A 184,867-nucleotide genomic window follows, 5' to 3' on the forward strand; every position below is an offset into this window, starting at 1 on the left:
CCCCTGAGGGGCCGCGCGAACAGCGCTCGAGACTCGCGCTTCGCGCATGCGCTTCGAGCGCTGTTCGCGCGGCCGGGCCGCTGCGCCGCTTCGCGGCGGACCCTTCTCGAGGTCGGGTCGTGCGGGGCTGGGAATGCGGTCATGGCGGACTGCCTGGGATGCAGTTGCGGGCGTGCATCACTCAGGTCTGCCGCACTCGCAGCCCACGCGGCACGACTCCTAGCTCACGCCTTCACGACGTACGGCGCGACGCTTCCCAACTTCTCGCAGGTTTCCTCGAACTCTCGTTCCGGGCGGGACTGGCCGACGATCCCGGCCCCGGCACGTAACCACGCCCCTTCGCCGTTTTGGTAGATCGCTCGCAGAACCAGTGTCGCCTCGAGTGCGCCGGTTGGTGAAACACACACCACCGCACCGGAATACAGCCCGCGCTCGTCGTGGTCGTTGCGGAAGACGGAGTCGACGCCTGCCTGCTTCGGGATGCCGGAGGCGGTGACGGACGGGAACAGCACTTCCAGCGCGTCCCAGGCGGTGCGTTCGGGAGCGAGTTCGCCGCGGACGGTCGACGCGAGGTGCTGCACGCTGCCGCGTTCGCGCACGGCCATGAAGTCCGAGACCGCCGTGGTGCCGGGTACCGCCACCTCAGCGATCTCGGCGAACGACGTCTGAACCGAGATAGCGTGTTCGACAATTTCTTTCGGGTCGGCCAGCAGGTCTACCCGAGCGGCGCTGTCCGCTTCGGCGCCGAGCCCGAAGGCTCGGGTACCGGCGAGGGGTTCGGTCGTGACCACCCGGTCGGCGTCGACCGAGGCCACCAGCTCGGGACTGAACCCGGCCGCTTCGAGACCGCCTAGGCGCAGCAGGAAGGAGCGGGCGGGGGTGTTGTTGGCTCGGCCGAGGCGGTAGGTGGCGGGCACGTCGACAGCGAAGGGCAGTGCGACCTTGCGCGACAGGATGACCTTTTGGTAGCTGCCGGAACGGATTTCCTCGACGGCAGTAGCCACCCGATCCTGGTATCCGGTGATGTCGGGCCGCACGTCGACCGGGTGTGCCGAAGGTAGCTCGGCCCCCTGGGAGGCCGCGATCAGGTCGTGGATGTCGCACATTTCGGCGGGGGTGGCGCCGCTGATCCGCACACCGTCGGCGTCGATGCGTACCTCGATGCGGGGGATCATCAGGTTCGCCAGCGAGGTCAGCGGGTTGAGATAGCCGGTGGCGCCGAGCGAATAGGCGCAGAATTCGAAACCGATCCAGCCGTAGGCGTTGCGGCCGTCCAGGGGCAGGCTCGCCAGGGCTGCGTCGACGGCGGCGGCCGGTCTGCCGGTCCACGCGCGGGCGGTGGTCTGCCCACCCCAGGTGGTGCGCAGTTCGTTGGCGTCGAGTTCGACGCTGCCGAGTGGGTCGGCGGCAAACACCCAGGCACCGGGCTGTTCGTACATCACGTACTCGCCGAATCGATCGGCCGAGGCCAACCACGACATCGCTGCCGCCGGATCGGTCACATATTCCACCCGTGTGGGCTGTTCCGTCGACGACACCGATCCTCCAAGGTAAAGCTGACCTAATTTAGCGTGGTTAGGTTAGCATTACCTCCAGGTTTTGCTACCCGTGTGCGGGGTAACCTTGCCCACTCCTTGTCACCCGCGAAGGCGCTGTCGGCGAAGTTCGGTGCGCTACGGCGAATCTGCGGCTTCAATGGAGAGATGATCGACAACGATGGGCGGCCCACGCGCACGACTCCGCAGGCGGACTCGGTAGTCGCCCTGGTCGACGCGGCCTCCGGCGTGGAGCGCGAAGTGATCGGCGCCTGGATCGCCGCGGGCGGGCTGGCGGGTGAGATCGACTCCGACGCACCCGTCACGCAGGTGGATCTCGATGCCAAAGCCCTGATCAAACGCCTGGTGAACCGCCGCGACGACCCGCTGGTCGTGCCGGTCCGGGTGCTGTGGCTGCCCCCCGAGCGCGACGGCGTGCGCCGGGTGACCTTCGCCGACCTGGCCATGCTCACCAATCCGCGCAAGCCGAACCGCCTGGTGCAGCGCCGCCTGCTGCGCACCCACCCCGACCGCCACCAGGTGCTGGTCGGCGCGCCGGCGCGGCTGAGCGAGCTGCGCACCAACTATCCGGAGGCCGCCGCGCTGCTGCGGTCGGGCTCGCCCGACGCCTTCGCCCGCTCGGTGCTGCGTGCGGCGGTCGTCGCGCTCGAACGCGCGGAACGCACCGTCATCGGCGACCGCTACAAGGTGCCGCAGCTGGTGGCCGAGGAAATCCTCGACTCACCGGAATTCCAGCGCAAGCTCGACTACATCGCCGACGAGTTCGGCTCCGATCCCGCCCACGTCCACCGCAGCGCGGAGAAGGCGCTGCGCGAGCTGGTCGCCGCGCAGAGCAGGCTGGTGTCGGATCTGTTCACCCAGGCCATGCGCCCGGTGCACGCCTCGACCTGGAAGGTCGACACCGACCTCGGCGGCCTGGACGCCCTGCGCTCGCTCAACCGCAAGTACCCGCTGGTCTTCCTGCCCTCGCACCGCTCGTATGTGGACGCCTTCGTCCTCGGCGACGTGCTGGCCCGCAACGACTTCCCACCCAACCACGTGATCGGCGGGGCGAACCTGAACTTCTGGCCGATGGGCCCGATCGCCCGGCGCACCGGCACCGTGTTCATCCGGCGCAGCTTCGGCGACGACGAGGTGTACAAGGCGGTGGTCGAGGAGTACTTCGCCTATCTGCTGTCCAAGCGGTTCAATATGGAGTGGTACTTCGAGGGCGGCCGGACCAGGACCGGCAAACTGCGCCCACCCAGGTACGGCTTGCTCAATTACCTTGCGGCGGCGGTGCGTTCGGGCCGTGTCGAGGACGTGATGCTGGTTCCGGTGTCGATCACCTACGAGCGGCTCAACGAGCTCGGCGCCATCGCCAGCGAGCAGGCAGGCGGCAAGAAGAAGCCGGAGGGAATCGCGTGGCTCGCCAGATACGTTCGTAGTCAGCAGCATTCGGCCGGCCGGGTGTATGTCCGCTTCGGCGAGGCGATTTCGGCGCGCGAACGGCTGGGCACCCATGGCGACCCACTCGGCGAGCGCCCCGAGACCATTCCGCTGCACGACACCGCTACCGGTGCCACCAAGGTGCCCGACGAATCGGCGCTGAGCGAGACCGAACGCAAAGCCGTGCAGCGCTTGGCCTTCGACGTGGCGGTGCGGATCAACACAGTCACCCCGATCACCGTCAACGCCCTGGTCACTTTGGCACTGCTCGGCGTGCACGAACGCGCGCTGACGCTTGGCCAGGTGCGCACCGTGCTCGACCCGGTCCTCGGCTATATCGATCGGCGCGGCCTGCCCGCGGGTGAGTTGTCCAAGCTGCGCGACGAGCAGGGCCTGCAGGTCGTCCTCGAACAGCTCGCGCTGGCCGGGGTGGTCACCGTGTATCGCGGCGGGCTGGAACCGGTGTACTCCATCGAACCCGGCGCCCATCTCGAGGCGGCGTTCTACCGCAACAGCGCGGTGCACTGGTTCGTGAACCGCGCCATTCTCGAGCTGGCCGCGCTCACCGCCGTCGAACAGCCGGGCGACGACCCGCTCCGCGCGGCGTGGCGGGCCGCGTTCGCGCTGCGTGATCTGCTCAAATTCGAATTCTTCTTCCCCGAACGCGAGGAGTTCGCCGACCAGATCATCGAAGAGGTGCGCGTGATCGTCCCCGAGTGGGACGAGAACACCCCCGACGACCGCCTCGATCAGCAGTTCCTCAGCGCGCTCACCGAGTCGGGCTTCGTCATGGCGCACCGCGTGCTTCGCTCGTTCTTCGACGCGCAACTGGTGGTGGCCGAACGGCTCGTCGACCGCCCGGCCGACGCCGCCATCGACCGCAAGGAATTCATCGACGAATGCGTCGCCGTCGGCAAGCAGATGCTGTTGCAGCAGCGGCTGCACAGTCCCGAATCGGTGTCGACGGAATTGTTCACCAGCGCATGGAAATTGGCGGACAACCACAACCTGATCGCCCCCGCCGAGCCCGGCGGCGAAGACGACCTGATCGCGCGCCGCAACGAATTCGCTCAGCAGTTACGTGATCTCGGCGAGCGGATCGCCCGGGCCGCCTCGCTCGACCCGTCGAATCGGAACTCGCTGTGAGCGGCATCGACGACGCGGTCGCCGCGATTCGAACCGGTCCACAGGGCGAGCGGGTGCTCGCCGTCTTCGACACACGAGCCGTGATCGACGCATTGCCCCGAAAGCGACTGCCGGGCAATCCTCTCCGGCGTGGTGATGCTCGGCGGAATGCGATGCTGACCGGCTTCCGGCGGGACCATCGGCGATTTCTCCATGAAGCCGAACGGGCGTGGGCCGGTGCGCCGGAAGCGGAACTGGAGAAACTGGGTCGCGGGGTTTTCCGCAAGGAGATGTACGGCCGGATCTTCCCCGAAGCCTGGCAGCTGCTTCGCGAACACCGATCTGCCGGGCACACAGTTGTTCTGGTCAGCGAGCTGCCCGTGTACCAGTTGGGCCCCTTCGCCGAACTGCTCGGCATCGACAACGTGCTGTGCACAAAGTTCGCCACCGACAACGGAATTCTCACCGGTCAGCTCGAAGGACCGCCACTGTGGGGCACCGAGAAAGCCGAAGCGGTAGGAGAATTCGCGGCAGCGCGGAACTGCGAGATCGGCTATGTCTACGCCGATACTCCAGCCCTGCTCGAATCGGCGGGCATCGGGTCGGTCGACCCGAATACGTTCCAGCCGCGCACAGCGCCGAGCCCGATCGACTACGCCCGCACCGTCCTGGCCTTCGTCGCTCTCGTCGCCGGTGCCCTGACCGGCGTGGTCCGCAAGTCCTACACCCGCGATCGCCAGGCCATGGCCGATGCCCTCATGCACGACGGGACCACTGCCACCCTGCGCACCCTCGGCGTCGAGCTGCGCGTGGTCGGTGCCGAGAACGCCCGTGCCCCACGGCCCGCCGTGTTCCTGTTCAACCATCAGAGCCAGTTCGACGTCATCATCGTCCCCAAGGTGCTCGACGGTGGAGTCACCGGCATCGGCAAGAAGGAACTGCGGTCACACCCCCTCTTCGGGCCGCTCATGCGGTTCGTCGGGGTCACCTTCATCGACCGTTCCGACACCGAACGCGCCAAAGCGGCGCTGGCACCGGTCGTTTCGACGCTGCGCGAAGGCCTGTCGATCGCCGTCGCCCCGGAAGGCACCCGCTCGTACACCCGCGGGCTCGGCCCGTTCAAGAAGGGCGCCTTCCACATCGCCAAGCAGGCGGGCGTTCCGGTGATCCCGATCGTCATCCGCAACGCGGGCGACATCGCCTGGCGCGACTCACCCATCGCCCGAAGCGGTGTCGTCGATGTGGCGATTCTGCCGCCGATCGATGTGTCGACGTGGAACCCGGCCGCGATGGACGAGGAGATCGAAGAAGTCCGCAGGCTCTACGAGCGCACCCTGCTGAACTGGCCGAGCGCCTGACAGCTCACCCCCCTCGGAATGTGACCAGGGTCTCAGGCAGATGGCGCCGCCCGCCCTTGACCTAAACCATTCTTCAGGTTTGAAGATTGTGTCACCACCGAATGAGGGAGAACATCATGACCACCGCAGTCGCCAACGCAACCACCACCCGCACCCTGCCCGCCCTGAACCGCCCCGTCGCCGTGCTGGGCGCCGTGGCCGCCGCCCTGGTGGTGAACCTGATCATCTGGGGAATCGGCGAGGCAGCGGGCGGTTCGTTCACCACGACCACCGACGGCAAGGTCTCCGACGTCGCTCCTGGCGGGGTGATCCTGATGTCGGTGGTTCCGCTGCTGATCGGACTGACCGCCGCGGTGCTGATCTCCTACAAGTGGACCGGGGTGCTGCGAGTCGCCGCCGTCGTCGGCTCGGTGCTGTCGATCGCGACCATCGGCATGACATTGACCGCCGGCTTCGACACCGCCTCCACCATCGCCCTGTCGCTGATGCACGTGGTGCTGGTGCCGGTCATGGTGATCGCGCTGGAAGGCGTGCGCCGCCACATCGCCGAGCAGTGACACACAGCGAAAAGGCCCGGCCGGGAACGTTCCCGGCCGGGCCTTTTCGCGTGTGGTCTAGACAGAACGGCCGAACAGGAGCTTCCACGGCATGAGTGCCGATTCGAGTTGCACCTTCAGGCTCATCTTCGACGCGCCGACCGTGCGCTCCTCGAAACGGATCGGCACCTCGGCGATGGTGTAGCCACGCTTGATCGCGCGGTAGTTCATCTCCACCTGGAACGAGTAACCGTTGCTGCGGATGGAGGCCACGTCGATGGCGCGCAGGGTATCGGCCTTCCACGCCTTGAAACCGGCGGTCGCGTCCTTGACGCCCAGGCGCAGAATCAGGTTCACGTAGAAGTTGGCCCAGGCCGAGAGGGCCTTGCGGTACCACTTCCACTCCTCGGCGGTGGAGCCGCCGGGAACGTAGCGGGAGCCGAGCACCACGCCGACGTCCTCGGAGTTCAGCTTCTCGAGCATGGCCGGGATCACCTCGGCCGGGTGCGAGAGGTCGGCGTCCATCTGGATCACCACGTCGGCGCCGTCGGCCAGGGCCTGGGTGATGCCCGCGATGTAGGCGCGGCCGAGGCCGTCCTTCTCGGTGCGGTGCAGCACGCTCACCACGTTCGGCAGCTCGGCGGCCAGTTTGTCGGCCACCTCGCCCGTGCCGTCGGGTGAGTTGTCGTCCACCACCAGCACATGCAGATCGGGCACCGGCAGCGCCGTCAGCCGCTCCACCGCCACCGGCAGATTTTCCCGCTCGTTGTAGGTCGGCACAACAACGGTAACCCTCAAGGGTCGCCCTCCCTGCTCACCTGGTAACGCCCGGCGGCCCAGGGTGCGGGCGCCGAGGCACGTCATCGATTCGTTATGACCGTACTCGATAGACCTGACGTGTTCCTGAGCGGCCGCCCGGGGCCCTCACCACAGCTGCCCGGCGTGGACCAGCGCGTCGACGACGAGCACGACACCGAACACGACGAAAAGGACACGGACCACCGGCGGTCCGTACCGGGTCACGGCACGCACGAGCATCCGGTACATCCGCCGTGCCCCAGGGGTTCTGCGCAGCGCCAGCGCGAGCACGACCAGCGGCAGCACCAGCGCCACGAGGCAGTAGGCGGCCACCAGCACCGGCCAGCTCGCGGGCAGTGGACGCTGCGCGGAAATCAGGGCGAGCGCCGCCAGATACGGCACCGAAGTCGGCACCTTCGCCAGACCGAGGGTGAAACCGATCACCCCCATCAGCCACGGGTACTTGCGCACCGGCTCGACCCACCGGCCGCCCGGTGCCGCACCCGCGTCGACCGGAATCGCCGCCACCGCGATCAGGACGAGCCCGATCACCAGCTCACCCCAGTAGCGCAGGGTGGGGGTGAGGTCGAAGTCGAGCAGGCGGACGAGGAAGTCGATACCGAGCACCGTCGCGACGCCGAACAGCACCGATACCGCGAAGACACCGCCGAGGAAACTCAGCACACCGACCAGCGGCGAACGCCTGGCCAGCCTGCTGTCGGCGACCACGGCGGTGGTGATCGCCACCAGCAACACGTCGAGCGCGTCCAGCAGGGCGAACCCGAGCAGCGTGAGCAGGAGGACAGCCATCGCGGCCGACCCTACCGGTCGGTCAGCTCGGCGCCGACCAGGGGATTCTCGAGAACCGGGTGGCCAAGAGTTTCGGACGCCCCCACGAACGGCCCCAGGTGGTTACGCTTTTCAGTGCCGGCAGCGCCGGGATCCGCGATCGTGAAGGGGCAGACATCGTGGCAGAAATGTCATTCGACCCGTCAGCGCTCGACGCTTATCAGCGTGCGGCAGCTCGGGTTTCCGAACTACTTGGCACCGCGGCCACCCAGACGACCACCGCGGCGGGCGTCGATCTTTCCGGATTGGGCGTGCTCGGACGCGAATTCGCCGCCGCATGGACCCAGGCGGCGGGCGCGCACGCCTCGACCCTGAGCACGGCCGGAAATCTCGTCACCGCCTACCAGGACATCCTGGCCCGGTTCGGCGACGACGTCACCGGCGTCGACACGGATGTGGCCGCCGGTCTGCGCGCGGTCGAGAACGAGGTGGCCTGATGCGCACGAAATCGCTCGTCACCGAGAACACCCTCAGCACCATCACCCCCGAAGAGGCCGAGGCCAAGATCGAACCGGTGATCGCGCTGCTCGAGGTGCCGCTGCTGGAATTACGGAAGGCGCTGGGCACCAATACCTCCGCCGATCCCGATCCCGCCGTGGTCACCGCGCTGACCTCCGCCTCGGCCGCGACCACGGCCACCGAGGACCCGCACCGGCTCGGCCTCTACGCGCTCGAGTCCACCGACACCGCCGCGCCCGCGACTCCGGCGCTGCGCCGGACCGCCACCGAGGTGTCGGCCGCGGCCGATCGGGGTGAGCGGCTCAGTACCCTGCTCGGCCAGGCGCATACGACGCAGGCGAACGCGGCCGCCAAGGTGGACGCGATCATCGCGGAGTTCCGGCGCAAGGCCAAATCCGCCGCACCCGCCGTGAACAGCAACAATCTCGACGCCATCGTCGAGCTCGCCGAGGAGGCGATTCAGGAGGCCGTGGGCGTGGTCGGTGCGGCCAGCACCGAGATGGACCAGCACACCCGCGACACCCAGGGGCTCACCAGCGATCTCGGCGGGACCAACGGGGTGACGGTGCCGCCAGGGGCGACCGAGGTCGCGCCGGGGGTGTACGTGCTCGGCACCGGCGGCACCGACACCTCCACCTGGAACGACGAGAAGACGACCGACCCGGCGGTCGCGGCGCAGATCGCGTTGCAGGAGGCCCTGATCGACGGCGGTGTGAGCCTCGGTACGGCGGCCATCGATGCCGGTGTCAGTTTCGGCACGCACCTCATCGACAAGATCGCCGAAGTCGCCATGCACGGCATCGACAAGGGCGCAGAGCTGGCGACGACCGGCATCGACACCCTGGCGGCGGGGGTGGACGGTACGGCGGATACACCAGCCAACACCGCACCCGCGACGACCGCGCCCGGCACCAATGGCGCTGGTAACAGCGGCAATTCGAATACGTTGTTCGGCGGTCTCGGCGGCAACTCCGGTGGCACGAACCCGGGCGGTTCCGGCGGCGCGAACTCCGGTGGCGCGAACTCCGGTGGTGTGGCGCCGAAGCCGGAGGCCCCCGCACCCGCGCCGACCAATCCGACGCCCAAACCCGAAGCACCACAGCAGGCCCCGTTCCAACAGGCACCCGCACAGCCGCCGATGCAGGGCGGGGTGATTCCACCCGCCGCGCGCCCGCAACAGGATCAGGAGAGCGAACGACCGTCGAACGCCCCCAAACACGGGCAACCCGGAGTTGTCCCGGCGAACGCCTAGGCCGCGGGCATGGACAACCCGTTCGGTGCCTACTTCTCGTCGCCGGACGCCACCGGGCGCCGTCGTCCGCAGGGTAAACGACGGCGCAGGCGGCGGCGCGAGGCCGAGCCGCAGACCATCGGGACCAACCCGGAGATGTGGCCGCCGCCGGAACCGGAACCGTTCACCGACGCCCCGGCGCCGCCGCTGCCGCCCGAACCCGTCTACCGCCACCCCGACGAGGACGACGACGGGTTCACCGGCGACTGGAACGACTGGACCGACGCCGACATCCCCGTCGAACCGGTCCGCCACGACGATGTGGATTGGAACGACTGGGCGACGACGACCGCCACCGAGCAGAGCGGTGACCACGTGGAGATGCCGGTGTTGCCCAAGCTCAAGGACTTCGGCGGCGGCGGCACCATCGCGCGCAGGCCACGCAAGAACTACAACGACGAACGCTACGACGACGGCGAGGGCCGCACGAAGGCCGCCGCCGCGATCAAGGGCGTGGTCGGCGCACTGCTGTTCGTCGTGCTGCTCGGCGTGGCCGCCACCATCTTCCTCGGCCCGGGCGACCAATCCGCCTCGGGCACAAAGCAAGCCGGGCTGTCGAACATCACAGCTCCCACCTCGAGCACCACACCACCGTTGCCCGCGCACGCGCTCCCCGGCTGCGAGGAGTTCCGCACCACCTCCATCACGGTGAGCGCCGAACGCGGCGACGCGAGCTCACCGCAGGGCGCCATCCTCGGTTTCGAGTACAGCTATTACGTCGACCGCGACGCCGCCAAGGCCAGGTCCTTCGTCACCGACAACGCCCACGTCGGCGACGAGGCCGCCCTGGCCGCGGGCATCGCCACCCTGCCACCGGACATCAAGTACTGCATCCACATCACCCGGGGCGATTCCACCGATACGTCCATCTGGCACGTCACGATCCATCAGCAGTGGCCCGGCGACACCGCCATCGAGAAGGTGCACCAGACCATCAAGACCACCGAGATCTCGACCGGCCGCTACCGCATCACCAGCATCGATCACCGCCGTTGACGCGAAAATCCCCCGCACCGACCGGTACGGGGGATTTCTCGTGCGACCCTGACGGGACTCGAACCCGCGACCTCCGCCGTGACAGGGCGGCGCGCTAACCAACTGCGCCACAGGGCCTTGCTCTTACAAAAATCCCCTCCACCAGGTACTGGCGAGGGGATTGTGGTGGCCAGGGCCGGGATCGAACCGGCGACCTTCCGCTTTTCAGGCGGACGCTCGTACCAACTGAGCTACCTGGCCGCAGGCACCCGTACGGAATGCCATACGCGAAGCGCCGGATTGCTCCGGCGCTTACTTGCGACCCTGACGGGACTCGAACCCGCGACCTCCGCCGTGACAGGGCGGCGCGCTAACCAACTGCGCCACAGGGCCTTACTTTTCCTACTCTACAGTCCGAAGACTGTACCCCCTACGGGATTCGAACCCGCGCTACCGCCTTGAAAGGGCGGCGTCCTAGGCCGCTAGACGAAGGGGGCTCGTTCCGAATCTCTCCGGGGCGGCTTCAACGTTTCCGTTGGGAGCTCGCATAGCTTATGACACCTCGGTGCGCTCTTCCAAATCGCCTGGTCAGGCGCCCAAACCGAGGTCGTCCAGGCGGGCTTGGGCACGCCAGCCGTCGGCGCGGAAGTGCTGTATCCACAGCGGCGTCGCCATGGCCTCGACGATCACCTCGAGCACCTCGGCGAAGCGGGCACGCAGATCGGCGGCCGAACCGGTGCTGATCGGGTCGACGAGATACCGCTGACCCGCGAGCGCCGCGGCGAGGGTTCTGGTGAACCGGTCGGGGTCGGCGTCGGCGCGCAGCTGACCGTCGTCGATGGCGCGCACCGCGAGCACCCGGGTGGCCCGGCCGAGAATGCGGCCACCGCCGTTGCCCGCGTCGCGATGGAAGTCGGGTTCGATCACCAGGCGGTACTCGGCCTGCACGATGGTGTCGTGCTCGAGCCGCAACGCGATCTCGTCGACCATGCCGTGCAGCACGTCGAGCGGGCCGAGGTCGGTGCGGGCCAGCCAGCGCTCCGCGCACAGCCGGTACCGCTCGACCGCGGTGTCGAGCACCGCGCGTGCGAGGTCTTCCTTGGAGTCGAAATGGAAGTACATCGCACCCTTTGTCGCGCGCGAACCTTCCAGAATGCGGTTGAGCGATGCCGCGGCATACCCGCTCTTCCCGAACTCGACGGCCGCGGACTTGATTATCGCGGCGCGTGTGCGGCGCGCCCGCTCTTGCTGCCGTGCCATGCTCGAAACGCCTCCGAACCTTCTCGTCGCCGCCGATCAATGACAGACCTGCGGCGCGAATTGTGGTTATTTTTCATACTTTTGGTATGTAAACTCGCCGAATGCCGGTACCCCTCCGGCTGGTATAGTTCGCCGGCCCGGGTGCGCCACAGGGGGTGCACACTCGGGCTCAATACCTGTGAGAACCGCCTCCTCCTGCGGTAGCGACTGCCCCTTTGCGAGGAGTTCGCGCGCCTTCGCGTTCACCCCGGCACATCGAACTCCCGATGAATTCCGCGACACCGCACCCACCACCGGGCGCCGGAAAGTGCGGCCCCGGTGATTGTTTCGAAATTCACCAGGTAATCACCGTACCCGCATTCCCCGAACGGCAACATACGAATGGGACACCCGGTCCGTTTTTCCGGACAGGCAAACCGGGCGCAACCGTGAGCCGCGGCGCCGAATGCGAAAACCGCACTCGCACAGCATTGTTGGCCTGTCCAGCGCCCCCCTGCGGCGCACTCGCGGACACCGGTATCACCCCACACTCTCCTGCTGCTCGAAACCTGTTGACCCACAACACTATTCGATGACACGTCTCGACGGGAAGTGGGAACGGCGATGCACTCCAGCCCGTCAGCACGGCATCGCGCCGAGGCACGCCGCCGTTACCGGTGCCGACCGGTCCCGATGCGCCGGGAACCGGGCTGATCGGGGACACTATTCGGCGTCGCGGCGCGGTGTCGGTTAGACTCCGCTGCGCGCCCCTTTAGCTCAGTTGGTAGAGCTGGTGACTTTTAATCACTAGGTCGTAGGTTCGAGTCCTACAGGGGGCACCATCACTTCACCGTGACCACTGTCACGTGGCACTTGCCGGCCGCGCCGGAAGAGCCGGCCGTCATGGCCCCTGAACAGGCGAACGACCTCGCCGACAGCACTTCCCGCCGCCGCGACACCGAGAGTTCACCCGGTAGGCGCTAACGCCGCCGCCACTACAGCGATAGTCCCTACGCTGCGGACCGAAGACCTAGACTCGTCATTACGTCCTACCGGCAGCTGCCGATGTTGTGGCGTTGTTCAACTTCATCGGCTTTACGCTCAGTTGCGTTTCGCATCACACCTACGGTGCCGTAAGGTATGGCCGCATCGCGACGTTCGACCGCAAGCACGACAGCGAAGGGTTTTTACATGGCAAGGGATCTGACTCAACTCGAACTGCTCACGGAGTTGGAGCCGGTTGCCGAGGAAAACGTCAACCGGCACCTGTCGCTGGCCAAGGAATGGCATCCGCACGACTACGTCCCGTGGGACGAGGGCCGCAACTTCGCCGCCATGGGCGGCATCGACTGGGATCCTGAGCAGTCCAAGCTCAGCGAGGTGGCCAAGGCCGCCATGATCACCAACCTGCTCACCGAGGACAACCTGCCGTCCTACCACCGTGAGATCGCCGAGAACTTCTCCCAGGACGGCGCCTGGGGCACCTGGGTCGGTCGCTGGACCGCCGAGGAGAACCGCCACGGCATCGTGATGCGTGACTACCTGGTGGTCACCCGTGGCGTCGATCCGGTGGCCCTCGAGAACGCCCGCATGATCCACATGACCAACGGGTTCGCCTCCCCCACCGAGGTGGACGCCGGCTTCCTGCACTCGGTCGCCTACGTGACCTTCCAGGAACTGGCCACCCGCGTGAGTCACCGCAACACCGGCAAGGTGTGCGACGACCCGATCGCGGACCGCATGCTGCAGCGCGTCGCCGCCGACGAGAACCTGCACATGATCTTCTACCGCAACCTCTGCGGCGCGGCGCTCGACCTGTCGCCCGACCAGGCGATCGAGGCGATCTCGCTGATCGTGGAGAACTTCCAGATGCCCGGCGCCGGGATGCCCAACTTCCGGCGCAACGGCGTGCTGATGGCCAAGCACGGCATCTACGACCTGCGCCAGCACCTCGAAGAGGTCGTGCAGCCGGTGCTCAAGAAGTGGAACATCTTCGAGCGCACCGACTTCACCGCCCGTGGCGAGGCCACCCGCGAGCGCCTGGGCGACTTCCTGGAGAAGCTGAGCCAGGACGTCGTCAAGTTCGAGGAGCAGCGCGACCGCATGCTCGCTCGCGAAGCCAAGAAGCGCGAGATGGCCAGCGTCTAGAGCTCACGAGAAAGCGCCGCCCACCGGGATCCCGGTGGGCGGCGCTTTTTCGTACAGCCGGTTACTTCATCGGCAGGGCACCGTCGGCGCTGCCGACATCGGTGATCTTCCAGTCCTGGCCGGCATCGACGGTGATGTTGTAGGTGACGGTGTTGCGCAGGCCGTCGGGGTTCTGCGCGTTGGTGGTGCTCACGTCGACGAACGCGGCGACCTTGTACACCTGGCCCTCGCGCTCGAGCACCTTCGCGGTGATCGGGGTGGCGGTGGAGGCCCAGCGCAGCGGGACGACGATGTCCTCGAGCTTGTCGCCGGTGACGTCGAACTTGCCCGCGAGCTCGGTGGACGTGCCCGCCTTGAGCTTGGCCACCCAGGCGTCGACGTCCTGATAGTTCAGCGTCGCCGAGCCGACGGAGTAGTCCAGGGCGATCTGTTCGGCTTTCGCGTCGTCGGCGGCCTCGGCACGCAGGTCCGAGACATCCGAGCGCGCCGAGCCGTACAGCATGCCGAGCACGACGGCGGCGACGGCGAGCACGGCGATGGCGGCACCGCCGACCAGCGACGAGACACTGATCGCCACGGTCGCCTTACCGGGCGCGGCGGGGGTGGTGGTCGTGGCGTCTTCGGCCATGGGGGTCTTCTCCGATGATGTGGGGACAGCACGCCGCCGGACGCGGCAAAGCACAGGCTACTGAGACAACGGACATATCCCGAACGTCGAGTACCACATAAATGTCGTCGAAGCTTTGTGGAGTGGCCCGTGACCCGGCCGAAGGCGCCGGTACGCGAGATCGATCACATCGGCGTGGATGCGAGAATGGCAGACGTGACTATCACGATGCCCCAGGCACCGACCACGCTGCGGATCGGGCCATACCCGGTCGATCCGCCCGTCGTGCTCGCACCCATGGCGGGCATCACCAACCTGGCCTTCCGCAAGCTGTGCCGCGAATTCGGCAGCAAGACCGCCATCTACGTGTGCGAGATGATCACCGCCCGCGCGGTGGTCGAACGCAACGAGAAGACGCTGCACATGATGTCGTTCGACGCCGACGAGCATCCGCGCTCGATGCAGCTCTACGGTGTCGACCCGAAGACGCTCGGCGAGGCCGTTCGCATCGTCGTCGGTGAGGGCTGGGCCGATCACATCGACCTGAATCTCGGCTGCCCGGTTCGCAAGGTCACCCGGCTCGGTGGCGGTTCGGCGCTGCCCTACAAGCGCAGGCTGTTCGCCAATATCGTCAAGGAGATGGTGAAGGCCGCCGAACCGGCAGGCGTGCCGGTGACGTTCAAATTCCGCATCGGCATCGACGACGAGCACCACACCTACCTCGACACCGGCCGCATCGCCGAGGCCGAGGGTGCCGCCGCCGTCGCCCTGCACGCGCGCACCGCATCGCAGCTGTACTCCGGCACGGCCGACTGGTCGGCCATCGCCCGGCTCAAGGAAGCCGTCACCACCATCCCCGTGCTCGGCAACGGCGACATCTTCACCGCCGACGACGCGCTGCGCATGATGAACGAGACCGGGTGTGACGGTGTGGTCGTCGGGCGTGGTTGCCTCGGCAGGCCGTGGCTGTTCGCCGAGCTCAGTGCCGCGCTGCGCGGCGAACCGATCCCCGAGGGCCCGACCCTCGGCCGCGTCGGCGAGATCCTGATCCGCCACGCCACCCTGCTCGCCGAACACGACGGCGAGGACAAGGCGATGCGCGATATCCGCAAGCACATGGCCTGGTACCTGATGGGCTTCCCGGTCGGCTCGCAGCTGCGCCGCAGCTTCGCCACCGTGTCGGCGCTGAGCCAGATCGAGGACCTCGTCGCACAGCTCGATCCGGACGTGCCCTTCCCCACCGACGCCCTCGGCCCGCGCGGTCGCCAGGGCTCGCCGCAGACCAAGGTCGTGCTGCCCGACGGGTGGCTCGACGACCCCGAGGACGACACCGTGCCCACCGCCGCCGATGTGATGCACAGCGGAGGGTAAAGCTTCGGCGCTGGTCAGCGCGTCGCAACCGGATTCCGTGCGAATCTGTTGTGCACTGGAGTGGCTACTCGTGGCGGAATCGTTATCATTGCGGACATCGTTCGGCTCCGGTTCGACCGAGCAGCCGAACGATGACGCGTATGCGGCAGATAGAGAAGTGAGGTTCGCTGGTGGGTGACGATCGGCGCGGGCGTACGCCCCGGCCCGGAGGTCGCGCCCCGTGGGAGCGCTATCCGGCTGCCGAACCGCCCGCACAGAAGGACACCGGTTCCCGCCGATCCCGGCACGCCGACGCCGATCCCGACGCGGCCCCGCTCACCGTCCAGGACCTCGTCGACCGGGTCGACAGCGAACGAACCAAACGCAGCCGCCGCGCCCCCGCCGATCCATCGGGTACATCCCGCGCGGGCCGCCGCGCCCGCGACCAGGCACCCCGTCCCACCCCCCGCCCCGATATCGCGGCACGCACCGACAGTTCACCCGCCGACGCCCCCGCTGCGCCGCACCGCGTCGACTCCCCCGCCGACCGCACCGCGACGACCGCGATTCCCGCGCAGGGCAAGACTTTTCCCACGCAGCGCAAGACCGTCCCCGCCCAGGGCAAAACCGCCCCCGCGAAGGGTAAGACCGTCCGCACGGCACCGCCCGCTCGTCGCGTCGACGAGCAGGTCACCGATATCCTGCCTGCCGTCACCGAGACCCCGGCGGCCCCGCCGAAGCGCGTCGAGCCCAAGCGGGTCGAAACCAAGACCGCCGCCACCCGGCCACCCGAACGGCGCCGCGCGAAGCAGGCACGCCTCGCGGGACGGGTGGCGGTCACCTTCTTCGCCGTGCTGGCGCTGGTGGTCACCGGTGGTGGCTGGAGTTATCTGCGGGCGACGAACAACGGCTTCACCCAGGTGTCGGCCCTCGACGGCGCCACCGAGGACGTGCTCGACGGCGACATGCAGCTCGGTGACGAGAACTACCTCATCGTCGGCACCGACACCCGCGCAGGCCTGAACGCCGACATGGGCGCGGGCTCCACCGTCGACGCCGAAGGCGCGCGCGCCGACACCGCGATGCTGGTGCACATCCCGAAGGACCGCTCCCGCGTGGTGGTCGTCTCCTTCCCGCGCGACCTCGATGTCACCCGGCCGCAGTGCGCGGGCTGGGACAACGACAAGGGCAAGTACACCGACCAGAAGTTCCCGTCGGCCATGGGCGACAAGCTCAACGCCGTCTACGCGCTCGGTGGGCCGCGCTGCCTGACCGACGTGGTGCGCAAGATGTCGGGTCTGAGCATCGGTCACTTCATCGGCATCGACTTCGCCGGGTTCGAGGCGATGGTCGACCAGATCGGTGGCGTGGAGGTGTGCTCGACCAAGCCGATCATCGACGGCGTGCTCGGCACCGTGCTCGAGAGCTCGGGCAAGCAGCGCGTGAACGGCGAGACCGCCCTCAACTATGTGCGTGCCCGGCACGTGGTCGGCGAAGAGCGCAGCGACTACGACCGCATCCACCGGCAGCAGACCTTCCTCGCGGCGCTGCTGCGCGGCGCGCTGTCGGGTCAGGTACTGCTCGACCCGGCCAAGCTGCAGGGTTTCGTCGAGGCGTTCCGTCAGCACACCTTCGTCGACGGCGTCGAGACCAAGGACCTGATCCTGCTCGGCCGGTCGCTGCAGAAGGTCAACGCGGGCGCGGTCACCTTCATCACCGCCCCGACCGCGGGAACCACGTCCTACGGCAACGAGATTCCGCGCGAAGCCGATATCAAGGCGATCTTCCGCGCGATCATCGACGACCAGCCGCTGCCCGGCGAGCAGACCGCGCCGCCGATCACCAACCCCAGCACGCCCGCGGCCCCCACCCAGGCACCCAAGATGTACGCGGTGAGCCCGGCGTCGGTGTCGCTGCTGGTGACCAACGGCACCCAGACCGCCGGCATGGCCCGGCAGGCGGCCAACAAGCTGTCGAACTTCGGTTTCGGCATCTACAACGTCGCCAATGCCACCGAGTACACCGACACCACCGAGGTGCGCTACGCCGAGGGCAACGAGGCGGCCGCCGCGACCGTGGCCAGTTCCATCCCCGGCGCGGTCCTGCAACGCGACGACGACCTCAGCGGCATCATCGAGGTGGTCGTCGGCTCGGACTACACGGGCCAGGTGCGTACCCCGACGACGGTCGGCGCCGAGCTGCCCGCGGTGTCGCTCGGCGAGCCGGTCTCGGCCGCGCCGGTGCGTCTGCCGTCGGATCTCGAGCACATGAACGCCGCCGACACCAGCTGCGACTGAGCCTGCCCGATTCACGACGCGCGCTGAGCTGGCACGACTGTGCCATACGGCATTAACCCGGTGTTGGGTGACAGGGGTACCGGTACCCACTAGGGTCAGCAATTATGCGTGTCATCTACAACGAGCAAATGGCCGAGCTCGCCAATCTGCTCGGCGAAATGGCCGGTCTCGCCGGCCAGGCCATGGAGCAAGCCACCCAGTCGCTGCTGCAGGCCGACCTCGCGCTGGCCGAGCAGGTCATCGGTGAGCAGGATCGGATCTCGGTGATGATCGCCGAGGCCGAGGAGAAGGCGTTCGCGCTCCTCGCGCTGCAGGCCCCCGTCGCGGGCGACCTGCGTCAGGTGGTCAGTGCCATCCAGATCGTGAACGACGTGAACCGGATGGGCGCCCTGGCCCTGCACGTCGCCAAGGTGACCCGCCGCCGCCACCCCAACCACGCCCTGCCCGAGTCGGTGAACGGCTACTTCGCCGAGATGGGCCGCATCGCGGTGAACATGGGCGCCGGCGCCAAGGAGGTGCTCGAGACCCGCGATCCCGAGCGCGCCGCCCAGCTCAACCAGGACGACGAGGCGATGGACGACCTCCACCGCCACCTGTTCACCCTGCTGATGGACCGGGAGTGGAAGTACGGCGTCGCCGCCGCCGTCGACGTCACCCTCCTCGGCCGCTACTACGAGCGCTTCGCCGACCACGCCGTCGAGATCGGCCGCCGCGTGATCTTCCTGGTCACCGGCGTGCTCCCGGACGGCGAAATCGAAAGCTGAAGTAGTACAACGAGAAAGCCCCCGCCCTCCCGAAGGAGTGCGGGGGCTTTCTCGTTGGATCCTTTACCCGAAGCGGCCGGAGATGTAGTCCTCGGTGGCGCGCTGGGTGGGGTTGGAGAAGATCTTCTCGGTGTCGTCGATCTCGATCAGGCGGCCGGGCTTGCCCTGTGCCTCGAGGTTGAAGAAACCGGTCTGGTCGCTCACGCGGGCGGCCTGCTGCATGTTGTGCGTGACGATGACGATCGTGAACTCCTTCTTGAGTTCGGTGATCAGGTCCTCGATCGCCAGGGTGGAGATGGGGTCGAGGGCCGAGCAGGGCTCGTCCATCAGCAGCACGTCGGGCGAGACCGCGATCGCGCGGGCGATGCACAGACGCTGCTGCTGACCACCCGAGAGGCCGCCACCGGGCTTGTCGAGACGATCTTTGACCTCGTTCCACAGGTTCGCACCGCGCAGCGAGCGCTCGGCGACCTCGTCGAGTTCCTTCTTGTTGCGCACACCCTGCAGCTTCAGCCCGGCCACCACGTTGTCGCGAATCGACATGGTGGGGAACGGGTTCGGGCGCTGGAACACCATGCCGATGGTGCGGCGCACACCCACCGGGTCGATCGCCGAGCCGTAGATGTCCTCGCCGTCGAGCAGCACGGCACCTTCGACGCGGGCGTTCGGTGTCACCTCGTGCATGCGGTTGAGCGAGCGCAGCACGGTGGACTTGCCACAACCGGAGGGACCGATGAAGGCGGTGACGCTGCGCGGCAGCACGGTCAGGTCCACGTTCGACACGGCGTGGAAGCTGCCGTAGTAGATGTTGAGATCTTTGACGTCGATCCGCTTGGCCATGGGAGTTTCCGTTCGCTTCTATCGGTTCCGGGTGAGCAGCTTGTTGACCGCGGCGGCAGCCAGGTACAGCAGCGCGATGAGCAGGATCAGCGTGAGCGCCGCACCCCAGACACGCGCGCGACCGGCCGGCTCCGGGTTGGCCAGCTCCTGGTAGATCAGCAGCGGCAGCGAGGCCATGTTGCCGTCGAAGATGTTCTGGTTGATCGACTTCGAGTAACCGACCAGCACCAGCACCGGCGCGGTCTCACCCATCACGCGGGCGAGGGCGAGCAGGATGCCCGAGATCATGCCCGGCGCGGCGGTGGGGATGACGATGCGCAGGATGGTCTTCCACTTCGGCACGCCGAGCGCGTAGGAAGCCTCGCGCAGCTCGTCGGGCACCAGCTTCAGCATCTCCTCGGTGTTGCGCACCACCACCGGAAGCATCAGCAGCACCAGGGCCAGCGACACCGCGAAGGAACTCTGCGGCATGCCGAGCGTGGCGATCCACAGCGCGAAGATGAACAGCGCCGCGACGATCGAGGGCACACCGGCAAGGATGTCGACCATGAAGGTGGTGACCTTGGCCAGCTTGCCGCGACCGTATTCCACCAGGTACACAGCGGCCATCACGCCGAGCGGCACCGCGATGACGGTCGCGATCAGCGCCTGCACGATCGTGCCGTAGATCGCGTGGTACACACCGCCGCCGGACTGGTCCGGCAAGATGCCCTTCTGCGAGTTGAACCACCAGTCGGCGGTGACGATCGAGCCGATGCCCTTCACCAGGACCAGGCCGAGCACCCACACCAGCGGGATCAGCGCGATCACGAAGCAGAGGGTGACCAGACCGGTGGCGATGTTGTTCTTGATCCGCCTGCCGTTGCTGACATGGCGGAACGTCGGCGCCTTGACCGGCTTGTCGAGGGTCGATGTGGTGGTCATCAGCCGTTCACCTTTCCACCGGAGGCCAGGCGGGCCAGTGCGTTGACGACGAAGGTCAGCGCGAAGAGGACGAAGCCGGCGGCGATGTAGGCGCCGGTCGGCAGCGGGGAACTGAATTCCGAGGCGGCCGAGGCGATCTTGGAGGCGAAGGTGTAACCACCGTCGAACAGCGACCAGGTGCCCGCGTTGCTCGCGGTGCGGAGCACGACGAGCACGGCGATGGTCTCACCGAGCGCGCGGCCGAGGCCGAGCATGGAACCGGCGATCACACCGCTGCGGCCGTAGGGCAGCACGGTCATCCGCACGACTTCCCACTTCGTGGCGCCCAGCGCCTGGGCGGCCTCGATGTGGGCGCGCGGGGTGAGGGCGAACACCTCGCGGGCCACCGAGGTGATGATCGGCAGGATCATCACGGCGAGCACGACACCGGCGGTGAAGATGGTGCCGCCGCCGGCGATCGAGACGTTGCCGTCGGAGAACAGGAAGAACCAGCCGAGGTTGGAGTTGAGGAACTCCTGCACCGGCGCGATCTGCGGGGCGAGCACGAGAAAGCCCCACAGACCGAACACGATGGACGGCACCGCGGCGAGCAGGTCGATCAGCATGGTGAACGGCTTGCCCAACCGCGACGGCGCGTACTGGGTGAGGAACAGCGCGATGCCGACGCCGATCGGCACCGCGACGATGAGCGCGAACACCGAGCTCAGCACCGTGACCATGAACAGGTCACGGATGCCGAAGCGCAGGTTGTTCGCGTCACCGGTGGAGAATTCCGTGCTGGTGAAGAAGTTGGCGTTGTCGGCCATGAGCGAGGGGACCGCGCGGATCAGCAGGAACAACGCGATCAACGCGATGGCCGCGACAATGGTCGCGCCCGCCGCGGTGGCCAGCCACCGAAAGATCGTCTCGGCGTTCAGGCGCCCGGAACGACCCTTCTCCGGGGCCTTGTCGAATTTCGGTTCGGTCGGCATATGCGAAGTATCTCCGGCCGCCCGCGGGCCCGTCGAATCCGACGAGCCCGGTGCGGTCACCTCAGGGTGCATGGTCATGGCCTAGGTAGCGATCAGGAGATGGCGTTGATCGCGGTGGTCAGCTTGGTCTTGAAGGCGTCCGGCAGCGGCACGTAGCCGGCATCGGACAGACCGTTCTGGCCGTTGGTGACGACCGAGGTCAGGAACGCCTTGACGGCCTTGCTGGTCTCGGCGTCGGCGTACTTCGAGCACACGATCTCGTAGGTGGCCATCATGATCGGGTACGCGCCCGCGGCGGTGGGCTTGTAGAACGAGCTGGTGTCGAGCACCAGGTCGTTGCCCTCGCCCTTGATCTTCACGCCGTCGATGGACTTGCCCGCCGACTCGGCCGACAGGGCCACCGGGTCCTTGCTCGCCGAGGTGATGATCTGGGCGATCGACAGGCTCTGCGCCTTGGCGAAGGACCACTCGTTGTAGGTGATCGAGTTCTTGGTGTTCTTGATGGCGGCCGAGGTGCCCTCGTTGCCCTTGGCACCCTCACCGACACCACCGTTGAACGACTTGCCGCCGCCCTTGCCCCAGGCACCGTCGGACGCGGCGTCGAGGTAGAGCTGGAAGTTGTCGGTGGTGCCCGACTCGTCGGAGCGGAAGATCACGGCGATCTTCTCCGAGGGCAGCTTGGCGTTCGGGTTGAGCGCCTTGATCTCGGGGGCATCCCAGGTGGCGATGGCGCCGTTGAACACCTTGGCGGCGGTCGGGCCGTCGAGCACGAGGTCGGTGACGCCGTCGACGTTGTAGGTGATGGCGATCGGGCCGAAGACGGTCGGCAGGTTCCACGCCGGGCTGGCGCAGCGTTCCTGGGCCTTGGCCGGCTCGTCCTTCTTGGAGCTCAGCGGGGAGTCGGAGCCACCGAAGTCGGTCTGGCCGCCGATGAACTCGTTGACGCCCGCGCCGGAGCCACTGGAGGTGTAGTTCAGGGTGTAGCCGTCGCAGTTGGTCTCGTAGGCGGCGACGAAGCGCTCCATCGCGTTCTTCTGCGAGGAGGCGCCGGACGCCTTGAGCGCCTTCTTGCCACCGCACTCGACACTGGTGTTGGCGGCGTTGCTGGTGTCGCCACCGGTGTTGTCGTCGCTGCCACAGGCGGCCAGAGACATGGCACCCGCGGCGAAGACGCCGACCAGGGCGCTGGTGCGCTTGAAGTTCACTTTTCCTCCGACATTGCTGACGAACTCGCTCGGTCCCTCACCGGCCCGGGCGAGTTGGGTGGTGCGGATCGCGGGTGAACGCGAGCACCAGGCGACGACTGTGCCGCCCAGAAGTAACGTAGGTTCGCCCGGTTGACAGTTGGCCCGAGGTGGGTTAACGGAGAATGAACAGCCCGGCGCGATTAGACCGAGCGTGTGATGTTTGCCCCAGTTTTACTCGTCGGTACCCGGTCATCCTCACAATATTCAGGGTTGCCGAGGAACTGTGAGGTGTCTCGCAGCCGGTCAGCTCAGCGCGTAGGCGACGTCGATATGGGCGGGCGCGAAGCCCAATTTGGTGTAGGTCCGCACGGCGGCGTGGTTGTCGGCCTCGGTGTAGAGCAGCACCTCGGTCAGGCCGGTGTCGCGCAGGTGGTGCAGCCCGGCCAGGGTGAGCAGTCGGCCCAGGCCACGGCCCTGCGCGGCGGGGTCGATGCCGACGACGTAGACCTCGCCCGCGGGGGCGGCGTCGGGGTGTGCCTTGGTCCAGTGGAAGCCGAGCAGACGGTCGGGACCGGCGGCGTCGAACGCCAGGAAGAGCCCGGCCGGATCGAACCAGGATTCCGCGCGGCGGGCGGCGATGTCGCGCTCGGTCCAGCCGCCCTGTTCGGGGTGCCAGGCGAAGGCGGCGTTGTTGACCCGCAACAGTTCGGCATCGTCGGCGGGGCCGGCGTAGGTGCGCAGGACGAGGTCTTCGGGGACCTCGAGTGGGGGTAGCTCGGGGGTTGCCAGGCTGCGGCACATCTGCCAGAGTTCGCGTGCTTTCGTCAGTTTCAGGGTGGCGGCGAGGGCTTTGGCGGCGGGCAGATCGCCGTGTGCCCAGACGCGGGCGCCCGCGCCGCCTTCGGTGAGGGATGTGCGGACGAGGTCGGTGCCGATGCCGTGTTCGCGAGCTTCGGGGTCGACGGCCACTTCTGCCATTGCGGGGTGATCACCGTGTGCGGCAACGAGATTCGCGTAGCCGACGATCTCGCCGTTGCGTTCGGCGAGCAGATGTCTTGTACCGGGGGCGGTTTCGGCGAGCGAGAGGACCGCCTGCTCGGAGACGGGGGCGACGCCGTCGGCGGACTTCGCGCGGTCGAGCAGGGCGCGGATGTTCTCAGCGGTGGTGGAGTCGACGGTCTCGGTCCACTTCAAGGTTGCCCCCTGTGTTTGAGCGTACGTCGGGTGAGGTGCCCGGCTCTTTGGGTTTTGTGATTGCGGGAGGTACTGGCTGTGTTTTTGGAGCGCTGGCGCGCTCGAGCGCGGCCCCTGGGGGGCCGCGCGAACAGCGCTCGAGACTCGCGCTTCGCGCATGCGCTTCGAGCGCTGTTCGCGCGGCCGGGCCGCTACGCCGCTTCGCGGCGATCCCTCCTCGAGGTCGGGATGTGCGGGGCTGGGAAGGCTGTCATGGCGGACTGAATGTGCTCGTCAGGGGGTGCTGCCGTTGACCGGTGTCAAGTCCTCGCCGTCTACGTCTTCGTCGGTGAAGGCGGGCGGTTCGCCCTTGGCGGCGGTCGAGCGGGCGGGGCGGACGGCCTTGTAGCCGACGTTGCGGACGGTGCCGATGAGGGATTCGTATTCGCTGCCGAGTTTGGCGCGCAGGCGGCGGACGTGGACGTCGACGGTTCGGGTGCCGCCGAAGAAGTCGTAGCCCCACACCTCTTGCAGCAGTTGGGCGCGGGTGAAGACCCGGCCTGCGTGCTGGGCGAGGTACTTGAGCAGCTCGAATTCCTTGTAGGTGAGGTCGAGCGGGCGGCCGCGCAGGCGGGCGGTGTAGGTGCCTTCGTCGATCACCAGTTCGCCGAGGGTGATCTTGCCTGTGTTCTCGGGGCTGGCCACGCCGCCGTTGCGGCCCACGAGCAGGCGCAGGCGCGCGTCGAGTTCAGCGGGACCGGTGCCTGGTAGCAGGATGTCGTCGAGGCCCCAGTCGGCGTTCACCGCGACCAGTCCGCCCTCGGTGAGCACGGCGACTACGGGCACCGACGAACCGGTGCTGCCGAGCAGTCTGCACAGCCCGCGCGCGGCGGCCAGATCGGTCCTGGCGTCGACCAGCGCTACATCGGCGCTACCCGCCTCGAGCAGGGAAGACACCTCGGTCGGCGCGGGGCGGACGTTGTGCGCAAGCAGCGTCAACGAGGGCAGCACCGCATCCGGGTTGGGGTCGGAAGTCAGTAGGAGCAGCTCCACCGGGCTCTCCTCCTATCTCGTGTCTGCGCGACGAGAGCAGCCGCACAGCTACGTCGCCGAAACACAGGGTTAGTCGGTGCAACATTAGCGCGTCACAGGCCATGACCTCGCAACACGGGCACACTTACGAGTGTTCGGCCGATACCCGGGCCCCCGGCACCCGCGTGCGTGGGCGCTACTCTCACCTCATGCGCAAGCTGATCATCGGGCTGCTGTGCCTGGCCGGGTTGGCGGTGGTGATCGATTTCGGCGCCGCCGCCTACACCGAGTACCACGTGTCGCGGCAACTGCGGGCGGGCGCCGACCTGTCGGCCGATCCCGAAGTGACCTTCCACGGTTTCCCGTTCACCGCCCAGGCCCTGGCCGGGCGCTACGACAACGTGGCGATCCGGGCCCGAAGCATGCGCCCGGACATCCCCGGCGAGATCGGCATCGAAGCCACGCTGAACGGTCTGCACGCGCCTGCCGGCGAGTTGCTCGACGGTGCGGCGCGCTCGGTGCAGGTCGACCGCGTCGACGCCCGCATGCGCATCGAACCCACCGAGCTCGGCAGGCTCTTCGGCATCCCCGACCTGCAGGTCCACACCCGTCCGGCCGACAAATCCGACGGCACGGGCGGTTCGGGTGGTTCCGGCATGACCACCGGGGGCGCGCTCGTGCTCACCGGCACGCTGCCCACCGCGCCCAACGGGCGCATTCTCGGCGCGGGTGTCACCCCGTCGAGTTCGGCCAAACGCGTACCGGTGCAGATCCAGGCCGACCTGCTGCTCGACGGCGACCTGGTCCGCATCCAGGCCACCGGCTTCTATCACGACAAGAACAGCGGCCCGGCCGACACGGCCAAGACCAGCGAATCGGAGATCCTCGAGGCCGATCGCGGCGCGGTGCTCGAGCGCTTCAGCCGTACGATCGATACCAAGGAGTTGCCGTTCGGCGTCCGGCCCACCGAGGTGGAGGCGCTGGGTGGGCACATCGTTGTCGAGGGCGTCGGCCGCAACGTCACCATCGACCTGGACCGATTGCAGCAACCATGATCGAACTCGCCGTACTCGCCGCCGTCGTGCTGGCCGCCGTCGCGGTCGGCCTGCTGCTGCGCCGCAACCAGGGCCGGGTCCGGCCCGCCACCCTCGACCCCGACACCGAACAGCGCGCCCGCCTGCTCGACGCGGCCGGTGTCTCCGGTTCGGTGCCCGCGGTGCTGCACTTCTCGGCCGACTGGTGCGGTCCGTGCGACGCCGTGCGGCGGGTGGTCGCCGGTGTCACCGCGGAACTGGCCGATTCGCCGAACGCACCGCGCGACATCGAGATCGACATCGACGCGCAACCCGCGCTGGCCCGCGAACTCAACGTGCTCTCCCTGCCGACGACCTTCGTCTTCGACGCCGAGGGCAAGGAGCGTTTCCGCATCTCCGGCGTACCGAAGGCGGGCGACCTGCGCACCGCCCTCGAGCCGCTCACAGTGTGACGTTGTCCCCGGTTTCGAGGGGGCCTGCCCATTTCCCGGGAAGACCGGGTAAACTCTTCATCGTGCAAACCGACCACGAGCTGATGCTCACCCGACGCCGCACAGTTGACCTGTGTCGCCTCGGTGGTTGTTGCTGCCTGTGCCGCTGACCGGTCGGCTTCTCTCCCGAGATTCCTGACGCCGACCTCTGTTCACCGCGCGAGTGATCGTTTCGATCCCCCGGCGAACTGGCAGATCCCACTGAATCGTCTCAGCGCAGGAGTTCGCACCATGACCTCGTTTTCTGATTCCCCACCTCGCGTCGATGTCCGCGGGCCGCGTTTCGTGGCCTGGGTGACGACCGGGGTGCTCGTCGCGGTGCTGCTGGTCGCGACCGTTTCCCCCGTCGCCGCCGCGATCCTGATCGGCCTGCAGGCCGTGGTGTTCGCGATCGGCGCGGCGGCCGGTCCCGCCAAGCACCCTTACGGCCGGATCTACGCGGCGCTCGTCGCGCCGCGAGTCGGCCCGCCCACCGAGACCGAACCCGTGCCGCCGCTGCGTTTCGCGCAGGCACTCGGCTTCGCGTTCGCCGGTGTCTCCCTGCTGGGCTTCGCGCTCGGCTCCCCGATCGTCGGCGCGGTGTTCGCCGGCTTCGCCCTGTTCGCGGCGTTCTTGAACGCGGCGTTCGGGGTCTGCCTGGGTTGCCAGATCTATCCGCTGGTCGCCCGCTTCCGCCGGTCGGCTGCTCCGGCACCGAACTGACCCACCCTGCACGTCTGTTGAAAGGAACAACATGGCTCGCTCCGATGTCCTGGTCTCCGTTGACTGGGCCGAAGAGAACCTCAACGCCCCCGGCGTCGTCTTCGTCGAGGTCGACGAGGACACCTCCGCCTACGAGGGTGGCCACATCGAAGGCGCCGTTCGCCTGGACTGGAAGAACGACCTGCAGGATCAGGTTCGTCGCGACTTCGTGAACCAGGAGCAGTTCTCCGACCTGCTCTCGGCGCGCGGCATCGCCAACGACGACACCGTGGTGCTGTACGGCGGCAACAACAACTGGTTCGCCGCCTACGCCTACTGGTACTTCAAGCTGTACGGCCACAACGACGTGAAGCTGCTCGACGGCGGCCGCAAGAAGTGGGAGCTCGACGGTCGTCCGCTCTCGCGTGACGCGGTCAACCGCCCGGCCACCCAGTACAAGGCCTCGGCTCCCGACCTGAGCATCCGCGCCTTCCGCGACGAGGTCATCGCCGCGATCGGCACCAAGAACCTGGTCGACGTGCGCAGCCCCGACGAGTTCTCCGGCAAGATCCTGGCTCCCGCGCACCTGCCGCAGGAGCAGAGCCAGCGTCCCGGCCACATCCCGGGCGCGATCAACGTGCCGTGGAGCAAGGCGGCCAACGAGGACGGCACCTTCCGTTCCGACGAAGAGCTCGCCGAGCTCTACAAGGATGCGGGCCTGGACGGCGAGAAGGAGACCATCGCCTACTGCCGCATCGGCGAGCGTTCCTCGCACACCTGGTTCGTGCTGCAGGAGCTGCTCGGCCACCAGAACGTCAAGAACTACGACGGCAGCTGGACCGAATACGGTTCGCTCGTCGGTGCACCTATCGAGTTGGGAGCGTAATCAATATGTGTGCAGCACCTACCCAGGGTCAGGCCATCCCGGCCGGCGTCGATGTGGAGAAGGAAACGGTCATCACCGGCCGTGTCCTGAGCACCGACGGTCAGCCGGTCGGCGGCGCGTTCGTGCGTCTGCTCGACGGCAACGGTGACTTCACCGCCGAGGTCGTCGCCTCCGGCACCGGTGATTTCCGCTTCTTCGCCGCGCCGGGTTCGTGGACCCTGCGCGCGCTGTCGGCGTCGGGCAACGGCTCGGCCGAGATCAGCCCCGAGGGCGCGGGCATCCACGCGGTGGACGTCGCGGTCGCCAAGTAAGAAACCTCACAACGGCCCTGGTAGTTCCTGTGCGGGAACTGCCGGGGCCGTTTTCGTATCTTCGTTTCGGACTCGCTAGACTCCGAAACGTGGTCCTCTTCTTCGAGATTCTCCTCATCGCCGTGTCGATCCTCATCGGCTGGTTCGGCCTGTACGTCTTCTACCGGCTGTTCACCGAGTCATGAGCGGGCTCGCGAGCGAAGGTTCCGATCCGGCCGAGCGAGCGAGTGACGTGCAAGACGCTTCGGCACAGCGTCGCAGTGGCGACGAGGCGGTGAATGTCGCCGCCGAGCGTGCGAAAGAAACCGGGGTCCGAAACATTTCGGTCCTCGGCGGTCTCCCCATTCCCGAGGACACCGCGAATCTGCGCGAGGGTCCCGATCTGAACCACGCGATGCTCGCGTTGCTGCCGCTGGTCGGTGTGTGGCGCGGCGAGGGCGAAGGCCACCACCCCGCCGACGGCGACTACCGCTTCGGTCAGCAGATCATCGTGTCGCATGACGGTGGCGACTACCTGGTCTGGGAATCGCAGACCTGGAAGCTCGACACCGAGGGCGCCTACGACAGCCCCGACCTGCGCGAGAGCGGGTACTGGCGGGTCGGCACCGACGCCGACACCGAGATGCTCGAACTGCTGCTCACCCACAGCTCCGGCGTCGTCGAACTGTTCTACGGCACCGCCCTGACCCAGTCGTCCTGGGAACTGGCCACCGATGTGGTGATCCGCAGCCAGTCCGGCGCTGTCGTCGGCGGCGCGAAACGCCTCTACGGCATCGTCGAAGGCGGCGACCTGGCCTACGTCGAGGAACGAGTCGACCCCGACGGCGCGCTCATCCCCCGCCTGTCGGCCCGGTTGCAGCGCTACATCGGCTGAGATCCCGATCGGATGCCCCGCGGTTTCGCGGGGCGTTCGTCGTTTCCGCGGCGGAAATGGAGCGACCCCCGAGCCATACCGTCTCGTTCCGGGGAACGTGGCGGTCCCGGGTGGATAGTCCGGGGGCTCGGGGGCCGGGTGTCTGCCTGGGATTCGCTCAGCGCACCGCTGGGGAATCTCCCGCAGGGGTGCTGCTAGCGGGCAGCCACCTCACGCATCCGTTGAACATACATTCTTCAGACCACCTCCTCTCTTGTGTACCGATGAATCTATCGGCACACGCCGAGCTCGGCAATTGATTTTCCGGGTGCTCCGACCTGCGGAAATCGCCTCACTTTTCGGACAGTGACCGGCCGTCGACCCGACAGCCGCCGGTCCGGTCGACGGTGACGATCGTGTCGGCACGATGGTCGGGCGGAAGCTGGTGGGTGACGACCACGACGCGACGCTCCGGCGCCACCAGGCCGCTGTCCGCGTCGAGGAGTTCGCGCAGGAGCTGGTCGCCCTCCTCGGCGGAGAGGTGTTCGGTCGGCTCGTCGAGCAGCAGGGTCTCGGCCGGTGCGATCAGTGCCCGCGCCAGCAGCAATCGCCTGCGCTGACCACCCGACACGGCCGCCGCCCCCGCTGTGAGCGAGGTCCGCACGCCGTTCGGCAGACTGTCGAGCCAGGGGCCGAGACCGACTCGCCGCAGGGCGCTTTCGGCTTCGTCCTCGGCGAGATCACCGCGCGCGACCCGCAGGTTCTCGAGGATGGATGTACCGAACAGATGCGCATCCTCGGCGAAGAACGTGACGCCCGCACGTGGAGTGTCGAACAGGCCCGCCCACTCCATCAGCAAGGTCGTCTTTCCGGCCCCACTCGGCCCGACAACGGCGATTCGCCGCCCCTCCGGCATCGCCATGGTCGCACCCGGCCCGGCAGACGCTTCGCACCCCGCCGTGGCAACGCGTCGAACAGGGTCGCCGGAACCAGCGGTCACGCCGGGACCGAAGGTCGATCCAGCCGGTGGGGTCGATGAGGCGGCCGTCCGCCCGATGGGCTGGGGGCCTGCGATGGACTGGAGGCGGTGGAGGGCGGCGCGGGAGGTGGTGAGGGTGGTCGCGGCGGTGGGGAGGGTGGCGACGGCCTCGAAGGCCGAGAGGGGAACCAATACGAGGATGGTGAGGGCCATGGGAGTCATGCCGCCGGGGAGGCCACCCGTCGGCCCGTAGGCGGCGATGCCGACCAGCAGGGCGCCGAGGGCGCTGATCCCGATCGACAGCGGGGTCGCGGCGGCGGCCCACGCGCTGCGGGAGGCGGCCGAGTCTTCGGCGGCGACTGCGCGCCCGGATGCCTTGTCTGCCACCGTGAGTGCCGTGTCCAACCGTCCGGCGACACGCAGTTCGGCCGCGTGGTCGAGCACGGTGAACGCCTCGGCCGTGAACTCACCCCGATCCCGCCGCACCGCACGTTCGGCGTCGCGCCCGGCCACCGCCGACAACCATGGCGCCAGCACGCCCGAAACAGCAAGGGCCGCGGCCAGAATCACGGCTGCCGCCACAGAAATGGTGGCGATCAGCCCGACCGCCGCCACCGACAACACCACCGCGACGGCCACCGGCACGAACACCCGCACGACCACAGCACCGAGATCATCGATATCGGCCCCGACCCGAACCAGAAGATCCCCTCGCCGCAACTCCCCCAACCGCCGTCTCCCCGGCGACCCGGGCTGCTCACTGTCGAGCACGATGCCCGTCGACCTGTCCTCGACCGTCCCGCCACTCTCGACCGCCCGGTCGCGCCACCACCAGATGTCCGACTGCGCGAGGGTGCGGTACACCGTGGTGCGCGCCGTTGTCATGGCTCGCAGGGCGACGTCGTGGGTGGCCAGTCGCTCCAGGTACCGGGCCAGCCCCCGGGAGATTCCCAGCGCCCGCACCGCCGTCACCGCCACACTCAGATGCAGCACCGGCGGCATTTCCCAAGCGCGCGCGATCAACCACGCCGCCAGCGCCGCCAGCGCGAGTCCACTCCCGAGCGCCAGCACCCCCCACGCCACAGCCACCGCGACCCGCCACCGCGACAACCCGAGCAGCCGCCACATGTCCCGCAGATCGGCGATCACAAAGCCCTCCCGTCCGAATCGTCCCGCCCGCCCCGCTGATCCTCGGTTTCGCCGACGACCTCGACGACCACGTCGGCCGCCGACAGGACGGTCGGGCGGTGGGCGACGACCACGACGGTCGCGCCTTCGGCGGCGAGAGTGCGCAGGGTGGTGAGGACTCGGTGTTCGCTGACCGCGTCGAGGTGGGCGGTCGGTTCGTCGAGCAGCAGGATCGGGCGGTTGACGGCGAGGGTGCGGGTGAGGGCCAGGCGCTGGCGTTGGCCGAGGGACAGGCCGGTGCCGCCCTGACCGAGGACGGTGTCCCAGCGCTGTGGGAGCTCGTCGAGCACGGTGTCGAATCCTGTTGCGGCGCTGATCTGTTCCAGCCGGTCCAGGTCGGCGGCGGTGCCAGGCACACCGAGGAGTTCGACATTCTCGCGCAGCGTTCCCGGAACCAGCACCGGCCGCTGCGGCAACCAGGCGATGCGCGCCCACCAGCTGTCGGCATCGAGGTCGCCGACACCCCTTCCATCGACGAGAACAGTCCCACTGTCAGGCTCGATCAGTCCCAGAATCGCCTGCAGCGTAGTGGATTTCCCGCACCCGTTCGCCCCGGTGAGCACCGTTACCGAGCCCGGCATCAACTCGGCGGTCAACCGATGCGGCGCCGTCCCACCGCGCGCGGTGACGGTCAACTCGCACAGCTGGATCCGCGAACCCGACCGTTCGCCCGGCCCCACCACAGACCCTGGATCACGCCGATCCGCCCGCACAGCGCAACCCACCGACGATGCCGATTCCGGCGGCGCAGCGTTCGTATCTGCGTGCACGGCAACCACATCCGCAGCATCCACGTCGGATGGCTGAAGTGATCGTGCAGCAGCGTGTTTGGCGCCGTGAGCAGATCCGGTGGTCGAATCGAGCACGGCGAAGGCTCGTTCCCCAGCCGCCATCCCGTCCTGCGCGGCGTGGAACTTCTCCCCCACCTGCCGCAGCGGCCAGTACACCTCCGGTGCGAGGATCAACGCGACAAGCCCGGCGTACAGGGTCATCTCCGCGAACACCAGCCGCAAACCGATGGCCACCGCGATCAGCGCCACGCTCAGCGTCGCCAATCCCTCGAGCACCATCGAGGACAGAAACGCCATCCGCAACGACTGCATCGTCCGCTGCCGTAGCGAATCGCCGAGCGCCTGTACTTGTTTCGCCATACCGGTCACGCCCGGACCTTCGCGCCCGAGTGCCCGCAGCGTCGGCATGCCGGCGAACAGGTCGAGAATCTGATCCGACAACCTGGTGCTCGCGGCGAGCGTCGCCTTGGCCCGACCCTGGGTGAGCAGCCCGATGAGCACCATGAACATCGGGATGAGCGGCACCGTGATCACGGCGATCACGGCCGAAGTCGGATCGTGAAAAGCGATGACCACCAGCACGATCGGTGGAACGAGACAGGCCAGCAGCAGCGCGGGCAGGTAGCCGGTGAACCACCCGCGCAACCCGCTGAGCCCGTTGCCGACCACCACCGCGATCTCGGTACGCCGCGAATCCAGTTCGCGCGGAGACAGTTCCGCCCCGGCCCGCAGCACCGCGTTCTCCAGCTCGGCCACCACCGCACTGCCCGCCCGGTGCGCCAGCCGCGCCTGCCACCAGCTCGCCACCCCACGCACCACCACGACGACGCCGAGCACGACCAGTTCGGTTGTCCACGAGTCGAAGCCGCGCCGCGACGGGTCGGTGACAACACCGGCGAGCACCCGCGCCAACAGCACCGCCGTCACCACGATGGTCGCCGTGATGACCAGCGCGATCAGCACCGCGATCACCAGGTGCGGCCGAGCCGACCGCGCGTACCGCAGCAACCGCGGATCGATCGGCCCGCGCCGCCGTACTTCGGGCGCCCCCGCCGACCCACCGAGCGCGCCCATCACCTCACTCCTTACCGACGAACGGCAGCCCTGTCGGCGCCGGGATCTGGTCGACGGTGAGCCGCTTGCGGAACACCCAGTACGTCCACCCCTGGTAGATCAGCACCACCGGCGTGGCGAGCAGGGCCGCCCAGCTCATCACCTTCAGCGTGTACGGCGAGGACGACGCGTTGTCGATGGTGAGGTCGAACGCCGGGCTGATGGTGGAGGGCAGCACGTTCGGGTACATCGAGCCGACGATGAGCACCGTCGCCGAGATCACCGTCAGCGTGGTGCCGACGAAGGCCCAGCCGTCGCGACCGACCATGTTCGCCGCTCCGGCGACGAGGAGTCCGAGCAACGCCGCGCCGACCGCCGCCCAGGTCCAGCCTGCGCCGTAGGCGAGCTGGGTCCACAGCCCGAACGCACCGACGACCAGCACGGTCGGCACGAGCAGCAATCGGACGACACGCTGGGCGTCGTCGCGCACCTCGCCGCCGGTCTTGAGCACCAGGAACACCGCACCGTGCAGCAGGAACAGGATGCCCGTCGCCAGTCCGCCGAGCAGGGCGTAGGGGCTGAACAGATCCCAGACCGAACCGACGATCTGGCGGTCTTCGTTCAAGGGCACGCCACGCACCAGATTCGCGAACACCCACCCCCAGGCCAGGGCCGGAATCCAGGAGCCGATCCCGATACCGCGGTCACACCACGCCCGCCACTTCGGGTCGTTGATCTTGGCGCGGTATTCGATCGCGCAGATCCGCAGGATCAAGGCGACGAGCAACAGCAGCAAGGCCATGTAGAACCCGGAGAACAGGCTCGCGTACCACTCGGGGAACGCGGCGAACATCGCCCCGGCCGCGGTGATCAACCAGACCTCGTTGCCGTCCCACACCGGGCCGATGGTGTTGAGCACCACGCGGCGTCGCGTGTCGGAGCCCTTGCCGAGAACGGGCATGAGCATCCCGACACCGAAGTCGAAACCCTCGAGCACGAAGTAGCCGGTGAACAGGACGCCGATCAGGATGAACCAGAACAATTGCAAACTCATCGCCGTCTCCTAGTACGCGAAGGACAGTTGTTCATCGGCAGGCGGACCGTCGTGGTGCACTGGCTCGTCGGGTCCGGCGATCGTGTAGCGGCGGATCAGGTAGAACCACACCGCCGCGAGCACACCGTAAAGCAGTGTGAACACGATCAGCGAGAACAACACCGTCATCGGCGCGTGCTCGGACACCGCCTGCTGCACGGTCATCCGGATATTCGGGTCGCCGGTGGGGTTGGGCACCACCGCCCACGGCTGCCGCCCCATTTCGGTGAACACCCAGCCCGCACTGTTGGCCAGGAACGGCGTGGGGATGGCGAGCAGGCTCAACCACGCGAACCAGGGACGATCGGGAACGCGCCCACCACGGGTCATCCAGAATGCCGCGAACAGCAGCAGCACAGACCCGGCGGCCAGTCCGATCATGGCACGGAACGACCAGTACGTGACGAACAGATTCGGCCGGTAATCACCCGGTCCGTATTTCACGTTGTAGGTCTTCTGCAGGTCGACGACACCGTCGAGCGTCACATCGTCGAATTTGCCTTCGGCGAGATAGGGCAGCACATAGGGCACCTTCAGCACATGCACGACGCTGTCGCAATTGTTGTGGGTACCGACGGTGAGAATGGAGAAATCGGGGTCGGTTTCGGTATGGCACAACGATTCCGCCGACGCCATCTTCATCGGTTGCTGTTCGAACATCAGCTTGCCCTGGATGTCGCCGGTGAACAGCACGCCGACCCCGGCCACCGCGATGACGACCAGCGACGCGCGGGCGGCGGGCCGCCACATCGTGCGTGCCTGCTCGAGTTTGTCCGCGTCACCGCTGCGCGCGTTGCGCACCATCCACCAGCCGGCGATGCCGGCGACGAAAGTGCCTGCGGTGAGGAATGATCCGGCGACGACATGGGGGAACGCGGCCAGGGTTGTGTTGTTGGTGAGCAGCGCCCAGATGCTTTCCAGTTCGGCGCGCCCGGTCTCGGGGTTGTAGCGGGCGCCGACCGGGTGCTGCATGAACGAGTTGGCGGCGACGATGAAATAGGCCGAGGCGTTCACACCGATTGCGACCATCCAGATGGTCGCCAGGTGAACGAGTTTCGGCAGGCGCGTCCAGCCGAACACCCACAGGCCGATGAAGGTCGATTCCATGAAGAACGCGACAAGCGCTTCCAGCGCGAGCGGTGCGCCGAAGACGTCGCCGATGAAGCGGGAATATTCGCTCCAGTTCATCCCGAACTGGAATTCCTGCACGATGCCGGTGGCGACGCCGAGGGCGAAGTTGATCAGGAACAGTTTCCCGAAGAATTTGGTGAGCCGGTACCACTTCTCGTCACCGGTGACGACCCACGCCGTCTGCATCATGGCGATCAGTGGCGCCAGACCGATGGTGAGCGGTACGAAGACGAAGTGATAAACCGTGGTGATGCCGAACTGCCACCGGGAGATGTCCAAGGTGTCCATCCGGCCTCCATCCACTACTACGACGTCCTGTAGTAGAGAGTACGCGCACGGGTACCCCGATCAAGGGTGACAACCGCCACGACCCGGCGCAGGGGCGCGCCCACCCGCGCCCCACAGGCGCTCACCAGTCGCCGATGGTCCCCGGCCGGTCGATCCCCGCGTCGACCATGTCGATGATCTCCTGAGCATTGTCGGGCGCGGACAGCCGCACCCCGTCGAGCTGATTCACCCTGGCCGCGAGCGTGATGCTCGACAGCAGCCAGATGCTGTCGCAATCGAACAGGTCAGCGGTGAAGATCGACTGGTACTTGCATTCCCAGCCCTTCTTCTCCGCCACCGTGAACAGGGCCCGCTGGGTGACACCCGGCAGCACACCGATCTTGGCGGGCGGGGTGATGAGCTGCTTGTCGCGCGCGATCACCACGGTCGAGCGCGGGCCTTCCAGCACCCGGTGTTCGGTGCTGTGGAAGATCACGTCGTCGGCGCCCATCCGCCGGGCGAACCGCAGCGCGGCCATGTTCGTCGCGTACGACAGCGTCTTCGCGCCGAGCAGCTGCCACGGCGCCGCCTGCGCCAGGTCGACGGAGATGCCACGGGCCAGCGACATCACCTTCACACCTTCGGCACGCGCCTGCGCGACCCGCGCGGGCACCGGGGAGACGAGCACATACGCCGTCGGTGCCGGCTCGTCGGGCACGAGACCCGAGCCGGGCGCGTCGAATTCGGAATCACGGCCGCGGGTGTAGATCAGGCGCAGCATGCCCTCTTCCTCGGCACCCCACTCCTTGACCGCCAGCTCGACCGCGCTGCGCCATTTCGCCAGCCCCGGCTCGGGCAGTTCCAGCGCCTGGGCCGAGCGGCGCAGCCGGGCCAGGTGGAATTCCAGCGCGGTGGCCGTGCCGCCGCGCACCAATATCGTTTCGAACACACCGTCGCCACGCAGTGCTCCGATGTCGTCGGCATAGAGCGACGGCGTGTTCGCGTCAGCGACCACACCGTCGAGTGTCACAAGAACCCGTTCTCCCATGTGACGAGCGTAGGCGTTATAGCTCTGTTATGCCTACGGCTGCCGTGGATCCGACGCGGCGCGACCGCCCACCCTCGGCGCGTGCGGGCGGACACGCCTACAGTGGTGGTGTGTCCGTGGACGTCGCCCCCAGTCCTGTTCTCCAAACCCCTGGCGCCGTCGCGGGTGCGCCGGGCTCCCCTGATGCCGCGGTCGCCTGGCACTACGGCGACCCGTTCGGCGAGCAGAAGGCCGCCGCGCAGCGCGTCGCCGTGGTCGACCGGTCGCATCGCGGTGTGTCCCGCATCACCGGCGCCGAGCGGCTGAGCTGGCTGCACACCATCACCAGCCAGCACATCGCGAACCTGCCCGACGGTCACAGCGCCGAATCACTCGACCTCGACCTCAACGGCCGCGTGCTGCACCACTTCGTGCTCACCGACCTCGACGGCACCCTCTGGCTCGACACCGAGGGTGGGCACGGCACCGAGCTGCTCGGCTTCCTGCAGAAGATGGTGTTCTGGGCCGACGCCAAACCCGAGGCGGCCGATTTCGCCGTCCTGAGCCTGCTCGGCCCGGAGACCGACACGCTGCTCCCCGCCCTCGGCCTCGGCGAACTGCCCGGGCTGTACGCGGCCGTCGCGCTGCCCGGCGGCGGGTTCCTGCGCCGGATGCCCGGCGATTCCTTCGACCTGCTCGTCCCCCGCACCGACCTCGCCACGTGGTGGACGAAGCTCACCTCGGCCGGTGCCCGTCCCGCGGGCATGTGGGCCTACGAGGCACTGCGGGTGGCCGCCCTCCGCCCGCGCGTGGGCATCGATACCGACGAGCGCACCATCCCGCACGAGGCCCGCTGGATCGGCGGTGTCGAGGAGCAGGGCGCGGTGCACCTGAACAAGGGCTGCTATCGCGGCCAGGAAACCGTTGCGCGCGTGCACAACCTGGGCAAACCGCCGCGCAACCTGGTGCTGCTGCACCTCGACGGTTCCGCCGACGAACGGCCGGCCACCGGCGACGACGTCACCGCGGGTGGGCGCACCGTCGGTCGCCTCGGTACCGTCGTCGACCATTACGAACTCGGTCCGATCGCGCTGGCCCTGGTGAAACGCTCCGTCCCGGCGGGCACCGAACTGGTGGTCGGTTCCATGGCCGCCGCCATCGATCCCGACTCGGTCCCCTCGGAGGAGGGCGTGCAAGCCGGGCGCGCCGCCGTCGACCGCCTGCGTGGTCGATGAGCCGCCCGCAGTTGCGCGCCGGTGACACCGGCCGTGTCGAGGCCGTGTGCGTGGTGCACGCCGAACTCGAGATGCGCACCCGCGTGGGCCGCAGCGCCATCGACAAGCGGCCCGTCGCCGGGCGGGTCGGGGTACGTGCGCTCGGACTCGACGGCGACCACGTGTGCGACACCGTCAACCACGGCGGCGTGCACCAAGCCGTCTACGCCTACGCCGAGGAAGACGCCCTCCGCTGGTCCGAGGAACTCGAGCGCGATCTGCCCGCGGGCTGGTTCGGCGAAAACCTGCGGGTGACCGGCCTCCCACTCAGCGACGCGGTGTTCGGTGCCCGCTTCGCGATCGGCGAGACTCAGCTCGAGGTGAGCGGTCCCCGCGTTCCGTGCGCGACCTTCCAGCAGTGGTCCGGCGAGAAACAGTGGGTGAAACGCTTCGCCCTGCGCGCCGACACCGGCACCTACTTCCGGGTGCTCACCGAGGGGACGATCGGCGCGGGCGACGAGGTGCGGGTGGTGCACGTCCCGGCCCACGGCATCACCGTGCGCGACCTGTTCACCGGCGCCGATCCCGCACTGCTCACCCGGCTGCTCACGGAGGAGCCGACCATCTCCGACGACATCCGCATGCAGATCGACCGGCACAACAGGAAACGAAGTGTGGAGGTCCGGGCGTGAGCGTGGAACTTGTCGAGGTAGTGCGGTCCGGCTTCCGCGAGTGCGTGCACCGGGGTTCGGTCGTCGTGCTCGACGCCGACGGCACCCCGACCGTCGAGCTCGGTGAGGTGCACAGCCCGATCTTCCCCCGCTCGACGAACAAGCCCATGCAGGCACTCACCCTGCTGCGCAACGGCTTCGACCCCGTCGACGACGACGAACTCGCCATCACCACCGCCTCACATTTCGGCGAGCCCGACCACATCGCCCTGGTCACGCGTCTGCTCGACCGCTTCGGCCACACCCCGGCAGACCTCGCCTGCCCACCCGACCTGCCGTTCGAGGAGAACGCCCGCGCCGCCGCCATCACCGGCACGGGCCGCAGCCCGCTGTACATGAACTGCTCCGGCAAACACGCCGCGATGCTGGCGACCTGCGCGATCAACGACTGGCCGCGCACCGGATACCTCGACCTCGAACACCCACTGCAGCAGGCGGTTCTCGCCACCATCGCCGACGTCACCGGCGAACCCGAGACCGACCTGGGGATCGACGGCTGCGGCCTGCCGATCGTCCCCGTCTCGCTGATCAACCTGGCGCGCGCCTTCGCGACGTTCACCATCGCCGAGCCCGGCACCGCCGAACGCCGGATCGCCGATGCCGTGCGGAGCAATCCGCGAGTGATTTCCGGCACGAACGGGCCCGATCTCCAGGCGATGTCGGCCACGCCCGGACTCTTCTGCAAAATCGGCGCCGACGGCGTGCACGCGGGTGCGCTCCCGGACGGACGTGGGTTCGCCTACAAGATCGACGACGGTCACGACCGTGCCCGAATGCCCCTGACGCTGGCAATTCTGCGCAAACTCGGCATCGATTGGACCGACGAACACACCGACCTCGCGGCCACCGCGGTCCTCGGCGGCGACGCCCGCGTCGGGGTGATCCGGGCGATCCCCGGAGTGCTCTGACACCCGTTCGACAGCTCTTCACCCACTCCTGGGAGCGCGACCGCCGGACACACGCTAAAGTGTCTGTCAGGAAGAGTATTAATTCGAACGGGGCCGCCAACAAACCCCAGGCCGCCCCGCAGTGACGCGAGGGGGTCAGCCATGGGCCGTGGCCGGGCTAAGGCAAAGCAGACCAAAGTCGCACGTGAGCTCAAGTACAGCTCCACGCCGACCGACTTCGCGAGCCTTCAGCGCGAGCTGGCGGATAGCACTCCACTCCACTCCCGAGGGAGTGGCGGCTTGCTATCCGACGAGCACGACGCGGATGATTCGCCGTCCCGTTGGAACAACGAGGACGACGACTACGACAGCTGGCGTCGCTGACCGAACGCCGGTGAAGGGGGAGGCTCGTGGTGGCCTCCCCCTTCAGCCGTTGTTCCGCGCAACGTCGCAGGCTCGCAGCAGCAGTACGGCGAACATCCGAATACACGACGAGCGTCCTGTGCACACACAGGACGCTCGTCGTGTTCGCCGGACTCGAGACCCCGACCTCCACGAGGCGGCGGACCCTACCTTTGTCGGATAGCCGTGCGGGGCCGTCGGCAAACCCCTGAACACGACAAAAGCCGGGCCGCGCGTTCGCGACCCGGCTGAGTTGTCGGACGATCAGAACCTGGGGTGGTCGCCCAGCAGCACCGCGCGCGGCGCGTCGGCGTCGGCGGCCTTCTTGACCTGACCCAGTGTCCAGCAGTCGATGTGGCGGGCGGTGAGCACCGCCAGCGCACGGTCGGCGTCCTCGGGGGCGACGATCGCGACCATGCCGACGCCCATGTTGAACGTCTTCTCCATCTCGAGCCGCTCGACCCGGCCGCGCTGGGCGATCATCTTGAACACCGGCGCCGGATTCCAGGTGCCGCGATCCAGTTCGGCGACCAGACCGGCGGGCAGCACGCGCGCCAGATTGGCGGCCAGACCGCCACCGGTGACGTGCGAGAAGGTACGCACATCGGTTTCGGCGATCAGCGCCAGGCAGTCCTTGGCGTAGATACGGGTCGGCTCGAGCAGTTCCTCACCGAGGGTGCGGCCGAATTCCTCGACGTGCCCGGTGAGCGACATGCGGTCGATGTCGAGCAGCACCTTGCGGGCCAGGCTGTAGCCGTTGGAGTGCAGCCCCGAGGAACCCATCGCGATGACGACATCGCCGGGACGCACCCGGTCGGGGCCGAGCACGGAGTCGGCTTCGACCACGCCGACGCCGGTGGCCGACAGGTCGTAGTCGTCGGGGTCCATCAGCCCTGGGTGTTCGGCGGTTTCGCCGCCGAGCAGCGCGCAGCCCGCCTTGATGCAGCCTTCGGCGATGCCGGAGACCAGTTCGGCGACCTTCTCCGGGACGACCTTGCCGATGGCGATGTAGTCCTGCAGGAACAGCGGTTCGGCACCGCACACCACCAGGTCGTCGACGACCATGGCGACCAGGTCGAGGCCGACGGTGTCGTGCTTGTCGAGCGCCTGGGCGACGGCGATCTTGGTGCCCACGCCGTCGGTCGAGGCGGCGAGCAACGGCTCCCGGTACCCGCCCTTGAGCGCGAACAGTCCGGCAAATCCGCCGATCCCACCCTGCACCTCGGGTCGGCTGGCCTTCTTCGCCAATGGTCCGAACAATTCGACGGCGCGGTCACCGGCTTCGATGCTCACGCCCGCGGCGGCGTAGGAAGCGCCTGCACCGCTGGGTGTCTGTTCAGTCATTGTGGGGAAAGCTCCAAACCGAATCGGCGGATAGATGCCTGTTAACTCTAAGTGATCCGCCAGTCCCCCCGCCGTCCGGCTCCTCGCACTTACAACGCGGGCCCGCGGGTGGTGGACTCGCCCCACCCGCGGGCCCGCTCGGTGCGGTTACCGACGGCCGGCCTCAGCCGGTGGCGAGTTCGGTACGGCGCCGCCGCTGTTCCACCGGGTCGGGGACGGGAACGGCCGCGACCAGCCGGCGGGTGTAGTCGTGCTGGGGATTGCGCAGGATCTGTTCGTTGTCGCCTTCTTCGACGCAGGTTCCGTCGCGCAGCACCATGATCCGGTCGGCCAGCTGGTCGACGACGGCGAGGTCGTGGCTGATGAACAGGCATGCCCAGCCGCAGCCGCGCTGCAGTTCGGCGAACAGCTCGAGGACCGCGGCCTGCACCGAGACGTCAAGGGCGCTGGTCGGTTCGTCGGCGACGAGCAGGTCGGGGTCGAGGACGAGGGCCCGGGCCAGACTGGCGCGTTGTCGTTGCCCGCCGGACAGTTCGTGCGGGTACCGGTTCTCGGTGCCCGCGGGCAGGTGGACGTCGTCGAGCATGTGCCGCACCCGCTCCCGGATGCTCGCCTTGTCACCGACCCCGTGCACCAGCAGCGGTTCGGCGACGCATTCGCCGACGGTCATCCGGGGATTGAGCGAGCCCGCCGGGTCCTGGAACACGAACCCGAAGCGTCGCCGGATCGGCCGCAGCTTGCGCGGGGACAGGCCCGCGATGTCCTGGCCGCGGATCAGCACGTGACCTTCGGTCGGCCGTTGCAGGGCGGCGACGCACCGTCCGATGGTCGACTTGCCCGAGCCCGATTCACCGACCAGGCCGAGGGTCTCCCCCGGCCGGATCTGCAGGCTCACGTTGTCGACGGCCCGGAACGGCGGCCTGCCGAACGGCCCCGGGAACGTGACGACCAGGTCGCGCACGTCGAGCACCGGCTCGACGGTCCGGTCCGGCTCCGGCCGCGCCGTCGCCGACCCCAGGTGCGGAACCGCGTCGAGCAGCGCCCGCGTGTACTCGGCCTTGGGGCTGGCGAACAGTTCGTGCACCGGCGCCTGTTCGACCACCTCGCCCGCGCGCATCACCACCACCCGGTCGGCCAGATCGGCGACGACACCCATGTTGTGGGTGATGAGCACGATCGCACTGCCGAGCCGGTCGCGCAGATCACGCAGCAGTTCGAGGATCTCGGCCTGCACCGTCACGTCGAGCGCGGTGGTCGGTTCGTCGGCGATGATCACCTTGGGTTCGCACGAGATGGCGATGGCGATCATCACGCGCTGCTTCTGCCCGCCCGACAGCTGGTGCGGGTAGTAGTCGACCCGGTGCTCCGGATCGGGCAGCCCGACCAGGCGCAGCAACTCGACGGCCTTGGCCTTGGCGTCCTTCCGGCTCATCCCGCTGTGCGCGCGCAGCGCTTCACAGATCTGGAACCCGACGGTGAACAGTGGGTCCAGCGCCCGGGCAGGTTCTTGGAACACCATCGACACCGCACCGCCGCGCAGGGCGGTGAGCTGCTTCTCGGTCATCGACGTGACCGGTCGATCGCCGATGGTCACCAGACCGCGCACCGACGCGGACTGCGGCAGCAGCCCGATCGCGGTGCGTGAGCTCACCGACTTGCCCGACCCGGACTCGCCGACGATGGCGAGCACCTCACCGGGAAACACCTCGTAGGACACATCGCGTACCGCGTTCACCGGGCCCGCATCGGTCGTGAAGGTGACCGACAGGCCCGAAACGGCCAGTGCGGCAGTCTTCTCACTCATCGACGGACTCCTTCGAAGTGACCGCACGCCTGGTACGCAGCAACGGATTCAGCGATTCGTCGAGGCTCTCCCCGACCAGGGTCATGCCGAGTACCACGAGCACGATGGCGGTGCCGGGGAAGATGGAGGTCCACCAGATCCCGTTGGACACATCGTTGAGCGCCTTGTTCAGGTCGTAACCCCATTCGGCGGCCTGGGTGGGTTCGATGCCGAACCCGAGGAAGCCGAGCGCGGCGAGGGTGAGGATGGCATCGGCCGCGTTGATGGTGACGATCACCGGCAGCGAACCGGTGACATTGGACATGATGTGGCGGAACATGATTCGCGCCGTCGACGCACCGGTCACCCGCGCGGCGTCCACGTACGGTTCCGTCTTCACCGCCACCGTCGCGTTGCGCACCACCCGGAAGTACTGCGGCACATACACAACGGTGATGGCGATCGCCGCCGACAACATGCCGCCCAAGCTGCTCGACGTGCCGCCCGCGATGACGATCGAGACGACGATGGCGAGCAGCAGCGACGGAAACGCGTAGATCGCGTCCATCACCATCACCAGCACCCGGTCGACCCACCGGCCCACGTAGCCCGACAGCAACCCGAGCGGCACCCCGATCAGCAGCGACAGCGTCACCGCGATCGCGATGACGAGCAGCGCGGTGCGGGCGCCGAACAGCACCCGCGACAGCACGTCCTCGCTGCGCACCGAGGTACCGAACCAGTGCTCGGCCGACGGTCCCTGCTGCGACGCGAAAGCCACACCATCGGAGGTGTTCTGGGCCAGATCGTAGGGCGCAAGCAGCGGCGCGAATGCCGCGACCAGCACGAATCCGGCCACCAGAATCAACCCGGTGATGAGCGTGACCCGCTGCATCCCAACGGTTTTCGACAACAATTCGGTGCCGGGCAGCCTGCGTTTCGTGACTGCCATCAGAACCTCACCCTCGGATCGATCAGTGCGACGACGGCATCCACCAGGAAGCTCATCACCGCGACGAGCAGTGCGATGAACGCCACGATGCCCTGCACCGCGATGAAGTCACGGGCCCGCAGGTATTCGGCGAGCTGATAGCCGAGGCCCTTCCATTCGAACGTGGTCTCGGTGAGCACCGCGCCGCCGAGCATCATCGCGATGCACATGCCCATCACCGTGATGATCGGGATGAGCGCGTTGCGCACCGCGTGCCGCCCGGTGACCACCCGCGAGGACAACCCGCGCGCCCGCGCCGCCTCGACATAGTCGCTGCGCAGGGTCTGGATCAGGTTCACCCGGACCAGCCGCAGGAAGATACCGCCGGTGAGCAGGCCGAGCGCCACCGCGGGCAGCACCGCGTGTTCGAGCACGTCGAGCACATAGGACGGTTCGCCGTAGAGAATCGAATCGATGAACAGGATGTTCGTCTTCGGCGACACGTGCTGCAGCGCCAGCTCCACATCCGTACTGGCCCGCCCACCGACCGGGAACCAGCCGAGCCACACCGAGAAGACCAGCTTCAGCAGCATGCCGACGAAGAACACCGGCGCCGCGTAGGCGAGCACCGCCGAGAACCGCAGCACCGCGTCGGCAGGCGTATCCCGGTGTGTCGCAGCGTATCTGCCCAGCGGGATACCCACCGCGAACGCGACGAGCAGTCCCCAGAACACCAGCTCGAAGGTGGCCGCACCGTAGGTGACGACCACATCGGCGATGGCCTCGTTGTCCTGGGTCCGCCCGAAGTCACCGCGCAGGAACCCGGTGATGTACTCCCAGTACTGGGTCAGGATCGGCCGGTTCAGCCCGGCCGCGTCCTTGCGCTCCTCGATCTGATCCTGGGTCAACCGGCCACCCATGGCCGCGCTGATGGGGTCACCGATCACCCGCATCAGGAAAAACACCACTGTCACCAGCAACCACGCGGTCGGCACGATCAGCAGGAGCCGGATCAGCAGGTACCGCAGCAAAGCCACCTGGCGGGAACCCCCGCCGCGCATCCACCCGAAACGTTGCGCCCGGACCGGTGATCCGGGCGCAACGGGAACGTCACTCACTTGCTCAGTACCGTGAACCGGAACTTGAAGGAGCCGTCGAGGGTTTCATCGACACCGGTCACACCGGGCTTGGACACCGCGACCTGCTTGCCCGAGAGCAGCGGCAGCGTCGGCAGGTGGTTCTGCGCCAGGTCGGCCTGGATCTTCTTGATCAGCTCCACCCGCTTGACCGGATCGGCTTCGGTGAGCTCGGCGGTCAGCTGGGCGTTGATGCCCGGGTTCTCGAAATGCGACTGCAGGAAGTTGTTCGGGCCGAAGAACGGGGCCAGGTAGTTGTCGCCGTCCGGGAAGTCCGGGTACCAGCCGAACTGGTACATCGGGTAGCCGTCGGAGGCGCGTTCCTTCTGGTAGGTGACCCATTCGGTGGACTGCAGGTTCACCTTGAACAGGCCCGACGCCTCGAGCTGAGACTTGACCGCCGCGTACTCCTCCGAGGAACTGGAGCCGTAGTGATCGGGGTTGTACTGCAGGTTCAGCGTCACCGGGGTGGCCACGCCCGCGTCGGCGAGGAACTTCGCCGCCTTGTCCTTGTCGGGCTTGGCGCCGTAGAGGTCCTTCAACGGCTCGGCCGCACCGATCATGCCCTGCGGCACATAGCCGTACGCGGGCTGGTAGGTGCCCTTGTACACACCGGCGGCCAGCGCCTCGCGGTCCACCGACGACGCCATGGCCTTGCGCACGGCCAGCTTCTGCTCGGGGGTGTTGCCCGGCATGGTGTTCATGTTGAACACGATGTAGCGCAGCTCGCCGCCGGGCCCGTCGGTGACCTTCACCTTGGAATCGGCACGCAGGCTGTCGATGTCGGTCGGCGTGAACGAGCGGTAGCCGACGTCGATGGCGCCGTTCTGCAGGTCCAGCTTCAGGTTGTCGGAGGTGGCGTAGTACTTGGTGGAGACCGAGTCGTTCTTCGGCTTGCCGAGGATGCCGTTGTAGTCGGCGTTGGCCTTGTACTCGACCAGCTTGTTCTTGTCGTAGGTGCTGATCGTGTACGGGCCCGAATAGCCCTTGGCGGCAACGACTTCCTCGTCGGTGGCGACCTTGTCGGCCGGAAACACCTTCTCGTCGACGATCGGTCCGGCCTGGGTGGGCAGGATCGTCGGGAAGGTCTGATCGTTGGCGACCTTCAGGGTGAACGCGACGGTGAGATCGTCGACCACATCGGTCTTGTCGAGGTTGCCGAGCAGTGCGGCGGGACCGTGCGGGTCGTTGATCGCGACCATGCGGTCGAAGGAGAACTTGACGCTCTTGGCGGTCAACGGATTACCGTTGGCGAATTTCAGACCCGACTTGATCTTGCAGGTATACACCGTCGGTGCGGTGAATTCGCATTTCTCCGCCGCATCCGGCTTGGGCGTGGTATCGCCGGGTGCGAAGTTCAGCAGATACGAATAGATCTGGTTCTCCACGAGCAGCGACCCGTTGTCGTAGGCCGCGGCCGGGTCGAGGGCGAAGATCTTGTCCGTGGTGCCGACGACCAGCCCCGCGCCGGAGCCCGCGTCATCGGTGCGTCCCGACCCACAGGCCGCAAGCGAGGCGGCGACAACAGCCGCAACACCCACTGCCGCAGCTTGTTTCGCGCGATTCTTGCGAGCGCTCTTTGCACTGTTCAACATCAGGTCCCATTCTCGAACGCCGCGATGTCGCCGCACCCGGATCACGGGAGCGGCGACGACGCGGTGAGCTAGCGATATAACGAGGGACCGTACAGGCGAACCATTACCGCCCAGTTTCAAATCGAGCGAAAAATTACGCGGATGTTATGAACAAATCTTACGTAATTCGGATAGGCCGGAAAATTGTAGGTACACAACACAAAAGGGACCGATCAGGTTTATCCTGACCGGTCCCTTGTGTGAACGGGTTATGGGCGGCTGAGCGCGTCGACGTTCACATTGCCGCCGAGCAGCGCGGCCTCGGACTGGCCCGACAGCATCCCCTCGAGCACGTTCTTGCCGATGGCGGCCTCCTGCGGCAGCTCGATCGGGTACTCGCCGGTGAAGCAGGCGGTACACAGCCGCGAGGCCGGCTGCTCGGTCGCCGCGATCATGCCCTCGGTGGAGATGTAGCCCAGCGAATCGGCACCGATGGAGCGGCGCACGTTCTCGACCATCGCCTCGTAGCTGTCGTCGGAACCGCCCGCGCCGTTGGCGATGAGCTCCGCGCGCGAGGCGAAGTCGATGCCGTAGAAGCACGGCCACTTCACCGGCGGCGACGCGATGCGCACATGGATCTCGAGCGCACCGGCCTCGCGCAGCATCCGGATCAGGGCGCGCTGGGTGTTGCCGCGCACGATGGAGTCGTCGACGACGATGAGCCGCTTGCCGCGGATCACCTCGCGCAGCGGGTTGAGCTTGAGCCGGATACCGAGCTGACGGATGGTCTGGCTCGGCTGGATGAAGGTGCGGCCCACATAGGCGTTCTTCATCAGGCCCTGGCCGTACGGAATGCCGGAGCCCTGGGCGTAGCCGACCGCGGCGGGCGTGCCCGACTCGGGCACCGGGATCACCAGGTCGGCCTCGACCGGGCTCTCCTTGGCCAGCTTGCGGCCGATCTCCACGCGGGTGGAATGCACCGAACGACCCGCGATGGTCGTGTCGGGCCGCGCCAGGTACACGTATTCGAAGACGCAACCCTTGGGTTCGGGGTTGGCGAAGCGCAGCGAGCGCACACCGTCGGAGTCGATGGCGAGCAGCTCGCCCGGTTCGATCTCCCGGACGAAGGCGGCGCCGACGATGTCGAGCGCGGCCGTCTCCGAGGCGACGACCCATCCGCGATCGAGGCGGCCGAGCACCAGCGGACGCACACCGTGCGGGTCGCGCGCGGCGTAGAGGGTGTGCTCGTCCATGAACGTCAGGCAGAAGGCGCCGCGCAGTTGCGGCAGCAGTTCCATCGCGGCCTGCTCGATGCTCGAGTCCGCCGAGGCGTGCGCGAGCAGCGCGGTGACGATGTCGGAGTCGGACGTGGCACCGGTCATCTGCGGGCGACCGTTCACCACACCCGCACCGATCAGGCCGAGTTCGCGTGCGCGCCCGGCCAATTCGGCGGTGTTCACCAGGTTGCCGTTGTGGCCCAGCGCCAGGCCGGAGCCGACGGCGGTGGTGCGGAAGATGGGCTGGGCGTTCTCCCAGGTGACCCCACCGGTGGTGGAGTAGCGGCAATGGCCGACCGCGATATGGCCGGGCATGGCGCCGAGCGTCTGCTCGTCGAAGACCTGGGACACCAGGCCGAGATCCTTGAAGACCAGGATCTGGGAGCCGTCGGAGACCGCGATACCGGCCGCCTCCTGTCCGCGATGCTGCAGCGCGTACAGGCCGTAGTAGGTGAGTTTGGCCACGTCCTCGTCGGGAGCCCAGACGCCGAAGACGCCACACTCCTCGCGAGGCTCGTTTTCGGGCTCGTCGGAAATGGCGGATGTTGTGTCGATCGTCGGATCGGCGTCGGTCACCGTTTGCTCCCTGTTCGGGCGGGCTGGGGGCACTCGTCAGTCTACGGGTGAATTGCCGGTGCGTACCACGGGTGCTCGCATCCCGGCAGCAATCTCCGCGCGGAACACGCTGATCGACCGCTTCGAGCTGTTACCGTGCCGATTGTGACGACGGACGACAGTGCAGACGTTGCAGCCGGTGAATCGCGTTCGAACAGTGAGAACGCCAGGTCGACGCCGAGCGATTCCCGCAAGACGTCCGCCCGCCAAGCGATGTTCGACACATCGACGCGCCCTCGGCGTCACTGGGCCAAGATTGTGTTCGCCCCGACACTGGTGCTCGCCGTGCTCACCGGCCTGCTGGGGGTGATGTACCTGGGTTATGTGGCCGATCCGGAGAAGAATCTGCACGATTTCCCGGTCGCGCTGGTGAACCTCGATGTGGGCGATGTCCTCGACACCGGTGGTGAGCAGCGCCGGGTCGACTTCGGCAAGCAGGTCACCGACGCGCTCGTCGCGAACGTGCCCGCCGACAAGATCGACCTGCGGGTGGTCGGCAAGCCGGAGTCCGAGCAGTTGCTGCGTACCGGCCAGGTGTACGGCGCGATCATCATCCCCGGCGACTTCAGCAAACGCCTGGGAATTCTCGGCGCGGGCTCGATCGTGCCGGGCGAGATGGAACAGCCCATCATCACCCTGCAGACCAATCCGCGCATGGGCGCCTACGGTGACGCCATCCTGCAGCGGATCGGCGAGCAGGCGCTGGCCGAGGTCGACAAGCAGGTCGGTGTCCAGCTGGTCGATCAGGTGCAGGCCACCCTCGCGCAGACGCCGGAGGGCGCGCCCGCGCCGCAGATCTCCGGTGCGGCGATGCTGAGTCTCGAAAGTCCCATCGACACCGTCACCCAGGAGTACCGACCGCTGCCTCCCGGCACCGGTCAGGGCCTGACGGCCTTCTTCTACGCCCTGCTCCTGCTGCTGGCGGGAATGGTCGGGGCGATGGTCATCCACACCATGGTCGACGCCCAGTTCGGTTTCGTGCCAACAGAGTACGGGCCGTGGTTCGTGCACTATCCGACGTCGTCGATCTCCCGGTTCCACACCCTGCTCGTCAAGTGGGGCGTGTCGACAGTTGTCGCGGTGGTGGTTTCGGCGGTGTTCCTGCTTGCGGCGAAGCTCGTCGGCATGCCGATCGACAATCCGCTCGCCCTGTACCTGTACTCGGTGCTCGCCATGGTCGCGGTCGGCTGGACGGCGCTGATGACGCTGGCCGCGCTCGGCACGGCGGGCCTGCTGGTGAACCTGGTGCTGTTCGTCATCCTCGGCCTGCCGTCCTCGGGTGGCACCGTGCCCATCGAGGCGACCCCGACCTACCTGTCCTGGCTGGCCGAATTCGAACCGATGCACCAGGTGTTCCTCGGCGTGCGCTCGATCCTGTACTTCGACGCGAACTACTCGGCCGGCCTCGATCGGGGCATCTGGATGGCACTGCTCGGCATCGCGATCGCCGTCGTGGCGGGCACGATCATCACCCGTTACTACGACTACAAGGGCCTGCACCGCAAGAACAACTCCGACTGAGCCGTCAGCCGCGCGGGCGGCTCGTCAGCGCGGCGTCGGGAGGGGAACGATCGGCAGCCAACCGCCGATTTCCGCCGCCCTGGTCCCGGACGCCGAGACCGCACCCGAGGACACGGCATCGTCGAACTCCAGCAGCCCGGTGGCCAGCAACAGCCACGTCCGCGCATCGGTCTCCACCACATTCGGCGGATTCCCCCTGGTATGGCGCGGCCCCTCGATGCACTGCACCGCGACGAACGGTGGCACCCGCACCTCCACCGAATGCCCCGGCGCACTCGCCGCCAACGCCCGCGCCGTCCCCTTCACCGCCGCCCCCAACTCCGTACGCCCCGGCGCGGGCACACTCTCGTCCCCGAGCCACTGCGCCACCGCCAACACCGCCGCCCGCACCTGAGCGGGATCGACCACATTCCGACCAGCCATGACGTGAGACGCTACCGACCGCCCCCGACAGCAATCGAGAGACCGTATGCCCCGAGTTGCCGGACGCGCCGAGAAGGGCGAAACCGTCGCCCGAGCAGCGCGGTCCGCGACATCGCGGCCGCCTCTAGGGCTGGATGGTCAGCGGGCCTCGCAGCCGGCCGATGCCTGATCCGGCGGCAAGTCGGGTCTCGACGTAGGTGGCCAGGGTCGGCAACAGGGCGCCGCCCGCGTTGATCGTGAGGTGAAGGAGGGCCGGGGCGGTGGCGCTGTCGGCGCGGCGGCGCAGGGCGCTGAAGATCAGGCCGGCGACGGTGGTCGCGGCCAGGGTGACGGGGAGGGAGTCGCCCGCGGTGCGGGCGGGGTGGATGTGCCAGAGGGCGAAGTCGGCGGCGCCGACGATGGGCGGGCAGCCGCGGGAATCGAGGAGTGGGTCGAGGGTGGCGCGGAAGACGGCTTCCTCGGCCAGGACCGTGCCGACGGGAATGTGGACGGCGATCCATTCGAGGGTGGAGGTTTCGGGGACGCGCACCGCGACTTCGGCGGGCAACTTGCGCAGTGCCGGAACGGCCAAGACCACGCCGTAACCCGCGAGAACCACCGCAGAACTACCGAGACCCCACCGTAAACCACTGGCGGACAACCAGTTCGGGCGACCACTGAACACCCCGGTGTACGCGCCGGCGAACAGCACGTTGGCCACCGATCGTCCGCGCAGAGGCAGACCGAGGGCAGGCAGAACCCAGTTGTTCCACACCGGCGGTATACACAGCGCCACACCGACTTCGACCACTCGACGCACTCGAGTGCTCCGCACGCGTGCCCGGCGCCGCATGAACGCGCGCACGGCTCTCATCTCACGCGCACCGCCCGTTACCGGTACCGTCCAGACCCCGGCACCCGATTCATTCGCACAGATCCCGGTGCCCGCTTCCCGCCCGGCCCCAATCACGTTCTCCCCGGCTCTCACTTCACCTCCCGCTCCAGCTTCTCGGCGGATTCCACTGCCCCCCTGGCCTTCTCGACTACATCGGCACTCACCGACAGCCCCGTCACCGCCAACCACCCGTCCAGCACGAGGCTGCCGTACCGATGCCCGTGTCCGTCCGACACCCCTTGCGCATTGGTCAGATCGGCCGTGACCTGCCAGAACGTCACGAACGGCGCCCAGCGCATCTGTGTCGACACATCGTCACCACGCGGTTCACGCAACCAGTCCGGCCGGGTGAGGATCAGGTCCGCCGACCACCACACGATCGGGTCGGAGGGATGCTGCAGGTAGGCGATGCGGGGCTCGCGCCATACCTCTGGGGAGTCGAAATCCGTTGCGTCATCGGCGAACCGGACGACCAGCCCGTCGGCGTACACCGGCGCCACCTCTCGCGAACCCGGATCGCGCCGGGCCACGAACTGCCGCCACAGCCGATTGGAATTGGGCGGCCCCACCCACAGCGCCCCGTCGACCTTCTCCCGCAGATCCGCCAGCCCGTCGAAGGCCTCCTCCGACCCCTGCGACCCGAGACTCTCCCCGTAGACGAAAAGCTTGGGCCGCAACTGTTCCGGCTGCGCCGACCACCGCCGGTACACCGCGTCGAACAGCTCACGGCTCGCCGCCGCGGCCTTCTCCCGGTCGGACAGAAACGACAACACGCTGGGCAGATACGAGTACTGGGTGGCCACGATCGACGTGTCACCTCCGTAGAGATATTCGAGCGAACCGGCTGCCATCCCATTCACCCACCCGGTCCCGGTGGTCGTCACCAGCACCATCGCCGCCCGCTCGAAGGCTTTGGTCCGCTCGAGTTCGGCCACCGCCAGCTCGGCCGCCGTCTGCTCCCCGCGCACCGATTCCAACCCCACATAGGCCCGGATCGGTTCGCGCGCAGGCCTTCCCGTCACCGCGGCGATGTCGGCGGCATCGGGACCGTTGGCGACGAACCATCGCCCTTCGAAACCGAGTGTCTCCCAGGGCGCGAGCGAAGCCGGGCTCCCGGACTTCTCCGGTGCCACGGGCTGCACCGCGTACTCGGTGGTCCGGTCGTTGCGCACACTGAACGCGGAGTTGGCGACGGCGAAGAACGCCCGCGAGGCCACCCCGTTGAACACCGTCACCGCGAACACCACCAGCACCAATGCCCCGGCCGACGGCGCCAATTCGCGTGGCACCCGCACCCACTGGTTGAGCTGACGGGCCAGCACGAGGATCAGCGCGCGCACCGTTCGGTACACCGCGACCACCGCCACCCCCACGGCCACACTGAGCAGCCCGGTCCGCAGATACGCGGGGGTGGTCGTGCCCTCCATCCCCATCAGCGAAGTGATCTCCCGCTGCCAGCGCGCCGACTGCACGAGCATCCCGGCTGCCACGACCGCGCACACCACCAGCACCACGGCCTTGATGGCGTATCGCACCCGGTCAGGCGGCCCCGCCAGCGGGATCCGTGGCCGCGCCCACCGCCGCAACCCCCACTCGAGCACACATCCGAGCCCGTACCCGATGGCCGCGTTGATCCCACTGATGAGCCCCTGGAACAGCCAGTCGCGCGGCACCAGCGACGGCGTCACCGACAGCGCGAAGAACAGGGTGGCGACGACGAGTCCGGGGTAGTTCAGATCGACGATGTCCTCGACGCGGCGCACCACCCGCTTGCCGCGCGTACGCAGCGTGACGAGGGTCGACCCGGTCGCAGACACCGATCAAGTATGGCTGGCGGGCGCGCCAGGGGCAGTCGTTGTGAGTGGTGGGTCGGTCACTTTCGGCAAGTACCCATCGCCGGTGAGTAGTTTCACGCGCCCGCGCGAATCCTGCGCCGCCCATGCTTGTTCCATGAGCACACCCAATGCCAAGCCGAAGAACACCACGGCCTACATGGCCCAGGCCGCAATCGCCTTCGCCGTCAGCCTGTTCGGTACCGGCGCGGGCATCGCCTACCTGCCGCTGGACGGCTGGCAGCGCGCCTTCCTCGCCATGTCTGGCCTGTTCCTGGTGACGAGCTGCTTCACCCTCGCCAAGGTGGTGCGCGATCAGCAGGAAACCCAGACCGTGATGAGCCGCCTCGACGAGGCACGCATCGAACAGCTGATCGCCGAACACAATCCGTTCAAGTCGGTGTCGTAGCCGCAAGTAGCCGATCGAGGGGTTCGGCTACTTCAGTTGATGCTCGGTGGCCGCGGATTCGTCGAGGAACAGCCGGATCCGCTGCGCCAATTCCGGTGTGTAGTCCGGTGGTCGAGCGATCGCTGCCCAGGCATCGGGCACCAGGTTCCCGTAGTTGTGGCCGTGTCCGTTCGAGACCGATTGCGCGCGTGGCAGATCCGCCGCCACCTGCCAGAAGGTGACGATCGGATACCACGACATCGCCGGTGACACATCGGGACCACGTTTCTCGGTGAGCCAGTCGGGCCTGCTGAACAGCAGATCGGGCGACCACCACACCACCGGGTCCGAGGCATGCTGCAGGTACACGATGCGCGGATCGGTCCAGTTGTCCGACGGCCGGGCGAGCTGATCGGCGCTGGCGGCGAAGCGCACCGAGAGCCCGTCGGCGAAGATCGGGGTGATCTCGTCGGTCCCCGGATCACGGCGGGCGACGAATTCCGACCACAGCCGGTTGGAGTTGGGCGGGCCGACCCAGAGCACACCGTCGGTGCGGTTGCGGATGTCGGCCAGCCCGGAGAACGCGCCCTCCGACCCCTGGGAACCGAGGCTCTCCCCGTAGACGAGCAGCTTGGGCCGAGCGTTCTCGGGCAGCGTCGACCAGCGTTCGTACACCTTGTCGAACAGCATGCGGCCCATGCTCATCGACTTGTCCCGGTCGGACAGGAACGACAGCGCACTCGGCAGGTACGAGTACTGGGTGGCGACCAGAGCGCTGTCCCCGCCGAACATCAACTCGACCGATTCGGCACTGGTCGAGTCGACCCAGCCGGTGCCGGTGGTGCTGATCACCACCAGCACCTTGCGGTCGAAAGCCTTGGTTCGTTCGAGTTCGGCCACGGCCAGGTCGGTTTGCGCCTCGAATCCGTCGGCCGATTCCAGCCCCGCGTATACCCGGATGGGTTCGCGGGCCGGTTTGCCGGTGACCTGGCTGATGGCGAGGGCGGTCGGTGCGTTCGAGACGAACCAGCGGCCTTCGGAACCGAGCGTTTCCCACGCCGCCAGCGAGCCGGGGCTGCCGGATCGTTCGGGCAGCGTCGGCTGGATCGCGTGCGCGGAAGTGTGGCTGTTGCGCGCGCTGAACGCCGAATTCGCCACGGTGAAAAAGGCTTTCGCCAGCACGCCGTTGAACAGCAGCACCGCGCCGATCACCACGATCAGCACCCCGAGCGGTCGCGCGAACGACGCGGGCACCCGGATCCACTGATTGAGACCGCGCGCCACCGCACGCACCAACTTGCGCACTCCACGCGCGATCCAGATCAGCAGCCCGACCACGGCGGCGCCGAGCAGCACCGTGCGCGCGTACGAGTCCGAAACCGGCGCCATCCCCATCAGATCGGTGATCTCGCGTTGCCAGCGGCCCGATTGGATCGACATCAGCACCGCGAACACCACGCACGCCACCACGATCAGCGCCTTCACCGCCATCGGCGTCCACCGCGGACGCTCCGCCCACCACGCGGCGAGCTGCTCCGGCACCGTCACCCGCGGCACCACCCACCGCCGCCAAGCCCAGGCCAACGCACACCCGAGGCCGTACCCGATCGTGGCATTGATGCCGCTGACCAGACCCTGGAAGAACCAGTCGCGCGGCAGCAGCGACGGTGTGAGCGACCAGCCGAACAGCATGGTCGCCACGAGCAACCCGGTGTAGTTCGGGTGGAAGAACCGTTCCGCCAGGTGCACTCCGCGCAACAACGGATTGTCGGCGGGTGCAGCGGTGGCGCCGGTGGGTGCCGAGCTCGTCTCCGATGTGGTCAAGCTCGGCTCCTCCTGCTCTAGGTGTGCGCTCCGAACAGCTTAGGCAGCGTGCCCTCGAAAACCTCACGCAATTCCGCGAGCGTCACCGAGAACTGGCCCTGCACCTCGATCGAATCCGAACCCTGGTCGACCACGCCGATGCGCACCCACGGCAGCTGCCGCGCGTCGCACATCTTGGTGAACCGGGTCTCCTCCGAGCGCGGCACCGCGACGAGCACGCGCCCGGCCGACTCGGAGAACAGCTGCACGAACGGGTCGCTGCCCTCGGGAAGCACGATGCGGCAACCGGTTTCACCGGCCAGCGCGGCCTCGACGACGGTCTGCGCGAGACCGCCCTCGGACAGGTCGTGGGCGGCCGAGATCATGCCGTCGCGCGAACCGGAGACGAGCACCTCCGACAGCAGCTTCTCCCGGGCCAGGTCGACCTTGGGCGGCACACCACCGAGGTGACCGTGCACCACCTGCGACCAGATGGAGCCGTCGAGTTCGTCGTGCGTGTCGCCGAGCAGGATCAGCGACTCACCCGGCTCGAGGCCGAGGCCGGTCGGGATGCGTCGGTGCACGTCGTCGATCACGCCGAGCACGCCGACCACCGGGGTGGGCAGGATGGCGTCCTTGCCGGTCTGGTTGTAGAAGCTCACGTTGCCGCCGGTGACCGGGATGCCGAGCGCCGCGCAACCGTCCGCGAGGCCGCGCACGGCCTGCTGGAACTGCCACATCACGCCCGGGTCCTCCGGCGAACCGAAGTTCAGGCAGTTGGTGACGGCCTTCGGGGTGGCGCCGGTGGTCGCGACGTTGCGGTAGGCCTCGGCCAGCGCCAGCTGGGCGCCGGTGTAGGGGTCGAGCTTGGTGTAGCGACCCGAGGCGTCGGTGGCCAGGGCGATGCCGCGGCCCGAGGTCTCGTCGATGCGAACCACGCCCGCGTCGGCGTGCTCGGCGAGCACGGTGTTGCCGCGCACGTAGCGGTCGTACTGCTCGGTGATCCACTTGCGGCTGCACAGCTGCGGGCTGGCCAGCATGGTCAGCAGGGTTTCGCGCAGCTCGTCGGCGGTCTTGGGCCGGGGCAGGTTCGTGGTGGTGTCGGCGATCAGCGCGTCCTGGTAGTCCGGGCGCTGCACAGGGCGCTCGTACACCGGGCCCTCGTGGGCGACGGTGCGCGGCGGCACGTCGACCACGGTCTCGCCGTGCCAGCTGATGACGAGGTGGTCGCCGTCGGTGACCTCACCGATGACGGTGGCCAGCACGTCCCACTTCTTGCACACCGCCATGAACGCGTCGACGTTCTCGGGGGTGACCACCGCGCACATGCGCTCCTGCGACTCGCTCGACAGGATCTCGGCGGGGGTCATGTGCTTGGCGCGCAGCGGCACCTTGGTGAGGTCGATGTGCATGCCGCCGTCGCCCGCCGCGGCGAGTTCGGAAGTGGCACAGGACAGTCCGGCGCCGCCGAGGTCCTGGATGCCGACCACGAGGCCGGCCTTGTACAGGTCGAGACAGCACTCGATGAGCACCTTCTCGGTGAACGGGTCGCCCACCTGCACGGCGGGCAGCTTCTTGCGGCCGGTGCCGGACTCGTCGCCGGAGAAGCTGTCGGAGGCGAGCACCGACACGCCACCGATGCCGTCAAGGCCGGTGCGCGCGCCGAACAGGATGATCTTGTTGCCCGCGCCGGAGGCGAAGGCCAGGTGCAGGTCTTCCACGCGCATCGCGCCGGCGCACAGCGCGTTCACGAGGGGGTTGCCCTGGTAGGAGGCGTCGAACACCGTCTCGCCGCCGACATTGGGCAGGCCGAGGGAGTTGCCGTAGCCGCCGATGCCGCGCACCACCCCGTCGACCACGCGACGGGTGTCGGGGGCATCGGCCGCGCCGAAGCGCAGCTGGTCCATCACCGCGATCGGGCGCGCGCCCATGGCCATGATGTCGCGCACGATGCCGCCGACGCCGGTGGCCGCGCCCTGGTACGGCTCCACGTACGACGGGTGGTTGTGGCTTTCGACCTTGAAGGTGACGGCCCAGCCGTCGCCGATGTCGACCACACCGGCGTTCTCGCCGATACCGGCCAGCATCGAGGCCTTCATCTCGTCGGTGGTGGTCTCACCGAAGTAGCGCAGGTGCACCTTCGAGGACTTGTAGGAGCAGTGCTCGCTCCACATCACCGAGTACATGGCCAGCTCGGCGTCGGTGGGCCGACGGCCGAGAATCTCCTTGATGCGGGCGTACTCGTCGTCTTTGAGACCGAGTTCCTTGTACGGCTGCGGAGCATCCGGGGTGGCTGCGGCGGTGGCGACGGTGTCGACCTGCAGTGTCACGGGAGACCAGGGTCCTTTCGGCCGGGGGGAACTTGGCTCCGAGTCTATCGGTAGGGCCGTCGCGGCCCGCCGCCTGTACTCCCCGGCCGCCGGTGGTGCGCGGATCCGGTCTGATCACACTTGCGGTTCGCCGCGGTGAGCACCCGTTACGCTGGCGCCGTGAACGAAAGTCCGGGGGTTGCCGAGCAGGTAGAGCCGCCGTTTTCCGCGCGCATCGCGTCGGGCGCCCGGGATCGGGAACAGAACTCGCGGCCGGGTCGGCAACGGCGCCTACTGGCCGCCGCGATCGCGTTGTTCGTGGTCTCCGGCGTGATCGCCTTCGCCGCGAACTGGTGGACCGCCTTCATCGACCTGCAGGTGTACCGCACCGGTGCCCGTGTCTGGCTCGACGGCGGCGACCTCTACGGACCGATGCCGCCGGTGCGCGGGCTCGGGCTGCCGTTCACCTATCCCCCGCTCGCCGCGTTGTTCTTCGTCCCGCTCGCTCTGTTGCCACTGGTCGCGGCCGAGGTGCTCGTGCTCACCACCTCGTTGCTCAGCCTGGCGATCGCGCTGTGGCTCGTTCTCATCCGGGTGCGGCCCGAGTTCGACCGGATCACGGTGCTCGCCGTGGTGATCGCCGGTCTCGGCTTGGCGCAGTTCCTGGAACCGGTGCGGCAGACGGTCAACTTCGGGCAGATCAATCTGATCCTCATGGCGGCGGTCACCGTCGACATCCTGGTGCGCAAACCGTTCTGGCCGCGCGGAATGCTGATCGGCATCGCCGTGTCGATCAAGCTGATCCCGGCCGGTTACCTGCTGTATTTCCTGCTGCGCCGCGATTGGAAAGCCGCGGCGACGCTTGTGGTTTCGGCCGCCGGCGCCGTCGGCGTCGGCTTCCTGCTCTTCCCGAGTGATTCGGTCGAGTACTGGTTCCACACCGTCACCGACACCGGCCGCATCGGCACTCCGTATTTCGCCGGGAACCAATCGATCAAGGGCACTCTGTACCGACTGGGCATCGACTCCTCGGTGGCCACCGCGCTCTGGATCCTGTTGTCGGCGTTGACGATCACGCTGGCAGCGATATGGATGTACCGGCTCATCGAGGCGGGACGCGACGTGGCGGCCATGCTGGTGAACGCCGCCGCGATCCTGCTCGTCTCGCCGGTGTCGTGGTCGCATCACTGGGTGTGGGTGGCCCTGGCGCTGGTCGTCGCCGTCGACCTGGCGGTGCGCAGGCGTTCGCGCGCGTTCACGACGCTGGTCGCCGTGTTCACGGTGGTCTTCATCATCGGCCCGCAATGGTTGCTGCCGCACAACCGCGATCACGAGCTCGACTGGGCGTGGTGGCAGCAGATCATCGGAAGTACTTACGTGTGGGCCACTTTCGCGGTCCTGGTGTACGCCGTGATCACCTATCGGCCTCAGTCCAGTGGCGTCGGCGTGAGGAAGGCGGCCAGCGCCGAGGCGTAGGCGGGGATGTCGGCGGCGCCCATCAGTTCGCGGCACGAATGCATGGCCAGCTGCGGTGCGCCCACGTCGACGGTGGAAATGCCGGTGCGGGCCGCGGTCATCGGGCCGATGGTCGATCCACACGGCAGGTCGGCGCGGTGCACATATCGCTGCAACGGCACCTCGGCCTGGGCGCACGCCAGCGCGAACGCCCCGGCCCCGGCGGCGTCGGTGGCGTAGCGCAGGTTCTGGTTGACCTTGAGCACCGGCCCGCCGCCGACCTCGATCCGGTGCGCGGGTTCGTGCCGGTCGGGATAGTTCGGGTGCGTGGCATGGGCCATGTCACCGGAGGCGACCACCGAACCGGCAAGCGCGGCAAGGTAGTCCGCGCGTCCACCGCCACGGGCGAGCACGATCCGCTCGAGCACGGCAGGCAGCAGATCCGATTGGGCGCCGCGATCGGACTGGCTGCCCACTTCCTCGTGGTCGAACATCACCAGTACCGCCGTGGCCGCGCCGGGGTCGTCGGCGGCGGCGAGGAACGCCTGAAGTCCGGCGTAACAGGTGCCCTGATTGTCCAGGCGCGGCGCGCTCACCAGGTCGTGCCGGCGGCCGACGATGGTGCTCGGCGCCAGATCGTGGGTCATCAGTTCCCAGCCGAGCACCGAGTCGCCGTCCACCCCGGCACGCTCGGCCACGAAATCCAGGAACGAGGCGGGCGAATCACCGATGCCCCAGATGGCGTTCACGTGACGTTGCGGGTCGAGCGTCACCCCGCGCCGGTCCTCGGACAGGTGGATCGCCAGCTGCGGCACCCGCAGAATCGGTTCGTCGACGCGCACCAGCACGTCGCGCATCCGTGCACCGTCGCGCACACTCAGCCGCCCCGAGATCCCCAGCTCCCGGTCGAGCCACGAATTCAGCCAGGCACCGCCGTAGGGCTCGAGCCCGACCAGCTGCCACCCGAACCCGGCCAGATCCGGATGCTGCTTCACCCGCAGATTGGGGCTGTCGGTATGCGCCCCGACCACGCGAAACGGGTCGGCGGGCGCCGCGTCGTAATCGGCCCAGGCGATCAGCGAACCGCCACGGACCACATAGTGTTTCCCACCCGCGTCGTCCCAGGACTGCGCCTCGGTCAACGGCGTGAAGCCATTGGCATCCAATTCCGCCGCGACGGTCGCGCACACATGAAAAGGCGACGGCGAAGCATCGATGAACGCACACAATCCACTGGCCGTGGCCGCAGTCAGAGATACCGGCATAGGGCCGATCCTAGGGGCAATACCGTCGGCTCCGGCGGCCGAACGCCGGGACCGGCACCCGCTACTGGTCGGCGATGACTGCGAGGGCGGCGACGAGGTCGTTGTAGCGTCGGGCTCCCAGCCGCGCCTTCAACTCCTCTTCGGCCAGCTGTTCTTCGCGCCGGATCTTGGCCACGAGCTTGGCGCCGAGGCTGCTCAGTCCGATGAGAATCCGACGCCGGTCATCGGTTGCCGCGACGCGGAAGATCAGGCCGCGCTCGGCGAGATTGTCGGCGTGCCGGGTGGCCGAGGACGGGGCCAGGCGGGCCTGCGAGGCCAGCTCCGACATGGTCACGCCGTGCTCGGTGGACAGCTGGGTGAGAATCGCCCAGTGGTCATCGGTGAGATTGTCGGCCGACAGCGCCGCGTCTAATCGGCGAACCCAATTTCGCTCTGCCGAGCGCAGCGCGCCGTGCAGTGTGGAACAGCCACTTATGATGGACACCGATCGCATTCCCACCTGCCGAGAAATTCATTCGAACAATGCTGCTCGAGCTAGGCGATAGAGTACAGAATGCCCACCTTCGACGAGAGCCGGGATGAGACGATCGAGATTCTCTCGATCGTGCCCACCCAGGGCCCGGGTGGCATCATCGCACCGTCGTGTACTGCGGCGATATCACTGGCTGTAGACGAAATCAACAGCGGCACAGGAATTCTCGGCCGCGAGATCCGGCTCACGACCATCGACGGCGGCCGCCCACCGAGCGTGGTCGCCAACGAAGTCGAGGCACTGCTGGCCACCGGAATGGTCGGCGCGATCACCGGCTGGCACACCTCGGCCGTGCGCCGTGCGGTGGCCACGGCCGTCGACAGCCGGGTGCCGTATCTGTACGCCACCGATCACGAAGGCCTGCCCGACGAACGCGCGGGCGTGCTGATGGTCGGCGAACATCCCGATCACCAGACCGTGCCCGCCGCCGCCTGGATGGGCCGGGAGCTGGGGGTGCGCCGCTGGGCGGTGATCGGCAACGACTACGTCTGGCCGCGCCAGACCGCGCACGCGCTGCGTCGCGCGCTGCCCTCACCCGCCGATATCGTGCTGGAACGCTATGTGCCGATGGGCACCACGGATTTCGCGAGCTTCCTCGACGAACCCGCCCTGCTGTTCGCCGACGCCGTCCTGATCCTGATGGTCGGCGCCGACACCGCCCGCTTCAACAAGCAGTTCACCGCCGTGGGACTACCGACTTTCCTACCGCGCCTCAGCCCCGCGGTGGACGAGAACGTGCTGCTCAGCGCGGGGCCCGGCGCCAATACGAATCTGTATGTCGCCTCGAGTTTCTTCCTCGACGACAGCGACGACCGCCGCGCTCGCTACCGCCGCCACCAGGGGAAATTCGCCCCGGGGCTCACAACGTTCGGCAACTCCACCTATGAGGCGGTGCATCTGCTGCGCAGCGTGGCCGACACCGTCGGCACGCTCGACGTGCCGACCCTGCAGGCCCGGCTGGCCGAGGGTCTCGCCGTCGACAGCCCGGCCACCCGGCGCGGTTTCCTCGGCAATCAGGCCGTCGGCCCCACGCACCTGGCGCGGGCCGACGGGGTCGACTTCGACATCATCGACCGGTTGGACTGATTCAGGCGTTGACGAAGCTGTCGATCACGGAGAAGAACATCCCGAGACCGTCGTCGCTCGGCCCGGTGAGCGCCTCGGTGGCGTGCTCGGGGTGCGGCATCAGGCCGACGACCCGGCCGTCGGCCGAGGAGATACCGGCGATTCCGCGCTGCGAACCGTTCGGGTTCTCGCCGGAGTAGCGGAACACCACGCGGCCCTCCCCCTCCAGCTCGTCGAGCGCCTTCGTCGACGCCTGGAAACGGCCCTCGCCCGACTTGAGCGGGATGAGGATCTGCGCGCCCGGCTCGTACCGCGAGGTCCAGGCGGTGTTCGTCGCCTCGACCGTGAGCCACTCGTCCCGGCAGATGAAGTGCAGGCCCTCGTTGCGGGTGAGCGCACCGGGCAGCAGCCCGGCCTCGCACAGCACCTGGAAGCCGTTGCAGATGCCGAGCACCGGCAGGCCCTGACCGGCGGCCCGGACCACTTCGCCCATCACCGGCGCGAACCGGGCGATGGCGCCGCAGCGCAGGTAGTCGCCGTAGGAGAAGCCACCGGGCACGATCACCGCGTCGACATCCTTGATGTCGGCGTCGGCGTGCCACAGGCTCACCGCGTCGGCGCCCGCCAGGCGCACCGCGCGGGCCGCGTCGACATCGTCGAGCGTGCCCGGGAACGTGATGACCCCGATGCGAGCACTCATGAGACCCGGACGACCTTCCAGTCCTCGATCACCGTATTGGCCAGCAGCGCCTCGGCGATCTGTTCGAGCTGGGCGTCGGAGACGCTGTCGTCCACCTCGAGCTCGAATCGCTTGCCCTGCCGTACATCCGAGATGCCGGCGAATCCCAGACGTGGGAGCGCGCCGACCACGGCCTGCCCCTGGGGGTCCAGAATCTCGGCCTTCGGCATGACCTCGACCACGACTCGTGCCACGCAATGCTCCTCATGTGGTGTGGGGGTTACCTCAGAAATCCTAGTTGACCCGGCCGTCGTGCCAGCCCTCCGGGGTCTGTGGCGCTTAGCATCGGGTTCATGCGTATCGCCCACTTCGGCCATTCCTGCATCCTCGTGGAACTGCACGGCGCGAAAGTGCTGTTCGATCCCGGCACGTTCGCGCACGGGTTCGAGGGCATCACCGGTCTGGACGCGATCGCGGTGACCCACCAGCACCCCGACCACATCGACCCGAACCGGATCGCCGACCTGATCGACGCCAATCCGGGCGCCCGGCTGCTGTCCGATCCGCAGACCGCCCAGCAGCGCAGCGAGGGTTGGGAGCCGGTATCGGCCGGTCAGGTGCTCGACATCGGCGACTTACAGATCACCGGTGGCGGCGGCCGGCACGCGGTGATCCACCCCGAGATCCCGGTGATCGACAACACGGTCTTCCAGTTGGGCACCGCCGCCGATCCCGCCCAGCTGGTGCATCCGGGTGACTCGCTGTGGGTGCCGCCGGTGCCGGTCGGTGTGCTCGCCATCCCGGCCGTCGCCCCGTGGATGCGGATCTGGGACACCGTCGACTACCTGCGCGCGGTCAACCCACGCACCGCCCTGCCGATCCATTTCGGCATCATCGATCGCTCCGCGCACGGCATCTACTTCGGCCGCCTCGCCGAGATGGCACCGGCCGGTACCGAGTTCCGGGTGATCGACCCCGAGGACCAGGACCAGTTCTAGCGCCCGAAGGTGCTCAGGAACAACGCCTCGGCCAGCGCCATGTGCTCGATCTCGCTCGGATCGACGCTCTCGTTGGGCGCGTGGATGAGGCACTTGGGTTCCTCGACCCCGATCAGCATGATCTCGGCCTTCGGGTAGGTGTCGGCGAAGACGTTGCACAGGGGGATGGAACCGCCCTGGCCTTCCGTCGTGGCCGGTCGGCCGTACGCGGTCGCCATCGCCTCGGACATCGCGTCGCGGGCGGGGCCGTGTTCGGCGGCGACGAACGGTTCGCCGAGCCCCTCCAGTTCGATGTCGAGCCGCGCGCTCCACGGTGTGTGCGCCCGCAGGTGCTTTTCCAATAGTTCGTAGGCGTGTTGCGGGTCGGTGCCGGGCGGGATGCGCAGGTTGAGCCGCGCCCTTGTGCTCGGCTGGATCGCCGCCGACGAGCCGACCACGGCGGGCACGTCCATGCCGAGCACGGTCAGCGCCGGACGTGCCCACAGCATGTCGGCGACGGTGCCGCCGCCGATCAGGTCCACGCCGTCGAGGACGCCCGCGTCGGCCCGGAAGTCCTTGGGCGGGTATTGCACCCCGGTCCACTGCTGGTCGGCGGTGAGGCCGTCGACGGTGGTGTTGCCGTGCTCGTCACGCAGAGAGGACAGCAGCTGGATCATCGCCGCCAGCGCGTCGGGTGCGGGCCCACCGAACATGCCCGAATGCATCGGCCCGGCGAGGGTCGTCACAGTGACGACGACATTCACCTGCCCGCGCAGGGTCTGGGTGAAGGTCGGCAGGCCGACGGCGAAATTGCCGCAGTCGGCGACCAGGATGGCGTCGGCGGTGAGCAGCTCGGGATTCGCGACGACGAATTTCTCCAGCCCACCGGTGCCCTGTTCCTCCGAGCCCTCCGCCACCAGCTTGATGCCGACCGGGAAGTCGGGGCCCATCGCCCGCAGGGCCGTGAGGTGGGTGACGATATTGCCCTTGCAGTCGGCGGCGCCGCGCCCGTACCAGCGGCCGTCCTTCTCCGTGAGCGTCCAGACCGGGGTTTCCCATGCCTGGTCATCGAGTGGTGGTTGCACGTCGTAGTGGCAGTACAGCAGCACCGTCGGGCTGCCGGGCGGACCCGGCCGATGCCCGATGACAGCATTGCTGCCGTCAGGCGTCTCGTGCAGGCCGACCGTCAGCCCGAGCTCGGTGAAAGCATCGGCCACCCATTGCGCTGCCTGCGTGCAGCCTTCCGCCGGGAATTGGCGCGGGTCGGCCACGGATCGGAACGAAACCAGCTGTGCGAGGTCGTTTTTCGCCTCGCCCATGAGTCCGGAAACCTTGGCGCGCAGCGCGTCGACATCGGGAGCCTTGGTCATCGGTGGCCTCACTTCGTCGTGTCGTCGAGATGCAGGGTGTCGAGATGTGCACGGTAGTCGGCCAGGTGTTGCGGGCAGTAGACGGCGATCGCCTGGCCGACCGCCTCGGCGGCCTCCTTCGAGCCGATCACCGGGCGCTGTCCGGGCCCGGAGGCACCATTGCTCAGTGCGGCTTGGTATTTCGCCTTGATGTGGGCCGCGTCCGGGTCCTGGCACACCGAGCCGCCGTCGTCACCGAGCGCCGAGGCGATGACATCCGGCTCGGGCGCGGGCAGGCCTGCGGCGAGCAAATTGCTGTGCAGCTGTTCGGCTTTCGCGGTCGCCTCGTTGTTCCGGTGGATTTCGTCGAAGGTGAGCAACCCGATCAATGCGAAGACGACGAGCAGCACGGCGGCCGTGAGGTATATCCAGATCCTGGTGCGGTCGGGGGCATCTGCGGTACTCATCACTGAGCCTCCTGCGGAACGGCGATCTTCCAGCTTTCCCGGCGATTCCGGTAGAACAGATAGGGAATGAGCAGCCCGACGATGCCCATTCCACCGCCGACGATCGCGAAATACACCAGCGGACTACCGCTGCCGAATTGCGACGGCGGCACGAAACCGATGGCGAACGCCGCCACCGAGGACACCGATCCGAGCAGACACAGCGCGTACAACGCGGGCGCCCGGTAACCACGGGGATGATCCGGGTCGTCGCGGCGCAATTTCGCGGCCGCGGCGAACATCAGCACATACATGATGAGATACACCTGCGTGGTGATCACCGACAGAATCCAGTACGCGCTCGACACATTGGGAATCAGTGCGTAGAGCAAGGCGATGGCCGTGGTGAAAACGCCCTGGGCGACCAGCATGTTCTGCTGCACACCGTGCTTGTTGAGCCGGGTGAGAACCGGCGGCAGATAGCCCTCGCTCCGCCCGATCAGCAGCAGCCCCTTGGACGGTCCGGCCAGCCAGGTGAGCATCCCGCCCAGCGCGGCTGCCACCAGGGCGATGCCGACGATCGGGGTGAGGAATCCGATGTGGAAGTGGCTGAAGAATCCGTCGAACGCCTGCATCACACCGGCCGTCAGACTCAGGCTGGCCGAGGGCACCACCCAGCTGATCGCCAGGGCGGGCAGGATGAAGATGACCAGCACCAATCCTGCTGCCAATGCCATGGCCTTGGGGAATTCCTTGCCGGGATTGCGCAGCGACGACACGTGGACCGCGTTCATCTCCATCCCCGCGTAGGACAGGAAGTTGTTCACGATCAGGACCAGGCTCGCCAGGCCGGTCCAGGCCGGCAGCAGATGCGCCGAGTCCATCGGTGCCGCCGAAGGATTGCCCTGGCCGAGGAATACCAGCCCGAGGACGACGAGCAGCGTGCCGGGAACCAGCGTGCCGATGATCAGTCCCATGCTGGACAACCCGGCCACCGTCGTCGTGCCGCGCGAGGACACATACACCCCCGCCCAGTAGACGGTGATGATCACGATCGCCACGTACGGGCCGTTCGACGCGAGCGAGGGGTGAATGATGTAGGCGAAAGTGCTTGCCACATAAGCCAGCAGGCTCGGATAGTAGAAAATCGTCATGGCGAACTGGCACCACACCGCGAGGAAACCCAGCGGTTTACTCAGGCCGTCGCCCACCCATTTGTAGACACCGCCGTCCCAGCCCGATGCCAATTCCGCCGCGACCAGCGAAGTCGGCATGAGAAAGAGAACGGCGGGAACGATGTAGAGGAAAACACAGGCAAGTCCGTAGACGGCCATTGTCGGTGCGGACCGCAGACTCGCCACCGAACTCGTGGTCATCAGCGCCAATGTCACCCAGGACAGGTATTTCGTGGTGGTCGCGGCTTTCGTCGCGGTGCCCGTCATCAGCGCTGCCTCCTGCCGTGTTCGCACAACTAGCGGAAACCCTCGAATAACGCTCGAGGATCGTAACCGTGTGGCAGCCGACCGGCGGCTTCGAAACGGGCACGATTACAGCGCGAATATTCGGACAGCGAAGGCAGGGCAGCCGATAGGCCGCCGCCGCGCGCGGGTGATCGCCGATACGCGCGCGGCGGGGCCGGTCAGGCGGCTTTGCTCGCCGGGACCGGCTCCCAGCGGTAAACAGTGCTCCGGGCGCCGTGGTAGAGCGCGAGGTCGACCGCGTCGAGCACGGCCTGGCGCGGGCCCGAGCGCTGCAACTGCGCCCCCGAGATCGCCAGGCGCAGGACGCCGCCGCGCCGGGCCGTGCGGGCCGCGCCCATCACCAGCGCCCGGCACCACCAGGGTTCGGCCCGGAAGCCCTCGCCGATGCCGTACACCCGCGAACGCTGCGCCACATTGTTTTCCAGGTCGAGCATGGTGGTCAGGCCGAGGGCGAGGCGGAAACCCACGTCGGGGAGCGCGGCGAGCGCACCGGCGGAGGCGTCCCAGCGCGGGGCCGCGAACAGCCGGGTGCGCAACTGCACCTGTTCCATCACCCGATCGGCCGCTTTGAGCCGCAGCGTCGCCTCGTGCCGGGGCAGCGTGGCGAATTCGGCCCGCCGCGACTTGGTGGCCGCCTGGTCGTAGCCGTGCAGCACGATGGCGTCACCGGCCAGCCGCCGCCCGCGCAACCACGATTGCGTCGCCGGATCGTCGACCAGCCGGTATTTGCCCTTCAGCCGGGGCGCGACCAGCAACGACAGCCGCACCCCGCGCTGATCCATCAGCTCCGCGAACTCGATCGCGGCATCGCGCGTGGTATCCCGGATTCCCGACACCGAAACGATCAGCTCGCCGTTCATGTGTCAACGATGGCAGCCGGAGGTGACGTCCACGTGGTTGCGCGATGAACAGTAGCGAGCGTCTATTTGTCGGCGAGGCCGACGGTGTCCAGCACCCAGGCGTACTCGAACGCGACTTCCTTCCACTTCTCGTAGCGGCCGCTCACCCCGCCGTGGCCCGCGCTCATCTCCGTTTTCAGCAGCACTTCACTGTCACCGGTCTTGGTGGCGCGCAGCTTGGCGACCCACTTGGCCGGCTCCACGTACAGCACACGGGTGTCGTTGAGGCTGGTGATCGCCAGGATCGGCGGATAGTCCTTGGCCTCGACGTTCTCGTACGGCGAGTACGACTTCATGTACTCGTAGACGTCCTTGTCGGCCAACGGATTTCCCCACTCGTCCCACTCGATCACCGTCAGCGGCAGCGACGGATCGAGGATGGAGGTGAGCGGGTCGACGAACGGGACATTGGCCAGGATGCCCGCGAACAGCTCCGGCGCCAGGTTGGCCACCGCGCCCATCAGCAGACCGCCCGCACTGCCGCCGTCGGCGACGAGCCGGTCGGGTGCGGTGGTCCCCGCGTCGACGAGATGGCTTGCGACGGAGACGAAGTCGGTGAAGGTGTTCATCTTCGACAGGGTCTTGCCGTGCTCGTACCAGAGCCGACCCATCTCGCCGCCGCCGCGCACATGGGCCACCGCGAACACCATGCCACGATCCAGCAGCGACAGCCGCGACACCGAGAACGACGGATCGATGCTGGCCTCGTAGGAGCCGTACCCGTACAGCAACATCGGCTTTGGCCCGGCGGGCAGATCGCGCCGCTGGATCAGCGAGATCGGGATGCGGGTGCCGTCGGAGGCCACTGCCCAATCACGATGCTGCTCATAGTCTTCGGCGTTGTAGCCACCGAGCACCGGCTGCTCCTTGCGCAGCAGCAGTTCCCCGGTGGCGGGCACATAGTCGAACACCTGCATCGGGGTGATGAACGAGGTGACACCCACCCGCAGCGTCGGCTGCTCCCATTCCGGGCTGGATCCCATACCGGCGGAGAACAATTCGAGCCCGAACTCGAGTTCGGTCAGCTCGCCGTAGCCCGCCGGGGTGAGCGGCCACACCGCGAGGCGGGGCAGGGCGCCGCGGCGGTAGCCGAGTACCAGGTGGTCGGCGAAGGCGTCGATGTCCTCGAGCCGCACGTCCTCGCGGTGCCCGATCAGGATCGTCATGTCCGACGGGTCGGTGGCAGGCGCTTCGGCGAGCACGAAGTTCTCCGCCTTCACGCCGTCGACCACGTCGTTGTGCAGGATCAGGAAACGGTCCGCACCCGCGATCACCGCGTGCTCGGCCGAGTACTCCACACCCTCGCGCCGTGGCAGCAGCACGCGGAACTCGCCCTCGGGGTTGTCCGACTCCAGCACCCAGCCCTCGGTGGTGATCTTGGAACCCAGCCAGATCATCAGGTACTTCTCGGAGCGGGTGGCGCCGACGCTCACCCAGTAGCGCTCGTCCGGCTCGTGGAAGACCTTCACGTCGTCGGTGGACGCGGTACCGACGCGGTGCCGCCACACGGTGTCGGGGCGCCAGGATTCGTCGACGGTCTGATAGAAGATGTGCGTCCCGTCCAGCGACCAGGTGGCCCCCGGTGCGGCGCCGACGACCTCGTCGGGCAGCAGTTCGCCGGTGCGCAGGTCCTTGATGCGCAGGGTGTAGCGCTCGTCGCCGGTGCTGTCGACCGAGTAGGCGAGCAGGTTGCCGTCGTGGCTCAGCGAGAACGCACCGAGTGCGAAGAAGTCGAGGCCCTCGGCGAGCACATTGCTGTCGAGCAGCACCTGCTCACCCTCGATGGAGGTGTCGACCTCGAGTTGCGGCGGCGTCCAGGCGTCGATGCCCTCGGCCTCGGCGTCGATCGGACAGCGGCAGTGCACGCCGTACTGCTTGCCCTCGAAGCTGCGCGAGTAGTACCAGTACTCCCCCAGCCGGGTCGGCACCGACAGGTCCGTTTCCTGGGTGCGCGCCTTGATCTCGTCGAAGATCTTGTCCCGCAGGGGCTGCAGCTGATCGGTGCGCGCCGCGGTGTAGGCGTTCTCGTCCTCCAGGTACGCGATGACCTCGGGATCTTCCTTGTCCCGCAGCCACTCGTACTCGTCGACGAACGTGTCGCCGTGGTGCACCCGTTCGACGGGCACCTTCTTCGCGATCGGCGCCGACACCACCGTCTGATTCTCGCCAGCCATGTGTCCACCGTAGTCGCCGCCCCCGACCCCGGCCCGCCAACTCGGCCGTCACCGGGATCCGCCCCGCTCCTGGCGGTGAGTATTTCTGCGGATGGCGGCTCGGGGCGGGGTCCGTAACCTGCTCGCATGGGGATTCGCGGGACGGTTCGTTCGCTTGTTGTCGCCGGTGCGCTGCTGCTGGCTTCCGGTTCGGTTGTCGTGGCGCCCGCGGTGGCGTGTGCGTGTGGCGGGGTGGTGAGCGGCGACGGCTCGGCGCGGGTGGACAGTGAGACCGCCGTGCTCGGTTGGGACGGGCGGCGCGAAACCATTCTGATGCGGTTGGGGATGCGGTTCACCGGTGCCGATGCGGCGTTGATCGTGCCGACGCCCACGCCTGCCACGGTGTCGGCGGGTAGTGCGGCTTCGTTCGCCGAGCTGTCGCGGCTGACCGCGCCGGAGGTGGTGGTCGACCGGTACTGGTTCGACAGCGACAGATACGAGTCCTCCGGCGGTGCGCCGGGTTCCGGGCCGCAAATGCTCGGCCAGGTGCAACTGGGTCCGCTCGAGGCGACAACGCTGCGCGGTGGTGACCTCACCGGCGTGCGGGAATGGCTGTCCGCCAACGGCTATCAACTGCGCCCCGAGGTCAGTGCCACCCTCGACCCGTATCTGCGCGAAGGCTGGTCGTTCGTCGCCATGCGGCTCACCAGTCCCGAACCCCTCGACGGCGCCCTCGACCCGGTGCGCCTCACCTTCGATTCCGATCGCCTCGTCTATCCGATGCGCATGTCGGCGGCGGCTACCACTCCCCAATCGGTGCACCTCTACGTCTTCGGCGACCACCGCCTCACCCGCACCGATGCCGACACCGAATCTCAGTTCACCACGACCGAATTCGCTTCCCCCGTGGGCGCTCTCACCGACCCCGATCTGATCGCGCTCGCCGCGGGCAAGACCTACCTGACCGAACTGTCGGTCGCCATCCCCCGCCCCGCCACCATCACCTCCGACTTCACTTTCGCCCCGGCCGACACCGACACCACCGTGCGCGAACGCATAGTCAAGAAGGAGTACGTCGAAATTCTCGGCTTCCCAGCCGGTTACGTCCTTGTCGCCGTGGCGCTTTCGATCCTTGCCGTGGCAGGCGGCGCATTGCTGCGCCGCCGCTCGACACGTTAGGCCCCGAGAGCGGGTCCGATGGTGGGCCAGGAGTGGTGCAGGGCGTCCTGCCAGTAACCCCAGGAGTGGGTGCCGACGGGGTGGTAGTCGATGTCGGCCCCGATGCCCGCGGCCGCGAGCCGCTGGCCGAAGGAAGCCATGCAGCCGTTGACGCCGACCTCGATGGGGCCGCCGAGAACGATGTTCTCCGGCAGCTGAGGCTTGAGCTGGGCCTCGTGGTGGCCGGGGATGCCGGTGCCGGTCGACATGTACAGCGCCTTGCCGCGCAGGTTGTCGAGCAGCTGGGCCGGGTCGTGCGCCGCCCATTCGGGACTGCCCGGCGCGCCCCACATATTGAGTGGGTTCCCACCGCGGTTGGTGATGGAGAACATCATGGCGCCCGCCGCCATGCCCATGTCGGGGCACGCGCTGTAGCCGGCGACGGCCCGGTAGAGGCCGGGGTTGCGAGCGGCCAGGATGTAGGCCGCGTTGCCGCCCATCGACAGGCCACCGATGGCGTTCACGCCGTTGCCGTCGAAGCGGGCGTCGATCAGGCCCGGCAGTTCACGGGTGAGGAACGTTTCCCACTTGTACCGGCCGAAACGCGGGTCGTCGGCGATCCAGTCGGTGTAGTAGCTGGCCTGCCCGCCCATCGGCAGCACCACGTTCACGTGCTTGCCACGGAAGAACGCCTCGGCGTCGGTGGCGTTGGTCCAGGTGCTCTGGCCGATGCCCGGATCGAGGCCGTCGAGCAGGTAGTACGTACCGCGCGCTCCGCCACCCGCCGGGTGCAGAACCTGCAGCTCGATATTGCGCCCCATCGCGGGCGAGGTGACGGTGATCGCGGTGCGGTTCGGGGTGAGCGCACGCTCCCCGACGATGTCCGCGGCCGCGGCGGGTGCGGGCTGCAGAACGCCCGGACCGATGAACGCGATGGCGAATGCCAGCACTGAAGCAGCAACACCTGAACGACGCACGATCTACCCTCCATAACCGCATGCCAATGACAGTCCAAAGTAACCCACCGATGAACACCAAGGAAGCATTCGGCGATTTGGGCGTTTCTTCGGCAAACTTTTGGGTATGTATTGACCGCTTCGTCCGAAATCGCAGGTCAGCGGGTAAGAGCTCCCCGGATCGAGCCCGCGAGGTAGTCCAGATCGGCGCGGGCGGGCGAGGTGGGTCGCGCGCGCAGCCCGAAGCCGTCGCCGGGCGTGCGCGGAATGACGTGCAGGTGCACGTGGAATACCTCTTGGCCGGCCGTAACCCCGTCGGCGAGAAAGAAGTTCACGCCGTCGGCAGCCACCTCGCTGTCACGCAGAGCCGCCGCGATCCGCTGCCCCACCTGAAACAGCTTGCCGCCCAACTCCGGATCGAGTTCGGCAAGGCTCGGCGCGGCCACCTTGGGCACAACGAGCACATGGCCGGGCGTCACAGGACGAATATCCATGAACGCCAAGACATCATCGTCCTCGTACACCTTGGAAGCAGGCGCCCGACCGGCGACGATGTCGGCGAAGATCGTGTACGGATTCATCCGCGCACGGTATCGAAAACGCACGAGAGCCCGCCACCGCCGTCGCAGGGCGGGCAGTGGCGGGCTCACGCGCACGGCTCTACAGAATCGGCGAGGGCGTGTACCGCGCGGCCTCCGGGTTGGCCTCGACCAGCTTCTGCACCTGGGCGATCACCTCGGACACCTGATCAGTGGCCGCGCCGATGAACGCGGACTTGTCGGCCAGCGCCGCGTCGAGGGCGGCGCGGTCGAGCGGCATCCGGTCGTCGGCGGCGAGCCGGTCGAGCAGATCGGGTTCGCGCCCCTGCTCACGCATGGCGAGGGCGACGGCCACCGCGTGCTCCTTGATGACCTCGTGCGCGGTCTCGCGGCCGACACCGGCGCGCACCGCCGCCATCAGGATGCGGGTGGTGGCCAGGAACGGCAGGTACCGGTCGAGCTCGCGCGACACCACCGCCGGGTAGGCGCCGAACTCGGCGAGCACGGTCAGGAACGTCTCCATCTGTCCGTCGATGGCGAAGAAGGCATCGGGCAGCGCGACGCGACGCACCACCGAGCAGAACACGTCGCCCTCGTTCCACTGCGCGCCCGCCAGCTCCGCGGCCATCGAGCCGTAGCCGCGCAGCACCACCTGCAGACCGTTCACCCGCTCACAGGAGCGGGTGTTCATCTTGTGTGGCATGGCCGAGGAGCCGACCTGGCCCGGCTGGAATCCCTCGGTGACCAGCTCGTGGCCCGCCATCAGGCGGATCGTGTGCGCGAACGACGACGGCCCGGCACCCAGCTGCACCAGCGCCGAGAGCACGTCGTGGTCGAGCGAGCGCGGGTACACCTGACCCACGCTGGTGAAGACGTTCTTGAAACCGAGGTGGGTGGCCACCTGCTGCTCGAGGGCGGCGAGCTTGCCCGCGTCACCGTCGAGCAGGTCGAGCATGTCCTGGGCGGTGCCCATCGGGCCCTTGATGCCGCGCAGCGGGTAGCGGTCGATCAGCTCACGCAGCCGGGTGAGCGCGACGAGCACCTCGTCGGCGGCCGAAGCGAAACGCTTGCCGAGCGTGGTGGCCTGCGCGGCGACATTGTGCGAGCGGCCCGCCATCACCAGCGCCTGATACTCGGCGGCCCGCTCACCGAGCCGCGCGGCGATGGCGACACCGTGGTCGTAGACGTGCTCCAGCGAGAGCCGGATCTGCAGCTGCTCCACGTTCTCGGTGAGGTCACGGCTGGTCATGCCCTTGTGCACGTGCTCGTGCCCGGCCAGCGCGTTGAACTCCTCGATGCGGGCCTTCACATCGTGGCGGGTGACCCGCTCGCGCTCGGCGATCGAGGCCAGGTCCACGTGATCGATGACCCGCTCGTAGTCCTCGACCACCCCTGCGGGAACGTCGATCCCGAGCTGCGACTGGGCGCGCAGCACCTCGAGCCACAGCTTGCGCTCGAGCACGATCTTGTTCTCGGGCGACCAGAGCGCGACGAGCTCCGGGCTGGCGTATCGGGTGGCGAGGACATTCGGGACGAGGCTCACGAGCACTCAGTCTAGTTGCCTGACCCGTTCGCCCTGCTGGGGCATCATGTTGGGCACCACGGGCGGGGCCACGATGTCGATCATCTCGAGCAATCCGGCTCGGGCGGGGCGGCGCGGTTCGGGGTGTCCCTCGATCAGCGCGGCGACGACGGCACCGTCGACGACGGCGACGAGCCTGCGTAACTGCTCAGGACGCACCACCCGGTCGGAGCGGCGCAACACATCGGCGAGCAGGTCTTCGAGCTGGGTGCGTAGTCGTAGCTGCACCTCGCGCAGCTCGGGATGCCGCGCGGAGGCGACCGACCGCTCGTAGCGGGCGATCAGTTGCCCACGGGCGTCGAGATCGCTGTCGTCGGGGCCGACCAGCAGGTCGAGCACCAGGTCGACGGTCGCCTCGGTACCGCGTCGGCGGTGGCTCACGTCGCCGACGCGGCGGCGCATCGCGTCGAGTTCACGGGCGCCGCTGAACTCGACGGCGCTGGCGATCAGATCTTCCAGTGAGGCGAAGTAGTAGGTGGTGGACGCGAGGGGAAGATCGGCTCTCGAGGCCACCGAACGATGTCGCACGGCGTCGAAGCCGCCTTCGAGCAACAGTTCAGCCGCCGCCGCCACCAGAGCCTGGCGACGTCGTTCGCCTTTCGGAGTCGTCGCGGTGGTCACCGTGCCATCGTGCCAGTCATCATCAGTTCAACCGTGCGCAATCGTCATCGGGGAAACGCTGGGAATTCGGGATATCTGAGTTTTACCGTATCCCGGCACCGATGTGTTCGTACTAGGGAAAGTTGTTGGGGGACATCACCGTTGACAACCGGTCCAGCGCTGCGGAAATGTCGTTTGTGGCGCCTGCGAAGGAAAAGCGAATCGTGCGAAGACCGCGCTCGGTATCGAAGTCGAGTCCCGGTGCCACCGCCACTCCGGTTTCGGCGAGAACCCGTGCGCACCACTCCAGTGAATTACTGGTCAAATGACCGATATCCGCGTAGGCGTAGAAGGCACCGTCGGCGGGCGCCAGATCGGTGATGCCGAGCGCGGGCAAACCCTCGAGCAGCAACGCCCGATTGGTCGCGTACCGGCGCACGTGCCCGTCGAGTTCGTCCTTGGCCTCGGGCCCGAAGGCGTGCACCGCCGCGTACTGCGAGATCGCGGGCGGGCACACCGTCATGTTCGACGCCAGCCGCTGCAACGCGGGGCGCAGGTGCGCGGGCGCGAGCATCCAGCCCAGCCGCCACCCGGTCATCGAGAAGTACTTCGACACCGACCCGATCACCACCGCGTCGCGGGAGAACTCCCACGCCGAGGAGGTCGGCGTGCTCGCGCCCGCGTAGGTGATGCCGTGATAGATCTCGTCGGAGATCAGCAGCGTGCCGTGCGTTTCGCACCAGCGGGCGATGGCGGCCAGTTCCGCCGGGTCGATCATGGTTCCGGTCGGATTCGCCGGGCTCGCCAGCACCAGCCCCGCAGGCGGTTCGGGTAGTGCCTCGAGCATCGCCACCGTCGGCTGGAAGCGGGTCTGCGGGCCGCAGTCCAACTCGACGACCCGGCAACCGAGGGCGGTGAGCGTGTTGCGGTAGGCCGGGTAGCCCGGGCGGGCGACCACGACGGTGTCGCCCACGTCGAAGGCGGCGAGAAAGATCAGCGTGAACGCGCCCGACGATCCGGTGGTCACCACCACCTCGTCGGGGTGCACGTCGTAGCCGTAGGTCTCGCTGTGATGGCCCGCGATGGCCTCGCGTAGCGGCAGGATCCCGAACGTCTCGGTGTACCCGAGCAGCTCGTGGTCGATCGCCGCACGTGTCGCCCGCAGCACCGGCGCGGGCGCCTGCGTCGACGGCTGCCCCGCCGCGAGTACCAGCACGTCACCGTGCGACCTGGCCCGTTCGGCGGCCGCCTTCCACACGTCCATCACGTAGAAGGGAGGAATGGTCGACCGTAGCGATTCTGTGGACACCCGAGAGACGGTAGATCACCCGATCGCGCGCCTGCACAGATATGGTCGGCACAATGGCTCCGACAGCGAATACGCAGGCACCGACGCCACCGGAAGCGTGGCGCCGGGACAGGGTCGTGGGGGCGGTATGAGGCGGACCGAGGTGGACGGAGTCGCGTCGGGTGGGGTGCGCGAGCCTGCCGATGCGGGGCGAGGAGTCGTCGCCGATGCCGTGCCCGGAGCGATGGTCGATCGCGACACCGCGTCCGCCGATGCGAACACCACCGAGGAGGCGCACGGGATCGAGGCCTGCGACGTGCAGGCGAACGGTGATTCCACGCCACGCGGGACAAGGGCGAACGGCGATGTCGTCCCGACGGCGGGCCACGCCGCACGGCCGAGGGCGGGCTCAGACGGCGGTGCCGAGTCGGACAGCGATGAAATGGGGGCTGTCACACCGAACAGGTCGGGTACCTTACATACTCGCCGTTCGACCATGAACGGTCTTGTGCTCCGGGCGAATTGGCGCGAGCATCTACCTGCACAGGTGCCGGTGCGTGATCGGGTGTCGGCGTGGGCCGGCAAGCATCCGGCGCTCGGGGATATCGCGGCTGACCTGCGCCGTGGTGACATTCGGAAAGTGTTCTGGGAGCGGCCTTCTCGGCAGGCGACGGAACTGTGGTCGCGCAGGCCGAGCAGCGAGCGGGTGCGTGCGGTGCTCGTCGAGCGGCGTGTGCTCATCGCGGGCGTCGCGGTGGTCGCGGTGCTCGTGGCTTCGGACGGGCAGTTCAGCGGGCTCGTCGACCGGCCGCTCGCACCGGGTGAGGCCCAGCGGGTCGCCATCGCCTATCCCCCGCAGATCCCGCCCAACCCGCAGTCGGTGCGCCGCCTGCTCGTCGCCATCGACAACGGTGAGAAGCGCCGCGAGGCCGCGGTGGTCGCCGCGGCGGCCCGGGCCACCCTGGAACGCGCCAAAGCCGAGGCGGCGGCCGCGTCGTCGGGCCAGTGGCAGGACTGGATGGGCGAACGCGCCCCCGTGGTGCCGGGCGTCATGGTTCCCGGTGCGAGCACCCCGTCGACCGGCGGTTTCAGCCTGCCCGCCAAGGGCCTGTTCACCTCCGGTTTCGGCTCACGCTGGGGCACCATGCACCGCGGCATCGACATCGCGGGCCCCATCGGCAGCCCCATCTACGCCGTCGCCGACGGCACCGTCGTCGAGGCGGGCCCCGCCCAGGGCTTCGGCCTGTGGGTCCGCATCCGCCACGACGACGGAACCATCAGCATCTACGGCCACATGTACGACTTCTTCGTCTCCCCGGGCGAACGCGTCCCCGCGGGCATGCAGATCGCCCGCATCGGCAACCGGGGCGACTCCACCGGCCCCCACCTGCACTTCGAGATAGTCCAGAACGGCCAGCACGTGGACCCGCAGGCCTGGCTGGCCCTGCACGGGCTCAGCCTGACCTGACCGGCTACCGCTTCCGTTCCGGGACTACGACCTCGGTGGCGCCGATATCGGTGCGGAAATGGCTGCCGGGAAGCTTGATCTTGGCAAGACGGGCGTAGGCGCGTTCGCGGGCCTCGGCCAGGTCCTCGCCGATGCCGACGACATTGAGGACGCGGCCACCCGCCGAGACCAGCGCCTTGTCCTCGCGCAGGGCCGTGCCCGCGTGCAGGACGAGGGTGTCACCGTCGAGCGCGCCTTCCTCGGCGCCGGTGATCACATCGCCGGTGCGGGGACGGGCGGGGTAGTTCTCGGCGGCGAGCACGACCGTGACAGCCGAACCGTCCTTCCAGCGCGGCGGATCGACCTCGGCGAGGCGGCCGGTCGCGGTGGCGTGCAGCAGCTCGGCGAACGGGCTGTCGAGCAGCGCGAGCACCGCCTGGGTCTCGGGATCACCGAAGCGGCAATTGAATTCGACGACGGCCGGACCGTTGGTGCCGATCGCCAGACCGGCGTACAGCAGCCCGGAGAAACCGCTGCCGCGCCGAACCAGTTCGGCCGCAACGGGCTTCACGACCTCGTCGACGATCTCGGTGAGCGTCTCGGCGGGCAGCCACGGCAGCGGGGTGTAGGCGCCCATGCCACCGGTGTTGGGGCCCGCGTCGCCGTCACCGACACGCTTGTGGTCCTGCGCGGGCAGCAGCGGCACCACGGTCTCGCCGTCGACCAGGCAGAACAGCGAAACCTCCGGCCCGTCGAGGAACGACTCGAGCAGCACCGGATGACCCTGCTCGAGCAGTTCGGCACCGTGATCGCGGGCGGCCCGGCGATCGGCGGTCACCACGACACCCTTGCCCGCGGCGAGACCGTCGTCCTTGACCACCCAGGTGGGGCCGAAACGGTCGAGCGCGGCGTCCAGGTCGGCCGGGGTGTCGACGATCTCGCTGTGCGCCGTCCGCACACCCGCCGCCGCCATCACATCCTTGGCGAACGCCTTGGACCCTTCGATCCGCGCCGCGTCGGCCGACGGACCGAACACGGGGATCCCGGCCGCGCGCACCGCGTCGGCCACACCGAGCACCAGCGGCACCTCCGGCCCGATCACCACCAGGTCGGCCGCGACCTCACCGGCCAGCGCGGCCACGTCCTCGGCCGAGCAGGGATCGACCGGCCGCAGCTCGGCCTGCTGGCCGATACCGGGATTGCCCGGGGCGGCGATCACCGCCGTCACCGACGGATCCCGGCGCAGCGCCAGGACGAGGGCATGTTCACGGGCTCCGGAACCGATGACGAGTACGCGCACCGGAACAGATTAGTCGCGCCGCCGCGCGTCCACTCGCGACCCCCTGATCCCGACATCCGCCCGTCGACCACAGTTCACCCTGGCCGTATCGGGTCGGCTTGGGCCACAATGGATCCAACAGCGGAAGCGGGGGACGATCGTGGGATTGCTCGACGGCATGATGGGCAACGCGGGTCGCATCGACCCCGCCGCCGCCCAGCAGGAATACGCCAAACTGTTCGGCCAGGGCGAGCAGGTGTACGCCGCCTACCTGCTGGTCCGCGACGCCATGCTGTTCACCAACCGGCGCCTCATCATGATCGACAAACAGGGCGTCACCGGCCGCAAGGTGAGCTACCACAGCATCCCGTACCGCTCGATCACCCACTTCGCCGTCGAAACAGCCGCCACCTTCGACCTCGACGCCGAGCTCTACATCTGGCTCAGCGGCAGCCACGAACCGGTCAAGCAGCGATTCAACCGCCAGGTCGACATCTACGAGGTACAGGGCATCCTGTCCCACTACGTCGCCGTGTGAGTCACTTGTAGTAATACCAGTGTCCACCCAAGTGGACATAATTTGTATCACCACTACCGATTCCGTCCGGATTTCGGCCGGAGGGGATATAAACAAACCCGTTGCCAACACCCTGATAGCCCTTCGGAAAATGGAATTCGCATTCTCCATCAGGCCCGTCTTCTATACGATGGAATTCGTACTTCCCGATCAGCGCGGCAGGATCGCCGGACGTCGAATTCCTGTACTGGGCGCCCAATCTTTCACATTCGGCTGCGGCACGTTCCATATCACCTCGCGACATCTGCCAGCCGATTCGACCAGGTACATAGAACTCGGTCAGCAACACGGTGATGATCACGCACAACGGCAGAACCAAACTCCAGCGCCACCACCCCGAATACCGTATGGCAGAAATGATCGTCGACACGAGCCACACCATGATCGGAACGACAGCGGCCGCCCCTGCCCAAAACCTGACCTCGTCATCATCGAAAACCCTGAAGCACGCCCACAACAACCAGGCGCAGCTAGCGAGCGTTGCGACCGTGGCCACCGACATCGGAATTTTCCAAACCATCGGCAAAGGTGGCCGCTGGCGCTCAGACTGTTCCATCGTTATGCCGATACTCCGTATTTCCGTTCGCCGAGTTCTCATTCACCAGTGTGTAACGTAGAGGTGTCTGTTCGCCCGTGAATTTATCATTGACCGAGACTCCCATATCGGAGGTGAATCGGCTCCAATCGTCGGGCGGCATTGTCTGACACCCCGCGCTGGCGACGCCCTCCTTCTCCCCCGCCCCTTCCTCCCTACCGCAATGCCAGTACATAGTTTCGCCACCCCCAGCACGGACGTTCTCATTGAACAACCCGTCGTGATCGGTGTCGTACTCCGCTTCCGCTTTCGAACCCTCCGGCATCTTGAATACGTTTCCGTCGCCGACGCTGTCATGCTTGTTCTTGAACCAATTGTGCCCGTATTCATAGGACCCGGCGGGGAGTCGGCCGAGCTCCTTCTTGCCGTCCCCGTTCACATCAACCGCCTCATCTGTGTTGATGTATCTATTCGTCGGATCCGTGTTGGCTTTGTACTCGCTGACGTGCTTTACTCCACGTTCGTCAACCCAGAGTAGAACTGCCTTGTCGTCGTAAACCCCGTTTCCGCCGTTCGCGGCAGTATTCGTCTCCTTTCGAATGGCAAGCAAATTCTTCTGATCAACCCCCTCGTCGAAAGTTCCCCCATTTCGTTCGATCAGCGCCTTATAATAGTCGTACTTGGCGTCGACGATCTGCTGACCAGCCGAGGTCGGTCCTGGCGCCAGGACCTCTGGGTCGGAGACATTCTGGGGGTTCCCGGCTAGGAGCGTGATGGGAGAGTCGCCTTCAGGCAGACTTGCGAACGCCTTTTGGAGCGCCGTCTCGACCGCGACAGCTGCCGTGCGGGCGTTCTCCAACGCATTCTTGATTGCAACTGTGGACGCATCAGCATCGACCTGCAGCGCGCCAGCCGCAACGGAATACGACGACGCGTCGGGGAGTTGAGCGAGCAAGGTCTGGTGGGTAGTCGTCGATATTGTGACGGTGCCGTCATCGGCGACTTCGTATCCATTGGACTTCGCGGTATCCACGGCGTTCCTCACAGCGGTTTTCGCCGTGGTCAAGCTGGTCTCGCCCTGTCGCGCGGCCGTGGCACCATCTTGCAGCGCCACGATGAGGGTCTTGGTCGTGGCGCGGACTTCTTCGTGTTTGGTCCGCATCGCGTCGCCCGCGGTACCGGTCCAGTAGTCGTAGCTCGCGTCGACCGCCCGGGCTTTCGCGTCGTCGAATGTCGTCAGCTCCACTGCTTGCGCGGTCCATCTACTTCCCAGCGTGCTGAGACTATCGGTGTTCCATCCGAGGACCTGCGCGACTGTCAACGCACCAGCATCAGTTGCTGATTTCTGCTCCGATGGACTCAACGTGGTCATGCCAACGCCCCCTGGTTTGCGGCGATACCGCTCGCGGTGGTGGTGTCCTGGTTCTCGAACTCGATGACGGAGGTTGAGGTGCCGGTCGACAGCGCCTCGTACTCCGAGATCAAAGTGCGGGAGGCCTTGGACACTTTGGTGAGCGCGGTAGTCGCTACATTAGGAATGTTCGTGCCAGGCAGCGTGACACCAGCATCGCCGGTCTCGCCCTCGAACACAGTCGCCATGTCCGACTCTGCGTTGCCAAGCGTTGTCGCGAGTTCTTTCGCGCGTCCTGTATCCAGGCTCAGGTCTACTGCAGCCATGATCTTCTACTCCCCACTCTCGAGCTTCACCCATCCGTCGATGAGCCATCCATTGCGATTGCGTTCGCGGAAGTACAGTGTTTCCTCATCGACCACATCGGTTGGTTCGACGACCATGTCGCGATCGGGTTTTCGTGCTACGCGGGCCCGGTCGGTTGAGCGGGGACTGCGGGCGCGGCCTGTCCTCCGTTGCTGCGGCAGTTGTGTCTGCGCAGACTGCTGTGCCTCTACCACGTTCGCCGGTCGGTTACTCATTGGCGTGCTACTCACCGAAGGGCTACTCGCTGGCGGCTGCTCCGCCGACGGGGCGGCCAGACTATCGGCGACCGCTCGACGTCCCTCCCGCAACCGCGGATCGTTCCCCAAAGCCGCCACCGCCTCGTGCATAGCCAGAGCGGCTTGCGCCTGAGCCTGGCGATGCAGGTCGACTACCATCGCAACGACCTGTTGCGGTGTGAGCGCTTCCCCTTCAACGGTCAATTCAAGGCTGTGGAAGGTGCCATTGGCGCCGACTTCGGCCCGAAGCGCTCCGTCCGGGCTCGTCGCTGTGCCTCGCGCATCGTTGAGTGCGCGCTGAAGCTGTTCGATCTGACCAGAGACAGGATCAACATCTGGCAAGCGAATCTCCCCTCCATAATCGCGCCGCCAGTACTTTAATGCACGACCCTCGACCCGTCAGGCGATGCTCAGGGCCGATTCGCCATGACCCGCCCGACCATTCATGCGGCCCGATGACCACGTCTTCGACACCCAGCCGCGAATCACCCGAGCAGAGGCACGTCGCAGGTCGATGTTGGCGTGGCAGACAACAGCGGGAGGTGACCACTCGCCCTCGACGGCAGCAGGCGGGGGTGCCAAAGGGCAGATTAGGCTCGCTCTATGGCATCCGTTTTCAGCGCGATCATCGCAGGTCAGATCCCCGGCCGCTTCGTCTGGGAGGACGACGAATTCGTCGCCTTCCTCACCATCGCCCCCGTCACCCAGGGCCACACCCTCGTGGTGCCCCGCGCCGAGATCGACCAGTGGCAAGACATCGACCCCGACGTGATGGCTCGCCTCATGGCCGTCGCCCAGAAGATCGGCCAGGCCGTCCGCACCGCCTTCGACGCCCCACGCGCCGGCCTCCTCATCGCCGGCCTCGAGGTACCCCACCTGCACACCCACGTCTTCCCCGCCTACTCCATGGGCGACTTCGACATCTCCGGAGCCGACAACTCCCCCACCCCCGAATCCCTCGACGAAGCCCAGTCCAAGATCAAAGCCGCCCTCCGCGACCTGGGCTACGGAACCAACGTCCCCGCCTGATCGCTACTGGTGCCCGTGCCAACCCACGGGCACCGCCACGGCGATAACTCGGTCGCCGCCGATATGGACACCGTGGATACGGTGGGTGAGCGGCTTTACGTCGCCCCGGCCCAGCCGCAACGCTTGCGGGCCGCGGGAGGCTGACAGCGTCGGCCCGTCAACTCGAGGGGTCGGTCAGCAATGGAACCGAAGTGGGTCGGCGTGCGTCTAATGACATCGAGTGGTTCTGTGCGAAGAGGAGAGACGATGCGACTGGTGGGGATCGCCGTGGGGGTGGGCGTTGCGCTCGTGCTCTCCGGGTGTGGGCAGAGTGTGGACGGGCAGCCGGAGGTGAGTGGGGCTCCGTTGACGAAGGAGCAGTTGTTCGATCCGTGTGGGGTGCCGGAGAGTGCGTTGGTCGCGGCGGGACTGGACCCGGCGTCGAAAGACACCAACCTTTTCTCGGTCCCGCGGGCGGAGTGGAAGGGCTGCGCGTGGCGGGGCGGCGATCACTTCATCTCGTTCATGTCCACCGTCTACACCATCGAAGAGATTCGCGCTAACGATCGATACCACGACTTCAAAGATGTCACGGTCGGTGACCGAAAAGCCCTGCGATTCACCATCGGCGACGAAGCAGTTCCGGTCGAGTGCGAAATTGCCGTGGAAACGCAGCAGGGCCGCGCGCTCATCAACGCCACAAAGTTTGTCGACAGCAAGTCGACTATCGACCCATGTGTCCTTGCCGAGGATGCTGCCCCACACTTCATCGATTACGTCCCGCAGTAGACGCCCTCTGCCGAAAGGAGCCGATGCCATGACTAACGCTGCCGCACAAGAATTTCAGCGATTGGCTGGTGAAGCCGCCGGCGGGCGCTTGATAATCGAATCCGACGCTGCTGAGCGTTGCGCGAAGTGGTGCGAGGACTACATCACCGACCTGCGGACACTCTCCCTGCGCACCCGAAGAATGGTCGACGCCGACTCGTTCGGCGACCTCAATTCCGCAGGTACCCTCGCGAAGAAGTTTGCCGACCTCGCGGAAGGCGGGCCGGGAAGCGGATCCTACTTGGATGCGGTAACCCAACACATCGAGATCCTTACCCAAATGGCCGATATGTACCGCAAAGCCGGTGCCGCATTCAAGAACTGCGACGAAGCCTCTCAACTGGCGATCAAGCAGCAGACCAACAAGCTCGACTGACTACTGGGGGAACCATGCCGTTCGTAGCTTTTATGACCGGACTGTCGAATCTGCGCGCGGCCACGGATCGCGTCGGCTCGCTGTTCGATTCCGATATCGCGCCGGCGCAGTCCGAACTGGACGCGCAGGCCGACGGGAACAAGGAGCGGAACCGCATCTACGGCGAGAACCAGGCCCTGGCCTCGGGTTTCTCCGGTGAGTACACCCAGCAGGTCGTGCCGCCGGTGATGGAGACTTTCACCGACATGTCGCATTCCCGCATCATGCAGTTCGTCGAGTCGATCGACATCGGCCAGATGAGCACAAGCATTCAAGGCTGGACCCAGCTGGCCAACGACACGACGGCCAAAGCAACCGCCTTCCACGACAACATCAGCAAGGAGATGGAGCGTGGATGGGCGGGTAGCGCTGCCACTCAGGCACTGGCCAGCACCAAGGCGTATCTCGCCGATATCCACAAGGTCGATCAGGCCGCCAAGCTGATCGCCAACAAGATGGACGAAGCGCGGTCGGGCTTTCAGCAGGTGAAGTACTCGGTCCCGCACGAGTCCGACGACCAGGGCGACAGCAAATTGGGAATCCTGGTGTCAGTTCTCTCTCCCGCCACCGGGAAGGTCATCGATAGCGCCAGCGCCGGCCGGGCGGAAGCCGCGCAGGCCGCCGCCCGTGAGGTCATGCGAACCGTCTACCAGCCGGTTGCCCAGCAGTCCGACACCCAGGTCCCCAAGGTGCCGGGACCGTCCAAACCGCAGCAGGACAACCCGGGGAACGGCGATCCCGACGACGGCCCCGGCAGCGGAATCACCAACGGCGACAACAGCAACACCGGTGGAACCCCGGGTACGAACCCGGCAAACACGACCACCGAGCCGGAAGACCCGACAACGACCGAACCGGGCGACGACGAGGACAGCGGCGACGATTCCTCATCGTCGACGGAGGAACCCGCCGCCACGACACCCGAGGACACCACACCAGCCTCCACCCTCGCGACGAACCCAGCCGCAACCACGCCCGCAGGCACCGCCCCGAACGGCCTGGGCTCAGGCGGCGGCGCAGGCGCGGGTGCAGGTGCGGGCGGCGGAAGCCCGAGCGTTCCCGGCGCGGGCAGCTCGCTCCCCGGCGCAGGCGGTGCCGCCCCCGGCGCCGGAGCAGGCCAGAAGCTCGCCGCGTCCGCAGGCGGGTCGGCCGGCCGGGCGGGGATGCCCGGGATGGGCGGCATGGGCGCACCTGGCGCGCGCGGCGGCAAGGACGACGAGAACGAACACGGGGCTCCCGACTATCTGCGCGGCGTGCAGGAGGAACTGCTCGGTCCGGACCGGGCGCATGTCCCGCCGGTCATCGGTGGCGACGCATGACCGACAACTGGGAGCTCACCCAGTTCGAATTCTGGGTCGCCTGGGAAACTCTCGGCCGCGACCGCATGCCGTGGCCGTTGACCTTCACCGCAGGCGTGGAGACCCAGGCCGAGTTCGACCGTGAATGCCGCATCGCCGCCGACTCCCTCATCGCCAAGATCGGCGACGACGAGTCGCTGTATCACGCCCTGCACGCCTTGGCGCATCCGGAGATCCGCGTCGAATTGTTCGGTCATCGCTTCGACGGCCGGACCCGCATGGTCCGAGCGTGTGCGACGACCGAGTCCACCATCGGCACCGTCGCGGCTCAACTCCCCGGCCCCGAATACGGCCAGGGCGGCAACATCCTCATCTCCCTGCGCCCCGCCCACGCCGTGACCCAGCGGCTGATCTCCATCCTGCCGACGGTTCCGCCGGGCACAAGCCAGGGTTTCGACCTGCACCGCGACGAATTCACCACCACCCCAGACCCTTACGCCACCCGTCGTACTCCGGCCGAACACGCCCTGGCGTTCCTCAAACGCCCGTTCCGCACCTACGCCGAATTCCGCGTCGACAAGGGTCCCGCCCTGGACGGCTGGCAAGAAGGTGGCACAACACTCCAGGTCATCGACTACACCGACGACGGCCGCTATCTCCTTCGAGACGCGACCCGAGTCTCAGCCCACCCCCTGACCTCCGACCGCTTGAACAGCGAGCTCCAAAATCTCATCGCCCGAGCGGCCGCCGGCCAAAACCAGTCAGCTTGGTAGGCAGGCACTTTCACTGCGCGGTGTAGCCGCCGTCGACGAGGTGATAGCTGCCGGTGATGAAACTGGCGGCGTCGCTGGCGAGGAACAGGACCAGGTTGGCGACCTCTTCCGGCGTGCCGAGGCGGCCGATCGGGTGCTTGTCTTCCAGGAACTTGGTGGTTTCGGGATCGTCGGCCAGTAGCGGGGTGCGGATGTAGCCGGGTCCGACGGCGTTCACACGGACATTCTGCCGCGCGTATTCGAGAGCACCGTTCTTCGTCAGGCCGAGCAGCGCGTGCTTGGCGGTGACATATCCGGCGTATTCAGGATTTCCGACACTGGCGAGGATCGAGGCCATATTCACGATCGCCCCGCCACCGTTGGCCGCGAGCACCGGCAATTGCTCGCGCATTCCGTAGAACACGGAATCAAGATTCACCGCCATCACCTTGCGCCACCCCTCGATCGAATAATCACCGATCGCATTGCGCTCCCCCGTGATTCCCGCGTTGTTCACAGCGATCCCCAACGGCAACATCTCCTGCGCGGCCGCCACACTCCTTGCCACGTCCCCCGGATCAGCCGCATCCCCGGCCAGCGCCACCGCAGTCCCTCCGTTCACCACGATCTCGTCGGCAACCTCCCGCGCCGCCCCCTCGTTCAGATCGAACACCACCACCGACGCCCCGTTCCCCGCCAACCCGAGCGCCACCGCCCGCCCGATCCCCGACCCCGCCCCACTCACCACAGCCGACCGATGCCCCACCTCGTAAACAGCCACGCCGATCCTCCATCCCGTTGCTACCGCACCGATGAATCAGGACGAACTAACCGTTTCAGAGTAATCAGAAGGTCGGCCCGACGGCAGTGTAGAAGTAATGCGCGCCCTCCCGAAGTGAGAGGATCCAGCGCGAGCTCCCCGAATCCGCCTGTTACTCAGGCCATCCTGGTTCGGGTGGCAATTCTGGAAGCGCCGCAGGTTGCCTGAAGGGTTGCGGGTTGCGCAGCTCCAGAGGCACTGGATTCTCAACTGTGGCGCAAGGGTCGCTGCCCGCGCGCGTGGACCACTTCTCGGTGATGGTGGTGTCGCGCAGCACCCATCCTTCGAAAACATCGTCGGTGGGGTATCGCGCGGGCCCGGACAGCGTCGCCACCGTCGCTGGCCTGTCGGTAGCCCGCCTGAAGTCCAGCGTTGTCCAGTGTGGATTGAGGGCGTTCGCACCGAACGGCTGAAATTCGCGGGGCCCCCGCTGAGTCACCACCGCGTCGGCCCAGGTACAGACCCCCGCACGCCAACCACCGTCGGGTTGCTGATCGAGGTCGACGAAATGCGCGTACATTGTCCCGAAAGCTGGTCGATCAGCGGCGATGACTTCATGTCCGAACTTTCCGAAATACAAAGTCCTGCTGGTCTCGGCATTATCGAAAAATGCCCGAAATCCCGGATACGTTGTGTCGGCAACACCTTCGTGCAGGAAGGTTGTGTTGGTCGCCCATGCGACAAACGACGATTCAACGAATCCCCGGACAACTGCAGCGGGTGCGGACCGCACCTCGATACCCGGATCTGCCGACCAGCGAAAACTGACATGAAGATACTCGGGCAATCGGTAAGGCTCCGCATCCTTCGGTGAACAGCCGACGCACGTACCGACGAGAACTACCGCGGCGGCGCCCCACACTCGCGCCCACCCCATCACCGAGTCCCGCTCTCGCGGGGATCCTTCCCGTTGTCCCACTGAGCTTCGTACTGTACGAGACCGGGGAGAAAACGCATCATCGCACCATTGAACTCGACCAAATTCGTCTCGGGGGAATCTCCGTTCATCCGGCCGATGTCCTCGTACGACTTCAGTTTCCCTGTTGCCGGATCGAAGAATTGCCCGACGTCGGGGTCGTTACGATAGTCCGGTTGTCCGGATGCGAGCGACATCCCCTGCAACACGTTGTAGTAGCGCTCGGACGAGTTCCCCTCCGCGCTGATGTCGGCTTGTGGTCCGATCTCGGGCACCGATCCGAGGAGCCACGAACGCACGTGGGGAGAAGTCATCTTCCATGCCAATTCGGTACTGTCGTCGCCGATAATCGGCAATCGCTTGCCCGCAAAGGCGGTTCCCTCACGCACAGAATCGAACAACGCCTGCTTTTCCTTGAGCGCCTCGGCCTGGTCCTTGATACGGGTGTCCAACTCGAGTTGCATCCCGACCTGGGCTCCCTGATCGATCTTGCCTGCCCACATGCCAAGCGCCGAGTCCTGGCCACCGCTCAGCCCGAACTGCTGATTCAGCTGCGAAATCGCAGCATAGGCCGAGGTGTTGAAATTCACGGCCGTTTGGGGATTGGAATCCATCACCGCGAAGATATTGTTCACCTGATCCTGACCGAGTGCACTGAATCCACCGGTCTGCAGTAGTTCGGGTCGGACGCCGACCATATTCGGGATGTAGTTCGACATCAGATCGCCGAGTGCCCCGGTAATCTTGGGATTCGCCGAGCCGATCGACTCCACACTGCCGTCTATATGCAGCAGCTGATCCTTGTGGGAGCCGATGTATTCGGCGATTTCCCCGGCCGAGGCCCCCGCTTGCGAATTCAGATGCTGGTCATCCGACATCGCATGCGCATCGATGCCCTGCAACACGGCGGTGAGTCCCTGTTCTTGGCCCGCCCAGTTGTTGTCGAGCAATGCGCCGATGTGCTGTTGTGCATCGTAAGTCTGCCCCGGAGACACAGTTGCGGACATATTGTCGCCGGTCAGGAAGTCGTGAACCGCCTGATGGTCGCCCGATGCCGCCTCCAGCATCCGACTGGCGAGCTTGTCCGGATTGTCAGCGGTGATTCCGGTTTCGCCGACGGTGTTTGCCCCGCCTACGATTTCCGCCGCCTGTTTCAGAACACCCCGGTCCAGGTCGCTGCCTTGTGCGAGACCGTCGTCGCCGCGGTTCATCATCTCGGCGAGCGTGGTGAAATCATCGGCTCGGGGCACGGTGTCGCCGAGGTCGACGGGATTGCCGTGGCCGGAATCGCCCGGTTTGCCCTTCTGCAGCGGGCTCTCGGTGAGCAGTGTGCGGATCGGGGCCGGCAGCTGGGTCATGCCGCCGCGATCGGCAACCTGAGCGGTATCACCCACCATGCCCATTGTGGTGACCTGTGGGTTCGACATGAGCTGCAGTGCGTTGGCGACACCGGCGCTGACGGTGTTCTGCTGGCCCTCGGGCAACCCCGCACCGATCGCCGCGATCTGTTCGACGCTCTTGCCGTCCATCGAGCGCATCAGTTGCTGCAGGTAATCGTACTGTTCTTGGGGTAGATCCACCGGTCGCCCAGCGAGCAGGTCGGCACGCTGCTGCTCAGTGAGGGTGGTGGCGAGGGTCAACCGCTCGAGTTCCTCCGGCGTAGCTTTCCCACTCATGAAGTCCGCGAGGTCGCGTTCGGCGGTGGTCGGGTTGAGGCCCGCCGACTCGGGCGCCAGCGTGGCAATCGCGGTGAGAGCGGTACGGATGGCCTGTGCGCATGCCTCATCCGCCCAGCCGAGCTCCGCGGCGAGACGCTGCAACGACACCGTCTGATTGGCCGCTTCGTTGGCACGGACCGCATCGGGTGCGGCATTGGTCAGCGTTTCTGAGACATCCCACTGCTCGTGCACAGTGAAACTGTCCGCCTCGAGGTCTCGGACGGTTGTCTTCAGGGTCTGCACGATCGGCGCCATCGCCGCTTGCCCGGTGCGGCATGCGGCGGCCAGGTCGTCGAATGCGCTTGCCAGAACGCGCATCTGGGTCTGCTCGCGATCGGCGCGGGTCGCGGCGGCGGTGTACGCCTCGCCCGACCAGTCGAGCCCCGCGATCGTCGTGTACATCTTCGACGCGGCGGTGACGAGCCCTTGGCTGATCGAATCAGCTTGTCGCGCCGGGTAATCGAGGTCGATATTCCAGTACATGACTTGTGAACGGGTAGGCGCCATGTCAGCGCACTCCCGCGTTGAGGTCGCCTAGCGCACTCAGCCGGGTCGCGGTGTCGATATCAGTTTCCCGATAGGCGTCGGCGCTGTGCCGCAGCACGCTGGCGAGCTCGCTGTACCGTCCGGACACCACACGCAGGGCCTTGGTGCGGGCTGATTCGAGTTTGTCGAGTTCGGGACCGGTGAGCGAGCCCTGCATGAACGACCCGAGCGTTCCGAGCGCCCCAACACCCGCATCGAAGGCTGGTAAGCGCCCGATATCACCGACGACTTCGTCGATGGTCCCCGCCGCCGTCCTGAGTTCTTCTGGTGAGACCTGCACGCAACCCCCCGTTGCCACTGAATTCGGTCGAGCCTGGTGTTGGATGCTAGGCGCGAATCACCGCTCGGTAGAGGGGCCGATGGGGGTGTTCACCAGAGATTCTTCTCCTGGCCACGGCCGGTGAAAGGTGGCGGAGAAATAGAAGAACCCGACCTGATTCACAAGTCGGGTTTCTCGGAGCCCCCTGTCAGGATTGAACTGACGACCTTCGCTTTACAAGAGCGGTGCTCTACCACTGAGCTAAGGAGGCGGGTACTGATGTGCCCCGGAGGGCAGCGACCATCATAGCCGGACACGTCCGCCGCGTGACACCGAGTTCGGTGTCACGCGGGGACGCCCAGCGAGCGGTCCCGGCGCAGTATTCGGAAGGTACCGGTCAGGACTGGGCGCGGGCCGCATCGTCGGCGGCCATGGCGTCACGCAGGCTCTTGGGACGCATATCGGTCCAGTTCTTCTCGACGTACTCGACGCACGCGGCCCGGCTTTCTTCGCCGAACACGACGCGCCAACCCGCCGGGACCTCCGCGAACGCGGGCCACAGGGAGTGCTGCTCTTCATCGTTGACCAGAACGAAGAAGCGGCCGTCCTCGTCGTCGAAGGGGTTGGTGCTCATTTCACCTCACTGGATACTGGCGCTGTGTACGGGATCGCTGAGGCCGGCAAGCCCCGAGCGTTGTGTCGACCCTAGCAAGCCATACGTTACGCGTAGGCGGTTACCTCAGCTCGCGAAGAAATCGAGCAGGATCTTGTTCACGGCCTCGGGCCGTTCGAGGTAGCCGAAATGACCCGCGTCGGGGATTTCCTGGTACCGGGCGCCGGGGATGGCCTCGGCGACCTCGCGCGACAGGTACGGGGGGATCATGCGGTCGTCGGCGAAACCGATCGACAGGCAGGGCACGGTGATCGCGCGGTAGGCGGCCACGCGGTCGAAGTCGTGGTCCATCGCGCGCTGGGCGCGGATGCCCGCGGTGGCCGGTCCGCCGGTGAATTCGAACAGGTCGAGCCAGTCGCGGGCGGCGTTGCGGTCGGCCATGGTGGCGGGCGACAGGTTCATCACCGCCGTGACGGCCGCCTCGAACTTGGCGGGCAGTTGCACGCCCGAGGCGTCGAGGTCCTGCTCACCGGCCGACAGGGTCTTCTGGAACTGGTCGAGACGGCCGTGACCGGCCATGAACACGGCCTTGCGCACGAGATCGGGGCGGGCGAGCGCCAGTTCCTGGGCCACCCGCGCGCCCATCGACGTGCCTGCGACCAGCGCGGGGCCCTCGTCGAGGAGTTCGATGAGCGCGGCGGTGTCGGCGACCAGTTCCTCGATGCGCATACCGCCCGCGGCCTCGTAGGACGGCGCGATGCCGCGGTTGTCGAAGGTGCACACCCGGTATCCGGCCGCGACCAGCGCGGGCACCTGGTGCAGCTCCCAGACGCGGCCGGGCGAACCGGTTCCCATGATCAACACCACCAGCGGACCGCCGCCCTTGACGTCGGTGCCCTTGGTACGGTCGCCCTTGACCTGATAGTTCAGTGCGATGCCGTTCACCGTGGCCAGTGGCATGGGGAAACCTTTCGGTCGGGTTGACGAACCAATCCACGGTAACCGGCGCCCGATACTATTGACTACTCGCACGAAGAGCGTTGGAAAACCGGGAGGACGAACCACTATGGCCGCGAAGAGCACCGCCAACGACATCGCCGACGACGAGCTCGAACCGCTGGCCGACGAGACCGCTCGCCAGGCCCAGCGCGTGGTCGCGGCATATGCCGAGGACGCCGACGAGTGCCGCATGCTGCTGTCGATGCTCGGCATCGGCCCCAGCTGAGCAATCACCTACTACAACCTCAAAACGGCACCCTGCGACGCAAAGGATGCGTGAGTGGACCAGATGATCGATGAACAGTCCAACGACCGTCCGTCCGAGGAACCCGTGGCACCCTCGGGTGCGGGATCGGGATTCGTCGTCGTCGCCAACCGGCTCCCGGTCGACCTCGAGAAACTGCCCGACGGCACCACCCGGTGGAAGCGCAGCCCCGGCGGTCTGGTGACCGCGCTGGAACCGGTACTGCGCAGCAACAAAGGCGCCTGGGTCGGCTGGGCCGGGGTGCCCGATGTCGACGTCGAGCCGATCATCGAGGACGGGCTCGAGCTGTATCCGGTGCCGCTGTCGTCGCAGGAGGTGGAGGACTACTACGAGGGGTTCTCCAACGGCACGCTGTGGCCGCTGTACCACGACGTGATCGTGCGGCCCGTGTACGACCGGGCCTGGTGGGCGGCCTATGTGGAGGTCAACCGGCGCTTCGCCGAGGAGACCGCGAAGGTGGCCGCAGAGGGCGCGACGGTGTGGGTGCAGGACTACCAGCTACAGCTGGTGCCGAAGATGCTTCGCATGCTTCGCCCGGATCTGACCATCGGGTTCTTCCTGCACATCCCGTTCCCGCCGGTCGAGCTGTTCATGCAGATGCCGTGGCGCACCGAGATCGTCGAGGGCCTGCTCGGTGCCGACCTGATCGGTTTCCATCTGCCCGGTGGCGCACAGAACTTCCTGTACCTGGCCCGCAGGCTGGCCGGCCAGCCCACCTCGCGCGGCACCATCGGGGTGCGGTCCAAGCTGGGTGTGGTCCAGGTCGGTTTCCGCACGGTGCGCGTGGGCGCGTTCCCGATCTCGATCGATTCCGCCGAACTCGACGAGCACTCACGACGCCGGTCGGTGCGTGAGCGCGCGGCCAAGATCCGCGCCGAATTGGGCAACCCGAAGAACATCATGCTCGGCGTCGACCGCCTCGACTACACCAAGGGCATCGACATCCGCCTCAATGCCCTCCAGGAGCTCCTGGAGGAGGGTCGCATCGACCCGGCCGAGACAGTGATGGTCCAGCTGGCAACGCCGTCGCGTGAGCGCGTACAGAGCTACATCAAGATGCGCGGCGACATCGAACGTCAGGTGGGCCGGATCAACGGCGAATTCGCCCGTGTGGGCTACCCGGTGGTGCACTACCTGCACCGGCCGATCCCCCGCGACGAGCTGATCGCCTTCTTCGTGGCCGCCGACGCCATGCTCGTCACACCGCTGCGCGACGGCATGAACCTGGTCGCCAAGGAGTACGTGGCCTGCCACAGCGACCTCAACGGCGCCCTGGTCCTCAGCGAATTCACCGGTGCGGCAGCCGAATTGCGGCAGTCCTACCTGTGCAACCCGCACGACCTGGACAGCGTGAAGGACGCGATCGTCGGCGCCCTCGACGACGACCGCGACACCAAACGCCGCCGCATGCGCTCCATGCGCCGCCAGGTCCTCACCCACGACGTGGACCGCTGGGCCCGCGCCTTCCTCGACGCCCTCTCCCAGGGCAGTGTGGCCGGCTCCGCGCTACTCAGCGAGGACGACGACAACTACCCCGAAACCAGCCGTTAGGACTCAGACCGGCGTGACCTGGGAAACCAGCCAGCGATCGCCGGTCTTGTCCAGCGAGACCCGGACGCGGCTGCCCGAGGCGGTGCCCTGCGGCGTGTCCTTGCTGGTGGTCACCTGATTCAGGTACAGCAGCACCACCGCGTGTTCCGGTTCGGCGGAGATCACGCCTTCGGCCTGCGTTGTCGCCTTGACGGTGAGCTGCTTCTCCTTGGCGCCCGGCGCGATGGCTTCCTCGATGAGCCGCAGGTAGTCGTTGCGGAACGACTCGCTCAGGCCGTCGGCCGCCTTGGGCAGCTCGGTGTCGACGGTGACGTGTTCATAGCTGAACATGGCGCTCACCGTGCGGCTCGCCGTGCTCATCGCCTCGCCCCGGGCCTGCTCGGTACGGTCGTGCTGCCACAACTGGTAGCCGCTGACGCCGAGCACGGCGACGGCGATCAGGCCGAAGACGGCGAGGATGCCGAAAATGATCTGTGCGCTTCTGCGGCTCATCCCACGAACTCCACTTTCGACACGGTCATGCCCGTCTCACCGTTGGTCACGGTGATGCGGAATCGGTACTGGCGCGATTGGGGTTCGGGCGAACCGTTGTTGGTCACCGTCTGTTTCGCGGCGACGAGCACCTGCGCGGATTCGAGGTCGGCCGAGACGATGGCCGACTCGACAACGCTGCCGTTGGACACCACGTTGGCCTGCTTGACGACATCCATGAACGGGTCGACACGACCGTCGAACTCGGACTTGAAGTCGCCCGATGCCACAGCCAGGATGCGGTCGATGTCTTCCTTGGCCGATTCGGCGCGGATGGTCGTCAGGTTCAGCACGGCCTGACGTGCGGTCTCGGTGTACTCCGCGCGCAGGTCCTCTTCGGCGTCGGTCATGAACGCGGCGACGGCGGAGGCGCCCGCACCGACCATGAGCGCGAGTACGAGGACGGCCGCCGCCGCGACGGCGAGGACGCGACGCACGCGCGACTTCTTCTCCCCGTCGGGAACGTTCTGCACCGTCGCGTCCGCGGACTGCGCGATGCCGCCGGCGAGCTTCACGGTCGGAGCGGATGAATCGACGGCGTCCTTGTCGAGCCGCGCGGCGGGCTCCACGGCATCCTTGCCGAGTTTCACCGTGGGTGCTGCCGCGCTCTCGGCGCCCTTCGCGGTAGCAGCGGCGGCGACCTCGGCGAACCTCACCGTGTCGGCCGACCTGGCGGCAACCTCGGCAGCCGGTGATGTGTATTCGCTCTTACTCACGGCCACCGTCACGGCCGCCTTCTCCTCGGCCGGTGGCCCGGCCGAGCGTGCGGCCCGGCGACGCGGGCGGCGGTTGTCGTTGTCGTTCATCGTTGCTGCTCCTCCAACATCGCCTGCCAGCTGGCCGGAACGGTGCCCGAACCATCGGTGGCGATGTCACCTTGGCGGTAGGTGCGTCCGTCTGTGCCCAGGTACGTACCCGTCGACGGATCATAGGGGCGCGCTGCGGCGGGCGTCACAGCGCCCGTCGATGCGCCTGCCGGTGCGGACGCCGGAGCGACCGGCTCTACCTCGCCGAACGGCGGATTGTTGCCCTCGGGCACGAACCCGGTCCGGCACAGTTCGGGGGTGGGTGCGCGGCGGCCGGGGAACTCCATGCACGGGGTGTTGCGGATGCCGCGGACCGCGATGTTCGAGTCCTGCGGAACCTTGCAGTACAGCCCGGGCGGAGTGTCCATCGGCGTCAGGTCGCTCGGCTCCCGCCACTGTTCCGCAGGCAGGAAGCCGGTGGTGCAGGCGGGCGGGTCGTTGAGCACGGTCATGAAGTCGACCATCACGCCGTATTTGGCCGGGCCGCGGATGGCGGTGCGCAGCGCCGCGATCAGCGGCGGAAAGACGACCAGAAGTTGTTCCACGCTCGCGTTGTAGGTCACCCCGACCTGCCCGAGGCTCACCAGGTTTCGCGCCAGCAGCGGCAGGGTGGGACGCAGATCCTGGAACTGCTTGTTCACCACCTCCATCGCGGAAGGGCCGTTGTTCAACAGGTTTCGCAGCGTCGGGTCGCTTTCCCGGAGTTGGTCGGTGATCGTGGCCAGATCGTTTGTCCAGGAACGGATATCGGCTTCGGACTCGATCTGCGTGTCGAGCAGGGGGCCGATCTGGTCGAGCAGCTTCTTGGTCGGTTCGATGTCGGTCTCGGCCTGCTGGATCAGCAGCGCCGCGGAGTCGATGAACCGTTGCAGGTCGGGTCCGGCGCCGTTGAACGCCAGGAACGCCTCGTCGATCACCTGGCGCAGCCGGGTATCGGCGACGGTGGCGAGCAATTTGTCGGCCTGGTCGAGCATCGCGCCGACATCCTGCGGCAGATGGGTGCGCTGCACCGGGATCACCGAGCCGTCGCGCAGGTGCCCGTCGGCGGGCTGTTCGCTCGGCACGAGGTCGACGTACTGCTCGCCGATCGCCGAGACACTGCGTACCCAGGCACTCGAATCGGCGGGGACCTTGTAGTCGCTGTCGATCGACAGGTCCGCCTCGACGCCCGCGGGCGTGAGCCGCACCGCCTCCACCTTGCCGATGTTCTGGCCACGGTAGGACACATTGGCCGTCGGGTAGAGCCCGCCGGTGGCGGCCAGCTGCACGGTCACCGCGTACCGGCCGATGCCGAACATCGCGGGAACATGCAGGTAGCTGCCGCTCATCACGACCAGACCGATCACGGTGAGCACCGCGAAGATCGCGAGCTGGGCTCGCACGAACCGGGTGAGTTTCATCGACCCGCCCCTTCCTGGCCGGGCAGCGGCGCGGTGATGCCGGGGATGGCGGGCAGACCGGGAATGGCCGGTAGCCCGGGAATGGCGGGCGCGGGTGCGGGGGCCGGTGCGGGCGCCATCGGGGCGGTGGCCGGGTCACCGGCATCCGTCGCGGTCGACGGCGCGAACGAGCCCACCACACCCTCGACACCGCCGAAGCGACCGCCGAGCGGCGTACCGGTGAGCCAGTTGCTGTCGAGACGGCTTGCGGTCAGGTCGAAGGTGATGAACAGATTCAGGTAGTCGCCCATGATCGCGTTGTCGATATTCCTGATCGGGAACGGGAAGGTCGGCAGGATGCCGAGCGCCTGGATCAGGTTGGTCCCGGTGTCGGCCAGCGTCTGCAGCACGGGGCCCAGACTGCGCAGGTTGGCCACCAGGTCGTCGCCGCTGGTCTTGATCAGTCGTTCGCTGACGTCGCCGAGCTCGCCGAGCGCCGTGATCGCCCTGGCGATATTCGCCGATCGGTCGGCCAGGGCGGTGAGCGCGGGATGGATCTGCTCGATCGCCTCGGCGATCACCTCACGCTGACCGGCCAGTTTCACCGCCAGCCGATCCAGACCCTCCATCGCGGCGATGATGCTGCCGGTCTGGCGCTGCAACCCGGTCGTCAGCTCGTTGAGCTGCGGCAGCAGGTCGGCGATCTCGTCCTCGCGACCGTTGACCATCGCGTTCAGCTCGGTGGTGATCGTCTCGAGCTGCGCGATACCGCCGCCGTTGAGCACCACCGACAGCGACGACAGCACCTGTTCGGTGGTCGGGTAGGCACCGGCCCGTTCGAGCGGGATGACATCGCCGCCCCGCAGCTGACCGGTCGGCGGTTCGCTTGTCGGCGCGGCCAACTCGACGTGGTTGCTGCCGAGCAGACTGGTCTGCCCGATCTTGGCGACCGCGTTGGCGGGCAGGCGCACATCGGGGTTGAGCGAGACCGTCACCAGCGCGTGCCAGCCCTCGACCTCGATCCCGGTGACATTGCCGACCTCGATGTCGTTCACCCGCACCGGCGAATTCCGGGTCAGCGTCGTGACATTGGGCATCTGGATGCGCACCGTGTAGGAGCCGTCCATCCGCCCCTCGGAGCCCGGCATGGGCAGCGAGTTGAGCCCGTCGAACTGACAACCGGTGGTGCCGAGCGCCACGGCGACGCCGACGGCCAGCCCGGCGAGTATGCGCCGCCTCATCGCGGTCCTCCTGGAATAGCAAGCCCGGCAAGACCTTCGGGCACGGTGATCGGCGACGCGACCGGCGCCTGATCCTGCTCGACCGCACCGGCCAGGCTCGGATCGCTGTACACCAGCTGCTCGGGGAAGGCGGTGACGCCGGTGGCCGGGTTGGTCATGATCGGCACGTAATTCATCGCCAGCGAACTGATCACCGGTGCGAGGAACTCGGCGCACAGGTCGGCGGAGCGGTCGGAGTTGTTGTGTTCGATGGCCCGGATCGATCCGCACAGGAAGCTGAGCGGATTGGCCGTGTTGTTTAGCGCCACCGCGCCGGTGAGCGAACCCTGAGCCGGTTTGTAGAGCTGGTAGAAATTCACCATCGCCGTGGGGCCGGAGTGCAGCACCCGTTCGATCTCGGGCCGATTGTCCACCAGGGTCTGGGTGACGTCGGCGAGCCGCTCGACGCCCTCGGTCAGCTCCCCACCGGTCCCCTCGAGGAACCGCTTCACATCGGCCAGTGCCACATCGAGACTGTCCAGACCGGCGCCGAGTTCTTCCGACGCACCGGCAAGCACCGACGACACCGACGCGAGCCGGCCGCTGAACTGCACGATCTGCTCGTTGCTCGCCGAGAGCACCTCGACGAACTTCTGCAGGTTGCGGATGGTGGCGAACAGGTCGGTTCGCCCGTCGGAGAGGGTGGTCAGGGTCGCGGACAGTTCACGCAGGGTGTCGCGGAACTTCTGGCCGTTGCCGTCGAGGTTCTGGGCCGCGGTGTCGACGAAGCGGCCGAAGGAGCCCTGCTTGTCGTCACCGACCGGACCGAGCGCCGCCGACAGCTTGGTCAGCTCGGCCTTGATCTCGTCCCACTCCACCGGCACCGCGGTGCGCTCGAGCGGAATCTGCGCTCCGTCGGCCAGTTTCGGGCCGCCGGTGTAGGCGGGCGCGAGCTGCACGAATCGGGCCGAGACCAAGGACGGCGCGATGATGACGGCGCGTGCGTCGGCGGGCAGATCGACATCGCTGTCGATGCTCATCTTCACCTGAACCTGGCCGCGGCCCGGTTCGATGGAGTCGATGCTGCCGACGGTGACGCCGAGTACCCGCACCTCGTCGCCCGCGTACAGACCGGTGGTCGAGGTGAACGAGGCGGTCACCGTGTTCTTTCCGGCGCCGGTCACGAGGTAGACGCCGACCGCGACAAGCGCCGCGATCACCACCACCGCCACCGCGATCGTCCAGCGCGGCAACCCGCGCACCTGCTGGGTCGAGCTCATCGCGGGGGATCCTCCTCGGCAGGAGCGATGTACGGCGTCCTGGGGTGGGTGAAGATGTCGATCACGTCCTGGGGCAGTTGTTCTGGCCAGACCAGCGCGTCGACGAGCGGACGGAGCTCGACACTTGTCGCGTTCACGACGTAGGCGTTGAACCAGGGTCCGTTGCCGACCTGCTCGCCGAGCGCGGCGGCGTAGGGGCCGAGACCGTCGAGGGCGTCGTTGAGGTTCTGCTTGTTGCGCTGGAGCAGGGCGAGGACCGAATTCAGGCGGTCGAGCGTCGGCCGCATCTGCGGCTCGTTGTCGGCGACCAGGCCCGAAAGCTGTCTGGCCACATCGTCGATGTACACGACGAGCTGGTTGATCGCGGCCCGGCGCCGGTCGAGCTCGCCGAGCAGCGCGTTGCCGTCGATGAGCAGCGTGTTGAGCTGGGTGCTGCGGTCGGCCAGGATCTTGGTGACGTTCTGCGCCCTGGCCAGCAGGTCGGTCAGCGCCTGGTCGCGGGTGTTGATGCTGCGGGAGAGCGCGGTGACGCCGTCGAGCGCGTTGCGCAGCGGGCCCGGTGTGTCGGCGAACGCGGCCGACAGCGTATCGAGGGTCTGGTCGACCTGCTCCAGGTCGAGGTCGCGCACCGTCCCGCCGAGATCGCTCAGTGCTTCGTTGAGCGAGTAGGGCGAGCTGGTCCGCTCGACCGGAATGGTGTCCCGCGCGCCGATGGCGCCGGGGCCGTCCGGCACCACATCCAAGGATTTGCGGCCGAGCACGGTGTTGGTCTTGATCGCGGCGGTCGTCTTCTCCCCCAGCACGATCGACTCGTCGAGGTCGAACTTCACCAGAACCTTGTCGCCGTCGAGGCTCACCTGCCGTACCTCGCCGGAGCGCACACCGGCCACATGCACCGGGTCGCCGGGGACGAGACCGCCCGCGTCGAGGAAGTTCGCGGTGAAGGCGGCCCCCGAGCGGATGAACGGGAGGTCGGTGAATTGCAGCGTCGCGAGCGAGATCGTCAGCGCCAGCACCACGCCGACGATGCCGATCGTCGCCGCGGGCGACTTGTCCTCATTCATTGGGCTTACACCTTCCGGTGACCTGCAGCGCCGGCATGTGGACTTCCATCGGCTTGCCATCGGGGCCACTGATCAACAAGTTGGTACCGCAGATGTAGAGCTGGAGGAAGGAGCCGTAGGCGCCGATCCGGATGAGTTTCTTGTAGGTATCCGGCAGTCTGTCGAGCACCCATTGGATGTGGTCGGACCCCTCGTCCAGATTGGTGGCGAGCCGACCGGTCTGTTCGATCGTGGAGCGCAGATCGGGACGGGCCTGCACCAGCAGGTCGTTGACCTCCTTGGTCGCGCCCGCGATCCTCGGCAACGCGTTGCCGATCGGATCGCGCTCCGCGGACAGGTCGCTGACCAGGCGCTGCAGTTCGTCGATGGTGGTGGCGAATTGATCGCCGCGATCGCTGACCGTGGCGAGCACGGTGTTCAGGTTGTCGATCACACTGCCGATCAGCGCGTCGCGATCGGCCAGGGTCTTGGCGAAGCCGCCACCGCTGTTGAGCAGCGACACGAGCGTTCCGCCCTGGCCCTGGAAGATCTGCAGCAGCGCCTCGGTGAGGTCGTTGACCTGCGCCGGGTCGAGCCCGCGCAGCAGCGGCTTGAAGCCGCCGAGCAGCAGGTCGAGGTCGAGGGCGGGCTGGGTCTGTTCGAGGCCGATGGTGTCGCCGTCGGAAAGCCGGCGAGCCGAGCCCGGCCCCTCCAGCAGCTCCAGATAGCGGTCGCCGACCAGGTTCTCGTACTTGATCGCCGCCCGGGTGCTGGCCAGGACCGCGTACTTGGTATCGACATCGAACTCGACGTGCGCGAGGTTGTCGTCGCCGACCTTCACCGAGGTCACCGAACCCACCGGCACACCGGCGATGCGCACCTTGGCGCCGGGCACCATGCCCGAGGAGCTGGTGAACACCGCGCGATAGCCGTTCTCGCTGGAGAACCGCGCCTGGCTCAAAACGATTGCCAGACCGGCGAATACCAGCGTCATCACCACGGTGAAGATCGCCAGTTTGATCGTCGTCGAGGTGTTCTTCACCGTGTCACTCCCGGCATTCCGTCCAGCAGCAGCTGGAATACCCGAGGCATGCCGTGGAATTCGTGGCGCGTGGTCGGTGCGTACGGCGCGCCCTCGCTGGTGTCGGTCACCAGGTAGTCCGAATGGCTCTCCGGGACGCGGTCCAGCACGCCTTCACAGCGCGGGCCTCCGGTCGCGTTCACCTTGGGCAGGTCGTCCGGGTAGCTGTAGGGCTTGGCACCGAGCATGAAGCTCGCGTTCATGCCGACACCGGGCAGCAAACCACCCATCATGTCCTCGGCGATCGGGATCAGTGTGCCGAGTCCGTTGACCACACAGCTCACCGATTCGCGGTAGTCGTACAGCAGCGCGGTGGAAGGACGCAGCAGGTCGAGCGCGGTCACCAGGTCGTTCTCGTTCTCCCGCAGAACAGTTCCGGCCGTATCGGACAGGCCGATCACATTCACCAGCACGTTGTCGAGCTGCCCCTGCATTTCGGTGATGGTCTGCGCGGTGCCCGTCGAATTGTCGACCGTGCGCAACAGTGGATCGGCGACATCGGCGTAGATCCCGGTCACCTGCGCGGTCTTGTCCAGGTCCGTCTGCAAGGTCGGCAGGTACGGATTCAGTTCGCGCAGATAGCGATCCGAACGGACGAGCAGGTCGCCGAACTTGTCGCCGCGCCCTTCGAGGGCGGTGCCTAGCGCGGTCAGGGTCGCGTTCAGCTTCTCGGGCTCCACCTGGGCGAGCACGTCGGACAGGTGCTGGAACAGGGTGTTGAACTCGACGGTCACCGAGCTCGCCGAGACAGTGCTGCCCGGCGCCAGCGACTTCGCGGAAGGCTGTTCGGGCACAATGAAATTGACGTACTTGGCGCCGAACACCGTGGTCGAGCGAATGTCGACCCCGGCGTTGGCGGGCACGAGCTTCAGCTGATCGGGGTCGAGCTCCAACCGCAGGGTCGCACCGTCGGCGGCCAGGTCGATGTCGGCGACCCGGCCGATCTCGACGCCGCGCACCTTCACCTTGGCGTCGGGGTCGAGGACCAGGCCCGAGCGAGGCGCGTCGACCAGCACCACGGCGGTGTTGGTGAACGCGCCCTGGAACAGCGCGATCGCGAAGGCCGCGCCCGCGACGAGTACGCCGACGAGGGCAAGCGCCGCGAGCTTGCGCCCGAGCCCGCCCTGCAGCGCGGCAACGATCCGTGAGGTGTCCATACCGCTATCCCGAGAGGTGGAAGTTGCCGGAGGTGCCGTAGATGGCCAGCGAGATCAGCAGCGTCACCGTGACGACCGCGACCAGCGAGGCCCGCACCGCGTTGCCGACCGCCACACCGACCCCGACCGGACCGCCCGCGGCGTGGAAGCCGTAGTAGGTGTGGATCAGCATCACAGCCAGGGCCATCACCATCGCCTGCGCGAACGACCACAGGATGTCGCTGGGGATGAGGAAGGTCGAGAAGTAGTGGTCGTAGACGCCCGCCGACTGCCCGTAGATCACCACGGTGGCGAAGCGGCTGGCGATGAACGAGGCGATCACCGCGAGGGCGTAGAGCGGCACGATCGCGATCATGCCCGCAAGCACCCGGGTTCCCACCAGGAACGGCACCGGCCGGATCGCCATCGATTCCAGCGCGTCGATCTCCTCGGCCACCCGCATGGCGCCGAGCTGGGCGGTCGCGCCCGCGCCGATGGTGGCGGCCAGGCCGATACCGGAGATCACCGGCGCCGCGATGCGCACATTGATGAAGGCGGCGAAGAAGCCGGTGAGCGCCTCGACGCCGATATTGCCGAGCGAGCTGTAGCCCTGCACCGCGATGGTGCCACCGGCCATCAGCGTCAGGAAGCCGACGATCACCACGGTGCCGCCGATCACGGCGAGAGCGCCACTGCCCATGCTGATCTCGGCGATGAGCCGGATGGTCTCGGTGCGGTAGTGCACCAGGGCGCGCGGTACCGAGCCGAGTGCCTTGACGAAGAAGATCGCCTTGTCACCGAGGGAGTCCAGCGCTTTGGACGCCCGCTCGTATCGTCGGACTGCCCGCGGGAATTTGGAACGAACTACAAAGGCCATGTGTTCACCGCACCGTGAATTTCAGGCCGATCGCGGTGACGACGACATTCACCACGAACAGCGCCATGAAGGCGAACACGACGGTCTGGTTCACGGCGTCGCCCACACTCTTGGGCCCGCCTTTCACCTGCAGCCCGAGATAACAGGCGACCATTCCGGCGATGAGCCCGAACAGGCCCGCCTTGATTTCGGAGATGATCAGCTCGGGCAGATTGGTGAGCAGCGGAATGCCGTTGACGAATGCACCGGGATTCACGCCTTGCAGAAACACCGAGAACGCGAAGCCACCGACGATGCCGACCGTGCACACCAGGCTGTTGAGCATCAGCGCCACGAACATCGAGGCGAGCACGCGCGGCACGACGAGCCGGCTCACCGGGTCGATGCCGAGCACCTTCATCGCGTCGATCTCCTCGCGAATGGTGCGGGCACCGAGGTCGGCGCAGATCGCTGTCGCGCCCGCTCCGGCCACGATCAGCACGGTGACGATCGGGCCGACCTGCGTGACGGCGCCGAACGCGGCGGCCGCCCCGCTGAGGTCGGCGGCACCGATCTCGCGCAGCAGGATGTTGAGGGTGAAGACGACGAGCACGGTGAACGGGATCGCCACCAGCAGCGTCGGCAGGATGGAGACGCGGGCGACGAACCAGGACTGGTCGACGAACTCACGCCATTGGAACGGCCGGCGGAAGGCGGCTCGTGCCACTTCCGCGCCGAGTTCGAAGAATCCGCCGACTGCCCGCAACGGGACAGCAAGGAGGTCGTTCACCGGCAATCCTCCTCGTTAGACGGGCGGACCAAGGCGTCCGCGTTTCCGTACTTCACCGCCACCCCGATCTGAAGACTGCCCAAAGACTAGAACACGTTCTCACGAATGTCTGCGATTTCCGGAGACTTGTACCAGGAGTTTTTCCCGGAAAATACCGTCCGAACTGAAACGACTCCTGACCGCTTCACCCAGACCTCCTGTGAGACACCACACATGCCGACGTCCATGTCTACCAATACCTGGACCGGCGTACAACAGATCTGCGGCGAGCCGGGACGGCGACTTTCCGCCCGGCCAACATCCGGCAACCTCAGCCGAGATCGCGAAGCGCTCGCGCCGAGAAAGTGTGGTCGGCCGGGCGGCCGGCGAAGTACTGCTGCAGGGTCGAGGCGAGATCGTCCTCGGCCCACTGCTCGCCCGCGGCGTCGAAGCGCTGCTCGACCGTCGGCGGCGCCATCAGCGCGACCATCGGGCCGTAGACCACGAAGACCTGCCCGTTCACCTCGTCGGCCGCGGGCGAAGCCAGGTAGGCGACCAGCTTCGCGACATGTTCGGGAGCCAGCGGGTCGAGCTGACCCTCGGGCGCCTCGGAGAAGACCGCCTCGGTCATGGCCGTGCGCGCACGCGGGCAGATCGCGTTGGCGCGCACGCCGTAGCGCGACAATCCGCGCGCCGCCGAGAGGGTGAGCGCGGTGATTCCGGCCTTGGCCGCACCGTAGTTCGCCTGCCCTTCGGGACCGAGCAGACCGGCCTCGGAGGAGGTGTTGATCAACCGCCCGTACACCGGTTCGCCCGCCGATTTGGAGGCCGTTCGCCAATACGAGCAAGCATTGCGCGACAAAAGAAAATGGCCGCGCAGATGAACGGCGAGCACGGCGTCCCAGTCTTCGTCGGACATGTTGAACAGCATGCGATCGCGCGTAATACCCGCATTGTTGACAACGATATCGAGGCCCCCGAGCGATTCCCGCGCGGTAGCGACGAGCGCGTCGGCGGTGGCACGTTCGGCGATACTTCCACCGACGAATTCCGCTTTACCGCCGAGTTCGCGAATTGCGGCGATCGTTTCGGCGGCCGCGTCCTCGGTGAGGTCGTTGACGACCACCGCCGCGCCCGCCGAGGCCAGCGCGAGCGCCTCGGCCCGGCCGAGACCCGCGCCCGCACCGGTGACGATGGCGACCCGGCCCTCCAGTGAAGTCTGCATCACACTCATCGGGCCGACTTTAGAACGTGTTTCACCATCCGACAAGAGGCGATCACACCAATCTCAGCGCGGCCTTCGGGCACTGCGCCACCGCCTCCTCCGCATCGGCGACGCGGTCGGCGGCGATATCGCCCTCGGCGACGGTCAGCTGATCGTCGTCGTCGAGTTCGAACATGTCAGGGGCGATTCCGACGCAGACGCCGTTCGCTTCGCAGCGGTCGAAATCGACGATGATCTTCATGGGATCTTCCTTCCAGACGGTCTCGGCGAGAGTAACCCGGATGGCATACCTCGCGCGGCGGAACCGGCACCGATTCACTGTCAATACTGGAACATGTTCCAGTTCCTGTGCAATGATCGGCTCACCGAAGCTGGAGTTCGACACCGAGGTGGGAAGCATGCGCGTCGCGTACACGCCGCAGCAGGAAGAATTGCGCGCCGAGCTGCGCGCGTATTTCGCCGGGCTCATGACCCCGGAGCGCAAGAAGGCACTGAGCCTGCAGACCGGCGAGTACGGCGAGGGCGACGTTTACCGCGAGGTGGTGCGTCAGATGGGCCGCGACGGCTGGCTCACGCTGAGCTGGCCCAAGGAGTACGGCGGCCAGGACCGGACCACCATGGACCAGCTGATCTTCGTGGAAGAGGCCGCCATCGCGGGCGCGCCCGTCCCGTTCCTGACGCTCAACTCGGTGGCGCCGACCATCATGCAGTACGGCACCGAGGAGCAGAAGAAGTACTTCCTGCCCCGCATCGCCGCCGGTGAGCTGCACTTCGCGATCGGCTACTCCGAGCCGGGCGCGGGAACCGACCTCGCCTCGCTGCGCACCGCCGCGGTGCGCGACGGCGACGACTTCGTCATCAACGGCCAGAAGATGTGGACCAGCCTCATCGCCTATGCCGACTACATCTGGCTGGCCGTGCGCACCGATCCCGCTGCCAAGAAGCACAAGGGGATCAGCATGTTCATCGTGCCGACCTCCGCCGAAGGGTTCTCCTGGACGCCCGTGCACACCATGGCCGGGCCCGACACCAGCGCCACCTATTACCAGGATGTTCGCGTGCCCGCGTCGTCGATGGTCGGTCCGGAGAACGGCGGCTGGTCGCTCATCACCAACCAGCTCAACCACGAGCGGGTGGCGCTCACCTCGGCCGGGCCACTGTCGCTCGCGGTGGCGCAGACGACCGCGTGGGCCCGCGACACACTGCTCCCCGACGGTTCCCGCGTGATCGACCAGGAATGGGCGCGGCTGAATCTGGCCCGCGTGCACGCCAAGGTCGAATATCTGAAGCTGCTGAACTGGGAGATCGCCAGCCGCGCCGATCAGGGCGGCGAGGCCGCGCCGCGCCCGTGGGATGCCTCGGCGTGCAAGGTGTACGGCACCGAACTGGCCACCGAGGCCTACCGGCTGCTGATGGAAGTGGTCGGCGCCGACGCCTACCTGCGCCAGGACTCCCCTGGTGCGGTGCTGCTCGGCAGGCTGGAGCGGATGCACCGCGCCGCCCTGATCCTCACCTTCGGCGGCGGCACCAACGAGGTGCAGCGCGACATCATCGCCATGACCGCCCTGCGCCAGCCCGCCGCCGCCCGCTGATCCACGAAAGCCGGTAAACCGCCATGGATTTCACCCCCACCGAAGCCCAGACCGACCTCGCCCGCCTCACCGGCGAGGTCTGCGCCAAACTCGTCACCGCCGATCGGCTGCGTGAGCTCGACACTCCGGGCCGCTTCGACGAGCAACTCTGGAAGGCGCTCGCCGAAACCGGAGTACTCGCGGCCGCGCTGCCGGAAGCGTTGGGCGGCAGCGATTTCGGTGAGCTCGAGCAGTCCGCCGTGCTGCGTGAGCTCGGACGTGCTGACGCCGCCGTGCCGTACCTGTGGTCGGTCGTGCTCGGTGCGGGGGCGCTCGCGCGATTCGGCGAGGAGGACCCGCACGGGCTGGCACAGCGCGCAGGGGCGGGTGAGGTGGTGCTGACGGCGGCTCTGTCGACGTCGCTGCACGATCCGATCGGTACACCCGGGATCACCGCAACTCCCGCTGCGGCCGGCAACCCAGCCGCTGCCACCGGTATCTCGGCCGCCGATTCAGCCGGGGGCGATTCGGCTGCGCGCGGCACGGGCACGGAATGGACATTGACGGGTGTCGCGACGACCGTTCCGTATGCGGACCGGGCCGAGCGAATCCTGGTGCCCGCGTTGATCCCCGGCGATGCCTCAGCCGGCGGCACGGTGGCGGTCTTCCTGGTCGACCCGGCGAATACCGTGGTGACGCCGCAGCAGGTCGTCGACCTGTCCCCCGAATTCCTCGTCGAGTTCGATGCCGCCCCGGCCGAACTGCTCGGCACCGTGGAATCCGGCGCCGACATCCTCACCTGGCTGCGCGAGCGCGCCTGGCTGGGGCTGTCCGCCTTGCAACTCGGCACCCTGGAACGCGCCCTGGAGATCACCGCCGAGCACACCCGCACCCGCGAGCAGTTCGGCAAGGCCATCGGCTCCTTCCAGTCGGTGGCCCAGCGCCTCGCCGACGCCTACATCGACATCGGCGGCCTCCGCCTCACCGTCACCCAGGCGGCCTGGCGCCTGTCCGAGGGCCTGCCCGCCGCCGAATCCGTCCACATCGCCAAGTTCTGGGCAGCCGAAGCGGGCCACAAGGTCGCCCACACCGTCGTCCACGTCCACGGCGGCCTCGGCATCGACCGCGATCACATCACCCACAACTACTTCACCGCCGCCAAGCACCACGAATTCGCCCTCGGCGGCGCGACCCCCCACCTCCTCGCCCTCGGCGCCCAGCTGGCGGGATAAGCGACAACCGCCGCGCGCCGCGTTTCGAGCCGGCGGTTCGACCTGCTGGTCGCCCGCTGCGACCACGACTTCGACGCGGTCGCAGCGGTTTTTCGCATACTCGTGATCGCGCGCTCGCGACGCTTCATCCGGCGGGTTGCGCATACCGATGCCGACCAGGGCTGTCGGTCGCCGACTCATAAGGTCAAGTAGCGCTGCAAGGTCGGGGCGATGTCGGTGACGAGCTGGGCCGGAGTGAGTGCCACTACCGGTGGTAGACGCAGGACGTAGCGGCACAGGGCCAGACCCAGGAGTTGGGTGACGATCAATCCGGCTCGGCGGGGGGCGTCGGCAGGATCGCCGAAGCGCAGGACTGCGGGCAGGACCTGGGCGGCGAAGATTTCGCGGACTCGCTCGGCTACCGCCTCGTCGGTGATCGAGGTGCGCAGCAGGATCAGCAGGACGGTGTTGTCGTTGTCCTCCCAGATGGTGAGGAAGCGGCGGATCAGCAGCTCCCCCAATGTGTTCGGGTCGGCGGCGCCGAGGTCGGGGAGGTCGAGGTCGATCTGGGCCGCGGCGGCGAAGAGGCCGTCTTTGGAACCGAAGTAGCGCATCACCATCGAGGGGTCGATCTCGGCGTCGGCGGCGATGGCGCGGATGGTGGCTTTGGCGTAGCCGTCGGCGGCGAAGCGGGTGCGGGCAGCAGCGAGGATGACCGCGCGGGTGGCATCGGAGCGTCGGACCGGCTGCTCTTGCTGTGCGGATGACATGCCAACGATTGTAGGCCAACAACTGTTGACTTTCTAGCGCCGCCAGGTCTACCGTTATGCCTACAAGCGTTGGCAAACACTCGTTGACCAGGAGTCGAAATGGCCGCCACCACCCTCCCCGCAACCACTTCCGTCGTCATCGTCGGCGCGGGCCCCGCCGGCCTCACCACCGCGATCGTGCTCGCCGAAGCGGGCATCGAGCACGTGCTCATCGACCGTCTCGCCGAGGGCGCCAACACTTCTCGCGCCGCCGTGGTGCACGCCAGGACACTCGAGGTGCTCGACGAGCTCGGTATCGCCGACGAACTCGTCGGACTCGGCATCGAGGTGCCGACCTTCAAGGTGCACGACGGCCCGAAGACCTTGGCCACCATCGAATTCGACGGTCTGCCGACCGCGTTCCCCTACACCCTGATGGTGCCCCAGGATGTCACCGAGCGCGTCCTGCTCGCCCGCCTCCACAAGGCGGGCGGGCGGGTGCACCGGCCGATCACGGTGACCGGGATCCGTAACGAAAAAGACCACGCCACCGTCGAATACGTGAACGCCGACGGCACACCGGGCAGCATCGCGGCCGACTACGTGGTCGGCACCGACGGTATGCACAGCGTGGTCCGTGAGCAGGCGGGCATCGGCTTCACCGGCGACACCTACCCCGCGTCGTTCGTCCTCGCCGACGTCCGGATGACCTGGCCGTCCCCGCGCAGCGAGGTCTCCCTGCACCTCTCCCCCGAAGGCGTCACCGTCGTCGCGCCGCTCCCCGACGCGGACGGCGAGCGCTACCGCGTGGTCGCCACCGTGGACGAGGCACCCGAACACCCCACGCGCGAGGACATCCAGGCCGTCCTCGACGCCCGCGGCCCGGCGGGCGAGGTCCGCGTCGACGAGGTCCTGTGGAGCTCACGCTTCCGCGTGCACCACCGTGTCGCCGACCGGTACCGCGCCAGCCGTGTCCTGCTCGCGGGCGACGCCGCCCACGTCCACAGCCCCGCGGGCGGCCAGGGCATGAACACCGGCATCCAGGACGCCGCCCTGCTCGGCACCCTGCTCGCGAAAGTCGCGGCGGGCGAGCCGGATTCCCTGCTCGACACCTACGAAACGACCCGCAGGCCCATCGCGACCGAAGTCGTCGCCTTCACCGATCGCATGACGAAGATGGCCACCCTCGGCTCCACCCCCGCCCGCACCCTCCGCAACACCGCCATGCGCGTCCTCACCCGAATCCCCGCCGTCCGCACCCGGCTCGCGTACCAACTCGCCGAACTCCGCGCCCGCTGAGCCACCACGCTCTGGTGGCGGCAAAGCCCGAGAGGCCACCGTCACCAGAGCGTGGTGATCACATGTCCAGCGGTGGCGAAGGCCCGGTAGACGCGAATCGGCCCGCTCAGCGAGATGCTGGGCGGGCCGATTCGATGGTGTCACCTCAGGAGGCGCCTGCGTCGGCGTGCTCATCGGCGGGACGGGCGTCGGTCTGCTCCTTGGCCCAGCGGTAATCGGGCTTACCGGCGGGTGAGCGCTTGATCTCGTCCACGAACCACAGGCTGCGTGGCTGCTTGTAGGAGGCGATCTCCTGGGTGAGCAGCGGCCTCAGCTCGGTGAGGGTGGGGCGCTTGTCACCGCGACACTGGACAACGGCACACACCCGCTGACCCCACCGCTCGTCCTCCACACCCACGACGAGCGCGTCGAAGATCTCGGGGTGCGCCTTGAGCGCGCCCTCCACCTCTTCGGGATAGATCTTCTCGCCACCACTGTTGATGCTCACCGAACCACGGCCGAGCATGGTGACGGTGCCGTCCTCCTCGACGCGCGCGTAGTCGCCGGGGATGGCGTAGCGAATCCCGTTGTACTCCTTGAAGGTCGCGGCCGACTTCACCTCGTCCTTGTAGTACCCGAGCGGGATGTGGCCGCTGCGCGCGAGCATGCCGACGACACCGGAACCGGGCTCCACCGGCTTGCCGTCCTCGTCGAGCACCTGGGTGGCCGCGTCGATCTTCACCCGCGGACCACCGGTGTGGGTGGCGCCCTTGGTTACCAGCGCCAGACCGCCGAAGCCCGTCTCCGAGGAACCGATGGAGTCGGAGATCATCCGGTTGGGCAGTACCTCGAGGAACTTGTCCTTGAGCGAGGGCGAGAACAGCGCGGCGGTGCTGGCGAGCACGTACAGCGTCGAGAGGTCGTAGGGCTCACCGGTTTCCGGGTTGCCCTCGGCGAGCGCGTCGAGCATCGGGCGCGCCATCGCGTCACCGGTCATGAAGAGCAGGTTCACGCCGTGCTTGTCGACGGCCTGCCAGACACCGTGCCCGCTGAACTCCGGGATCATCACGGTCTTGCCACCACCGAACAGGCTGTGGAAGGTGGCCCACTGCGAGCCGCCGTGGATCATCGGCGGGATCGGGTAGCGCACCATCGGCGGATTGGCGGCGCCGACCTTGGCCAGCTCCCACTCGTCCTTGACGTATTCGCCGGTCACGAAGTTGATGCCCGCGCCGAGCACCCGCCAGACGTCCTCGTGGCGCCACACGACGCCCTTGGGCAGGCCGGTCGTTCCGCCGGTGTAGAGCATGTAGATGTCGTCGGGCGAACGTTCGCCGAAGTCGCGCTCGCCGGACGAATCGGCAAGGGCCGACTCGTATTCCACCGTTCCCGGCGCGGTCGGGGTGTCGGTGCCGTCCTCGACGACGATCACCGTCTGCAGGGCGGGCACCTTGTCGCGCACCGCGGCCACTTTGTCGGTGTAGCGGCGCTCATGGATCAGTGCCACCATGTCCGAGTTCTCGAAAATGTGTAGTAACTCGTTCTCGACGTAGCGGAAGTTGACGTTGATCATCACCGCCCGCGCCTTGAAGACGGCGACCATCGCTTCGACGGCCTCCACGGTGTTCCGGCTGTAGATTCCGACTTTGTCGCCGGGACGCACACCCTGTTCCATCAGGTAGTGGGCCAGTTTGTTGGCCCGCTCCTCCAGTTCGGCGTAGGTCGACTCACGATGCTCGCCAACCAGCACGATCCGGTCGGACATCAGGTCGACGGCGTGTTCGACGAGATCGGCTATGTTGTAGCTCACAAAGACAAAAATAGAACGTGTTACTGTTTCTGACAAGGCTGAACGTCAGGAGACATCGAAATGGCCCACTGTCTGGTCGAGAAGCGAGACCACGTCCTCATCGTCACCATGAACCGTCCGGAGGCGCGTAACGCCCTGTCCGGCGAGATGATGGCGATCATGCGCGACGCCTGGGACCAGGTCGACAGCGATCCCGACATCCGCGTCGCGATCCTGACCGGCGCGGGCGGCGCGTTCTGCGCGGGGATGGACCTGAAGGCGATGAGTTCGTCGCATCCGGGCGACACCGCCGCAGGCGGCGGCTGGGACCCCGCCTACCTCCCCGCGCTGCTGAAGGGTCGGCGCCTGAGCAAGCCACTGATCGCGGCAGTCGAGGGCCCAGCCATCGCCGGTGGCACCGAGATCCTGCAGGGCACCGACCTGCGCGTGGCCGGGGAAAGCGCCAAGTTCGGCGTCTCCGAGGCCCGCTGGGGCCTGTTCCCGCTCGGCGGATCCGCCGTGCGCCTGGCCCGCCAGATCCCCTACACCGTGGCCGCCGATCTGCTGCTGACCGGTCGGCACATCACCGCCACCGAGGCCAAGGAGATCGGCCTCATCGGCCACGTGGTCCCCGACGGCACCGCCCTCGACAAGGCCCTGGAGCTGGCAGGCAAGATCGCCGACAACGGCCCCCTCGCCGTCCAGGCGATGCTGCGCACCCTGCGCGAAACCGAGGCCATGCCGGAGAACGAGGCGTTCCCCATCGAGGCCAAGATCGGCATCGAGGTCTTCAAATCGGCCGACGCCAAGGAAGGCCCCCGCGCCTTCGCCGAGAAGCGCAAGCCCAACTTCACCGGCTCCTGACACGCCAGAGGGCGCCGGGGCATGCGCCCGGCGCCCTCTGGGTCGGCCTGTCCGCTCAGTCTCCGATGAACATCAGGTAGCCGTTCTGGCGGATAGCGACCTCGGCCAGACGACGAAGTTGCTCGAGCGCCTGCCGTTGCGCTGGCGTTTCCACGTCGATCTCCTCGAGCTGCTCGAGGATTATCATCAACTGCCACCTGTTGAACATCGTGTCGGCATACCGGTCGATCCCGCGAAGCAAACACGTCTTGGGCTGTGCGGCGCAGAGGAAATACAGCGTGTTTTCCGCATCATCGGTAAAGCGCTGCTCAACCTTGTGGTTCATATCCTGTATCGCGATTCCGAGACCCACTTCTAGTCACCCTTCTTTAACAGGATACATCGTACGGACTGTACCGAATCGGTCTTGAATTACCACATACTTCCTCGTCGGCACACCACCGCCCTCACTGATGGAGGCGTTACCAACATAGCGGTCGAATACGACCACCTCACGCCGATACGTTCCATCACCCTGAGGAATTGGCGGTGAATTCTTAGCGGCGTCTACAAGCGCATACGGATCTTCGACTGCATTGAAAGTACCTTTATCGCTTGTGTTTTCCGAACCGCCGGGGTAATGCTTTCTGCGGACATATTCTTCGGATACATTCGTCAACACAGGCGGAGGCACAGAATTGGCGCCACCCGAGTCATCCCCAGTATCCGGGCTCTCACCTTCCAGAACGATCGGCAGGGAGATTATCTCCTTGAGACGCACTGAATGAACAGCGAGATCAGGGAGACCGAGAAACGGTCTACTACTTACAACCTGGTGAAACTCACTGGACTCCACGGGGTCATATACCATTTCCTTGAGGTCATCACCAAAAATTGGTGCCGAGCAATCGACCAGTACGTAGGTATCTAGGACCATCACCCTGTAACTGCCGTTCGACTCCAGATTTCCCTTGATAATCGTACGCAGCGACTGGAGCTTTTCATGGTAGCTTTCGACAGCGGCATGAACGATCTTGGCGGCGTTTACTATGTCTCTTGCCGCCAGCTCCAACGTCTTCAGGCGATCCCTTACGTGGTTGACGCTTTCCTCCGTGGAGTACTCGAAGGTGCGTGATATCGCGACGATCTCGTCGGGAGCTGTTGTCACATCACCATGCAGTCCACTGTTCGACCATCCGTCATACCTGGCCAGCAGAAGTTTTCCTGTGTCTCCGTTCGGAATCGACTCGACCTTGGACATCCCTACTCCGTTGACCTGTATGCCATCACCGTTTGCACCCTTCGCTACATGCGCAGCGACGTAGGGATTGCCAATCGAGGGAGTCGGAGTCGGACGATCAGGATGCGGGAGGGTCTGGTTGATTACGTCCCAATTATATGCCGTTGCCAGGAGGATATCCCCGTAGTGATTCAGCGCTTCGACCATTACTGTCATCGTCGCAATCCACGATGCGCTCGCGTCCTCGTACGCGGAAGTCCACGCGGCCGTGAAATGGTAGTCACCCGCCATCCCTACACACGAGGATGTGAGAACTCGATGAAGATTTCCCTGCTGAACGAATATCTTGGAAGCTATTCCATGACATGCAGAAGCGGCATTCCTATAATCAACGGCCTCGATCTCCCATCCCATCAGACACTTGACATTCTGATGTTCATGGCTTGCACTCTCAAGAAGCCGGCCCGGCGGCGGCCGATTTCTTCACCAGCATCCTGGACGCCCGCGACGAACTCCCTGGCAGCGCTCACCCATTGAGCTTGCGCGGCCTCGAATGCGTCTGCCGCCGCTCCGCTCCAACTGCCGGATCGCAGCGTCGCCATCTTGGCGTCGTAGACATCCAACTGCTCACCAAGAAAGCCCGCGAGCCCAATCAGCTTTGTCGAAACCTGCTCTAGGTGATCAACATCAACGGTAAACCTGCTGCTACTCATTCTTCAGTCCAGATCAAGCGAACTGATATGGTCGGCGCCGGTGCCGTCTAGTTGCGTGAAAGTCGTAGCGACAACATTCAGAGAGTTTGCCAGGCCGGTCAGTGAACCGAGCAGTTCCGGGCTCCGGTCGTAGACCAGCGCCCATCTTTCGGCAAAGTTCTCCGCAGCGGTTCCGGTCCACGTCTTGCCCATCTCATCGATTTCCCGCACAGCGGTTTCGAGTGAGGATTCGAACAGCTGCACCAGGTCGGTCAGATACTGACCGACCTGACCGACTTCCGCTGGAACAACGAAGAGGCTCGCCGAAGGTTCGCCCTGTGAGTCAGTCACGTTGTACTCCCACCCCGCTTCTCGATCACGGATGAGAGTAGTTGAAGCTCGTCGGATCGGCGCGCCTCCGCCTCAGTGGCCTTCAAGGCGCCGGGTGCAGTGTCCGGCGCCTCTTGTCGGCTTACGCCCCGGGGTAGTTCATGAAGAACGGCTCCCACTGGTGGCCGTCCGGGTCGATGAAGGTGCGGCCGTGCATGCCCACCTGTGCCTCTTCGGCCCGCTTGTCATCGTTGACTTCCTCGCGAGCACCGGCCGCGACAGCAGCGTCGGTCAGCGCGTCGACCTCCTCGGCGCTCCCCAGCGACAGGGCGTAGGCCGCGGCGACCTGGCTGCCGGTATCGGCGATGGGGCGCTTGCTGAACGTCGTGAAGAAGTCCTTGGTGAGCAGCATGAGGCAGATGTTGTCGTCGACGACGATGCAGGCCGCGTTCTGGTCGGTGAAATCCTCGTTGACCTTCCACCCGAGCGCCTCGTAGAACCCCTTGGAGCGGTCGAGGTCGGCGACGGGGAGGTTGATGAAGATCATCTTGCTGCTCATGGTTCAGCCTTTCGGAGCGTCGTTGCGGTCTCGTTCATGTAGACGCTGCGACGGATGAGGATTCATCGCCGGACCGGAAAATTCGCGAAACTTCGATAGTCCGATTCGTCCTCTGTCGGCTGTCGGACCCCTGTGGCATCGTGAAACCATGACGGACGCCACAACCGCAACCACCGGACCGGACCCCGAGGTCCTCGCCGAATTCGAAACCCACCGGCGCGAGTTGTGCGCGTACGCCTACCGCATGCTCGGCTCCTCCTTCGAGGCCGAGGACGCGGTGCAGGAGACGTTCACGCGCGCTTGGCGCTCCTACGATGCCTTCGAGGGTCGCGCCAGCCTTCGCTCGTGGCTCTACAAGATCGCCACCAACATCTGTCTCGACATGCTCGATCGCCCGCAGAGCCGAGCCAGACCGATGGATCTGAACGGCCCGGGCCGCCCGGATTCCCCGCTGCCGATGCCGCAGCCGGACTACGTGTGGATCGAGCCGATCCCGAACGCGCTCGCCTTCGGCGCCGACCCGGCCGAGCACGCCTCGACCAAGGACACCTTGCGTCTGGCGTTCGTGGCCGCGTGTCAGCATCTGCCCGCCACCCAGCGCGCGATCCTGATCATGCGTGAGGTGCTGCGCTTCTCGGCGAGCGAGACCGCGGAGGCGCTGATGATGTCGCCCGCGTCGGTGAACAGCGCGCTGCAACGCGCCCGCTCGACGATGTCGAAGGTGCAGCCGACCGTCACCGACGGCTTCGACGACACCGACCCCGATCAGCGCAAGCTCGTCGACGATTTCGTGAAGGCCTTCGAGGCCTACGACATGGACGCGCTCACCACCTTGCTGAAAGCCGATGTGGCGCTGTCGATGCCGCCCTTCGACCTCTGGATCTCCGGTCCGGAGAACGTGGCGGCGTTCATGCTCGGCACCGGAAGCGCCTGCCGCGATTCGCGGATGGTTCCGCTGGAGGGCGCCAACGGCCTGCCCGCGTTCGGCCATTACAAGCCGAGCGAGGAGCCCGGCGTCTGGGTGCCGTGGTCGATCACGGTGCTCGAGCTCGAGGGCGACACCATCGCCGGCCTCAACTTCTTCCTCGACACCCAGCGCCTGTTCCCGCTGTTCGGCCTGCCGCCCGAGTGGCGCGAAGCCGCCTGAGCGGCAGGCTCTTTCAGAGCAGTCGGCGCTTGTACAGCTTCCCGTTGGGGTCGCGAGGCAGCTCCGCACGGTATTCCACCGTGCGGGGCAGCTTGTACTTGGCGAGCTGACCGGCCGCGAAGGCGAGCAGGTCGGTGGTGAGTTCGTCGTCACCCGCGACACCGTCGACCGGCTGCACGAACGCCTTCACCTGCTGACCCCAATCCGGGTCGGGCACACCGAGAACCGCCACGTCGGCGACCTTCGGGTGACTCATCAGCACGCCTTCGATCTCGGCCGGGTAGATGTTCACGCCGCCGGAGAGAATGAGGTCCGAGCGCCGGTCGCAGAGGAACAGATAACCATCCTCGTCGAGGTAACCGATGTCGCCGACGGTGAACAGATCACCGACGCGCGACTCCTCGGTCTTCTCCTTGGCGTGGTGGTATTCGAAGCTCGAGGCGCCCATCTTCATGTAGACCAGGCCCTCTTTGCCCGGCGGCAGTTCGGTGCCGTCGGTCTCGTCGAGGATCTTGATGACCGACCACGGCCAAGCCTTGCCGACCGATCCGGGCTTGGCCAGCCATTCGGCGCCGGAGATCACCGTGCCGCCGCCCTCGGTGGCGGCGTAGTACTCGGTGACGACCGGCCCCCACCACTCCAGCATCTGCCGCTTGGTCTGCGGCGGGCACGGCGCGGCGCCGTGCACCATGCTGCGCAGCGACGACACGTCGTACCGGGCGCGCACCTCGTCGGGCAGGGCGAGCAGGCGATGGAACTGGGTGGGCACCATGTGCGAGTGGGTCACCCGGTGCCGTTCGATGAGCGCGAGCATGTCCTGCGCGTCCCAGCGGTCCATCAGAACGAGCTTGTGCCCCAACTGGATCGAGATGGTCGAGAAGTTCAGTACGGCGGTGTGATAGAGCGGCGAACCGCAGATGTGCACGTGGTCGTCGTAGGGCGCGAGCCCGAAGAGGCTGAAGAACGCCTTGTTAGGTGCGGGAACCTCGTCGGGATCGGCGCCGGTCAGCGGGCGGCGAACGCCCTTGGGCCGCCCGGTGGTTCCGGAGGTGTAGAGCATCGGTGCGCCGACCGAACGCTCGTCCGGCCTGCCGGTATCGGCCGCGCCGAGCCACGACACCGGCCGGAAACCCTCGATGGTGCCCACGGCGAACCGCGCGTCGGTGGGGAGTCCGGCCTCGTCGGCGGCCGCGGCGGCGGTGGCGGCGAACCGTTCGCTCGCCAGGAAGGCCGAGGCGTCACTGTCCTGGAGGATGTAGGCGATCTCGGGCGCGGTCAGATGCCAGTTGACCGCGACGATGTAGAAACCGCACTGGTAGGCGGCGAAGTACGCGGCGATCGCCTCGACGCCGTTGTGCAGCATGCTGACAACGACGTCGCCGGTTCGCAATCCGATCCCGCGTAGCCCGTTGGCGTACCGGTTGGCGAGGGTGGCCAATTCTCGATAGGTGATCTCCCGGCCGTCCGGGTCGACGACGGCGACCCGCTCGGGTTCGGCCGCGGCGATATTCCACAGTCCGAGGATTTCCGTTGTCTGCTGACTGCTCACCCCTACGAATTTAGAACGTGTTCTACCGCGTAACAAGGGGTTGGAGCCGACGAAGTTGTTCGGCATCGGAAACCGAGATCAGCATCATGGTCACGCCGGCGTCCTCCCATTCCCGCAATCGGGTGCGGACGTGCGCCTCGTCGCCGAAGATCGCGGTGTCGGTGATCAGCTCGTCGGGTACCGCGGCGGCGGCCTCGGCCTTGCGCCCGGCCCGGAACAGCGCAGAGATCTCGTCGACCTCCTTGTCGTAGCCCATCCGCTTGTAGACCTGGGCGTGGAAGTTCAGCTCGGGCGCGCCCATACCGCCGATGTAGAGCGAGGTGACCCAGCGCATCCGCTCGATCTCGGCGGCCGGATCGTCGGTGACGATCACCTGCGCGCTGGCCGCGATCTCGAAATCCGCACGTGAACGCCGAGCGCCCGGCCGTGCGAAGCCCTCGTCGAGCCACTCGTTGTACATGCCTGCCAGGCGCGGGGCGTAGTAGATCGCGAGCCAGCCGTCGGCGATCTCGGCCGTCTGCGCGATATTCTTCGGGCCTTCGGCGCCGAGCCAGATCGGCAGGTCGGCGCGCAGCGGATGAACGATCGGCTTGAGCGGTTTACCCAGGCCAGTGGCGCCGGGACCGGTGTAGGGCAGGCCGTAGACCTGGCTGTCGGAGGTCACCGGCGCCTCGCGGGCCAGCACCTTGCGCACGATGTCGACGTACTCGCGGGTGCGCCGCAGCGGCTGCGCGAACGGCTGCCCGTACCAGCCCTCCACCACCTGCGGCCCGGACACGCCGAGCCCGAGGATGGCCCGACCACCGCTGAGATGATCCAGCGTGAGCGCGTGCATGGCGGCCGCCGCCGGGGTCCGCGCCGACAGCTGCGCGACCGAGGTACCCAGCCGCACACGCTGCGTGGCCGACCCCCACCAGGCCAGCGGGGTGAAGGCATCCGACCCCCAGGACTCGGCCGCGAACACCGCGTCGAACCCGGCCTCCTCGGCCGCGACGACCATCTCGCCCGCGTTTGTGGGCGGCTGCGCACCCCAGTATCCGAGTTGCAGTCCGAATTTCATGGCCGACGCCCTTTCCGGCGAATCCTTGCGTGCAGAATAAGAACCTGTTCTACTCGATATCGTGACCCAGGGGAATACCGCAGTGGAAGTATTGAGTGCACCCCTTCGGGTGCAGTTCGACTACACCAGATCCGTCGGACCGATCATCGGAGCCTTCCTGACCGGACTGCGTGAACGCCGCATACTCGGCGTGCGCGGCAGTGACGGCCGGGTGCTGGTACCCGCCCAGGAATACGATCCCATCACCTCGGCCCCATTGGCCGAACTCGTGCAGGTGGAGACGACCGGCACGGTGCGATCGTGGACATGGGTGGCCGAGCCGCTACCCGGCCAGCCGTTCGACCGCCCGTTCGCCTGGGTGCTCGTGCAGCTCGACGGCGCCGACACCACCATGCTCCACGCCCTCGACGTGACCGAGCCCGCGCAGGTGAGCACCGGTATGCGGGTGCGCGTGCGCTGGGCCGAGGAACGCACCGGCACCATCGCCGACATCGCCTGCTTCGAGCCGGGCGAGGGCGCGACCGCACCGCCCGTCGAGGACTCCACCGAGCCGGTGACCATGCTGGTGACGCCCGTCGACATGAGCTACAAGCACACCGCCTCGCCCCAGGAGAGCGTGTACCTGCGCGGTCTCGCCGAGGGCAAGCTGATCGGCGGCCGCTCCGAAACGGGCGGAGCCGTGTACTTCCCGCCGCGCGGCGCCAACCCGACCGACGGCACCCCCACCGACGACCTCGTCGAACTGCCCGACAAGGGCACGGTGACCACCTTCTGCATCGTGAACGTGCCGTTCCTCGGCCAGCGGATCAAGCCGCCCTACGTCGCCGCCTATGTGCTTCTCGACGGTGCCGATATCCCGTTCCTGCACCTGGTTCTCGGATGCGAGGCGTCCGAGGTGCGCATGGGCATGCGGGTCGAGGCCGTGTGGAAGCCCCGCGAGGAATGGGGCCACGCACTGGCCAACATCGACCACTTCCGCCCGACCGGCGAGCCCGATGCCCCGTACGAGTCCTACCAGCACCACCTCTGAGAGAGGCGACGTGACTATTCCCCAAATCGCGGTGGTGGGGTTCGCCCACGCACCGCACGTGCCGGAGACCTTCGGCACCACCAACGGCGTCGAGATGCTCGTGCCGTGCTTCCAGCAGCTCTACGCCGACCTCGGCATCACCAAGTCCGACATCGACTTCTGGTGCTCGGGTTCCTCGGATTACCTTGCCGGCCGCGCCTTCTCGTTCATCTCGGCGGTCGACGCGATCGGCGCGGTGCCGCCGATCAACGAGTCGCACGTGGAGATGGACGCCGCGTGGGCGCTCTACGAGGCGTGGGTGAAACTGCTCTCCGGACAGGCACAGACCGCCCTCGTGTACGGCTTCGGCAAGTCGTCGGCGGGCACGCTGCGCCAGGTGCTGAGCAGGCAACTCGACCCGTATCTGGTCGGCCCGCTGTGGCCCGACTCCGTCTCCGTCGCGGGCCTGCAGGCGCGCGCGGGACTCGACGCGGGACGCTGGACCGAACAGGACATGGCGGCCGTCGCCGGTGGTGACATCGAATCCCTGCTCGCCGCACCGTATGTCGCCGATCCCTTGCGAGCGCACGACATCGCGCCGATTACCGACGGCGCGGCCGCGATCGTGCTCGCCGTGGGCGACCGGGCACGCGAACTGTGCGAGCGCCCGGCCTGGATCACCGGCATGGCGCACAATATCGACGCCCAGGGGTTCGGCGTCCGCGACCTGACCCGCTCGCCGTCGACCACGCGCGCGGCCGCCGCGGTGACCCGGGGCAACACGGACTTCGACGTGGCCGAACTGCACGCACCGTTCAGCCATCAGCAGCTGATCCTGGCCGAGGCGATCGGCCTGTCCCCCGACACCACGATCAATCCGTCCGGTGGTGCGCTCGCGGCCAACCCGATGTTCGCGGCCGGTCTCGAGCGGATCGGCAATGCCGCCACGGCCATCATGTCCGGCACCGCGAACCGGACCCTCGCCCATGCGACCAGCGGTCCAGCGCTGCAGCAGAACCTGGTCGCCGTCCTGGAATCCGAGGCATCATGAGCTTCCCCGCAGCGGTGCTCGGCACCGGTCAAACACATCACGTGACAAAACGTGCGGACGTGTCCATGGCGGGCATGTGCCGCGAGGCGATCGATCGCGCGCTAGACGACGCGGGCTTGACCATCGACGAGATCGACGCGGTCGTGGTCGGCAAGGCGCCCGACTTCTTCGAGGGCGTCATGATGCCCGAGCTGTACCTGGCCGAAGCCCTCGGCGCCATCGGCAAACCGCTGCTGCGCGTGCATACGGCGGGATCGGTCGGCGGTTCGACCGGCATCGTCGCCACCAACCTGGTGCAGGCCGGTGTGCACGGCAAGGTGCTCGCGATCGCGTGGGAGAAGCAGTCGGAGTCGAATGCCATGTGGGCGTTGTCGATTCCGGTGCCGTTCACCATGCCGGTCGGCGCGGGCGCGGGCGGCTACTTCGCCCCGCACGTGCGCTCCTACATCCGCCGCTCCAACGCGCCCATGCACATCGGTGCCCAGGTGGCGGTGAAGGACCGGCGCAACGGTGCCAAGAATCCCCTCGCGCACCTGCACCAGCCCGACATCACCCTCGAATCGGTGCTGGCCTCCCAGATGCTCTGGGACCCCATTCGTTTCGACGAGACCTGCCCGTCCTCGGACGGCGCCTGCGCGGTGGTGCTCGGCAATGCCGAGGCCGCGGCCGCCGTCGAGGCACAGGGCAAGACGGTCGCCTGGGTGCACGGCACCTCGATGCGCACCGAACCGACCACCTTCTCCGGGCGCGACCAGGTGAACCCGCAGGCCGGTCGCGACGCGGCCGCCGCGCTGTGGGCCGCCGCGGGCATCACCGATCCGCTCGAGGAAATCGACGTCGCCGAGATCTACGTGCCGTTCTCCTGGTTCGAGCCCATGTGGCTGGAGAACCTCGGCTTCGCCGCCGAGGGCGACGGCTGGAAGCTCACCGACAAGGGCGAGACCGAGATCGGCGGCAGGCTGCCGGTGAACCCGTCGGGCGGGGTGCTCTCGTCCAACCCGATCGGTGCGTCGGGCCTCATCCGTTTCGCCGAGGCGGCCAAACAGGTGATGGGCCGGGCGGGCGACTACCAGGTCGCCGGCGCGCGTAAGGCGCTCGGCCATGCCTACGGTGGCGGGTCGCAGTACTTCGCCATGTGGGTCGTGGGAAGCGAGCGCCCCGAATGAAATTCACCCTCGGTGTCGCGCTGAGCCCGCTCGACCAGCTCACCGAGCTGGCCAAGACGGCCGAGGAATGCGGCTTCACCTCGATCGGTCTGCCCGACTCGCTGTTCTACATGAAGTCCCAGAGCGCCGACTACCCGTACACCCCGGACGGGAGCCGGTTCTGGGGCCCGGAGACACCGTGGGTGGATCCGCTCATCGCCGCCGCGTCCATGTCAGCCGTGACGACCAACCTGCGGTTCTACACCAATGTGCTCAAGCTCGGCTCCCGTAATCCGCTGCTACTGGCCCGCCAGGTCGGCTCGATCGCCAACATGTCGGGCAACCGCTTCGGCTTCGGCGTCGGAATCGGCTGGGCTCCCGAGGAATTCGAGTGGTGCGGGGTGCCCTATGCCAAGCGTGGCGCCCGGGTGGACGAGATGATCGAGGTCATCAAACTCGTCCTCGACGGCGGCATGGTCGAGTACCACGGCGAGTTCTTCGACTTCGACCCGTTGCAGATGAGCCCCGCGCCCACCGAGCGGGTGCCGTTCTACATCGGCGGTCACACCGGTCCGGCCCTGCGCCGCGCGGCCCGCGTCGGCGACGGCTGGACCTCGGCGATGATGAAGTTCGACGAGCTCACCGGGACCATCGCGACCCTGCGCACGCTGCGGGCGGAATACGGCAGGGACACCGAGCCCTTCGAGATCCAGGCGGTCTGCATCGATCGCCACGGCCGCAGCGGCTATCAGGACCTGGCCGACGCGGGCGTCACCGACATCATCGTGGTGCCGTGGCTCTTCGACGGCATCGGCTTCGACGGCGAACTCGCCGCCAAGCAGGACTCGCTGCGCCGCTTCGCCGAGAAGTACATCGCCGATCCCATCGTGGCGGCGTCGTGAACGCGCGTGACGCCGGACTCGCCTCCCAGGCCGCGGTCCGCGCCAAGGATCGCGCCGCCTGGATCGCGTTGTTCGCCGAGGACGGGATCGTCGAAGATCCCGTCGGCCCTTCGGGTTTCGATCCCGAGGGCGTGGGTCATCGCGGCCACGCGGCAATCGGCGCGTTCTGGGACAAGGCCATCGCCAACACCGATTCGATCGAGTTCCTGTTCGAGGACTCCTTCGCCTGCGGCAACGAGATCGCCTTCACCGGCCTGATCCGCACCACCGTGGCCGGCTACCTCATCGACGCCGAGGGTGTGTTCACCTACAAGGTCGATGCCGACGGCAAGATCGCCGCCCTGCGGGCCTTCTGGGAGGTCGACCGGGCGATGGCGACCAGCCGCAAGGCCTCCTGAGTCTCGAAAACGCAACGGCCCCGGACCTTTCGGTCCGGGGCCGTTGTCGTTCGGTACCTCAGTGCGAGACCGGGCAGCCCTTGGTCTTGTAGTCGACCGGGAGCTCCTTGATGCCGTTGAGCCAGCCCGAGCGCAGACGCTTGGGGTCGCCGATCTTCGTGATGTCGGGCAGATGGTCGGCGATGGCGTTGAAGATCAGGTCGACCTCCAGGCGGGCCAGGTTCGCGCCGACACAGAAGTGCGCGCCGGTGCCGCCGAAGGACAGATGCGGGTTCTCCTTGCGCATGATGTCGAACTTCTCCGGGTTCTCGAAGACGTCCTCGTCGAAGTTCGCCGAGCGGTACAGCATCACCAGGCGCTGGCCCTTCTTGATCTGCACGCCGCCGAGTTCGGTGTCCTCGAGCGCGGTGCGCTGGAAGGAGGTGACCGGGGTGGCCCAGCGGATGATCTCGTCGACCGCGGTGGCCGGGCGTTCCTTCTTGAAGAGCTCCCACTGATCGGGGTTCTCCATGAACGCGATCATGCCGTGGCTGATCGCGTTGCGGGTGGTCTCGTTGCCGGCGACCGCGAGCACGATGACGAAGAAGCCGAACTCCTCCGCGCTCAGCGACTCACCGTCGACGTCGGCCTCGATCAGGGTGGTGACCAGGTCGTCGGCCGGACAGGCTTTGCGCGCCTCGGCCATCTGGTACGAGTAGCCGAGCAGCTCCATCGACGCCGCGACGGGGTCGACATCGACATTGTCGGGATCGTCGTAGCCGGTCATGTCGTTGGACCATTCGAAGACCTTCATCCGGTCTTCCTGCGGCACACCGATGAGTTCGGCGATCGCCTGCAGCGGCAGCTCGCAGGCCACCTGGGTGACGAAGTCGCCGCCGCCCGACTCCGCCGCTGCCTTCACGATCTTCTCGGCGCGCGAGGACAGCTCGGCGCGCAGACTGTTCACCGCGCGCGGGGTGAAGCCCTTGGCGATCAGCTTGCGCAGCTTGGTGTGCTCGGGGGCGTCCTTGTTCAGGATGACGAAGCGCTGCAGCTCGATCTGTTCGCGCTTGATGTCGTCGTTGAAGCGCGGGATCGCGGTGTTCTCGTAGGTCGAGAAGACATCGCTGCGGCGCGAGACCTCTTTGACGTCGGCGTGCTTGCTGACAACCCAGAACCCGTCGTCGTGGAAGCCGCCCACCTCGGGCGGCTGCGGGTTCCACCAGATCGGCGCCGACCGGCGCAGCTCAGCGAACTCCTCCGCCGGGACACGTTCGGCGTAGATGGCCGGGTCGGTGACGTCGAACCCCTCGGGCAGGTTCGGCAGGGTACCCGTGGCTTCGTTGCGCGGATCTACCACCAGATGTCTCCTTCGACAAACTGAAACACGTTCTACAATCATTCAAGCACAGGGTATGCCACGACGGAAGAACCTCGCGGTTTTGCCCCGCTTACATAAACAGAACACGTTGCAGTTCAGAGGGAGATGCAGATGGGCACACCGGTAATCGTCGAGGCAGTGCGAACCCCGATCGGCAAGCGTCGCGGGCGGCTTTCCGGCCTGCACGCGGCCGAACTGCTCGGCCTGGCCCAGCGCGGACTGCTCGACCGGGCCGACCTCGATCCGGCCGAAGTGGAGCAGGTGATCGGCGGCTGCGTCACCCAGGCAGGCGAGCAGTCCAACAACGTCACCCGCGTCGCGTGGCTGCACGCGGGGCTGCCGTGGCAGACCGGCGCGACGACCATCGACGCGCAGTGCGGTTCGGCCCAGCAGGCCAACCACCTCGTCGCGGGGCTGATCGCCACCGGGGCCATCGATATCGGCATGGCGTGCGGTGTCGAGGCGATGAGCCGGGTGCCGCTCGGCGCCAATGTGGGCACCGAGGCGGGACCGCGCAGGCCCGAGTCGTGGTCGATCGATCTGCCCGATCAGTTCGGCGCGGCCGAGCGAATCGCGCGGCGGCGCGGGCTCACTCGCGACGACCTCGACCGATTCGGCCTGCGCTCACAGCAATTGGCCGCCGCCGCCTGGGCCGAAGGCCGCTTCGATCGCGAGGTACTGCCCGTGGTCGCGCCCGTGCTCGACAGCGAGGGCGCGCCGACCGGCGAGAAGGCCGAGGTGACCCGCGACGAGGGCTTGCGCGCGAGCACGATCGAGGGCCTGGCCAAGCTGAAGCCGGTGGTCACCGACGGCCTGCACACCGCGGGTACGTCGTCGCAGATTTCCGACGGCGCGGCGGCGGTGCTCCTGATGGACGAAACCGTCGCCCACCGAAAGGGTTTGCGACCGCGCGCACGGATCCGCACCCAGGTACTCGTCGGCGCCGAACCGGAGTTCCATCTGGACGGACCTGTGCAGGCATGCACGCGACTGCTGGAACGCTCGGGAATGGCGATCGGCGATATCGATCTTTTCGAGATCAACGAAGCATTCGCGGCGGTTGCCCTTTCGTGGGCTTCTGTACATCAGCCGGACATGGAACGGGTAAATGTCAACGGCGGTGCGATCGCAATCGGGCATCCTGTCGGTTCCACCGGTTCTCGTCTGATCACGACCGCATTACACGAGCTCGAACGCACCGGCAAGGGAACCGCGATGGTTCTCATGTGCGCCGGTGGAGCCCTCGCGACCGGCACGATCATCGAACGCCTGTAGACTGGGCGTACCGAAACCGGGCGCCCAGGTTGAACATTCATCTCCAGGCGCCCGGAACGTGTCGTACGCCACACGATCCGAGGGGCGAGGGGGATGATGAGGCATCAGCAATCTTTGGGCTATCATGGGTCCGAGGTGGAAGACCCCCGCGACGGGCACGAACTCCGGCACCCATCGGCTCCACAAGAGTCGTTGACGTGACCCCGCAAACGCGGCCGTCGCGGGCCCTGTACGCAGGTGAGCGTCGGAATCCGCAGAGAAATCCTGAATCAGGCGTAGGTTTTCAGTTACTGAGCCGCTAATATCAATGATACGTATCCGAGATAACGACTGTTAGTACAGTGAAGGGAATTGGGCGGCTCACAATGGCTGATTTCGCGGCGCGGCTGAACAAGCTGTTCGAAACCGTGCATCCCCCGGGGCGCAAGCCGCACACCAACGCAGAGGTTGCGGCTGCGCTGACTGCCTCCGGGCATCCGATCTCCAAGCCGTATCTCTCGCAGCTGCGGTCGGGACAACGAACCAACCCGTCCGACGAGACGGTGGCCGCCCTGGCGAAGTTCTTCAAGGTCAAGCCTGACTACTTCTTCAACGACATCTACGCGGCCAAGATCGATCACGACCTGGAACTGCTTGCGCAGCTGCAGGGTTACGGGCTGCGTCGTCTGTCCAGCAGGGCATTCGACCTCTCGGAAGAATCACAGAATCTGCTCACCTCCATGGCGGAGAAGTTGCGGGCCAGCGAAGGCTTGCCCGAAATTCCTCCGGACGGAACGGAATAGGAACAACCAGGCGGATACGCGAAGAACGGGCCTGAGCCGGTGGAAACACCAGCTCAGGCCCGTTCTTGTTGTCTGCGTCAGCTCGACGCGGCGGCATTCTGCGGTGCGCCCGCCGTGGCCACCGCCACCTCGTATCGCTTCGCCAGCGCCAGCACCCATCCGCGCGGGCTCACGCCGGGTGGCGGCGCGATCCAGCGCGCGTCGACGAACAAGTCCCCCAACGGGTTTCGGGCCCACTCGGCCACCACAGCCGCGCGCTCGGGGACGGAGTTCGGCGGCTCACCCGCCGCCGGGATGACGATGCCGCTGCCCGACAGCAGATACAGCGCGTCCATCACCTGGGCCACGTGATCGGAGGCCTTCAGCTGCGCCGAGGTGGCGTTCTGCTCGGGTGCGACGACCTCCGGGAACCGGCCGACCATCAACTTGTGCAGTGGGCGGATACGCCGCAACAGGATTCGGGCCCGCCACCACAGCTCGATGACGATCGACACCGCGCCGAGCGAGATCAGCAGGCTCGCGATCTCCCACGCCTGCCAGCCCCACGTCGGCTGACCGGGCGGGGTCGGCTCGGCGCCCTGGAAGGCGCGGCCCGCGTTGGCGAAGGCGAGCACGGCGACCAATGCCGTTCCCGCCGTGTAGATCGCGATGCCGCGACCCAGCGTGGTCCAGTCCAGATTGCGCAGACCGGTGGTGACGATGAAGACCGCGCCGAGCGCGACGACGATCCAGCCGAAGGTGAACGACCAGGCCAGCGTCAGCGCGATGGCGAGGGCACCGATGCCGTAGACGATCATCGCGACCTGGCGCAGGTTGCGTCGCGACACGACCGGCCAGGCGGCCGAGGCGACCACCGACGTGGCGGTGGTGAATAGGATCCACGCCGAATCGACGATGCCCGTGGACAGCCAGCCGCTGTGCAGGCCGCCCGGGAGCAGATTGTCGACGGCGACGGCGATATCGGGGATGGCGACGGTCGAGGCGAGTGCGACGGCGGCGACCGCGACGACGATGGCCACGCGGGCCGTTGTCGCGGGCTTGACGAGCACGCGTCCCACTCGCGCACCCGCGGCAACCCAGACCAGCAGGGCTGTCAACCAGAGTGTCATCCGAGTGCCTCATCGAATCGAAGGACCGAGACGCCTGCGCCTCGGTTGTTGAAGACGCGCAGTCGTGTCATGAGCATGGCCGCGAAGGTCTCGGCCTCCCACTCGGCCAGGTCGTCGGCTCCGTCCTCGACGATCTGGGCGTGGGCGCGCTGACTGAGCATGTAGGCGATGAGGTCGTCGCTGACCTCGAGTGTCGTCTCGACCGCGGGCGCGCCCTCGTGGTCGAAGACGATGTGCCCGAGTTCGTGGGCGAGGGTGTGGTCGCGGCTCGGCAGGGCGTCGGCGAGCACGATGATGTCGCGCTCCGGGTAGAACCGCCGCTGGCCGCACACGCCGGGACCCAATTGCGCACTGGTGATCTCGATTTCGCGCTGCCGCTCGAGCGAGACCGCCGCGACCACCTCATCGAGGGTGGTCGCGTCGGAGTCGGCGGCGACCGCGCACACCGCGTCGACGGCGGCGGCGACGCGACGATAGGACCGCGAGGTGGACTGGGTCTTGCTCTTGCTCATCGAAGATCCCCTCACGACCTCGGTCCGAAGAACTCGGCACGCGCCGCGTTCACCCGCGCCTGGGCGGCGGCGGCACCTTGGAAACTCACTGCGCCCGAACCGGTTCCGGCCAGGGCGAGCGCTATCAGGCCGCCGATCACCGACAGCAGTTCGGGTTCGGGCAGACCGTTGTTGTCGCTGGTCGGCCGGACCTCGTGGTTGGGCTTGGCGGCCTGAGCGGGCGCGGCGGCGGCAGGCGGCGCGGGGGCGGCGGCCGGGGGCGGCGGCGCAGCGGCCGGGGCCGCCACCGCCACATTCGGCGCGGAGATACCCGGGATCGACGGCGTGCCCGGTGCGGGCGGGATAGCGATCGCGGGCAGCGCGGGCGACGGTGTGGGCGGGGTCTGCAGCAACAGCAACAGCAGCAGCGGCGAGGCCGAACCGACAGCGGCCGAGCCGACGGCGGCCGAACCGGTCGCAGCCGAACCAGCGCCCGCGGAACCGACCGCGGCCGAACCGACGGCAGCCGAGCCGACGGCCGCGGAGCCGGTACCGGCCAGCGCCGAGCCCGTCCCCGCCGCGGCCGAGCCGACGGCGGCTGAACCGGTGCCCAGTACCGCGGCGGCACCGGCCGAACCGGTGGCGAGTACAGCGGCGGCACCGGCGGAACCGGTGCCGAGGATCGCGAAGGCGCCTGCCGAGCCCGTGCCGAGCACGGCGCCGAGGCCCGCGGAGCCGGTGCCGAGGAGCACGCCGAGGCCTGCCGACCCGGTGCCGAGCACCAACCCGGCGGCGGCCGAACCCGCGCCGAGAACGGCGGAGCCGGAGGCCGGACCGGCCACTTCCTTGGTCGGGAGTTCGGTGGTGTCCTGGCCGGGGATGCTCAGCGGGGTCCACTCGGTCTCTTCGGCGACTTCGGCACCGGTCTGTGGTGGATCGCCCTGATTCGCCGGTGCCGGGTCGTTGCCGCTGCCCGTACCCGGCAGGGTGAGTTCGACCGGCTTGCCGTTGCCCTGGGCTGGGTCCTCGGCCGGTCCTCCGCCGCTTCCGCCGATGCCGGTACTCCCGCTGCCGGACGGTTGCGCGGCGGGCGTCGGCGGCTTTTCCGGCGCGGCGAATGCGGCGACGGGCCCCAATAGGGCGCAGCCGGCCAAGACACTCGCAGCGGCAAGAACGCGCAACATGCGACCAACGGCCATGCGCCTGTCATCCCCTTTAAGTAATTCCGCGCAGCATTACCCCCGGTCGCGACACATTCCGGGATCGACGAACAGTAGCCCATAGTAAACCCACGCGCAGAACCCCGCAGGAGAGCGCAAGAGCCGTCCAGCCCCCTGGACGCCTATGACATGGCAAAACCGCAGGCCCGGCGGCTTCGCTCAGTGTCCTCTTGCGAAGTTAGCTATGCACCGTAAACCGGCTCCGGTTCGGCGCCCTTCTCGATCAGCTGAGCCACCACCGGACCGAGTTCGGCCGGATCCCAGCGCGCACCGCGATCGACGGCGACGCCGTGCCGCCAGCCTTCGGCCAGCGCGACCTTGCCGCCCTCCACCTCGAACATCCGCCCGGTCACCCCGGCGGACTCGGGGCTGCCGAGCCAGACGACCAGCGGCGAGATGTTCGCCGGGTCCATGGCGTCGAAGCCGGCATCGGGCGCGGCCATGGTTTCGGCGAAGACCGTTTCGGTCATCCGCGTGCGGGCCGCGGGCGCGATGGCGTTGACGGTGACGCCGTAGCGCCCGAACTCCGCCGCGGCGGTGAGCGTGAGCCCCGCGATGCCCGCCTTGGCCGCGCCGTAGTTGCCCTGGCCGACGCTGCCCTGCAGACCGGCGCCGGAGCTGGTGTTGACGACGCGGGCGTCGACCGCGCGCCCGGCCTTGGCCTCACCGCGCCAGTACTCGGCGGCATGACGCATGGTGGCGAAATGGCCCTTGAGGTGCACGCGGATCACCGCGTCCCACTCGTCCTCACTCAGGTTCACCAGCATGCGGTCGCGCACGAAACCGGCATTGTTGACCAGCACGTCGAGCCCACCGAAGGTGTCCACGGCCTGGCGGACGAGCCGGCGCGCGCCTTCCCAGTCGGCCACGTCGTCGTAGTTGGCGACCGCCTGCCCACCGGCGGCGACGATCTCGTCGACGACCTGCTGCGCGGGCGTCTCCGAGGTGGGTGCGCCGTCGAGCGCGGTGCCGACGTCGTTGACGACGACGCGCGCACCCGCGGCGGCGAAGGCGAGCGCGTGCGCGCGCCCGATCCCGCGACCCGCACCCGTGACGATCACCGTGCGGTCGGCGCAGATCAACTGCTGGTCCATCGAAACTCCTAGTTATCCGTGGTTCGTATTCGCGGCATCGAGAAAGGCGGGCCGCTCCCCCGCGCCGTGCACCAGCAGGCTCGCGCCGCTGATGTAGGCGGCCAGCGGGGAGGCGAGGAAGAGGGCGGCATTGCCGACGTCGGCGGGGGCGGCGAGGCGGCCGAGCGGGATGGTCGCGCCGACGGCGGCGACACCGTCGGCGTCGCCGTAGTGCAGGTGGCTCAGTTCGGTTTCCACCGGTCCGACCACCACGGAATTGAGGCGGACCTTCGGCGCCCATTCCACCGCGAGCGAGGTGGTGAGGTTGTCCAGTCCGGCCTTGGCGGCGCCGTAGGCGGCGGTGCCGGGTGAGGGCCGGTGCCCGCTGACGCTCGAGACCATCACGATCGAACCGCCCGAATCCTGTTTCTGCATCACGGCATTGGCGTGCTGCGCGATCACCAGGGGGGCGAGCAGATTCAGCTCGATGATCTTGGTGTGGAAGCGCGGGCTCGCCGCGTCGGCCAGGGCGAAGGGCGCCCCGCCCGCGTTGTTCACGACATGGTCGAGCCGCCCGTGCGCGGCGAGGATCTCGTCGAACATGGCGGCGACCGCGCTGTCGTCGCGCACATCGCAGGAGTAGTGCTCGGTGCCGTCGATCGGGGTGTCGGCGGGCCTGCGCGCGCAGGTGAGCACTGTCGCGCCCGCCGCGAGGAAGGCGCGGGTGATGCCCGCGCCCACGCCGCGCACTCCGCCGGTCACCAGAACGATCTGGCCGGAAAGGTCGATTTCTATCGCCACCGTGTTAACCTACCAAGCAATTGCTTGCTTTGTCTCGGGTTCGCCCGGGCACGCACCGATAGGACAGTTGCCATGGGAATCGACCGGCATACCGAAACCGAGGGGGTGGAGGTCGTCACGGTCGACTATCCGCCGGTCAACGCGCTGCCGTCGGACGGCTGGTTCGCGCTGGCCGACGCCGTGCGCGCCGCCGGACGCGACCCCGGCACCCGCGTGGTCGTGCTGCGCGCGGAGGGTCGCGGCTTCAACGCGGGCGTCGACATCAAGGAGATGAACGCCGACACCGGGCACACCGCCCTGATCCGCGCGAATCACGGATGCTTCGAGGCCTTCGCCGCCGTGTACGACTGCGAGGTTCCGGTGGTCACCGCCGTCAACGGGTTCTGCCTCGGCGGCGGGATCGGCCTGGTCGGCAACTCCGACGTCATCGTGGCTTCCGACGACGCCACCTTCGGCCTGCCCGAGGTGGACCGCGGTGCGCTCGGTGCCGCGACCCACCTGTCGCGGCTGGTCCCCCAGCACCTGATGCGGACCATGTTCTACACCGCGGGCAAGCTCACCGCCCAGCAGCTGCACCACTACGGGTCGGTGTACAAGGTGGTGCCGCGCGCCGAACTCGACGCCGCGGCCATGGAGGTCGCGAAGAACATCGCGAACAAGGACGGCCGGGTGATCCGCGCCGCGAAGCGGGCACTCAACGGCATCGACGTGCAGGACGTGCACCGCTCCTATCGCTACGAACAGGGCTTCACGATGGAGCTCAACCTGGCCGGGGTGGCCGACGAGATCAGAGCGCGTTTCGACGACGACCTCGCCGCGCAGAAAAAGGGGAAGTAGGAAAAGCTATGCGCGACAAAAGAATGACCCTCGACGAGGTGGTCGGCGAGCTGCGCAGCGGGATGACGATCGGCCTCGGCGGTTGGGGATCCCGGCGTAAGCCGATGGCGCTGGTCCGTGCGCTGCTCCGCTCGGATGTCACCGACCTGACCGTGGTGACCTACGGCGGGCCGGACCTCGGCCTGCTGTGTTCGGCGGGCAAGGTACGCAAGGCGTACTACGGCTTCGTCTCGCTCGACTCGGCACCGTTCTACGACCCGTGGTTCGCCAAGGCGCGCACCGAGGGTGCGATCACGGTGCGCGAGATGGACGAGGGCATGGTGAAGTGCGGATTGCAGGCCGCCGCCGCCCGGATGCCGTTCCTGCCGATCCGGGCCGGGCTCGGTTCGGCGGTGCCGGACTTCTGGGAGGGCGAGCTGAAGACCGTCGTCTCGCCGTATCCGCACGCCGACGGCCGAACCGAAACGTTGATCGCCATGCCCGCCCTGAATCTCGATGCGGCGTTCGTGCATCTGGACCTGGGCGACAAGCACGGCAATGCCGCCTACACCGGCGTCGATCCCTACTTCGACGACCTCTACTGCCTTGCGGCCGAACGACGCTACGTCTCGGTGGACCGCCTCGTCGACACCGACGAACTGGTGAAAGCCGTTCCGTCGCAGGCGCTGATCCTCAACCGGATGATGGTCGACGGCGTCGTCGACTCACCCGGTGGCGCCCACTTCACGTTCTCGGGCAGCTACGGACGCGACGAGGAATTCCAGAAGCACTATGTGGCGGCCGCGCAGTCGCCGGAGTCGTGGGCCGAGTTCAAGGCGCGCTATCTCGACGTGAACGAAGACGAATACCAGTCCGCCGTCAAGGCTTTCGCGGAGGAGCAGCGATGAACGCAGTACCGGCGACCGGCCAGATCACGCGCGCGGAGGTGTGCGTCGTCGCGGCGGCGGAGATCTTCCGTGGCGCGGGCGAGATCATGGCCAGCCCGATGTCGACGATCACCACCATCGGCGCGCGACTGGCCAGGCTCACCTTCGAACCCGACCTGCTGCTGTCCGACGGTGAGGCACTGTTCTTCGCCGAGGTGCCAGCGATCGGCGCGAAAGCCCCGGTGGAGGGCTGGATTCCGTTCTCCAAGGTGTTCGACGTGGTGGCCTCGGGTCGGCGGCACGTGGTGATGGGCGCCAATCAGCTCGACCGCTTCGGCAACCAGAACCTCTCGGCGTTCGGGCCGTTGCAGCAGCCGCGCAGGCAGATGTTCGGTGTGCGTGGGGCGCCCGGCAATACGATCAACCACGCGACCAGCTACTTCGTGCCCAAGCACAACCCGCGGGTGTTCTGCGAGCAGGTCGACATCGTGAGCGGTGTCGGCTATGACAAGATCGACCCGGCCAACCCCGCCTTCCGTTTCCATCACCTGCACCGGGTGGTGTCCAACCTCGGCGTCTTCGATTTCGGCGGCCCCGAGCACACCATGCGCGCGCTGTCGCTGCATCCGGGTGTGACGGCCGAGGAGGTCGCCGAGAACACCTCCTTCGAGATCGCCGGGCTGGCCGACGCGGGCGAAACCCGGCTGCCCACCGAGGAGGAGCTGCGGCTCATCCGGACCGTGCTCGACCCCAAGGGTTTCCGCGAGAAGGAAGTGGCCGCATGACCGCCCGCCTGCGTACCCCGCTGACCGAGCTGGTCGGCATCGAGCATCCCGTCGTGCAGACGGGAATGGGCTGGGTGGCCGGACCGCGGCTGGTCGCCGCGACCGCGAACGCGGGCGGGCTGGGCATTCTCGCCTCGGCGACGATGACCTTCGAGGAACTGGAAGCGGCTGTCGCCAAGACGAAGTCGCTCACCGACAAGCCGTTCGGTGTGAACATCCGCGCCGACGCAACCGACGCGCCCGAGCGCATCGAACTGCTCATCCGTGAGCAGGTGCGGGTCGCCTCGTTCGCGCTGGCTCCGAAGAAGGAACTGATCGCCCGGCTCAAAGACGCGGGCGTGGTGGTGATTCCGTCGATCGGTGCCGCCAAGCACGCCGTGAAGGTGGCCTCGTGGGGTGCGGACGCGGTGATCGTGCAGGGCGGTGAGGGCGGTGGGCACACCGGACCGGTGGCCACCACGCTGCTGCTGCCCTCGGTGCTCGATGCCGTCGACATCCCGGTCGTCGCGGCCGGCGGTTTCTTCGACGGGCGCGGGCTCGCGGCGGCGCTGTCCTACGGTGCCGCCGGGGTGGCCATGGGCACCCGGTTCCTGCTCACCCAGGAGAGCACCGTCCCCGACGCCGTGAAACAGGAGTACCTGGCGCGTGGACTGGGCGACACCGTGGTTTCGGTGAAGGTCGACGGCATGCCGCACCGCATGCTCAACACCGAACTGGTGGAGCGCCTGGAACATTCGGGCGGCTGGCGCGGACTGTCGGCGGCCGTCGGCAACGCCGCCAAGTTCAAGAGCATGACCGGGATGAAGTGGTCGACGCTGATGCGCGACGGTCTCGCCATGCGGAAGACCAAGGACCTCAGCTGGTCGCAGGTCGTGATGGCCGCGAACTCGGCGATGCTGACCAAGGCCGGTCTCGTCGAGGGCCGTACCGATGCGGGTGTGCTGCCTGCGGGCCAGGTCACCGGAATCATCGACAGCCTGCCGACGGTGGCCGAGCTGATCGACGGCATCGTCACCGACGCGCTCACGCGCATCGCGGCCGTCGGCACGCTGGTCGACACACCGGTCACCGAGCAGAGCTGACTCCAGACCCATCCCGGCGAGCCCCCCCACAGCGGTCCGCCGGGATGCCGCCCGACGGGTCTGAGCCTCCCGTCGAAAGGGCGAACAGAGCACCGAACCGGATGTGGTACTCACAAGGCGCGCATCCGGTTCGGTGCTCTCCCGCTCAGAATTCGGAGACCGCGAACTCCCCGGTGCTCGGCAGATGCGCCAGCGGCGTGGTGCGGATGGTCGCCTCGATCCGTCCGGCGCCCGTCGCGAGTGTCAGGCCGACCTCGGGGCCCGGCTGCGCGCTCGGACCGCCTGCGACGACAGTCGCCGCCGAACCGCCCGCACCGGTGTCGAGATTGCGCCACTCGACCGTCGTCGTCACCGTGCAGCCGCTCTGATGTGAACCGGGGGTCGCGCTCCAGAACGTGCCGCGCAGCCGCATCTCCGCCTCACCGGACCTGGTGATGCCTTGCCCGGACAGGGCCGTCGCGTCGATCTGCCCGGCGCAGGTCCAGCCGGTGGCGAGGGTGTAGGTGGGCTTGAACGGAGTCATTGCCGAGGCGGGGGTCGTCGCGCCGAGGAGGAGTCCTGCGGTTGCCGCCGCGACGAGCGTCGCGCGGCCGGTGTACTTCCACATCACTGCGTGCCTTTCGTTCGGTGATCGCGTGCGGTTCTTGTCAGCGGGGTACCACCTCCACCCGGTTGTCGTGGAAGACCGCGCCGCCGCCGAAGTCGGCGTCGCGTTCGGCGATCGTGGCGTTGACGGTCGCGCCGCCGGAATCCTTGGCCCAGCGTCCCTTCGTGGTACCCGCTACGCCGGGTCTGACACGGTCGGAGACCTCGGCGATCGCCTCGAAGGAACCGCGAGCGTTGACGACCGACACCGGGGCGCCGTCGGCGATTCCGCGCGCGGCGGCATCATCGGGATGCAGCGTGATACGGGTTTCGCCTGCGCGGCGGCGCAATTCGGGGTTGGCACCGAAGGTGGTGTTCAGGAAGTAGTGCGAGGCGGCGGAAATCAGCACGAGTCCGTCGCCGGGGTCGGCGGGCGGGGTGTAGGTGGGCAGCGGGTCGTGACCCGCGAATTGCGCGCGTGGAGAGACGAACTGGAGTTTTCCTGCGGGGACGGGCCCCGGCTGCACCTTCAAGAAGCCGTCGGCGCGCAACCGGTCGAGATCGTGACCCTTCAGCAGCTGACGGGCCAGTTCCTCGTCCGATTCGTACAGCGCCGGCTCGGTGAGTCCGAGGCGACGGGACAGTCGGCGGAAAGTCTCTGTGGTGGAAAGACATTCGCCCGGCGGCTCGACGGCGGGCTCGTTCCACACCAGGTACAGGTGGCCGTAGCCCGCGATCACGTCGAGGTGCTCGGGTTGCATGGTCGCGGGCAGCACGATGTCGGCGTAATCGACCGTGTCGGTGGCGAAATGCTCCAGCACCACGGTGAACAGGTCTTCGCGTGACAGGCCTTCGATCACCCGGCGCTGATCCGGATTGGAGCCGACCGGATTCGCGCCGATCACGAACAGCGCCTGCACCGGCGGGTCGTCGACGTCGAGCAAGGCCTCACCGAGCCTGGTCATCGACAAGGTGCGCACCGGGTGCGGCAGCAGATCGTCGCGCACCAGGGCGGGCAGGTCGAGTTCGAAGTGCCCGCTCGTCGAATAGTGCAGGCCACCTCCGGGAAGCGCCCAGTCACCGGTGACGCCGGGCAGGCAGCCGAGCACCCGCAGCGCCATCCCGCCACCGGCGTGACGCTGCATGCCCTGGGAGGCGCGGATCGCGGTCGGCCTGGTACCCGCGATCCGTTCACCGAGCGCGACGATCTGTTCGCGCTCGAGGCCGGTGATCGCGGCCACCCGCTCCGGGGTGAATTCCATGATGCGCTCACGGAATTCGGGCCAGCCCTCGGTGTGCTCGGCGATGAACTCCGTGTCCTCGGCGCCCAGCGAAACCACCACGTGCAGCAGGCCGAGCGCCAGGGCGGCATCGGTGCCGGGCAGGAGTGCGAGGTGTTCGTCGCAGCGTTCGGCGGTCTTGGTTCGCACCGGGTCGATCGCGACCAGGTAGGCACCGCTGTCCTGCACGAACTTCCACAGGTGATGACCGGAGGTGAGCGGGTTGGTACCCCACAGCAGGATCAGCTTCGACTTCGCGAAGTCCTCCGGGTCCATGCCGCCGGAGGTGCCGAGTGTGTAGTTCAGCCCCGCGCTGCCCGCGACCGAGCAGATGGTCGCCGCATGATGGGAGGCGCCGAGCACGTTGAACATGCGGCGGCCGGGATACCCCTCGAGGCCCTGAAGGTAGCCGAGGCTGCCGGTGCCGTGGAACGGCCAGATCGCCTCGGCGCCGTATTCGTCGATGATGCCGGTGAGCCGGGTGGCGATCTCGTCGAGCGCCTCGTCCCAGCTGATCCGCTCGAACCGCCCGGAACCCTTGGGACCCGTCCGGCGCAGCGGATACCTGAGCCGGTCCGGCGCACCGACCTGCTCCAGATAGCGATTCACCTTCACGCACAGCGCACCGCGCGTGACCGGGTGTTCTTTGTTGCCACGCAGGCCGGTCGCGACGCCGTCCTCGACCGTCACCACCCACGAGCAGGCATCAGGACAGTCGAGTGGGCACGCGCCGAGCACCTTCACCGCTCCCATCGTAGGCCCGGTGCCCGACGCCCGCGGAGCAGGAGAGGCGGCGACCGGGTCGGCCCGAGGGGACCGACCCGCCGCACTCACTCCGTTTCGATGGTCGGGTTGAGGATGCCGCACACCCGCCAGCCGCCGTCCTCCTCGACCAGCTTGTAGGTCGCGGTCGAAGTCGTGCTCTGGCCGAGGATCGTCATGCTCATCGCCGTGGTGAACGTCCCGGACTTGCTGCCGGAGGCGACATCCACGCTCTTCAGCGTCGTCGTGACGCTCGGTGCACCGCCGCCCGACGGTGCCTTGGTCGGCGTGGCCTGGTTCTCGTACTTCGCGATCTCGTCGCGGTCGGAGGCGCACACCAGGTCTTCGAGCTCGCCCTCCTTGTCGACCCAGGCCTGCGCCGCCGCGCGCGGGGTGTCGTAGCCGCCACCACCGAGCGGACCGCCACCACCGCCGAACATGTAGATCGCGCCGACCGCGATCGCGACCAGCACGACCAGACCGCCGAGGATGAGAACGATCTTGCCGCCGCTGCCCGACCGGCGCGGCGGCTGCCCGTAACCACCGGGCGCGCCGTACGGCTGTCCCTGCGGGTACGGCTGTCCCTGCGGGTAGGGCTGGGCCTGTGGGTAAGGCTGACCCTGTTGGTAGGGCTGACCCGGCATCGGCTGGCCCGGATACGGCTGACCAGGCTGCATCGGCTGACCTGGCCGACCTTGATACGGGTTGGGCGGTTGTGGGTAACCCATTCGAAATTCCTGTTCCCTGTTTCCACGAGCAGTACCTGACCGGCACCGCTTCAGCACATGGCTTACCCACTGCGCCAACGTGTTATCGCGGTGGCGCCGGGAGAGCAACCGCTCAGTCTCGGTGACCGATCGCTCGCCCGCAAGTCCGCCGGACGCACAGCGGCCCGGTACCGGAGTGTCCGGTACCGGGCCGCTGGCGGCTTCGCGGCGAATTACTCGCTCGCGCCGAGGCGTTCGATGATGGTGACGTTCGCGGTGCCGCCGCCCTCACAGATGGTGAGCAGACCGTAGCGGCCGTTCACCCGCTCGAGCTCGTGCAGCAGGGTGGCGAACAGCTTCGCGCCGGTCGCGCCGAGCGGATGACCGAGGGCGATGGCACCGCCGTTGACATTGACCTTCGCCGGATCGGCGCCGATCTCCTTGATCCAGGCCAGCACCACCGGCGCGAAGGCCTCGTTGATCTCGATGACATCGATGTCGTCGATGGTGAGCCCGGTCTTCGCCAGCGCCCACTGGGTGGCCGGAATGGGCGCGCTCAGCATGAAGATCGGGTCGGCGCCGCGCGCGCTGACGTGATGGATGCGGGCCCGCGGGGTGAGCCCGTACTCCTTGACGGCCCACTCCGAGGCGAGCAACGTCGCGCTCGCACCGTCGGAGATCTGGCTGGCCACCGCGGCGGTGAGCGGGCTGCCCTCGGTCAGGGGCTGCAGGGCCGCCATCTTCTCGAGGCTGGTCTCGCGCGGACCCTGGTCCACGGTGAATTCGCCGACAGGCACGATCTCGGCCTCGAAGCGGCCTTCGGCGATGGCCGCACGCGCCCGCTGATGGCTGCGCAGCGCCCACTGCTCCATGTCCTCGCGGGTGATGCCCCACTTCTCGGCGATCAGCTCGGCGCCACGGAACTGCGAGATCTCGCCGGTGCCGTAGCGCTGGTCCCAGCCGACGGCGCCGATGAACGACGAGTCGAAACCGTACTCCTTGCCCGCGAGCATGGCGGCGGAGATGGGGATGGCGCTCATGTTCTGCACGCCGCCCGCGACGATCACCTCGGCGGTGCCGCTCATGATCGCCTGGGCGCCGAAGTTGATGGCCTGCTGGCTGGAACCGCACTGCCGGTCGACGGTGACACCGGGAACTTCCTCGGGGAGTCCGGCGGTGAGCCACATCGTGCGCCCGATATTGCCCGCCTGCGGACCGATGTTGTCCACGCAGCCGACGATCACGTCGTCGACAACGGCGGGATCGATCCCGGTGCGCTCGATCAGGCCGCGCAGCGCGGCGGCGCCCAGGTCGGCCGGGTGTACACCGGCCAGCGCTCCTCCGCGCTTGCCGACGGCGGTTCGCACCGCGTCGACTACATAGGCCTCCCGCAACGGGGTGTAGGGGCGGCGCTCGGCGGGTGCGGTCATGGGGTACTCCTAAGGCGCGTCGCTCGCGGGCACGGTGAGCCCGTCGAGCACGATGGTCAGATATTGCGAGGCAAGGTTTTTCACGGTGATGGGGCCGCCGGGGGTGTACCAGCGGACCGCGACCCACACGGTGTCGCGCAGGAAGCGGAAGGCCAGTTCCACGTCGAGTTCGGGCCGGAAGCTGCCGTCGGCGACGCCGGCGGCGAGCACCCGGTGCCACAGGTCGCGGAACTCGGTGTTGAAGTCACGGATGTAGCCGAAACGTTCCACGTCACGCAGGTTCTTGGCTTCGGCCTGGTAGATCGCGACGGCGGCGTGATGCCGGTCGAATGCCTCGTAGGAGGCGAGGACCAGGGCCTCGAGGGTGGCCCGCGAGCTGAGTCCGGCGGCGGCGATCTCGCGGTAGCGACCGAACAGGTCGTCGAGGAAGCCGCGCAGGATCTCGTCGACCATGGATTCCTTGGAATCGAAATGGTGGTAGAGACTGCCCGAGAGGATGCCCGCCGAATCGGCGATGTCGCGCACCGTGGTGGCGCGCAGGCCGCGCTCGGCGAACAGGTCGGCGGCGAGGGCGAGCAGTTCGTCGCGGCGGGTGCGTTTCGCGGTATCGGGTGCTGTCACCCTAGACATCGTACAACCAAGCACTTGCTTGGCATGCTGCTGCCGTCATGCGCGCTGACTACTCACGGAAACCACCTCACCGGTCAGGTACGAGGTGTAATCGCTGGCCAGCACGGCGATCGTCGCCGCGACCTCCCACGGCTCGGCCGCGCGCCCGAAAGCCTCACGCTCGCTGAGGTTGTCGAGCAGTTCCGATGAGCTCACCTTGTCCAGGAACGGGTGGCGCGCGATGCTCGGCGCGACGGCATTGATGCGCACCCCGAACTCGGCGGCCTCGATCGCGCTGCACCTGGTCAGCGCCATCACACCCGCCTTGGCCGCGGCGTAGTGCGCCTGGCCGTGCTGCGCTCGCCAGCCGAGCACGCTGGCGTTGTTGACGATCACGCCGCCGTGGCCCGCGTCGCGGAAGTAGCCGAGCGCCGCCCGCGTGCAGCGGAAGGTGCCGGTGAGGGTGATGTCGAGAACCTGGTCCCACTGCTCGTCGGTCATGTCGACCACGGGGGTCTCGCCGCCGAGGCCGGCGTTGTTGATCATGATGTCGATGCGCCCGAGTTCGGCGGCAGCGGCGGTGAGCAGCTGATTCACCTGGGCGGTGTCGCGCACATCGCACACCACGGCACCGACGGTGCGCTCCGGGAATTCCTTGGCGAGCAGTTCGGCGGTTTCACCCAATCTCCGCTCGTGCCAATCGGATACCACCACATCGGCACCCTCGGACAGGAGCCTGCGGGCGGTGGCCGAGCCGATGCCGGTACCGGCGGCGGCCGTGACGACACCCTTGCGGCCGGTGAGCAGGCCGTGGCCGGGGATGGGCGCGGGCGGGGTGGCGAGCGGGCCGGTCACGGTCGGGCCTCGCGCGGCAGACCGAGCACCCGCTCGGCGATGATGTTGCGCTGCACTTCGTTCGAACCTCCGTAGATGGTGTCGGCGCGGCTGAACAGGTACAGCCGCTGCCAGGCGGTCATGTCGTCGTCGGGGATCACCAGACCGGCGGCGCCCTGCACCGCCATGGCCAGCTCGCCGAGATCGCGGTGCCAGTTGGCCCACAACAACTTCGACACCGAGGCGCCGCCCGCGTCGTTCTCGTCGCCCATGGTGCGCAGCGCGTGGGCGCGCAGCACCCGCAGCCCCACCCAGGCGCGGTCGAAACGCGCGGCGATCAACGGGTCGTCGACGGCGCCGGTGCGGCGGGCGAGGTTCTCGATGTCGGTGAGTTCGCGGGCGAAGCGGATCTGCTGGCCGAGGGTGGAGATGCCGCGCTCGAAGGTCAAGGTGCCCATGGCGATTCGCCAACCGTCACCCGGCGCGCCGACGACGAGGTCCGCGTCGGTGCGGGCGTCGTCGAAGTACACCTCGTTGAATTCCGAAGTGCCGGTGAGCTGCTGGATCGGGCGAACGGTTATGCCCGGCTGGTTCATCGGGACGAGCAGGTAGGACAGGCCGTGATGACGGGTCGACCCGCGTTCGGTGCGGGCGATCACGAAGCACCAGTCGGCCACGTGGGCCAGCGAGGTCCAGATCTTCTGGCCGTTGATCACCCACTGGTCGCCGTCGAAGCGGGCGGTCGTCGACACGGCCGCCAGGTCGGAACCCGCGCCCGGCTCGGAGTAGCCCTGACACCACAGCTCGCCGACCGAACGGACGCCGGGCAGGAAGCGCTTCTTCTGCTCCTCGGTACCGAAGGCGAGCACGGTCGGCCCGAGCAGTTCCTCACCCACGTGCGAGACCCGCGCGGGCGCGTCGGCCTTGGCGTACTCCTCGTGGAAGATCACCTGCCTGGCGACGCTCTCGTCGCGGCCGCCGTACTCCACCGGCCAGCCGAGGCACGTCCAGCCGGCGGCGGCGAGATGACGATCCCAGGCCAGCCGTCGCTCGAAGTGCTCGTGTTCTCGGCCCGGCCCGCCGGTACCGCGCAGGTCGGCGAACTCGCCCGCGAGGTTTTCGGCAAGCCACTCCCGGATCCCCGCGCGGAACTCCGCGTCGGAGGTAACTGAATCTGCGGTCTGGATCACGCCCACCACGGTAGAGTAACCTACCAAGCACTTGCTTTGTTAGCTGCTTCGTGAAGAACAGCGAACCGCACAACGGTGAGGACCCCGTGACACCCGCTGCACAGACCACCCCGCAGGCGCTGCGCCAGACCGCCGCGGCGTATCCGCACGAGCCTGCCATCGTCGACGGCGAAACCCGCCTGACGTGGGCGCAACTGCTCGACCAGGTGCGGATCGCGGCGCGCGCGCTCATCGCCCGCGGCATCGAACCCGGCGACCGGGTCGCCATGTGGGCACCGAATACCCATCACTGGGTGGTGGCCGCACTGGCCGCGCATTCGGCCGGTGCCGCGCTCGTGCCGCTGAACACGCGGTACGTGGCGGCCGAGGCGGTCGACGTGCTGAACCGGGTCGATGCGAAGGCGCTGTTCGTCGCCGGGCCGTTCCTCGGTCGCGACCGGGTGACCGAACTGCTCGCCGAAGCACCGGAATCGACCATCGGAACGGTTGTCGTCATCCCGGTCGAGCCGGGCGCGGCCACCGGGACCGGCTCGCTCACCTGGGACGATTTCCTCGCCGAGGCCGAGCGGGTCACCGAGGCCGACGGCGAAGCGCGCGCGGCGCAGGTCTCCCCCGACGACATCTCCGACATCCTCTTCACCTCCGGCACCACCGGCCGCAGCAAAGGCACCCTGGTCGCCCACCGGCAGGCCCTGGATGTGGTGCGTGCCTGGTGCGCCTGCTCGACCGTGCGCGCGGGCGACCGCTACCTGGTGATCCCACCCTTCTTCCACAACTTCGGTTACAAGGCGGGCATCCTGGCGTGCCTGGTCACCGGGGCGACGATCGTCCCGCAGGCGACATTCGACGTCCCGGCCGCGCTGCGCCTGGTCGAGTCCGAACGGATCACCGTGCTCACCGGACCGCCGACGATCTACCAGACCATCCTCGATCACCCCGAGCGCGGCGAGCGTGACCTCTCTTCGCTGCGCGTCGCGGTGACCGGCGCGGCGACCGTGCCGGTGGTGCTGATCGAGCGGATGCGCGACGACCTCGACTTCGAGGTGGTCATTACCGCCTACGGCCTGTCGGAGACCGCGGGTTTCGGCACCATGTGCGACCCCGACGACGACGCCGAGACCATCGCCAACACCTGCGGCAAGCCCATCGCCGGCTTCGAACTGCGCCTGGCCGACAACGGTGAAGTGTTGCTGCGCGGCCCCAACGTGATGCTCGGCTACCTCGACGATCCCGAGGCCACCGCCGAGGCGATCGACACCGACGGCTGGCTGCACACCGGCGACATCGGCGTGGTCGACGAACGCGGCTACCTCAAGATCACCGACCGGCTCAAGGACATGTACATCACCGGCGGATTCAACGTCTATCCCGCCGAGATCGAGCAGACCCTCGCCCGCCTCGACGGTGTCGCCGAGTCCGCCGTGATCGGGGTGGCCGACGAGCGGATGGGCGAGGTCGGCATGGCGTTCGTCGTCCGCAAGCCGGACACGAACCTGACCGCCGACGACGTGCTCGCCCACGCGAGCGCCCATCTGGCGAATTTCAAGGTGCCCCGGTTCGTCGAGTTCCGCGACCGGCTGCCCTACAGCGCGGCGGGCAAGGTGCTCAAGCGCGAGCTACGTGAGGAGAAGTCGTGAGTTCCGAAACCGAGGTCGTCACCTACGAGGTGCGCGGACCGGTGGCTGTGATCACCATGAACCGGCCCGATTTCCGCAACGCGCAGAACTCGAAGATGACCTACGCCCTCGACGCCGCGTTCGTGCGCGCGGTCGAGGACGCCGCGGTGAAGGTGATCGTGCTCGCGGGCAACGGAAAACACTTCAGCGCCGGGCATGACATCGGCACACCGGGCCGCGACCACGACGCGCACTACGAGAACAAGGCCGCGCTGTGGTGGGACCACGTCGACCGCACCGGTGGCGACCAGCGATTCGCCCGCGAGACCGAGGTATATCTCGGCATGTGCAGGCGCTGGCGCGAGATCCCCAAGCCGACGATCGCGATGGTGCAGGGCGCGTGCATCGCCGGTGGGCTCATGCTGGCCTGGGTGTGCGATCTGATCGTCTGCTCCGAGGACGCCTTCTTCTCCGATCCCGTTGTCCGCATGGGCATTCCGGGTGTGGAGTACTTCGCGCATCCGTGGGTGATGGGCCCGCGCGCGGCCAAGGAGTTCCTGTTCACCGGTGACCGGTTCGGGGCCGCGCAGGCCGAGAAGTGGGGCATGGTGAACCGGGTCGTGCCGCGCGGGGAGCTGGAAGCCGAGACCATCGCGCTCGCCGAGAAGATCGCCACCATGCCGCAGTTCGGGCTCGCGCTCACCAAGAAGGCGGTGAACCAGGCCGAGGATCTGATGGGGATGCGCTCGGGCATGGACTCGGTCTTCGGACTGCATCATTTCGCGCACGCGCACAATGCCGAGGTCGGCGCCGATTCGCTGGGCGGGATGAACGCCAAGACGATGAAGACCGCCGCGGCCGAACAGAACGGGTCGAAGTAGATGGATCTCGAGATCGACGAGGCAGCCACACAGTTCCAGCTCGAGGTGCGCGAATTCCTCGCCACCCATGTGCCCCGCGAACCGCTGCCGTCCATGGACACCGCGGAAGGCTTTGCCGCCCATCGTGCCTGGGAGGCGACGCTGGCCGAGGCTCGGCTCTCGGCGGTGTCGTGGCCGCGTGAATACGGTGGGCGCGACGCCTCCATTCTCGAATGGGTTTTGTTCGAGCAGGAGTACTACGCTGCGGGTGCGCCCGGCCGGGTGGCCCAGAACGGCATCTTCCTGCTGGCGCCGACACTGTTCGAGCACGGCACCGAGGAACAGCTGGCCCGGATCCTGCCGAGAATGGCCCGCGGCGAGGACATCTGGGCGCAGGCCTGGTCGGAGCCCGAGGCGGGTAGCGACCTCGCGGGCCTGCGCTCGACCGCCCGACGCACCGAGGGCGGGTGGGTGCTCAACGGTCAGAAGACGTGGAGTTCCCGTGCGTCCTACGCGGATTGGGCTTTCGGCCTGTTCCGCAGCGATCCCGAAGCGCAGCGTCATCACGGGCTGACCTACGTGATGTTCCCGCTGACGGCCGAGGGTGTGAGCGTGCGCCCGATCCCACAGCTCGACGGCGAACCCGGCTTCGCCGAGATCTTCCTCGACGACGTGTTCGTCCCCGACCACGACGTGATCGGCGCACCCAACGAGGGCTGGCGGGTGGCGATGGCCACCTCGAGCAACGAGCGCGGCCTCTCGCTGCGCAGCCCCGGCCGATTCAGCGCCACCGCGCGACGCCTGATCGATCTGTGGAAGCAGACCTGCGACCCCGCCGATACCGCCGCCCGCAACGCCGTGGTCGACGCCTGGCTCGGGGCCGAGGCCTACCGGCTGCACACTTTCGGAACGGTCACCCGCCTGCAGGACGGCGGCCAGCTCGGCGCGGAATCCTCGATCACCAAGGTGTTCTGGTCCGACCTCGACATCGCCATGCACGAAACGGGCCTCGACCTGCTCGGACCGGCCGCCGAGCAACGCAGTTCGTGGACCGACGGCTACCTGTTCTCCCTCGCGGGCCCGATCTACGCGGGCACCAATGAGATCCAGCGCAACATCATCGCCGAACGCCTCCTCGGCCTGCCACGGGAGAGCAAGCGATGAACACCCGCTTCCTGCTGCATCTCGAGCAGCGCACAGGTGAGGTGCGCGCCGCCCGCGACGAGCTCGGCGGCGCCCCCGGCTCTGCGATCGACCTCCCGCATGCTCGGACACAGCTCAACTTCTCCACCCACCGGCGCGAGGTCCCCGACGTCGGCCGGACCCCTCGCGCCGCGACCACTGGGCCCGCGACCCGGACGTCGAACGATGTGAGTCGAATCGACCACCCGACAACAGGAGGTGTGCGATGAGATTCGCCCTCAGTACCGAGCAGCTCGACTTCGCCGCGGAGCTGCGCAAGATCCTGGATGCGGGGCAGGTGCCTGCCGCCGTGCGCGCCTGGTCCGAGGGCGACACCGCCCGTGGCCGCGCGATCCTGCGGCAGGTCGCCGACATGGGTGTCTTCGGCCTGATCGTCGACGAGGAACACGACGGCGCGGATGCCACGCCGGTCGACCTGGTGGTGGCACTGATCGAACTCGGGCGCGCGGCCGTACCTGGTCCGGTGATCGAATCCGCCGCCGTGATTCCCGCTCTGCTGCAACACCTCCCGGCCGCCGCCGAGCGCTGGCTGTCGGGGGTGGCGACTGGTGAACTGCTCGGCACCATCGCCTTCGAGCACGGCGGCCGCACCGTCGCGCTCGACGCGGATGCCGCTGAATTCGTCCTGGTGGCCGGTAGCGCACAGGTCTCCACAGGTCAGCCAGGACTCGGCGCCGCTACCGCCGACCGATCGCGGCCCGGGACCGGTGAACCCGACGAAACCGCGGATATCGGCGCCGATGTCCCTGGTGCGCGCCGGTTCGAGAGCACGGCGGCGATCGCGTCGATCGATCCGGCCCGCAAGCTGTTCGGAGTGTCCGCCGACGAGGTGGTGGCCGAGGATTCCGATGCCGTCGACTTCGCCTTCGATATGGGTGTGCTCGCCTGCGCGGCACAGCTACTAGGAGCGGGTCGCGCCATCCTCGATCAGACGACCGCCTATGCCAAGCAGCGCAAGCAGTTCGGCCGCGTCATCGGTGAATTCCAAGCGGTGAAGCAGCAGCTCGCCGATGTACGGATCGCGCTCGATCTGGCCGAGCCGCTGCTGTACCGCGCCGCCCTCACCCTCGACTCCCCCGATCGCGCGCGCGATGTATCGGCAGCCCTCGTGGCCTGCGGCGATGCGGCCCACCGCGCGTCACGGGCCGGCCTGCAGGTCCATGGCGCGATCGGCTACACCGCCGAATGCGACCTCTCGCTGTGGCTCACCCGGGTCGCCGCTCTGCGCACCGCCTGGGGGACCGCCGACTTCCACCGAGCGCGGATCGCCACCGCCCTACGCACCGAGGAAACCCATGTCATCGAATGAACTGCTCGAATTCCGCTCGTCGGTGCGGGCACTGCTGGCCAAGCACGCGACTCCGGAAGCTCTTCGCGCGGCGATGGACAGCGACCTCGGGTACGACCCCAAGTTGTGGCAGCTGCTGTGCGAGCAGGTGGGAGTCGCGGCCCTCGCGGTGCCGGAGCGGTGGGGCGGCGTCGGCGCGAGTCTCGTCGAATCGCTCATGGTCGTCGGCGAATTGGGCCGGGTGCTGAGCGGCGTGCCGATGCTCGGTTCAGCCGTACTCGGTGTCCAAGCCGTCCTGTTGGCCGGCGATGAGCAGGCTTGCGAGCGGCTGCTCCCCGACCTCGCCGAAGGCGCTCGCACGGCCGCGCTGTGCTGGGCGGATCCCCAGGGCTGGGATAACTACGGCGTGCGCGTGGAAGGCGGATCACTCAGCGGGACAGCCCATTACGTGCTGCACGGCGCGCAAGCCGACGTCCTGCTCGTACTCACCGACGACGGATTGTTCGAAACCTCGCCTACCGCGGCAGGTGTCACTGTGACGCCGACACCGGGACTCGACCACACCCGCACCCTCGCGAGCATCACCTTCACCGAAACCCCGGCGACCAGGCTCGGCGACCCGGGCACCCGGCTGCGTGACATCGCGTGGGCGGCGCTGGCCGCCGAACAGGTCGGCGCGGCACGCCGCTGCCTCGAGATGACGGTCGAATACACCAGCGCGCGCGTGCAGTTCGGCAGGCCGATCGGCAGCTTCCAGGCGCTCAAGCACCGCATGGCCGATATGTACGTGCTCGTCGAATCGGCGGAATCGGCCGCGCTGCTGGCCGCCCAGTCGCTGGCGGCGGGCAGCGATTCGGCCGCCGAGGACGTGTGGGTTGCCCGCACCCACTGCACGGAAGCGTTCAACGCGGTGGCCGCCGAGACCATCCAGATGCACGGCGGTATCGCCATCACCTGGGAACACGACGCCCACCTGTACTTCAAGCGGGCACACGCCACCGCGGAACTGTTCGGAACCGCCCGCCGCCCCGCGACCATCGGGGCGGCGTAGCGGCTAGGACGGGTTGTCGGGGACCTCGAGCACGCCCTCGTCGACCGCCCATTCGATCGTCTTCTGCAGCGACGGACAGGTGTCCGGCCGACCCGGCCGGGCACCGTGGGAACTCAGCTCGGCGAAGACCGGACAGCGCGTTTCGGGCCGTTCGGTCCACTGCACCGAGGTCTGGTGCGCACTTGCCTTGCGCACCAGCACCTCGGTGCTGCACGCCTGACACCGCAGGGGCGTCAGACCTTCGTCGAGATACCGTTGCTGGTCGAGGGCGGTCTGGGCCCGCACCGCCGCCCGGCGGGCGGGCTGATCGGCGAAATCCGGTGCCTTGGCCCAGCTGGCGGCCATGTCACACGCCCGCTTCCTCGGCCTTGCGCCGCAGGTTCTCGGCGACCTCGGCCTCCCAGGCCTCGTTCGCCTTGGTCGTGTCGACCTCGAACTCGAAGCGCTGGGTCATCTTCTCGGTGACATCGGCGATGTCCACGTAGAACTGGTCGTACCAGCGTCGCAGCTGGTAGACCGGCCCGTCCTCCTCGCACAGCAGCGGGTTCTCGACCTTGGACTTGTGCTTCCAGATCTCCACGTCCTGCAGGAAGCCGTCGCCGAAGAACGTGGTCATCGTGTTGGCCAGCTTGGTGGCGGTCTCGTCGTCGATGCCCTTGGGCTTCTCGACGGTCAGGCCCCACTGCAGCACGAACGAGTCCTGGGTGACCGGATAGTGGCAGTTGATCAGCACGACCTTCATCTCGTACCCGCTGTAGATGTTGATCAGCGGGTTGATCATGTAGGACGGACCGAAGTACGACGCCTCCGACTTGAGCAGCGTCTCACCACCGTGCTTGGCCGCCATGCCGATATCCGGGCGGCCCTTGGTCTCCAGGAACTGGGTCGCCACATGGCCTTCGAAGACGTTCTTGAAGTACGTCGGGAAGGCGTAGTGGATGTAGAAGAAGTGGGCCATGTCCACGACGTTGTCGATGATCTCGCGGCAATTCGCACCCTCGATCAGCAGCGAGTTCCACGTCCAGTCGGTCCAGCCGCTGTCGTGGGTTTCGCTCGGGTTGCCGTCCGCGTCGGTATACACGCCCTCGATGTGCGGGATCGTGACCTCGGGCGGCGGCTCGTTGCCCTCGTGGTCGTGCCAGACGAACAGCTGACCGTTGCGTTCCAGCGTCGTCCACTTGCGGGTGCGCGCCAGCGGCGGCACCCGGCGCCCGTAGGGGATCGCGGTGCACTTGCCGCTCGCCCCCCAGCGCCAGTCGTGGAACGGGCAGGCGATGTCGTCGCCCTTCACCGAGCCCATGCTCAGGTCACCGCCCATATGCCTGCAGTAGGCGTCGAGCACGCGGAGCTGGTCGGACGTATCGGCCCAGATCACGAGTTTGGTTCCGAAGATCTCGACCGCGTGCGGTTTACCGTCGCGGAACGTCTTCGCGAGACCGACGCAGTGCCAGCCGCGCGCGAACCTGGTCGGCGTGGTACCGACATCGAGTTCTCTCACCTTGGGGTTGACTGCCATCCCGAACCCTCCTTCTTCACTAGAACACGTTACAAAATACGGCCGGTTCACGCCAGCTGTCCGCGTTATTCCCTTCTCGACAGGAATGGGAACCTGTTCTAGTCTCAGAGACGAACGAGAACAGTTTGTCGATTCCGACAGGGCAGGAACGGGCTGGCGAAATGACGCAAGAAGTGACCGAACGGGTCGAGGCGCTGCTGCCGACGCTGCGCGAACGCGCGCAGGAGGCCGAAGACCTGCGCCGCATACCCGACGAATCCATGAAGGCACTGCAGGAGACCGGGTTCTTCCGGCTGCTGCAACCCAAGCAGTGGGGCGGGCATGCCGCCGACCCGGTGGTCTTCTACGACTCCGTGCGCCGCATCGCCAGCGCCTGTGGGTCGACGGGCTGGGTAGCAGGCATCATCGGCGTGCACAACTGGCACCTCGCACTGTTCGACCAGGCCGCCCAGGAAGAGGTGTGGGGTGAGGACACCGACGTGCGGATCTCCTCGTCGTACGCCCCCATGGGCATGGGCCAGGCGGTCGACGGCGGGTACATCGTGCGCGGGTCGTGGGCGTGGTCCTCGGGCTCCGATCACGCGACCTGGGCAGTGCTCGGCGGACCCGTCATCAAGAACGGGAAGCCGGTCGACTTCGGCAGCTTCCTGATTCCGCGCTCGGAATACCGCATCGACGACGTGTGGAATGTGGTCGGCCTGCGCGGCACCGGTTCCAATACCGTTGTGGTGGAGGACATCTTCGTGCCGACGCACCGCTTCCTCAGCTTCCGCGCGATGAGCGAGGGCCGCTCGCCCGGCCTGGCGCAGAATCCCGATCCGGTGTACAAGATGCCGTGGGGCACAATCCATCCCACGACCATCTCCACCCCGATCGTCGGCATGGGTTACGGCGCCTACGAGGCGCACGTCGAGCATCAGGGCAAGCGTGTGCGCGCGGCCTACGCGGGTGAGAACGCCAAGGACGACCCGTTCGCCAAGGTCCGTGTGGCCGAAGCCGCCAGCGATATCGACGCCGCCTGGCGACAGCTCTCGGGCAATGTGGCCGAGGAGTACGCGCTGCTGCTCGCGGGCGAGGAAGTGCCGTTCGACCTGCGTGTGCGGGCCAGGCGCGACCAGGTGCGCGCCACCGGCCGGGTGATCGCCTCGATCGACAAGCTCTTCGAGTCCTCCGGTGCCACCGCGCTGGCCAACGGCACTCCGCTGCAGCGCTTCTGGCGTGACGCGCATGCCGGACGAGTACACGCGGCCAACGATCCCGAGCGCGCCTACGTTATGTACGGCACGCACGAGTTCGGGCTGCCCGTCACCGACGCCATGGTGTAGCCGATGACCCAGACCGCAGAGATCACCTACGAATCGACCTCACGCTTCGCGCAGGTCACCCCCTCATTGAAGCTGCACTATCACGAGGCAGGTGTCGGCAACGGCCCGACGATCGTGCTGTTGCACGGCGGCGGACCCGGCGCCTCGGCGTGGTCGAACTTCGCCCGCAACATCCCCGTGCTGGCCGAGAACTTCCACGTGATCGCCCTGGACCAGCCGGGTTTCGGCAAGTCCGACAAGCCGGTGGATCATCCGCAGTACTTCGTGCACGCGTCCACCGCGTTGCTCGCGCTGCTCAACCACCTCGAGATCACCGACCGTGTTCACCTGCTGGGGAATTCGCTCGGTGGCGGCACCTCGGTGCGCTTCGCGCTCGACAACCCCACGCGCGCGGGCAAACTCGTGCTGATGGGTCCGGGCGGGTTGAGCACCAACCTGTTCGCGCCCGACCCGACCGAGGGCGTCAAGCTGCTCTCGGCGTTCAGCTACGCGCCGACCAGGGAGAACCTCGAGAAGTTCCTGCGGATCATGGTCTTCGACCAGTCGCTGGTCACCGAGGAGCTCATCGACGAACGGTTCGCCCAGGCGAGCACCCCCGAATCGCTGGCGGCCATGCGCGCGATGGGCAAGTCCTTCGCCGGCGCCGACTTCGAGAAGGGCATGCTCTGGCGCGACGCCTACAAACTGCGTCAGCCGGTGCTGTTGATCTGGGGCCGGGAGGATCGGGTGAACCCGCTCGACGGCGCGCTCGTAGCCACCAAGGTGATTCCCCGGGTGCAGCTGCACGTGTTCGGCGGTTGCGGCCACTGGGCGCAGCTGGAGAAGTTCGACGAGTTCAACCGGCTCACAGTCGATTTCCTCGGGAGCAAGTGATGAGTATTCGCGCACTCGGCTACATGCGCATCGAGGCCACCGACATGGCGGCCTGGCGCGAGTACGGCCTCAAGGTGCTCGGCATGATGGAGGGCACCGGGCTGAACCCCGACGCCCTCTACCTGCGCATGGACGATTTCGCCGCGCGACTGGTGATCGTCCCCGGTGAGCAGGACCGGCTGCTGGTCTCGGGCTGGGAGGTCACCGACGCGCGTGGTCTGCAGCAGTTGCGGGAGACCCTGGACAAGGCCGGGGTCGAGTACACCGAGGGCACCAAGGACGAGCTGGGCGAGCGCCGTGTCGAGGGCATGATCCGGTTCCAGGATCCGTCCGGGAACACCCTCGAGGCGTTCTACGGTGCCCAGTACCTGGGCCGCCGCTTCGTGAGCCCGTACGGCCACAAGTTCGTCACCGCCGAACAGGGGCTCGGCCACGTGGTGCTGACCTGCACCGATGATGCTGCGGCACAAGCCTTCTACCAAGATGTGCTCGGCTTCCGGCTGCGTGACTCCATGCGGCTGCCACCGCAGATGGTCGGCCGTCCCGCCGACGGCGACCCCGCCTGGCTGCGCTTCTACGGCTGCAACCCGCGCCACCACGCGCTGGCGTTCCTGCCGCTGCCGAACCCCACCGGCATCGTGCACCTGATGGTCGAGGTGGAGAACTCCGACGATGTCGGCCTGTGCCTGGATCGCGCCCTGCGCAAGAAGGTGAAGATGTCGGCCACCCTCGGCAGGCACATCAACGACAAGATGCTGTCGTTCTACATGAAGACGCCCGGCGGCTTCGACATCGAATTCGGTTGTGAGGGACTGGAAGTGGACGACGACAACTGGACGGCCCGCGAATCCACCGCGGTCAGCCTCTGGGGTCACGACTTCACCGTCGGATTCAAGCAGCAATAGGGAATGGCGGCGAGGGACATGACCGAACAGACACCGGCGATCGACGGCCGGCAATTCCGTAATGTGCTCGGGCAGTTCTGCACCGGCATCACCGTGATCACCGCGCTCGACCCCGACGGTGCGCCGATCGGGTTCGCCTGTCAGTCCTTCGCCGCCCTTTCCCTCGATCCGCCGCTCGTGCTGTTCTGCCCCACCAAGGGGTCGCGCTCGTGGGCGGCGATCGAGGCGGCGGGCAAGTTCTGTGTGAACGTGCTCGCCGAGGAACAGCAGCCGACGTGTGCCCGCTTCGGCTCCCGCGAACCCGACAAGTTCGCCGGAGTCCCCTGGCACACCGCGGATCTGGGTGTTCCTGTGCTCGACGATTCGCTGGCCACGATCGAATGCACGGTGGATTCGGTGGTCGACGGTGGTGACCACTTCATCGTCATCGGACGAGTCCAGGCGCTGGCGGAATCGGAGACGACGACCAATGGTCGCCCGCTGCTGTTCTACCGGGGCCAGTACACCGGCATCGAACCGGACAAGACCACCCCCGCCCCCTGGCGCGCCGACCTGGACCACTTCCTCACCACCACCAGCCTCGACACCTGGTTGTAAGTGGCGCCGGTGCTCGAGTGAGCACGCATCACCGACGTGTACGAGCGCCGACGCACGGTTGGGGGCTCAGCCGCGATCACGGCGGTCAGCGCGCGGACGACAAGCCTCGTCGTTGGCTTCGGGCACAGCCCAGCTTGTCGTTGTGAAATCATCGCGGCCGGGTCGGGCGTGCCGACGCAGTGCAGTCGGGGGCTCAGCGTGCCGCTATGAGGGCTGTCAGCAGGGCGGACGACAGCGCCGCGGCGTTGCTGTCGGGGGTGGCCCAGCTGCGGGTGGTGATCGTCATCGTTGCGGGGTCAGGTGCGCCGAGGCAGTGGGACGCGAAGGCTTCGAAGAACTGGTCCGGGTCGAGCAGCGTTTCGGGTGCGTGGACCCCTGGACGTGGGTTCGCGGCCAGCAGCAGCGCGCCGACAGCCAACGGGACGCCGGTGTTGTCGGCCATCGACAAACCGGGGACCTGGCACAGCGCCGTGGCGACCCTCGCGGGCGAGCCGTCCCGTTCCCCCTCGGCGATGGCGAACAGCGGCGGCAGTCCACCGGCCGCGACGAGAGTTGCCGGGTCCGCCGGGAGCAGGCGTTCGAGACGGGCAGCCAGGACCGCCGCGCGATCGACGGTCAGCAGGCGGCGGTTCATCGCCCAGCGCAGTGCCAGCAGCGCGGCCGAGGTCGGACGATCGGCGACGACCACCGAGGTCGCGTCCCTGACACCGGGGAAAGCCAGCGGCAAGGTGATCGCCTCCGGGTGACCGAAGCTGCGGCCCTCACCGGTGCCGAGGCCCGGGTATTCGAGCCGAAACCGTTCCAGCGCAGGGCGTTCGACGCGTATTCCGGCCCTGGTGACCGGGATGTTCCCACTGATCTGGCGCATGCCGTGCACGACGGCGGCGGTCGCTGCGGCGCTTTCCTCGGTGTGGGCCGAGTGGATGTTCCAGCCCGTCACCAGGGAGTCGACCCGGTCGAGCTCGGCGCCCGCCCGAACCGCGAGCAGGTTCGCCACACCCGGACTCGCGCCCATGCCGAGCAGCGCCGTCACCCCGGCCGCTTTCGCCTCGGCGTCGAGTTCGAGCATGCCGGCGGTGGGTTGTGGATCGTCGCAGATGTCGATGTAGTCGCAACCCGCCGCGATGGCGGCGGCCAGGATCGGCGGGCCGAAGCGGAAGTACGGGCCGACGGTGTTCACCACGAGGTCGGCCTCACGCAGTGCCGCGGCGAGTGACGGACCGTCGGTGATATCGAGCGCTCGTGCTTCGGCACCCAATTCCCCGGCGACCTTGCGCGCCGCCTGTTCGTTCCGGTCGGCGATCGTCAACGCGGTGACCCTGTCGTCGCCGCGCAGGACGCGCGCCGCGACACGCCCCATTTCCCCTGCCCCACCCAGCGCCAGAACTCGCATCACTGCCTCCCCTTAGAATATATTGACTGTCATGACAGTAAATAAAATCGGGCGACCTAGCAAGGCCACCGAGCGCATCGCGCAGATTCTGCGAGCGGCGCGCTCGGTGGTAGCCGTCGAGGGGTTCGCGAATACGACGCTGTCACGGGTCGCGACGGCGGCAGGCGTGCAACGCACCCTGGTGTTGCACTACTTCGGCAACCGGGACGGTCTCATGCAGGCGTTCATCACCGACGCGGTGGCGGAATACGGCGACACTCTGCTGCGGATCGGCGCCGATTCGCCGATCGAGGAACGGGTGGCACGAATGTTCGAGCCGGGCGCTTATGCGAGTCGCGACGATCTGGTCGTGTGGTGCGAGCTGGTCGCGCTCGCTGCGCGGGAACCTGTTGTGCGACAACGGCTCACGGATCTGTGGGCGGAGCGCTGGTTACCCGGACTCGAGCAGCAGCTGGCCGCCGCGTACCCGGCGGCCGCACCGGAACGGGTGGCCGCCACCACGTACGCCCTGGCGTGCCTCTTCGAAGCGCACTGGGCTTTTCACCTCCAAGGTGTGGACCAGCCCGAGCGCACCGAGCAGGCCAAACAGGGCGCCCACACCTTGCTGGCCGCTCTAACTGCCGCGTAGGGCGCTCGTCAACCGGTCGTCCTACACGTGGAAATCGACGAGGAAACTGCTCATTCGGTGAGCACTTTGGCGAGCAGGATGATTCTCATGACCGCGAGCATCGAATTCATCACCTGCGCCGACTCCGCCGAATGGGAATCGTGGCTGGCCGCGAACCACGCCTCGGTCGACGAGGTGTGGGTGCGGATCGCGAAGAAGGGCGCGCCGGAGCCCTCGGTGACGATCACCGAAACGCTCGACGGCGCGCTCTGCTACGGCTGGATCGACAGTCACCGGCGTTCCCTCGACGCGCATCACTACCTGCAGCGGTACTCGCCGCGACGGGCCCGCAGTCCTTGGTCGCAGGTCAATGTCGCCAAGGCCGAGGCGTTGATCGCGGCAGGCCGGATGCGGGCTGCCGGGTTCGCGGCGATCGAGGAGGCCGTTGCCGACGGTCGGTGGGCGGGGGCCTACGAACGGCAGCGCACCGCCGAGACGCCTGCGGAGCTGGCTGCCGCCCTTGCCGAATCACCGAGCGCGGCATCGGCTTACGCGGCGCTCAGCCGTTCGGATCGGTACCGACTGTTCCTACCGATCCTCAAGGCCGCTACGTCGCAAGAGCGGGCGACCCGCGTCGCCCAAGCCCTCGCCGCACTCTGACCGCGACCGTTCAGCGAGGCCCCGGCGGGGTCACGTGCACCGTCCGGTAGGCCGAATCCGACGCGTGCGGACGTGGCCCGGCGCACCCTGGGGCCCACGGGCCAGGACGAAGCTGCCCGAGTACTCAGAGCTCTTTCACCAGGATTGCGCGAGTGTAGAGGAGGGAGAATCCTCGGCCTTGGGCGTTCTGTTGCGACTTGGAGCCGGGCGCGGTGGTGACTGTCGCCAGGTCACATCCGGCTTCAGCCGCGTCGATGAGACGTGCGGTGAGCAGCGCGGTCTGAACCCCTCGTCGGCGATGCGTAGGGAGGGTGGCCGCGCCCGCGAGTGCGGCGATCCCACCATCGGTGCGCATACTCGCGCCACCGGCCGCCACACCGTCACGGTAGGCGATGTAGCGACGAGTCTCGTTGGCCGAGGCCATATTTCGCATCACTTCCGCGATGGCTTCGCGCGGGAATTCCTCATGCGTCGGACCGTCATCGGGATGGGCGAACCCGTCGACGACCACATCGAGCCACGGCCCGAGATCGTCCCCGGCATCCAGTCGCACCTCCACCCCGTCCGGCGCCACCCACCCGCCGCCGTCCAACGGCATTCCCAGCACGTTCTCGAACGACATCAACCGATACCCCCGCCCCGTCAGCTCCTCCGCGATACGCGGTTCCCCCAACTGCGACAACTCCACCTGCACCGGGCACCCCGCCCGCGCATAAGCCTCCTCGATCGCCTCCCACTCCCCCACCGAAGGCACCCCACCGAACCCGACCCCCACCACCTTGTTCAACGGCGACCCCACCCCCGCGAAACAAGCCGCCCCACCCCCGACCTCCCGGACGAACCCGTCGACTCCCTGCCCGATCCCCACCCGAGCAGCCCCGACAATCGCGGAAGTCTCCACCCGCTCGATCCGCGCCGCCAGCTCGCCACCACAAAACAACGACAACCCGTTTTCGCTCATCCCCCACTTATATCCCCCGTGTCCAGCGAGTTTCCGCACCGAAACCAAGATCACCACGCGCTGGTGGCGGCGACCTCTCGGCCGATGCCGCCACCAGAGCGTGGTGATCAGGTGTTCAGGTCAGGCGATGCGCAGGGTGACGTCGCCGAGGACGGGCGCGTCGTCGCGATCGACGGCCGTGACCACCGCGACGAGCGTGTCGGCCTCCCGCCAGACCTTGGTGCGCAGGGTTTCGCCGGGATAGAGCACGCCGGTGAACTTCGCGCGAAAGCCCGCGACGCGGGTGGCGTCACCGTCGAGCAGGACATCGGTGAGCGACTTGCAGACCACGCCGTAGGTGCACAGCCCGTGCAGGATCGGTGCGGGAAAACCGGCCGCCTTCGCGAATTCGGGATCGGAGTGCAGTGGGTTGCGGTCACCGCAGAGGCGGTAGAGCAGTGCCTGCTGCGGCAGGGTGGCGGTGGTGAGTTCCGCGTCGGGGGCGCGATCGGGGAGCTCGGCTTTCGTGCTCGGTCCGCGTTCGCCACCGAAACCACCCTCGCCCTTGGCGAAGATCGAGGAGCGCGCCGTCCACAGCGGCTCCCCGTCGGCGCCAGTGACGGTGTGCTCCTGCACGATCACCGCATTGCTGCCCTTGTCCCAGACCTCGGAGATCCGGCCGACGGACACGGCCTTGCCCGACGCGGGAATCGGCTTGTGCACCACCACTTCCTGATGACCGTGCACCACCTTCGCCAGGTCGATCTCGACGCCGGGGAAGCTCACGCGCGGCGCGGCGGTCTCGCCGAGAGTCGGGGCGACGGTGGCGAAGGTGGGCAGCACCTGCGGTTCGCTGTCGTCGAGATAACGCAGCTCGACCGGATCGTTGCACCGCGCGCCCGCGCCGAGACCCAGGTGGTAGAGCTGCACATCCGTGGGGGTCCAGCTGAATTCGCGGCTGGGCAGCGCCGCGCCGAGCGCGATCTGTGGATCGATGGGCACTACTTCACTTCCTTTGCGGTGGCGGACTTCTTGCCGACGATGTCGAGCACGGACAGGTAGGCGAAGGTGATCGCGGGACCGATGGTCGCGCCGGGACCCGCGTAGGTGTGGCCCATCACCGGCGAGCTGCAGTTGCCCGCGGCGTAGAGGCCGTCGATCACCGAATCGTCTTCCCGCAGCACACGTCCGGCGGTATCGGTGACGAGGCCCCCCTTGGTGCCCAGGTCGCCGGGGACGATCTTCGCGGCGTAGAACGGGCCCTGCGAGATCTCGGCCAGGCACGGGTTGGGCTTCACGGTCGGGTCACCGTAGTAGCGGTCGTAATGGCTGTCGCCCCGACCGAAGTCCTCGTCTTTGCCTTTGGCGGCGAAGCCGTTGAACCGCTCGACGGTGCCCGCGAGCGCGTCGGCGGGAACACCGATGCGGGCGGCCAGTTCGGCGATCGTCTCGGCCTTGACGATGTTGTCGTTCTCCATCCAGCGCTTCGGAAAACGCTGGCCCGGTTGCAGTCCCGCGAAGATGTAGCGGTTGCGGTAGCGCTGGTCGAACACCAGCCAGGCGGGCACGTTCTCACCGGGACCGGGGCCCTGGCCGTACTCGCCGCCGTACATGGTGTGCACGGCCTCCACATACGGGGCGGACTCGTTGCCGAAGCGCACACCGCGGTCGTTGACCATGATGGTGCCGGGCAGGTTGCGTTCGGCCAGCGCGAACCAGGGCTTGCCGCCCTTGAAGATCGTCGGACCCCACCAGGCGTCCTCCATGAACCCGACCGTCGCTCCTGCCGCCATACCCGCGACGATGCCATCGCCGGTGTTGGCCGCGGCACCGGTTGTCCACTCAGTGGTTATCGGCTGCCGCTGGTACTTGGCGCGCATGTCGGCGTTGTGCTCGAAACCGCCGCTGCCGAGGATCACGCCGTAGCGCGCGGTGAAGGTGACCGACTCGCCGTCGACGGTGGCCTTGACGCCCGTGATCCGGCCGTCGGTCTCCACCAGATCGGTGAGTGGGGTGTTGAGCAGCACCGGAACGCCCGCGTCGAGCAGGCCCTTGCGCATGGCGGCGATGATGGCCTGGCCCATGCCGAGCAGGTGCTTGCCGGTGAACTTGGCCAGGTAGGTGCGCGCGCCGACGCGCAGCGCCCGCATCATGCCCTTGGGGTGGCGGCGGATCAGGTTGAGCCGCACGAAGTCGGCCTGCATGACGACCACGTTCATCGGCGCCTTGGCATAGGGCGGCTCGAGAGCGGCCAGCTCCGGTCCGAGCACCTTGCCGTTGAAAGGGGTCGGTTCGCACGAACGGCCCTGGCCCAGGCCACCCGGAGCCTCGGGGTAGTAATCGGAATAGCCGGGCACCCACTTCATTTTCAGCGGGGTGTGGTCGAGCACGAAGTCGAACGCCTCGGCGCCGCGATCGAGGTAGGTGTCGATCTTCTCGGCGGGCACCACGTCGCCGATGATGCTGTGCAGGTAGGTGCGCGCCTCGTCGCGATCGTCGGGGCGGCCCGAGGCGAGCAGCGCCTTGTTGCCCGGAATCCACACACCGCCCCCGGACCGGGCGGTCGACCCGCCGTAGTGCGCCGCCTTCTCCAGCACCACCACGCTCAGCCCGTGGTGCGCCGCGGTGAGGGCGGCGGTCATTCCAGCGGCGCCACTCCCGACGACCACCACATCGTATTCCCGATCACTCATGTAGAACACGTTATAGAATCAGGGCGCTGTTGCGCTATGTTGTCTGGAAGAAGAGCAGATATTCAGCTCCGAAACCGGTTACAGTTTGACTGTCCGGCCGAGCAGATTTTTCCCAGGAGGTACCCGTGCTGTCCGACGCGCAGCGGAGTGAACTCGCCGATGAACTGGCGCGCGCCGAACACGATCGGGTGGCTGTGCCGCCGCTGGTCGACCGGTATCCGGGGATCGACGTGGTCGATGCCTACGAGATCCAGTTGCTGAACATCCAGCGCAGGTTGCGCGACGGCGCCCAGGTGGTCGGGCACAAAGTCGGACTGTCGTCGAAGGCGATGCAGCAGATGATGGGTGTCGACGAACCCGATTACGGGCATCTGCTGGCCGAGATGGAAGTCTTCGAGGACGTTCCCGTCGACACCTCCCAGTACCTGCTCCCCCGCGTGGAGGTCGAGGTCGGCTTCGTCCTCGGCAAAGACCTGCCCGGCGAAGACTGCACCGAAGCCGACGTGCTGGCCGCGACCGTCGCCTACGCGCCCGCGATCGAGTTGATCGATTCGCGGATCAACGACTGGAAGATCGGGTTGGTCGACACCATTTCCGACAACGCGTCCTCGGCCGGGTTCGTACTCGGCAAGCAACGGGTGGCTCCCGCCGATATCGACATCAAGGCGATCGATGCGGTCCTCACCCGCAATGGTGAGGTCGCCGCCGAGGGTCGCAGCGACGCGGTCCTCGGTGACCCGGTGATCGCGGTCGCCTGGCTGGCACGCAAAGTCGCCACCTTCGGAGTGCGACTCAAAGCCGGTGACATCGTGCTACCCGGCTCCTGCACTCGCGCCATCGACGCCCGCCCCGGCGACGACTTCCACGCCGAATTCACCGGACTCGGTTCGGTCCGTTTGCGTTTCAGCTGACCTTCCCTAGGAGTATTCCGTGACAAGTAGAGTCACCGCCGCGATCGTGGGGTCCGGCAATATCAGCACCGATCTGCTGTACAAGCTGATGCGTTCGGACAAGATCGAGCCGCGCTGGATGATCGGCATCGACCCGGACTCCGAGGGGTTGAAGCGCGCGAGTGGGCTCGGCCTGGAAACCTCCGCCGAGGGCGCGGACTGGTTGCTCGCCCTGGACGACAAACCGGACCTGGTGTTCGAAGCCACCTCCGCCTACGTACACCGCGCGTACGCACCGAAGTACGAGGCCGCGGGCATCCGCGCCGTCGACCTCACTCCCGCCGCTGTCGGCCCGGCGGTGATTCCGCCGGTGAACCTGGATTCGTTGCGGGACGCACCGAACGTCAACATGATCACCTGTGGTGGGCAGGCGACCATCCCCATGGTCGCGGCCGTTTCGCGGGTGGTGCCGGTGCAGTACGCCGAGATCGTGGCGTCGGTGGCGTCGGTGTCGGCCGGGCCCGGTACCCGCGCCAATATCGACGAGTTCACCAAGACCACCTCCAAGGGTGTCGAAACGATCGGTGGCGCCCAGCGCGGCAAGGCCATCATCATCCTGAACCCGGCCGAGCCGCCGATGATCATGCGCGACACCATCTTCTGCTCGATTCCCGAAGACGCCGACCGCGACGCCATCGCCGACAGCATCCTGCGGATGGAGAAGTCCATCCAGGAATACGTGCCCGGCTACCGGTTGCTCAACGAACCCCAGTTCGACGACCCGTCGGTGGTGTCCGGCGGCATGGCGAAGGTGTCGATCTTCGTCGAGGTCGAAGGTGCGGGCGACTTCCTGCCCCCGTACGCGGGCAACCTCGACATCATGACCGCCGCCGCGACCCGCGTCGGTGACGTGCTGGCCGATCAGATCATCTCGGCTCGGGTGTAAGGAGTTTCCGCAATGAGCACAATCCTGAAGCCCTTCTCGGGCGAACTCGATGTCCGCGTCACCGACACCTCGCTGCGTGACGGGTCGCACCACAAACGTCACCAGTTCACGGTGGACGAGGTACGCAATATCGTTGCCGCCCTCGATGGTTCGGGCGTTCCGGTCATCGAGGTCACCCACGGTGACGGGCTCGGTGGGTCCTCGTTCAACTACGGGTTCTCCAAGACCCCCGAACAAGAACTCATCAAAGCCGCGGCCGAAACGGCCAAGCAGGCCAAGATCGCCTTCCTCATGCTGCCCGGCGTCGGCGTCAAGGAAGACATCAAGATCTCCCAGGACAACGGCGCGTCGATCTGCCGTATCGCGACGCACTGCACCGAAGCCGACGTCTCCATCCAGCATTTCGGTCTCGCTCGCGAACTCGGCCTCGAAACCGTCGGGTTCCTGATGATGGCGCACTCCACCACCCCGGAGAAGCTGGCGAAGCAGGCGCGCATCATGGCCGACGCCGGTTGCCAGTGCGTGTATGTCGTCGACTCCGCCGGTGCCCTTGTGCTCGAACAGGTTTCCGACCGGGTCTCGGCTCTGGTCGCCGAGCTCGGTGACGACGCGCAGGTGGGTTTCCACGGCCACGAGAACCTCGGTCTCGCCGTCGCCAACTCCGTCTACGCGGTGCGCGCCGGAGCCACCCAGATCGACGGCTCGGCCCGCCGTTTCGGCGCGGGCGCGGGCAACCTCCCCGTCGAAGCGTTCATCGGGGTCTGCGACAAACTCGGCATCAAGACCGGCGTCGACTTCTTCGCCGTCACCGATGCCGCCGAAGACGTCGTCCGCCCCGCCATGCCCACCGAATGCCTCCTGGACCGCCAGGCCCTGATGATGGGCTACGCGGGCGTCTACTCCAGCTTCCTCCGCCACGCCGAACGCCAGGCCGAGCGCTACAACGTCTCCGCCGCCGAAATGCTCGTCCGCGCGGGCAAGCGCAAGCTCGTCGGCGGCCAGGAAGACCAGCTCATCGACATCGCCCTCGAACTCCAACGCGAAGCCGCCACGTCCTGACCCCTGATCACCACGCTCTGGTGGCGAAATCGGCCGAGAGGTCGCCGCCACCAGGGCGTGGTGATCTTGGTCAGGGCGGGGGCAGGGTGGTGTGCGGGGATTGGGGGGTGAGGGTGGTGGTGAGGAAGGCGTAGATGGTGACGATGAGGATGGGGGCGGCCAAGGGGGCCCAGGCCAGGTGGACGGGGACCAAGGCCGCGGTGGTCGCGGCGATGGTGAACAGGACCGCACCGCCTACCGAGGGGATGGTGGTGGGGACTACACCTTCGGGAGCGTGCAGGACCGCGGCGTTGAGTAGATAGGTGGTTGCTACCAGACCTGTTGCCGCGGAAGCGATTACGCCGACGTCGGCGAAGGCGAGGGCGGCGATGGCGGTGAGGACCGCGGCGACCGAGGCGGGGCGCCACCACCAGCTCGCGATGACGAAAGCCAGGGCCGGGACGCCCAGGATCGGGTTGATCAGGGCGACCGACGCGACGAGCAGCAGGCCGGCCAGCAGGGCGAGGAATCTGGTCATCGGCGCACCCGCACTGTTCGGCGGTGTTCGGGGAGCAGGCGCATGGCCTGGTCGAGACGGGTGCCGTCGGGCCAGGCGATGATGTCGACGCCGACGGTACCCATGTCGCGATACATCGAGGCCCGCTCGAGCTGCCACATCTTGGCCATGGTCGGGTCGAGGCCCTCGGCGAAGGGGGTACCGCGCAGCACGTCCACGGCGACCACCACGTGACCGCGTTTGCGCAGGTCGATGAGGGCGAGCGCGAATTGGGTGTCGAGCAGGGTGGAGAAGGCGACGATGATGGCGCCGATCGGCACCGCGGCGTGCGGGGCGAGGGTACCGGTGTGCTCGACATGTTCGTCGCCGACGCCGAGCACGGTGTCGACGATCCGGTAGAACTGCCTGCGCCCGATATCGGGACGCAACCAGCGCGGCTGCTCACCGAGACACACCACGGCGGTGCGGTCACCGGCCTGCAGGGTGGACTGCACCACCTGGGCGGCGCCGCGCACCGACAGTTCCAGCGAGTCACTGGCGGGGCCGGGTGCCTGCTGGGAGGTGTCGACGAGGACGACCACGTCGGCGGAGCGGTTGGTGAACCGCTCGGTGACATAGAGCCTGCCGCGACGCGCACTCACCGGCCAGTTCACGGTGCGTAGCTGGTCGCCGGGGGCGTAGGCGCGGATGTCGGCGTATTCGACACCCGGCCCGTGCTTGCGGGTGAGGTGGGTGCCGATACGATCGGGCAGCTCGGTGCGCGGCATGCGCATCCGCTGCGGATCGGCGATCGGGTAGACGTAGAGATTCGCTGCAGGCAGCTCGGCGTGGGCGACGGCGAGCCCGGCGGGGCTCAGCGCGGTCACCGCTGCCTGCACCGGGTAGCGCCCCCAGCGGGTGGCCGAGAGTGCCAGCCGCATCCCCGCCGGTGCGCCACCGGAGTCGTGGGATTCCTCCACCTCGAGGTCGAGACCGGTGAGCGGAACCGGGGCCATCCGCAGCAGCGCGTGCCCGCTCTCGACGAACGCCGCGGCAACGGCGGTGACGACTTCACCCTCGAAACAGCGGACGGTGCCGCTGCCATCGACCTGGATTCTGGTCGGGTTCTGCTGCCACGGTGCGGTGGCGAGCACCCCGAGCATCGGCGCGGCGAAGACGACGAGCTGCCACTGCCCGCGCAGCACCGCGACGACGAGCGCCGCCGCGGCGCAGCCGGCCAGGATGAACACCAAAGGCGCCGGGCGCCACCGCAGGTCGACCTCGACGGTCTTCGATTCGTCGCGGTGCTTCATGTGCTCGTGGCGCGGGGAACCGGTAGCCTGCGCAGCAATTCGGTGATGACGTCTTCGCCGCGGATGCGCCGCACCCACATCTCCGGTCGCAGCGTGATGCGGTGCGCCATGGCAGGCACGGCGAGCGCCTTCACGTCCTCGGGGATCACGTAGTCGCGGCCGAGCAGCAGGGCACGCGCGCGCGACATCTGCACCAGGTCGAGTTCGGCGCGCGGGCTGGCGCCGACCTCCACCTGCGGGTGGCTTCGGGTGGCGGAGGCAAGCGCGACAACGTAATTCACCACATCCGGGTGCACGGTGACGAACTCGACCGACTGACGCATCTCCATCAGCCCCTGCGCATCGACCACCTGGCCCACCTGCGGTGGGGTGGAACCGCGTTCGAGCCTGCGCCGGATCATCTGGGTCTCGTCCTGTTCGGACAGGTACCCCAGGCGCAGCTGGATGGCGAACCGGTCGAGCTGGGCCTCGGGCAGCGGGTAGGTGCCCTCGTACTCGATCGGGTTGTCGGTGGCGAGCACGATGAAAGGCTGTGGGAGCAGGTAGGTTTCGCCGTCGATACTCACCTGCCCCTCGGCCATCGCCTCGAGCAGTGCCGCCTGGGTCTTGGGCGGGGTGCGGTTGATCTCGTCGGCGAGGAGCACATTGGTGAACACCGGTCCGCGCCGGAAATTGAACCGCCCGGACGACATGTCGTAGATCGTCGATCCCAGCAGGTCGGCGGGCAGTAAATCCGGCGTGAACTGCACGCGGGTGAAATCCAGGCCGAGCGCGGCCGCGAAGGAACGCGCGATCAGCGTTTTGCCGAGGCCCGGCAGATCCTCGATGAGGACATGGCCTCCGGACAGCACGGCGATCATGATGAGTTGCATCTCATCGCGCTTGCCGACCACGACCCGGCCCAGCTCACGCAGCACTGCGTCGGAGCGCTGGACGGTCACGTTCAACGGCATTGTCATCGGTGGCCTCTAACCCCTCACATCGACTGCAATCGGCGCAGGATCTCGTCCAGCGCCGCCCTACCCGGTGCGCGACCCGTCTGGTCGCGCAACGACGAATTCGCCGGGTCCACCCAGCGCCATAGTTCGGGACCGAACTGCAGCTGACCGGCCGCCTCGATGGCTCTGCGGTTCTTGGATACCCGCATACCGGTGGACAATTCGAACTCTTTGGCCAGCAGCGGGCGCAGGTGCCGGTCCCAGTCGGCGCGGGTGCCGTCGGCGCGGGCGACGAGCATCTCGGCGCGGGCATGCCAGCGGCCGAGCATCTCGGCGGGACCGTTGTCGATGTACTCGGTGAGCGGCTCCTCGCGCCGCACCCGGTAGCGCAGCGACCACACGAGCACACCGAGTGCTACCGCGACAGGCAAAGCCACGGCGAGCGGAAGCAGATCGCGGTCGAGCCGCAACAGCACGACCTCGAGCACCAGCACCGCGACCACCGCCGTCACGACCACGGTCGTCCGGTTGGACTTGATCTCTTCACCGGGATTCACGCGACCTCCACGCGACGGGCCGCCCGACGTGGGCCGGTCATGCGGGCACCACCCTTCGCTGCAGGTCGGAGAGCACGATGCGCAGCAGTTGTTCGGCGCGCATGCGCTGCCATTCGAGCATCGAGTGGGGACTGAACCTGGCCTCTTCGAAGAGCGCGACGAGTTCGCGGGCGGAGGCGTCGTGCAGCACGCCGCTCTCGAAGGCTCTGGCCAGCACCTCCATGGGGGTGTCGGAGGCCTTCGGGCGGGCGATGCTGTCGGTGGACAGACCGCGTTCCATGGCCACGTAGCAGGCGATGATCGCGGTGCGCGGGTCCTGGCCGGGTGCGTTCATCGCGGCCAGGCCCATTTCGGCGGCCCTGGTGAGCGAGTCGACATCGCTCGCGGACGGTGCGGCCGGCTCGTCGGCGACGGCTTGCTCGGGGGCACGCCGCGCGGCGACCGCGACGGCGGCGAGTCCGGCCAGCGCGACCGCGATCAGGGTGATGGCCAGCCCCGCCGCGATGAGCAGGGCGGTGCCGGTGAGTTCGGCCGGGCCCGCGGTGGGATCGGGGGCGGGCGCGTCGGTGGGGGTCGGCACCGGGCCCGAGCCCTCGGACAGTGTCTCGGCGGCCGGACGCACCGGCCGGGCACCGGGCAGCAGGAACAGTGCGGTGACCCCTGCGGCGAACATCAGGGCGACGGAGGCGATGAGCATCGGCACGAGCACCGCGAGCCTGCGCCACTGGATTCTCGGCAGCCCGATGTCCTCGTGTTGCGGCTTGGCGAGCGGGAGGCGATGCTGGCTGGCGACAACTCCGGCCACCAGGATGACGATCGATACCAGCAGCAGCACCGGCATCACCGCGACGAGCAGCGGTGACGGTGCGCCGGAGGACTCGTCTGATCCGGCGCCGGGGAGACTGCCCTGCAACGCGAAAGTCGCGCAGGCCACCAGTGCGATCACGACGATCGCCCGCGTAATGGGCTGATTCACCCCGATCACAGCTGTACCACCAAACCCCAGAGACTGCACAAATCAGCCACATAGTTACATGCCGGGCGGTTCGCTCGGGAGGAAATCGGCTCTTTTGGATTTCCTCCTATTCATTGTCCCCCTCGCGGCAAGGGGCACGCTACGCAGTGCGAACGGTGTGAGATCCGGTTAGTGAGAGTTCACCGAGCCGGCTGGCGGTGCGCGCGAGGTCCGGCACGACCGGTACCCCGGTGGTCAGCTCGGTGACGGGTTCGGCCGCGTGGACCGTGCACGGCAGGTCGGCGTCGTAGAGGATGTCGACCAGATTCACCAGCCGCATCGCCCAGTCCGGTGGAACCGCGCGCAGCGGCGGTACCGCGACCAGGGTCCAGCGGCGGAAACGCGTGGTCAGGCGCAGGTAGTCGGCGGCACTGGTCGCGGCGCCGCACAGGTGCTCGAAGGCGAAGGTCACCGCGTCGCCGTCGACGGATTCCGCGCGCACGGTTCGCCCGTCGGCCAGGTCGAGCACCACGCCGGGACCGGTGGCGCGCTCCGTCGTCACCACGTACCGGCCTGCGCAGAATCCGTGATCGTCACGGGTGCCGACAGTGCGGTAGTCCAGCGGACCGTCGAGGGTCACGACCTCGAGGTGGGCGAGGATGCGCTCGATGGTCGGCACGAACCGGTCGTGGAACAGCGGATTCGGCAGCAGCCCCGCGGGCGGGTAGTTCGAGGTGACCACCAGGGTGCGACGCTCGGCGAACAGGGTGTCGAGCAGCCGGGCCACGAGCATGGCGTCGCCGATGTCGTGCACGTGGAACTCGTCGAAACACACCAGATCCGCGTCACCCAGCAAACGGTCGATCGCATTATCGATCGAACCCAGTTCGTGTACCGCGGTGTGCAATGCGGCGAAAAAAATGTGGAAATGGAAGCGGCGCTTACGAATCGGATCGGCCGAAGCGAAGAATCGATCCATCACCATTGTCTTGCCACGCCCGGGCCTGCCGTGCAGATACACCCCGCGCGCCCGTTTGCGCACCCGCCCGTTCCGATCGAGCAACTCCCCGAGCCGCCGCGCCGCCGCCGTCTGCCCGGCATCGAGAACCACCGTCACACCGACCTCCTCGTCCCACCCAGTTGTAGTGGGGCGAGGAAGCCGGGCAACACACATGGTGACGTGCTCAACAGGTGCGTTGAGTCACCCAGGCGCGAAACCTCAGGCGGTGAGCACCAATCCGGAGGTGGGGACGCCCGTGCCCGCCGTGACGACGATGCGTTCCAGGTCGGCGACCTGGTTCACCGAGGTGCCGCGGATCTGGCGGACGGCTTCGGCGATGCCGTTCATGCCGTGGATGTAGGCCTCGCCGAGCTGGCCGCCGTGGGTGTTGAGGGGTAGGCGGCCGCCGAGTTCGATGGCGCCGTCGGCGATGAAGTCCTTGGCTTCGCCGCGACCACAGAAACCCAGTTCCTCGAGTTGCATGAGGACGAACGGGGTGAAGTGGTCGTAGAGGATGGCGGCCTGCATGTCGGCGGCGGTGAAACCGCTTTGTGCCCAGAGCTGTTCGCCGACGAGGCCCATTTCGGGCAGGCCCGTCATGGCGTCGCGGTAGTAGCTGGTCATCACGTACTGGTCGGGGCCGCTGCCCTGCGCGGCGGCGGCGATGACGGCGGGGCGCTGCGGCAGGTCACGGGCGCGTTCGGCGCTGGTGACGACGATGGCGACGCCGCCGTCGGATTCCTGACAGCAGTCGAGCAGATGCAGCGGCTCGGCGATCCAGCGTGAATCCTGGTGCTGTTCCAGCGTGATCGGCTTGCCGTAGAAGAAGGCGTTCGGGTTCACGGCCGCGTGCTTGCGATCGGCGACGGCCACTTTCCCGAAGTCGGCACTGGTCGCACCGGTGACGTGCATGTACCGGCGCGCGACCATCGCCACCTGCGCGGCGGGCGTGCCGAGACCCTGCGGGTAGGCCCAGCCCGCGTCGATCCCCGAGGACGTCGGCGCGGCGGCGAGGGCAGGTGAGAACTGGCCGAAGCGGGCGCCGGAGCGTTCGTTGAAGGCGCGGTAGGCGACCACCACGTCGGCCACACCGGTGGCCACGGCCATGGCCGCCTGCTGCACGGTCGCACACGCCGCGCCGCCGCCGTACCCGATGTGGCTGAAGAACTTCAGGTTCGGGATGCCGACGGCCCTGGCCACGGCGGCCTGGGTGTTGGTGTCCATGGTGAAGGTGGTCAGGCCGTCGACATCGGCGGGCGTGAGACCCGCGTCGGCCAGGGCAGCGGTGACCGCCTCCGCGGCCAAGCGCAATTCGCTGCGGCCGGAGTCCTTGGAGAAGTCGGTGGCACCGATACCGACGACGGCCGCGCGGCCGGACAGCGTGCTCATTTCGGCTCCAGATCGGGAACGGCGATGACCGAGGTGGCGATGATGTGTTCACCGAGGCTGTCGCGGCCACGGACGTCGATGGTGATCAGGGTGCCGTCGACAGCGGTGACGGTGCCCGAAAGGCTCAGCGTGTCACCGGCATACAGCGGAACCCCCAGACGCAGCGCGATCGACTTCACCCGTGCGCGCGGACCGGCCCAGTCGGTGACGAAGCGCTGCACCAGGCCGGTGTCGGTGAGGATGTTGACGAAGATGTCGTCGGAACCGCGCCGCACGGCCTTGTCACGGTCGTGGTGCACGTCCTGGAAGTCCCTGGTGGCCAGGGCGGTACTGATCACGAAGGTGGGATCGGCATGGATCACCAACTCCGGCAGGGTGGTTCCCACCGCGAGAGCGGCGGGATCGATGGTGGTTGTCACGAGCGGGTCCTTTCCGGACGGGCAGAGCGAGTCGACTCGGCGCACCCCGCGCACTGTTCCGCGACGGCTGGGCGGATCAAGCGCGACGAGGTGCCGCGCTCACCGCTCGGCCTGCCAATACGGCAGCACGGTGCCGTCGGCCAGTTTTTCGAAGGCCACGCGCACCGGCAGGTCGATGGCGACCTCGGCCGGATCGATGCCGCGCAGTTCACCGAGCATCCGCACGCCTTCGTCGAGTTCGACCAGCGCGACCACGAAGGGCAGCTCCCGGCCGGGCACCTTCGGCGCGTGATGCACGACGAAGCTGAACACCGTGCCGGTGCCCGCCGCGACGACGTAGTCGGTCGGCTCGGCCTTGTCCTGCCACAGCGCCGGAATCGGTGGGTGCCGCAGCGTGCCGTCGGGCAGGCGCTGGATGCGCAGCTCACCGGCTTGGGTTCCGGCCCAGAAGAACTCGGTGTCGCGGGAGATCACCGGGCCCACCCGCTCGGCGGGCGCGACCTCGACGGCGTCCGCCGACGTGGAGTCGGTATCGGCGGGCGAGGGGGCGGCCGGTGCGTACTTCAGGATCCGGAACAGCATCTCGGTGACCACCTCGTCACCGACCGTCCAGGTGGTGGTGAAGGTGAGGAACCAGCCGTCGCCGAGCCCGGTTCGCTTGGGCCCCTTGAACTCCGAGAGACGGCTGGTGACCGTCACCTCCTCGCCCGGACGCAGGTACCGGTGGTAGGTCTGCTCGCAGTTGGTGCCGACGACGGAGGTGTAGCCCGCCGCGTCGAGCAGTTCGTTGACGCGGCCGATGGGGTCGTCGGCGGCGCGCTCGCCGTGCAGGCCGGTCATCGTCCAGACCTGGGCCATGGCGGGCGGGGCGACGATGCCGGGGTGACCGGCGGCCTTGGCGGCGGCCTCGTCCACATAGATCGGGTTGGTGTCGCCGATGGCCTCGACCCAGTTGTGGATCATCGGCTGGTTCACCGGGTCGCGGCCGACGCGGGGAGCGCTCTCCCCCGCCGCGACCAGCGCGGTCAGGCCCGCCTGGATATCCTCGGGCACAGCAGTTTCCGGCACACGCCGCTCCTGGTTCATCGGGGCACGCGCGGCAGTTCCAGGCCGGCCGAGGCCACCAGTTCGCGCATGATCTCGTTGACGCCGCCACCGAAGGTGACGACGAGGTTCTGTTTGGTCCGCCGGTCGAGCCAGGCCAGCAACTCGGCCGTGTCGGGATCGGCGGGGTCGCCGTAGCGGCCGACGACCCCCTCCACCAGCCGACCGGCCTCCTGCAGGGCCTCGGTGGAGAACACCTTGGTGGCCGAGGCATCGGCGATCACGGTGTTCTGCGCGGCGGCCGGGTCGGCGGCGGCGACCTGCCAGTTCAGCAATTCGTTGAGCCGCACCATGGTTCGCACCCGGGCGAGCACACGGCGCACATCCGGCCGGGTGAGTAGTTCGCGCGCCGCCGACCAGTCACGCAGGCGGTCGTAGAGCTGTTCGATCTTGCCCGACGGGCCGAGGCTCACGCGCTCGTGATTGAGCTGGGTGGTGATCAGCCGCCAGCCCCGGTTCTCCTCGCCGACCAGCATGTCGGCGGGCACCCGCACGTCGTCGAAGTAGGTGGCGTTGGTGTGGTGGGCGCCGTCGCAGGTGATGATCGGCGTCCACGAATAACCAGGGTCCTTGGTATCGGCGATGAGGATCGTGATGCCACGGTGGCGGGATTCGATCGTGCCGGTGCGGCAGGCCAGCCACACGTAGTCGGCCTCGTGGGCGCCGGTGGTGAAGATCTTCTGCCCGTTGACTATCCAGTCGCCGTCGCTGTCGCGCACGGCGGTGGTGCGCAACGCGGCCAGGTCGGTGCCGGCCGACGGCTCGGAATAACCGATGGCGAAATGGATGTCACCGGAAAGGATTCCGGGCAGGAACTTCTTCTTCTGCGCATCGGTGCCGTACTTCTGCAGTGTCGGACCGACGGTCAGCAAGGTCACCAGCGGCAACGGCACATCGGCGCGCACCGCCTCGTTGAAGAAGATCTGCTGTTCCATCGGGCCGAAACCCTGCCCGCCGAACTCCTTCGGCCAGCCGACACCGAGCCAGCCGTCGCGGCCCATCCGGCGAACCACCGCGCGGTAGGCGTCGCCGTGCCGATTGATCGCCATCTCGGCATGTTCTTCGGGCGTGACGAGATCGGCGAAATAGGAACGCAATTCCTCGCGCAACCGCCGCTGCTCGGCGGTCAGATCGATGAACATCTGGCTCCCAGGAGGTCGAGCCGCAGATCCGCGCCGCCGAGCAGCCGCGCGAGATCCTTGGCCTGTGAGTAATACCGGTGCATCGGGTGGGTGATGTCGACACCGAGCCCGCCGTGCAGGTGATGGCACTGCTGCATGGCGCGCGGCACCTGCGCCGCCGCCCAGTACGCGAGCACGGCGAGGTCTTCGTCGATGCGGTCCTGGTGCTCGGGCGAGGCGTCGTTGTGGGCCAGTGCCCAGCACGCCGACTCGGCGGCCACGTGCAGGGTGCGCGACACCACGTACAGGTCGGCGATCTGCTGGGCGACCGCCTGGAACTCCGCCAGTGGTCTGCCGAACTGTTCCCTGGTCCGCACGTGTTCGGCGGTCAGGGTGACTGCCCCCTTGAGCAGGCCGTCGGCCACCGCGCCCAGGCAGGCGACGGCATAGCGGTGCAGGCCGGGCAGCGCGTCGGGCAGGAGCTGGTCGGCGGGAATCTCCACCTTGTCGAGAACCAATGAGGCCTCGGGAACGCCCGCCGAGCCTGCTACCGGGATCACCTCGAGGCCCGGGGCGACCCCGTCGACCAGGGCGACCCCGGCATCGGTCGGCACCAGGATCCAGCGTGCCTGTTCGGCGTAGAGCACGCCGGTCTTGCGGCCGGTGACGCGCACGGTGTCACCGTCGCGTACGGCCTTGGTCGTCGGCGCGGTGGTGAACGGCGCGCCCGGCTCGTTGAGCGCGGCCGTGAGCACGGTGCCCTTGCCGATCTCGGCGAGCACCCGTTCGGCCAGGTGATCGGGCAGCACGGGCAGCAGCGGAAGCACACCGAACCCGAAGGTCGGCAGTGCGGGCACCGCCGCCGCGTCGGTGGCCAGTTCCATCAGCAGGGCCGCCACCTCGGGCAACCCCATTCCGTCACCGCCGAACCGCTCGGGCACGGGGACCGCGAGCAGGCCCGAATCGATGAGACTCGGCCACAATTCCATGTCGCGGGCAGGCTCACGTTCGAGCAGGCTCACGACAACCTCGGCTACGGCATCGGCACTTTCGTCGCGGGTGAAATCCACGGCGTCCTCCTTCGAGCTAACTGTCCGCATCGCGCGGCATGCCGAGAATCCGTTCGGCCGCCACGGTCAACAGGATCTGCTCGGTACCGCCCGCAATGGAGAGACAGCGTGTGAGCAAGAATTCTTTCAGAACGTCGCTGTCCAGGGAACCTCCCCGGCCGGAAAGTTCCAGGGCATATTCCGCGAGCTCCTGCCGGTACCGGACACCGACGAGTTTGCGGACGGCCGCCTGGGCGCCCGCATCGGCTCCGGCCACCGTGGCCGCCGCGATCCGCTGATCCAGCAAAGTACCAGCAATCGAGGTGGTGATCAGGGCGCCGAAATGATCCTCGCGCAGTTCTGTTCCCCATCCACCGGGTGGGAAACCGGCGAGCAGCGCTTCCAGCGCGCCACCGATCCCGCCGCCGCCCATGGCGACCCGCTCGGCCGACAGGGTGGCGCGGGCGATCTTCCAGCCGTTGTTCAGGGCGCCGACCAGGCAGTTGTCGGGCACGAACACGTCGTCGAGGAACACCTCGCTGAACTTCTCCTCGCCGGTGATCTGCACCAGCGGGCGCACCTGCACGCCCGCGGCGCGCATGTCGACGAGGAAATAGCTGATACCGCGATGCTTGGGTGCGGACGGATCGGTGCGGGCCAGGCAGATGCCCCAGTTCGCGGTGGCACCGAGCGAGGTCCACACCTTCTGACCGCGCAGCACCCATCCGCCATCGACCCGCTCGGCGGAAGTGCGAAGGGCGGCCAGGTCGGACCCGGCGCCCGGCTCGCTGAACAGCTGACACCAGACCACCTCGCCGCGCAGCGTGGGCCACACGAAGCGCTCGATCTGCTCCTCGGTGCCGAAGCGAAGCAGGGTCGGCACCGCCCAGCCGGCGACCGCGAGGTCGGGGGTTTCCACCTCGGCCCGGCGCAGTTGTTCGGCGATCTGCAGGCAGGTCATCGGATCCGCGTCTCGCCCATAGGGTTTCGGCCAGTGCGGCATGATCAGGCCCGAGTCGGCGAGGGCGCGTGCCCGGTCGGCTGCCGGGAGCGCGGCGATGGTGGCGATCTCGGCCGACAACGCGGTGTCGCCCTCGGTGTCACCGAGGACGCGCTCGGCGCCGGTGGTCCGGCGCTGCCCGTCGCGGGTGAGTTCGGCGACCCTGGCCCGCCAGCGCGCCGACCCACCGAGCAACTGCCGCAGCGAACTGGCGCGGCGCAGATAGAAGTGCGCGTCGTGTTCCCAGGTGAAGCCGATGCCGCCGAGCACCTGGATGGCGTCCTTGGCGGTGTCGACGGCCGCGTCGAGCGCACATGCCGCGGCGACAGCGGCCGCGATCGGCAACTCTTCGCCACCGGCATCGAAGGCGTCGGCCGCATCGGCGGCGACCGCGCGGATCAGTTCGGTGCGGCACAGCATCCAGGCACACAGGTGCTTGATCGCCTGGAAGCTGCCGATCGGCTTGCCGAACTGCTCGCGCACCTTGGCGTAGTCGACGGCCGTTCGCAGGCACCAGCCGGCCACGCCGGCCAGTTCGGCGGCCGCGAGGGTGACGAACAGATCGGTGACGTCGAACGACGGCGCGAAACCTCTTTCGGCAGCGGCACTCTCGGCGGTTACCCGCGCCAGCGGCACCGTCGGATCACCGCCGGACAGCGGCGTGATCGTCGCATCGGTGAGTACGAACCAGCGGGTGCCGTCGGCGGTCTCGGCAGGCACGAGCACTTGCGTGTCCGCATCCGCGCCGTAGACGAATTCCCAAGTGCCGCTGACCTTCCAGCCCTCGGCATCCGAACCCGTCGCCGAACCCGACGACGCATCGGGCAGCGCGACACCACAGGGTGTCCCGGCGGCCGCGCCGGTGACCAGACCGGCGAGCGCGGTGGCCAGCACCGGGCCGTTCACCAGGTCGTCGGCCGTCTGTTCCAGCAGCACGGCCAGGTCGGCGACAGTGCCGCCGAGTCCGCCGTGATCGTCGTCGAGCGCTACCTCGAACAACCCGAACTCGGCAAGTGCGGGCCAGCACTCGCGCCAGCTGCCGCCCGCCCGCATTGTTGCAATCGGCGCCGCCGAGCTCGCCCAGCTCCGCAGGGAGGCCGCGGCGGCTTTATGCTCGTCAGTGGTGGCGATGGTCACAAGAAAAACCGCCCTTCCGGCGTGGCTCCCACTCCTAGAACATGTTCTAATATCCGGGGTGGGTGTAAGTCAAGAGACCTTCACCGGCAACCATGTTCTTCCGCCGTACTCAGCGAAAGGGTTTCCACGATGGACAGTCCCGCACCAACGCCCACCGTGACAACGCTGTCCGAAGAGGAGCTGAGTTCCGCCGCGCAGCGTGAACGCCGCAAGCGTATCCTCGACGCCACCCTCGCCCTCGCCTCCAAGGGCGGCTACGACGCGGTGCAGATGCGCGCGGTCGCCGAACGCGCCGACGTGGCCGTCGGCACCCTCTACCGCTACTTCCCCTCCAAGGTGCACCTGCTGGTGTCCGCTCTGGCAAGGGAATTCGAGCAGTTCGAGAGCAAGCGCAAGCCGCTGGCAGGCGACGGTCCGTCCGAGCGCATGCACGGCCTGCTCACCCAGATCACCCGGATGATGCAGCGCGACCCGCTGCTCACCGAAGCCATGACGCGCGCGTTCATGTTCGCCGACGCCTCCGCCGCCGCCGAAGTGGACCGCGTGGGCAAGGTGATGGACCGGGTGTTCGCCCGCGCCATCGCCGACGGCGAACCGACCGAGCGTCAGCTCGCCATCGCCCGCGTGATCTCCGATGTGTGGCTGTCGAATCTGGTGGCCTGGCTCACCAGGCGCGCATCTGCGACCGATGTCACCGAGCGCCTCGAGCTCACCGTCGACCTGTTGCTGGGCGATCGCGGATAACCCCTGCTCACCCGTCGGTACGGCCGGACGAGGACCGACGGGATTAGCCGCGAGGTCGCGGACTACCCGGACGACACTCGTGCGCACAACCCGCCGCGCCGCTCGCGCGCGAGAATTGACCCAGTATTGTTTTTGGCGCCCCCTGATCCACTCCTCCCATCACTAGGTTGGATGCGTGAGCGCACAGGAACTGCCCTTGGATGTCCGCCGTGCACTGGCGTCGGTCGCACGAGTGCCACGGCTATTGGTCGCCTCGGACTACGACGGGACAATCGCCCCGATCGTGTCCGACCCGTCGAAAGCGTTTCCCCAACGGGAATCGGTGAGTGCGCTACGCGCGCTCGCGGGGCTGGCCAATACGACGGCAGCGGTGATCTCCGGTCGGGCGCTACGCGATCTCGCCGCGCTGTCGCGGCTCCCCGTCGAGGTGCAGCTGATCGGTAGCCACGGCTCCGAGTTCGATGTCGGCTTCGTGCATGCCATCGACAACGACGCCAAGCAACTGCTTTCGGAGATCCACGCCGCCTTCGCCCAGATCGCCGCCGACAACCCCGGCGTCACCGTGGAGATGAAACCGGCGAGCGCCGCACTGCACGTGCGCAACGCCAGCCCCGAAATCGGCAGGCGCGCACTGAATGCCGCGCGCCAGGGCCCGGCGTGCTGGGTCGGGGTGCAGGTCACCGAGGGCAAGGCGGTGATCGAACTCGCGGTGATCCCCACCGACAAGGGCACCGCGCTCGACACGATCCGACATCAGGAAAGCGCCTCGGCCGCAGTGTTCTTCGGCGACGACGTCACCGACGAGAAGGCCTTCCGGGTGCTGTCGGGCCCCGATGTGGGCATCAAGGTCGGCGAGGGCGAGAGCCTGGCCAAGCTGCGCGTCGACTCCACCGAGGACGTGGCGCGCGCGCTGGCGTTCCTCGTCGAGGAGCGGCGCACCTGGCTCGCCGGTGCCAGCGCACCGCGTATCGAGCGGCTGAGCATGCTCGCCAGCCCGCGCTCGGTCGCCCTGCTCACCCCCGACGCCACCGTCACCTGGTTCTGCCACCCCGAACCCGATTCGGCGGCGGTGTTCGCGCACCTGCTCGGCGGGTCGGCGGCCGGTCACTTCTCGGTGGCGCCGGAGCGGCCGAGCCTGCCGTTGTCGCAGCGCTATGTCGACGGCACCATGACCGTCGAAACCCGGTGGGCCAGTTTGCAAGTGGCCGACTACCTGCCGCACGACGTGACCTCCAACCGCACCGATCTGACCCGCGTCATCACCGGTACCGCCAAGGCCGTCGTGCACTTCGCGCCGCGGCCGGAGTTCGGGCAGGTGCCGGTGCGAATCGAGGCCGTGCACAACGGGCTTCGGGTGAGCGGCACCAACGATCCGATGGTGCTCCGCTCCCCCGGCGTGCAGTGGGAGATCACCTCCGACGGCATCAGTGAGCAGGCGCGCGCCGTGGTCGATCCGGCGGTGGCGCCGGTCGTCCTCGAATTGCGCTGCGGTACTGCCGATCTCGCGCCGTCGATGACGCCGGAGTCGCAGCGCCGTCAGCTGGCCGAGCGGTACTGGACCGAGTGGGCGAGCGGTCTGCAATTGCCGCCGCTCAAGCCGGACCTGATGAAGCGTTCGGCACTGACCCTGCGCGGACTCGTGCACCGCCCGTCCGGATCGATCCTCGCCGCCGCGACCACCTCGCTGCCCGAGGACATCGGTGGCGTGCGCAACTGGGACTACCGCTACTGCTGGCTGCGCGACGCCTCACTCACCGCGCAGGCACTGGTCACGCTCGGCTCGCTCACCGAGGCCGAGGAATTCCTGGACTGGGTGCACAAGGTGCTCGCCACCCTGCCCGGCCCCGAGCGGCTGCACCCGCTGTACACGATCTACGGCGAGACGCTGCCGCCCGAGGCCGTCATCGACCTGCTGCCCGGATACGCCGGTTCGCGGCCGGTGCGCGTGGGCAACGCGGCCAATATGCAGGTGCAGCTCGATGTGTTCGGCCCGATCGTCGACCTCATCACCACCCTGGCGCAGGAACGGGAACGCCAGGGCGCCACCGACGCGGCCGAGGCGCTGCCCGACGCCGACTGGGAACTGGTGCACGCCATGGTCTCCGCGGTGCAGCGGCGCTGGACCGAACCCGATCACGGCATCTGGGAGATCCGCGGCAACCCGCGCCACCACGTGTACTCGAAGGTGATGGGCTGGCTCACCGTCGACCGCGCGCTCACCCTCGCTCAGCGTTTCGATCGCGCCATCGATCCCGAATGGGTGACCCTGCGCGACACGATCGCCGAAGAGGTGAAGGCCAAGGGCTGGAACGAGGAGGTCCAGTCCTACACCGCGGCCTACGACGGCACCGACCTCGACGCGGCCACCCTGCACATCGGTCTCAGCGGCCTGATCGACCCCGCCGACCCGCGTTTCGCGGCGACCGTCGTGGCCACCGAGGCCGAACTGCGCAGCGGTGCGACGGTTTACCGCTACCACCACGACGACGGTCTGCCCGGCGGCGAGGGCGGTTTCCACCTGTGCGCCGCCTGGCTGGTCGAGGCGTATCTGCTGATCGGCCGCCGCTCCGATGCCGAGGCGTTGTTCGCACAGCTCGTCGCCGCGGCCGGCCCCACCGGCCTGCTCAGCGAGGAGTACGACCCCGTCGCCGAGCGCTCCCTCGGCAATCACCCGCAGGCCTACAGCCACCTCGGCCTGCTGCGCTGCGCTCAGTTGCTGAGCCAGCAGTCGCGCCTGCCGGTCTCGTCGGGTCAGGTCTGAGCGCGGGAAGTTCCGGCAGACGGCCGGCGTTCTCCATACGGGGAACGTCGGCCGTTGTCGACAGGCGGCCTGGTTCACGCCCCAGCATCATTCCTGCTAATCTAAAACGGTAACGATTTCCATTATGATCTGACGCACAGCCGTGTGTGGTCCGGTCGTGGTTTGCCCCAGGAGTCCCGCGTGAACAGTCGAATCGCCCGTGCGTGTGCCGGTCTCACGGCGGGAGTGGCGGTCGCCGCCGTCCTGACGGCCTGCGGCGGTGGCTCCGAGGAGTCCGGCACTCCCTCGGTCGTGGCGTCCACCGATGTGTGGGGCTCGGTCGCGAGCGCGGTCGCCGGGCCGGACGCCCAGGTCAGCGCCATCATCACCGATCCGGCCGCCGACCCGCATTCGTTCGAGACCTCGGCGACCGATACCGCGAAGATCAGCGACGCCGAGCTCGTGGTGTTCAACGGCGGCCACTACGACGAGTTCATCGAGCAAGCCATCTCCGGTAAGGACAAGCGGACCGTCGAGGCGTTCGAGGAGCGCACCGACAAGAGTGACGAGAACGAGCACGTCTGGTACGACGTCACCACCGTCGCCGCCGTGGCCGACCGCATCGCCGCCGAACTCGGCGAGATCGACGCGCCGCACAAGGACGCCTACACCGAGCGCGCCGTCGCCTTCAAGAACCAGCTGATGGGCATCAGCACCATCACCGGCGCCATCGCGGCGCAGACGCCGAACGCGGCGGTCGCCCAGTCGGAGCCGCTGGCGCACTACCTGCTGCTGGCCGCCAAGGCACAGGACAAGACTCCGCACGAATTCCAGGAAGCGATCGAGCAGGAGACCGACCCGTCCCCCGCCGCCGTCGCCGCCACCCGCGACCTCATCACCGGCAAGCAGGTCAAGGCCCTGATCTACAACACCCAGACCCAGGACAAGGTCACCCAGGACCTGCGCGCGGCCGCGCAGGCTGCCGGTGTGACGGTGGTCGAGGTGACGGAGACGCTGCCCGAGGGTGTCGACTACGTGCAGTGGCAGACGGCCAATGCCAAGGCGCTGGCCGCGGCTCTGCGCTGACGCTCGGAACTCGCGCTGCCGACGAACCGGCTCGCCGAATCCAGACCGCTGGAGATCTCACCGCTGAAAACTCGATCGAGGACCTCATGACCGACGCAACCGCCCTGTCGGCGCCCGGCACGACCGGCGCGCCTGCCGCAGGCATGGCCGGCGCGCAAGCGGATCCGGCGATCCGGTTGCGCTCGGCCACGATGTCGTTCGGCGAACGGACTCTGTGGAGCGACCTCGATCTCGAGGTTTCGCCTGGTGAGTTCATCGCGGTGCTCGGCCCGAACGGGTCAGGTAAGACCTCGCTGTTACGAGTGCTGCTCGGCACGCTCGGGCTCACCGCGGGCAGTGCCGAGATCGCCGGGCGGCGAGCCGGGGTGGGCAATCCGGGCATCGGGTACATCCCGCAGCAGAAGACGATCGACGCCGGAGTGCTGTTGCGCGGCGTGGATCTGGTCGGGCTCGGCGTGGACGGACACCGCTGGGGCCTGGGCTGGCGCAAACGTGGTGAACGGGCCGAGCAGGTCGAGGCCGCCATCGCCGCAGTCGGCGCGCAGAAGTTCGCGCAGGCCCCGCTCGAATCGCTGTCGGGCGGCGAGCAGCAGCGGTTGCGGGTGGCCCAGGCGCTCGTCGGCGACCCCTCGGTACTGCTGTGCGACGAACCCCTGCTCAGCCTCGACCTGGCCAACCAGCGCCTGGTGGCCGAACTGATCGACAAGCGCCGCCGCGAACACGACACCGCCGTGCTGTTCGTGACCCACGAGCTCAATCCGATCCTGCCGCTGGTCGACCGGGTGCTGTACCTGGTCGACGGCGAGTTCCGGATCGGCACACCCGACGAGGTGATGACCTCGCAGACCCTCTCGGAGCTCTACGGGACCGAGGTGGAGGTGCTGCGGGTGCGCGGGCGGCTCGTGGTCGTCGGCACCGGTGACGATATGGACGCCCTGGCCTGATGGACAAGCTCACCAAAGTGCTCACGTCGATGTTCGACATCGGCACCACCGCGAACCTGCTCGGCTACGACTTCGTGCAGCAGGCGCTGCTCGCCGCCGCCCTGCTCGGCCTGCTCGCCGGGCTGATCGGGCCGCTCATCGTGGCCAGGCAGATGTCGTTCGCCGTGCACGGGACCAGCGAACTGTCGCTCACCGGTGCGGCGGCGGCGCTGCTCGTCGGCGTGGGCGTCGGGTTCGGTGCCATCGCCGGTTCGGTGGTCGCGGCCGTGCTGTTCGGCTGGTTGGGTTCGCGTGCGCGCGAACGTGATTCGGTGATCGCGGTGGTGCTCTCGTTCGGGCTCGGCCTGTCGGTGCTGTTCCTGTGGCTGTCCCCCGACCGCGCCGGATCGAAGTTCTCGCTGCTCACCGGGCAGGTCGCCAGCGTCGGCTACGACGGGCTCGCCCTGCTGCTCACCTGCACCGCCGCCGTGCTGGCCGTGCTCGCCGTGGTGTACCGGCCGCTGCTGTTCGCCAGCGCCGACCCCGAGGTGGCGGTGGCGCGCGGCGTGCCGGTGCGAGCGCTGTCGGTGGTGTTCGCGGTGCTGCTCGGCATCACCGCCGCGTTCGGCGTGCAGATCGTCGGCGCGCTGTTGGTGCTCGCCCTGCTCATCACCCCGGCCGCCGCGGCCGCGCAGGTGACGTCGAGCCCGCTGCGGGCCACCGTCCTCTCGGTGATCTTCGCCGAGGTCGCCGCCGTCGGCGGGCTGCTGCTGTCGCTGGCGCCCGGCGTGCCGGTGTCGACCTTCGTCACCGGCATCTCGTTCACCATCTACCTGGTGTGCCGGGTCGTCGGACACCAGCAGCGCAAGCTCGCGCCCGTGCGCTGAAATCGCCACGGACCGCGCACGGCAGCGCGATGATTCATCCATGATCGATTTCTCGGTACCGGAGGATCTGGCCGCCCTGCGCGATCGGGTGCGCGCGTTCGTCGTCGACCGGATCGTGCCGTTCGAGCGCGATCCGCGGCTCACCGCGCACGGCCCGACCGACGAGTTGCGGACCGAACTGGTCGAGTTGGCACGGGCCGAGAAGTTGCTCACCGTGCAGGCGCCCGTCGAGTACGGCGGGCTCGGGCTCAGCCACGTGGAGCAGGCGCTGGTGTACGAGGCGGCCGGGTGGTCGACGCTCGGGCCGGTCGCGATGAACTGCGCGGCGCCCGACGAGGGCAACATGTACCTGCTCGGCAAGATCGCCGACCCCGAACAGATCGACCAGCATCTGATGCCGATGATCCGCGGGGAACGGCGGTCGGTGTTCGCCATGACCGAACCGGGCGGGGCCGGCTCGGACCCCGGGCAGCTCAGCACGCGGGCCGTGTTCGACGGCGAGAACTTCGTGGTCGATGGGCAGAAATGGCTCATCACAGGTGCCGACGGCGCCGCGACCTGGATCATCATGGCCGACCTGGCCGAGAACCCGCACCTGCCCGCCGGGCCGACGCTGTTCCTCACCGAGGCCGACACGCCGGGCATCGTCATCGAGCGGATCATGAACACGATGGACCGCAACTATGTGGGCGGGCACGCGGTGGTCCGATTCGAGAATCTGACGCTGCCGCCGAGTGCGGTGCTCGGCCGCACCGGTCAGGCCCTGCGCTACGCCCAGTTGCGTCTGGCCCCCGCCCGGCTCACCCATTGCATGCGCTGGCTGGGCGCCGCCGAACGCGCGCAAAGCATCGCCCTCGACCACGCGCGCACCCGCACCGCCTTCGGCAAGCCCATCGGGCAGCACGAAGGGGTGTCGTTCATGTTGGCGGACAACGAGATCGCGCTGCACCAGTGTCGGCTGACCATCTGGCACACCTGCTGGCTGATGGACCAGGGGCAGCAGGCCAGGCACGAATCGTCGATGGCCAAGTCGTATGTCTCCGAGGAACTGTTCAAGGTCACCGACCGGTGTGTGCAGGTGCTCGGCGGGATCGGGATCAGCGACGAGACCGTGGTGGAAATGCTGTTCCGCGACATGCGCGCCTTCCGGCTCTACGACGGGCCGACCGAGGTCCACAAATACGCGATCGGCAGACATCTGGTCGGCCGCTAGTACCATTCGATCCCATGAGTTCGGAACTGCTGGTCGATGTCCGCGCGGGCGTCGCGGTGCTCACGCTCAACCGTCCTGCCCAGCGCAACGCCGTCACGGCGACCATGACGGCCGAACTCGGGGCGGCCCTTCGCCGCTGCGACACCGACGACGCCATCCGCGCCGTCGTCATCACCGGTACCCCGCCCGCCTTCTGCGCCGGTGCCGACCTGTCGGCCGGTGCGGGCGGTGCGAGCGCAACGCTCGACCCGTCACCGTGGCAGGTGCGTAAACCGGTGATCGCCGCCGTGAACGGGCACGCCGTCGGCATCGGGCTCGCCCTCGCCTTGCAGTGCGATCTGCGCTATTTCGCCGACGACGCCGTGTACGGCCTGAGCCAGGTTCGGCGCGGTGTGCTCGCCGACGGCTACGCGCACTGGACCGTGCCCCGCCTGGCCGGGCTCGCCAACGCCGCCGACATCATGCTCACCGGCCGGACCTTCGACGGCGACGAAGCCAAGTCGATGGGCCTGGCCAATGCCAGCCTGCCCGCCGCCGAGGTGCTGCCGACCGCGCTGGCCGTCGCCGAGGACATCGCCGGTGGCCCCGCGCCGCTCCCCGTTGCCCTCACCAAGCGGCTCATCTGGGAAAGTCTCGGGATGACCCCCGCCGTGGTCGGGCAGCTCGAATCCGAGCTCAACGCGCACGTGGCCAAGAGCATCGACGGCGGAGAGGCGATGACGGCGTTCAAGGAACGTCGTCAGCCGAACTGGTCGGGCAGCGTCAACGACGAGTGGCCCGCCTGGGATGCCCCCGGCGAACGCCCGAGCCTCGACTAGCTCAGAAATTCCCGTTGCAGGACCCCGCCAGGTACAGCAGCGCGAAACAGATCATCAGAATCGTGCCGATGATCCCGCCGATGTACCCGATCAGCACCTGATGACGCCCACTGAGCCCACCGTAGGAAGCGTCGATCTCGTTGAGTGCCCGCTTCCCGAGCGTCCACGCGACCGGCCCGAAGATCCCGCAGCAGAACGGGCTGAGCAGCCCGAGCACGAGAATCATGTTCGCCTGCGGGTGCTCGACCGTCGGGCCGATCGGTTGATTAGGGATCGCCACCCCCCGAATTCTACGGTGTGCGACCACGATTCAGCGTCAGCAAACCACAAAGTCCGCCACCTACCGCACTCCCAGCCCACGCAACCCACCCGAGCCCGCCACCCACCGCATTCCCAGCCCACGTGGCACCACTCGAGTCCGCGATGACCGCATCCCAGCCCCGCACGACCCGAGTGGCACCACTCGAGTCCACCACCTACCGAATTGCCAGCTGCACGGCACTACTCAACTCCGCCACCTACCGCACACCCAGCCACGCAGTGCTACTCGAGTCCGCCACCTACCGCACACCCAGCCGCACGGCGCCACTCAAGTCCGCCATGACCGCATTCCCAGCCCCGCACGACCCGACCTCGAGGAGGGTCCGCCGCGAAGCGGCGCAGCGGCCCGGCCGCGCGAACAGCGCTCGAAGCGCACGCGCGAAGCGCAAG

176 protein-coding genes, 6 tRNA genes and 2 pseudogenes are annotated in these 184,867 nt (G+C 67.5%); 74 read left to right on the forward strand and 110 right to left on the reverse strand.

Going from position 1 to position 184,867, the window contains the following annotated elements; translation table 11 throughout:
* Positions 1-224: 224 nt before the first annotated feature.
* Positions 225-1,538 (reverse strand): salicylate synthase, encoded by a 1,314-nt coding sequence (locus AB0F86_RS27160; RefSeq protein WP_356987528.1) that lies wholly within the window; start codon positions 1,536-1,538, stop codon positions 225-227.
* 165 nt (positions 1,539-1,703) lie between these two features.
* Between AB0F86_RS27160 and AB0F86_RS27165 the strand changes: the two genes are divergently transcribed.
* The 3 genes from AB0F86_RS27165 (at position 1,704) to AB0F86_RS27175 (ending at position 6,024) form a co-directional block, all read left to right on the forward strand.
* Positions 1,704-4,130, forward strand: a complete 2,427-nt coding sequence (locus AB0F86_RS27165) for a glycerol-3-phosphate 1-O-acyltransferase (protein WP_356987530.1) — start codon at positions 1,704-1,706, stop codon at positions 4,128-4,130.
* Complete coding sequence (locus tag AB0F86_RS27170) at positions 4,127-5,467, forward strand: 1-acylglycerol-3-phosphate O-acyltransferase (RefSeq protein ID WP_356987532.1); 1,341 nt, start codon at positions 4,127-4,129, stop codon at positions 5,465-5,467. Before AB0F86_RS27165 ends, AB0F86_RS27170 begins: the two co-directional genes overlap by 4 nt.
* A gap of 116 nt (positions 5,468-5,583) precedes the next feature.
* Positions 5,584-6,024: a DUF6069 family protein gene (locus AB0F86_RS27175; protein ID WP_181701108.1), complete on the forward strand. Its 441-nt coding sequence runs from the start codon at positions 5,584-5,586 to the stop codon at positions 6,022-6,024.
* A 57-nt stretch (positions 6,025-6,081) separates the two neighbouring features.
* Here AB0F86_RS27175 and AB0F86_RS27180 read toward each other — a convergent pair whose 3' ends face one another.
* The gene (locus tag AB0F86_RS27180; protein ID WP_220139754.1) at positions 6,082-6,843 is read right to left on the reverse strand and encodes a polyprenol monophosphomannose synthase; all 762 of its coding nucleotides are present in this window, start codon (positions 6,841-6,843) and stop codon (positions 6,082-6,084) included.
* Positions 6,844-6,927: 84 nt separating this feature from the next.
* Complete coding sequence (locus AB0F86_RS27185; RefSeq protein WP_356987534.1) at positions 6,928-7,611, reverse strand: GAP family protein; 684 nt, start codon at positions 7,609-7,611, stop codon at positions 6,928-6,930.
* Between the two features lie 158 nt (positions 7,612-7,769).
* On the opposite strand from AB0F86_RS27185, the gene AB0F86_RS27190 reads away from it, so the two are divergent.
* The 3 genes from AB0F86_RS27190 to AB0F86_RS27200 are packed head-to-tail and all read left to right on the forward strand — an operon-like array spanning position 7,770 to position 10,396.
* Positions 7,770-8,087, forward strand: coding sequence for a hypothetical protein (locus AB0F86_RS27190; protein WP_356987536.1), 318 nt, complete (start codon positions 7,770-7,772; stop codon positions 8,085-8,087).
* Positions 8,087-9,361: a hypothetical protein gene (locus AB0F86_RS27195; RefSeq protein ID WP_356987537.1), complete on the forward strand. Its 1,275-nt coding sequence runs from the start codon at positions 8,087-8,089 to the stop codon at positions 9,359-9,361. The genes AB0F86_RS27190 and AB0F86_RS27195 overlap by 1 nt, the downstream gene beginning before the upstream one ends.
* 9 nt (positions 9,362-9,370) lie before the next feature.
* Positions 9,371-10,396 (forward strand): hypothetical protein, encoded by a 1,026-nt coding sequence (locus AB0F86_RS27200; protein WP_181701101.1) that lies wholly within the window; start codon positions 9,371-9,373, stop codon positions 10,394-10,396.
* Between the two features lie 43 nt (positions 10,397-10,439).
* Here AB0F86_RS27200 and AB0F86_RS27205 read toward each other — a convergent pair.
* From AB0F86_RS27205 to AB0F86_RS27225, 5 genes are all read right to left on the reverse strand, one after another.
* Positions 10,440-10,513, reverse strand: a tRNA-Asp gene (locus tag AB0F86_RS27205).
* A 46-nt stretch (positions 10,514-10,559) separates the two neighbouring features.
* A tRNA-Phe gene (locus tag AB0F86_RS27210) sits at positions 10,560-10,636 on the reverse strand.
* A 58-nt stretch (positions 10,637-10,694) separates the two neighbouring features.
* Positions 10,695-10,768 (reverse strand) — tRNA-Asp (locus AB0F86_RS27215).
* A 31-nt stretch (positions 10,769-10,799) separates the two neighbouring features.
* Positions 10,800-10,872: transfer RNA gene (locus tag AB0F86_RS27220), tRNA-Glu, on the reverse strand.
* 91 nt (positions 10,873-10,963) lie between these two features.
* Positions 10,964-11,635: a TetR/AcrR family transcriptional regulator gene (locus tag AB0F86_RS27225; RefSeq protein WP_225282670.1), complete on the reverse strand. Its 672-nt coding sequence runs from the start codon at positions 11,633-11,635 to the stop codon at positions 10,964-10,966.
* 745 nt (positions 11,636-12,380) lie between these two features.
* Here AB0F86_RS27225 and AB0F86_RS27230 point away from each other — a divergent pair.
* Both AB0F86_RS27230 and AB0F86_RS27235 read left to right on the forward strand, forming a co-directional pair.
* A tRNA-Lys gene (locus AB0F86_RS27230) sits at positions 12,381-12,456 on the forward strand.
* A gap of 349 nt (positions 12,457-12,805) precedes the next feature.
* Complete coding sequence (locus AB0F86_RS27235) at positions 12,806-13,762, forward strand: acyl-ACP desaturase (protein ID WP_067492353.1); 957 nt, start codon at positions 12,806-12,808, stop codon at positions 13,760-13,762.
* 61 nt (positions 13,763-13,823) lie between these two features.
* Here AB0F86_RS27235 and AB0F86_RS27240 read toward each other — a convergent pair whose 3' ends face one another.
* The gene (locus AB0F86_RS27240) at positions 13,824-14,390 is read right to left on the reverse strand and encodes a hypothetical protein (protein ID WP_067492352.1); all 567 of its coding nucleotides are present in this window, start codon (positions 14,388-14,390) and stop codon (positions 13,824-13,826) included.
* A gap of 186 nt (positions 14,391-14,576) precedes the next feature.
* Between AB0F86_RS27240 and dusB the strand changes: the two genes are divergently transcribed.
* The 3 genes from dusB to phoU all read left to right on the forward strand — a co-directional run bounded on the left by dusB (position 14,577) and on the right by phoU (position 18,780).
* Positions 14,577-15,740 (forward strand): tRNA dihydrouridine synthase DusB, encoded by a 1,164-nt coding sequence (gene dusB, locus AB0F86_RS27245; protein ID WP_225282672.1) that lies wholly within the window; start codon positions 14,577-14,579, stop codon positions 15,738-15,740.
* Positions 15,741-15,910: 170 nt separating this feature from the next.
* Positions 15,911-18,016: an LCP family protein gene (locus tag AB0F86_RS27250; protein WP_356987541.1), complete on the forward strand. Its 2,106-nt coding sequence runs from the start codon at positions 15,911-15,913 to the stop codon at positions 18,014-18,016.
* Positions 18,017-18,120: 104 nt separating this feature from the next.
* Entirely contained in the window at positions 18,121-18,780 is a 660-nt protein-coding gene (gene phoU, locus AB0F86_RS27255) for a phosphate signaling complex protein PhoU (protein ID WP_067640883.1), read from the forward strand.
* Positions 18,781-18,843: 63 nt separating this feature from the next.
* Here the strand turns inward: phoU and pstB are convergent, their stop codons facing one another.
* From pstB to AB0F86_RS27285, 6 genes are all read right to left on the reverse strand, one after another.
* A complete protein-coding gene (pstB, locus tag AB0F86_RS27260) occupies positions 18,844-19,620 on the reverse strand; it encodes a phosphate ABC transporter ATP-binding protein PstB (protein WP_067492348.1) in 777 nt (258 codons plus the stop codon).
* Positions 19,621-19,638: 18 nt separating this feature from the next.
* Positions 19,639-20,544, reverse strand: coding sequence for a phosphate ABC transporter permease PstA (gene pstA / locus AB0F86_RS27265; RefSeq protein WP_067640879.1), 906 nt, complete (start codon positions 20,542-20,544; stop codon positions 19,639-19,641).
* Positions 20,544-21,515, reverse strand: coding sequence for a phosphate ABC transporter permease subunit PstC (gene pstC / locus AB0F86_RS27270; RefSeq protein WP_067640877.1), 972 nt, complete (start codon positions 21,513-21,515; stop codon positions 20,544-20,546). The genes pstA and pstC overlap by 1 nt, the downstream gene beginning before the upstream one ends.
* Before the next feature lie 92 nt (positions 21,516-21,607).
* On the reverse strand, positions 21,608-22,720 hold the full coding sequence (pstS, locus tag AB0F86_RS27275) for a phosphate ABC transporter substrate-binding protein PstS (RefSeq protein WP_356987544.1): 1,113 nt from the start codon (positions 22,718-22,720) through the stop codon (positions 21,608-21,610).
* A gap of 285 nt (positions 22,721-23,005) precedes the next feature.
* Positions 23,006-23,896 carry a mycothiol synthase gene (gene mshD, locus AB0F86_RS27280; RefSeq protein WP_356987545.1) on the reverse strand — a complete coding sequence of 297 codons (891 nt, stop codon included), beginning with the start codon at positions 23,894-23,896 and terminating at the stop codon, positions 23,006-23,008.
* 273 nt (positions 23,897-24,169) lie between these two features.
* Positions 24,170-24,928 (reverse strand): response regulator transcription factor, encoded by a 759-nt coding sequence (locus AB0F86_RS27285; protein ID WP_181701349.1) that lies wholly within the window; start codon positions 24,926-24,928, stop codon positions 24,170-24,172.
* A gap of 188 nt (positions 24,929-25,116) precedes the next feature.
* On the opposite strand from AB0F86_RS27285, the gene AB0F86_RS27290 reads away from it, so the two are divergent.
* The 6 genes from AB0F86_RS27290 (at position 25,117) to AB0F86_RS27315 (ending at position 29,184) form a co-directional block, all read left to right on the forward strand.
* The gene (locus tag AB0F86_RS27290; RefSeq protein ID WP_067492559.1) at positions 25,117-25,962 is read left to right on the forward strand and encodes an LmeA family phospholipid-binding protein; all 846 of its coding nucleotides are present in this window, start codon (positions 25,117-25,119) and stop codon (positions 25,960-25,962) included.
* Entirely contained in the window at positions 25,959-26,393 is a 435-nt protein-coding gene (locus AB0F86_RS27295; RefSeq protein WP_225281279.1) for a thioredoxin family protein, read from the forward strand. The genes AB0F86_RS27290 and AB0F86_RS27295 overlap by 4 nt, the downstream gene beginning before the upstream one ends.
* Positions 26,394-26,663: 270 nt before the next feature.
* Complete coding sequence (locus AB0F86_RS27300; protein ID WP_356986813.1) at positions 26,664-27,134, forward strand: DUF4395 domain-containing protein; 471 nt, start codon at positions 26,664-26,666, stop codon at positions 27,132-27,134.
* Positions 27,135-27,165: 31 nt separating this feature from the next.
* A complete protein-coding gene (locus AB0F86_RS27305; protein WP_067492342.1) occupies positions 27,166-27,999 on the forward strand; it encodes a sulfurtransferase in 834 nt (277 codons plus the stop codon).
* Positions 28,000-28,004: 5 nt separating this feature from the next.
* Positions 28,005-28,310, forward strand: a complete 306-nt coding sequence (locus tag AB0F86_RS27310) for a DUF1416 domain-containing protein (protein ID WP_181701355.1) — start codon at positions 28,005-28,007, stop codon at positions 28,308-28,310.
* A 181-nt stretch (positions 28,311-28,491) separates the two neighbouring features.
* Positions 28,492-29,184, forward strand: a complete 693-nt coding sequence (locus AB0F86_RS27315) for an FABP family protein (protein ID WP_181701357.1) — start codon at positions 28,492-28,494, stop codon at positions 29,182-29,184.
* Between the two features lie 331 nt (positions 29,185-29,515).
* Here the strand turns inward: AB0F86_RS27315 and cydC are convergent, their stop codons facing one another.
* From cydC to AB0F86_RS27340, 5 genes and pseudogenes are all read right to left on the reverse strand, one after another.
* Positions 29,516-31,270, reverse strand: a complete 1,755-nt coding sequence (gene cydC, locus AB0F86_RS27320) for a thiol reductant ABC exporter subunit CydC (RefSeq protein ID WP_356986823.1) — start codon at positions 31,268-31,270, stop codon at positions 29,516-29,518.
* A gap of 17 nt (positions 31,271-31,287) precedes the next feature.
* Positions 31,288-33,195 (reverse strand): thiol reductant ABC exporter subunit CydD, encoded by a 1,908-nt coding sequence (gene cydD / locus AB0F86_RS27325; RefSeq protein ID WP_356986810.1) that lies wholly within the window; start codon positions 33,193-33,195, stop codon positions 31,288-31,290.
* Positions 33,196-33,199: 4 nt separating this feature from the next.
* On the reverse strand, positions 33,200-34,228 hold the full coding sequence (cydB, locus tag AB0F86_RS27330) for a cytochrome d ubiquinol oxidase subunit II (RefSeq protein WP_356986808.1): 1,029 nt from the start codon (positions 34,226-34,228) through the stop codon (positions 33,200-33,202).
* Between the two features lie 63 nt (positions 34,229-34,291).
* A pseudogene (locus AB0F86_RS27335) lies at positions 34,292-35,686 on the reverse strand (cytochrome ubiquinol oxidase subunit I); the annotation flags it as partial.
* A gap of 121 nt (positions 35,687-35,807) precedes the next feature.
* Complete coding sequence (locus AB0F86_RS27340) at positions 35,808-36,713, reverse strand: aminodeoxychorismate lyase (protein ID WP_181698701.1); 906 nt, start codon at positions 36,711-36,713, stop codon at positions 35,808-35,810.
* A 110-nt stretch (positions 36,714-36,823) separates the two neighbouring features.
* Here AB0F86_RS27340 and AB0F86_RS27345 point away from each other — a divergent pair, with 110 nt between their 5' ends.
* The 4 genes from AB0F86_RS27345 (at position 36,824) to AB0F86_RS27360 (ending at position 39,908) form a co-directional block, all read left to right on the forward strand.
* Positions 36,824-37,927: a folate-binding protein YgfZ gene (locus tag AB0F86_RS27345; protein ID WP_356986807.1), complete on the forward strand. Its 1,104-nt coding sequence runs from the start codon at positions 36,824-36,826 to the stop codon at positions 37,925-37,927.
* The gene (locus AB0F86_RS27350; RefSeq protein ID WP_356986806.1) at positions 37,924-38,598 is read left to right on the forward strand and encodes an MOSC domain-containing protein; all 675 of its coding nucleotides are present in this window, start codon (positions 37,924-37,926) and stop codon (positions 38,596-38,598) included. Before AB0F86_RS27345 ends, AB0F86_RS27350 begins: the two co-directional genes overlap by 4 nt.
* Positions 38,595-39,545 carry an asparaginase gene (locus AB0F86_RS27355; RefSeq protein ID WP_356986805.1) on the forward strand — a complete coding sequence of 317 codons (951 nt, stop codon included), beginning with the start codon at positions 38,595-38,597 and terminating at the stop codon, positions 39,543-39,545. Before AB0F86_RS27350 ends, AB0F86_RS27355 begins: the two co-directional genes overlap by 4 nt.
* 141 nt (positions 39,546-39,686) lie before the next feature.
* Positions 39,687-39,908 carry a DUF3073 domain-containing protein gene (locus AB0F86_RS27360; protein ID WP_084457250.1) on the forward strand — a complete coding sequence of 74 codons (222 nt, stop codon included), beginning with the start codon at positions 39,687-39,689 and terminating at the stop codon, positions 39,906-39,908.
* A 282-nt stretch (positions 39,909-40,190) separates the two neighbouring features.
* On the opposite strand, the gene purM is transcribed toward AB0F86_RS27360, so the two are convergent.
* From purM to purF, 6 genes are all read right to left on the reverse strand, one after another.
* Entirely contained in the window at positions 40,191-41,270 is a 1,080-nt protein-coding gene (gene purM, locus AB0F86_RS27365) for a phosphoribosylformylglycinamidine cyclo-ligase (protein WP_067640787.1), read from the reverse strand.
* A 163-nt stretch (positions 41,271-41,433) separates the two neighbouring features.
* Positions 41,434-43,074 (reverse strand): ABC transporter ATP-binding protein, encoded by a 1,641-nt coding sequence (locus AB0F86_RS27370; protein WP_181698705.1) that lies wholly within the window; start codon positions 43,072-43,074, stop codon positions 41,434-41,436.
* Complete coding sequence (locus AB0F86_RS27375) at positions 43,067-44,005, reverse strand: ABC transporter permease (protein WP_225281288.1); 939 nt, start codon at positions 44,003-44,005, stop codon at positions 43,067-43,069. Before AB0F86_RS27375 ends, AB0F86_RS27370 begins: the two co-directional genes overlap by 8 nt.
* Entirely contained in the window at positions 44,005-45,045 is a 1,041-nt protein-coding gene (locus AB0F86_RS27380) for an ABC transporter permease (RefSeq protein ID WP_181698757.1), read from the reverse strand. Before AB0F86_RS27380 ends, AB0F86_RS27375 begins: the two co-directional genes overlap by 1 nt.
* A 53-nt stretch (positions 45,046-45,098) precedes the next feature.
* Positions 45,099-46,715, reverse strand: a complete 1,617-nt coding sequence (locus AB0F86_RS27385) for an ABC transporter substrate-binding protein (RefSeq protein ID WP_225281289.1) — start codon at positions 46,713-46,715, stop codon at positions 45,099-45,101.
* A gap of 248 nt (positions 46,716-46,963) precedes the next feature.
* Positions 46,964-48,547 carry an amidophosphoribosyltransferase gene (purF, locus tag AB0F86_RS27390; RefSeq protein WP_181698707.1) on the reverse strand — a complete coding sequence of 528 codons (1,584 nt, stop codon included), beginning with the start codon at positions 48,545-48,547 and terminating at the stop codon, positions 46,964-46,966.
* Positions 48,548-48,844: 297 nt separating this feature from the next.
* Between purF and AB0F86_RS27395 the strand changes: the two genes are divergently transcribed.
* Positions 48,845-50,107, forward strand: coding sequence for an ABC transporter permease (locus AB0F86_RS27395; RefSeq protein ID WP_356986804.1), 1,263 nt, complete (start codon positions 48,845-48,847; stop codon positions 50,105-50,107).
* Positions 50,108-50,131: 24 nt separating this feature from the next.
* Here AB0F86_RS27395 and AB0F86_RS27400 read toward each other — a convergent pair whose 3' ends face one another.
* The 3 genes from AB0F86_RS27400 to AB0F86_RS27410 all read right to left on the reverse strand — a co-directional run bounded on the left by AB0F86_RS27400 (position 50,132) and on the right by AB0F86_RS27410 (position 53,221).
* On the reverse strand, positions 50,132-50,530 hold the full coding sequence (locus AB0F86_RS27400) for a sterol carrier family protein (RefSeq protein ID WP_356986802.1): 399 nt from the start codon (positions 50,528-50,530) through the stop codon (positions 50,132-50,134).
* Positions 50,531-50,654: 124 nt separating this feature from the next.
* Positions 50,655-51,329, reverse strand: a complete 675-nt coding sequence (locus AB0F86_RS27405; protein WP_356986800.1) for a lysostaphin resistance A-like protein — start codon at positions 51,327-51,329, stop codon at positions 50,655-50,657.
* Positions 51,330-51,493: 164 nt separating this feature from the next.
* Positions 51,494-53,221 (reverse strand): alpha/beta hydrolase, encoded by a 1,728-nt coding sequence (locus AB0F86_RS27410; RefSeq protein WP_356986798.1) that lies wholly within the window; start codon positions 53,219-53,221, stop codon positions 51,494-51,496.
* Positions 53,222-53,354: 133 nt separating this feature from the next.
* Between AB0F86_RS27410 and AB0F86_RS27415 the strand changes: the two genes are divergently transcribed.
* Positions 53,355-53,645 (forward strand): YiaA/YiaB family inner membrane protein, encoded by a 291-nt coding sequence (locus AB0F86_RS27415; protein ID WP_067492324.1) that lies wholly within the window; start codon positions 53,355-53,357, stop codon positions 53,643-53,645.
* 27 nt (positions 53,646-53,672) lie between these two features.
* On the opposite strand, the gene AB0F86_RS27420 is transcribed toward AB0F86_RS27415, so the two are convergent.
* Together AB0F86_RS27420 and purL are read right to left on the reverse strand one after the other, a co-directional pair.
* Positions 53,673-55,448 carry an alpha/beta-hydrolase family protein gene (locus AB0F86_RS27420; RefSeq protein WP_225281294.1) on the reverse strand — a complete coding sequence of 592 codons (1,776 nt, stop codon included), beginning with the start codon at positions 55,446-55,448 and terminating at the stop codon, positions 53,673-53,675.
* Positions 55,449-55,465: 17 nt separating this feature from the next.
* Positions 55,466-57,757, reverse strand: a complete 2,292-nt coding sequence (purL, locus tag AB0F86_RS27425) for a phosphoribosylformylglycinamidine synthase subunit PurL (RefSeq protein WP_356986796.1) — start codon at positions 57,755-57,757, stop codon at positions 55,466-55,468.
* 159 nt (positions 57,758-57,916) lie between these two features.
* Here purL and AB0F86_RS27430 point away from each other — a divergent pair, with 159 nt between their 5' ends.
* Positions 57,917-59,212 carry a glycosyltransferase 87 family protein gene (locus AB0F86_RS27430; RefSeq protein ID WP_356986795.1) on the forward strand — a complete coding sequence of 432 codons (1,296 nt, stop codon included), beginning with the start codon at positions 57,917-57,919 and terminating at the stop codon, positions 59,210-59,212.
* Here AB0F86_RS27430 and AB0F86_RS27435 read toward each other — a convergent pair.
* Together AB0F86_RS27435 and AB0F86_RS27440 are read right to left on the reverse strand one after the other, a co-directional pair.
* Positions 59,164-60,456: a M18 family aminopeptidase gene (locus AB0F86_RS27435; RefSeq protein ID WP_225281297.1), complete on the reverse strand. Its 1,293-nt coding sequence runs from the start codon at positions 60,454-60,456 to the stop codon at positions 59,164-59,166. The two genes, AB0F86_RS27430 and AB0F86_RS27435, sit on opposite strands and share 49 nt — an antisense overlap.
* A gap of 61 nt (positions 60,457-60,517) precedes the next feature.
* Positions 60,518-60,949, reverse strand: coding sequence for a MarR family transcriptional regulator (locus AB0F86_RS27440; RefSeq protein ID WP_181698713.1), 432 nt, complete (start codon positions 60,947-60,949; stop codon positions 60,518-60,520).
* 60 nt (positions 60,950-61,009) lie between these two features.
* Here AB0F86_RS27440 and AB0F86_RS27445 point away from each other — a divergent pair, with 60 nt between their 5' ends.
* On the forward strand, positions 61,010-62,074 hold the full coding sequence (locus tag AB0F86_RS27445; protein WP_225281298.1) for a substrate-binding domain-containing protein: 1,065 nt from the start codon (positions 61,010-61,012) through the stop codon (positions 62,072-62,074).
* Between the two features lies 1 nt (position 62,075).
* Here the strand turns inward: AB0F86_RS27445 and purQ are convergent, their stop codons facing one another.
* The gene (gene purQ, locus AB0F86_RS27450; protein WP_356986792.1) at positions 62,076-62,753 is read right to left on the reverse strand and encodes a phosphoribosylformylglycinamidine synthase subunit PurQ; all 678 of its coding nucleotides are present in this window, start codon (positions 62,751-62,753) and stop codon (positions 62,076-62,078) included.
* Positions 62,750-62,986 (reverse strand): phosphoribosylformylglycinamidine synthase subunit PurS, encoded by a 237-nt coding sequence (gene purS, locus AB0F86_RS27455; protein ID WP_056818769.1) that lies wholly within the window; start codon positions 62,984-62,986, stop codon positions 62,750-62,752. Before purS ends, purQ begins: the two co-directional genes overlap by 4 nt.
* Positions 62,987-63,085: 99 nt before the next feature.
* Here purS and AB0F86_RS27460 point away from each other — a divergent pair, with 99 nt between their 5' ends.
* The gene (locus tag AB0F86_RS27460; protein WP_067492318.1) at positions 63,086-63,730 is read left to right on the forward strand and encodes an MBL fold metallo-hydrolase; all 645 of its coding nucleotides are present in this window, start codon (positions 63,086-63,088) and stop codon (positions 63,728-63,730) included.
* Here AB0F86_RS27460 and AB0F86_RS27465 read toward each other — a convergent pair.
* The 5 genes from AB0F86_RS27465 to AB0F86_RS27485 form a co-directional block, all read right to left on the reverse strand.
* Positions 63,727-65,079: a dipeptidase gene (locus AB0F86_RS27465; protein ID WP_356986789.1), complete on the reverse strand. Its 1,353-nt coding sequence runs from the start codon at positions 65,077-65,079 to the stop codon at positions 63,727-63,729. The genes AB0F86_RS27460 and AB0F86_RS27465 overlap by 4 nt on opposite strands.
* 8 nt (positions 65,080-65,087) lie before the next feature.
* Complete coding sequence (locus AB0F86_RS27470) at positions 65,088-65,525, reverse strand: hypothetical protein (RefSeq protein WP_356986787.1); 438 nt, start codon at positions 65,523-65,525, stop codon at positions 65,088-65,090.
* Entirely contained in the window at positions 65,525-66,946 is a 1,422-nt protein-coding gene (locus AB0F86_RS27475) for an APC family permease (protein WP_225281300.1), read from the reverse strand. The genes AB0F86_RS27470 and AB0F86_RS27475 overlap by 1 nt, the downstream gene beginning before the upstream one ends.
* 197 nt (positions 66,947-67,143) lie before the next feature.
* Positions 67,144-67,845: a DUF2334 domain-containing protein gene (locus tag AB0F86_RS27480; RefSeq protein ID WP_067640755.1), complete on the reverse strand. Its 702-nt coding sequence runs from the start codon at positions 67,843-67,845 to the stop codon at positions 67,144-67,146.
* Positions 67,846-67,907: 62 nt separating this feature from the next.
* Positions 67,908-70,058 (reverse strand): S9 family peptidase, encoded by a 2,151-nt coding sequence (locus AB0F86_RS27485; RefSeq protein WP_356986784.1) that lies wholly within the window; start codon positions 70,056-70,058, stop codon positions 67,908-67,910.
* A 126-nt stretch (positions 70,059-70,184) separates the two neighbouring features.
* Between AB0F86_RS27485 and AB0F86_RS27490 the strand changes: the two genes are divergently transcribed.
* Positions 70,185-71,216 (forward strand): DUF2330 domain-containing protein, encoded by a 1,032-nt coding sequence (locus AB0F86_RS27490; protein ID WP_356986782.1) that lies wholly within the window; start codon positions 70,185-70,187, stop codon positions 71,214-71,216.
* On the opposite strand, the gene AB0F86_RS27495 is transcribed toward AB0F86_RS27490, so the two are convergent.
* The 5 genes from AB0F86_RS27495 to AB0F86_RS27515 form a co-directional block, all read right to left on the reverse strand.
* Positions 71,213-72,145 carry an alpha/beta hydrolase family protein gene (locus AB0F86_RS27495; protein ID WP_225281303.1) on the reverse strand — a complete coding sequence of 311 codons (933 nt, stop codon included), beginning with the start codon at positions 72,143-72,145 and terminating at the stop codon, positions 71,213-71,215. The genes AB0F86_RS27490 and AB0F86_RS27495 overlap by 4 nt on opposite strands.
* Positions 72,146-72,309: 164 nt before the next feature.
* Positions 72,310-72,732 carry an HIT family protein gene (locus AB0F86_RS27500; protein ID WP_225281304.1) on the reverse strand — a complete coding sequence of 141 codons (423 nt, stop codon included), beginning with the start codon at positions 72,730-72,732 and terminating at the stop codon, positions 72,310-72,312.
* Between the two features lie 79 nt (positions 72,733-72,811).
* On the reverse strand, positions 72,812-74,233 hold the full coding sequence (gene purB, locus AB0F86_RS27505; protein ID WP_181698723.1) for an adenylosuccinate lyase: 1,422 nt from the start codon (positions 74,231-74,233) through the stop codon (positions 72,812-72,814).
* Between the two features lie 6 nt (positions 74,234-74,239).
* Positions 74,240-74,893, reverse strand: a complete 654-nt coding sequence (locus AB0F86_RS27510; protein WP_067492301.1) for a TetR family transcriptional regulator — start codon at positions 74,891-74,893, stop codon at positions 74,240-74,242.
* Between the two features lie 112 nt (positions 74,894-75,005).
* Complete coding sequence (locus tag AB0F86_RS27515) at positions 75,006-76,181, reverse strand: pyridoxal phosphate-dependent aminotransferase (protein WP_133733948.1); 1,176 nt, start codon at positions 76,179-76,181, stop codon at positions 75,006-75,008.
* Between the two features lie 655 nt (positions 76,182-76,836).
* Here AB0F86_RS27515 and AB0F86_RS27520 point away from each other — a divergent pair.
* Positions 76,837-77,628, forward strand: a complete 792-nt coding sequence (locus AB0F86_RS27520; RefSeq protein ID WP_356986821.1) for a M23 family metallopeptidase — start codon at positions 76,837-76,839, stop codon at positions 77,626-77,628.
* Positions 77,629-77,632: 4 nt separating this feature from the next.
* On the opposite strand, the gene purD is transcribed toward AB0F86_RS27520, so the two are convergent.
* Entirely contained in the window at positions 77,633-78,907 is a 1,275-nt protein-coding gene (gene purD, locus AB0F86_RS27525; RefSeq protein WP_181698724.1) for a phosphoribosylamine--glycine ligase, read from the reverse strand.
* Positions 78,908-79,064: 157 nt separating this feature from the next.
* Between purD and AB0F86_RS27530 the strand changes: the two genes are divergently transcribed.
* On the forward strand, positions 79,065-79,424 hold the full coding sequence (locus AB0F86_RS27530; protein ID WP_356986820.1) for a PH domain-containing protein: 360 nt from the start codon (positions 79,065-79,067) through the stop codon (positions 79,422-79,424).
* A 1-nt stretch (position 79,425) separates the two neighbouring features.
* Here the strand turns inward: AB0F86_RS27530 and AB0F86_RS27535 are convergent, their stop codons facing one another.
* The 4 genes and pseudogenes from AB0F86_RS27535 to AB0F86_RS27550 form a co-directional block, all read right to left on the reverse strand.
* Positions 79,426-80,019: a hypothetical protein gene (locus AB0F86_RS27535; protein WP_356986779.1), complete on the reverse strand. Its 594-nt coding sequence runs from the start codon at positions 80,017-80,019 to the stop codon at positions 79,426-79,428.
* On the reverse strand, positions 80,006-81,370 hold the full coding sequence (locus AB0F86_RS27540; protein ID WP_356986777.1) for a hypothetical protein: 1,365 nt from the start codon (positions 81,368-81,370) through the stop codon (positions 80,006-80,008). Before AB0F86_RS27540 ends, AB0F86_RS27535 begins: the two co-directional genes overlap by 14 nt.
* Positions 81,367-81,675: a hypothetical protein gene (locus AB0F86_RS27545; RefSeq protein WP_225281310.1), complete on the reverse strand. Its 309-nt coding sequence runs from the start codon at positions 81,673-81,675 to the stop codon at positions 81,367-81,369. Before AB0F86_RS27545 ends, AB0F86_RS27540 begins: the two co-directional genes overlap by 4 nt.
* A 423-nt stretch (positions 81,676-82,098) precedes the next feature.
* Positions 82,099-82,293, reverse strand: a pseudogene (locus AB0F86_RS27550) (hypothetical protein); the annotation flags it as partial.
* 261 nt (positions 82,294-82,554) lie between these two features.
* Between AB0F86_RS27550 and AB0F86_RS27555 the strand changes: the two are divergent.
* From AB0F86_RS27555 to AB0F86_RS27575, 5 genes are all read left to right on the forward strand, one after another.
* A complete protein-coding gene (locus AB0F86_RS27555) occupies positions 82,555-82,980 on the forward strand; it encodes an HIT family protein (protein ID WP_356986776.1) in 426 nt (141 codons plus the stop codon).
* A 246-nt stretch (positions 82,981-83,226) separates the two neighbouring features.
* A complete protein-coding gene (locus AB0F86_RS27560; protein WP_356986774.1) occupies positions 83,227-83,748 on the forward strand; it encodes a DUF3558 domain-containing protein in 522 nt (173 codons plus the stop codon).
* Between the two features lie 28 nt (positions 83,749-83,776).
* Complete coding sequence (locus AB0F86_RS27565) at positions 83,777-84,163, forward strand: hypothetical protein (RefSeq protein WP_225281312.1); 387 nt, start codon at positions 83,777-83,779, stop codon at positions 84,161-84,163.
* A gap of 32 nt (positions 84,164-84,195) precedes the next feature.
* Positions 84,196-85,521: a hypothetical protein gene (locus AB0F86_RS27570; RefSeq protein ID WP_356986772.1), complete on the forward strand. Its 1,326-nt coding sequence runs from the start codon at positions 84,196-84,198 to the stop codon at positions 85,519-85,521.
* Positions 85,518-86,273, forward strand: a complete 756-nt coding sequence (locus tag AB0F86_RS27575; protein WP_356986771.1) for an ESX secretion-associated protein EspG — start codon at positions 85,518-85,520, stop codon at positions 86,271-86,273. Before AB0F86_RS27570 ends, AB0F86_RS27575 begins: the two co-directional genes overlap by 4 nt.
* A gap of 10 nt (positions 86,274-86,283) precedes the next feature.
* Here AB0F86_RS27575 and AB0F86_RS27580 read toward each other — a convergent pair whose 3' ends face one another.
* The 7 genes from AB0F86_RS27580 to AB0F86_RS27610 all read right to left on the reverse strand — a co-directional run bounded on the left by AB0F86_RS27580 (position 86,284) and on the right by AB0F86_RS27610 (position 92,084).
* Complete coding sequence (locus AB0F86_RS27580; protein ID WP_067640737.1) at positions 86,284-87,033, reverse strand: SDR family oxidoreductase; 750 nt, start codon at positions 87,031-87,033, stop codon at positions 86,284-86,286.
* Positions 87,034-87,184: 151 nt separating this feature from the next.
* Positions 87,185-87,859 carry a hypothetical protein gene (locus AB0F86_RS27585; protein WP_356986770.1) on the reverse strand — a complete coding sequence of 225 codons (675 nt, stop codon included), beginning with the start codon at positions 87,857-87,859 and terminating at the stop codon, positions 87,185-87,187.
* 89 nt (positions 87,860-87,948) lie between these two features.
* Entirely contained in the window at positions 87,949-90,189 is a 2,241-nt protein-coding gene (locus AB0F86_RS27590; RefSeq protein WP_356986768.1) for a hypothetical protein, read from the reverse strand.
* A gap of 25 nt (positions 90,190-90,214) precedes the next feature.
* Positions 90,215-90,532, reverse strand: a complete 318-nt coding sequence (locus AB0F86_RS27595; RefSeq protein WP_356986766.1) for a type VII secretion target — start codon at positions 90,530-90,532, stop codon at positions 90,215-90,217.
* A gap of 178 nt (positions 90,533-90,710) precedes the next feature.
* A tRNA-Thr gene (locus AB0F86_RS27600) sits at positions 90,711-90,782 on the reverse strand.
* Between the two features lie 126 nt (positions 90,783-90,908).
* Complete coding sequence (locus AB0F86_RS27605) at positions 90,909-91,145, reverse strand: MbtH family protein (RefSeq protein WP_022565839.1); 237 nt, start codon at positions 91,143-91,145, stop codon at positions 90,909-90,911.
* A 105-nt stretch (positions 91,146-91,250) separates the two neighbouring features.
* A complete protein-coding gene (locus AB0F86_RS27610) occupies positions 91,251-92,084 on the reverse strand; it encodes an alpha/beta hydrolase (protein WP_356986763.1) in 834 nt (277 codons plus the stop codon).
* Between the two features lie 106 nt (positions 92,085-92,190).
* Here AB0F86_RS27610 and AB0F86_RS27615 point away from each other — a divergent pair, with 106 nt between their 5' ends.
* Positions 92,191-92,349, forward strand: a complete 159-nt coding sequence (locus tag AB0F86_RS27615; protein WP_166655756.1) for a hypothetical protein — start codon at positions 92,191-92,193, stop codon at positions 92,347-92,349.
* Between the two features lie 63 nt (positions 92,350-92,412).
* Positions 92,413-93,939: a trehalose-6-phosphate synthase gene (locus tag AB0F86_RS27620; protein WP_181698763.1), complete on the forward strand. Its 1,527-nt coding sequence runs from the start codon at positions 92,413-92,415 to the stop codon at positions 93,937-93,939.
* Positions 93,940-93,942: 3 nt separating this feature from the next.
* Here the strand turns inward: AB0F86_RS27620 and AB0F86_RS27625 are convergent, their stop codons facing one another.
* The 12 genes from AB0F86_RS27625 to AB0F86_RS27680 all read right to left on the reverse strand — a co-directional run bounded on the left by AB0F86_RS27625 (position 93,943) and on the right by AB0F86_RS27680 (position 105,506).
* Positions 93,943-94,431: a h domain protein gene (locus AB0F86_RS27625; protein ID WP_356986761.1), complete on the reverse strand. Its 489-nt coding sequence runs from the start codon at positions 94,429-94,431 to the stop codon at positions 93,943-93,945.
* Positions 94,428-95,276 (reverse strand): hypothetical protein, encoded by an 849-nt coding sequence (locus AB0F86_RS27630; RefSeq protein WP_356986759.1) that lies wholly within the window; start codon positions 95,274-95,276, stop codon positions 94,428-94,430. The genes AB0F86_RS27625 and AB0F86_RS27630 overlap by 4 nt, the downstream gene beginning before the upstream one ends.
* A complete protein-coding gene (locus AB0F86_RS27635; protein WP_181698735.1) occupies positions 95,273-96,676 on the reverse strand; it encodes an MlaD family protein in 1,404 nt (467 codons plus the stop codon). The genes AB0F86_RS27630 and AB0F86_RS27635 overlap by 4 nt, the downstream gene beginning before the upstream one ends.
* On the reverse strand, positions 96,673-97,896 hold the full coding sequence (locus AB0F86_RS27640; RefSeq protein ID WP_356986757.1) for an MCE family protein: 1,224 nt from the start codon (positions 97,894-97,896) through the stop codon (positions 96,673-96,675). Before AB0F86_RS27640 ends, AB0F86_RS27635 begins: the two co-directional genes overlap by 4 nt.
* Positions 97,893-99,155: an MCE family protein gene (locus AB0F86_RS27645; RefSeq protein WP_181698737.1), complete on the reverse strand. Its 1,263-nt coding sequence runs from the start codon at positions 99,153-99,155 to the stop codon at positions 97,893-97,895. Before AB0F86_RS27645 ends, AB0F86_RS27640 begins: the two co-directional genes overlap by 4 nt.
* Positions 99,152-100,219, reverse strand: a complete 1,068-nt coding sequence (locus AB0F86_RS27650; protein WP_356986755.1) for an MCE family protein — start codon at positions 100,217-100,219, stop codon at positions 99,152-99,154. The genes AB0F86_RS27645 and AB0F86_RS27650 overlap by 4 nt, the downstream gene beginning before the upstream one ends.
* Entirely contained in the window at positions 100,212-101,240 is a 1,029-nt protein-coding gene (locus tag AB0F86_RS27655) for an MCE family protein (protein ID WP_181698739.1), read from the reverse strand. Before AB0F86_RS27655 ends, AB0F86_RS27650 begins: the two co-directional genes overlap by 8 nt.
* Positions 101,237-102,436 (reverse strand): MCE family protein, encoded by a 1,200-nt coding sequence (locus AB0F86_RS27660; protein WP_181698740.1) that lies wholly within the window; start codon positions 102,434-102,436, stop codon positions 101,237-101,239. The genes AB0F86_RS27655 and AB0F86_RS27660 overlap by 4 nt, the downstream gene beginning before the upstream one ends.
* Positions 102,437-102,440: 4 nt before the next feature.
* Complete coding sequence (locus AB0F86_RS27665; RefSeq protein WP_067492284.1) at positions 102,441-103,292, reverse strand: ABC transporter permease; 852 nt, start codon at positions 103,290-103,292, stop codon at positions 102,441-102,443.
* 4 nt (positions 103,293-103,296) lie between these two features.
* Entirely contained in the window at positions 103,297-104,061 is a 765-nt protein-coding gene (locus AB0F86_RS27670; RefSeq protein ID WP_067492283.1) for an ABC transporter permease, read from the reverse strand.
* A gap of 310 nt (positions 104,062-104,371) precedes the next feature.
* On the reverse strand, positions 104,372-105,274 hold the full coding sequence (locus tag AB0F86_RS27675) for a 3-oxoacyl-ACP reductase (protein WP_356986753.1): 903 nt from the start codon (positions 105,272-105,274) through the stop codon (positions 104,372-104,374).
* A 43-nt stretch (positions 105,275-105,317) separates the two neighbouring features.
* Positions 105,318-105,506: a ferredoxin gene (locus AB0F86_RS27680; RefSeq protein WP_356986819.1), complete on the reverse strand. Its 189-nt coding sequence runs from the start codon at positions 105,504-105,506 to the stop codon at positions 105,318-105,320.
* 157 nt (positions 105,507-105,663) lie between these two features.
* Between AB0F86_RS27680 and AB0F86_RS27685 the strand changes: the two genes are divergently transcribed.
* Both AB0F86_RS27685 and AB0F86_RS27690 read left to right on the forward strand, forming a co-directional pair.
* Positions 105,664-106,857: an acyl-CoA dehydrogenase family protein gene (locus AB0F86_RS27685; RefSeq protein ID WP_356986751.1), complete on the forward strand. Its 1,194-nt coding sequence runs from the start codon at positions 105,664-105,666 to the stop codon at positions 106,855-106,857.
* A gap of 23 nt (positions 106,858-106,880) precedes the next feature.
* A complete protein-coding gene (locus AB0F86_RS27690; protein ID WP_356986750.1) occupies positions 106,881-108,068 on the forward strand; it encodes an acyl-CoA dehydrogenase family protein in 1,188 nt (395 codons plus the stop codon).
* Between the two features lie 176 nt (positions 108,069-108,244).
* Here the strand turns inward: AB0F86_RS27690 and AB0F86_RS27695 are convergent, their stop codons facing one another.
* Positions 108,245-108,817, reverse strand: a complete 573-nt coding sequence (locus AB0F86_RS27695; protein WP_356986748.1) for a TetR family transcriptional regulator — start codon at positions 108,815-108,817, stop codon at positions 108,245-108,247.
* 99 nt (positions 108,818-108,916) lie between these two features.
* Here AB0F86_RS27695 and AB0F86_RS27700 point away from each other — a divergent pair, with 99 nt between their 5' ends.
* Positions 108,917-110,095 carry an FAD-dependent monooxygenase gene (locus AB0F86_RS27700; protein WP_356986746.1) on the forward strand — a complete coding sequence of 393 codons (1,179 nt, stop codon included), beginning with the start codon at positions 108,917-108,919 and terminating at the stop codon, positions 110,093-110,095.
* 145 nt (positions 110,096-110,240) lie between these two features.
* Here AB0F86_RS27700 and AB0F86_RS27705 read toward each other — a convergent pair whose 3' ends face one another.
* On the reverse strand, positions 110,241-111,884 hold the full coding sequence (locus AB0F86_RS27705; protein WP_356986745.1) for an acyl-CoA synthetase: 1,644 nt from the start codon (positions 111,882-111,884) through the stop codon (positions 110,241-110,243).
* Positions 111,885-111,944: 60 nt separating this feature from the next.
* Here AB0F86_RS27705 and AB0F86_RS27710 point away from each other — a divergent pair, with 60 nt between their 5' ends.
* Complete coding sequence (locus tag AB0F86_RS27710; RefSeq protein ID WP_356986743.1) at positions 111,945-112,727, forward strand: crotonase/enoyl-CoA hydratase family protein; 783 nt, start codon at positions 111,945-111,947, stop codon at positions 112,725-112,727.
* 55 nt (positions 112,728-112,782) lie between these two features.
* On the opposite strand, the gene AB0F86_RS27715 is transcribed toward AB0F86_RS27710, so the two are convergent.
* The 5 genes from AB0F86_RS27715 to AB0F86_RS27735 form a co-directional block, all read right to left on the reverse strand.
* Entirely contained in the window at positions 112,783-113,079 is a 297-nt protein-coding gene (locus tag AB0F86_RS27715) for a hypothetical protein (RefSeq protein ID WP_356986741.1), read from the reverse strand.
* Positions 113,080-113,085: 6 nt separating this feature from the next.
* On the reverse strand, positions 113,086-114,360 hold the full coding sequence (locus AB0F86_RS27720) for a hypothetical protein (protein ID WP_356986740.1): 1,275 nt from the start codon (positions 114,358-114,360) through the stop codon (positions 113,086-113,088).
* Positions 114,360-114,659, reverse strand: coding sequence for a WXG100 family type VII secretion target (locus AB0F86_RS27725; protein WP_356986738.1), 300 nt, complete (start codon positions 114,657-114,659; stop codon positions 114,360-114,362). Before AB0F86_RS27725 ends, AB0F86_RS27720 begins: the two co-directional genes overlap by 1 nt.
* Positions 114,660-114,662: 3 nt before the next feature.
* Complete coding sequence (locus AB0F86_RS27730; protein ID WP_356986736.1) at positions 114,663-114,989, reverse strand: WXG100 family type VII secretion target; 327 nt, start codon at positions 114,987-114,989, stop codon at positions 114,663-114,665.
* A 121-nt stretch (positions 114,990-115,110) separates the two neighbouring features.
* The gene (locus AB0F86_RS27735; protein WP_067492273.1) at positions 115,111-115,527 is read right to left on the reverse strand and encodes a VOC family protein; all 417 of its coding nucleotides are present in this window, start codon (positions 115,525-115,527) and stop codon (positions 115,111-115,113) included.
* Between the two features lie 148 nt (positions 115,528-115,675).
* On the opposite strand from AB0F86_RS27735, the gene AB0F86_RS27740 reads away from it, so the two are divergent.
* A complete protein-coding gene (locus tag AB0F86_RS27740; protein WP_356986734.1) occupies positions 115,676-116,674 on the forward strand; it encodes a sigma-70 family RNA polymerase sigma factor in 999 nt (332 codons plus the stop codon).
* Positions 116,675-116,687: 13 nt separating this feature from the next.
* Here AB0F86_RS27740 and AB0F86_RS27745 read toward each other — a convergent pair whose 3' ends face one another.
* Both AB0F86_RS27745 and AB0F86_RS27750 read right to left on the reverse strand, forming a co-directional pair.
* Positions 116,688-118,223: an acyl-CoA synthetase gene (locus AB0F86_RS27745; protein WP_225281330.1), complete on the reverse strand. Its 1,536-nt coding sequence runs from the start codon at positions 118,221-118,223 to the stop codon at positions 116,688-116,690.
* Between the two features lie 22 nt (positions 118,224-118,245).
* Positions 118,246-119,283 carry an LLM class F420-dependent oxidoreductase gene (locus AB0F86_RS27750; RefSeq protein WP_181698750.1) on the reverse strand — a complete coding sequence of 346 codons (1,038 nt, stop codon included), beginning with the start codon at positions 119,281-119,283 and terminating at the stop codon, positions 118,246-118,248.
* A 61-nt stretch (positions 119,284-119,344) separates the two neighbouring features.
* Here AB0F86_RS27750 and AB0F86_RS27755 point away from each other — a divergent pair, with 61 nt between their 5' ends.
* The 5 genes from AB0F86_RS27755 to AB0F86_RS27775 are packed head-to-tail and all read left to right on the forward strand — an operon-like array spanning position 119,345 to position 123,788.
* Entirely contained in the window at positions 119,345-120,313 is a 969-nt protein-coding gene (locus AB0F86_RS27755) for an OB-fold domain-containing protein (RefSeq protein ID WP_356986731.1), read from the forward strand.
* A 16-nt stretch (positions 120,314-120,329) separates the two neighbouring features.
* Positions 120,330-121,343 (forward strand): thiolase domain-containing protein, encoded by a 1,014-nt coding sequence (locus tag AB0F86_RS27760; protein ID WP_356986818.1) that lies wholly within the window; start codon positions 120,330-120,332, stop codon positions 121,341-121,343.
* Entirely contained in the window at positions 121,340-122,509 is a 1,170-nt protein-coding gene (locus AB0F86_RS27765) for a thiolase domain-containing protein (protein ID WP_181698752.1), read from the forward strand. The genes AB0F86_RS27760 and AB0F86_RS27765 overlap by 4 nt, the downstream gene beginning before the upstream one ends.
* Positions 122,506-123,390 (forward strand): TIGR03619 family F420-dependent LLM class oxidoreductase, encoded by an 885-nt coding sequence (locus AB0F86_RS27770; RefSeq protein WP_067640684.1) that lies wholly within the window; start codon positions 122,506-122,508, stop codon positions 123,388-123,390. Before AB0F86_RS27765 ends, AB0F86_RS27770 begins: the two co-directional genes overlap by 4 nt.
* The gene (locus tag AB0F86_RS27775; protein ID WP_356986729.1) at positions 123,387-123,788 is read left to right on the forward strand and encodes a nuclear transport factor 2 family protein; all 402 of its coding nucleotides are present in this window, start codon (positions 123,387-123,389) and stop codon (positions 123,786-123,788) included. Before AB0F86_RS27770 ends, AB0F86_RS27775 begins: the two co-directional genes overlap by 4 nt.
* 58 nt (positions 123,789-123,846) lie before the next feature.
* Here AB0F86_RS27775 and AB0F86_RS27780 read toward each other — a convergent pair whose 3' ends face one another.
* Complete coding sequence (locus tag AB0F86_RS27780) at positions 123,847-125,127, reverse strand: cytochrome P450 (protein WP_225281333.1); 1,281 nt, start codon at positions 125,125-125,127, stop codon at positions 123,847-123,849.
* A gap of 132 nt (positions 125,128-125,259) precedes the next feature.
* Between AB0F86_RS27780 and AB0F86_RS27785 the strand changes: the two genes are divergently transcribed.
* Positions 125,260-126,423, forward strand: coding sequence for a steroid 3-ketoacyl-CoA thiolase (locus tag AB0F86_RS27785; RefSeq protein WP_225281334.1), 1,164 nt, complete (start codon positions 125,260-125,262; stop codon positions 126,421-126,423).
* 365 nt (positions 126,424-126,788) lie between these two features.
* The gene (locus tag AB0F86_RS27790; protein WP_019044759.1) at positions 126,789-127,205 is read left to right on the forward strand and encodes a helix-turn-helix domain-containing protein; all 417 of its coding nucleotides are present in this window, start codon (positions 126,789-126,791) and stop codon (positions 127,203-127,205) included.
* A 77-nt stretch (positions 127,206-127,282) separates the two neighbouring features.
* On the opposite strand, the gene AB0F86_RS27795 is transcribed toward AB0F86_RS27790, so the two are convergent.
* The 5 genes from AB0F86_RS27795 to AB0F86_RS27815 form a co-directional block, all read right to left on the reverse strand.
* Positions 127,283-128,314 carry a hypothetical protein gene (locus AB0F86_RS27795; RefSeq protein WP_067492265.1) on the reverse strand — a complete coding sequence of 344 codons (1,032 nt, stop codon included), beginning with the start codon at positions 128,312-128,314 and terminating at the stop codon, positions 127,283-127,285.
* Positions 128,311-128,826 (reverse strand): ImmA/IrrE family metallo-endopeptidase, encoded by a 516-nt coding sequence (locus AB0F86_RS27800; protein ID WP_181698756.1) that lies wholly within the window; start codon positions 128,824-128,826, stop codon positions 128,311-128,313. The genes AB0F86_RS27795 and AB0F86_RS27800 overlap by 4 nt, the downstream gene beginning before the upstream one ends.
* Positions 128,827-128,837: 11 nt before the next feature.
* Positions 128,838-130,004 carry a hypothetical protein gene (locus AB0F86_RS27805; RefSeq protein WP_356986726.1) on the reverse strand — a complete coding sequence of 389 codons (1,167 nt, stop codon included), beginning with the start codon at positions 130,002-130,004 and terminating at the stop codon, positions 128,838-128,840.
* A 203-nt stretch (positions 130,005-130,207) separates the two neighbouring features.
* Positions 130,208-131,119, reverse strand: coding sequence for an SDR family oxidoreductase (locus AB0F86_RS27810; protein WP_181701004.1), 912 nt, complete (start codon positions 131,117-131,119; stop codon positions 130,208-130,210).
* A gap of 12 nt (positions 131,120-131,131) precedes the next feature.
* Positions 131,132-131,893, reverse strand: a complete 762-nt coding sequence (locus tag AB0F86_RS27815; RefSeq protein WP_356986817.1) for an SDR family oxidoreductase — start codon at positions 131,891-131,893, stop codon at positions 131,132-131,134.
* Positions 131,894-131,971: 78 nt separating this feature from the next.
* Here AB0F86_RS27815 and AB0F86_RS27820 point away from each other — a divergent pair, with 78 nt between their 5' ends.
* Genes AB0F86_RS27820 through AB0F86_RS27835 form a run of 4 tightly spaced genes read left to right on the forward strand, consistent with a single transcriptional unit; the run spans position 131,972 to position 135,469 of the window.
* On the forward strand, positions 131,972-132,736 hold the full coding sequence (locus AB0F86_RS27820) for an enoyl-CoA hydratase family protein (protein ID WP_181701007.1): 765 nt from the start codon (positions 131,972-131,974) through the stop codon (positions 132,734-132,736).
* 8 nt (positions 132,737-132,744) lie between these two features.
* Entirely contained in the window at positions 132,745-133,623 is an 879-nt protein-coding gene (locus AB0F86_RS27825; RefSeq protein ID WP_356986724.1) for a CoA-transferase, read from the forward strand.
* Positions 133,620-134,387, forward strand: coding sequence for a CoA-transferase (locus AB0F86_RS27830; protein WP_181701010.1), 768 nt, complete (start codon positions 133,620-133,622; stop codon positions 134,385-134,387). Before AB0F86_RS27825 ends, AB0F86_RS27830 begins: the two co-directional genes overlap by 4 nt.
* Complete coding sequence (locus AB0F86_RS27835) at positions 134,384-135,469, forward strand: nitronate monooxygenase (protein ID WP_356986722.1); 1,086 nt, start codon at positions 134,384-134,386, stop codon at positions 135,467-135,469. Before AB0F86_RS27830 ends, AB0F86_RS27835 begins: the two co-directional genes overlap by 4 nt.
* Before the next feature lie 145 nt (positions 135,470-135,614).
* On the opposite strand, the gene AB0F86_RS27840 is transcribed toward AB0F86_RS27835, so the two are convergent.
* The 7 genes from AB0F86_RS27840 to AB0F86_RS27870 form a co-directional block, all read right to left on the reverse strand.
* A complete protein-coding gene (locus AB0F86_RS27840) occupies positions 135,615-136,076 on the reverse strand; it encodes a hypothetical protein (protein WP_356986720.1) in 462 nt (153 codons plus the stop codon).
* 40 nt (positions 136,077-136,116) lie between these two features.
* On the reverse strand, positions 136,117-138,087 hold the full coding sequence (locus tag AB0F86_RS27845) for a molybdopterin-dependent oxidoreductase (RefSeq protein ID WP_356986718.1): 1,971 nt from the start codon (positions 138,085-138,087) through the stop codon (positions 136,117-136,119).
* Between the two features lie 77 nt (positions 138,088-138,164).
* The gene (locus AB0F86_RS27850; protein ID WP_356986716.1) at positions 138,165-138,824 is read right to left on the reverse strand and encodes a hypothetical protein; all 660 of its coding nucleotides are present in this window, start codon (positions 138,822-138,824) and stop codon (positions 138,165-138,167) included.
* Between the two features lie 212 nt (positions 138,825-139,036).
* Positions 139,037-140,197, reverse strand: coding sequence for an acetyl-CoA C-acetyltransferase (locus AB0F86_RS27855; RefSeq protein ID WP_356986816.1), 1,161 nt, complete (start codon positions 140,195-140,197; stop codon positions 139,037-139,039).
* Positions 140,198-140,242: 45 nt separating this feature from the next.
* A complete protein-coding gene (locus AB0F86_RS27860; protein ID WP_181701022.1) occupies positions 140,243-140,863 on the reverse strand; it encodes a TetR/AcrR family transcriptional regulator in 621 nt (206 codons plus the stop codon).
* Positions 140,864-140,899: 36 nt separating this feature from the next.
* Positions 140,900-141,697, reverse strand: a complete 798-nt coding sequence (locus AB0F86_RS27865; protein ID WP_356986715.1) for an SDR family oxidoreductase — start codon at positions 141,695-141,697, stop codon at positions 140,900-140,902.
* Complete coding sequence (locus tag AB0F86_RS27870) at positions 141,694-142,872, reverse strand: acyl-CoA dehydrogenase family protein (protein ID WP_356986713.1); 1,179 nt, start codon at positions 142,870-142,872, stop codon at positions 141,694-141,696. The genes AB0F86_RS27865 and AB0F86_RS27870 overlap by 4 nt, the downstream gene beginning before the upstream one ends.
* 80 nt (positions 142,873-142,952) lie before the next feature.
* On the opposite strand from AB0F86_RS27870, the gene AB0F86_RS27875 reads away from it, so the two are divergent.
* The 6 genes from AB0F86_RS27875 to AB0F86_RS27900 are packed head-to-tail and all read left to right on the forward strand — an operon-like array spanning position 142,953 to position 148,884.
* Complete coding sequence (locus AB0F86_RS27875) at positions 142,953-144,503, forward strand: FadD3 family acyl-CoA ligase (protein ID WP_356986711.1); 1,551 nt, start codon at positions 142,953-142,955, stop codon at positions 144,501-144,503.
* Positions 144,500-145,363, forward strand: coding sequence for an enoyl-CoA hydratase (locus AB0F86_RS27880; RefSeq protein WP_356986709.1), 864 nt, complete (start codon positions 144,500-144,502; stop codon positions 145,361-145,363). Before AB0F86_RS27875 ends, AB0F86_RS27880 begins: the two co-directional genes overlap by 4 nt.
* Positions 145,364-146,506: an acyl-CoA dehydrogenase family protein gene (locus AB0F86_RS27885; protein ID WP_356986707.1), complete on the forward strand. Its 1,143-nt coding sequence runs from the start codon at positions 145,364-145,366 to the stop codon at positions 146,504-146,506. It abuts the gene before it with no gap.
* Positions 146,503-146,754 carry a hypothetical protein gene (locus AB0F86_RS27890; RefSeq protein WP_356986706.1) on the forward strand — a complete coding sequence of 84 codons (252 nt, stop codon included), beginning with the start codon at positions 146,503-146,505 and terminating at the stop codon, positions 146,752-146,754. Before AB0F86_RS27885 ends, AB0F86_RS27890 begins: the two co-directional genes overlap by 4 nt.
* Entirely contained in the window at positions 146,751-147,854 is a 1,104-nt protein-coding gene (locus AB0F86_RS27895; RefSeq protein ID WP_356986704.1) for an acyl-CoA dehydrogenase family protein, read from the forward strand. Before AB0F86_RS27890 ends, AB0F86_RS27895 begins: the two co-directional genes overlap by 4 nt.
* Positions 147,841-148,884, forward strand: coding sequence for an acyl-CoA dehydrogenase family protein (locus AB0F86_RS27900; protein WP_356986702.1), 1,044 nt, complete (start codon positions 147,841-147,843; stop codon positions 148,882-148,884). Before AB0F86_RS27895 ends, AB0F86_RS27900 begins: the two co-directional genes overlap by 14 nt.
* Positions 148,885-148,887: 3 nt before the next feature.
* On the opposite strand, the gene AB0F86_RS27905 is transcribed toward AB0F86_RS27900, so the two are convergent.
* On the reverse strand, positions 148,888-149,229 hold the full coding sequence (locus AB0F86_RS27905; RefSeq protein WP_181701039.1) for a hypothetical protein: 342 nt from the start codon (positions 149,227-149,229) through the stop codon (positions 148,888-148,890).
* A gap of 1 nt (position 149,230) precedes the next feature.
* The gene (locus AB0F86_RS27910) at positions 149,231-150,400 is read right to left on the reverse strand and encodes a Rieske 2Fe-2S domain-containing protein (protein ID WP_067640650.1); all 1,170 of its coding nucleotides are present in this window, start codon (positions 150,398-150,400) and stop codon (positions 149,231-149,233) included.
* Positions 150,401-150,561: 161 nt separating this feature from the next.
* On the opposite strand from AB0F86_RS27910, the gene hsaA reads away from it, so the two are divergent.
* Genes hsaA through hsaB form a run of 4 tightly spaced genes read left to right on the forward strand, consistent with a single transcriptional unit; the run spans position 150,562 to position 154,100 of the window.
* Complete coding sequence (gene hsaA / locus AB0F86_RS27915; protein WP_356986700.1) at positions 150,562-151,725, forward strand: 3-hydroxy-9,10-secoandrosta-1,3,5(10)-triene-9,17-dione monooxygenase oxygenase subunit; 1,164 nt, start codon at positions 150,562-150,564, stop codon at positions 151,723-151,725.
* A gap of 3 nt (positions 151,726-151,728) precedes the next feature.
* Positions 151,729-152,598 (forward strand): 4,5:9,10-diseco-3-hydroxy-5,9,17-trioxoandrosta-1(10),2-diene-4-oate hydrolase, encoded by an 870-nt coding sequence (hsaD, locus tag AB0F86_RS27920; RefSeq protein WP_356986698.1) that lies wholly within the window; start codon positions 151,729-151,731, stop codon positions 152,596-152,598.
* Positions 152,595-153,503, forward strand: coding sequence for an iron-dependent extradiol dioxygenase HsaC (hsaC, locus tag AB0F86_RS27925; protein WP_308017152.1), 909 nt, complete (start codon positions 152,595-152,597; stop codon positions 153,501-153,503). Before hsaD ends, hsaC begins: the two co-directional genes overlap by 4 nt.
* Positions 153,504-153,521: 18 nt before the next feature.
* A complete protein-coding gene (gene hsaB / locus AB0F86_RS27930; RefSeq protein WP_356986695.1) occupies positions 153,522-154,100 on the forward strand; it encodes a 3-hydroxy-9,10-secoandrosta-1,3,5(10)-triene-9,17-dione monooxygenase reductase subunit in 579 nt (192 codons plus the stop codon).
* 193 nt (positions 154,101-154,293) lie between these two features.
* Here hsaB and AB0F86_RS27935 read toward each other — a convergent pair whose 3' ends face one another.
* Positions 154,294-155,493 (reverse strand): saccharopine dehydrogenase NADP-binding domain-containing protein, encoded by a 1,200-nt coding sequence (locus AB0F86_RS27935; protein WP_356986694.1) that lies wholly within the window; start codon positions 155,491-155,493, stop codon positions 154,294-154,296.
* Between the two features lie 31 nt (positions 155,494-155,524).
* Here AB0F86_RS27935 and AB0F86_RS27940 point away from each other — a divergent pair, with 31 nt between their 5' ends.
* Together AB0F86_RS27940 and AB0F86_RS27945 are read left to right on the forward strand one after the other, a co-directional pair.
* Positions 155,525-156,121, forward strand: coding sequence for a TetR/AcrR family transcriptional regulator (locus tag AB0F86_RS27940; RefSeq protein WP_356986692.1), 597 nt, complete (start codon positions 155,525-155,527; stop codon positions 156,119-156,121).
* Between the two features lie 87 nt (positions 156,122-156,208).
* Positions 156,209-156,760, forward strand: a complete 552-nt coding sequence (locus AB0F86_RS27945; RefSeq protein ID WP_356986690.1) for a YdeI/OmpD-associated family protein — start codon at positions 156,209-156,211, stop codon at positions 156,758-156,760.
* Positions 156,761-156,884: 124 nt separating this feature from the next.
* On the opposite strand, the gene AB0F86_RS27950 is transcribed toward AB0F86_RS27945, so the two are convergent.
* The 3 genes from AB0F86_RS27950 to kstD form a co-directional block, all read right to left on the reverse strand.
* Positions 156,885-157,700 carry a GNAT family N-acetyltransferase gene (locus tag AB0F86_RS27950; protein WP_225281474.1) on the reverse strand — a complete coding sequence of 272 codons (816 nt, stop codon included), beginning with the start codon at positions 157,698-157,700 and terminating at the stop codon, positions 156,885-156,887.
* 141 nt (positions 157,701-157,841) lie between these two features.
* A complete protein-coding gene (locus AB0F86_RS27955) occupies positions 157,842-158,702 on the reverse strand; it encodes a MaoC/PaaZ C-terminal domain-containing protein (RefSeq protein WP_356986688.1) in 861 nt (286 codons plus the stop codon).
* Positions 158,702-160,393, reverse strand: a complete 1,692-nt coding sequence (gene kstD / locus AB0F86_RS27960; RefSeq protein WP_356986686.1) for a 3-oxosteroid 1-dehydrogenase — start codon at positions 160,391-160,393, stop codon at positions 158,702-158,704. The genes AB0F86_RS27955 and kstD overlap by 1 nt, the downstream gene beginning before the upstream one ends.
* A gap of 125 nt (positions 160,394-160,518) precedes the next feature.
* On the opposite strand from kstD, the gene AB0F86_RS27965 reads away from it, so the two are divergent.
* The 3 genes from AB0F86_RS27965 to dmpG are packed head-to-tail and all read left to right on the forward strand — an operon-like array spanning position 160,519 to position 163,288.
* Positions 160,519-161,304 (forward strand): 2-keto-4-pentenoate hydratase, encoded by a 786-nt coding sequence (locus AB0F86_RS27965; RefSeq protein WP_181701139.1) that lies wholly within the window; start codon positions 160,519-160,521, stop codon positions 161,302-161,304.
* Positions 161,305-161,323: 19 nt separating this feature from the next.
* Positions 161,324-162,229, forward strand: coding sequence for an acetaldehyde dehydrogenase (acetylating) (locus tag AB0F86_RS27970; RefSeq protein WP_356986684.1), 906 nt, complete (start codon positions 161,324-161,326; stop codon positions 162,227-162,229).
* A 12-nt stretch (positions 162,230-162,241) separates the two neighbouring features.
* Positions 162,242-163,288 (forward strand): 4-hydroxy-2-oxovalerate aldolase, encoded by a 1,047-nt coding sequence (dmpG, locus tag AB0F86_RS27975; protein ID WP_356986682.1) that lies wholly within the window; start codon positions 162,242-162,244, stop codon positions 163,286-163,288.
* 70 nt (positions 163,289-163,358) lie between these two features.
* Here dmpG and AB0F86_RS27980 read toward each other — a convergent pair whose 3' ends face one another.
* From AB0F86_RS27980 to AB0F86_RS28035, 12 genes are all read right to left on the reverse strand, one after another.
* On the reverse strand, positions 163,359-163,805 hold the full coding sequence (locus tag AB0F86_RS27980; RefSeq protein WP_181701145.1) for a hypothetical protein: 447 nt from the start codon (positions 163,803-163,805) through the stop codon (positions 163,359-163,361).
* On the reverse strand, positions 163,802-165,076 hold the full coding sequence (locus AB0F86_RS27985) for a DUF58 domain-containing protein (RefSeq protein ID WP_181701147.1): 1,275 nt from the start codon (positions 165,074-165,076) through the stop codon (positions 163,802-163,804). Before AB0F86_RS27985 ends, AB0F86_RS27980 begins: the two co-directional genes overlap by 4 nt.
* Positions 165,073-166,035, reverse strand: coding sequence for a MoxR family ATPase (locus AB0F86_RS27990; protein ID WP_181701149.1), 963 nt, complete (start codon positions 166,033-166,035; stop codon positions 165,073-165,075). Before AB0F86_RS27990 ends, AB0F86_RS27985 begins: the two co-directional genes overlap by 4 nt.
* A gap of 17 nt (positions 166,036-166,052) precedes the next feature.
* A complete protein-coding gene (locus AB0F86_RS27995; protein ID WP_225281357.1) occupies positions 166,053-166,571 on the reverse strand; it encodes a hypothetical protein in 519 nt (172 codons plus the stop codon).
* Positions 166,572-166,608: 37 nt separating this feature from the next.
* On the reverse strand, positions 166,609-167,547 hold the full coding sequence (locus tag AB0F86_RS28000) for a DUF4129 domain-containing protein (RefSeq protein WP_225281358.1): 939 nt from the start codon (positions 167,545-167,547) through the stop codon (positions 166,609-166,611).
* Between the two features lie 139 nt (positions 167,548-167,686).
* A complete protein-coding gene (gene zapE, locus AB0F86_RS28005) occupies positions 167,687-168,643 on the reverse strand; it encodes a cell division protein ZapE (RefSeq protein ID WP_356986679.1) in 957 nt (318 codons plus the stop codon).
* A 102-nt stretch (positions 168,644-168,745) separates the two neighbouring features.
* The gene (locus AB0F86_RS28010) at positions 168,746-169,915 is read right to left on the reverse strand and encodes a lipid-transfer protein (protein ID WP_225281360.1); all 1,170 of its coding nucleotides are present in this window, start codon (positions 169,913-169,915) and stop codon (positions 168,746-168,748) included.
* Complete coding sequence (locus tag AB0F86_RS28015) at positions 169,912-170,334, reverse strand: MaoC family dehydratase (protein WP_225281361.1); 423 nt, start codon at positions 170,332-170,334, stop codon at positions 169,912-169,914. The genes AB0F86_RS28010 and AB0F86_RS28015 overlap by 4 nt, the downstream gene beginning before the upstream one ends.
* A gap of 99 nt (positions 170,335-170,433) precedes the next feature.
* Positions 170,434-171,402 (reverse strand): MaoC family dehydratase N-terminal domain-containing protein, encoded by a 969-nt coding sequence (locus tag AB0F86_RS28020; protein ID WP_356986677.1) that lies wholly within the window; start codon positions 171,400-171,402, stop codon positions 170,434-170,436.
* A 14-nt stretch (positions 171,403-171,416) separates the two neighbouring features.
* The gene (locus AB0F86_RS28025) at positions 171,417-172,580 is read right to left on the reverse strand and encodes an acyl-CoA dehydrogenase family protein (protein WP_356986676.1); all 1,164 of its coding nucleotides are present in this window, start codon (positions 172,578-172,580) and stop codon (positions 171,417-171,419) included.
* Entirely contained in the window at positions 172,565-173,629 is a 1,065-nt protein-coding gene (locus AB0F86_RS28030) for an acyl-CoA dehydrogenase family protein (RefSeq protein ID WP_356986674.1), read from the reverse strand. Before AB0F86_RS28030 ends, AB0F86_RS28025 begins: the two co-directional genes overlap by 16 nt.
* 16 nt (positions 173,630-173,645) lie before the next feature.
* A complete protein-coding gene (locus AB0F86_RS28035) occupies positions 173,646-175,745 on the reverse strand; it encodes an acyl-CoA dehydrogenase (RefSeq protein ID WP_356986672.1) in 2,100 nt (699 codons plus the stop codon).
* 129 nt (positions 175,746-175,874) lie between these two features.
* On the opposite strand from AB0F86_RS28035, the gene kstR reads away from it, so the two are divergent.
* The 7 genes from kstR to AB0F86_RS28070 all read left to right on the forward strand — a co-directional run bounded on the left by kstR (position 175,875) and on the right by AB0F86_RS28070 (position 184,156).
* A complete protein-coding gene (kstR, locus tag AB0F86_RS28040; protein ID WP_181701167.1) occupies positions 175,875-176,489 on the forward strand; it encodes a cholesterol catabolism transcriptional regulator KstR in 615 nt (204 codons plus the stop codon).
* Between the two features lie 175 nt (positions 176,490-176,664).
* Complete coding sequence (otsB, locus tag AB0F86_RS28045) at positions 176,665-179,250, forward strand: trehalose-phosphatase (RefSeq protein ID WP_356986670.1); 2,586 nt, start codon at positions 176,665-176,667, stop codon at positions 179,248-179,250.
* Positions 179,251-179,430: 180 nt separating this feature from the next.
* Positions 179,431-180,315 (forward strand): zinc ABC transporter substrate-binding protein, encoded by an 885-nt coding sequence (locus AB0F86_RS28050; RefSeq protein WP_356986668.1) that lies wholly within the window; start codon positions 179,431-179,433, stop codon positions 180,313-180,315.
* Positions 180,316-180,458: 143 nt separating this feature from the next.
* The gene (locus AB0F86_RS28055) at positions 180,459-181,259 is read left to right on the forward strand and encodes a metal ABC transporter ATP-binding protein (RefSeq protein WP_225281476.1); all 801 of its coding nucleotides are present in this window, start codon (positions 180,459-180,461) and stop codon (positions 181,257-181,259) included.
* Positions 181,259-182,125 (forward strand): metal ABC transporter permease, encoded by an 867-nt coding sequence (locus AB0F86_RS28060; RefSeq protein WP_356986667.1) that lies wholly within the window; start codon positions 181,259-181,261, stop codon positions 182,123-182,125. The genes AB0F86_RS28055 and AB0F86_RS28060 overlap by 1 nt, the downstream gene beginning before the upstream one ends.
* 40 nt (positions 182,126-182,165) lie before the next feature.
* A complete protein-coding gene (locus AB0F86_RS28065) occupies positions 182,166-183,338 on the forward strand; it encodes an acyl-CoA dehydrogenase family protein (RefSeq protein ID WP_181701176.1) in 1,173 nt (390 codons plus the stop codon).
* Between the two features lie 14 nt (positions 183,339-183,352).
* Positions 183,353-184,156 (forward strand): enoyl-CoA hydratase-related protein, encoded by an 804-nt coding sequence (locus AB0F86_RS28070; protein WP_225281368.1) that lies wholly within the window; start codon positions 183,353-183,355, stop codon positions 184,154-184,156.
* 1 nt (position 184,157) lies between these two features.
* Here AB0F86_RS28070 and AB0F86_RS28075 read toward each other — a convergent pair whose 3' ends face one another.
* Positions 184,158-184,436 carry a hypothetical protein gene (locus AB0F86_RS28075; RefSeq protein ID WP_067495645.1) on the reverse strand — a complete coding sequence of 93 codons (279 nt, stop codon included), beginning with the start codon at positions 184,434-184,436 and terminating at the stop codon, positions 184,158-184,160.
* Positions 184,437-184,867: the final 431 nt, after the last annotated feature.

This window comes from Nocardia sp. NPDC023733 (assembly GCF_040639775.1).
GTDB classification, from domain to species: Bacteria; Actinomycetota; Actinomycetes; order Mycobacteriales; family Mycobacteriaceae; genus Nocardia; species Nocardia rosealba.

Coding starts and splice junctions, on each gene's coding strand:
- AB0F86_RS27710 (WP_356986743.1), top strand. CDS start 111,945: ATGGCCCACTGTCTGGTCGAGAAGCGAGACCACGTCCTCATCGTCACC.
- AB0F86_RS27555 (WP_356986776.1), top strand. CDS start 82,555: ATGGCATCCGTTTTCAGCGCGATCATCGCAGGTCAGATCCCCGGCCGC.
- AB0F86_RS27300 (WP_356986813.1), top strand. CDS start 26,664: ATGACCTCGTTTTCTGATTCCCCACCTCGCGTCGATGTCCGCGGGCCG.
- AB0F86_RS27720 (WP_356986740.1), bottom strand. CDS start 114,360: ATGGGATGGGAGATCGAGGCCGTTGATTATAGGAATGCCGCTTCTGCA.
- AB0F86_RS27895 (WP_356986704.1), top strand. CDS start 146,751: ATGAGATTCGCCCTCAGTACCGAGCAGCTCGACTTCGCCGCGGAGCTG.
- pstC (WP_067640877.1), bottom strand. CDS start 21,515: ATGCCGACCGAACCGAAATTCGACAAGGCCCCGGAGAAGGGTCGTTCC.
- AB0F86_RS27635 (WP_181698735.1), bottom strand. CDS start 96,676: ATGAAACTCACCCGGTTCGTGCGAGCCCAGCTCGCGATCTTCGCGGTG.
- purQ (WP_356986792.1), bottom strand. CDS start 62,753: ATGAGTGCTCGCATCGGGGTCATCACGTTCCCGGGCACGCTCGACGAT.
- AB0F86_RS28065 (WP_181701176.1), top strand. CDS start 182,166: ATGATCGATTTCTCGGTACCGGAGGATCTGGCCGCCCTGCGCGATCGG.
- phoU (WP_067640883.1), top strand. CDS start 18,121: ATGCGTGTCATCTACAACGAGCAAATGGCCGAGCTCGCCAATCTGCTC.
- AB0F86_RS27885 (WP_356986707.1), top strand. CDS start 145,364: ATGGATCTCGAGATCGACGAGGCAGCCACACAGTTCCAGCTCGAGGTG.
- AB0F86_RS27630 (WP_356986759.1), bottom strand. CDS start 95,276: ATGAACGACAACGACAACCGCCGCCCGCGTCGCCGGGCCGCACGCTCG.
- AB0F86_RS27940 (WP_356986692.1), top strand. CDS start 155,525: ATGACAGTAAATAAAATCGGGCGACCTAGCAAGGCCACCGAGCGCATC.
- AB0F86_RS27785 (WP_225281334.1), top strand. CDS start 125,260: ATGGGCACACCGGTAATCGTCGAGGCAGTGCGAACCCCGATCGGCAAG.
- AB0F86_RS28010 (WP_225281360.1), bottom strand. CDS start 169,915: ATGAGCACGCTGTCCGGCCGCGCGGCCGTCGTCGGTATCGGTGCCACC.
- hsaD (WP_356986698.1), top strand. CDS start 151,729: ATGACCCAGACCGCAGAGATCACCTACGAATCGACCTCACGCTTCGCG.
- AB0F86_RS27490 (WP_356986782.1), top strand. CDS start 70,185: ATGGGGATTCGCGGGACGGTTCGTTCGCTTGTTGTCGCCGGTGCGCTG.
- AB0F86_RS27640 (WP_356986757.1), bottom strand. CDS start 97,896: ATGAGGCGGCGCATACTCGCCGGGCTGGCCGTCGGCGTCGCCGTGGCG.
- dusB (WP_225282672.1), top strand. CDS start 14,577: ATGGCAGACGTGACTATCACGATGCCCCAGGCACCGACCACGCTGCGG.
- kstD (WP_356986686.1), bottom strand. CDS start 160,393: ATGAGTGATCGGGAATACGATGTGGTGGTCGTCGGGAGTGGCGCCGCT.
- AB0F86_RS27800 (WP_181698756.1), bottom strand. CDS start 128,826: ATGAGCAAGAGCAAGACCCAGTCCACCTCGCGGTCCTATCGTCGCGTC.
- AB0F86_RS27675 (WP_356986753.1), bottom strand. CDS start 105,274: ATGAGTGTGATGCAGACTTCACTGGAGGGCCGGGTCGCCATCGTCACC.
- cydC (WP_356986823.1), bottom strand. CDS start 31,270: ATGTGGCGGCTGCTCGGGTTGTCGCGGTGGCGGGTCGCGGTGGCTGTG.
- AB0F86_RS27740 (WP_356986734.1), top strand. CDS start 115,676: ATGACGGACGCCACAACCGCAACCACCGGACCGGACCCCGAGGTCCTC.
- cydB (WP_356986808.1), bottom strand. CDS start 34,228: ATGAGTTTGCAATTGTTCTGGTTCATCCTGATCGGCGTCCTGTTCACC.
- AB0F86_RS27935 (WP_356986694.1), bottom strand. CDS start 155,493: ATGCGAGTTCTGGCGCTGGGTGGGGCAGGGGAAATGGGGCGTGTCGCG.
- AB0F86_RS27480 (WP_067640755.1), bottom strand. CDS start 67,845: ATGAACGGCGAGCTGATCGTTTCGGTGTCGGGAATCCGGGATACCACG.
- AB0F86_RS27770 (WP_067640684.1), top strand. CDS start 122,506: ATGAAATTCACCCTCGGTGTCGCGCTGAGCCCGCTCGACCAGCTCACC.
- AB0F86_RS27175 (WP_181701108.1), top strand. CDS start 5,584: ATGACCACCGCAGTCGCCAACGCAACCACCACCCGCACCCTGCCCGCC.
- AB0F86_RS27850 (WP_356986716.1), bottom strand. CDS start 138,824: ATGGGTTACCCACAACCGCCCAACCCGTATCAAGGTCGGCCAGGTCAG.
- AB0F86_RS27825 (WP_356986724.1), top strand. CDS start 132,745: ATGCGCGACAAAAGAATGACCCTCGACGAGGTGGTCGGCGAGCTGCGC.
- AB0F86_RS28025 (WP_356986676.1), bottom strand. CDS start 172,580: ATGTTCATCGATCTGACCGCCGAGCAGCGGCGGTTGCGCGAGGAATTG.
- AB0F86_RS27225 (WP_225282670.1), bottom strand. CDS start 11,635: ATGGCACGGCAGCAAGAGCGGGCGCGCCGCACACGCGCCGCGATAATC.
- AB0F86_RS27840 (WP_356986720.1), bottom strand. CDS start 136,076: ATGTGGAAGTACACCGGCCGCGCGACGCTCGTCGCGGCGGCAACCGCA.
- AB0F86_RS27615 (WP_166655756.1), top strand. CDS start 92,191: ATGGCCGCGAAGAGCACCGCCAACGACATCGCCGACGACGAGCTCGAA.
- AB0F86_RS27620 (WP_181698763.1), top strand. CDS start 92,413: ATGATCGATGAACAGTCCAACGACCGTCCGTCCGAGGAACCCGTGGCA.
- AB0F86_RS27820 (WP_181701007.1), top strand. CDS start 131,972: ATGGGAATCGACCGGCATACCGAAACCGAGGGGGTGGAGGTCGTCACG.
- AB0F86_RS27860 (WP_181701022.1), bottom strand. CDS start 140,863: ATGTCTAGGGTGACAGCACCCGATACCGCGAAACGCACCCGCCGCGAC.
- AB0F86_RS28055 (WP_225281476.1), top strand. CDS start 180,459: ATGGCCGGCGCGCAAGCGGATCCGGCGATCCGGTTGCGCTCGGCCACG.
- AB0F86_RS27910 (WP_067640650.1), bottom strand. CDS start 150,400: ATGGCAGTCAACCCCAAGGTGAGAGAACTCGATGTCGGTACCACGCCG.
- AB0F86_RS27700 (WP_356986746.1), top strand. CDS start 108,917: ATGGCCGCCACCACCCTCCCCGCAACCACTTCCGTCGTCATCGTCGGC.
- AB0F86_RS27340 (WP_181698701.1), bottom strand. CDS start 36,713: ATGGGAGAACGGGTTCTTGTGACACTCGACGGTGTGGTCGCTGACGCG.
- hsaB (WP_356986695.1), top strand. CDS start 153,522: ATGACCGAACAGACACCGGCGATCGACGGCCGGCAATTCCGTAATGTG.
- AB0F86_RS28070 (WP_225281368.1), top strand. CDS start 183,353: ATGAGTTCGGAACTGCTGGTCGATGTCCGCGCGGGCGTCGCGGTGCTC.
- AB0F86_RS27795 (WP_067492265.1), bottom strand. CDS start 128,314: ATGACACTCTGGTTGACAGCCCTGCTGGTCTGGGTTGCCGCGGGTGCG.
- pstA (WP_067640879.1), bottom strand. CDS start 20,544: ATGACCACCACATCGACCCTCGACAAGCCGGTCAAGGCGCCGACGTTC.
- AB0F86_RS27985 (WP_181701147.1), bottom strand. CDS start 165,076: ATGAAGCACCGCGACGAATCGAAGACCGTCGAGGTCGACCTGCGGTGG.
- AB0F86_RS28060 (WP_356986667.1), top strand. CDS start 181,259: ATGGACAAGCTCACCAAAGTGCTCACGTCGATGTTCGACATCGGCACC.
- AB0F86_RS27475 (WP_225281300.1), bottom strand. CDS start 66,946: ATGACGGGCACCGCGACGAAAGCCGCGACCACCACGAAATACCTGTCC.
- AB0F86_RS27650 (WP_356986755.1), bottom strand. CDS start 100,219: ATGAATGAGGACAAGTCGCCCGCGGCGACGATCGGCATCGTCGGCGTG.
- AB0F86_RS27290 (WP_067492559.1), top strand. CDS start 25,117: ATGCGCAAGCTGATCATCGGGCTGCTGTGCCTGGCCGGGTTGGCGGTG.
- AB0F86_RS27360 (WP_084457250.1), top strand. CDS start 39,687: ATGGGCCGTGGCCGGGCTAAGGCAAAGCAGACCAAAGTCGCACGTGAG.
- AB0F86_RS27610 (WP_356986763.1), bottom strand. CDS start 92,084: ATGCCACTGGCCACGGTGAACGGCATCGCACTGAACTATCAGGTCAAG.
- AB0F86_RS27665 (WP_067492284.1), bottom strand. CDS start 103,292: ATGGCCTTTGTAGTTCGTTCCAAATTCCCGCGGGCAGTCCGACGATAC.
- AB0F86_RS27605 (WP_022565839.1), bottom strand. CDS start 91,145: ATGAGCACCAACCCCTTCGACGACGAGGACGGCCGCTTCTTCGTTCTG.
- AB0F86_RS27980 (WP_181701145.1), bottom strand. CDS start 163,805: ATGACCAGATTCCTCGCCCTGCTGGCCGGCCTGCTGCTCGTCGCGTCG.
- AB0F86_RS27530 (WP_356986820.1), top strand. CDS start 79,065: ATGATGGGCAACGCGGGTCGCATCGACCCCGCCGCCGCCCAGCAGGAA.
- AB0F86_RS27625 (WP_356986761.1), bottom strand. CDS start 94,431: ATGAGCCGCAGAAGCGCACAGATCATTTTCGGCATCCTCGCCGTCTTC.
- AB0F86_RS27435 (WP_225281297.1), bottom strand. CDS start 60,456: ATGCCGGTATCTCTGACTGCGGCCACGGCCAGTGGATTGTGTGCGTTC.
- AB0F86_RS27695 (WP_356986748.1), bottom strand. CDS start 108,817: ATGTCATCCGCACAGCAAGAGCAGCCGGTCCGACGCTCCGATGCCACC.
- AB0F86_RS27685 (WP_356986751.1), top strand. CDS start 105,664: ATGCGCGTCGCGTACACGCCGCAGCAGGAAGAATTGCGCGCCGAGCTG.
- AB0F86_RS27350 (WP_356986806.1), top strand. CDS start 37,924: ATGAGCCGCCCGCAGTTGCGCGCCGGTGACACCGGCCGTGTCGAGGCC.
- AB0F86_RS27725 (WP_356986738.1), bottom strand. CDS start 114,659: ATGAGTAGCAGCAGGTTTACCGTTGATGTTGATCACCTAGAGCAGGTT.
- AB0F86_RS27945 (WP_356986690.1), top strand. CDS start 156,209: ATGACCGCGAGCATCGAATTCATCACCTGCGCCGACTCCGCCGAATGG.
- AB0F86_RS27315 (WP_181701357.1), top strand. CDS start 28,492: ATGAGCGGGCTCGCGAGCGAAGGTTCCGATCCGGCCGAGCGAGCGAGT.
- AB0F86_RS27375 (WP_225281288.1), bottom strand. CDS start 44,005: ATGGCAGTCACGAAACGCAGGCTGCCCGGCACCGAATTGTTGTCGAAA.
- AB0F86_RS27440 (WP_181698713.1), bottom strand. CDS start 60,949: ATGCGATCGGTGTCCATCATAAGTGGCTGTTCCACACTGCACGGCGCG.
- AB0F86_RS27445 (WP_225281298.1), top strand. CDS start 61,010: ATGCCCACCTTCGACGAGAGCCGGGATGAGACGATCGAGATTCTCTCG.
- AB0F86_RS27560 (WP_356986774.1), top strand. CDS start 83,227: ATGCGACTGGTGGGGATCGCCGTGGGGGTGGGCGTTGCGCTCGTGCTC.
- AB0F86_RS27200 (WP_181701101.1), top strand. CDS start 9,371: ATGGACAACCCGTTCGGTGCCTACTTCTCGTCGCCGGACGCCACCGGG.
- AB0F86_RS27385 (WP_225281289.1), bottom strand. CDS start 46,715: ATGTTGAACAGTGCAAAGAGCGCTCGCAAGAATCGCGCGAAACAAGCT.
- AB0F86_RS27590 (WP_356986768.1), bottom strand. CDS start 90,189: ATGTACTGGAATATCGACCTCGATTACCCGGCGCGACAAGCTGATTCG.
- AB0F86_RS27195 (WP_356987537.1), top strand. CDS start 8,087: ATGCGCACGAAATCGCTCGTCACCGAGAACACCCTCAGCACCATCACC.
- AB0F86_RS27535 (WP_356986779.1), bottom strand. CDS start 80,019: ATGGAACAGTCTGAGCGCCAGCGGCCACCTTTGCCGATGGTTTGGAAA.
- AB0F86_RS27765 (WP_181698752.1), top strand. CDS start 121,340: ATGAGCTTCCCCGCAGCGGTGCTCGGCACCGGTCAAACACATCACGTG.
- AB0F86_RS27545 (WP_225281310.1), bottom strand. CDS start 81,675: ATGGCTGCAGTAGACCTGAGCCTGGATACAGGACGCGCGAAAGAACTC.
- AB0F86_RS27900 (WP_356986702.1), top strand. CDS start 147,841: ATGTCATCGAATGAACTGCTCGAATTCCGCTCGTCGGTGCGGGCACTG.
- AB0F86_RS27570 (WP_356986772.1), top strand. CDS start 84,196: ATGACCGGACTGTCGAATCTGCGCGCGGCCACGGATCGCGTCGGCTCG.
- purM (WP_067640787.1), bottom strand. CDS start 41,270: ATGACTGAACAGACACCCAGCGGTGCAGGCGCTTCCTACGCCGCCGCG.
- AB0F86_RS27735 (WP_067492273.1), bottom strand. CDS start 115,527: ATGAGCAGCAAGATGATCTTCATCAACCTCCCCGTCGCCGACCTCGAC.
- AB0F86_RS27660 (WP_181698740.1), bottom strand. CDS start 102,436: ATGGACACCTCACGGATCGTTGCCGCGCTGCAGGGCGGGCTCGGGCGC.
- AB0F86_RS27380 (WP_181698757.1), bottom strand. CDS start 45,045: ATGCGCGGCGGGGGTTCCCGCCAGGTGGCTTTGCTGCGGTACCTGCTG.
- AB0F86_RS27240 (WP_067492352.1), bottom strand. CDS start 14,390: ATGGCCGAAGACGCCACGACCACCACCCCCGCCGCGCCCGGTAAGGCG.
- AB0F86_RS27565 (WP_225281312.1), top strand. CDS start 83,777: ATGACTAACGCTGCCGCACAAGAATTTCAGCGATTGGCTGGTGAAGCC.
- hsaA (WP_356986700.1), top strand. CDS start 150,562: ATGACGCAAGAAGTGACCGAACGGGTCGAGGCGCTGCTGCCGACGCTG.
- AB0F86_RS27845 (WP_356986718.1), bottom strand. CDS start 138,087: ATGGGAGCGGTGAAGGTGCTCGGCGCGTGCCCACTCGACTGTCCTGAT.
- AB0F86_RS27465 (WP_356986789.1), bottom strand. CDS start 65,079: ATGACCAAGGCTCCCGATGTCGACGCGCTGCGCGCCAAGGTTTCCGGA.
- AB0F86_RS27905 (WP_181701039.1), bottom strand. CDS start 149,229: ATGGCCGCCAGCTGGGCCAAGGCACCGGATTTCGCCGATCAGCCCGCC.
- AB0F86_RS27415 (WP_067492324.1), top strand. CDS start 53,355: ATGAGCACACCCAATGCCAAGCCGAAGAACACCACGGCCTACATGGCC.
- AB0F86_RS27575 (WP_356986771.1), top strand. CDS start 85,518: ATGACCGACAACTGGGAGCTCACCCAGTTCGAATTCTGGGTCGCCTGG.
- AB0F86_RS27810 (WP_181701004.1), bottom strand. CDS start 131,119: ATGGACCAGCAGTTGATCTGCGCCGACCGCACGGTGATCGTCACGGGT.
- AB0F86_RS27690 (WP_356986750.1), top strand. CDS start 106,881: ATGGATTTCACCCCCACCGAAGCCCAGACCGACCTCGCCCGCCTCACC.
- AB0F86_RS27540 (WP_356986777.1), bottom strand. CDS start 81,370: ATGACCACGTTGAGTCCATCGGAGCAGAAATCAGCAACTGATGCTGGT.
- AB0F86_RS27835 (WP_356986722.1), top strand. CDS start 134,384: ATGACCGCCCGCCTGCGTACCCCGCTGACCGAGCTGGTCGGCATCGAG.
- AB0F86_RS27790 (WP_019044759.1), top strand. CDS start 126,789: ATGGCTGATTTCGCGGCGCGGCTGAACAAGCTGTTCGAAACCGTGCAT.
- AB0F86_RS27460 (WP_067492318.1), top strand. CDS start 63,086: ATGCGTATCGCCCACTTCGGCCATTCCTGCATCCTCGTGGAACTGCAC.
- AB0F86_RS27235 (WP_067492353.1), top strand. CDS start 12,806: ATGGCAAGGGATCTGACTCAACTCGAACTGCTCACGGAGTTGGAGCCG.
- AB0F86_RS27310 (WP_181701355.1), top strand. CDS start 28,005: ATGTGTGCAGCACCTACCCAGGGTCAGGCCATCCCGGCCGGCGTCGAT.
- AB0F86_RS27470 (WP_356986787.1), bottom strand. CDS start 65,525: ATGAGTACCGCAGATGCCCCCGACCGCACCAGGATCTGGATATACCTC.
- AB0F86_RS27680 (WP_356986819.1), bottom strand. CDS start 105,506: ATGAAGATCATCGTCGATTTCGACCGCTGCGAAGCGAACGGCGTCTGC.
- kstR (WP_181701167.1), top strand. CDS start 175,875: ATGGACAGTCCCGCACCAACGCCCACCGTGACAACGCTGTCCGAAGAG.
- AB0F86_RS27400 (WP_356986802.1), bottom strand. CDS start 50,530: ATGGCTGGTCGGAATGTGGTCGATCCCGCTCAGGTGCGGGCGGCGGTG.
- AB0F86_RS27500 (WP_225281304.1), bottom strand. CDS start 72,732: ATGAATCCGTACACGATCTTCGCCGACATCGTCGCCGGTCGGGCGCCT.
- AB0F86_RS27185 (WP_356987534.1), bottom strand. CDS start 7,611: ATGGCTGTCCTCCTGCTCACGCTGCTCGGGTTCGCCCTGCTGGACGCG.
- AB0F86_RS27830 (WP_181701010.1), top strand. CDS start 133,620: ATGAACGCAGTACCGGCGACCGGCCAGATCACGCGCGCGGAGGTGTGC.
- dmpG (WP_356986682.1), top strand. CDS start 162,242: ATGAGCACAATCCTGAAGCCCTTCTCGGGCGAACTCGATGTCCGCGTC.
- AB0F86_RS27890 (WP_356986706.1), top strand. CDS start 146,503: ATGAACACCCGCTTCCTGCTGCATCTCGAGCAGCGCACAGGTGAGGTG.
- AB0F86_RS27645 (WP_181698737.1), bottom strand. CDS start 99,155: ATGAGCTCGACCCAGCAGGTGCGCGGGTTGCCGCGCTGGACGATCGCG.
- cydD (WP_356986810.1), bottom strand. CDS start 33,195: ATGGGCGCGCTCGGTGGGTCGGCGGGGGCGCCCGAAGTACGGCGGCGC.
- AB0F86_RS27805 (WP_356986726.1), bottom strand. CDS start 130,004: ATGGCCGTTGGTCGCATGTTGCGCGTTCTTGCCGCTGCGAGTGTCTTG.
- AB0F86_RS27485 (WP_356986784.1), bottom strand. CDS start 70,058: ATGGCTGGCGAGAATCAGACGGTGGTGTCGGCGCCGATCGCGAAGAAG.
- AB0F86_RS27370 (WP_181698705.1), bottom strand. CDS start 43,074: ATGAGTGAGAAGACTGCCGCACTGGCCGTTTCGGGCCTGTCGGTCACC.
- AB0F86_RS27305 (WP_067492342.1), top strand. CDS start 27,166: ATGGCTCGCTCCGATGTCCTGGTCTCCGTTGACTGGGCCGAAGAGAAC.
- AB0F86_RS27990 (WP_181701149.1), bottom strand. CDS start 166,035: ATGACAATGCCGTTGAACGTGACCGTCCAGCGCTCCGACGCAGTGCTG.
- AB0F86_RS27295 (WP_225281279.1), top strand. CDS start 25,959: ATGATCGAACTCGCCGTACTCGCCGCCGTCGTGCTGGCCGCCGTCGCG.
- AB0F86_RS27165 (WP_356987530.1), top strand. CDS start 1,704: ATGATCGACAACGATGGGCGGCCCACGCGCACGACTCCGCAGGCGGAC.
- pstB (WP_067492348.1), bottom strand. CDS start 19,620: ATGGCCAAGCGGATCGACGTCAAAGATCTCAACATCTACTACGGCAGC.
- AB0F86_RS27750 (WP_181698750.1), bottom strand. CDS start 119,283: ATGAAATTCGGACTGCAACTCGGATACTGGGGTGCGCAGCCGCCCACA.